At 71.6% G+C, this 227,602-nt stretch carries 201 protein-coding genes and 6 pseudogenes (2 of these 207 cut by a window edge); 141 read left to right on the top strand and 66 right to left on the bottom strand.

Translation table 11 applies throughout. The features are described 5' to 3' along the window. The 3 genes in view from ACZ3KP_RS09675 to ACZ3KP_RS09665 are tightly spaced (at most 35 nt apart) and all read left to right on the top strand, a layout consistent with a single transcriptional unit that may run on beyond the window. Positions 1 to 577 carry the 3' portion of a pilus assembly protein TadG-related protein gene (locus tag ACZ3KP_RS09675; RefSeq protein WP_467497849.1) on the top strand. Its footprint begins 8 nt before the window's first position, so the window shows 577 of its 585 coding nt (coding positions 9-585); its start codon lies off the left edge, out of view; the stop codon is at positions 575 to 577. A 35-nt stretch (positions 578 to 612) separates the two neighbouring features. Continuing rightward, positions 613 to 1,197 (top strand): hypothetical protein, encoded by a 585-nt coding sequence (locus ACZ3KP_RS09670; RefSeq protein WP_467497847.1) that lies wholly within the window; start codon positions 613 to 615, stop codon positions 1,195 to 1,197. Between the two features lie 7 nt (positions 1,198 to 1,204). Beyond that, positions 1,205 to 1,834 (top strand): OmpA family protein, encoded by a 630-nt coding sequence (locus ACZ3KP_RS09665; RefSeq protein WP_467497845.1) that lies wholly within the window; start codon positions 1,205 to 1,207, stop codon positions 1,832 to 1,834. Between the two features lie 6 nt (positions 1,835 to 1,840). Here ACZ3KP_RS09665 and ACZ3KP_RS09660 read toward each other — a convergent pair whose 3' ends face one another. Next, positions 1,841 to 2,203 (bottom strand): DUF192 domain-containing protein, encoded by a 363-nt coding sequence (locus ACZ3KP_RS09660; protein WP_467497843.1) that lies wholly within the window; start codon positions 2,201 to 2,203, stop codon positions 1,841 to 1,843. A 136-nt stretch (positions 2,204 to 2,339) separates the two neighbouring features. On the opposite strand from ACZ3KP_RS09660, the gene ACZ3KP_RS09655 reads away from it, so the two are divergent. The 8 genes from ACZ3KP_RS09655 to ACZ3KP_RS09620 all read left to right on the top strand — a co-directional run bounded on the left by ACZ3KP_RS09655 (position 2,340) and on the right by ACZ3KP_RS09620 (position 12,205). Then, a complete protein-coding gene (locus ACZ3KP_RS09655; RefSeq protein ID WP_467497842.1) occupies positions 2,340 to 2,651 on the top strand; it encodes a hypothetical protein in 312 nt (103 codons plus the stop codon). 80 nt (positions 2,652 to 2,731) lie between these two features. Next, the gene (locus ACZ3KP_RS09650; RefSeq protein ID WP_467497840.1) at positions 2,732 to 4,360 is read left to right on the top strand and encodes a hypothetical protein; all 1,629 of its coding nucleotides are present in this window, start codon (positions 2,732 to 2,734) and stop codon (positions 4,358 to 4,360) included. A 185-nt stretch (positions 4,361 to 4,545) separates the two neighbouring features. Beyond that, a complete protein-coding gene (locus tag ACZ3KP_RS09645; RefSeq protein ID WP_467497838.1) occupies positions 4,546 to 5,130 on the top strand; it encodes a hypothetical protein in 585 nt (194 codons plus the stop codon). A gap of 57 nt (positions 5,131 to 5,187) precedes the next feature. Continuing rightward, a complete protein-coding gene (locus ACZ3KP_RS09640) occupies positions 5,188 to 6,066 on the top strand; it encodes an LLM class flavin-dependent oxidoreductase (protein ID WP_467497836.1) in 879 nt (292 codons plus the stop codon). A 1,016-nt stretch (positions 6,067 to 7,082) separates the two neighbouring features. Then, on the top strand, positions 7,083 to 7,856 hold the full coding sequence (locus tag ACZ3KP_RS09635) for an isoprenyl transferase (protein WP_358978497.1): 774 nt from the start codon (positions 7,083 to 7,085) through the stop codon (positions 7,854 to 7,856). A 436-nt stretch (positions 7,857 to 8,292) separates the two neighbouring features. Then, entirely contained in the window at positions 8,293 to 9,618 is a 1,326-nt protein-coding gene (locus ACZ3KP_RS09630; RefSeq protein WP_132891196.1) for a PhoH family protein, read from the top strand. 417 nt (positions 9,619 to 10,035) lie between these two features. Beyond that, the gene (locus tag ACZ3KP_RS09625) at positions 10,036 to 10,728 is read left to right on the top strand and encodes an aggregation-promoting factor C-terminal-like domain-containing protein (RefSeq protein ID WP_467497833.1); all 693 of its coding nucleotides are present in this window, start codon (positions 10,036 to 10,038) and stop codon (positions 10,726 to 10,728) included. A 118-nt stretch (positions 10,729 to 10,846) separates the two neighbouring features. Beyond that, positions 10,847 to 12,205: an AI-2E family transporter gene (locus ACZ3KP_RS09620; RefSeq protein WP_467497831.1), complete on the top strand. Its 1,359-nt coding sequence runs from the start codon at positions 10,847 to 10,849 to the stop codon at positions 12,203 to 12,205. Between the two features lie 38 nt (positions 12,206 to 12,243). On the opposite strand, the gene ACZ3KP_RS09615 is transcribed toward ACZ3KP_RS09620, so the two are convergent. The 5 genes from ACZ3KP_RS09615 to ACZ3KP_RS09595 all read right to left on the bottom strand — a co-directional run bounded on the left by ACZ3KP_RS09615 (position 12,244) and on the right by ACZ3KP_RS09595 (position 17,112). Beyond that, positions 12,244 to 14,577, bottom strand: coding sequence for an FtsX-like permease family protein (locus ACZ3KP_RS09615; RefSeq protein WP_467497830.1), 2,334 nt, complete (start codon positions 14,575 to 14,577; stop codon positions 12,244 to 12,246). Then, complete coding sequence (locus tag ACZ3KP_RS09610) at positions 14,574 to 15,263, bottom strand: ABC transporter ATP-binding protein (RefSeq protein ID WP_467497828.1); 690 nt, start codon at positions 15,261 to 15,263, stop codon at positions 14,574 to 14,576. The genes ACZ3KP_RS09615 and ACZ3KP_RS09610 overlap by 4 nt, the downstream gene beginning before the upstream one ends. Next, positions 15,260 to 15,784, bottom strand: a complete 525-nt coding sequence (locus ACZ3KP_RS09605; RefSeq protein ID WP_358978489.1) for a PadR family transcriptional regulator — start codon at positions 15,782 to 15,784, stop codon at positions 15,260 to 15,262. Before ACZ3KP_RS09605 ends, ACZ3KP_RS09610 begins: the two co-directional genes overlap by 4 nt. Before the next feature lie 153 nt (positions 15,785 to 15,937). Then, the gene (locus tag ACZ3KP_RS09600; protein WP_467497826.1) at positions 15,938 to 16,198 is read right to left on the bottom strand and encodes a type II toxin-antitoxin system antitoxin; all 261 of its coding nucleotides are present in this window, start codon (positions 16,196 to 16,198) and stop codon (positions 15,938 to 15,940) included. Further along, entirely contained in the window at positions 16,195 to 17,112 is a 918-nt protein-coding gene (locus ACZ3KP_RS09595; protein ID WP_358978485.1) for an SPFH domain-containing protein, read from the bottom strand. The genes ACZ3KP_RS09600 and ACZ3KP_RS09595 overlap by 4 nt, the downstream gene beginning before the upstream one ends. A gap of 256 nt (positions 17,113 to 17,368) precedes the next feature. On the opposite strand from ACZ3KP_RS09595, the gene ACZ3KP_RS09590 reads away from it, so the two are divergent. Further along, positions 17,369 to 19,774: a transglycosylase domain-containing protein gene (locus ACZ3KP_RS09590; protein WP_467497823.1), complete on the top strand. Its 2,406-nt coding sequence runs from the start codon at positions 17,369 to 17,371 to the stop codon at positions 19,772 to 19,774. 50 nt (positions 19,775 to 19,824) lie between these two features. Here ACZ3KP_RS09590 and ACZ3KP_RS09585 read toward each other — a convergent pair whose 3' ends face one another. From ACZ3KP_RS09585 to ACZ3KP_RS09570, 4 genes are all read right to left on the bottom strand, one after another. After that, positions 19,825 to 21,903: a SpoIIE family protein phosphatase gene (locus tag ACZ3KP_RS09585; RefSeq protein ID WP_467497821.1), complete on the bottom strand. Its 2,079-nt coding sequence runs from the start codon at positions 21,901 to 21,903 to the stop codon at positions 19,825 to 19,827. Between the two features lie 318 nt (positions 21,904 to 22,221). Then, complete coding sequence (gene fomD, locus ACZ3KP_RS09580) at positions 22,222 to 22,935, bottom strand: cytidylyl-2-hydroxypropylphosphonate hydrolase (protein WP_467497819.1); 714 nt, start codon at positions 22,933 to 22,935, stop codon at positions 22,222 to 22,224. Positions 22,936 to 23,019: 84 nt separating this feature from the next. Next, a complete protein-coding gene (locus ACZ3KP_RS09575) occupies positions 23,020 to 24,405 on the bottom strand; it encodes a class II fumarate hydratase (protein ID WP_467497817.1) in 1,386 nt (461 codons plus the stop codon). A gap of 87 nt (positions 24,406 to 24,492) precedes the next feature. After that, positions 24,493 to 26,163, bottom strand: coding sequence for a fumarate hydratase (locus ACZ3KP_RS09570; protein WP_360566435.1), 1,671 nt, complete (start codon positions 26,161 to 26,163; stop codon positions 24,493 to 24,495). 168 nt (positions 26,164 to 26,331) lie between these two features. Here ACZ3KP_RS09570 and ACZ3KP_RS09565 point away from each other — a divergent pair, with 168 nt between their 5' ends. Then, complete coding sequence (locus ACZ3KP_RS09565; RefSeq protein ID WP_467497814.1) at positions 26,332 to 27,033, top strand: DUF1707 SHOCT-like domain-containing protein; 702 nt, start codon at positions 26,332 to 26,334, stop codon at positions 27,031 to 27,033. Between the two features lie 153 nt (positions 27,034 to 27,186). Beyond that, positions 27,187 to 27,570 carry a WhiB family transcriptional regulator gene (locus tag ACZ3KP_RS09560; protein WP_132891182.1) on the top strand — a complete coding sequence of 128 codons (384 nt, stop codon included), beginning with the start codon at positions 27,187 to 27,189 and terminating at the stop codon, positions 27,568 to 27,570. A gap of 139 nt (positions 27,571 to 27,709) precedes the next feature. Here ACZ3KP_RS09560 and glpX read toward each other — a convergent pair whose 3' ends face one another. Further along, the gene (gene glpX, locus ACZ3KP_RS09555) at positions 27,710 to 28,747 is read right to left on the bottom strand and encodes a class II fructose-bisphosphatase (protein WP_467497812.1); all 1,038 of its coding nucleotides are present in this window, start codon (positions 28,745 to 28,747) and stop codon (positions 27,710 to 27,712) included. A gap of 125 nt (positions 28,748 to 28,872) precedes the next feature. Between glpX and ACZ3KP_RS09550 the strand changes: the two genes are divergently transcribed. Next, positions 28,873 to 29,397, top strand: a complete 525-nt coding sequence (locus ACZ3KP_RS09550) for a DUF4245 domain-containing protein (RefSeq protein ID WP_467497810.1) — start codon at positions 28,873 to 28,875, stop codon at positions 29,395 to 29,397. Positions 29,398 to 29,470: 73 nt separating this feature from the next. Here ACZ3KP_RS09550 and ACZ3KP_RS09545 read toward each other — a convergent pair whose 3' ends face one another. From ACZ3KP_RS09545 to xseA, 3 genes are all read right to left on the bottom strand, one after another. Then, the gene (locus ACZ3KP_RS09545) at positions 29,471 to 30,061 is read right to left on the bottom strand and encodes a malonic semialdehyde reductase (protein ID WP_467497808.1); all 591 of its coding nucleotides are present in this window, start codon (positions 30,059 to 30,061) and stop codon (positions 29,471 to 29,473) included. 161 nt (positions 30,062 to 30,222) lie between these two features. Next, positions 30,223 to 30,462 carry an exodeoxyribonuclease VII small subunit gene (locus tag ACZ3KP_RS09540; RefSeq protein ID WP_467497806.1) on the bottom strand — a complete coding sequence of 80 codons (240 nt, stop codon included), beginning with the start codon at positions 30,460 to 30,462 and terminating at the stop codon, positions 30,223 to 30,225. Positions 30,463 to 30,488: 26 nt separating this feature from the next. Then, positions 30,489 to 31,697, bottom strand: a complete 1,209-nt coding sequence (gene xseA, locus ACZ3KP_RS09535; RefSeq protein ID WP_467497804.1) for an exodeoxyribonuclease VII large subunit — start codon at positions 31,695 to 31,697, stop codon at positions 30,489 to 30,491. A gap of 120 nt (positions 31,698 to 31,817) precedes the next feature. Here xseA and ACZ3KP_RS09530 point away from each other — a divergent pair, with 120 nt between their 5' ends. After that, complete coding sequence (locus ACZ3KP_RS09530; RefSeq protein WP_467497802.1) at positions 31,818 to 32,831, top strand: 4-hydroxy-3-methylbut-2-enyl diphosphate reductase; 1,014 nt, start codon at positions 31,818 to 31,820, stop codon at positions 32,829 to 32,831. Between the two features lie 75 nt (positions 32,832 to 32,906). Continuing rightward, positions 32,907 to 33,656, top strand: coding sequence for a polyphosphate--glucose phosphotransferase (gene ppgK, locus ACZ3KP_RS09525; RefSeq protein WP_358978459.1), 750 nt, complete (start codon positions 32,907 to 32,909; stop codon positions 33,654 to 33,656). An 81-nt stretch (positions 33,657 to 33,737) separates the two neighbouring features. Here the strand turns inward: ppgK and ACZ3KP_RS09520 are convergent, their stop codons facing one another. Further along, positions 33,738 to 34,058: a DUF6542 domain-containing protein gene (locus ACZ3KP_RS09520; RefSeq protein WP_467497800.1), complete on the bottom strand. Its 321-nt coding sequence runs from the start codon at positions 34,056 to 34,058 to the stop codon at positions 33,738 to 33,740. A gap of 416 nt (positions 34,059 to 34,474) precedes the next feature. On the opposite strand from ACZ3KP_RS09520, the gene ychF reads away from it, so the two are divergent. Beyond that, the gene (gene ychF / locus ACZ3KP_RS09515; RefSeq protein WP_132891173.1) at positions 34,475 to 35,563 is read left to right on the top strand and encodes a redox-regulated ATPase YchF; all 1,089 of its coding nucleotides are present in this window, start codon (positions 34,475 to 34,477) and stop codon (positions 35,561 to 35,563) included. Between the two features lie 241 nt (positions 35,564 to 35,804). On the opposite strand, the gene ACZ3KP_RS09510 is transcribed toward ychF, so the two are convergent. Beyond that, the gene (locus ACZ3KP_RS09510) at positions 35,805 to 36,257 is read right to left on the bottom strand and encodes a helix-turn-helix transcriptional regulator (protein WP_467498083.1); all 453 of its coding nucleotides are present in this window, start codon (positions 36,255 to 36,257) and stop codon (positions 35,805 to 35,807) included. On the opposite strand from ACZ3KP_RS09510, the pseudogene ACZ3KP_RS09505 reads away from it, so the two are divergent. Then, positions 36,228 to 36,602 (top strand): annotated as a pseudogene (locus ACZ3KP_RS09505) (NUDIX domain-containing protein); the annotation flags it as partial. The gene ACZ3KP_RS09510 and the pseudogene ACZ3KP_RS09505 overlap by 30 nt on opposite strands. Before the next feature lie 113 nt (positions 36,603 to 36,715). Continuing rightward, positions 36,716 to 37,201 carry a MarR family winged helix-turn-helix transcriptional regulator gene (locus ACZ3KP_RS09500; RefSeq protein ID WP_467497797.1) on the top strand — a complete coding sequence of 162 codons (486 nt, stop codon included), beginning with the start codon at positions 36,716 to 36,718 and terminating at the stop codon, positions 37,199 to 37,201. A gap of 375 nt (positions 37,202 to 37,576) precedes the next feature. Here ACZ3KP_RS09500 and ACZ3KP_RS09495 read toward each other — a convergent pair whose 3' ends face one another. Continuing rightward, positions 37,577 to 38,227 (bottom strand): FMN-dependent NADH-azoreductase, encoded by a 651-nt coding sequence (locus ACZ3KP_RS09495; RefSeq protein WP_467497795.1) that lies wholly within the window; start codon positions 38,225 to 38,227, stop codon positions 37,577 to 37,579. Between the two features lie 145 nt (positions 38,228 to 38,372). Between ACZ3KP_RS09495 and ACZ3KP_RS09490 the strand changes: the two genes are divergently transcribed. Then, positions 38,373 to 39,041, top strand: coding sequence for a nitroreductase (locus ACZ3KP_RS09490; protein WP_467497793.1), 669 nt, complete (start codon positions 38,373 to 38,375; stop codon positions 39,039 to 39,041). A gap of 98 nt (positions 39,042 to 39,139) precedes the next feature. After that, positions 39,140 to 39,868 (top strand): SDR family oxidoreductase, encoded by a 729-nt coding sequence (locus tag ACZ3KP_RS09485; RefSeq protein WP_467497791.1) that lies wholly within the window; start codon positions 39,140 to 39,142, stop codon positions 39,866 to 39,868. A gap of 567 nt (positions 39,869 to 40,435) precedes the next feature. Here ACZ3KP_RS09485 and ACZ3KP_RS09480 read toward each other — a convergent pair. Continuing rightward, the gene (locus ACZ3KP_RS09480; protein WP_467497789.1) at positions 40,436 to 41,017 is read right to left on the bottom strand and encodes a Uma2 family endonuclease; all 582 of its coding nucleotides are present in this window, start codon (positions 41,015 to 41,017) and stop codon (positions 40,436 to 40,438) included. 198 nt (positions 41,018 to 41,215) lie between these two features. On the opposite strand from ACZ3KP_RS09480, the pseudogene ACZ3KP_RS09475 reads away from it, so the two are divergent. Further along, a pseudogene (locus ACZ3KP_RS09475) lies at positions 41,216 to 41,623 on the top strand (NAD(P)-binding protein); the annotation flags it as partial. Beyond that, a pseudogene (locus ACZ3KP_RS09470) lies at positions 41,612 to 41,704 on the top strand (DUF1295 domain-containing protein); the annotation flags it as partial. The pseudogenes ACZ3KP_RS09475 and ACZ3KP_RS09470, both read left to right, overlap by 12 nt. Before the next feature lie 90 nt (positions 41,705 to 41,794). On the opposite strand, the gene ACZ3KP_RS09465 reads toward ACZ3KP_RS09470, so the two are convergent. The 4 genes and pseudogenes from ACZ3KP_RS09465 to ACZ3KP_RS09450 all read right to left on the bottom strand — a co-directional run bounded on the left by ACZ3KP_RS09465 (position 41,795) and on the right by ACZ3KP_RS09450 (position 44,819). Next, positions 41,795 to 42,103 (bottom strand): hypothetical protein, encoded by a 309-nt coding sequence (locus tag ACZ3KP_RS09465; RefSeq protein WP_467498096.1) that lies wholly within the window; start codon positions 42,101 to 42,103, stop codon positions 41,795 to 41,797. Then, a pseudogene (locus tag ACZ3KP_RS09460) lies at positions 42,051 to 42,332 on the bottom strand (Asp23/Gls24 family envelope stress response protein); the annotation flags it as partial. The gene ACZ3KP_RS09465 and the pseudogene ACZ3KP_RS09460, both read right to left, overlap by 53 nt. Before the next feature lie 157 nt (positions 42,333 to 42,489). Further along, complete coding sequence (locus tag ACZ3KP_RS09455; protein WP_467497787.1) at positions 42,490 to 43,149, bottom strand: fasciclin domain-containing protein; 660 nt, start codon at positions 43,147 to 43,149, stop codon at positions 42,490 to 42,492. A 68-nt stretch (positions 43,150 to 43,217) separates the two neighbouring features. After that, entirely contained in the window at positions 43,218 to 44,819 is a 1,602-nt protein-coding gene (locus ACZ3KP_RS09450; RefSeq protein ID WP_467497785.1) for a molybdopterin-dependent oxidoreductase, read from the bottom strand. Between the two features lie 176 nt (positions 44,820 to 44,995). On the opposite strand from ACZ3KP_RS09450, the pseudogene ACZ3KP_RS09445 reads away from it, so the two are divergent. Continuing rightward, positions 44,996 to 45,310: pseudogene (locus ACZ3KP_RS09445) on the top strand (RNA polymerase sigma factor); the annotation flags it as partial. Positions 45,311 to 45,600: 290 nt separating this feature from the next. Here ACZ3KP_RS09445 and ACZ3KP_RS09440 read toward each other — a convergent pair. Beyond that, a complete protein-coding gene (locus ACZ3KP_RS09440; protein ID WP_467498081.1) occupies positions 45,601 to 46,329 on the bottom strand; it encodes an anti-sigma factor in 729 nt (242 codons plus the stop codon). 23 nt (positions 46,330 to 46,352) lie between these two features. Next, positions 46,353 to 46,937: a sigma-70 family RNA polymerase sigma factor gene (locus tag ACZ3KP_RS09435; protein WP_467497783.1), complete on the bottom strand. Its 585-nt coding sequence runs from the start codon at positions 46,935 to 46,937 to the stop codon at positions 46,353 to 46,355. A 254-nt stretch (positions 46,938 to 47,191) separates the two neighbouring features. On the opposite strand from ACZ3KP_RS09435, the gene ACZ3KP_RS09430 reads away from it, so the two are divergent. From ACZ3KP_RS09430 to ACZ3KP_RS09375, 12 genes are all read left to right on the top strand, one after another. Continuing rightward, a complete protein-coding gene (locus ACZ3KP_RS09430; RefSeq protein WP_358984059.1) occupies positions 47,192 to 48,091 on the top strand; it encodes an ACP S-malonyltransferase in 900 nt (299 codons plus the stop codon). Then, positions 48,088 to 49,410, top strand: coding sequence for an acyltransferase domain-containing protein (locus ACZ3KP_RS09425; RefSeq protein WP_467497781.1), 1,323 nt, complete (start codon positions 48,088 to 48,090; stop codon positions 49,408 to 49,410). Before ACZ3KP_RS09430 ends, ACZ3KP_RS09425 begins: the two co-directional genes overlap by 4 nt. A gap of 151 nt (positions 49,411 to 49,561) precedes the next feature. Continuing rightward, on the top strand, positions 49,562 to 49,936 hold the full coding sequence (locus tag ACZ3KP_RS09420; protein WP_132888619.1) for a TcmI family type II polyketide cyclase: 375 nt from the start codon (positions 49,562 to 49,564) through the stop codon (positions 49,934 to 49,936). Then, positions 49,933 to 50,688: an SDR family oxidoreductase gene (locus tag ACZ3KP_RS09415; protein ID WP_358984065.1), complete on the top strand. Its 756-nt coding sequence runs from the start codon at positions 49,933 to 49,935 to the stop codon at positions 50,686 to 50,688. The genes ACZ3KP_RS09420 and ACZ3KP_RS09415 overlap by 4 nt, the downstream gene beginning before the upstream one ends. A gap of 6 nt (positions 50,689 to 50,694) precedes the next feature. Next, a complete protein-coding gene (locus ACZ3KP_RS09410) occupies positions 50,695 to 51,627 on the top strand; it encodes an amidohydrolase family protein (RefSeq protein WP_467497779.1) in 933 nt (310 codons plus the stop codon). Between the two features lie 48 nt (positions 51,628 to 51,675). Continuing rightward, on the top strand, positions 51,676 to 52,386 hold the full coding sequence (locus tag ACZ3KP_RS09405) for an SDR family NAD(P)-dependent oxidoreductase (RefSeq protein WP_467497778.1): 711 nt from the start codon (positions 51,676 to 51,678) through the stop codon (positions 52,384 to 52,386). Continuing rightward, positions 52,386 to 52,703, top strand: a complete 318-nt coding sequence (locus ACZ3KP_RS09400) for an antibiotic biosynthesis monooxygenase family protein (RefSeq protein ID WP_358984074.1) — start codon at positions 52,386 to 52,388, stop codon at positions 52,701 to 52,703. Before ACZ3KP_RS09405 ends, ACZ3KP_RS09400 begins: the two co-directional genes overlap by 1 nt. Next, positions 52,700 to 53,017, top strand: coding sequence for an antibiotic biosynthesis monooxygenase family protein (locus ACZ3KP_RS09395; RefSeq protein WP_467497776.1), 318 nt, complete (start codon positions 52,700 to 52,702; stop codon positions 53,015 to 53,017). The genes ACZ3KP_RS09400 and ACZ3KP_RS09395 overlap by 4 nt, the downstream gene beginning before the upstream one ends. Continuing rightward, positions 53,014 to 54,030, top strand: coding sequence for an NAD-dependent epimerase/dehydratase family protein (locus ACZ3KP_RS09390; RefSeq protein WP_467497774.1), 1,017 nt, complete (start codon positions 53,014 to 53,016; stop codon positions 54,028 to 54,030). Before ACZ3KP_RS09395 ends, ACZ3KP_RS09390 begins: the two co-directional genes overlap by 4 nt. A gap of 6 nt (positions 54,031 to 54,036) precedes the next feature. Beyond that, the gene (locus ACZ3KP_RS09385; RefSeq protein WP_467497772.1) at positions 54,037 to 55,284 is read left to right on the top strand and encodes an MFS transporter; all 1,248 of its coding nucleotides are present in this window, start codon (positions 54,037 to 54,039) and stop codon (positions 55,282 to 55,284) included. Beyond that, on the top strand, positions 55,281 to 56,531 hold the full coding sequence (locus ACZ3KP_RS09380) for an FAD-dependent oxidoreductase (RefSeq protein ID WP_467497770.1): 1,251 nt from the start codon (positions 55,281 to 55,283) through the stop codon (positions 56,529 to 56,531). Before ACZ3KP_RS09385 ends, ACZ3KP_RS09380 begins: the two co-directional genes overlap by 4 nt. Beyond that, positions 56,524 to 57,939, top strand: coding sequence for a cation:proton antiporter (locus ACZ3KP_RS09375; protein WP_467497768.1), 1,416 nt, complete (start codon positions 56,524 to 56,526; stop codon positions 57,937 to 57,939). The genes ACZ3KP_RS09380 and ACZ3KP_RS09375 overlap by 8 nt, the downstream gene beginning before the upstream one ends. Positions 57,940 to 57,973: 34 nt before the next feature. On the opposite strand, the gene ACZ3KP_RS09370 is transcribed toward ACZ3KP_RS09375, so the two are convergent. Continuing rightward, complete coding sequence (locus ACZ3KP_RS09370) at positions 57,974 to 58,474, bottom strand: flavin reductase family protein (RefSeq protein ID WP_358984091.1); 501 nt, start codon at positions 58,472 to 58,474, stop codon at positions 57,974 to 57,976. Positions 58,475 to 58,666: 192 nt separating this feature from the next. Here ACZ3KP_RS09370 and ACZ3KP_RS09365 point away from each other — a divergent pair, with 192 nt between their 5' ends. The 19 genes from ACZ3KP_RS09365 (at position 58,667) to ACZ3KP_RS09275 (ending at position 80,093) form a co-directional block, all read left to right on the top strand. Continuing rightward, positions 58,667 to 59,845 (top strand): glycosyltransferase, encoded by a 1,179-nt coding sequence (locus tag ACZ3KP_RS09365; RefSeq protein ID WP_467497766.1) that lies wholly within the window; start codon positions 58,667 to 58,669, stop codon positions 59,843 to 59,845. A 170-nt stretch (positions 59,846 to 60,015) separates the two neighbouring features. Then, positions 60,016 to 60,357, top strand: a complete 342-nt coding sequence (locus tag ACZ3KP_RS09360; protein ID WP_358984097.1) for a TcmI family type II polyketide cyclase — start codon at positions 60,016 to 60,018, stop codon at positions 60,355 to 60,357. Then, positions 60,354 to 62,063, top strand: a complete 1,710-nt coding sequence (locus ACZ3KP_RS09355; RefSeq protein WP_467497763.1) for an acetyl-CoA carboxylase carboxyltransferase subunit alpha — start codon at positions 60,354 to 60,356, stop codon at positions 62,061 to 62,063. Before ACZ3KP_RS09360 ends, ACZ3KP_RS09355 begins: the two co-directional genes overlap by 4 nt. Continuing rightward, positions 62,056 to 62,571 (top strand): acetyl-CoA carboxylase biotin carboxyl carrier protein, encoded by a 516-nt coding sequence (locus ACZ3KP_RS09350; RefSeq protein ID WP_358984103.1) that lies wholly within the window; start codon positions 62,056 to 62,058, stop codon positions 62,569 to 62,571. Before ACZ3KP_RS09355 ends, ACZ3KP_RS09350 begins: the two co-directional genes overlap by 8 nt. A gap of 18 nt (positions 62,572 to 62,589) precedes the next feature. Next, positions 62,590 to 63,954, top strand: coding sequence for an acetyl-CoA carboxylase biotin carboxylase subunit (locus ACZ3KP_RS09345; protein WP_467497761.1), 1,365 nt, complete (start codon positions 62,590 to 62,592; stop codon positions 63,952 to 63,954). Then, on the top strand, positions 63,954 to 64,463 hold the full coding sequence (locus ACZ3KP_RS09340; RefSeq protein ID WP_358984109.1) for a hypothetical protein: 510 nt from the start codon (positions 63,954 to 63,956) through the stop codon (positions 64,461 to 64,463). The genes ACZ3KP_RS09345 and ACZ3KP_RS09340 overlap by 1 nt, the downstream gene beginning before the upstream one ends. A gap of 169 nt (positions 64,464 to 64,632) precedes the next feature. Then, on the top strand, positions 64,633 to 66,240 hold the full coding sequence (locus tag ACZ3KP_RS09335) for an NAD(P)/FAD-dependent oxidoreductase (RefSeq protein WP_358984112.1): 1,608 nt from the start codon (positions 64,633 to 64,635) through the stop codon (positions 66,238 to 66,240). A gap of 96 nt (positions 66,241 to 66,336) precedes the next feature. Then, positions 66,337 to 66,591: an acyl carrier protein gene (locus ACZ3KP_RS09330; protein WP_360567588.1), complete on the top strand. Its 255-nt coding sequence runs from the start codon at positions 66,337 to 66,339 to the stop codon at positions 66,589 to 66,591. An 8-nt stretch (positions 66,592 to 66,599) separates the two neighbouring features. Beyond that, positions 66,600 to 67,445: a cupin domain-containing protein gene (locus ACZ3KP_RS09325; protein WP_467497757.1), complete on the top strand. Its 846-nt coding sequence runs from the start codon at positions 66,600 to 66,602 to the stop codon at positions 67,443 to 67,445. Further along, on the top strand, positions 67,442 to 68,725 hold the full coding sequence (locus ACZ3KP_RS09320) for a beta-ketoacyl-[acyl-carrier-protein] synthase family protein (RefSeq protein WP_358984121.1): 1,284 nt from the start codon (positions 67,442 to 67,444) through the stop codon (positions 68,723 to 68,725). Before ACZ3KP_RS09325 ends, ACZ3KP_RS09320 begins: the two co-directional genes overlap by 4 nt. A 5-nt stretch (positions 68,726 to 68,730) precedes the next feature. Further along, positions 68,731 to 70,035: a beta-ketoacyl synthase N-terminal-like domain-containing protein gene (locus ACZ3KP_RS09315; protein WP_467497755.1), complete on the top strand. Its 1,305-nt coding sequence runs from the start codon at positions 68,731 to 68,733 to the stop codon at positions 70,033 to 70,035. After that, positions 70,032 to 71,144 carry a Glu/Leu/Phe/Val family dehydrogenase gene (locus ACZ3KP_RS09310; protein ID WP_358984127.1) on the top strand — a complete coding sequence of 371 codons (1,113 nt, stop codon included), beginning with the start codon at positions 70,032 to 70,034 and terminating at the stop codon, positions 71,142 to 71,144. Before ACZ3KP_RS09315 ends, ACZ3KP_RS09310 begins: the two co-directional genes overlap by 4 nt. 29 nt (positions 71,145 to 71,173) lie before the next feature. Next, a complete protein-coding gene (locus ACZ3KP_RS09305) occupies positions 71,174 to 71,695 on the top strand; it encodes an anthrone oxygenase family protein (RefSeq protein WP_467497753.1) in 522 nt (173 codons plus the stop codon). 42 nt (positions 71,696 to 71,737) lie between these two features. Then, entirely contained in the window at positions 71,738 to 73,111 is a 1,374-nt protein-coding gene (locus ACZ3KP_RS09300) for a UDP-glucose dehydrogenase family protein (protein ID WP_467497751.1), read from the top strand. 90 nt (positions 73,112 to 73,201) lie between these two features. After that, a complete protein-coding gene (locus tag ACZ3KP_RS09295; RefSeq protein ID WP_467497749.1) occupies positions 73,202 to 74,491 on the top strand; it encodes a cytochrome ubiquinol oxidase subunit I in 1,290 nt (429 codons plus the stop codon). A gap of 24 nt (positions 74,492 to 74,515) precedes the next feature. Next, positions 74,516 to 75,529 carry a cytochrome d ubiquinol oxidase subunit II gene (locus tag ACZ3KP_RS09290; RefSeq protein ID WP_358984136.1) on the top strand — a complete coding sequence of 338 codons (1,014 nt, stop codon included), beginning with the start codon at positions 74,516 to 74,518 and terminating at the stop codon, positions 75,527 to 75,529. Positions 75,530 to 75,569: 40 nt separating this feature from the next. Continuing rightward, positions 75,570 to 77,261 carry a thiol reductant ABC exporter subunit CydD gene (gene cydD / locus ACZ3KP_RS09285; RefSeq protein ID WP_467497747.1) on the top strand — a complete coding sequence of 564 codons (1,692 nt, stop codon included), beginning with the start codon at positions 75,570 to 75,572 and terminating at the stop codon, positions 77,259 to 77,261. Positions 77,262 to 77,585: 324 nt separating this feature from the next. Next, positions 77,586 to 79,367, top strand: a complete 1,782-nt coding sequence (cydC, locus tag ACZ3KP_RS09280) for a thiol reductant ABC exporter subunit CydC (RefSeq protein WP_467497745.1) — start codon at positions 77,586 to 77,588, stop codon at positions 79,365 to 79,367. 90 nt (positions 79,368 to 79,457) lie between these two features. Beyond that, the gene (locus tag ACZ3KP_RS09275; protein ID WP_467497743.1) at positions 79,458 to 80,093 is read left to right on the top strand and encodes a hypothetical protein; all 636 of its coding nucleotides are present in this window, start codon (positions 79,458 to 79,460) and stop codon (positions 80,091 to 80,093) included. A gap of 116 nt (positions 80,094 to 80,209) precedes the next feature. Here ACZ3KP_RS09275 and ACZ3KP_RS09270 read toward each other — a convergent pair whose 3' ends face one another. Next, positions 80,210 to 80,539: a PadR family transcriptional regulator gene (locus ACZ3KP_RS09270; RefSeq protein WP_358984147.1), complete on the bottom strand. Its 330-nt coding sequence runs from the start codon at positions 80,537 to 80,539 to the stop codon at positions 80,210 to 80,212. Between the two features lie 308 nt (positions 80,540 to 80,847). Here ACZ3KP_RS09270 and ACZ3KP_RS09265 point away from each other — a divergent pair, with 308 nt between their 5' ends. The 5 genes from ACZ3KP_RS09265 to ACZ3KP_RS09245 all read left to right on the top strand — a co-directional run bounded on the left by ACZ3KP_RS09265 (position 80,848) and on the right by ACZ3KP_RS09245 (position 86,731). Continuing rightward, the gene (locus ACZ3KP_RS09265) at positions 80,848 to 81,720 is read left to right on the top strand and encodes a sensor histidine kinase (RefSeq protein WP_467497740.1); all 873 of its coding nucleotides are present in this window, start codon (positions 80,848 to 80,850) and stop codon (positions 81,718 to 81,720) included. Between the two features lie 78 nt (positions 81,721 to 81,798). Then, positions 81,799 to 82,548, top strand: a complete 750-nt coding sequence (locus ACZ3KP_RS09260; protein ID WP_467497738.1) for a response regulator — start codon at positions 81,799 to 81,801, stop codon at positions 82,546 to 82,548. 87 nt (positions 82,549 to 82,635) lie between these two features. Then, positions 82,636 to 84,756, top strand: coding sequence for an MMPL family transporter (locus ACZ3KP_RS09255; RefSeq protein ID WP_467497736.1), 2,121 nt, complete (start codon positions 82,636 to 82,638; stop codon positions 84,754 to 84,756). 74 nt (positions 84,757 to 84,830) lie between these two features. Then, on the top strand, positions 84,831 to 86,036 hold the full coding sequence (locus tag ACZ3KP_RS09250) for a sensor histidine kinase (RefSeq protein ID WP_467497734.1): 1,206 nt from the start codon (positions 84,831 to 84,833) through the stop codon (positions 86,034 to 86,036). Continuing rightward, positions 86,033 to 86,731 carry a response regulator transcription factor gene (locus tag ACZ3KP_RS09245; protein WP_132888652.1) on the top strand — a complete coding sequence of 233 codons (699 nt, stop codon included), beginning with the start codon at positions 86,033 to 86,035 and terminating at the stop codon, positions 86,729 to 86,731. Before ACZ3KP_RS09250 ends, ACZ3KP_RS09245 begins: the two co-directional genes overlap by 4 nt. Positions 86,732 to 86,885: 154 nt before the next feature. Here ACZ3KP_RS09245 and ACZ3KP_RS09240 read toward each other — a convergent pair whose 3' ends face one another. Continuing rightward, the gene (locus ACZ3KP_RS09240) at positions 86,886 to 88,196 is read right to left on the bottom strand and encodes a M14 family zinc carboxypeptidase (protein ID WP_467497732.1); all 1,311 of its coding nucleotides are present in this window, start codon (positions 88,194 to 88,196) and stop codon (positions 86,886 to 86,888) included. Between the two features lie 282 nt (positions 88,197 to 88,478). Between ACZ3KP_RS09240 and ACZ3KP_RS09235 the strand changes: the two are divergent. Beyond that, positions 88,479 to 90,667, top strand: a pseudogene (locus ACZ3KP_RS09235) (DEAD/DEAH box helicase). 26 nt (positions 90,668 to 90,693) lie between these two features. On the opposite strand, the gene ACZ3KP_RS09230 reads toward ACZ3KP_RS09235, so the two are convergent. Next, positions 90,694 to 91,695, bottom strand: a complete 1,002-nt coding sequence (locus ACZ3KP_RS09230; RefSeq protein ID WP_467497730.1) for a LacI family DNA-binding transcriptional regulator — start codon at positions 91,693 to 91,695, stop codon at positions 90,694 to 90,696. A gap of 207 nt (positions 91,696 to 91,902) precedes the next feature. Between ACZ3KP_RS09230 and ACZ3KP_RS09225 the strand changes: the two genes are divergently transcribed. Continuing rightward, positions 91,903 to 94,881 (top strand): glycoside hydrolase family 2 TIM barrel-domain containing protein, encoded by a 2,979-nt coding sequence (locus ACZ3KP_RS09225; RefSeq protein ID WP_467497728.1) that lies wholly within the window; start codon positions 91,903 to 91,905, stop codon positions 94,879 to 94,881. Positions 94,882 to 94,902: 21 nt separating this feature from the next. Here the strand turns inward: ACZ3KP_RS09225 and ACZ3KP_RS09220 are convergent, their stop codons facing one another. Next, entirely contained in the window at positions 94,903 to 96,075 is a 1,173-nt protein-coding gene (locus ACZ3KP_RS09220; RefSeq protein ID WP_467497726.1) for a serpin family protein, read from the bottom strand. Between the two features lie 203 nt (positions 96,076 to 96,278). Between ACZ3KP_RS09220 and ACZ3KP_RS09215 the strand changes: the two genes are divergently transcribed. The 6 genes from ACZ3KP_RS09215 (at position 96,279) to ACZ3KP_RS09190 (ending at position 102,754) form a co-directional block, all read left to right on the top strand. Then, positions 96,279 to 97,508: a DUF4190 domain-containing protein gene (locus ACZ3KP_RS09215; RefSeq protein ID WP_467497724.1), complete on the top strand. Its 1,230-nt coding sequence runs from the start codon at positions 96,279 to 96,281 to the stop codon at positions 97,506 to 97,508. Positions 97,509 to 97,655: 147 nt separating this feature from the next. Beyond that, complete coding sequence (locus ACZ3KP_RS09210) at positions 97,656 to 98,408, top strand: GntR family transcriptional regulator (protein ID WP_467497722.1); 753 nt, start codon at positions 97,656 to 97,658, stop codon at positions 98,406 to 98,408. Between the two features lie 329 nt (positions 98,409 to 98,737). Beyond that, the gene (locus ACZ3KP_RS09205) at positions 98,738 to 98,941 is read left to right on the top strand and encodes an SPOR domain-containing protein (RefSeq protein WP_358984177.1); all 204 of its coding nucleotides are present in this window, start codon (positions 98,738 to 98,740) and stop codon (positions 98,939 to 98,941) included. A 21-nt stretch (positions 98,942 to 98,962) separates the two neighbouring features. After that, positions 98,963 to 99,370, top strand: a complete 408-nt coding sequence (locus tag ACZ3KP_RS09200) for a (deoxy)nucleoside triphosphate pyrophosphohydrolase (RefSeq protein ID WP_467497719.1) — start codon at positions 98,963 to 98,965, stop codon at positions 99,368 to 99,370. Between the two features lie 92 nt (positions 99,371 to 99,462). After that, complete coding sequence (locus tag ACZ3KP_RS09195) at positions 99,463 to 99,906, top strand: ATP-binding protein (RefSeq protein WP_467497718.1); 444 nt, start codon at positions 99,463 to 99,465, stop codon at positions 99,904 to 99,906. A 259-nt stretch (positions 99,907 to 100,165) separates the two neighbouring features. Beyond that, on the top strand, positions 100,166 to 102,754 hold the full coding sequence (locus ACZ3KP_RS09190; protein ID WP_467497716.1) for a SpoIIE family protein phosphatase: 2,589 nt from the start codon (positions 100,166 to 100,168) through the stop codon (positions 102,752 to 102,754). Between the two features lie 100 nt (positions 102,755 to 102,854). Here ACZ3KP_RS09190 and ACZ3KP_RS09185 read toward each other — a convergent pair whose 3' ends face one another. Next, on the bottom strand, positions 102,855 to 104,333 hold the full coding sequence (locus ACZ3KP_RS09185; protein WP_467497715.1) for a hypothetical protein: 1,479 nt from the start codon (positions 104,331 to 104,333) through the stop codon (positions 102,855 to 102,857). Positions 104,334 to 104,415: 82 nt separating this feature from the next. Between ACZ3KP_RS09185 and ACZ3KP_RS09180 the strand changes: the two genes are divergently transcribed. Both ACZ3KP_RS09180 and ACZ3KP_RS09175 read left to right on the top strand, forming a co-directional pair. After that, positions 104,416 to 105,528: a glycoside hydrolase family 18 protein gene (locus tag ACZ3KP_RS09180; RefSeq protein WP_467497714.1), complete on the top strand. Its 1,113-nt coding sequence runs from the start codon at positions 104,416 to 104,418 to the stop codon at positions 105,526 to 105,528. Next, positions 105,525 to 106,514, top strand: coding sequence for a phosphotransferase family protein (locus ACZ3KP_RS09175; protein WP_467497712.1), 990 nt, complete (start codon positions 105,525 to 105,527; stop codon positions 106,512 to 106,514). The genes ACZ3KP_RS09180 and ACZ3KP_RS09175 overlap by 4 nt, the downstream gene beginning before the upstream one ends. Here the strand turns inward: ACZ3KP_RS09175 and ACZ3KP_RS09170 are convergent. From ACZ3KP_RS09170 to ACZ3KP_RS09155, 4 genes are read right to left on the bottom strand one after another with little or no spacing between them, the layout of a single operon-like run. Beyond that, a complete protein-coding gene (locus tag ACZ3KP_RS09170) occupies positions 106,489 to 107,265 on the bottom strand; it encodes a succinate dehydrogenase/fumarate reductase iron-sulfur subunit (protein WP_467497710.1) in 777 nt (258 codons plus the stop codon). The genes ACZ3KP_RS09175 and ACZ3KP_RS09170 overlap by 26 nt on opposite strands. Beyond that, complete coding sequence (locus ACZ3KP_RS09165) at positions 107,262 to 109,193, bottom strand: fumarate reductase/succinate dehydrogenase flavoprotein subunit (RefSeq protein WP_467497708.1); 1,932 nt, start codon at positions 109,191 to 109,193, stop codon at positions 107,262 to 107,264. Before ACZ3KP_RS09165 ends, ACZ3KP_RS09170 begins: the two co-directional genes overlap by 4 nt. Positions 109,194 to 109,208: 15 nt before the next feature. Next, positions 109,209 to 110,030 carry a hypothetical protein gene (locus ACZ3KP_RS09160; RefSeq protein WP_467497706.1) on the bottom strand — a complete coding sequence of 274 codons (822 nt, stop codon included), beginning with the start codon at positions 110,028 to 110,030 and terminating at the stop codon, positions 109,209 to 109,211. A 47-nt stretch (positions 110,031 to 110,077) separates the two neighbouring features. Further along, the gene (locus ACZ3KP_RS09155; protein ID WP_132888667.1) at positions 110,078 to 110,368 is read right to left on the bottom strand and encodes a hypothetical protein; all 291 of its coding nucleotides are present in this window, start codon (positions 110,366 to 110,368) and stop codon (positions 110,078 to 110,080) included. A 333-nt stretch (positions 110,369 to 110,701) separates the two neighbouring features. Between ACZ3KP_RS09155 and ACZ3KP_RS09150 the strand changes: the two genes are divergently transcribed. From ACZ3KP_RS09150 to ACZ3KP_RS09120, 7 genes are all read left to right on the top strand, one after another. Beyond that, a complete protein-coding gene (locus ACZ3KP_RS09150; RefSeq protein WP_467497704.1) occupies positions 110,702 to 112,948 on the top strand; it encodes an ABC transporter family substrate-binding protein in 2,247 nt (748 codons plus the stop codon). A 173-nt stretch (positions 112,949 to 113,121) separates the two neighbouring features. Then, positions 113,122 to 115,029: a translational GTPase TypA gene (gene typA / locus ACZ3KP_RS09145; RefSeq protein ID WP_358987822.1), complete on the top strand. Its 1,908-nt coding sequence runs from the start codon at positions 113,122 to 113,124 to the stop codon at positions 115,027 to 115,029. A gap of 525 nt (positions 115,030 to 115,554) precedes the next feature. Further along, the gene (locus ACZ3KP_RS09140; protein WP_467497702.1) at positions 115,555 to 117,177 is read left to right on the top strand and encodes a peptide ABC transporter substrate-binding protein; all 1,623 of its coding nucleotides are present in this window, start codon (positions 115,555 to 115,557) and stop codon (positions 117,175 to 117,177) included. A 149-nt stretch (positions 117,178 to 117,326) separates the two neighbouring features. Then, positions 117,327 to 118,253 carry an ABC transporter permease gene (locus ACZ3KP_RS09135; protein ID WP_132888670.1) on the top strand — a complete coding sequence of 309 codons (927 nt, stop codon included), beginning with the start codon at positions 117,327 to 117,329 and terminating at the stop codon, positions 118,251 to 118,253. Next, positions 118,246 to 119,184 carry an ABC transporter permease gene (locus tag ACZ3KP_RS09130; RefSeq protein ID WP_361334519.1) on the top strand — a complete coding sequence of 313 codons (939 nt, stop codon included), beginning with the start codon at positions 118,246 to 118,248 and terminating at the stop codon, positions 119,182 to 119,184. Before ACZ3KP_RS09135 ends, ACZ3KP_RS09130 begins: the two co-directional genes overlap by 8 nt. A gap of 11 nt (positions 119,185 to 119,195) precedes the next feature. Further along, complete coding sequence (locus ACZ3KP_RS09125) at positions 119,196 to 120,257, top strand: ABC transporter ATP-binding protein (RefSeq protein WP_358986854.1); 1,062 nt, start codon at positions 119,196 to 119,198, stop codon at positions 120,255 to 120,257. Continuing rightward, the gene (locus ACZ3KP_RS09120) at positions 120,250 to 121,398 is read left to right on the top strand and encodes an ABC transporter ATP-binding protein (RefSeq protein ID WP_467497698.1); all 1,149 of its coding nucleotides are present in this window, start codon (positions 120,250 to 120,252) and stop codon (positions 121,396 to 121,398) included. The genes ACZ3KP_RS09125 and ACZ3KP_RS09120 overlap by 8 nt, the downstream gene beginning before the upstream one ends. A 105-nt stretch (positions 121,399 to 121,503) precedes the next feature. Here ACZ3KP_RS09120 and ACZ3KP_RS09115 read toward each other — a convergent pair whose 3' ends face one another. From ACZ3KP_RS09115 to ACZ3KP_RS09095, 5 genes are all read right to left on the bottom strand, one after another. Further along, positions 121,504 to 122,502: an ABC transporter ATP-binding protein gene (locus tag ACZ3KP_RS09115; protein ID WP_467497696.1), complete on the bottom strand. Its 999-nt coding sequence runs from the start codon at positions 122,500 to 122,502 to the stop codon at positions 121,504 to 121,506. Next, positions 122,499 to 123,497: an ABC transporter ATP-binding protein gene (locus tag ACZ3KP_RS09110; RefSeq protein ID WP_467497694.1), complete on the bottom strand. Its 999-nt coding sequence runs from the start codon at positions 123,495 to 123,497 to the stop codon at positions 122,499 to 122,501. The genes ACZ3KP_RS09115 and ACZ3KP_RS09110 overlap by 4 nt, the downstream gene beginning before the upstream one ends. Beyond that, the gene (locus ACZ3KP_RS09105; protein ID WP_467497692.1) at positions 123,494 to 124,408 is read right to left on the bottom strand and encodes an ABC transporter permease; all 915 of its coding nucleotides are present in this window, start codon (positions 124,406 to 124,408) and stop codon (positions 123,494 to 123,496) included. The genes ACZ3KP_RS09110 and ACZ3KP_RS09105 overlap by 4 nt, the downstream gene beginning before the upstream one ends. Then, a complete protein-coding gene (locus ACZ3KP_RS09100; RefSeq protein ID WP_467498079.1) occupies positions 124,405 to 125,370 on the bottom strand; it encodes an ABC transporter permease in 966 nt (321 codons plus the stop codon). The genes ACZ3KP_RS09105 and ACZ3KP_RS09100 overlap by 4 nt, the downstream gene beginning before the upstream one ends. Before the next feature lie 123 nt (positions 125,371 to 125,493). Next, complete coding sequence (locus ACZ3KP_RS09095) at positions 125,494 to 127,365, bottom strand: ABC transporter substrate-binding protein (RefSeq protein ID WP_467497690.1); 1,872 nt, start codon at positions 127,363 to 127,365, stop codon at positions 125,494 to 125,496. Between the two features lie 247 nt (positions 127,366 to 127,612). Here ACZ3KP_RS09095 and ACZ3KP_RS09090 point away from each other — a divergent pair, with 247 nt between their 5' ends. The 5 genes from ACZ3KP_RS09090 to ACZ3KP_RS09070 are packed head-to-tail and all read left to right on the top strand — an operon-like array spanning position 127,613 to position 133,153. Beyond that, positions 127,613 to 129,226, top strand: a complete 1,614-nt coding sequence (locus ACZ3KP_RS09090) for a peptide ABC transporter substrate-binding protein (protein WP_467497688.1) — start codon at positions 127,613 to 127,615, stop codon at positions 129,224 to 129,226. Between the two features lie 5 nt (positions 129,227 to 129,231). Continuing rightward, on the top strand, positions 129,232 to 130,155 hold the full coding sequence (locus tag ACZ3KP_RS09085) for an ABC transporter permease (RefSeq protein WP_467497687.1): 924 nt from the start codon (positions 129,232 to 129,234) through the stop codon (positions 130,153 to 130,155). Beyond that, entirely contained in the window at positions 130,148 to 131,128 is a 981-nt protein-coding gene (locus tag ACZ3KP_RS09080) for an ABC transporter permease (protein ID WP_467497685.1), read from the top strand. The genes ACZ3KP_RS09085 and ACZ3KP_RS09080 overlap by 8 nt, the downstream gene beginning before the upstream one ends. Before the next feature lie 8 nt (positions 131,129 to 131,136). Next, positions 131,137 to 132,111 (top strand): ABC transporter ATP-binding protein, encoded by a 975-nt coding sequence (locus ACZ3KP_RS09075; protein WP_358986902.1) that lies wholly within the window; start codon positions 131,137 to 131,139, stop codon positions 132,109 to 132,111. Next, entirely contained in the window at positions 132,104 to 133,153 is a 1,050-nt protein-coding gene (locus ACZ3KP_RS09070; RefSeq protein ID WP_467497683.1) for an ABC transporter ATP-binding protein, read from the top strand. Before ACZ3KP_RS09075 ends, ACZ3KP_RS09070 begins: the two co-directional genes overlap by 8 nt. Before the next feature lie 152 nt (positions 133,154 to 133,305). On the opposite strand, the gene ACZ3KP_RS09065 is transcribed toward ACZ3KP_RS09070, so the two are convergent. After that, positions 133,306 to 135,426, bottom strand: coding sequence for a prolyl oligopeptidase family serine peptidase (locus tag ACZ3KP_RS09065; RefSeq protein WP_467497681.1), 2,121 nt, complete (start codon positions 135,424 to 135,426; stop codon positions 133,306 to 133,308). A 190-nt stretch (positions 135,427 to 135,616) separates the two neighbouring features. On the opposite strand from ACZ3KP_RS09065, the gene ACZ3KP_RS09060 reads away from it, so the two are divergent. The 4 genes from ACZ3KP_RS09060 to ACZ3KP_RS09045 all read left to right on the top strand — a co-directional run bounded on the left by ACZ3KP_RS09060 (position 135,617) and on the right by ACZ3KP_RS09045 (position 142,610). Beyond that, entirely contained in the window at positions 135,617 to 135,811 is a 195-nt protein-coding gene (locus tag ACZ3KP_RS09060; RefSeq protein WP_358986881.1) for a hypothetical protein, read from the top strand. Between the two features lie 132 nt (positions 135,812 to 135,943). Further along, positions 135,944 to 139,579, top strand: coding sequence for a type I restriction endonuclease subunit R (locus ACZ3KP_RS09055; RefSeq protein WP_467497679.1), 3,636 nt, complete (start codon positions 135,944 to 135,946; stop codon positions 139,577 to 139,579). Positions 139,580 to 139,581: 2 nt separating this feature from the next. Then, a complete protein-coding gene (locus ACZ3KP_RS09050; protein ID WP_467497677.1) occupies positions 139,582 to 141,012 on the top strand; it encodes a restriction endonuclease subunit S in 1,431 nt (476 codons plus the stop codon). Further along, complete coding sequence (locus tag ACZ3KP_RS09045; RefSeq protein ID WP_467497675.1) at positions 141,009 to 142,610, top strand: type I restriction-modification system subunit M; 1,602 nt, start codon at positions 141,009 to 141,011, stop codon at positions 142,608 to 142,610. Before ACZ3KP_RS09050 ends, ACZ3KP_RS09045 begins: the two co-directional genes overlap by 4 nt. A gap of 6 nt (positions 142,611 to 142,616) precedes the next feature. Here ACZ3KP_RS09045 and ACZ3KP_RS09040 read toward each other — a convergent pair whose 3' ends face one another. Then, positions 142,617 to 142,829, bottom strand: coding sequence for a DUF397 domain-containing protein (locus ACZ3KP_RS09040; RefSeq protein WP_467497673.1), 213 nt, complete (start codon positions 142,827 to 142,829; stop codon positions 142,617 to 142,619). Continuing rightward, positions 142,826 to 143,692 carry a helix-turn-helix domain-containing protein gene (locus tag ACZ3KP_RS09035; protein WP_467497671.1) on the bottom strand — a complete coding sequence of 289 codons (867 nt, stop codon included), beginning with the start codon at positions 143,690 to 143,692 and terminating at the stop codon, positions 142,826 to 142,828. The genes ACZ3KP_RS09040 and ACZ3KP_RS09035 overlap by 4 nt, the downstream gene beginning before the upstream one ends. 152 nt (positions 143,693 to 143,844) lie before the next feature. On the opposite strand from ACZ3KP_RS09035, the gene ACZ3KP_RS09030 reads away from it, so the two are divergent. Together ACZ3KP_RS09030 and ACZ3KP_RS09025 are read left to right on the top strand one after the other, a co-directional pair. Then, positions 143,845 to 144,273 carry an ATP-binding protein gene (locus ACZ3KP_RS09030; protein ID WP_467497669.1) on the top strand — a complete coding sequence of 143 codons (429 nt, stop codon included), beginning with the start codon at positions 143,845 to 143,847 and terminating at the stop codon, positions 144,271 to 144,273. A 133-nt stretch (positions 144,274 to 144,406) separates the two neighbouring features. Beyond that, positions 144,407 to 147,952 carry an nSTAND1 domain-containing NTPase gene (locus tag ACZ3KP_RS09025; protein ID WP_467497667.1) on the top strand — a complete coding sequence of 1,182 codons (3,546 nt, stop codon included), beginning with the start codon at positions 144,407 to 144,409 and terminating at the stop codon, positions 147,950 to 147,952. Positions 147,953 to 147,960: 8 nt separating this feature from the next. Here the strand turns inward: ACZ3KP_RS09025 and ACZ3KP_RS09020 are convergent, their stop codons facing one another. Beyond that, positions 147,961 to 148,260 (bottom strand): NIPSNAP family protein, encoded by a 300-nt coding sequence (locus ACZ3KP_RS09020; protein WP_467497665.1) that lies wholly within the window; start codon positions 148,258 to 148,260, stop codon positions 147,961 to 147,963. 321 nt (positions 148,261 to 148,581) lie between these two features. On the opposite strand from ACZ3KP_RS09020, the gene ACZ3KP_RS09015 reads away from it, so the two are divergent. The 11 genes from ACZ3KP_RS09015 to ACZ3KP_RS08965 all read left to right on the top strand — a co-directional run bounded on the left by ACZ3KP_RS09015 (position 148,582) and on the right by ACZ3KP_RS08965 (position 158,497). Then, positions 148,582 to 149,517, top strand: coding sequence for a helix-turn-helix domain-containing protein (locus tag ACZ3KP_RS09015; RefSeq protein WP_467497663.1), 936 nt, complete (start codon positions 148,582 to 148,584; stop codon positions 149,515 to 149,517). Between the two features lie 76 nt (positions 149,518 to 149,593). Beyond that, a complete protein-coding gene (locus ACZ3KP_RS09010; protein WP_467497661.1) occupies positions 149,594 to 149,941 on the top strand; it encodes a hypothetical protein in 348 nt (115 codons plus the stop codon). Further along, entirely contained in the window at positions 149,938 to 150,195 is a 258-nt protein-coding gene (locus tag ACZ3KP_RS09005; RefSeq protein WP_467497659.1) for a hypothetical protein, read from the top strand. Before ACZ3KP_RS09010 ends, ACZ3KP_RS09005 begins: the two co-directional genes overlap by 4 nt. 154 nt (positions 150,196 to 150,349) lie before the next feature. Continuing rightward, positions 150,350 to 151,012: a hypothetical protein gene (locus tag ACZ3KP_RS09000; protein WP_467497657.1), complete on the top strand. Its 663-nt coding sequence runs from the start codon at positions 150,350 to 150,352 to the stop codon at positions 151,010 to 151,012. Between the two features lie 53 nt (positions 151,013 to 151,065). Then, the gene (gene mshB, locus ACZ3KP_RS08995) at positions 151,066 to 151,944 is read left to right on the top strand and encodes an N-acetyl-1-D-myo-inositol-2-amino-2-deoxy-alpha-D-glucopyranoside deacetylase (protein ID WP_467497655.1); all 879 of its coding nucleotides are present in this window, start codon (positions 151,066 to 151,068) and stop codon (positions 151,942 to 151,944) included. Next, a complete protein-coding gene (locus tag ACZ3KP_RS08990; protein WP_132888685.1) occupies positions 151,941 to 152,357 on the top strand; it encodes a DUF6113 family protein in 417 nt (138 codons plus the stop codon). The genes mshB and ACZ3KP_RS08990 overlap by 4 nt, the downstream gene beginning before the upstream one ends. A 156-nt stretch (positions 152,358 to 152,513) precedes the next feature. After that, positions 152,514 to 154,838: a peptidoglycan binding domain-containing protein gene (locus tag ACZ3KP_RS08985; protein ID WP_467497653.1), complete on the top strand. Its 2,325-nt coding sequence runs from the start codon at positions 152,514 to 152,516 to the stop codon at positions 154,836 to 154,838. Positions 154,839 to 155,002: 164 nt separating this feature from the next. Continuing rightward, on the top strand, positions 155,003 to 155,944 hold the full coding sequence (locus tag ACZ3KP_RS08980) for an ABC transporter ATP-binding protein (RefSeq protein WP_467497651.1): 942 nt from the start codon (positions 155,003 to 155,005) through the stop codon (positions 155,942 to 155,944). Continuing rightward, positions 155,941 to 156,681, top strand: coding sequence for an ABC transporter permease (locus ACZ3KP_RS08975; protein WP_467497649.1), 741 nt, complete (start codon positions 155,941 to 155,943; stop codon positions 156,679 to 156,681). Before ACZ3KP_RS08980 ends, ACZ3KP_RS08975 begins: the two co-directional genes overlap by 4 nt. 5 nt (positions 156,682 to 156,686) lie before the next feature. Continuing rightward, the gene (locus ACZ3KP_RS08970) at positions 156,687 to 157,886 is read left to right on the top strand and encodes a sensor histidine kinase (protein ID WP_467498077.1); all 1,200 of its coding nucleotides are present in this window, start codon (positions 156,687 to 156,689) and stop codon (positions 157,884 to 157,886) included. Beyond that, positions 157,883 to 158,497, top strand: a complete 615-nt coding sequence (locus ACZ3KP_RS08965; RefSeq protein WP_132888690.1) for a response regulator — start codon at positions 157,883 to 157,885, stop codon at positions 158,495 to 158,497. The genes ACZ3KP_RS08970 and ACZ3KP_RS08965 overlap by 4 nt, the downstream gene beginning before the upstream one ends. 33 nt (positions 158,498 to 158,530) lie before the next feature. Here the strand turns inward: ACZ3KP_RS08965 and ACZ3KP_RS08960 are convergent, their stop codons facing one another. Beyond that, on the bottom strand, positions 158,531 to 159,388 hold the full coding sequence (locus ACZ3KP_RS08960) for a transglutaminase family protein (RefSeq protein WP_467497646.1): 858 nt from the start codon (positions 159,386 to 159,388) through the stop codon (positions 158,531 to 158,533). A gap of 58 nt (positions 159,389 to 159,446) precedes the next feature. Next, positions 159,447 to 160,478, bottom strand: a complete 1,032-nt coding sequence (locus ACZ3KP_RS08955; RefSeq protein ID WP_467497644.1) for a GNAT family N-acetyltransferase — start codon at positions 160,476 to 160,478, stop codon at positions 159,447 to 159,449. Between the two features lie 140 nt (positions 160,479 to 160,618). Here ACZ3KP_RS08955 and fdxA point away from each other — a divergent pair, with 140 nt between their 5' ends. Next, positions 160,619 to 160,945, top strand: coding sequence for a ferredoxin (gene fdxA, locus ACZ3KP_RS08950; RefSeq protein ID WP_046730523.1), 327 nt, complete (start codon positions 160,619 to 160,621; stop codon positions 160,943 to 160,945). A 118-nt stretch (positions 160,946 to 161,063) separates the two neighbouring features. Continuing rightward, positions 161,064 to 162,158: a bifunctional succinyldiaminopimelate transaminase/glutamate-prephenate aminotransferase gene (locus tag ACZ3KP_RS08945; protein ID WP_467497642.1), complete on the top strand. Its 1,095-nt coding sequence runs from the start codon at positions 161,064 to 161,066 to the stop codon at positions 162,156 to 162,158. 67 nt (positions 162,159 to 162,225) lie between these two features. Here the strand turns inward: ACZ3KP_RS08945 and ACZ3KP_RS08940 are convergent, their stop codons facing one another. Both ACZ3KP_RS08940 and ACZ3KP_RS08935 read right to left on the bottom strand, forming a co-directional pair. Continuing rightward, entirely contained in the window at positions 162,226 to 162,648 is a 423-nt protein-coding gene (locus tag ACZ3KP_RS08940; RefSeq protein ID WP_467497640.1) for an ATP-binding protein, read from the bottom strand. Between the two features lie 271 nt (positions 162,649 to 162,919). Beyond that, positions 162,920 to 163,918, bottom strand: a complete 999-nt coding sequence (locus ACZ3KP_RS08935) for a VldE C-terminal domain-containing protein (protein WP_467497638.1) — start codon at positions 163,916 to 163,918, stop codon at positions 162,920 to 162,922. A gap of 92 nt (positions 163,919 to 164,010) precedes the next feature. On the opposite strand from ACZ3KP_RS08935, the gene dapE reads away from it, so the two are divergent. Both dapE and ACZ3KP_RS08925 read left to right on the top strand, forming a co-directional pair. Beyond that, positions 164,011 to 165,090 carry a succinyl-diaminopimelate desuccinylase gene (gene dapE / locus ACZ3KP_RS08930; protein WP_467497636.1) on the top strand — a complete coding sequence of 360 codons (1,080 nt, stop codon included), beginning with the start codon at positions 164,011 to 164,013 and terminating at the stop codon, positions 165,088 to 165,090. Between the two features lie 123 nt (positions 165,091 to 165,213). After that, positions 165,214 to 165,972: an LOG family protein gene (locus ACZ3KP_RS08925; protein WP_467497635.1), complete on the top strand. Its 759-nt coding sequence runs from the start codon at positions 165,214 to 165,216 to the stop codon at positions 165,970 to 165,972. Positions 165,973 to 166,025: 53 nt separating this feature from the next. Here ACZ3KP_RS08925 and folP read toward each other — a convergent pair whose 3' ends face one another. Beyond that, complete coding sequence (gene folP / locus ACZ3KP_RS08920; protein WP_467497633.1) at positions 166,026 to 166,886, bottom strand: dihydropteroate synthase; 861 nt, start codon at positions 166,884 to 166,886, stop codon at positions 166,026 to 166,028. 140 nt (positions 166,887 to 167,026) lie between these two features. Here folP and ACZ3KP_RS08915 point away from each other — a divergent pair, with 140 nt between their 5' ends. Continuing rightward, complete coding sequence (locus ACZ3KP_RS08915) at positions 167,027 to 167,389, top strand: DivIVA domain-containing protein (RefSeq protein ID WP_467497631.1); 363 nt, start codon at positions 167,027 to 167,029, stop codon at positions 167,387 to 167,389. Beyond that, positions 167,386 to 167,973, top strand: coding sequence for a DNA-3-methyladenine glycosylase I (locus ACZ3KP_RS08910; protein ID WP_467497629.1), 588 nt, complete (start codon positions 167,386 to 167,388; stop codon positions 167,971 to 167,973). Before ACZ3KP_RS08915 ends, ACZ3KP_RS08910 begins: the two co-directional genes overlap by 4 nt. A gap of 97 nt (positions 167,974 to 168,070) precedes the next feature. Here the strand turns inward: ACZ3KP_RS08910 and chcB are convergent, their stop codons facing one another. After that, positions 168,071 to 168,874 (bottom strand): 2-cyclohexenylcarbonyl CoA isomerase, encoded by an 804-nt coding sequence (chcB, locus tag ACZ3KP_RS08905; RefSeq protein ID WP_467497627.1) that lies wholly within the window; start codon positions 168,872 to 168,874, stop codon positions 168,071 to 168,073. 380 nt (positions 168,875 to 169,254) lie between these two features. On the opposite strand from chcB, the gene ACZ3KP_RS08900 reads away from it, so the two are divergent. Beyond that, on the top strand, positions 169,255 to 169,422 hold the full coding sequence (locus ACZ3KP_RS08900) for a DUF3117 domain-containing protein (protein WP_069751535.1): 168 nt from the start codon (positions 169,255 to 169,257) through the stop codon (positions 169,420 to 169,422). Between the two features lie 80 nt (positions 169,423 to 169,502). Here the strand turns inward: ACZ3KP_RS08900 and ACZ3KP_RS08895 are convergent, their stop codons facing one another. Next, positions 169,503 to 170,201 carry an O-methyltransferase gene (locus ACZ3KP_RS08895; protein WP_132888701.1) on the bottom strand — a complete coding sequence of 233 codons (699 nt, stop codon included), beginning with the start codon at positions 170,199 to 170,201 and terminating at the stop codon, positions 169,503 to 169,505. Between the two features lie 235 nt (positions 170,202 to 170,436). On the opposite strand from ACZ3KP_RS08895, the gene sigE reads away from it, so the two are divergent. The 4 genes from sigE (at position 170,437) to ACZ3KP_RS08875 (ending at position 173,652) form a co-directional block, all read left to right on the top strand. Beyond that, positions 170,437 to 171,153 carry an RNA polymerase sigma factor SigE gene (gene sigE / locus ACZ3KP_RS08890; RefSeq protein ID WP_358987361.1) on the top strand — a complete coding sequence of 239 codons (717 nt, stop codon included), beginning with the start codon at positions 170,437 to 170,439 and terminating at the stop codon, positions 171,151 to 171,153. After that, on the top strand, positions 171,150 to 172,103 hold the full coding sequence (locus tag ACZ3KP_RS08885) for a zf-HC2 domain-containing protein (protein WP_467497624.1): 954 nt from the start codon (positions 171,150 to 171,152) through the stop codon (positions 172,101 to 172,103). Before sigE ends, ACZ3KP_RS08885 begins: the two co-directional genes overlap by 4 nt. Positions 172,104 to 172,307: 204 nt before the next feature. Then, complete coding sequence (locus tag ACZ3KP_RS08880; RefSeq protein WP_358987366.1) at positions 172,308 to 172,754, top strand: sec-independent translocase; 447 nt, start codon at positions 172,308 to 172,310, stop codon at positions 172,752 to 172,754. Positions 172,755 to 172,980: 226 nt separating this feature from the next. Beyond that, positions 172,981 to 173,652 (top strand): hypothetical protein, encoded by a 672-nt coding sequence (locus tag ACZ3KP_RS08875; RefSeq protein ID WP_467497621.1) that lies wholly within the window; start codon positions 172,981 to 172,983, stop codon positions 173,650 to 173,652. Positions 173,653 to 173,784: 132 nt separating this feature from the next. Here ACZ3KP_RS08875 and ACZ3KP_RS08870 read toward each other — a convergent pair whose 3' ends face one another. The 3 genes from ACZ3KP_RS08870 to ACZ3KP_RS08860 are packed head-to-tail and all read right to left on the bottom strand — an operon-like array spanning position 173,785 to position 176,873. Further along, a complete protein-coding gene (locus ACZ3KP_RS08870; protein ID WP_467497619.1) occupies positions 173,785 to 174,918 on the bottom strand; it encodes an Mrp/NBP35 family ATP-binding protein in 1,134 nt (377 codons plus the stop codon). A gap of 43 nt (positions 174,919 to 174,961) precedes the next feature. Further along, the gene (locus tag ACZ3KP_RS08865; protein ID WP_467497617.1) at positions 174,962 to 175,567 is read right to left on the bottom strand and encodes a DUF1003 domain-containing protein; all 606 of its coding nucleotides are present in this window, start codon (positions 175,565 to 175,567) and stop codon (positions 174,962 to 174,964) included. Continuing rightward, positions 175,551 to 176,873 carry a magnesium transporter MgtE N-terminal domain-containing protein gene (locus ACZ3KP_RS08860; RefSeq protein WP_358984301.1) on the bottom strand — a complete coding sequence of 441 codons (1,323 nt, stop codon included), beginning with the start codon at positions 176,871 to 176,873 and terminating at the stop codon, positions 175,551 to 175,553. Before ACZ3KP_RS08860 ends, ACZ3KP_RS08865 begins: the two co-directional genes overlap by 17 nt. A gap of 199 nt (positions 176,874 to 177,072) precedes the next feature. Here ACZ3KP_RS08860 and ACZ3KP_RS08855 point away from each other — a divergent pair, with 199 nt between their 5' ends. Next, positions 177,073 to 177,795: a hypothetical protein gene (locus ACZ3KP_RS08855; protein WP_467497615.1), complete on the top strand. Its 723-nt coding sequence runs from the start codon at positions 177,073 to 177,075 to the stop codon at positions 177,793 to 177,795. Between the two features lie 13 nt (positions 177,796 to 177,808). Here ACZ3KP_RS08855 and ACZ3KP_RS08850 read toward each other — a convergent pair whose 3' ends face one another. Further along, positions 177,809 to 178,330 (bottom strand): hypothetical protein, encoded by a 522-nt coding sequence (locus ACZ3KP_RS08850; RefSeq protein ID WP_467497613.1) that lies wholly within the window; start codon positions 178,328 to 178,330, stop codon positions 177,809 to 177,811. 10 nt (positions 178,331 to 178,340) lie between these two features. Then, positions 178,341 to 179,471 carry a magnesium and cobalt transport protein CorA gene (locus ACZ3KP_RS08845; RefSeq protein ID WP_132888710.1) on the bottom strand — a complete coding sequence of 377 codons (1,131 nt, stop codon included), beginning with the start codon at positions 179,469 to 179,471 and terminating at the stop codon, positions 178,341 to 178,343. Positions 179,472 to 179,958: 487 nt separating this feature from the next. On the opposite strand from ACZ3KP_RS08845, the gene ACZ3KP_RS08840 reads away from it, so the two are divergent. Then, positions 179,959 to 180,555 (top strand): suppressor of fused domain protein, encoded by a 597-nt coding sequence (locus tag ACZ3KP_RS08840; RefSeq protein WP_467497610.1) that lies wholly within the window; start codon positions 179,959 to 179,961, stop codon positions 180,553 to 180,555. A 55-nt stretch (positions 180,556 to 180,610) separates the two neighbouring features. Here ACZ3KP_RS08840 and ACZ3KP_RS08835 read toward each other — a convergent pair whose 3' ends face one another. Next, positions 180,611 to 181,837, bottom strand: a complete 1,227-nt coding sequence (locus ACZ3KP_RS08835) for an MFS transporter (RefSeq protein ID WP_358984292.1) — start codon at positions 181,835 to 181,837, stop codon at positions 180,611 to 180,613. A gap of 159 nt (positions 181,838 to 181,996) precedes the next feature. Between ACZ3KP_RS08835 and ACZ3KP_RS08830 the strand changes: the two genes are divergently transcribed. From ACZ3KP_RS08830 to ACZ3KP_RS08820, 3 genes are all read left to right on the top strand, one after another. After that, complete coding sequence (locus tag ACZ3KP_RS08830) at positions 181,997 to 182,638, top strand: DUF6758 family protein (protein ID WP_358984289.1); 642 nt, start codon at positions 181,997 to 181,999, stop codon at positions 182,636 to 182,638. A gap of 157 nt (positions 182,639 to 182,795) precedes the next feature. Continuing rightward, positions 182,796 to 183,653: a PHP domain-containing protein gene (locus ACZ3KP_RS08825; protein ID WP_467497607.1), complete on the top strand. Its 858-nt coding sequence runs from the start codon at positions 182,796 to 182,798 to the stop codon at positions 183,651 to 183,653. A 100-nt stretch (positions 183,654 to 183,753) separates the two neighbouring features. Next, positions 183,754 to 184,359 carry a MarC family protein gene (locus ACZ3KP_RS08820; protein ID WP_358984283.1) on the top strand — a complete coding sequence of 202 codons (606 nt, stop codon included), beginning with the start codon at positions 183,754 to 183,756 and terminating at the stop codon, positions 184,357 to 184,359. Positions 184,360 to 184,478: 119 nt separating this feature from the next. Here ACZ3KP_RS08820 and ACZ3KP_RS08815 read toward each other — a convergent pair whose 3' ends face one another. After that, positions 184,479 to 184,631 carry a hypothetical protein gene (locus ACZ3KP_RS08815; protein WP_165941569.1) on the bottom strand — a complete coding sequence of 51 codons (153 nt, stop codon included), beginning with the start codon at positions 184,629 to 184,631 and terminating at the stop codon, positions 184,479 to 184,481. A 160-nt stretch (positions 184,632 to 184,791) separates the two neighbouring features. On the opposite strand from ACZ3KP_RS08815, the gene ACZ3KP_RS08810 reads away from it, so the two are divergent. Further along, a complete protein-coding gene (locus ACZ3KP_RS08810) occupies positions 184,792 to 185,694 on the top strand; it encodes an NYN domain-containing protein (protein ID WP_467498075.1) in 903 nt (300 codons plus the stop codon). Positions 185,695 to 186,003: 309 nt separating this feature from the next. On the opposite strand, the gene ACZ3KP_RS08805 is transcribed toward ACZ3KP_RS08810, so the two are convergent. Both ACZ3KP_RS08805 and ACZ3KP_RS08800 read right to left on the bottom strand, forming a co-directional pair. Then, positions 186,004 to 186,870 carry an alpha/beta fold hydrolase gene (locus ACZ3KP_RS08805; protein ID WP_467497604.1) on the bottom strand — a complete coding sequence of 289 codons (867 nt, stop codon included), beginning with the start codon at positions 186,868 to 186,870 and terminating at the stop codon, positions 186,004 to 186,006. 240 nt (positions 186,871 to 187,110) lie between these two features. Further along, on the bottom strand, positions 187,111 to 189,852 hold the full coding sequence (locus ACZ3KP_RS08800; RefSeq protein WP_467497602.1) for a DEAD/DEAH box helicase: 2,742 nt from the start codon (positions 189,850 to 189,852) through the stop codon (positions 187,111 to 187,113). 585 nt (positions 189,853 to 190,437) lie between these two features. Between ACZ3KP_RS08800 and ACZ3KP_RS08795 the strand changes: the two genes are divergently transcribed. Continuing rightward, the gene (locus ACZ3KP_RS08795; RefSeq protein WP_467497600.1) at positions 190,438 to 191,184 is read left to right on the top strand and encodes a ferritin-like fold-containing protein; all 747 of its coding nucleotides are present in this window, start codon (positions 190,438 to 190,440) and stop codon (positions 191,182 to 191,184) included. 54 nt (positions 191,185 to 191,238) lie between these two features. Here ACZ3KP_RS08795 and ACZ3KP_RS08790 read toward each other — a convergent pair whose 3' ends face one another. The 4 genes from ACZ3KP_RS08790 to ACZ3KP_RS08775 all read right to left on the bottom strand — a co-directional run bounded on the left by ACZ3KP_RS08790 (position 191,239) and on the right by ACZ3KP_RS08775 (position 193,122). Continuing rightward, complete coding sequence (locus ACZ3KP_RS08790; protein ID WP_467497598.1) at positions 191,239 to 191,511, bottom strand: hypothetical protein; 273 nt, start codon at positions 191,509 to 191,511, stop codon at positions 191,239 to 191,241. Positions 191,512 to 191,684: 173 nt separating this feature from the next. Further along, positions 191,685 to 191,912 (bottom strand): DUF3107 domain-containing protein, encoded by a 228-nt coding sequence (locus ACZ3KP_RS08785; RefSeq protein ID WP_207921709.1) that lies wholly within the window; start codon positions 191,910 to 191,912, stop codon positions 191,685 to 191,687. 161 nt (positions 191,913 to 192,073) lie between these two features. After that, the gene (locus ACZ3KP_RS08780; RefSeq protein ID WP_358984265.1) at positions 192,074 to 192,718 is read right to left on the bottom strand and encodes a TetR/AcrR family transcriptional regulator; all 645 of its coding nucleotides are present in this window, start codon (positions 192,716 to 192,718) and stop codon (positions 192,074 to 192,076) included. A 179-nt stretch (positions 192,719 to 192,897) separates the two neighbouring features. Further along, positions 192,898 to 193,122 carry a hypothetical protein gene (locus ACZ3KP_RS08775; protein WP_467497595.1) on the bottom strand — a complete coding sequence of 75 codons (225 nt, stop codon included), beginning with the start codon at positions 193,120 to 193,122 and terminating at the stop codon, positions 192,898 to 192,900. 220 nt (positions 193,123 to 193,342) lie between these two features. On the opposite strand from ACZ3KP_RS08775, the gene ACZ3KP_RS08770 reads away from it, so the two are divergent. From ACZ3KP_RS08770 to moeZ, 12 genes are all read left to right on the top strand, one after another. Beyond that, positions 193,343 to 194,335 carry an alpha/beta fold hydrolase gene (locus tag ACZ3KP_RS08770; RefSeq protein ID WP_467497593.1) on the top strand — a complete coding sequence of 331 codons (993 nt, stop codon included), beginning with the start codon at positions 193,343 to 193,345 and terminating at the stop codon, positions 194,333 to 194,335. Positions 194,336 to 194,342: 7 nt separating this feature from the next. Continuing rightward, entirely contained in the window at positions 194,343 to 195,605 is a 1,263-nt protein-coding gene (locus ACZ3KP_RS08765; RefSeq protein WP_467497591.1) for a DUF3152 domain-containing protein, read from the top strand. Between the two features lie 56 nt (positions 195,606 to 195,661). After that, positions 195,662 to 195,754: an Ms4533A family Cys-rich leader peptide gene (locus ACZ3KP_RS08760; protein ID WP_338059060.1), complete on the top strand. Its 93-nt coding sequence runs from the start codon at positions 195,662 to 195,664 to the stop codon at positions 195,752 to 195,754. Positions 195,755 to 195,920: 166 nt separating this feature from the next. Next, positions 195,921 to 197,639: an ABC transporter substrate-binding protein gene (locus ACZ3KP_RS08755; RefSeq protein ID WP_467497588.1), complete on the top strand. Its 1,719-nt coding sequence runs from the start codon at positions 195,921 to 195,923 to the stop codon at positions 197,637 to 197,639. Between the two features lie 4 nt (positions 197,640 to 197,643). Further along, positions 197,644 to 198,681: an ABC transporter permease gene (locus tag ACZ3KP_RS08750; RefSeq protein WP_467497586.1), complete on the top strand. Its 1,038-nt coding sequence runs from the start codon at positions 197,644 to 197,646 to the stop codon at positions 198,679 to 198,681. Next, complete coding sequence (locus ACZ3KP_RS08745) at positions 198,678 to 199,676, top strand: ABC transporter permease (protein WP_467497584.1); 999 nt, start codon at positions 198,678 to 198,680, stop codon at positions 199,674 to 199,676. The genes ACZ3KP_RS08750 and ACZ3KP_RS08745 overlap by 4 nt, the downstream gene beginning before the upstream one ends. Next, positions 199,673 to 201,265 carry a dipeptide ABC transporter ATP-binding protein gene (locus ACZ3KP_RS08740; protein WP_467497582.1) on the top strand — a complete coding sequence of 531 codons (1,593 nt, stop codon included), beginning with the start codon at positions 199,673 to 199,675 and terminating at the stop codon, positions 201,263 to 201,265. The genes ACZ3KP_RS08745 and ACZ3KP_RS08740 overlap by 4 nt, the downstream gene beginning before the upstream one ends. A gap of 267 nt (positions 201,266 to 201,532) precedes the next feature. Continuing rightward, on the top strand, positions 201,533 to 203,263 hold the full coding sequence (locus ACZ3KP_RS08735; RefSeq protein ID WP_467497580.1) for a DUF3492 domain-containing protein: 1,731 nt from the start codon (positions 201,533 to 201,535) through the stop codon (positions 203,261 to 203,263). Next, the gene (locus ACZ3KP_RS08730; RefSeq protein WP_467497578.1) at positions 203,260 to 204,585 is read left to right on the top strand and encodes a hypothetical protein; all 1,326 of its coding nucleotides are present in this window, start codon (positions 203,260 to 203,262) and stop codon (positions 204,583 to 204,585) included. Before ACZ3KP_RS08735 ends, ACZ3KP_RS08730 begins: the two co-directional genes overlap by 4 nt. A 169-nt stretch (positions 204,586 to 204,754) precedes the next feature. Further along, on the top strand, positions 204,755 to 205,714 hold the full coding sequence (locus ACZ3KP_RS08725) for an NAD-dependent epimerase/dehydratase family protein (RefSeq protein ID WP_358984238.1): 960 nt from the start codon (positions 204,755 to 204,757) through the stop codon (positions 205,712 to 205,714). Then, positions 205,702 to 206,451, top strand: coding sequence for a spherulation-specific family 4 protein (locus tag ACZ3KP_RS08720; protein ID WP_358984235.1), 750 nt, complete (start codon positions 205,702 to 205,704; stop codon positions 206,449 to 206,451). Before ACZ3KP_RS08725 ends, ACZ3KP_RS08720 begins: the two co-directional genes overlap by 13 nt. A 63-nt stretch (positions 206,452 to 206,514) precedes the next feature. Continuing rightward, on the top strand, positions 206,515 to 207,693 hold the full coding sequence (moeZ, locus tag ACZ3KP_RS08715) for an adenylyltransferase/sulfurtransferase MoeZ (protein WP_366888247.1): 1,179 nt from the start codon (positions 206,515 to 206,517) through the stop codon (positions 207,691 to 207,693). A gap of 148 nt (positions 207,694 to 207,841) precedes the next feature. Here moeZ and ACZ3KP_RS08710 read toward each other — a convergent pair whose 3' ends face one another. Then, positions 207,842 to 209,386: an alpha/beta hydrolase gene (locus ACZ3KP_RS08710; protein ID WP_467497574.1), complete on the bottom strand. Its 1,545-nt coding sequence runs from the start codon at positions 209,384 to 209,386 to the stop codon at positions 207,842 to 207,844. Between the two features lie 91 nt (positions 209,387 to 209,477). Further along, complete coding sequence (locus ACZ3KP_RS08705) at positions 209,478 to 212,216, bottom strand: lysylphosphatidylglycerol synthase domain-containing protein (protein ID WP_467497572.1); 2,739 nt, start codon at positions 212,214 to 212,216, stop codon at positions 209,478 to 209,480. A 161-nt stretch (positions 212,217 to 212,377) separates the two neighbouring features. On the opposite strand from ACZ3KP_RS08705, the gene ACZ3KP_RS08700 reads away from it, so the two are divergent. The 6 genes from ACZ3KP_RS08700 (at position 212,378) to ACZ3KP_RS08675 (ending at position 223,241) form a co-directional block, all read left to right on the top strand. Continuing rightward, positions 212,378 to 212,764 carry an MGMT family protein gene (locus ACZ3KP_RS08700; RefSeq protein ID WP_165939348.1) on the top strand — a complete coding sequence of 129 codons (387 nt, stop codon included), beginning with the start codon at positions 212,378 to 212,380 and terminating at the stop codon, positions 212,762 to 212,764. 275 nt (positions 212,765 to 213,039) lie between these two features. Further along, positions 213,040 to 216,528, top strand: a complete 3,489-nt coding sequence (locus ACZ3KP_RS08695) for an ATP-dependent helicase (protein ID WP_467497569.1) — start codon at positions 213,040 to 213,042, stop codon at positions 216,526 to 216,528. 45 nt (positions 216,529 to 216,573) lie between these two features. Further along, a complete protein-coding gene (locus tag ACZ3KP_RS08690) occupies positions 216,574 to 220,116 on the top strand; it encodes a UvrD-helicase domain-containing protein (RefSeq protein WP_467497567.1) in 3,543 nt (1,180 codons plus the stop codon). A 10-nt stretch (positions 220,117 to 220,126) separates the two neighbouring features. Beyond that, a complete protein-coding gene (locus ACZ3KP_RS08685; protein WP_467497565.1) occupies positions 220,127 to 221,530 on the top strand; it encodes a dipeptidase in 1,404 nt (467 codons plus the stop codon). Positions 221,531 to 221,680: 150 nt separating this feature from the next. Continuing rightward, on the top strand, positions 221,681 to 222,625 hold the full coding sequence (nudC, locus tag ACZ3KP_RS08680; protein WP_467497563.1) for an NAD(+) diphosphatase: 945 nt from the start codon (positions 221,681 to 221,683) through the stop codon (positions 222,623 to 222,625). Positions 222,626 to 222,638: 13 nt separating this feature from the next. Beyond that, complete coding sequence (locus ACZ3KP_RS08675) at positions 222,639 to 223,241, top strand: class I SAM-dependent methyltransferase (protein WP_467497561.1); 603 nt, start codon at positions 222,639 to 222,641, stop codon at positions 223,239 to 223,241. A 50-nt stretch (positions 223,242 to 223,291) separates the two neighbouring features. On the opposite strand, the gene ACZ3KP_RS08670 is transcribed toward ACZ3KP_RS08675, so the two are convergent. Further along, positions 223,292 to 223,534: a mycoredoxin gene (locus tag ACZ3KP_RS08670; protein WP_046730473.1), complete on the bottom strand. Its 243-nt coding sequence runs from the start codon at positions 223,532 to 223,534 to the stop codon at positions 223,292 to 223,294. A gap of 216 nt (positions 223,535 to 223,750) precedes the next feature. Between ACZ3KP_RS08670 and ACZ3KP_RS08665 the strand changes: the two genes are divergently transcribed. From ACZ3KP_RS08665 to ACZ3KP_RS08645, 5 genes are all read left to right on the top strand, one after another. Further along, the gene (locus tag ACZ3KP_RS08665) at positions 223,751 to 225,946 is read left to right on the top strand and encodes an ATP-dependent DNA helicase UvrD2 (RefSeq protein ID WP_467497559.1); all 2,196 of its coding nucleotides are present in this window, start codon (positions 223,751 to 223,753) and stop codon (positions 225,944 to 225,946) included. A 199-nt stretch (positions 225,947 to 226,145) separates the two neighbouring features. Continuing rightward, positions 226,146 to 226,430, top strand: a complete 285-nt coding sequence (locus tag ACZ3KP_RS08660) for a hypothetical protein (protein ID WP_467498073.1) — start codon at positions 226,146 to 226,148, stop codon at positions 226,428 to 226,430. Positions 226,431 to 226,600: 170 nt separating this feature from the next. Then, positions 226,601 to 226,969 (top strand): WhiB family transcriptional regulator, encoded by a 369-nt coding sequence (locus tag ACZ3KP_RS08655; protein ID WP_010984500.1) that lies wholly within the window; start codon positions 226,601 to 226,603, stop codon positions 226,967 to 226,969. Further along, positions 226,966 to 227,292 carry a hypothetical protein gene (locus ACZ3KP_RS08650; RefSeq protein ID WP_132888743.1) on the top strand — a complete coding sequence of 109 codons (327 nt, stop codon included), beginning with the start codon at positions 226,966 to 226,968 and terminating at the stop codon, positions 227,290 to 227,292. Before ACZ3KP_RS08655 ends, ACZ3KP_RS08650 begins: the two co-directional genes overlap by 4 nt. A 135-nt stretch (positions 227,293 to 227,427) precedes the next feature. Next, positions 227,428 to 227,602: the 5' portion of a hypothetical protein gene (locus ACZ3KP_RS08645; protein ID WP_360561001.1), read on the top strand. Its footprint extends 41 nt past the window's final position; 175 of the gene's 216 nt are visible here — the first part of the coding sequence; it begins with the start codon at positions 227,428 to 227,430; its stop codon lies off the right edge, out of view.

Genomic DNA, 227,602 nt, shown 5'->3' with positions numbered 1-227,602 from the left:
TCTGCGCCGTTACGGAGACTCTGGGCAGGCCTTCCCCATCTACATCACCGTAGTGGGAGGCCTGCTCTTTCTCGCGTTCGCCTACCTTGCGGTCGGCCAGGCCGCGGTGAACCGGAACGGTGCCCAGACGGCCGCCGACGCGGCAGCGCTCGCCGCGGCCGTGAACACCCGTGACGAGCTTGCGGGCCAGTGGGTGAAGGACGTACTCGACCCGACCAAGTGGCAGGACATCTTCGACGGGCACGTGGACGTCGCGGACTCCTGCTGGCGGGCCGCCGAACTGGCGGCCCAGAACGACGCGACGGCCCAGTGCACGCCCGAGCCTCCGTTGAGCTACAAGGTCGATGCCGAGACGAACAAGACCGTCGGAGACTCCGTCGTGCCCGGTACGGAGAACATGAAGTCGACGGCACACGCCACCGCCGTGATCGAGCCGCTCTGCACGTTCACGCTGACCGGAGCGGCGGGCGCACTGCCCGAACTCACCTGCAGGGACCGGAACTGGACCCTGGACCCGACCGATCTCAAGCATCTCCCGGGTCCCGAGGACCTCTTCGACGTCCACCTGGCCGACTGACAAGCGAATCGACGAGTGAATGAGGAGGCTGAGCGATGAGTGTTCGGTTCACGGCGAAGGCTCGCAGGGGGATGGTCGCCCTGGCCGTTGCGGCCGGTCTCGCCGTAGGCGCCGCCGGTTGTGGCGGCGGTGGCGGCGGTGACGCCAAGAGCCCGAAGGCGTCCCCCTCCGCGTCGAAGAGCAGTGGATCGAACGCGAGCGCTCAGGAGGGTCAGTCCCAAGCTCCGTTGGCGGAACTCAAGGGAACGGACGGACTGCTGCTCCAGGTCACCTCGGCGCAGCGGGACTCGGGCGGCTTCGTCACGGTGAACGGCGCCATCAAGAACGACGGTGCCAACTCCGTCGTGATCCCGGCGCAGGTGAGCGGCGACGAAACGGAGATCACCAAGCACGGCTTCTCCCTCGGCGGGGCCACCTTGGTGGACTCCAAGGGCAAGAAGCGCTACTACGTCCTGCGCGACACGGACGGTCGGCCGCTCACCAGCACCGGCATCACGAACGTGGACGCCGGCCAGACCATCCCCGTCTTCATGCAGTTCCCCGCACCCCCCGCCGACACCACCGACGTGACCCTCCAGCTCCCCACCTTCTCCAGCGGCACGATCAAGATCTCCGGGTGAGGCCGCAGTGACCACACCACGCCTGCCCCTGACCCTGGGCGCCGCCACGCTCCTCCTCGTCACGAACCTCTACGGCGCGACGGCCGCCCGCGCCGACGGCGGCGCCCCGAGCGTCCCCCCGGGCACCGAGCCCTCCGCCTCCGCCCCCGTGAAGATCGACCCGACCGACCCCGACCTCAAGCTCCCCGAGGGCGCCACCCTGGCCGCGCCCAAGGTCCTGGACATCAAGTCGGTCGTGGAGGACCAGAGTGGTGACGAGCGCAGGGAGGACACCAACGCGGACGTCACCTTCGCCCTCCAGGCCGAGGTGCTGTTCAGCAAGGACAGCGCCAAGCTGAACGACGCCGCGAAGTCGCGGATCTCGGCGATCGCGGACGAGATCAGGAAGCAGAACGCGACCCAGGTCCGCGTCTTCGGCTTCACGGACAACCTGGGCTCATCGGCCCACGGCGACGTCCTCTCCCGCCAGCGCGCCAACGCCGTGCAGGGCGTCCTGGACCAGGACCTGAACGACCCGAACGTCACCTTCGACGTCCGCGGTTACGGCGAGCAGTACCCGATCGCCGACAACTCCACGGAGGAGGGCCGCAAGAAGAACCGCCGGGTGGAGGTCACGTTCCCGAGGACGGGCGGCTGACCGGGTTCACCGCACCTCGACGCCGACCCGGGCCCCCTTCACCACGCCCCACCCCGCCATGGCTCCGGCCTCCGCCTCCAGCACGTGCCGGGAACGGAGCCGGGGCAGTCCGAGGCGTCCCGGTGGCATCGTGCGCACGGCGATGACGGTCAGACGGCGGTCCAGGTAGGCGACGTCGATCGGCATCCGCATGCGGAAGGTGTGCACGCTGCCCGCCGGTGAGAGCAGCATCGCGCCGTCGATCGAGTCACGCCCCAGCAGCCCCCTCGTACGCGCGCGGTACGAGGCCGCGATCTCCAGCGGCACACCGACGGGTTCGCCGTCCCCGTGCACGAGCAGCAGCCCCCGTCCGTCCCGCCAGCGCCCCACGCCCGACCCCTTCCACGGTGGTGACGCAGGCGATCGTACGGCCTGCCGCGTCCCCCGGGGCCGGCAAGTCACCGAAGCTCCGTGGCGTCGTTGAACGGATCATGAGAGTTCCGGCCCCGCCCGAAGAGGGGCGCACATGGCGGATCGGCTGAAGGTCGACGGCACCGAGCTGGACAGGTTCTTCAAGGACCTGAAGAAGGCGCAGGAGTCGTTCACGGCCCTGCGGAAGGTGCTGCACGACCCGGGTGTCGAGGGCCTCGGCACGGAGGCCCTGGACAGGGCCTGCGACCGGTTCCAGCAGGACTGGCGTCACGGGGCCGAGGAGATCGCCGAGCAGATCGGGAAGCTCACCGACATCACGCGGAAGGCGAAGGACGACTTCCACGAGGTGGACGTGGCCCTGGAGCGGGCGCTGGCAAAGGCCCGCCGGAAGGGCGGGGCCGCGTGACGGGGCGGGGCACGGCCACGGACCGCTGTCCGCATCTCGGCTTCGACCCGGCGCCCGGCGACGCGGACCGGGTGCGGGAGATGCAGCGCAAGCTGTCCGACTGCGCCAGGGAGATGGAGAGGGCCCGTGCCAAGGTCACGAAACTGATGGACGGCAGCTACTGGGAGGGGGACGCGGCGGTCGCCTTCCGGGAGCGGTTGGAGGGGGGTCCGCTGCCGCTCACTCTGGAGAACGGCGCCCGCTCCGTCGCCGAGGCCGCCGGGCAGCTGGATCTGTGGGCAGCCGAACTGGAGGAGTTCCAGCGGCGGGCGAGGAGACTCGACGGCGAGGCGAAGGACGCGCGCGAGGCGCTGCGGCGGTCCCGGGAGCACGCGGAGGGGGCCGACCGCAAGGTCACGGCGGCGCAGGGCGAGCTGGACGACGTACTGAGGCGCGCGCGTGCCCTCGCGGGCGAGCACGAGGAGACCGCGCGCAAGCGGGCACGGCACATCGGCGACGCCGCGTACAGGTCGGCGCCGAAGGAACCGGACGCGTGGGACAGGTTCACGGACTGGGTGGGCGACAACCTGCCGGACATCCTGAGCGCGTGTGCCGCGGTGCTGGGGGTGATCGCGCTGCTGGGTCTGACGGCCATCGCCCCCTGGATGCTGTTCCTGGCGGCGGGCCTGCTCAGCGCGACGGCCTTCACTCTGCGCGTCGGCGACCCCGAAGTCCTGGCGTCCCTGGAGGACGGCTTCACGAAGGGCGAACTGGACATCGACTTCTGGGGCAACCTGCTCGGCACAGCGGGCGACTTCCTGGGAACACTGCCGGGGCTGGGGGCGGTGGCCAAAGGCGGCTACCTCGGACTCCGCTCAGTCGGCGAGTCAGGGGCGCTGCTGTCGCTCGTGGCAGAGGGCGACCAGGTGCTGACGCTCGGGCAGAGACTCGCGAGGGCAGGCAGCAACGTCGGGACGTCCTTCAAGGGGGTCGGGGCCTCGATCAGATCTGAGGCCGCCGCAGCTGGGGGAGCGGCGAGTTTCCTGGCACACGCACGGGTGTTCGGCGGTCGGCTGGCGCCGGTCGTGGAGAAGGTCGACAGGCCGGCGACGATCCTGGGGGCAGGAACGGCTGTCTACGGCGTCGCGAGCAGCTTCGTCGGAACATTGGACAACGATGCCGCCAAGACGGTCAGCAACCTCCTGGACGGACCCAGAACTCTAGGTGTCGATGTTCCAGCGACCATGGGGCCCTGCATTTCCTGCTGCGCGGCGCGAGCGAGACGTCATGAGGAGAGTTCCGTACGCGATCGACGACTCGGCCCACAGCGAGGACGCGGACGTATGGTTCGCGATGCCACCGGGCTTCGTCTCCCTTCCCCTGGAGGAGTTGGCGACGTCCCGGTGCCCGTCGGCGCAGGTGTCGAGTGGGCTGGCGGACCTTGGGCCGGTACTCCGGCTGGCCAGATTGCTCGTGGAAGCGGGAACGGTGCACTGCTCCCTCGGCCTGCACGCGGACGACGTGGGCGACGGTGGTCCGCTGTTGTCCCTCTTCATGCTTGCCTGGCGGGGAACCGGCTGGGCCCCGCGCAGCGTTCTCGCGGCGCGTGCCGCAGCCTGCGCGGAACGGGCGGAACACATCGAGACTCTGGATCTCCCGTGCGGTCCGGCCGCACTTGTGCAGTCCCGGTTGCCTGCCCCGCCGGAACTCGGCCTCGCTGCCCCTCGTGAACTGCTCCAAGTAACGGTCCACGCGCCATGCCCGGACGGCGAGCGCATTGCGATCCTCTCTCTGGCGACGACGGCTGTCGGGCAGGGGAGGCACTACCGGGCCCTCCTCACGGACATCGCCGTCACGGTCAGCTTCGAAAATCCGCTTACTGGCACATTCGTTGACGTACCCGACAAGGAATGACATGTCGCCCACACATCTCCACAGAGCCTGGGACGACCCGGCGACCCGCCGCGCCTGGACGAAGCTGCTGATCGGCGCCCTCCTCGGTCAGATCCTGTGGCCCGCGGCCTGGCTGGGGCTCCTGGCGTGGTACGTGACCGTGTCGGCCCCCTGGACGCTGTGGCTCTTCTTCGTCCCGCTGGCCTACACCTTCTACCGGGCATTCCTCCAGTGGGCCTACTGGCAAGGAGCCTTTCGCACCCGGCGTCTTCTTCGGCAGTACCCCTGGCAGGTGTACGAGACCCCGGAAAGCGGCATCGGCAACCTCCCCGGGGTCCGCGACGGCTACGCGTGGCTCAAGTTCCCCAACCCGGACGCATCGGATCAGCCGGTCACCATGGTGATGCACTCGCATGTGCGTTCCCTCTGGTGGGGCGGTCGCCTCGGCAGGCGCGCCAGTGCCGAGCGGAAGGCACAGGTGCGGGAGATCTGGTTCGCGGGTGACCCCCGATATGCCGCGGTGATCGCCGTACCGGCTCCACGTCACTTCTACGTGCTCCGACAGCCCCCGACGAAAGAACAGGGCGTCGCCGATGCCCTGCCGTGAAGGCCCGGTGGCAGCAACCGAGTTGACGGACGGGCGCCTTGGGGTAGGACCAGCCTCATGACCGCACTAGGCGCAGTGTTCCGCCCCCAGCTTCCCCCCGAGCGGCTTCGTGACGTGGTTCGGGTGGCTGATGAGGTGGGGCTTGAGGAGTTGTGGCTGTGGGAGGACTGTTTCCGGGAGGGCGGGATCTCGGCGGCAGCCGCCGCGCTCGCCTGGAGTGAGCGGGTGCGGATCGGCGTCGGGCTGTTGCCCGTCCCCCTGCGGAACGTGGCCCTCACCGCGATGGAGGCGGCCACGCTGCACCGGATGTTCCCCGGGCGTGCCGTCCTCGGCGTCGGACACGGCGTGCAGGACTGGATGGGCCAGGTCGGCGTCCGCGCCCAGTCACCGCTGACCCTGCTGCGGGAGCACCTCGACGCCCTGCGCGGCCTGCTGCGCGGGGAACGGCTGAGCGTGAGCGGGCGGTACGTCCGGCTCGACGACGTCGCGCTGGACTGGCCGCCGCCCACCCCCGTCCGCGTCCTCGCCGGCGCCGAGGGGCCGCGCACGCTGCGGCTGTCGGGCGAGGCCGCCGACGGGACCGTGCTCACCGCCGCCACCTCCCCCGACGGGGTCCGCCGGGCGCGGCGGCTCATCGAGGAGGGGCGGGCCGCCGCGGGACGCGATGCCGGCGAGCCGCACCCGGTCGTCGTCTATCTGCTCACCGCCACCGGACCGGACGCCGCCGCCCGGCTGCGGGCCGAACTCGTCGCGGAGGGTCTGGACTCCGTCCCCGGCCTGGGGGTCGCCGGGGACGCGGACGCCGTCGCGAAGGCCGTACGGCGGCTCGCGGAGTCCGGTGCCGACACCGTGATCCTCCAGCCGACGGGGGACGAACCCGACCCCGAGGGCTTCGTACGGTTCACCGCACAGGAGGTCCGGCCGCTCGTGCCGTGAGCCGTGAGCCGTGAGCCGTGAGCCGTCCGCCGCGCACGCCGTCTCCGCACGCCGTCTCCGCGCGCCGTCTCCGTACGGCTGCTCCGGAAGAGCGGATTCGTGCCCGGCCCCGGCCCGCGGACGGACCCGCACCGGCGGATGGCGGCCCGTCGGCCCCGATGCACCCGCCTTGGAATGCCAGGCGCCGAAGAATGGCCAAGAACCGCCGTCCGGGTCCACGGACGGCGGCCGCGCCCGCGCCGGACTCCGGCGATCATTGCGGTGCATGCCGGGACGGTCCCGCCCAACCGGTCCAACCGGTGCGGATCGCTATGGAACTACGCATAAGCGAACAGTGGATCTTCGCGTTCACTCCGCATTGTCGTGGCGTTCCCACATCGTTACCGTCGCGGCTTCATGTCGAACCGGAGATTCACGTAAGTTCGGACCAAGGTAATTCGCGTGAGCAAAGCTGCGCGGGCGGCACCGCGCAGTGGAGGGGGCTGCGCGGTGCCGTGATGCGTCAGCCGCTCCCGTCAAGCCGCCGTTCGCGGCAGGGGTCGCCCGTCGGGGGGATGGACGGACAACCCGCCGCGGGGCCCTCAAGACGGCTCAAACCCTCTTGATCTCCTCGTTCGGGGCCACTTTCCCTGGGATTCCGCCGTGAATCGGCCATCCGAGGCCCGTGAATCCAGCGTTTCCACCCCCTCAAGGCGCTGTCGGACGACTGCGGAGAGTAGTGATGGCGCGCCGATGCGCGCAGCATCACTTACAAAGGGTTATGGTGGAACCCCCCCCTCGGGCCGGTCCGTCTCCCCCCCACGGACCGGCCCGTTTTTTCTGCCCGCGGCGCCGTCCCCGTTCGCGTCCGGCGCCCACCCGGTTCCCGGTGTCCGGGATGCGGCCGTTCGGGCGTCGCAACTCCCCGTCCGGTGGCCTTCCTCCCCGCGGAACCCCCCTCAACTCCCAGCGGGGTAGGCTTCGGCCCGCGGATTCCCGCACACTCCCGCAGCCGAATCACGAGGGGCGGACTTCAAGTGAACCTGCGCGACAAGCTGCGCGGCCTGCTCGTCAGGCTCTACGCACGCCGGGTGGAAGGCCACCTGGACCACGCTCAGGTGCCGAAGCACATCGGTGTCATCGTGGACGGCAGCCGACGCTGGGCGAAGGCCGCCGGCTCCACCCCCGTCGACGGTCACCGGGCCGGCGCCGAGAAGATCGAGGAGTTCCTCGGCTGGTGCACCGAGACGGACGTCGAGGTCGTCACCCTCTGGCTGCTGTCGACGGACAACTTCAACCGTCCGCCGGAGGAGTTGGTCCCCCTCCTCGGCATCATCGAGAACGTCGTCCGCACCCTCGCCGCCGACGGCCGCTGGCGGGTCCACCACGTCGGCACCCCCGACCTGCTGCCCTCGCAGATGCAGCACGCGCTGAAGGAGGCCGAGGAGGCCACCGCGCACGTCGACGGAATACTGGTGAACGTCGCCATCGGCTACGGCGGCCGGCAGGAGATCGCCGACGCGGTCCGCGCGATGATCCTCGACGCCCACGAGAAGGGCGTCTCGATGGAGGGCCTCGCCGACTCCGTCGACATCGAGATGATCGGCCGTCACCTCTACACGGGCGACCAGCCCGACCCCGACCTGGTGATCCGCACCAGCGGCGAGCAGCGGCTGTCCGGATTCATGCTCTGGCAGACCGCCCACTCGGAGTACTACTTCTGCGAGGTCTTCTGGCCCGCGTTCCGCAAGGTCGACTTCCTGCGCGCCCTGCGTGACTACGCGGCCCGCCACCGCCGCTACGGCGGGTGACGTCTTGGTGACGGCGGACGTCAACGCGACACACGCCCCGCCGCACCCCCGCCACGCCGGACAACCCCGTCGTCACGGCGGACTGCCCCAGGTCACCCATGAGGCGTGAATCACCCTTTTCGGGGCACGGGTAACACGGAGTTCACCTTCTCGTCGTTGCAGACAGTGGCATGGCGGCGCATGTTCGAGGGCATAAGCCAAACAGGTCGATGCCCGAACCACGGGCATCGGATCTCAGCGGGCGGCTCGGGGCCGTCCGCCCGGGAGGCCCTTTGCACCAGCCCGACCGTGCGGTCACGGCACGGAAGAAGCAGCGGGGGGCCGGTTTTCGGCCCGTGCAGGGCGGCCGTCGACCGGTCGGGACTTTTCCCGCCCGGCCCAGCCCGGTCCCCATCCTCGTCGCTCCCCGACCTCATCCGAGGGGGTACGTCCTTCCGTGGTGACCAGCACAGCGCGCCGCAAGTCCGACCGGCGCACCTATGTTCTCGACACCAGCGTCCTGCTGGCCGACCCGAACGCCATGACCCGCTTCGAGGAGCACGAGGTCGTGCTCCCGATCGTGGTGGTCACGGAGCTGGAGGCCAAGCGGCACCATCCCGAGCTCGGTTACTTCGCCCGGCAGGCGCTGCGCCTGCTGGACGACTACCGGGTCCGGCACGGCCGCCTCGATGCCCCCATCCCGATCGGCGACCTGGGCGGCACCATCCGTGTCGAGCTCAACCACTCGGACCCCAGCGTGCTGCCGAGCGGCTACCGCCTGGGGGACAACGACTCCCGCATTCTCGCGGTCGCCCGGAACCTGCAGGCCGAGGGGTACGACGTCACCGTCGTGTCGAAGGACCTGCCGCTCAGGATCAAGGCGTCCTCGGTCGGTCTCCTCGCCGAGGAGTACCGTGCCGAACTCGCCATCACGGACTCCTCCGGCTGGACCGGAATGTCCGAACTGACCCTGTCCGGCGAACAGGTGGACATCCTCTTCGAGGAAGGCCACGTGTACGCGCCCGAGGCCGCCGACCTTCCCGTGCACACCGGTCTGACCATCCAGTCCGAGCGGGGCAAGGCGCTCGGCCGGGTGACGGCCGAGGGCACCATCCGGGTGGTGCGTGGCGACCGCGAGGCGTTCGGCATCAAGGGCCGCAGCGCCGAGCAGCGCATCGCGCTCGACCTGCTGCTCGACCCGGACGTGGGCATCGTGTCGATGGGCGGGCGGGCCGGCACCGGCAAGAGCGCGCTGGCGCTGTGCGCGGGCCTGGAAGCGGTCCTGGAGCGCCGTCAGCACCAGAAGGTGATGGTCTTCCGGCCGCTGTACGCGGTCGGCGGGCAGGAGCTGGGCTATCTGCCGGGCAGCGAGGCGGAGAAGATGAGCCCCTGGGCTCAGGCGGTCTTCGACACCCTCTCCGCGGTCACCAGCCGCGAGGTCATCGAGGAGGTCACCGCCCGCGGGATGCTGGAGGTGCTGCCGCTCACCCACATCCGCGGCCGCTCCCTGCACGACGCGTTCGTGATCGTGGACGAGGCCCAGTCGCTGGAACGGAACGTCCTGCTGACCGTTCTGTCCCGGATCGGCGCGAATTCACGGGTGGTGCTGACCCATGACGTGGCACAGCGGGACAACCTGCGGGTGGGGCGTTACGACGGCGTGGTCGCCGTGGTCGAGAAGCTGAAGGGGCATCCGCTCTTCGCGCACGTCACCCTCACCCGGTCCGAGAGGTCCCAGATCGCCGCACTTGTGACCGAAATGCTGGAGGACGGACACATCTGATCCCTGTGTCCAACGTGGGCTGATCAGCCATCCGTTGGTGCCGTCCGGCAAAGGCCCCGAGCCTAGCCGGGCGGCGCCTTCGCGTGTGTGGGTTTCCTGAAATCCCGTGGGGGAAACGGGATGTGAGCTTTCACACGCAACTCGGAATTGCCACCCGGCGTCCGGTTACGGCAGAGTCTCGTTCCTGTCAGGCCCCGCATACGACACACCTGTACCCCCAGCGGTACGGAACAACAGATGCAGCGCAGCCAATTCCATAGCGACGTCGTATGCCGCCCGAGCACCACGCGGCGCTCCCTCGCGGGAGCCGCCCACCGGGCCCGTGTCTCCCGTGACCCAGTAGTGAGGAGGCCAGCGCCAGGGGCACGATTGCGTCCGCCAGGGTCACCGAAGCGGGCGATGCTGGAAGGAAACCGTGTGAGCCGGATCTCGGTCCGGGGATTCGCAGTGGCCTCGGCCACGGCGGTCACCGCTGTCGGAAGCGTCGTCGGTGTTGCCTCGGGCAGCGTGGCGCAGCCGAACAACGACGCAGAGGCGACAGCAGCCGACACCACGCTCCTCGCCGACCTGCCCGCTGGTCAGCAGGCCCAGGTGCAGACCGCCTCCCTGACGCAGCAGGCCGACGCCATGGCCATCCAGGCCGACGCGAGCGCCAAGAAGGACGCCGAGCAGGCGGCCCGGGTGGCGGCGGCCAAGACCGCGACGGCCAAGAAGGCCGCGGCGGAGAAGGCGGCCAAGGAGGCCAAGGAGCGCGCCGAGGCGAAGAAGGCGGCCAGCCGCTCCGCGTCCGTGGCCAGCTTCCCGGTCCAGAGCTCGTACACCGTGGCGCAGATCCAGGCGATGGCGCAGAGCATGGTGGCGAGCGGTCAGTTCCAGTGCTTCAGCAACATCGTGGACCACGAGTCCAGCTGGAACTACCAGGCGGTCAACGCCTCCTCCGGTGCCTACGGCCTCTTCCAGGCGCTGCCCGGCTCCAAGATGTCCTCCGTGGGCGCCGACTGGCAGACCAACCCGGCCACCCAGATCAAGTGGGGCCTCAACTACATGAACTCCCGCTACGGCAGCCCGTGCGAGGCCTGGTCCTTCTGGCAGGCGAACCACTGGTACTAGAGCCGTTCGGTCTCTCAACCTCCGACAGCCCCTCCCCGTCCTTGGGGGAGGGGCTGTCGCCCTGTACGGTCGGAGCGGACGACTCCAGGGGGGAGTGGTGAGGAGCAGAGGGCGGATCATGTCGCGAGTGCCTCAGTGGCTCGGCCGGCTCGGTGCCGGACTGACCGAGATGGGCGAGCGGTTGGACGAGCGGCGGGCCGAGGTGGAGCGGGAGCGCGGCGAACCGGAACCGCCCCCGTCGTCCGCGTCGGCATCCGCCCCCGTGCCGGCCCAGAAGGCCGAGCGGCCCCAGCGGCCCCGGAAACCCGCCCCGCGCCCCGACCCCGTCACAGCCGTCCCCTGGGGAGTGCGGGTCGCCGCCGAGGCCGGCTGGCGGCTGCTGGTGCTCGCCGGCACGGTCTGGGTCCTGATGCGGATCATCAGCGCCGTGCAGCTCGTCGTCTTCGCCTTCGTCATCGCGCTGCTGATCACCGCGCTGCTCCAGCCCACGGTCGCCCGGCTGTGCCGGCGCGGCGTGCCGCGCGGCCCGGCCACGGCGATCACCGCGATCTCCGGGTTCGTGGTGATCGGCCTGATGGGCTGGTTCGTGACCTGGCAGGTCATGGAGAACATCGACACGCTCTCCAACCAGATCCAGAGCGGCATCGACGATCTGCGCAACTGGCTCCTGAAGAGCCCCTTCCACGTCACCGACAAGCAGATCAACCAGATCGCCAAGAACCTCCGCGAGGCGATCGGCGCCAACACCGACCAGATAACGTCCTTCGGTCTGGAGGGCGTCCAGGTCGTGGTCGAGGCGCTGACCGGCCTGCTGCTGGTCTTCTTCTCGACGCTCTTCCTGCTCTACGACGGTGCGCGCATCTGGCAGTGGTTCCTGAAGCTGGTCCCCTCCGCCGCCCGCGAGGGTGTGGCCGGTGCCGGACCGCGGGCCTGGCGCACCCTGACCGCCTATGTGCGGGGCACGGTGCTGGTCGCCCTCATCGACGCCATATTCATCGGCCTGGGCATCTACTTCCTGGACGTCCCCATGGCCGTCCCGCTCGCCGTCTTCATCTTCCTTTTCTCGTTCATCCCGCTGGTCGGCGCGGTCGCCTCGGGCGCCCTGGCCGTGGTCGTGGCCCTCGTCACCCAGGGCGTGTTCACGGCGGTCATGACGCTGGTCGTCGTCCTCGCCGTGCAGCAGATCGAGGGCCATGTCCTGCAGCCGTTCATCCTCGGCCGGGCGGTCCGGGTGCACCCGCTCGCGGTGGTCCTCACGGTCGCGGCCGGCGGCATGGTCGCGGGCATCGGCGGCGCGGTGGTGGCCGTACCGCTGGTGGCGGTGACGAACACGGTGGTCGGCTATCTCCACCAGCACTCGCACGAACGGTACGAGGAGGACGAGGACGTCGAGGCCGAAGCGGCGGAGGCTGCCGACGCGGCCGCCGCGAGGCCCGAGGACGCGGAGCTGGAGACGGCCGAAGACCCCGCTCACTGACCGGTGGGCGGGGTCTTCGGGGCGACTTCCGGTGTCCGCTACTCGGTCCGCAGGCCGTCGGGGCGCATCAGCCGCAGCAGCGGCGGCAGACTGAGCAGGGTCACCGCGACGACGACCCCCGCGCCGACACCGGTCATCGACAGCACGCTCACCCAGTCCACCCGCAACGGCACCGCCGTCATCTTCATCAGCACCCCGCCGAGCGTCAGCCCGACCGCCGCCGCGAGCAGCAGGCCCAGCGCGATGGGGATCGCCGACTGCCACAGCACGGACAGGGTGAGGGTACGGCGCCGGGTGCCGAACGCGATCAGCGCCGACAGCAGCTTCCTGCGCTCCCGCAACTGCTCCAGCTGGGTGACCAGCAGGCTCGCCCCGATGAGCGCGAGGACGGCGGCCGCGCCCACGAACAGGCCGGTGCGGATGGTGTCGTACTTCGGGTTGCGGGTGGTCGCCGCCCAGGTCCAGGTGTAGGCGAGCGGGTCCATGCCCATGACGGCGGTGCGCACCCGCTCCTCCGCGTCCGGCACTGCGGTGTCCAGCCGCAGGTACACGGTTCCGCTCGGAGCCGTCCGCGCCTTCGCGGGCAGTGCGGACGGGGTGACCAGGACCCCGTTGAGGTCGGTGCTCAGCGCGTCCTTGCGGGTGGACACCTTCGGCAGCTTCGCCGGTACGGTCCACGGGGCCTCGACGCCGGGGCTGCCGCTGTAGGACGGGCCGACCCACACCGCGCGGCCCGGGGCCAGCAGCTTGCGGGCCCCCGGGTCGTCGGACCAGGCGGCGGACAGGAAGGCGTCCCCCTCGCGGCAGGACGGCAGGACCGCCACCTCGCGCAGGGCCGCGCAGTCCCCGACGATCACCTGCATGGTGGTCCCCGGGTCGAGGCGCTTGTCGCCGTACTCCGTCCGGGACAGCGCCACCGCCCCCTTCACCCCCCTGGTCGCCTTGAGCCTGGCCCCCGCGGCGGCCACCTGGACGCCGTCCGGCAGGTCCACCTCCATCTGGGCGCGGTGCGGGTCCTTCCCGGTGTTCTTGGTGTAGTCGGCCTGCACGCCGGAGAACAGCATCTGCAGGGCGATCGCGCCGGCCACCGCCACCGCCACGCCGTTGACCATCCGGGCGGCCGTACCGCTGCTCAACTGAAGCCTGCGCACCGCGAGTTGCCAGGAGACGGCGCCGTTGCCGAGGCGACCGACGGCGCGTTCCACCACCCAGGGCAGCAGCGCGGTGACGCCGACCAGCAGCGCCAGCACGCCACCGGTCACCAGGTACTGGTTGAAGTCCCCGCCGTCGGCGCCCTGTCCGATCATCGGGTAGAGCATCGCGAGGCCGCCGACCGGCAGCAGCAGCCGCCACCACAGCCGGCGCCGCGCGGGCCGCGCCGTGCGGACCACGCCGAGCGGTTCGATGACGACCCGGCGCATCGCGAACAGGGTGACCAGGACCGCTGCGGCGGGCACCGCGACGGCGACCAGGGCGGCCAGGGCCGGCGTCGGGGTGAGGTAGTCCGGGTAGACGCTGACGTCGAACAGCTCGATCGTGGCCGCCGCCTGGCTGCCCAGCAGGAAGAACCCGGTGCCGAGCACCAGGCCGAGCACCGCGCCCGCCATGGCCTCCCCGGCGGCGATCCGGCGGACCATCCGGCCGTCGCAGCCGACCAGCCGCAGCGCGGCGAGCCGCCGGTCGCGCCGCTCGCCGCCGAGCTGTACGGCGGTGGCGATGAAGATGCCGACCGGGGCCAGCAGCACCACGAAGACGAGCAGCACGAGCAGCAGCAGGATCGGGTCCAGCCCGTCCGAGGAGTCACCGGAGGAGTTCCCGAAGTGCCTGATGCGGCCGACCTCGGGGCCGTGGCCGATCTCCCGCTCCAGCCCCTGCACGCCCATGTAGTAGGCGAGTTCGGTCGGGCCGACCAGCCCCCGCTCACCGATCGTCCCGACCACCTTCGCGGGCAGCCGCTCGCGCAGCAGGCCGTTGCCGGGCGCCTTCAGCAGCTTCTCCAGGGCGGGGGAGACGTACATCTCGCCGGCCGCCGGGACGCGGTCGATGCCCACCGGCACCGGGGCGTGCGGTCCGTCGGGGTCGACCAGCCGGGCCCGGATGTCCGCGCCGTACCACGAGGTGTTCACATGGCCGACGACGATCGTGTCGTCGGCCGCGGGGATCTTCGGCGGTGTCACCGCGAAGTCCTGCCGCGTGGCCTCCTTCGCGTGGCGGGCGTCCAGGATGTTCGGCACCGCCGCCGTGAGCAGCAGCAGGGCGACGCCGAGTCCCACGCCGACCGCGGTGAGCAGGGCCCGGATCCAGCCCTCCCGCCCACCGGTGAAGGCGAACCGCGCCCCCATGGCCAGATCCCCGGCCCAGCGCCCGCTCATACGGTCCGCTCCATGTCCCGGGACTTGCCGTCCCGTACGACGATCTCGCGGTCGGAGTAGGCGGCCACCCGCGCCTCGTGCGTGACCAGCACGACGGCCGCGTTGGTGGACCGGGCGGCGTCCGTCAGCAGCTCCATCACGCGCTCGCCGTTGAGCGAGTCCAGCGCGCCGGTCGGCTCGTCCGCGAACACCACCCGCGGCCCGGTCACCAGGGCCCGCGCCACCGCGACCCGCTGCCCCTGGCCGCCGGAGACCTCACCGGGCCGCTTCTTCGCGAGGTCGTCGACCTCCAGCCGTGCCATCCATCCGAGGGCCGCCTTCTCGGCCTCCTTGCGGGAGGTGCCGTTCAGTCGCAGCGGCAGCGCCACGTTCTCCACACAGGTCAGTTCCGGCACCAGCTGCCCGAACTGGAAGACGAACCCGAACTCGCTGCGCCTGAGCGCACTGCGCTCGGCGTCGGTCATGGTCGCCATCTCCCGCCCGGCGTACAGGATCGAACCCGCGTCCGGCGGCACGATCCCGGCGAGGCAGTGCAGCAGGGTCGACTTGCCGGACCCGGACGGGCCCATGACGGCGACCACCTCGCCGGCGTGTATCGAGAACTCGGCCCCGTCGAGCGCGACGGTCGGGCCGTAGGCCTTCCGCAGCCCCTCGGCCGCGAGCAGCGAACCAGCGGGAGCGCTCACCTGGCCACCTCCGTCCGGAGCTTGTCGAGCCGCGCTGCCGTCAGTTCCAGCCACCGCAGGTCCGCCTCCAGGTGGAACAGGGCGTGGTCGCAGATGAGCTGGTCGGCGAGATCGCCGCGGCGCTTGCGGTCCGTCAGGATGCGCATGCTGCGCAGGTGCTCGGCCCGCTGGCCGTCCAGGATGTCGGCGGCGTCGCGGTGCGTCAGCAGCGCGAGCACGACCTTGGTGTACAGCGTCGACTGGAGGTACTCCTCCGGCTTCTCGGGCGTCGCCAGCCACCGTTCGACGTCGGTGATCCCGGCGTCCGTGATGGCGTACCGCTTCCGCTCCGGGCCGCCGCCCGCCTCGATGCCGTCGACCTCGACCAGGCCGTTCTTCAGCAGCCGGGACATCGTCGAATAGACCTGGCCGTAGTGGAGCGGCCGGTCGTGACCGAACTTCTCGTCGAAGGCCCGCTTGAGGTCGTAACCGTGGCGCGGGCCGGACTCCAGGAGCCCCAGGAGGGTGTGACCGATGGACATGCGGAGCACTCTACACACCGTGTATACGCGGTGTGTATACACGCCGTGTGCAGGCCGTGGCCCACGGTCCTCGCGTCGGCTTCGCGCTGGGTGTCCGCGCAGGTGGGGGCCGAATGTCACGGTTCTGCGACACCGCGCCGCGGCGGCCGGGCTTCAGGCCGACGGGGGTCCCGGGGCGGTGCCACCCGGTGGCCGGCCCCGGCGTGGCAGGGGGCCCGCCTCGCCGGGGAGGCGGCCCGCTTCCGCGAGGGCGCGGCGCAGCAGGAACTCGATCTGGGCGTTGGCCGAGCGCAACTCCTCGCCCGCCCAGCGCGCCAGTGCGTCGTACACCGACGGGTCCAGCCGCAGCAGCACCTGCTTGCGCTGCTGCGGCCGGCGCCGCGGCGCCTCCTCGGGAGAGGGCGAGTCCGTCACTGGTAGAGGGTCCCGGTGTTGAGCACCGGCTGCGGCGCCCGGTCCCCGCACAGCACCACCATCAGGTTGGACACCATCGCCGCCTTGCGCTCCTCGTCCAGTTCCACGATGTCCTGCTCGGCGATCCGCGCGAGCGCCGCCTCCACCATGCCCACCGCACCGTCGACTATCTGCCGCCGTGCGGCCACCACCGCACCGGCCTGCTGCCGCTGGAGCATCGCGGAGGCGATCTCCGGAGCGTACGCGAGATGCGTGAAGCGCGACTCCACGATCCGCACCCCGGCCGCCTCCACCCGCGCCTGGAGTTCGACGGCCAGCTTCTCGGTGATCTCCTCGGCGTTGCCGCGCAGCGAGAGCCCGCCCTCGTCGTGCGCGTCGTACGGGTACTCGATGGCGATGTGCCGCACCGCGGTCTCGGTCTGCGTGGCGACGAACTCGGTGTAGTCGTCGACCTCGAAGACGGCCTGCGCGGTGTCCTGGACCTTCCACACCACGACCGCGGCGAGCTCGATGGGGTTGCCGTAGGCGTCGTTGACCTTGAGGACCGCGGTCTCGTGGTTGCGCACCCGGGTGGAGATCCTCGTGCGCGAGGTGAAGGGGTTCACCCAGCGCAGGCCGTCCTGCCGGATCGTGCCCCGGTACCGCCCGAACAGCTGGACGACCCGCGCCTCGCCCGGTGCCACTGTGTTCAGCCCGCGTATCGCGACGATGGCGGCGAGGAAGACGAGGACGCCGCCGACCGCGAAGGCGGGGTCGACGGAGGCGGCGGCGAAGAGCGCCACGGCGGCCGCCAGCCCCACCAGGCCCAGCAGCAGCGCGAGCCCGCCGCCGATGCTGTGTGCCGTGAACTCCCGCACGCGCGGGGCGGGCATCTCGGGTACGTCGGCGGTCAGTGTCGAGTCATGGCCGGACATGGGTTCCCCCCTGAGTGACGAAGCCTAGCTCGGTTCTAGCTAAGTGATATCACTTTAACGCGCGGAGCAACCCTGCGTCTCCCCTGGTCGTCGGTTCCGTTGGACAGGGTGCTGATTGTCACGTCCGCGAAAGGCGTGATCGTGCGTCCTTTGTCATAGAGAGCGGTGTTAGCTTTCTGGACTGACCTGAGCCAAGTGCTTGTGCGACAGCCGCACACACGTGTGACAGCCGAGACGAAGCGGAGCAGACGGACTCATGGGACGAGCGGAAGAGAGAAAAGCGCGGCAGCGGGGTGGCCGCCGTGCCGCGCCCCGGAACCGCCCGTCCCCGCCACCCGAGTCCGAGACGCCGGCGGCGGGCGGCACCGCCGCCGCCGCCGCGGCCCCTTCCGTGGCCGAGGGTGCCACCCGCGCGGAGCGCCGCAAGGCCGCCGCCAAGACCAGGCCGGGCAACGGCGGCAAGCCCGCCAAGGGCCGGATACGCCGGCTGTTCACCTGGAAGAAGATGCTCGGCACGTTCCTGGGCGTCTGTCTGCTGGGCATCGGCACCTTCATCGCGCTGTACGTGATGGTCAGCGTCCCCGCGGGCAACGCCCTCGCGCAGACCCAGAGCAACGTCTACAAATACAGCGACGGCACGGTCCTCGCCCGCAAGGGCACCGTCAACCGCGAGATCGTGGACCTGTCGAAGGTCCCGAAGGACGTCCAGCACACCTTCGTCGCGGCCGAGAACAAGACCTTCTACAGCGACAACGGCATCAACCTGCGGGGCATGGCCCGCGGCCTCTACAACACCGCGATGGGCCGCGGCACCCAGGGCGGTTCGACGATCACCCAGCAGTACGTCAAGAACTACTACCTCGACCAGGACCAGACCATCACGCGCAAGCTGAAGGAACTGGTCATCACGCTGAAGGTGGACCGCGAGAAGTCCAAGGACTACATCCTCGCCGGTTACATCAACACCAGCTACTACGGCCGCGGCGCCTACGGCATCCAGGCCGCCGCCCAGGCCTACTACCACGTCGACGCCAAGGACCTCAACGTCCAGCAGGGCGCCTACCTCGCCGCGCTGCTCCAGGCGCCGAGCCAGTACGACTGGGCGGTGGCGAGCAAGGCAGGCAGGGAGCTGGTGCAGCAGCGCTGGAACTACGTCCTGAACAACATGGTCGGGCAGGGCTGGCTGGACAAGTCCAAGCGGGACGCCATGAAGTTCCCGATCCCCAAGCCACCGAAGGCCGCCTCCGGCCTCGAGGGCCAGAAGGGCTACCTGATCGAACTGGCCAACACCCAGCTGGAGAACCAGCTGATGAAGCAACAGAACATCAGCCGGTCCGATGCGGAGGCCCTCGTCGTCGACCAGGGCTGGACCATCACCCTGAACATCGACCCGAAGAAGCAGGCCAAGCTGGAGGCGGCCGTCAAGAGCCAGCTCACCAGCAAGCTCGACGGAAAGAAGCGCAAGGTCGACAAGAACGTCCAGGCCGGCGCCGTCTCCGTCGACCCCAGGACGGGCAAGATCCTCGCCCTGTACGGCGGCACGAGCTACTACGACCACTACACCGACAACGCCACCCGCGCCGACTACCAGCCCGCGTCCACCTTCAAGCCGATCATCCTCGCCGCCGCCCTGGAAGAGCAGGCGAAGACGCAGGACGGCAAGGACATCAACGCGAACACCATCTACGACGGCACCAGCGGCCGTCCGGTCAAGGGCAGCGACATCGCCTTCTCGCCGCCGAACGAGGACAAGACCGACTACGGCGACATCACCGTGCAGACGGCGATGAACAAGTCCGTCAACTCGGTGTTCGCGCAGATGGGTGTGGACGTCGGCATGAAGAACGTCATGCGGACCGCCGACCAGCTGGGCCTCGACACCACGGGCCTGCAGGCGGTGCCCGCCATGACCCTCGGCAGCATGGGCGCGAGCCCGCTGGAGATGGCCGGGGTGTACGCCACCTTCGACAACCACGGCAAAAAGGTCACCCCGACGGTCATCGCGTCGGCGGAGAAGACCGGCCGCAAGGTCGACATCCCGGACCCGATCGGCGAGCAGGTCATCAGCCGCGCCGCCGCCGACCAGGTGACCTCGGTGCTGACCGGCGTGGTCGACGACGGTACGGCGAAGGTGTCGGTGGCGCAGAACCCGCTGCGCAACGGCCAGCAGGTGGCGGGCAAGACGGGTACCTCCGACAACAACAAGTCGGCCTGGTTCACCGGTTACACGCCCGACCTGGTCACCTCGGTCGGCCTGTTCGGCGAGGACGCCAAGACCCACAACCAGGTCCCGCTGACCGGTGCCACCGGCCTCATCCCCGGCACCGGCCGTATCAACGGCGGCGGTTACCCGGCGCAGATCTGGGCGACGTACACCTTCGGCGTCACCAAGAAGCAGAAGTTCGAGCTGGAGACCGACCTGGGCGCGGCGGTCCAGCCCACCGTGACCCCGTCGAAGTCGGCGACCCCCTCGCAGACGCCTTCCCAGACGCCCAGCAAGACCCCGTCGAAGTCGGCGACCCCGTCCCAGACCCCGTCGCGGACCCCGTCCCAGACGCCGACGACCTCCCCGCCGCCCACGACGAACGAGCCGTCGCTCCCGGCGGAGACCCCGACGGACGGCGACACCAACAACCCGCTGGACCCGGTGAGCGGCCAGTAGCAACGCCGTAGGGGCAACTCCCAGGAGTGCTGGGGGTTGCCCCTACGGCGTCACCGGTTCAGCTCGAACCAGACGACCTTCCCGGTGCTGAGCCGCGTCGCTCCCCACCGTCTGGCCAGTCGGTTGACGAGGTACAGCCCGCGGCCGCCCTCGTCCGTCGCCCGGGCCTGCCGCAGCCGCGGCAACTGCGGCACGTCGTCGCCCACTTCGCAGCGCAGCACATCCGTCCGCAGCAGCCGCAAGGTCACCGGCCGTGAGGCGTACCGCACCGCGTTGGTGACCACCTCGCTGACCAGCAGCTCGACGGAGTCGGACAGCTCCTCCAGCCCCCAGCGGGACAGCGCCCGGCGCGCGAGCCGCCGGGCCCGGCCGGGCGCCGCGTCCTCGGGCTCCAGGTACCAGTACGCCACATCGCTCGGCGCGATCCCGTCGAACCGGGCGGCGAGCAGCGCGATGTCGTCGTCACGGTCACCCGGCCCCAGCATGTCGAGCACCTCGTCGCACAGGGCCTCCAGCGGCGGCGGATGATCCGGCCCCGTCAGCTGCGCGGTCGCGGCGAGCTTCTCCCGCAGCTGCTCTATCCCGGTCCACACGTCCCGCAGCCGGGACTCCACCAGGCCGTCGGTGTACAGCAGCAGCGTCGCCCCGGCGGGCGCGTCCAGCTCCACCGCCTCGAAGTCGACCCCGCCCACCCCGATCGGCGCCCCCGGCGGCACCCGCAGCACCTCGGCCCGGCCACCCAGGTGCAGCAGCACCGGCGGCGGATGCCCGGCGTTGGCGATGGTGATGCGGTGCGACACCGGGTCGTAGACGGCGTACAGGCAGGTCGCCATGCGGTCGCTGCCGAGCCGCTGGGCCTGCTCGTCGAGGTGGTGCAGGACCTCCTGCGGAGGCAGGTCCAGGCCCGCCAGGGTCTGCGCGGTGGTCCGCAGCTGGCCCATGATGGCCGCCGAGGTCATGGAGTGGCCCATCACGTCGCCGACGACCAGGGCGACCCGGCTGCCGGGCAGCGGGATCGCGTCGTACCAGTCACCGCCCACCCGCGCGGTCTCGGCCGCCGGCAGGTAGCGGGACGCCAGCCGTACCCCGGTCGCGCTCGGCAGGTGCTCGGGCAGCATGGTCCGCTGCAACTCGTCGGCGATGTAGGCCTCCCGGCCGTACAGCACCGCCTTGTCGATGCCGAGCGCGGTGTGCGTGGCGAGCTGGGCGGCGACCAGCAGATCGTCCGCCTCGAACGCGAGCCGCTCCGGACGGCGCAGGAACAGGGCCGCGCCGATCACCCGGCGGCGGCCGCGCAGCGGGGCCAGGATCGCGCGCTGGGCGCCGGGGACGAGTGACTCGTTGCCCTCGCCGAGGAGTTCGGGCAGGGCGGAGCGCGCCGCGGGGGAGTCCGCGAAAACCGGCCGCACGCCCCGTAGCACCTCGTTCAGGGCACCGCCCGGCCGTACCTCGCACAGCTCGGCGGTGAGCTCGGCCAGCCCGACGTCGGCGGGATCCGGCTCCGGCACGGGCAGTTGCGGGAAACCGCCCTCGGTGTCCCGTTCCTCCGGGATCCGGTCGGTACGGCGCAGCCGCAGCACCACCGCGCCGGTGGGCCGTTCGTCGCCGACCGGCAGCGGGTCGCGCAGATAGACCAGGATCGCGTCCGAGAAGGTCGGCACCGTCGCCCGGCACAACCCCATCACGATCTCGTCGAGGTCGATGCCCCGGGCGATGCGGCGGGTCGCGGCGCCCACGAAACGCAGCCGGTCGCCGTCCCGCCGCATCGGCATCGGCCGACCGGGCGGCAGCCCGCGTCCGCTGCGACGCTCCTGGGGGCCCGCGGCCCGCTCCTGCTCCGCGCCCGGCTGGGGCGGGATGCCCTCGGTGGGGCGCGGCCGGTGCGGATCGGGCTCAGCGCTGGTGGGCTGGGCGTGCTCGGGGCCGTTGACGGAGTGCTCCTTGGACGTGCTGGTACCGGGGCCGGAGGGCGTCTCGCCCGGGCGTGCCTGCGCGGATAACGCGGTGCTGCCGAGCGGATGGGGCTGTGCCTGCGCCTGGGACTGCGGGGCACGCAGGAGCGCCCCGCGGGCCTGAGCGGGGTCGGCGCCCGGCTGCGGGCGCTCGTAGGAGGTGGGGTGCTCCGTCACGCGTGTCGAATCCGTCCGTCCGGGGCTGCGCGCCGGGCGCGCAGGTGGTCCCGCCGAAAGTCCGATACCCGGATTAGCTGCCCCAGGAACGGATTTCCGGCGTGGCTGGAGACCGTTGCCGTGCCACCGGCGAACGGTCCCGGGCCGGCGCGCCGTTCGCCCGTGCTGCCCTCGTACCCCTCGCTCACGTCCTGCCGCCCCTCGGTGACGTTCGGTCAAGCCCGGAAGATCGCCCGGGAGTTGCGCACGACGCGTGTCCTCGACGCGCCCTTGCGGAGGACGATCCTACGGTTGTGGACCGGGGGCGCATCAAGGGTCTCATGAGGACACGTGCGCGGCCGTGCGGTCCCAGTCCTTCGGCAGCGACGGAACCGCCCAGGCCGGGTCCGGCCGCCAGTGCTGCCAGCCGTCCGAGAACGGCGCCTGCCAGGCCCGTACCGCCTCCACCGCGGACAGGCCCGCGGCCCGCGCCGCCGCGGCCTTCGCCGCGTCCATCAGCCCGTCCTGCTGGGCCTGCGCGAACTCGTCCTCGTCGAGCCACTCCCACCTGCGGTCGGGGTGCACCGCGATGTCCAGGAAGTAGTCCTCCGAGTCCACCCCGCCGTCCCAACGGGCCAGCGGCTGCTCAAGGTTGACGTACCAGTTCTTGAAGTGCCAGCCCGGCTCCCAGAACAGCCACACCGACCAGGGCTCACCGGGCCTGGCCAGCTTCAGCACCCCGGTGCCCAGCCAGCGGCCGTGCCCCACGGTCCGCGGCTTGGTGTACCGCGACTCCAGCGGCTCCTCGCGCACCGAGGAGCCGTCGGTGAACACGGGCCTGACGCACTCGGTGCCGGGCGCCAGCCACACGGCCAGCAGCTCCGCGTCGTCCCGTACGACGGTGACGGGGCGCGCGATGTGGAAGCCGTTCCCGGCGTTCTCCCGGTACCGCCACAGGATTTGACTCCCCGGCGTCCAGAAACCGCTCCCGTTCCCGGTCGCGCCACCCGTTTCCCCGCGCCTCACGCGTCTCACCGCTCCACCGTCTGCCATGCACAGATATTAGGTGCCACAGGCATACGACGCTGCGGTGGACGTCACGGTTCTCCCCGGGCGGCGCGAAACGTTCGCACCCGGTTACGGGTGTGTCATCCGCAGGACATCCAGCGCCTCGTCCAACTGCTCGACGGTCAGCTCGCCCTTCTCGACGTACCCGCCCTCCAGCACCACCTGACGGATCGTCTTGCGCTCCGCCAGCGACTTCTTGGCGACCTTTGCCGCCTCCTCGTACCCGATGTACCTGTTGAGCGGCGTCACCACGGACGGCGACGACTCGGCGTACTCCCGCGCCCGCTCCCGGTTCGCGGTGATGCCGTCCACCGTCCGGTCGGCCAGCAGCCGCGCCACGTTGGCGAGCAGCCGCACCGACTCCAGCACGTTCTTCGCGATGACCGGAAGCATCACGTTGAGCTCGAAGTTGCCGGCCGCACCGGCGAACGCGATGGTCTGGTCGTTCCCGATGACCTGGGCCGACACCATCAACACGGCTTCGGGGACGACCGGGTTGACCTTTCCCGGCATGATCGAGGACCCCGGCTGGAGATCGGGCAGCGCGATCTCCGCGAGTCCGGTGCGCGGCCCGGAGGCCATCCACCGCAGATCGTTGGCGATCTTCGTCAGGCCGACCGCGACGGTCCGCAGCTGCCCGCTGGTCTCGACGATCCCGTCCCGCGCGCCCTGCGCCTCGAAGTGGTCGCGGGCCTCGGTGAACGGCAGCCCGGTCACCCGGGCGACCTCCTCCATCACGGCGGCGGAGAACCCGGGCGGGGTGTTGATCCCGGTGCCGACCGCGGTCCCGCCGAGCGGCAGTTCCGCGAGCCGGGGCAGTGAGGCACGCAGCCGCTCGACGCCGTACCGCACCTGCGCGGCGTACCCGCCGAACTCCTGCCCGAGCGTCACCGGTGTGGCGTCCATCAGGTGCGTACGCCCGGACTTCACGACCTCGGCGAACTCCTCGGACTTCCGGCCCAGGGAGTCGGCGAGGTGTTCGAGAGCAGGGATCAGGTCCCGGGTGACGGCGGCGGTGGCGGCGATGTGGATCGACGACGGGAAGACGTCGTTGGAGGACTGCGAGGCGTTGACGTGGTCGTTGGGGTGGACGTCCCGGCCGAGCCGCTCGCTCGCCAGCGTGGCGATGACCTCGTTGGCGTTCATGTTGGACGAGGTGCCCGAGCCCGTCTGGAAGACGTCGACGGGGAACTGCTCGTCCCAGTCCCCGCGGGCGACCTCCGCGGCCGCCTCCTGGATCGCCTCGGCCACGTCCTCGTCGAGCACCCCGAGCCGCGCGTTCACCTTCGCCGCGGCGCCCTTGACGCGGGCGAGCGCCTCGATGTGGGCGCGCTCGATCCGTTGGCCGGAGATCGGGAAGTTCTCGACGGCGCGCTGCGTCTGGGCCCGCCACTTGGCTTCGGCGGGCACCCGGACCTCGCCCATGGAGTCGTGCTCGATGCGGTAGTCGCTCATACCCGTATAGCGATCGGGCCCGCGGGGATGTTCCGGACCGCCGCCACCCGCCCCCGTACGGACCAGGGGCGGGCGCGGAGCGCGGGATCAGCCCAGACCCGGGCCCCGCACGGGGATCGTCGTGAACGTCGGGGCGGGAGCCGGATCCTGGAAGAAGTCGTTGCCCTTGTCGTCGACGACGATGAACGCCGGGAAGTCCTCGACCTCGATCTTCCAGACCGCCTCCATGCCGAGTTCCTCGTACTCGACGACCTCGACCTTCTTGATGCAGTCCTGGGCGAGCCGGGCGGCCGGGCCGCCGATTGAGCCCAGGTAGAAGCCGCCGTGCTCGGCGCAGGCGTCGGTGACCTGCTTGCTGCGGTTGCCCTTGGCCAGCATCACCTTGGAGCCGCCCGCCGCCTGGAACTGCTCGACGTAGGAGTCCATGCGGCCGGCCGTGGTCGGGCCGAAGGAACCGGACGCGTAGCCCTCGGGGGTCTTGGCCGGACCGGCGTAGTACACCGGGTGGTCCTTCAGGTACTGCGGCATCTCCTCGCCCGCGTCCAGCCGCTCCTTGATCTTGGCGTGCGCGATGTCCCGGGCGACGACCAGCGGGCCGGTGAGCGAGAGCCGGGTCTTGACCGGGTACTTGGTCAGCTCGGCGAGGATCGTGTCCATCGGCTGGTTCAGGTCGATCTTCACGACGTCCGACGACTCGTCCAGGTGCTCGTCGGTCGTCTCCGGCAGGAACCGCGCCGGGTCGGTCTCCAGCTGCTCCAGGAAGACGCCCTCGGCGGTGATCTTCGCGACGGCCTGGCGGTCCGCGGAGCAGGACACGGCGATGGCGACCGGGCAGGACGCGCCGTGCCGGGGCAGCCGCACCACGCGCACGTCGTGGCAGAAGTACTTGCCGCCGAACTGCGCGCCGATGCCGATCTTCTGCGTCAGCTCGAAGACCTTCTGCTCCAGGTCCTTGTCCCGGAAGCCGTGGCCCAGCTCCGAGCCCTCGGCCGGGATCTCGTCCAGGTAGTGCGCGGAGGCGTACTTCGCGGTCTTCAGCGCGAACTCGGCGGACGTGCCGCCGACGACGATCGCCAGGTGGTACGGCGGGCAGGCGGCCGTGCCCAGCGAACGGATCTTCTCCTCCAGGAACTTCATCATGGAGGCCTCGTTCAGGACGGCCTTGGTCTCCTGGTACAGGAACGACTTGTTGGCCGAGCCGCCGCCCTTGGCCATGAAGAGGAACTTGTAGGCGCCGCCGTCGGTGGCGTACAGCTCGATCTGGGCCGGCAGGTTGGAACCGGTGTTCTTCTCCTCCCACATGGTGAGCGGAGCCATCTGGGAGTAGCGCAGGTTGAGGTTGAGGTACGCGTCGTAGATGCCGCGGCTCAGGGCCGCCTCGTCGCCGCCCTCGGTGAGCACGTTCTGGCCGCGCTTGCCCATCACGATCGCCGTGCCGGTGTCCTGGCACATGGGCAGCACGCCGGCCGCCGCGATGTTCGCGTTCTTCAGCAGGTCGAGCGCGACGAACTTGTCGTTGGCCGACGCCTCCGGGTCGTCGATGATCCGGCGCAGCTGGGCGAGGTGGGCGGGGCGCAGGTAGTGCTGGATGTCGTGGATCGCCTCCGCGGCGAGCTTGCGCAGCGCCTCCGGCTCCACCTTGAGGAACGTCCGTCCGTCCGGTCCCTCGACGGTGGACACGCCCTCGGAGGTCACCAGCCGGTACGGCGTGGTGTCCTCGCCCTGGGGGAGCAGATCGGTGTACGCGAACTCAGGCATCTCAGCCCATTCCTCACTCTGACGGACGGCCGCCCGTCGGCGTCGACGGGCGCTGTCCAGCGTAGAACCTGCCGCCGACACGGAACCTGTGAGGTAGGGCTCAGTTCGACACGCCCGGCCGACTCCGACCCCTAGTCGCGATCTATCGCGTTTCGGTACGCTGCTGTCGTGGACCTTCAGAAGCAGACCGTTCAGGGGCACGCCGGAGCGCCGGCCGCCGAGCTGCGCGCCTCGGACGCCGACCGTGACCGCATCGCCGACATCCTGCGGGAGGCGCTCGCCGAGGGGCGCCTGACCGCCGACGAGCACGCCGAGCGCGTGGAGGGGGTGCTGAACGCCAAGACGGTGGGGGAGCTGGAGGTCTTCATACGGGATCTGCCCGCGGCCCACGCCCGTCCGGCCGCCCCCGGCCACCCGTCGGCGCCGCCGCGTCCGGCGCCCGGCGCGATCCCCGTCGAGGCGGACAGCAACGTGGTGGCCGTCTTCAGCAGCGCCCGCCGCCGCGGCCGCTGGCGGCCCGGCCGCCGGCTGCACGCGTACGCGGTGTTCGGCTCCGTCGAGATCGACCTCACGGAGGCGATCTTCGAGTACCAGCAGGTCGTCATCAAGGCGTTCTCGGTCTTCGGCGACGTGCAGATCCGGGTCCCGGAGAACGTGTCGCTGCGCGGCACCGGCGGGGGTGTGCTGGGCAACTTCGAGGCGGACACGCTGGATTCGGGCGACCCGGACGCGCCGGTCGTCTACGTCGACGGGTGGGCCGTCCTCGGGAACGTGGAGGCGCGGCCGAAGCGCGGGAAGTTCGTCGAGGACATCCTGGACCGGGTGCACGCCAAGGTCGACCGGAAGTTGCGCAAACACCTGGACCGTTGACGGTCGCGAATCGGTGCCGGTCCGGCGGCCCCCGGGGTCGTGAACGGGCCGCCGAGCCAGGGCTGTTGAGGACGCTGTGCATAGGCCCGCGCACAGCGGGTAGGCCTTGCTGCATCGTCTCTCGCTCGCGAAGCCGTCGTCAGGAGTAGACCCGTGCTGCAACCGCCGCATTCGTCCCTGCAGGTAGCTGCCGTTCCGGCCCAGCGGGTGCCAGTGCGGGACAGGGACCAAGACGCACCCTGGCACACCGAGGCGGTGTGCCGGCGCGACGAGGCAGGCCTGTTCTTCGCCCCCTCCAAGGAACCCACCGCCGCCCGGCTGTCCCGGGAGGAGGCGGCCAAGCGGGTCTGCGCCCGCTGTCCCGTCATGGTGGAGTGCCGCGAACACGCCCTGCTCCAGCCGGAGCCCTACGGCGTCTGGGGCGGCCTCACGGCGGCGGAACGCCGGGTGGTGCTGGCGAGGCGCAGGCGACGCGACGCGGAACTGAAGAAGGCGGCACGAGCGACGGCGGCGAACCGCATAGCCCAGGCAGGCTGACAAAAGGCGCCCTCTCCGCACAGAGGGCGCCTTTTCGATGCCGTAGGGGGCAGCGCCCCACAGGGGCGCGGGGCGCTGCGCGACGAGCCACGACGCGCCCGCACTCGCCGGCGCATCCCAGCCCCCACCCCCGAAGGCGCTACTTCGCCCTGTCGAAATCGATCGTGCTGTACGCCCGCAGCTTGCGCAGCCGGTGCTCGGAGTCGATCCGCCGCACCGTCCCCGACTTGGACCGCATCACGATCGACTCGGTCAGCGCGGTCTCCGACCGGTACCGCACGCCCCGCAGCAGCTCGCCGTCCGTGATGCCGGTGGCGACGAAGAACACGTTCTCCCCGGTCACCAGGTCCTCGGTGGTCAGCACCCGGTCCAGGTCGTGCCCGGCGTCGATCGCCCGCTGCCGCTCCTCGTCGTCCTTGGGCCACAGCTTGCCCTGGATCGTCCCGCCCAGGCACTTCACCGCGCAGGCCGAGATGATGCCCTCGGGCGTGCCGCCGATCCCGAGCAGCATGTCCACGCCCGTGCCCTCGCGCAGCGCGTAGATCGACCCGGCGACGTCACCGTCGGAGATCAGCTTGATGCGCGCGCCGGCCTCCCGGATCTCCTTGATGATCCCTTCGTGCCGCGGCCGGTCCAGGATGACCACGGTCACGCCCTCCGGCGAGGACCGCTTCGCCTTGGCGACCCGGCGGATGTTGACGGAGATGGGCGCGTTGATGTCGACGAAGTCCGCCGCTTCCGGGCCCGTGACCAGTTTGTCCATGTAGAACACGGCGGACGGGTCGAACATGGCCCCGCGTTCGGCGGCGGCCAGCACCGAGATCGCGTTGGGCATGCCCTTCGCGGTCAGCGTCGTCCCGTCGATCGGGTCGACGGCGATGTCGACCTCGGGCCCGGTGCCGTCACCGACGTGCTCCCCGTTGAAGAGCATCGGGGCCTCGTCCTTCTCGCCCTCGCCGATGACGACCACGCCGTTCATCGACACGGTGGAGACGAGGGTGCGCATCGCGCGGACCGCGGCGCCGTCGGCGCCGTTCTTGTCGCCGCGGCCCACCCAGCGCCCCGCCGCCATCGCGGCGGCCTCGGTGACCCGGACGAGCTCCAGGGCGAGGTTGCGGTCGGGGGCCTCGGAGGGTACATCGAGCTCGGACGGCAGGTGATGATGATTCTCGGTCATCGGAGCGCACCTTTCTGATACGACGACGGCCGGATGAGGGTTCCCGTCGACTCTATCGCCAGGCTGACAAAATGAGCAGGGGACCCCACGGATGAGCGCAAGGGGTACCTGCGACCATAGAGGGCGTGGCAGGCACGAACGGCAAGCAGAAGACGGTCCGGGACATGATTCTCTCCCTGGCCCTGATCGGCCTCGCGGCGGGTTTCATCTATCTTCTCGTCCCGCACGACGATCACGCTCCCGACCTTCCGAGGGTGGACTACCGGGTGGAGCTGCTGACGGCGCGTCGCGCCGCGAGCTACCCGGTCGCCGCACCCGAGGGTCTGCCCAGCGGCTGGAAGGCCACGTCGGTGCGGTTCCAGGGCGCGGAGGGCGACCGCTGGCACCTCGGGTACCAGACCCCCGACGGTCAGTACGTCCAGATCGAGCAGTCCACTCAGAAGCCGGCGGACTTCATCGCCGACGCGAGCCAGGGCGCGACGGCCACGAAGACGGCCGAGAGGATCGGCGACCGCACCTGGACGCACTACACGGGCGGCCGCTACGACGCCCTGGTGCTCGACGGCACCCGCGGTTCGACCACGGTGGTGGCCGGTACGGCGTCCTTCGCCCAGCTGACGAAGATGGCCGCGGCGCTGAAGACCTCCTGAGGCGGCTCCGCACGCCCGTGCACGGAAGAGGCCCCCGGCGACGCCGGGGGCCTCTTCCGTGCACGGGGGCTGCTCAGACGGTCGTGACGACGTCGTCGTAGGCCAGGCGCGGGCCGCGCGGGAACCAGGCGTCCGGGCCCGGCTTGCCGATGTTGACGACCATCAGCGGGGTGTGGTCGTCGTCCAGGAACTCCTTCTGGACGGCCGCGAGGTCCAGGCCGGTCATCGGGCCGGCGGCGAGGCCGGCGGCGCGGACGCCGATGATGAAGTACGCGGCCTGGAGGGCGGCGTTCAGGGTGGCGTTCTTCTCGCGGTTCTCCCGGCTGCCGGCGAACATGTCCTTGGCCTGCGGGAAGTGCGGGAAGAGGTGCGGCAGCTCCTCGTGGAACTCGTTGTCCGCGGCGAGGATCGCGACCAGCGGGGCGGCGGCGGTCTTCTTCTGGTTGCCCTCGGACATGTGCCGCACCAGGCGCTCACGGGCCTCGGGCGAGCGGACCAGGACGACGCGCAGCGGCGACTGGTTCATGGAGGTCGGGCCGAACTTGACCAGGTCGTAGATCGCCTGGACCTGCTCGTCGGTCACCGGCTCGTCGGTGAAGGTGTTGGCGGTGCGGGCCTCACGGAACAGCAGGTCCTGGGCGGCGGGGTCGAGAACGAGAGACATGGTGAACTTCCCGAGGGAGTCGGCACGGAATCCGGACCGTGGTCCGGATAGCTTGTCGGTGCGACCCTAGCGAAGGAAGGTTCAAGCTTCAACAAAAGAGGGATCGTGGTGAGCCGCCTCACAGCCTCACAGCCTCGCCGTCTCCTCCCCCTCGTTCCCCCTCAGCCCTCCTCGCTCTTCCCCTCCGCTTCCGCTTCCTCCTCCTCGGCCAGCGCCGCGTCCAGCCGGGCCCGCGCCCCCTCCAGCCACCGCCTGCACACCTTGGCCAGCTCCTCGCCCCGCTCCCAGAGCGCGAGCGACTCCTCCAGGCTCGTCCCGCCGGCCTCCAGCCGCCGGACGACGTCGATCAGCTCGTCCCGCGCCTGCTCGTAGGAGAGCGCCTCTTCGGTCCTGCCGCTCATGCACGTGCCTTTCTCGTCAACCTGTACTAGCCCTCGACCCGCACCGTGAAGTCGCCCTCCGCGACCCGCGCCCGCAGCACCTCACCCGGCTCGACCTCCCCGCCGTCGCGCACCACGTGCCCGTCGCCCTTCTGCAGCACGGCGTAACCGCGCTTCAGGGTGGCGGCGGGGGAGAGGGCCACCACGCGCGCGTGCGTGTGCGTCAGCTCCGAGTCGGCGCGGTCCAGCAGGTGCCGCAGGGTGCGCCGCGAGCGATCGACCAGCCCGGCCACGTGATCGGCCCGCTCGTCGAGCATCCGGTGCGGATCCTCCATGGCAGGCCGCGCCAGCGCCTGGGCCAGCCCCCGCTCCTCCCGCGCCACCACCCCGTCGACGCACCGCCGGGCCCGGTCCCGCAGCATCCGCACCCGCTCCAGCTCCTCACCCACGTCCGGTACGACCTTCTTGGCCGCGTCGGTGGGCGTCGAGGCGCGCAGGTCGGCGACGTAGTCGAGCAGCGGGGTGTCGGGCTCGTGGCCGATGGCGGACACCACGGGCGTACGGCACTCGGCCACCGCCCGCACCAACTGCTCGTCGGAGAACGGCAGCAGATCCTCCACGCTGCCGCCCCCGCGCGCGACGACGATCACATCCACCGCCTCGATCGCGTCCAGCTCCTTCACGGCCTGTACGACCTGCGGCACGGCGTGCACGCCCTGCACCGGCACGTTGCGCACCTCGAAGCGCACCGCCGGCCACCGGTGCCGGGCGTTCTCCAGCACGTCCCGCTCGGCGGCCGAGGCCCGCCCGCACACCAGCCCGATCAACTGCGGCAGGAACGGCAACGGCTTCTTCCGCTCGGCGGCGAACAGGCCCTCCGCGGCCAGCGCCTTCTTGAGCATCTCCAGCCGCGCCAGCAACTCCCCGACGCCGACCGGCCTTATCTCGGCCGCCCGCAGCGACAGCTGCCCGCGCGGCGCGTACCACTCCGGCTTCGCGTGCACGACGACCCGGGCGCCCTCCCCGACGACATCGGCGACGGCGTCGAACACCTGCCGGAAACAGGTGACGCCGATCGAGATGTCGTACGACGGATCGCGCAGCGTCAGGAACACCACCCCGGCGCCGGGCCGCCGCGACAGCTGGGTGATCTGCCCCTCGACCCACACCGCGCCGAGCCGGTCGATCCATCCGCCGATGAGCCGGGAGATCTCACCGACGGGCACGGGTGTCTCGGCGGACGTGTTCAAAGCCATGCGGCGAGCGTAACGGCGCCCACCGACAGGACCGCCCCGCCGCCGTGCCGCGAACCGGTCCGCTCTCTCCTCAGGACCGTCACCCGGACCCGATCAACGCCCCCCGGACGCGGCCTTACGATGGGTGCCATGACTGCTTCGTCTGGCCGCCGTGTCCTGCTCGCCGCCCCCCGTGGCTACTGCGCGGGCGTGGACCGCGCCGTGATCGCCGTCGAGAGGGCCCTGGAGCAGTACGGGGCCCCGGTCTACGTCCGGCACGAGATCGTCCACAACAAGTACGTCGTGCAGACCCTGGAGAAGAAGGGCGCGATCTTCGTCGAGCGGACCGAGGAGGTCCCGCCGGGCAACATCGTGATGTTCTCCGCGCACGGCGTCGCGCCCGTCGTCCACGAGGAGGCCGAGCGCGGCCGGCTCGCCACCATCGACGCCACCTGCCCGCTGGTCACCAAGGTCCACAAGGAAGCCGTCCGGTTCGCGAACGAGGACTACGACATCCTGCTGATCGGCCACGAGGGCCACGAGGAGGTCATCGGCACCTCCGGCGAGGCCCCCGACCACATCCAGCTGGTCGACGGCCCCGCCGACGTCGCCAAGGTCGAGGTCCGCGACGAGTCCAAGGTCGTCTGGCTGTCCCAGACCACGTTGAGCGTGGACGAGACGATGGAGACCGTCGACGCCCTGAAGGAGAAGTTCCCGCAGCTCATCTCGCCGCCGAGCGACGACATCTGCTACGCCACGCAGAACCGTCAGCTCGCCGTGAAGCAGATGGGCGCCGAGGCCGAACTCGTCATCGTGGTCGGCTCCCGCAACTCCTCCAACTCCAAGCGGCTGGTCGAGGTCGCCAAGCTGGCCGGCTCGCGCGAGGCGTACCTGGTCGACTTCGCCGGCGAGATCGACGAGGCCTGGCTGGAGGGCGTCACCACGGTCGGCGTCACCTCCGGCGCCTCCGTCCCGGAGGTCCTGGTCGAGCAGGTCCTGGAGTGGCTCGCCGAGCGCGGCTACGGCGACGTCGAGATCGTCAAGGCGGCCGAGGAGTCCATCACCTTCTCGCTGCCCAAGGAACTCCGCCGTGACCTGCGCGAAGAGGCGGCCGCCCTGGTCGCCGAGCGCGGCGGCGCCGGCGCCGGGGCCTGAGAGCAGGTCGTACGACGGTGTGACCGCGGGCCGTCCGGCGTCGTGACTGTCCGTCGTACCACGTAACGTGGAGCCATGCAGATCTTCGGCGTGGACATCGGTGGTTCAGGGATCAAGGGCGCTCCCGTGGACCTGGCAAAGGGCGACCTGGCGCAGGAACGCTGCAAGGTGCTCACCCCGCATCCGGCGACGCCCGACGGCGTCGCCGACGGCGTCAGGCAGGTCGTCGACCACTTCGGGTGGACCGGCCCGGTCGGTCTCACCTTCCCGGGCGTGATCACGGACGGCACCCACATCCGCACGGCGGCCAACGTCGACAAGAGCTGGATCGACACCGACGCGCGCACGCTGTTCAGCGAGCGGCTCGGCGGCCTCCCGGTGACCGTGGTCAACGACGCGGACGCGGCGGGCGTGGCCGAGATGGAGTTCGGCGCCGGCCGCGGCCGCAAGGGTGTCGTCCTCCTGCTGACCTTCGGCACCGGCATCGGCAGCGCCCTGTTCGTCGACGGCGAGCTGGTCCCCAACACGGAGCTCGGCCACCTGGAGCTGGACGGGCACGACGCCGAGAAGAAGGCCTCCAGCAAGGCCAAGGAGGACCACGACCTCAGCTGGGAGCAGTGGGGGCACCGGGTCACCAGGTACCTCGCGCACGTCGAGATGCTGTTCTCGCCGGAGCTGTTCATCATCGGCGGCGGGGTCAGCCGCAAGGCCGACAAGTTCCTGCCCTTCGTCAAGGGCGTCAAGGCCGAGATCGTGCCGGCGCAGCTGCAGAACAACGCGGGGATCGTGGGCGCGGCGATGCGCGCGGCGAAACACGCGAAGTAGCCCCCGGCCGACCGCCTCGCCCCGGGGCCGTCCTGCTCCCGGCTGTCCTGCTCCCGTCCCGGCCTTCCCCCAAGGCTCGCCTCAGGGCCTGCGTCGGCGGCGGAGCAGCCGGGCCCGGCGGACGAGGACGATCAGCCCGGTGACCAGGGTTCCGCCGTAGAGCCAGCCGGCCTGTGTGGACAGGGCCGTCACCAGACCCATCAGACCGTCCAGGAACCCGCTGCCGTCCGCGACGGCCAGCAGCCCGACGGCGAACGCGATCGGGGCGACCACGGGGGCGGTCAGCAGATCGCTCGGGCGCACCCACAGCGCGGTCAGTGCGGAGACCGGCAGGAACAGCACGCCGTACACGGTCAGGGACGCCCCGAGGAGCAGGTCGTCCAGGAAGCCGAGCAGGAGCATCGTCGCCCCGCAGAACAGGGCACAGCCGAGGCTCGTGAGCCGTGGCGCGTGTGGACCCGGTCCCGGCCCGGACGCCGCGACGGGCGCCGTACGGGACCTTCCCGTCCCCGGCCGGCGCTCGGCCGTCCCCGGTCGCCGTCTTGCCTGCGGCGGCAGCGGTGTGCGGGGGGCGCCACGGCGCGGGCCTTGCTGTCGGGGTCGGGTCCTGTGATGCTCCACCGGACCAACTTAGGTCGGTTAATGTGCCCATTCGGGGACCAGACACGCCGAGACCAGGCCGAAGAGCAGAGCGTGTCCACGTGTTCGACGCGGCCGCGGGCGGGGGGCCCCGAACCCCGTAAACTGGTGGATCGGCCGGCCCGCCGGCACCGGCAGCCCCCCGGCTCACTCACCCACTCACTACGGGAAGTCGCAACGTGTCGCTCACGATCGGAATCGTCGGCCTGCCGAATGTCGGCAAGTCGACCCTGTTCAACGCCCTGACCAAGAACGACGTGCTGGCGGCCAACTACCCGTTCGCCACGATCGAACCCAACGTGGGTGTGGTCGGCGTCCCCGACGCCCGGCTGGCCAAGCTGGCGGAGATCTTCGCCTCGCAGCGGATCCTCCCCGCCACGGTCGACTTCGTCGACATCGCGGGCATCGTGCGGGGCGCCTCCGAGGGTGAGGGCCTGGGCAACAAGTTCCTCGCGAACATCCGTGAGTCCGACGCGATCTGCCAGGTCATCCGTGCCTTCAAGGACGAGAACGTCGTGCACGTCGACGGCAAGGTCTCGCCGAAGGACGACATCGAGACGATCAACACCGAGCTGATCCTCGCCGACCTCCAGACGATCGAGAAGGTCCTGCCGCGCCTCCAGAAGGAGTCGCGCATCAAGAAGGACGTGGCCCCCAAGGTCAAGGCCGTCGAGGAGGCCAAGGAGATCCTGGAGAAGGGCGACACGCTCTTCGGCCACGGCATCGTGCAGGGCTCGGAGCGCGCCGAGCTCCTCCACGACCTGCACCTGCTCACCACCAAGCCGTTCCTCTACGTCTTCAACGTCGACGAGGACGAACTGCTCGACGAGGACTTCAAGACCGAGCAGCGAGCCCTGGTCGCCCCCGCGGAGGCGATCTTCCTCAACGCCAAGCTGGAGGCGGACCTCGCGGAGCTCGACGAGGAGGACGCCCTGGAGCTGCTGGAGTCGGTGGGCGCCGAGGAACCCGGCCTCGCCACCCTCGCCCGCGTCGGCTTCACCACCCTCGGCCTGCAGACCTACCTCACGGCCGGCCCCAAGGAATCCCGCGCCTGGACCATCAAGAAGGGCGCGACGGCCCCCGAGGCGGCCGGTGTCATCCACACCGACTTCCAGAAGGGCTTCATCAAGGCCGAGGTCATCTCCTTCGAGGACCTGGTCGAAGCCGGCTCGGTCGCCGAGGCCCGCGCCAAGGGCAAGGCCCGCATGGAGGGCAAGGACTACGTGATGCAGGACGGGGACGTGGTGGAGTTCCGCTTCAACGTCTAAGCGATCACCAGAAGGCCGTCTGACCTGCGGCGGAGTGGATTGGGCGGCCTAGCGGTCCGCAGGGAGTCCGCAGGACTGCCGACTCCGGCCAACGCGACCGGCGTCGTTACGCCGCTTCGGCGATCGGGATGTCACCCTGGGCCGCGTCGTTGTCGGCGCCGTAGGCGCGGTCCACGGCGGCGCGGGTCCGCTCCTCGGAGTCGGGCCAGAGGTGTAATGGCGACGTCGGGTATTGGAACTGTCAGTGGTAACCGCCGCGCTCGACGTACTCGGTGAGCGCGCGGGCGTCGCGTTCCTCGCCCATCAGGCGGAGGAGCTGCTCGTGGATGCCCTTCGAGCTGCCGGGATGGCTCTCGATGTAGTCGGAGGCGGCAACGACGGCGCGGAGGAGGCGATCCTCCACGTCGCGGACCTCGTAGAACGCCTCGACCGCCTCCTGGACGATCCGCCGCCCTTCGAGGTCGACGCCTTCCAGCGGGGGTGACATCAGCTCGTCCAGGGGTAGCTCGAAGACCCGGGAGAAGCCCAGGGCCTCATCGAGCGTGATCTTGCGCCGAGGATTGCCGTTCTCGATACGCCAGACCGCCGTCTGGTTCATCGGGACACCCGCCTTGGTCATGCGGGCCGCCAGCTCAGTGGTACTCCACCCTCTGACCTCCCGCGCCAGCGCAGCCAGAACGCCAAGTTCGCCCAAGGAATGTGGGACCTGCCCGTCGGCAAGAACGAGCCCGGTGAGCCGATCACTGAAACCGCGGTGCGCGAGCTGTACGAGGAGACCGGCCTGACCGTGAAGCCGGAGTTCCTGAAGGTCGCCCACATCATTCACGGTGCCTGGGGCGTCGAAGCGCCCAACGGCTTCCGCACTGTGGTTTTCGCCGCTCATGAGTGGACCGGCGAACCCGCGAACCGTGAACCACGCAGGCATGCTCAGGTCTGCTGGGTCGATGCCGACGCCATCCCAGAGGAGTTCGTGGACACCACCGCCGGCGCTCTCCACCGGTACCTTGCCGACGGCCCCGTCGTTTCGCTGGACGGCTGGGCATGGCCATACCTTTTCGAGTGTGGATGTCGCACTCCGATACCAATGGGGCCGCAGCGGTCAAAGCTATTTAGTATCATCCGATACCGTATCGAATGAAGTAGTCTGGCCCCATGGCTGCTGACGTCCCTCACCGCACCACCGCCTCGCATGCGACCGACCGCCCCGGGGACACGTCGCCTTTCGCTCTCGGCCTGCTGCTGCGCCGGGCGCACTGGCGCGCGGCCGCGGTGATGGGGGAGGCGCTTCGGCCGCTTGGCATCGAGTTGCGGCATTTCGCGGTGTTGATCGAGCTGGTCAATCACGGGCCCACGGTGCAGCGGGATCTGGTGGCGGCGACGGGGTCGGACAAGGCGGGAATCATGCGGGTTGTGGACGACCTGGAGCGGAAGGGTCTGGCCGTACGCAAGGCTGTTCCGGGGGACCGGCGGGTGCGGGCCGTGGAGATCACTCCTCGGGGGCTGGAGCTCTTCGACGCGGTTCATGTGGCGGCGGAGCCGCTCGCTGAGCGTCTGGTTGCCGAACTGGGGCCCGGCGAGCCCGAGAAGCTGACGGAACTGCTGACCCGGCTTGCTCATCCGGCAGACGGCGAGGCGTAAGCGCGCGGGCGCACCGGTTGCCGGCCGCGTCGGCACGCTAGGTCTGATGCGGCTTCCGCGGCGAAACCGGCCTTGACGGCTGGAGCCGTCGTCGCGAGCCTGCCCCCGGCGGCGGCGGCGATCGGTCGGGGCTTCGTCGCCGACGGGGCGCCGAGTCGTCCGCGCTGGCGCCACCCGCGTACGTGGTCGGCGGTGTGCTCTTCACCTTCGCCGAGCATCATCGTCGTCTCGATGCGCGCCCTGCCGACAGGCTGAACCCCGGCCGCCCTCAGGGCCGGGTTGCCTGCCCTCGGGTGCCGGGCGCCACGGGCACCGTCGGAGAAGACGCCGTGTGACCTCGTGGGCGGAGTGTCACACGGCCTCCACGGTCTGGGGTTACGCGGCGAGGCGCTCCGCGAGTGCCTTGGCCTTGGCGGTCGCGTCCTCGAAGGCGCGGTTGCGGGACGCCTCGTAGAGGGGGACCAGGTCTGACATGGCCGGGTTGCGGGGGGCCATGGTGAGTTCCGGGACGATGAAGTCGAGGTCCAGGCCGAGGGTGTTTCTGAGGACGGCCTCCAGGTAGTTCTGTACGAACTCGTAGCCCTCGCGCGGGGTGCCCGGAGCGTAGGAGCCGCCGCGGCTGGCGACGGCGATGGCCGGGGTGCCCTGGACGGAGGGCGTCTCGCCCGCGGTGCGGCCGAGCAGAAGCACGCTGTCCAGCCACGCCTTGAGGGTCGAGGGGATCGAGAAGTTGTACATGGGGGCGCCGATCAGTACGGCGTCCGCCTGCTCCAGTTCCTCGATGAGCTTCACGCGTGCGGCGAACGCGGCGGACTGCTCCGGGGTGCGCTCGGACGGGGCGGCGTAACCGGCGGACCAGGCGGCGGCGGTGATGTGCGGGACGGGGTTGGCGGCGAGGTCGCGGTAGATCACCGTGCCTTCCGGGTGCTGCTCCTCCCAGGTCTTGCGGAAAGCGGCCGTGACCGAACGGGACGAGGACGCCTCGCCCGGGAACACGGACGAGTCGATGTGCAGCAGCGTTTTCATGGACGTTCTCCAAGGTGCAGTGCCCGAGGCGGGACCGAGGGCCGGGGATTCACGCATCGAGATAGTTGCACTCGATACGGTATTGAGTGATACCATCTTGAGTGTAACGAAGATAGACCCGTCGAGCAGATGGAGGCGGCCGGTCATGGACGTCTATGAGGCGGTGACGAGTCGACGGGCGGTGCGCGCGTTCACCGGCCGACCCGTGTCCAGGGAGACGCTGGAGCGGGTGCTGTCCGCCGCGGCCTGGGCGCCGTCCGGATCGAACATCCAGCCGTGGCGCACCTATGTGCTGACCGGTGCACCGCTGGCCGAACTCAAGAAGCGTGCCGGTGAGCGCCTGGCCTCGGGTGACCCCTGGGACGCGCCGGAGTACGAGATGTATCCGGCCGAACTGAAGTCTCCGTACCGCGAGCGCCGATCCGCCTTCGGCGAGCAGCGCTACGGCGCGCTCGGCATCGCGCGTGATGACCTGGAGGCGCGCCAGCGGGCCGCCGCGGCGAACTGGGACTGCTTCGGCGCACCCGCCGCCCTGTTCTGCTACATCGACAAGGACATGGGTTCGCCGCAGTGGGCCGATGTCGGCATGTATCTGCAGACCGTCATGCTGCTGCTGCGCGCCGAGGGGCTGCACAGCTGCACGCAGATGGCCTGGGCGAAGTACCACAAGACCGTCGTGGAGGTCCTGTCACCCCCGGACGGACTCATCCTCTTCTGCGGCATGTCGATCGGGTTCGAAGACGTCGCAGCGGGTGACGCCCGTATAGGCCGGGCGCCGCTTGGCGAGACGGTCACGTTCGTCGACGGTCTCTGACGCCGCCCGTCCTCGGTCGGTCGGCGGCCGTTTCGTGCCGCACCCACATAACGGTTCATATGCCATATTGCGCATGTAATCCAGATGAAAGGCATGTCATGAAGATCGCAGTCATCGGCGGTACCGGACTGATCGGGGCGCAGGTCGTCAAGAACCTGAACGCCGCCGGACACGAGGCGGTACCGCACTCGAAGTCCACCGGAGTCGACATCATCAGCGGTCAGGGCCTGGACGAGGCGATGGCAGGAGCCGACGTCGTCGTCAACCTGACGAACTCCCCGACCTTCGACGATGCCTCCCTGGCCTTCTTCCAGACCTCGATGGACAACCTCCTGGCCGCGGCCCACAAGGGCGGCGTCGGCCACTTCGTCATCCTCTCGATCGTCGGCGTGGAACAGGTACCGGAGCTGGACTACTACCGGGCCAAGGCGCTCCAGGAGAAGATCCTCGCGGCCGGGCCGATCCCCTACTCGATCGTCCGAGCCACGCAGTTCATGGAGTTCATGGACGCCGCCATGTCCTGGACCGCCGACGCCGACACCGTCCGGCTGCCCGCCACGCCCATCCAGCCCATCGCCTCCAAGGACGTAGCCGCCGCGGTCGCGGAGGTCGCCGCCGGCGCCCCGCTGAACGGCATCCGCAACATCGCCGGCCCCGAGATCCTCACCCTGGACGAACTGGGCCGGATCACCCTGACCCACAAGGGCGACAACCGTACCGTCGTCACCGACCCCACCGCCGGCATGTTCGCCGTCGTCAAGGGCGACGTCCTGACCGACAAGAACGCCCACCTCGCTGCCACCCGCTACACCGACTGGCTCTCCTGACATCCGTGCCTCCTCCGTATCCCTGCGGCTGGGCAGTCTTTTCGTTGCGCCCGCCGGTACGGCGGCGTGAGTCGGACGGGAATCCCGCTGCGGTCCCCCGATCCCCGTCGGGCGGAGGGCGGGGGACTCGCATGCACCCATTCGGCCCCGCCGGGACAGACGGGAAACGGCTCTCGGGGTAGGACCGACCCGAGGACGTCGCGGCGGTCGAATGCTGGCGCGCCAGGCGCATGGCGCATGGCGCTGGATGCACAGACGAGGCCGCTGGCCGAGCTCAAGAGACGCGCCGGCGCGCGCGTGGCCGCAGTCGACTACCCTGAACAGGCCTTTTAGTCCAATGGGTTGGGGTACCGACCCCGATGGTCCGCCGGTCGAGCCAACAGGGACGCGTCGAGCCGGAGGACCGCGCGGGCGCTCCCTCGCTGCCGGGAGCCCGGGCGGCATGGGCTTCTGCTCGGGGCGGCCCGACTGCTCACCGACGTCCCGCCGCAGGTCAGGATCTGCCCGGGGCCGGGCTCTGGTGAGCCGGGCCCCTTCCGTGTTCCTGTGCTGACGTGTTGCTGACTTTCAGTTGCCCCGTGATGGGGTGAGCCTGTCGAGGTCCAGGCTGATCTCGAACGGCACAGGCCGCTTCAGAGTGCCTCGGAAGATGCCGGCGGGCGCGTAGACGCCAGTTGGTTCGTCGAGTTCGTAGACGTGCACGACAGGAGCGCCGTCTTCATCCTCGATGCACCAGTAGTGGGGGATGCCGGCCTCCGCGTACTTGCGCAGTTTGACCGTGCGATCCCGATGCGCGGACTCGGGAGAGACGACCTCGATGACGAGCCGCACCTCGTCCGGCGCGAACCAGGTGCGGTCTGCGTCATAGTCGGCCGTCGTCAGCAGCAGGTCCGGTTCGGGCCGGTTGCGCTCGTCGAGCTTTATGGTCATCTCACGGCTCACCCTGACATCGCCGGGCGCCTGCTCCATGAGAGCGACGGTGAGCATGGTGACGAGGTGGCCGTGCCACCACCTCTGCGGCGACATCCTGAAGACGAGCGCTCCGTCGATCAGCTCGGTGTGGCGGGGTGCCTCGGGGAGGCGGTCCAGGTCCTCCGCGAACCAGCCTTCCTCGCGCGGCGGGCGCATCCAGTCGGGCAGTGCGGTCATGGCCGAACCGTAGCGACTCGGCCAGGTCCGGGCCACGAGATCGTCGAGGGGCGACCGCCTTCCTGGTCGTCCTGAGCCCTCGGGCCTGCCGCCCAGGGAGACCTTCGGGCAGGAGTCCTCACGCCCGATCCACCAATCCACCACCCGAGCTGCTCCGGATTACGCGCGGACCTCTGATCACAAGGGTGGGAAGAAGCGATGGAGTGGACGTCGACGGGTGCCGGGCACGGCACGGAGCGGCCGGCCGGGTCCCGGCGCCGGACGGCCGTGGTGGGTTCCGGGGTGGCGGGGCTGACCGCCGCGTACATCCTGGGCCGAAGCCGTCACGTGACCCTGTACGAGGCCGACGACCGGCTCGGCGGCCGTGCGCACACGCACGAGCTCACCTCACCCCACGACGGCAGGGTGCACCACGTCGATTCCGGGTTCATCGTGCACAACCACCGCACCTACCCGAACCTTCTGCGGCTCTTCGACGAACTCGGCGTCGCCACGCAGGAGTCGGAGATGAGCATGTCCGTCCGGTGCGAGGGATGCGGGCTCGAATACGCCGGCGTGCGGGGCCCGGCCGGACTCTTCGCCCAGCCTCGCAACCTGCTGGAAGGGCACATGGCCGAGCGGCCGGGCTACGCCGCGTACGTGGCGCGCACCAGCGGCTTCTTCCCCCGCCCGCCGCGGCCGCGGTGAGGCCCGGCCGGGTGCCGGCGACGAGCGCTCGCGTGCCGCTTCGGCTCCCCGCTCACCCCCCACGTCCCTGGCACCTCGCAACCCTGCGGGTCAGCGGACATGGGGCATGCGGTGCGACACGGCGCTGAGACGCGGGCGGGTGTGCGTGGTGTACGGCGCGTCCGCCTCGTCGGCCTCGGCGGTCACCGCGCACAGGGCGGGCAGCACGGTCCCCGGCGGGGTTCCCGGTCCGAGCCGGACCCGCAGCCGCACCTCCAGGCGGCGCCGGGAGCGAGGCAGCACACGGGCGCGGCTGCGGGCGACGCCGGGCACCGCGCTCGCGCGCACGGCCGGCGCCTCGGCCAGTGCCTGCGCCCGAACGGTGCCGCCCGGCGCGGCCAGCTGCAGCTGCCGGCACACGGTCGCGGACGGCGCCGACGGTGCGGGACAGGCCGCCGCCCATGTCGTACCCGCCCGGGATCTCGCGGGCGGCGATGCCCGCCACCTTCACGACGACGAGGTCGGCGATCGACGTCCGTCCGCGGTCGGCGGCAGGCTGGTCCGCCCCGGTGGCGCCGCCGGAGACGGCCGTGGTGCCGCCGGTCCGGGGTGCGGGGGTGTCCTTGGCGGCTACCGTCTGCGTGGCCATGGTGGTGTCCCTTTCTGCCGTGACTGCTTCGTCGGTTCCCTGTACTCGTTTCGACCCGTTTCGGGCGCCGTTGTGACGTGGATGCCCGGGAAAAGATCCCGGCGGAAGCCGACGGGGGCCGGGACCGCCGCGGTCCCGGCCCCCGTGCGGTGCGCCGTCAGGAGCTCGGCATCAGGACGGTGTCGATGATGTAGACGTGGGCGTTGGCGGTCGTGACGTTGCCGCAGACGACCTTGGCGGAGCCGTTGACGGTGTAGGACTCGCCGGAGCCGGAGGTGGTGAGCTTCGACTTCTCCAGGGTGGCGAAGGAGCCCTTCTCCAGGTCCTTCGGCGTGAGCTTCTGGCCGACGACGTGGTAGGTGAGGATCTTGGTCAGCTGGGCCTTGTCGTTGAGGACCTTGTCCAGGGTGGCCTTCGGGATCTTGGCGAAGGCGTCGTTGGTGGGTGCGAACACGGTGATGTCCTGCGCGTTGTTGAGGGTGTCGACGAGCCCGGCCTTCTTCACCGCGGCGACCAGCGTGGACAGCGCCGGGTTGTTGGAGGCGGCGGTGGCGACGGGGTCCTGCGCCATGCCGTCGAAGGAACCGGCACCGCTCTTCGGGACCGCCGAACAGGCCGGGCCGAACGGCTGGTCCGCCGCGGTGGTGCTGCCGGAGCCCGTCATGCCGTCGTCCGACGCGGAGGCGGACGCCGAATCCTTCGACGAGGAGTCCGACTTGGTGGCGTCGCCGCTGTTGTCGGAGCAGGCGCTCAATGCCAGCGGCAGGACGGCCGCGGCGGCCACGGTCACGGCGATGCGGCGGATGCGGGCGTTCATGGTGTCTCTCCTGTAGGTCACGACAGCGGGTGCTGCCTTGTGAGGGGAAGGGAAGGTGGTCTTGGGGGTCACTCGACGGTGACGACGACGGAGTGCCATCCGCCGGCGCCGTCGGGGATGGTCCGGGCACGTTTCCCGGTCTGCGTCCGGCCGGTGCGGTCGGTGGCGCGGACGGTGAGGGTGTGGCCGCCCTTGGTGGCCTGCCAGGGGAAGGACCACTGGCGCCAGGTGTCGGCCGTGTCCTCGGCGGCGAGGCGGGCTTCCTGCCAGGGGCCGTCGTCGACGCGCACCTCGACCTTGTCGATCCCGCGATGCTGGGCCCAGGCGACCCCGGCGACCATCACCGTGCCCGCCTTCGGCCGGGCGAACGGCTTGGGCGTGTCGATGCGCGACTCCGTCTTGACCGGTGCCCTTCGGGCCCAGCCGCGTCTGACCCAGTAGGGGTCGTAGGCGTCGAAGGTGGTGAGTTCGATGTCCCTGATCCACTTGCAGGCGGAGACGAAGCCGTACAGGCCGGGGACGACCATGCGGACCGGGAAGCCGTGTTCGAAGGGCAGCGGTTCGCCGTTCATGCCGACGGCGAGCAGGGCGTCGCGGCCGTCCATGACGTCCTCGACCGGGCTGCCGATGGTCATGGCGTCCACCGAGCGCGCCACCAGCTGATCGGCCGGACCGCCCCGTGAGGGAGGCCGCACCCCGCACTCGGCCAGCAGATCCGCCAGGTGTACGCCGATCCAGCGGGCGTTGCCCACATACGGTCCGCCGACCTCGTTGGAGACACAGGTGAGCGTGATGTCACGCTCGACCAGCTCACGTCGCAGGAGATCGTCGAAGGAGAGCGTGCGGGGGCGGGTGACGCCCTTGCCGTGGACGCGCAGCCGCCAGGCGCCTGCGTCGACCTTGGGCACCACCAGCGCGGTGTCCACCCGGTAGAAGTCGCTGTTCGGGGTGATGAAGGGGACGGCGCCGGGAATCCGCAGCCCGGCCCCCCGGGGGACGGGGGCTGCGGGCGAGGTGGGGGCCGGCAGGACCAGCCGGTCGCGGGAGGCGGCCGCGCCGTGGCCGCTCGCCCCGTTGAGGGACCGGCCCAGGGCGCCCGCTCCCGTGGAGGCCAGGGCGGCGGCGGACGCCAGGACGACGAAACCGCGCCGGTCCCAGTCGGCCTCCGGCTCACCGGCCGTTGCGGGCGGCGCAGGGTGTCCCCGTTGCAGGCGGCCCGCGAGGACGTACAGCAGGACTGCCCCGGTACCGGCGCCCACGAGTGACGGCAGCGTGTCGGTGAAGCCCCTCGTGTCGGGGCGTGTGGCAGCCGCCAGCGCCCCGACCGCGCCGAACACCAGCACACAGGCTGCCCCGGTGCGCCGGAACCGCAGTACCGCCATTCCCAGCGCCATCGAGAAAAGGGCGAGGACCGCGAGAACTCCGAGCTGGAGAACGAGTTTGTCGGCGGTACCGAAATTCCGTACGGCCCAGTCCTTCACCGCCGCCGGAGTGCGGTCGATGGCCGCGCCGCCCACCGCGACCACGGGTCCCGCCTGCGGGCGCACCGCCGCCGACACCAGCTCTGCCACGGCGATCGCGGCGAACCCGCTCGCCACGCCGGCGAGCGCACCCGCGGCGAGCCGCAACGGGCCGGTCGGCCTGCGTGGGTTCTCGTCGTCGTCGGTCACGTGGGGAATCCGGTTCCGGGCCGGGGCCGGATTGGTCGTCCCCTCGATCGGATGAATCTTTTTTCCGCGCCAATCCGCAGGCTGTTCCGCTCCGGATCAAAAACACATACGCGTCGAAATGGCGGCGCGCCCCACGCGTGTCCAACCTGACGAGACCGGACGAGAGGAGCCGCCCAGTGGCGGGGACCCGGGGACCGACCGCACCACCGGACGCCGGGAGCGACACCCTGCTGGTGGTCCGGGCCGCGGAGGGCGACGAGGACGCGGTGCAGGACGCCTTCCTCAGCGCATGGCGCCGACTGCCGGAGTTCCACGGGCAGGCGTCCTTCGTGACGTGGATGTATCGCATCGTCACCAACCGCTGCCTGAACGTACTGCGTGCCCGCAGGCCGGCGGCACCCTTGGAGGCGGCAGGGGAGACGCCGGCGGCCGAACACGCCACCTCCCCGGTACGCATCGCCGAGGCCCGGGACGCCGTCCGTGAACTGCGAGCTGTTCGAGTAGCGCCTCGCCGGCACCGGAGAAGCGGCGGGGCGCGCTGTCGCCGCGGGTGCGCGCGGCGGCGACGGCCGCTTCCCGTTCTGCCGGATGCCGCCGCGCCGGCCTGGGCAGGGGTGGGTCCGGGGCCTGCGGCGGGCGGCCCGGCGCCGGGCCGCCGAGGAACGCCGCGTACGCGGCCCGGCGCAGGCGGGCATCCTCCTCGGGGCGGGCAGGGGGGCCTGCCGTCACGGCGGGGCGGGGACGGGTGTGCGCCCGTGCCGCGGTCCTGCTGCGACCGCCCTCAGGCCGGGAAGCCCAGCAGCGCGACCGGCGCGGAGGTGGGAGTCCTGGAGCCGCCGGCCGGTTCCACCGTGACCCCCATCCCCGAGGCCCCGTCGACTCCGCCCTGCAGGAGCACTGCCTGGTCGGTGCGGCCGGGATCCATCAGACCGGCGGAGCGCATGGTGCCGTGGTCGTCGAACCACAGCTGGTAGACCTTGCCACCGGCGGGCCGGCCCATCCCGGAGACGACGAACACGGCCCTGTCCCGGGCTCGGGAGACGACGACCGTGCCGGTGGCGCCGTCGCCCAGCGCGGCGGCACGTGTCCTGGCGTCCGGTGCGGCCAGGACGGCGGCGATCTCCTCGGTCCCGCTCTGCGCGCGGTGTGCCTGGCGCAGGGCGTCCTCGGCTCGCTGATGCTGCCAGACCGTCGTACCTCCGAGCGCTGCGACCGCCGCGAGACAGGCGGCCAGCGTCCACCGGGACAGCAGCCGGGCATGCAACGAGGAGCGTCCGGCGCGTCCGGCCGTCAGGCCCCCCGGTGACTCCTGCCGGACGGACGAGACGCGGTGCAGTACCTGCTCGCGCATGGCCGCCGGGGGTGTCACGGTGGTGGCCAGTCCCAGCCGGGCCGCGGTCGCCGACAACTCGGCGGTCTCCTGCGCACACGGTTCGCAACCCGCCAGGTGACGTTCGAACGTGCGCAGTTCGTCGTCGGACAGGGCGTGCAGGGCGTAGGCCCCGGTCATGCGGTGCAGATCGGCGGTGGTGGTCACGCGGTCACCCCCAGGCAGTCGCGCAGGCGGATGAGCCCGTCCCGCAGCCGGGTCTTGGCCGTGCCCAGCGGGAGCGTCAGCGCCTCGGCCACCTGGCCGTAGGTCAGCCCGCGGTAGTAGGCGAGGGTGACGGCCTGGCGCTGGATCTCGGTCAGCGTGCGCAGGCATCGTCGTACCTGCTCCCGCTCCAGCCTGGCCTCGACCTGCTCGGTCACCTCGTCGAACTCGGGCGTCCGGTCCAGCTGCGCGGCCTTGTGGTCGCGGGCGGCGGCGGCCTCCACCGAGCGGACCCGGTCCACCGCGCGGCGGTGCGCGAGGGTGAGGATCCAGTTGACCGCCGTCCCGCGCTCGGGCCGGAAGCGGGGGGCGGTGCGCCACACCTCCACCAGCACCTCCTGCGCCACCTCCTCCGACTGCGCCTGATCACGCAGCACGGCACGGGCGACCCCCAGGACGGAACCGGCCACGGCGTCATAGACGGCGGTGAACGCATTCTCGTCGCCCAGGGCCACGCGGCCCACCAGTTCCTCCAGATCCGGTTCCGACGATGGATTTCTGCCGATGTACACGGCTTCTTTCACGGGGGGGCCTCCGCTGTTGGGACATCTCCGGACGTAATCCGATCCTGCTGAGGCGGCGGATTGGTCCTGATCGCGAGGAAACCACGGGTGTCCTTGCGGAAAATGAACGCGGCGCGCCACGCGAGAAGACATGGGCGTCCCCGTCGCGGAACAGAGGGACGGCCCGTGGGACCGGTTCTTCCGTCGGCAGACGGAGGCGCACATCGGTCCGGCGGCAGGAAGACCGGGAAAGCCGCGCCTCCTACGGTTCAGGCGTGAGCCAACACGGAGCGGAAGTGGCCGGAGTCGCCTTTCCCGGCCAGGCGATCGACCGGCGAGCGGTCGATGCGATCCTCGACGCCAACGGGGAAACGGCGCTGGTGCAGCGACTGTTCGGCAGGCTGGGGGTCACCCGGGCCGCCGAGATCGACTTCGCCGACACCAGGGCCGGACAGCCATGCACCTATGCCGCGGGCCTGCTCTCGGCGTGGCGCCGGTTCGGCGAGCACGCCGACCACCCGGTGACGCTGGGCCACAGCCTCGGCGAGATGACCGCGCTGGCCTACGCCGGCGCCATCGACCCCCTCGACGGCCTCGACCTGATGTTCGAGCTGGGACTGGTCGGGCATGAGCAGGACCGCGAACGTCCCAGCAGACTCGTCGTCCTCATGGGACTTGACCCCAGCGAGGTGGACTGGGTGTGCCGGCTCGCGATCGCCGACACCTGCGGCGTGCTCGAACCGTCCGGGTTCAACGGGCCGGCCCAGACGATCCTGTGCGGTGACGCCAAGGCCGCGCAACTGGCGGGCGACCTGGCCAGGAACCGCGGCGCGGTGGTGCGGCTGCTGCCGATCCGCGGCGCCTACCACTGCTCGCTCATGGCGGAGGTGCTGCCCCGCTGGCGCTCGGCGGTGGAGCGGGTGCGCTACCGGGATCCCCGTATCCCCGTGGTCTCCAGCGTGGACGCCCGCCGCCGGGTCACCGCGGACGGGCTGGCGGATCTGCTGACCCGGTGGCTGCTGCTGCCGGTGCGGTGGAGCGACGCCGTCGCCGCGGCCGGCGAGGCCGGTGCCCGCGCGCTCTGGGACGCGGGACCGGGGGACATCCTGCGCGACGTGGCCCGCCGGGGCTCCGCAGTTCCCTTCGTACGCCTCGAACCGCTGGAGGTGCCATGAGCGGCCCCATGCTGCTCGCCTGGTCGGCCCGGGACGAACGGGCCGAACCGCTGCTCAGACGGAAGATACTCGGCGAACTCACCCGGCATCCGGGGCATGTCGAGCGGCTGGACCGGTTGCTGGAGGACCACCGGGATCCCGACCTCCCCGTGCGCGCGGCGGCGGTCGTCACCGGCACGGGTCCCGCGGACGACGCCCCGGCGGCGGTCCGCGACGCGACCGTGCGGACGACGGTCCGGCACGGGCCGCCTCGGCCGGTCGCCCTGATGCTGGACGGCCACGGCGCCCAGCACCCCCGCATGGGTGCCCAACTGTACGGGCAGGAACCGGAGTTCACCCGGCGGATGGACCAGGTGTTCGCCGCCTTCGGTGCGCACGGCGACCTGCTGCGGGCCGACTGGCTGGCGGAGGATCCCGTCGTCCCCGTCGACGCCGCCGAACGCGGTCAGCCCCTGTTGTTCGCCCTGGGGCACGCGCTCGCCCGTACCGTCGAGAGCTGGGGCGTACGGCCGGCCGCGCTGGTCGGGCACAGCGTCGGCGAGCTGGCCGCGGCGGCGGTCGCCGGGGTCATCGACCCGGTGGACGCCGCGTCGCTGCTGGCGGCCCGCGCCGACGCCTACCGCGAGGCGGTACCGGGCGGGCTGCTGGCCGTGGCGGCTCCCGTCGAACGGCTGACGGAGTTCCTCGGCGGCGACGTGAGCGTGGGTGTCGTCAACGGGCCGCACCAGACCATGCTCGCCGGCACCGAGGAGGGGCTGGCCGCCGCGGCGTCACGCCTGAAGGCGGCCGGGTACACCGCCATCAGGGCGCGGATCCCCCTGCCGTTCCACTCCCCGCTGCTCGCGCCGCTCGCCGAGACGTCGGAGGCGGCGCTGGCGAGGACGGTGCTCCGGCCGCCCGGGACCGACGTCTACTCCACGATCACCGCGCGCCGGCTGCGACCGGAAGAGGCCACCGATCCCGCCTTCTGGGCGGCGCAGGTGTGCCGCCCCGTCCTCTTCGGGCCCGCGCTCGACGCGCTCCTGAGCGAGCGGGACGTCCTGCTGATCGAGGCGGGCCCGGGGCGCATGCTGACGAACCTGGCACGGCGGCACCCCGCGGTCGTGGAGGGCCGCAGCGCCGTCGTCGCCATGCTGCCGCAGCGCCGGGGCGGGCCCGGCGCGGACCGGCGCGCGCTGCTGGGCGCGGCGGCGGCCTGCTGGCTGGAGGGGTATCCCCTCGACTGGCGGGCGGTGTCCGTTCGAGGGGACGTCTCCCACTCCGGTAGGAGGCCGGGACCCGTCCCGCCGACGGGCGACAGCCGTGACGCGCCCGCCTAGTGTTCTTCGTGTTCCGCGATGCACGTACCGGGTCAACTCCCCTTGTATCCAGTGCACTTGAGGTCCGGACCCGGACGACTCGCCGGATCCCCCTTCCGCACCACCCGTCTCGTCACCACCCGTCTCGTCACCACTCGTCTCAGGAGGAGACATGCAGCGCTATGCCGTCACGTTCCGGGTTCGCCCCGGTACGGAGGAGGACGTCGCCAACCTGCTGGCCAGTTACGACCCGCCGAACCCGGAGATCGACGCCGAGACCCGGCTGCTGAGCACCTCGGTGTTCATGAAGGACCAGCAGATCGTGCGGATGATCGAGTTCGAGGGTGACTTCCGCAAGGTGATGGCCCACCTCTCGCAGGACCCCAGCATCCAGTACGTGGAACAGGAGCTGGACAAGTACCTGGTCGAGGAGGACCGGCGGGACATGTCCAACCCGCAGGGCGCCAAGGAGTTCTTCGCCCGCGCCATGATGCGCACGGTCACCACCCGCGTCCCCGAGGGCTACGGCGCGGTGAAGCCGGCATGAGCGACGCACGCGTGTTCCTGGTCACCGGCCCCACCGGCGACATGGGCGAGGCGGTGACGGCGCGGCTGGCCGCCTCCGGTCACCGGCTGATGCTGGCCGCCCGCAACGAGGCCCGCCTGAAGGAGATCGCCGAGTCGGTCGACGCCGGCGACCGGATCGCCACCGTCGTGGCCGACACGACGGAGCCGCTGCGGGCCCGGCAGGCCGTCTCCGAGACGATCGACCGGTTCGGCCGCGTCGACGGGCTGATCCATCTCGTCGGCGGGTTCCACATCGGCCCCGTCATGCTCACCGACCTCGACGCCTACCAGCGCATGTACCGGGCCAACGTGCTGTCCGCGGTGGCGGCCACCCAGGCGGTGCTGCCGCAGCTGGAGGGGGGCGGCCACCTGATCTTCCTCAGCTCGGTGCTCGCGACCGAGCCGTTCCCCGGCTTCGGCGCGTACGCCGCCGCCAAGGCCGCGCTCCAGGCCTGGGTGAAGTCCCTGTCCCACGAGGTCAAGGGCCGGGGCGTGCACGCGCACACGGTCGTGATGACGATGGCCGACACCGAGCGGGCGCGCGAACAGCGGCCGCACATGAACTTCGAGCAGGCGACCAAGCCGTCCGCCGTCGCCGACGTCATCGACTTCCTGGTCGGCCCGGGCGCCGACGGCATGTACGGCGCGACGGTGCCGGTGCTCGGCAAGCTGGAGTTCACCACCACCCTGATGTCGGCCCCGCCCGGCGCGCCGCGGCTCGACCGGCTGTGAGCGCCGATGTTCATCGACATCCACGGCCATCTCAGCCCGCCCGGTGAGAAGGGCGGCGGTCCGCCGAGTCTGCGTGACCCGGAGGCCGTCATCGCCCGCAAACGGGGGCTGGGCATCGAGCTCACCGTGATCGGCAGCCCGGTGGGGGCGGGCGTGATGCTGCCCCTGCCGGACGTCGACAACTACCGGCAGACCGCGGACCAGGTACGGGCCCACAACGAACTCATGGCCGAACTGGTCGACCGGTACCCGCAGTCCCTGCGCACCTACGCCTACCTGGACCCGACGGGCGACGAGCGCATGCTGTCCCAGGCGCAGGAGCTGATGAAGGACTGGCGGTTCGTGGGCTTCGTCGTCAACTCCAGTGTCAACGACGAGTACCTGAGCTCACCGCGCGCCGAGCAGTTCTTCGCCATGGCGGGCGAACTGGCCGTGCCCGTGCTGCTGCACCCGCCGGCTCGGCCGGTCGGCGCCGCGAGCCTCGGCGACTTCGGCATGGTGGAGCACGTCGGGCGGTTCAACGACGTCACCGCCGGACTGGCCGCCCTGCTGCGCGCCGGCGTACCGCAGAAGTACCCCGGCCTGGTGCTGGTGGCGGCCGCGGGCGGCGGTGCCGTCGCCCAGCTCGCCGAGAAACTCGACCTCGCCGCCGTACCGCGGGGCGGCGGCGAACCCGAGTTCCTCCCCAGCGAGGGACTGCGCCGCATCCACGTGGACACCTCCTGCCCCAGCCCGCACAACCTCGCGGCCAACCTGGCGGTGCTCGGCCCGGACCGGGTCCTGTTCGGCACCGACGCACCGCCCCTGATGGAGGCGCTCGAACCCACGCTGCGCCTGGTGACCGAAGCCGGTCTGGCCGCCGGCGACCTGGAGCGCGTCGCGCACCGCAACGCCCTTGAGCTGTACGGCCTGCAGTCCTCGCCCACGCCGGTTTCCTGACCGGAGAACAGGAGTCGCGGAATGGACAGTGATCTGAAAGGAAAACGCGTGCTCGTCACGGGCGGCACGCGCGGCATAGGACGCTCCATCGTGCTGGCCTTCGCCGCGCGGGGCGCCACCGTGCACACCTGCGGCCGCAGCGACGGCGAGGCGGCCGCCGCCCTGCGCACCGACCTCGGGCAGTACGGCGGCGACCATGTCGTGCACGCCGCCGACGTGGCCGACCCCGCCCAGTGCCGCTCGCTCGTCACGGCCGCCACCGAGGCGCTCGGCGGTCTCGACGTCCTCGTCAACAACGCGGGCGTCGTCAGCCACCGCACCCTCGACGAACTCGACGGGGACGAGTGGAGCCGCGTACTCGACACGAACCTGCGCGGCACCTTCGAGGTGACCAAGGCGGCGCTGCCCGCGATGGGGGAGGGCGGTTCCGTCATCAACATCGCCTCCGCCGTCGCCATGATCGGCATGGTCGCGCGCACCCACTACACCGCGTCCAAGGCGGCGATCTACGGCTTCACCCGCTCCCTGTGCAAGGAGGCCGGACCGCGCGGCATCCGGGCCAACGTGGTGGCCCCGGGGATCATCGAGACCGACCAGGCGGCGGGGCTGACCGGAGAGGTGCGCAAGCGGTACGAGGCACTGGCCGCCCTGGGCCGACTGGGCACCCCGGAGGACGTCGCCGACGTGGTGGTGTTCCTCGCCGGGGAGGGCGCCCGGTTCGTCTCCGGCCAGACGATCGTCGTCGACGGAGGCATCTGATGGGCGACGCGCGTACGGTGCGCGCCGTCCTGACCATGACGGTGTCGCCGCAGGCCGCCGAAGCCTTCGAGCGGGAATGGGCGGCCGTGGCCGCCTGGATCCAGCACCAGGCAGGCTGCCTGCGCCAGACGCTGTGCCGTCGGCAGGGTCCCGATGAGATCACCTACGTGATCACCTCCGACTGGTCCGACCGCGCCACCTACCACCGTTTCGAGACCAGCGAACGACAGGACACCGCGACCGCGGGACTGCGCGCCATGCGCACCACGGTGCGGATGGACGTCCTCGACATCGTCGAACACAAGGAGGCCTCATGAGCGTCTACGTCATGGTGTCGGCGCGTATCAAGCCCGGCACGTCGCACGAGTTCGAGCGGGCCTTCGAGGAGGTGCGCGCCAAGGTCGGCGGCACCCCCGGCCACCTCGGCGAGCAGCTGCTGCGGCACAGCGAGGACCCCGACCGCTACACCCTGCTCGGGCACTGGGAGAGCACCGAGAAGTTCCTCGCCTGGGAGGACGCGCCGATCCACCGGGAGAACACCGTCCCGCTGCGCCCGTTCTGGGCGGGTCCCGTCGAGCGCGTGATCCACGAGATCGCCGTCGACCGCGCCGGTACCGAGGCCAGGCCGTGACATCCGCCGACAGCGGTACGACGACGGCCCCCGCCGGGCGCAGGGCCGTCGTCACCGGCGCCGCCGGGTTCATCGGCTCCCACCTGTGCGAGGCGCTGCTGGCGGCCGGCTGGCTGGTGACCGGTGTCGACCACCTGCGCGGCCACCCGGCCGAGGTGTGCGCCCGCAACCTGCGCGCACTGCGCCCCGACCCGCGGTTCGTGCTGGTGCGCGCCGATCTGGCCACCGCCGAGCTGGAGCCCCTGCTGTACGGCGCGGACACGGTGTTCCACCTGGCCGCGCGGCCCGGGGTGCGGGCCTCGTGGGGCGAGGACTTCGCCGAGTACGCCGACAGCAACGTGCTGGGCACCCACCGCCTGCTCGACGCGGCGGGCCGCGCGGGTGTCCGGCGCGCGGTGGTCTCGTCGTCCTCCAGCGTCTACGGCGGCGCGGAGGACGGTGCCACGGCGGAGTCGAGGCTGCCTGCCCCGCTGTCGCCGTACGGCGCGAGCAAGCTGATGACCGAACAGCTCGCCCTGGCCCACGCCCGCCGGCCGGGCGCGGTCACCAGCATGGTGGCCCTGCGCTACTTCACGGTGTACGGGCCCAGGCAGCGCGCGGACATGGCCATCACCCGGATGATCGAGTCCGCGTTCACGGGCCGGCCGTTCACCGTGTACGGGGACGGGTTGCAGCGCCGCGACTTCACCTTCGTGTCCGACGCGGTGCGGGCGAACCTGCTCGCCGCCGACGCGGACGCGCGGGCGGTCGCCGTCAACACCGGCAGCGGCAAGCCCGTCACCGTGCTGGAGCTCATCCGGCTCGTCGGCGAGGTGGTGGGACGGCCCGTGGTGTACGAGCACGGGCCGGCCGCCGACGGAGACGCGCGCAGCACCCACGCCGACCTGACCGCCGCGGCGAAGCTGCTCGCCTACGGGCCCACCGTCGATCTGCGCACCGGGCTGCGGCGCCAGGTCGAGTGGATGCGCTCGGCCGCCGCCGGGCCGCGCGCGCTCCAGCCGGTCGGCGGGTGACGCCGTATGCTGCCCGCGCTGCGCAACCGCAACTACCGCATGTGGCTCATCGGGTTGTCCGTCGCGAACATCGGTACCTGGATGCAGCGGACGGCCCAGGACTGGCTGGTCCTCGAACTCACCGGCAAGTCCGGGACCGCTCTGGGCACCGTCACCGGCCTGCAGTTCCTGCCCATCCTGCTGGTGGGGCCGGTGGGCGGCATGCTCGCCGACCGGTTCCCCCGGCGCCGCCTGCTGCTGTGGACGCAGCTGGTGGCGGGGGTGTGCGGGGTCGTGCTGGCCGCACTGGTCCTCGGCGGGGCGGTGCGCACCTGGCACGTCTATCTGATCGCCCTGCTCCTGGGGCTCGTCAACGCGGTGTTCCAACCCACCGTGCAGGCCTTCGTGCTGGAGCTGGTGACCCGCGAGGAGGTGCCCAGTGTGGTCGGCCTGTCCGGCGGATCCTTCCATGCCGCCAGGCTGGTCGGCCCCGGGCTGGCCGGCGCCCTGATCGCCGCCACGGGGACCGGGCCGGTGTTCCTGATCGCCGCCGCGACGGTGCTCTCGCCCGTCACCGCGCTGCTGCGGATGGACCCGGCCGGACTCCACGAGGTCCCGGCCGAACGGGGCGGGCTTTCGATGATCGTCGACGGGCTGCGCTACGCGGTGCGGGATCCGGGGATCCGGCTGGTCCTGGGCGTCACCGCGTTCGTCGGGACCCTGTCGGCGAACACACAGATCACCAACGCCCTCATGGCGACCAAGGAGTTCGGCCGCGGGGCCCGGGAGTACGGCCTGCTGGGCTCGGTGGTGGCGGTCGGCTCGCTGGCCGGAGCGGCGCTGGCGGCGCGCCGCAAGGCGGTGCCGCTGCGGTTCGTCGCGGCCAGCGCGCCCGCGTTCGCCGCGGCGAACCTGGTGTCCGGTCTCATGCCGGGCTACGCGTGGTTCGCCGTGGCGCTGGTACCCGTGGGCGTCGCGCAGCTGACCTTCATCACCGCCGCCAACTCCAGCCTGCAACTGAGATCGGCACCGGAGATGCGCGGGCGGGTCATGGCGCTGTTCATGATGCTCACCATGGGCACCACCACCATCGGCGCCCCACTGGTCGGCTGGCTCGCGCAGGCATGGGGGGCGCGCGCCGCGCTCGTCGGCATCAACCTCGCCGCCCTGCTGGGCGCGGCCCTCGTACTCCTGCTGCACAGGCCCGCGTTGCGGTCCCTCGGGGCCGAGGAACACAAGGACGGACACAGGGAGGTCGAGGTGGGGACGACATGAACCCCGGGACGGCGGAAGAGACAGGATGCGTGATCGCCGGGGGCGGGCCGGCCGGGGTCGTGCTCGGCTGGCTGCTGGCCCGCGCCGGCGTCGAGGTGGTCGTCCTGGAGAAGTACGCCGACTTCCGGCGCGACTTCCGCGGCGACACCGTGCACGCGTCGACCCTCCAGATCATGGACGACCTGGGAGTGGGCGCCGAGTTCCTGGCCATCCCGCACCAGCGCGAGTCGTCGGTGCTGGCGGTGACCGACGACGGCGAGATGCCCCTCGCCGACTTCTCCGACCTGCGCATCAAGTACCCCTTCATCGCCTACATGCCCCAGTGGGACCTCCTCGACTTCGTCACGTCGCAGGCCCGCCGGTACCCCTGGTTCCGGATCGAGATGAACGCGCGGGCGACCGGCCTGATCGAAGCGGACGGCCGGATCGCCGGGGTGCGCTACGTGCAGGACGGCACGGAACGCGAGCTGCGCGCCCCGCTGACGGTGGCCGCCGACGGGCGGCGCTCCGTGCTGCGCGCGGACGCGGGCCTGCCGGTACGGGAGTTCGGGACGCCGATGGATCTGCTGTGGTTCCGGCTGACCAGGAAGGACACCGATCCCGCCCGCACCTTCGCACGGCTGAGCCGGGGCAGCATGGTGGCGATGATCCACCGCGGTGACTACTGGCAGGCCGCCTACGTCATTCCCAAGGGAACCGCGGACGCCTGGTCCGACGCCGCCGGCCTCGACCAGTTCCGTCGGCGGATCGAGACGCTGATCCCGTGGCTCGGCGGCCGTACCGCGGAGATCACCTCCTGGGACGACGTGCACGAGCTGGACGTACGGCTGGACCGGGCGGAGCGGTGGTACCGCGACGGGTTCCTCGCCATCGGCGACGCGGCGCACGCGATGTCCGTGGTCGGTGGTGTCGGCATCAACCTCGCCGTCCAGGACGCGGTCGCCGCGGCGCGCATCCTGGCCCCGGCCCTGATCACCGGCCGGGTCGACGAGCGCCTGCTCGCGCGCGTGCAGAAGCGCCGGTCGCTGCCGACCGCGCTGACCCAGCGGTTGCAGCGGACCATCCAGGACCGCTTCGTGACGCCGCTGCTGGCGGGCCGGACCGAGGGCCGGCCGCCGGCTCTGCTGCGCACGCTGTTCCGGCTCGGTCCGCTGCAGCGCGCCAAGGCCCGGATCGTCGCGGTCGGGTTCCGTCCGGAGCGGGCGACCGGCCTTCCCATGGTGAAGGAGGTGCCCGACGGTGGCTGACACCAGGGCCGTCGCACGGCCCGCGCGCTCCGCCCGGCTCGGCCGCATCGCCCTGCGTCAGGGGGCGCTGGTGCTCCTGCCGGTGGCGGGGGCCCTGCTGTTGCTGCTGCACGCCCGGTCCGTGGGGGCGGGCGGCGGCGTCGCCCAGCCGACCGCCGCGAGCGGACCCGATCCGATCCCCAAGCTGCTCATGGTCCTGCCGGTGATCCTGCTGGCGTGCCGGGCGTGCGCGGCGCTGTTCGCCCGGCTCGGGCAGCCCCAGGTGGTCGGCGAGATCTTCGCCGGCGTACTGCTGGGCCCCTCGCTGCTGGGGCTGGTCTGGCCCGCCGCGTACGCGTGGCTGTTCCCGCCGTACCTGGCCCCGGCGCTGAACGTCCTGGCCCAGGTGGGGCTGGTGCTGTTCATGTTCCTCGTCGGGTACGAACTGGACCTCGGGCTGTTGCGCGGCCGCGGTGAGGCCCTGATGACGGTCAGTCAGGCGAGCATGGCGATCCCCTTCGCCGGCGGTGTCCTGCTCGCCACCGCGATGTACGGGGCGCTGGCGCCGCCCGGCGTGTCCCTGCTGACGTTCGCCCTGTTCATCGCCGTCTCCATGAGCGTGACCGCGTTCCCGGTGCTGGCAGGTCTGCTGGTCGAACGGGGCCTGGACCGGACCCTGCTCGGGGCGATGGCGCTGGCGTGCGCGGCCCTGAACGACGTCGCGGCCTGGTGCCTGCTGGCCGTGGTCGTGGCCCTGGCGACCAGCGCCTCGCTCGGCGGCGTGGCCGTCACCCTGGTGCTGCTGGTGGCCTACGTCCTGGTGATGTTCCTGTTCGTCCGGCCGCTGCTGGTCCGCCTGGTCCGCTCCGGCCTGCCGCAGGGGGTGCTGCTGCCGGTCGTGCTGTCGGCGGTGCTGCTCTCGGCCCTGGCCACGGAGGAGATCGGCGTGCATCCGATCTTCGGCGCGTTCCTCCTCGGCGTGGTGACACCGCGCGGGGAGCGGAACGTGCACCAGGCGATGACACCCGTGCGGACGTTCACCACGACGCTGCTGCTGCCGCTGTTCTTCGTCTCCACCGGGTTGCGCACCAGGTTCGGGCTGCTCGGTTCGGACCCGCGGCTGTGGGGCTGGTGCCTGCTGGCCCTCGGCGTGGCGGTGCTGGGCAAGGGCGTGGGGAGCACCGTCGCGGCACGCGCGGCCGGGGTCGACCGGCGGCACGCGCTGTCCCTCGGCGCGTTGCTGAACTGCCGGGGACTGACCGAACTCGTCGTGCTCAGCGTCGGGTTGGACCTGGGCGTGATCGACTCGACGGTGTTCGCGATGCTCGTGATGATGACGCTGGTGTCGACCGTGATGACGGCACCCGCGCTCAGCCTGATCGAACGGACGGTGCGGGCTCCTGACGGATCCGCGCGCGTCGCGGCCTGACCGGCCGGGGGGCCTCGGGCCCCCCGGCCGCGGCTCAGGCGAGCTCGCGGTAGCCGCCCGCGTGGAACAGCAGCGGCCGGCCGGAGCCCAGGGGATGGGCGGCGACGACCCTCCCGAGCACGATGTCGTGGTCGCCGGTCGGCAGCACCCGGTGCGTCAGGCACTCCAGCACCGCGTGCGCCCCGCCCAGCACCGGCGACCGGGTCACGCCCGGGCGCCAGCGCACCGCGCCGAACCGGTCGTACCCCGGCCGGGCGAACTGCCGGGACAGCTCTTCCTGGCCCTCTGCCAGCACGTTCACCGCGAACGCGGTGGCGGCCGAGAAGGGTTCGTGCAGTTGCGACTGGTGCCGGACGCAGAACAGCACGACCGGCGGGGTGAGGGAGACCGAGCAGAACGAGTTGACCGTCATGCCGACCGGTCCCCGACCGGTCGGCACGGTGATCACCGCGACACCCGTGGCGAATTGCCCGAGGACGGCCCGGAGATGGTCGCCGTCCACTTCGGAATCGAGCGCGAACACATCTGTAGTCATGTCGCGAGACTAGCCGGTGAATTACGGCGGGGCCTCATCCGCAGAGGGCTGAAGAATTCTCCTCCGTAGGGGGGAGGTGTTCCTGCCGCAGTGCCGTGGTGGACGGGTGCGGCCGGAGGAAGTGGCCTCGGAAACGGCTCCCTAGAATCACCGGTGAATCCGGAAGGAAAACCGGAAGAAAAAGGGGGCGGAATGCGAATCCTCTTCACGTGCGTACCGGGAACCGCGCATTTCCACGCGATGCTGCCGCTGGTCCGGGCGGCGCGCACGGCAGGACACACGGTCGCCGCGGCGACCGCCGAGACGTTCGGGGCGGCCTTCACCCGCGAGGGCATCGAGCTGCTGCCGTCAGGGGTGGACTGGTCCCAGTCCGACCCCACGTCCCTGCCGCAGTTCCACCAGAGCTCCGGGCCTCCGATCAGGGCGTTCGCCGAGGTCGCCGGCATGGGCATGGTCGACGACCTGGTGGCCCACGCCCGCCACTTCGAACCCGACCTGATCGTGTGGGACGCCATGGAGTTCGGCGGCTGGATCGCGGCCGAACTGCTCGGCGTGCCGCAGGCCGCCGCCGCCTCCGCGATGGGCACCCCGCGGCCGGTCATGCAGGCCATGGCCGGGGAGGCGATCGCGGCCCTGGCCGCCAAGTACCGGCTCCCCGAGGACCCGCAGCTGCACCGCATGTTCAGCCACCTCTACCTGCACCGCAAGCCGCGCACCCTGGACCTGCCCTACGGCGAGCGGCTCGCCCACGAGTTCCGCTACCGGCCCGACATGTTCGACGAGCCGGCACCCCCCGCTCCCGACTGGCTCAGCGCCGACGGGGCCCCGCTCGTCCACCTGTCCCTGGGCACGACCTTCGTCGGCACTCCGGCCGCCCGCGCCGTGCACCGGACCGTCCTGGAGGCGCTGGCCGACGAGCCGGTGCGGCTCGTCGTCTCCATCGGCCGGGGCACCGACCCCGCCGAGTACGGCACCGTGCCGTCCCACACCCGGCTGGTCCCCTACGTCGACCACCGCGCCCTGCTGCCGCACTGCGCCGTGTTCCTCAGCCACGGCAGCTTCAGCTCCATCCTCGTCGCCCTCGCCGCCGGCGTGCCGCTGTGCTTCCTGCCGATGGGCGCCGACCAGCCGGTGGTCAGCATGCACCTGGCCAATCTGGGACTCGGCGTGAACCTCGCCAACGTGTACACCCCGCCGGCGCCGTCGCTGGACCCCGCCGCCCTGACCCCGGACGCGGTGCGCAAGGCCGTCCGCACCGTGATCGACGACTCCGGGTACGCCGAGGCGGTCTCCCTGGTGCGCGACGACTTCCGTCGGCTGCCTCCCGTCTCCGCGGTGGTGGAGCGCCTCGAAGCACTCGCCGACGGGTGAGGCGGAATTCCCCGCTCCTGCCGCGCCCGGTCGTCCTTTCTCCGTCGCACGGGGGAGACGAACCGTCCCCCGTCGGACACGTCGATTCATCACCCGGGCGGGCGACAGGAGCGGGACAGGAAATTAGTTTTTCCCAATCCAGAGAACGAGAATCGGACCGAGGGGGTCGCATGCCAGACCGCGCGCTCATTGTCGCCCGGATGCATCCGGAGAACGCCGAGCACATCGCCAAGCTGTTCGCAGAATCCGATTCCGGCCCGCTGCCCGACATTCTCGGTGTCCGGCGCAGGCACCTGTTCGGGTACCGGGACCTCTACTTCCACTACGTCGAATTCGAGGGGGACCACCGCTCGGCGCTGCGCGAGGCCGCCGGCCGGGAGGACTTCCAGGAACTCAGCCGCCGGCTGCGCCCGCTGGTCGATCCCTACGACCCGGACTCCTGGAAGAGCCCCGGCGACGCCCTCGCCGTCGAGTTCTACCAGTGGACCCCGGACAGCGGGGGACGCCGATGACCACCACCGCCGAACCGCCGGTCCTCCTCCCGGTCGACGAGCCGAAATGGGCCCGCTGCCGGGGCTGCGGCAGACCCGCCTACCTGCCGCGGCTGCGCCGGGACCTGGGAGTGTGCCGCGAGTGCGGACACCACGGCCGGCTCAGCGCCGCGGACCGCCTCGACCAACTGCTGGACCCCGGTTCGTTCACCCCGGCCGACACCCGCCACCGCAGCGTGGACGTCCTCGGTTTCACCGACTCCCGGCCCTACGGGGACCGGCTGCGCGCCGCCCGGGAGCGGACGGGGCTCGACGACGCCGTGCTCAGCGGCACCGGCGAGATCGCCGGCCGGCCCGTCGCGGTCGCCGTCATGGACTTCGCGTTCATGGGCGGCAGCATGGGCGCCGCCGTCGGAGAGGCCGTCACCGAGGCCGCCGAGAGGGCCCTCGACCTGAGGATCCCGCTGCTGGTGGTCACCGCCTCGGGCGGGGCCCGGATGCAGGAGGGGGCCGTCTCGCTGATGCAGATGGCCAAGACCAGCCAGGCCTTCGCCAGGCTGCGCCGCCACGGCGTGCCCAGCATCTGCCTGCTGACCGACCCCACGTACGGCGGGGTCACCGCGTCGTTCGCCACGCTCGGCGACATCCTCGTCGCGGAGTCCGGCGCCGCCATCGGCTTCGCCGGTCCCGAAGTGATCGCCAAGGCCACCGGGAAGCGGCTTCCGGAGGGATTCCAGCGCGCCGAACACCTCCTCGAACACGGCATGCTCGACCGTGTCGAGCCGCGCGCCGGGCTGCGCGGCCTGCTCGGCCGGCTGCTGGCACTGCTGGCCGGCGACCCCGCGACGGACGACGTCCCGGCGGCCCCGGCGGACGCGGAGCCGCTGACCGACCCCGAGGCCCTCGCCGCCCGGCCCGCCTGGGACACCGTGCGCACCGCACGCGACCCGCGGCGGCCCACCACGCTGGACCACATCGGCATGATCGCCGACGACTTCGTGGAACTGCACGGCGACCGCCTCTACGCCGACGATCCCTCCGTGGTCGGCGGCCTGGCGGCCGTCGGCGGGCGCACCGTCATGCTGATCGGCCACCAGAAGGGCCACGACACCCAGGAACTGGTCCGCCGTAACTTCGGCATGCCCCAGCCGGAGGGCTATCGCAAGGCCCTGCGGCTGATGCGGCTCGCCGACCGGCTCGGCATCCCCGTCGTCACCCTCGTCGACACCCAGGGCGCCTTCCCGGGGCTCGGCGCCGAGGAGCGCGGACAGGCCTGGGCGATCGCCGAGTCGATCCTCGGCATGGCCGAACTGGCCGTCCCCGTCGTATCGGTGATCCTCGGCGAGGGCGGCAGCGGCGGTGCGCTGGCCCTCGCCGTGGCCGACCGGGTGCTCATGCTGGAGAACGCCTGTTACTCCGTCATCAGCCCGGAGAGCTGCTCGACCATCCTCTTCGGTGACCCCTCGCACGCCGCCCAGGTGGCCGAGGCGCTCCGGCTGACCGCGCCCGAACTGCTGCGGCTCGGCGTGGTGGACGCCGTACTGCCCGAGCCCCCCGGCGGGGCGCAGGCGGCGCCCGCCGTCATGGCGGCGACCCTGCGGCACGCGATCGTCCGGGCCCTGGACGGACCACCCGCCGACCGCCCCGGCGAACCGGCGCGGTCCCGGTACGAGCGGTTCCGGCGGCTCGGCACCGCGTCCGCGCGGACAGGTGGTCACGATGACTGACCGGACGGCGGCGAACGGCGCGGCGGCGAGCAGGATCCTGCTGCCCGACCCCGCCCAGGACCGTGACGAGCAGCGGCTGAAACTGCTGCGCGAGGAGATCGGCAGGCTGGTCCGCGACCTGCCCGGCACGCCCACCGCGGTGACCGGGCGGGTCGGGGAGGCACAGCTGGAGGTCGTCTGGACCCCCGACCCCGCCGCACCGCCGGCCGCGCCCGCGGAGCCGGCCGGGCCGGCCCCGGCCGCCGGGCCGCCGCCCGCGCCGGGCCGGACGGTCACGGCCCCGCTGGTCGGCACGTTCTACCGCGCCCCCGAGCCCGGAGCCCGGCCGTTCGTCGAGGCGGGCGACCGGGTCGTGGCCGGCCAGACGATCGGGATCGTCGAGGCGATGAAGCTGATGAACCACGTCGCCTCCGAGTGGGACGGGGTGGTGGCCGAGGTCCTGGCCGAGGACGCCATGGCCGTGGAGTACGGGCAGGCACTCCTGCGCATCGAGCCGGACGAGACCTGAGACAGGGCTGGGGGTGTCATGTTCCGCAAGATCCTGATCGCCAACCGGGGCGAGATCGCGCTGCGCGTCGCCCGTGCCTGCCGGGAGCTGGGAGTGGCCAGTGCCGCCGTGTACTCCACGGCGGACGTGCGGTCCGCGGTGGTGCGGTTCGCGGACGAGGCCGTGCACATCGGCCCGCCGCCGGCCAAGCGCAGCTACCTCGACGTGCCGAACGTCATCGAGGCGGCACTGAAGTGCGGGGCCGACGCGATCCATCCCGGATACGGGTTCCTGTCCGAGGACGCCGACTTCGCCGAGGTGTGCCAGGACAACGGCATCACCTTCATCGGCCCGCCCCCCGAGGTCATGCACCGCATCGCCGACAAGGCGACGGTGCGCGGCCTGATGGCCGGAGCGGGGCTGCCGGTGCTGCCGGGCTCCGAGGGCACCGTCGCCACCCTCGCCGAGGCCCGGGAGGTCGCCGACGCGATCGGCTTCCCGCTCGTGATCAAGGCGGCGGCGGGCGGTGGCGGCCGCGGTATCGCGGTCGTGCACGAACCGGACGACCTGCCGACGGTCTTCCGGGAGACCCGGGCGACGGCCCAGGCTCTGTTCGGCGACCCGAACGTCTATGTGGAGCGGTATCTGCCCGCGGCGGCCCACGTCGAGGCGCAGATCCTGTGCGACGGCCGGGGCGCCGTCCTGCACCTGGGCGAGCGCGACTGCTCCCTGCAGCGGCGCCGGCAGAAACTGGTCGAGGAGACGCCGTCGCCCAGGCTGTCCGCCGCGCAGCGGGAGGAGATCGGCCGGTACGCCGTCGCCGCCGCCCGCGCGGTGGGCTACAGCGGTGCCGGAACCGTGGAGTTCCTCGCCGACGAGGCCGGCCGGCTGACCTTCATGGAGATCAACGGCCGTATCCAGGTCGAGCATCCGGTGACGGAGATGGCCACCGGCATCGACATCGTCGCCGAGCAGATCCGGGTCGCGGCCGGGGAGCCGCTCACCCTCACCCAGGACGACACCGTGGTGCGCGGGGTCGCGATCGAGTGCCGGATCAACGCCGAGGACCCCATACAGGGGTTCCGGCCGACCCCCGGGACGCTGGACGTGTTCCGGCCGCCTGCCGGGCCGTTCATCCGGACCGACTCCGGCTTCGCCGAGGGCGACACCGTCCCCGCCCACTACGACTCGCTGCTGGCCAAGGTGATCGCCTGGGCGCCCACGCGGGAGCGGGCCGTCACCCGGCTCACCCGCGCGCTGGACGAGTTCCAGGTGGAGAGCGGGCAGGTGGCCACCACGATCCCCCTCGTACGCGACCTGATCGCCCAGCCGGAGTTCCTGGCCGGGACGCACTCGACGCTGTTCGTGGACCGGTTCCTGGCCCGGCGGGCGGAGGCCACGTGATGAGCCGACTGGAACTCACGGCCCTGTTCCCGGCCTGCCGCGACGGCCGCAACGTGGTGCTGGTGCTGCCGGTGGAGCGGCTGTGCGAGACCACGGTGCGCAGCGCCGCGGCGTACACCCGCGACCGGGGCGGGACCCTCACCTTCGCCCTGGTCATGCCGTGGCCGCCGCCCATGAGCGCGGGCGCCGTGGCACTGCCCTACGGCGAGCTGTGGTTCGACTACGAACTGCGGACCGACATGGACCTGTCGGAGATCCTGTACGACACCGACGTGCCGTGGACCCTGGTCCCGGTGTTCCACGTGTCCCGGGACATCCCGTACCTGGCCGGATCCGTCGGCGCCGGCGTCGTCCTGATCCCGGACAGCGGCCGCTCGGGCTGGTTCTCCCCCGCCCGGCGCAGGGCGCGCAGGCTCGCCGTCGAGGTGTCCCGGCGCACCGGTGCCGCGGTGCACTCCGTGCCGGTCCCGTGGCACGAAGGGGTCATCCCCAAGGACTCGCCCGTCTGATCCGGAAATCGGCCGTGCGGAGGAGATGGAACTCCGCACCTCGGAGGAGGCGGAATTCCGACACCCGGAGGAAGCGCCCGAACTCGTTTCGGCAGTAATTTCTTACCCAGTGAAAGGGGAGGGTTGAATGTCGTCCAGCGGCCCCACGAAAAACGACTCTGATTTCGATGTGGTGATTCTGGGATCGGGAATCGCCGGTTCCACGCTCGGGGCCATTCTGGCCCGCAACGGAGCGTCGGTCCTGCTGATCGACGCCGGCACGCATCCGCGGTTCGCGGTGGGCGAGTCCACCACCCCGCACACCCTGGTGCTCTTCAAGCTGCTGGCGCGCCGGTACGGCGTTCCGGAGCTGGAGATGCTCACCTCCTACGAGAGCTGCCTCCAGGAGATGGGCACCTCCAACGGCATCAAGCGGCACTTCGGGTTCATGGTGCACCACGAGGGACAGGAGCCCGACCCGCGTGAGGTGAACCAGTTCAACGCCCCCGCCAAGCTGAACCAGTCGAGCCACCTGTTCCGGCAGGACAGCGACGCCTACCTGTTCTACGCCGCCGTGCGCTACGGCTGCACCGCCCGGCAGGGCTACCGGGTGACCGACGTGGAGTTCGGCGACGACCAGGTGACCGTCGTGGGCCAGGACGGCAGGCGCCACACCGCGCGCTACCTCGTGGACGCCAGCGGGTTCCGTTCGCCGCTCGCGCAGAAGCTGGGGCTGCGGGAGGAGCCGGCCCGGTTCAAGCACCACTCCCGTTCCCTGTTCACCCACATGGTGGGCGTGAAGACCACCGACGAATGCCTGCGCATGCCGTTGGAGGAGATGCCCCCGGTGCCGTGGTTCCAGGGGACCATGCACCACATGTTCGAGCGCGGCTGGTTCTGGGTCATTCCCTTCAACAACGAACCGCGCTCCCGTAACCAGCTCGTCAGTGTCGGCCTCACCTTCGACGAGCGTCGCTATCCGAAAGCCGCCGACCTGACGCCCGGCGAGGAATTCGCCCGGCACGCGGCCCGTTTCCCGGCGGTGGAGCGGATATTCGCCGACGCCCGCCCGGTACGGGAATGGGTGTCGACCGACCGGCTGCAGTATTCCTCGTCGCGGACGGTCGGTCACCGCTGGTGCCTGATGTCGCACGCGGCGGGATTCCTCGACCCGCTCTTCTCCCGTGGCATATCCAACACGGCGGAGGTCATCAACGCGCTGTCCTGGCGGCTGCTCGCCGCGCTCAAGGACGACGACTTCTCGACGGAGCGGTTCGCGTTCGTGGAACGGCTGGAGCAGGGCCTGCTCGACTTCAACGACGCGATGGTCAACAGCTCCTTCGTCTCGTTCGAGAACTACGAGTTGTGGAACGCCGTGTTCCGCGTGTGGGCGTACGGCGGGGTCCCGGGCAACCTGCGCCTGGAACGGCTCATCGACGCCTACGAACGCACCGGCGACGACAGCGTGTTCAGCGCGCTGGAGGAGGGGCCGAACGTCGGTCTGTGGTGGCCGGACCAGCCCGGTTACCGCGAGCTGTTCGACCACATGGTCCGGCTCTGCGACCAGGTCGACGCGGGCACGCTCGACGCGACGGAGGCCGGCCGCGACCTCATGGAGCGCATCGCCACCGCCGACTTCGTCGCGCCCGGCTTCGGCTTCCGCGAGCGCGACGCACGCTTCGTCACCCCGACCAAGCAGATGCTCAAGGACATGATGCGGTGGATCGCCACCGACGCCCCGGAGAACATGCGCCACCTCGCCCAGGGCTTCGACTTCGCCGCACCGCCCGGCCGCTGAGCGCACCTTCCGCGCCCACGGCAGGTCCCCTCGACGGGACCCGCAGCCGGACCCGCAGCACGACCCCACCCCGTTTCCGCCAAAGGAGAACCACCCATGGGTGTCCCCGTTTCCGACCAGGACCTGATCAGCATGCTGCTCGCCGTCGGCGCCGACCGTTCCCTCACCGTCGCCGACCTCGACAGCACCTTCGAACAGCTCGAACTGGACTCGCTCGCGCGGGCCGAGTTCGCCGCCAAGCTGAAGGAGCGCACCGGCGTGGACGCCGAGGAGCAGACCACCGCCGACGCCACGCCCAACGCGGTCCGCCTGACCGTCGCCGGCGACGCTCCCGTCACCACGGGCCGGTGAACCGGAGCATGCCCGGACACACGGACAACGAGATCGTCGTCGACGCACCCCTCGACTTCGTCTGGGAGATCACCAACGACGTCCGGAACTGGCCGAACCTGTTCACCGAGTACTCCGCCGTGGAAGTGCTGGAGTCCGGACCCGACTCGGTCACCTTCCGGCTGACGATGCACCCGGACGAGGACGGGAACGTCTGGTCGTGGGTGTCGCGCCGCGAGACGGACCGCGCCACCCGCACGGTGCGGTCCCAGCGGATCGAGACTGGCTTCTTCGAGTACATGCACCTGCGCTGGACCTACGAGCCGGTCGACGACGCCCGGACCCGGATGCGCTGGCAGCAGGACTTCACGATGAAGCCGCAGGCACCTGTGGACGACACGGCGATGCAGGAGCGTCTGAACCGCAACACCGCCATCCAGATGAAGGCCGTCAAGCACGCTCTGGAGGCGCGCCGTTCCCGCGTCGTCGGCGTCGGCGACGTGCCGGCCAACCGCAGGCGTGGCGCGGACCTGCGCACCCAGCTGTCGCCCGGCACCGTCGGCACGACCTGCGGGTTCTCCGGGACCGTGCGGCTGGAGCCCGGCGAGGTGATCACCGAGCACTACCACCCGTACTCGGAGGAGTTCATCCACGTGGTGGAGGGGCGGCTCAGGGTCGACCTGGGCGAGGAGCGCCGGACGGTCGATGCCGACCAGGCGGTGTTCGTGCCCAGGAACGCCCGGCACCGCATCGTCAACGAGTCGGACGCCGCGGTCCGCGTGGTGTTCTTCCTCGGCCCGCTGGCGCCCAGGCCCGACCTCGGGCACGTCGACACCGAGACCCTGGCCGAGTGGCAGGCGGGGGCCGCGGTATGACCGGCAACGGCGCCCGCCGCCCGCGCAGGGTCGTCGTCACCGGCATCGGCGCCGTGGCGCCCGGCGGCAGTACCCGCGAGGACTTCTGGGCCAGGATCGTCAGCGGGAAGCCGGCGACCCGCCGGGTGACGTTCTTCGACGCCTCGGAGTACCGCTCCCAGGTCGCGGCCGAGGCCGACTTCGACCCGGTCGTGGCGGGCCTGACCCCGCAGGAGATCCGGCGCAACGACCGCTACGGGCAGTTCGCCCTCGTGGCCGGGTCCGAGGCGGTGTCCGACGCCGGCCTGGACACCGGTGCCTGGAACGGCGAGCGCGCCGGAGTGCTCCTCGGCAGCGCCGTCGGCGCCACCATGCGGCTGGAGGACGAGTACGTCGTCCTCAGCGACCACGGCCGCCGGTGGGAGGTCGACGGGCGGTACGCGATGCCGTTCATGTACTCGGTCTTCGTGCCCTCCGCCGTCGCCACCGAAGTGGCCATCAGGCACGGCGCCCACGGCCCGTCGGCGGTCGTGTCGACGGGCTGCACCTCGGGCATCGACGCCATCGGCCTCGCCGCCCAGCAGATCGAGGAGGGCACCGTCGACGTGATGCTCTGCGGCGGCAGCGAATCGCCCATCTCTCCCATCTCGTACGCCTGTTTCGACGCCATCCGGGCCACCAGCCCGCGCAACGACGACCCCGAGGGCGCTTCCCGGCCCTTCGACGCCGACCGGCAGGGATTCGTCATGGGAGAGGGCTGCGCGGTGCTCGTCCTGGAGGAGCTGGAGCACGCCAGGCGGCGCGGGGCCCACGTCTACTGCGAGGTCACCGGCTACGCGAGCCACGCCAACGCCTACCACATGACCGGCCTGCACCCCGACGGAGTGGAGATGAGCCGGTCCATCGACGAGGCGATGGCCCAGGCCGGGCTGAACCCCGAGGACATCGGGTACATCAACGCGCACGGCTCGGGCACCAAGCAGAACGACCGGCACGAGACCGGGGCGTTCAAGCGCAGCCTGAACGGAGCGGCGTACCGCATCCCCATCAGCTCCATCAAGTCGATGATCGGGCACTCCCTCGGGGCCATCGGCGCCCTGGAGATGGCCGCGTGCGCGCTGGTGATCGACCGGGACGCCATCCCGCCGACCGCGAACCTCACCACGCGGGATCCCGAGTGCGATCTCGACTACACCCCGCTGACCGCACGCGAGGCGCACGTCGACCACGTCCTGTCCGTCGGCAGCGGCTTCGGCGGGTTCCAGTCCGCGATGGTCTTCTCCCGTCTGAAGGAGCTGTGACGCCCATGCCAGCGACGACCGAAGCCCGCCGCCGGGCGGTGATCACAGGCATCGGAGTGGTGGCGCCGACGGGCCTCGGCGTCGCCGAGCACTGGAAGACCACACTCGCGGGCCAGTGCCGGATCTCGCCGTTCACCCGCTACCCGGACACCTCGCCGATCCGGCTGGCCGGCCAGGTCGAGGACTTCGACCCGGCCGAGCACATCAGCAACAAGTTCCTCGTGCAGACCGACCGCTGGACCTGGTTCGCCCTCGCCGCGGCCGACTACGCCCTCGGCGACTCGGGGCTCGACCCGGCCGCACTGGACCCGTTCGACGTGTCCGTGGTGACCGCGAGCGCCTCCGGCGGCAACGAGTTCGGGCAGCGGGAGATCGAGGCCCTGTGGTCCCGGCACCCGTCCGCGGTCAGCGCCTACCAGTCCATCGCGTGGTTCTACGCGGCCAGCACCGGGCAGATCTCCATCCGCCACGGCCTCAAGGGCAGCTGCGGCGTCCTCGTCGCGGACAGCGCCGGGGGCCTCGACGTCCTGGCGCAGGCCCGCCGGAACATCGAGCGCGGCGGAGTCGCGGTCGTGGCCGGCGGCACCGAGGCCCCGCTCACGCCGTACGCGCTGGTCTGCCAGAACGACCTCGGCCGTTTCAGCCGGGCGTCCGAACCGGCCGCGGGCTACCGGCCGTTCGACGCCGCGGCGGCGGGTTACGTCCCCGGGGAGGGCGGCGCCGTGCTGGTCGTCGAGGAACTGGCGGCGGCCCGGGCCCGGTCCGCCTCCGTCTACGCGGAGGTGCTGGGGCACGCGGCCACGCACGACGCGTACCACCCCTACGATCCCGCACCGGACGGGCGGCAGCTCGCCCGGGCGATGTCCGAGGCGATCGGCCGATCGGGACTGACTCCCGAGGACGTCGACGTGGTCTTCGCGGACGCCGCGGGCGTCGCCGACGCCGACGCCGCCGAGGTGCGCGCCCTGCGCACGGTCTTCGGGGACCGGGCGCGGGAGGTCCTCGTCACCGCGCCGAAGTCCATGGTCGGACGGCTCTACTCGGGCGGCCCACCGCTGGACGTGGCCTGGGCCTGCCTCGCCCTCACCCACGGGGTCGTACCGCCCACCGTGCACCTCGACCCGGCGTCGGCCGGACACGGCCTGAACTTCGTGGTGGAGCCGGTGCGTCCGGCCCGGCTGCGCACGGCACTCGTGGTGGCCCGCGGCGTCGGGGGCTTCAACAGCGCGCTGGTCCTCGCCGCACCCGGCACCGCCGGGGAGCCGTCGTCCGTGCCCACCGAGGAACGACGAGGAGGAGTGTCCCGATGACCGACGTCATCACCGCACCCCTGCCGGAACTCGACGCCGACGGCGTGTTCGCCCGGCGCAGCGGTCACGAGCAGGTGGTGTTCTGCCAGGACGAGACCAGCGGTCTGCGGGCCATCATCGCCGTGTACTCGACGGCGCTCGGCCCGGCTCTGGGCGGCACCCGGTTCTACCCCTACCGCGACGAGACGGCCGCGCTCACCGACGTACTGCGGCTGTCCCGGGCGATGGCCTACAAGAGCGCCGTCGCCGGACTGGATCTGGGCGGTGGCAAGGCCGTCATCATCGGAGACCCCCAGCGCGTCAAGACGGAGGCGCTGCTGCGCGCCTACGGCAGGTTCGTGCAGGCCCTCGGCGGACGGTACGTGACCGCGTGCGACATCGGCACCACCGAACGGGACATGGACGTCGTGGCCCGCGAGTCGCGGTACGTCACCGGGCGCAGCCGGGAGGCGGGCGGGGCCGGCGACTCCTCCGAGCTGACCGCGTACGGGGTGCTGCAGGCGATGCTGGCCGCCGCCGAACACACCTGGGGCGAGGCGGACCTGACCGGACGGCGGATCGGCGTCGAGGGCGTGGGCAAGGTGGGCCGGCGCCTGGTCGGCCGGCTCGTCGAGGCCGGCGCCTCGGTGCTGGTCGCGGACCCCGACCGCGCCGCCGTGGCCGCCGTGCTCGCCCGACACCCGCAGGTGACCGCGGTGGCCGACGAGCACGCGCTGCGCCGCGCAGATATCGACCTCTACGCCCCCTGCGCGCTGGGCGGATGCCTCGACGAGTCCACCGTGTCGGAGCTGCGCGCCGAGATCGTCTGCGGCGGGGCCAACAACCAGCTCGCCACCGAACGGGTGCAGAAGCTCCTTTCCGACCGCCGGATCCTGTACGTCCCCGATTACGTGGCCAACGCCGGCGGCCTGATCCAGGTGGCCGACGAGATCGACGGCTTCGCGTTCGCCCGGGCGAAGGCGCGGGCGGCCCGGATCTTCGACACCACCCGCGCGGTCCTCGGCCGGGCGGTCGCCGACGGCATCCCGCCGGCGACCGCCGCCGACCGGCTGGCGCAGCAGCGCATGTCCGAGATCGCCGCCCTGCGGTCGATCCACCTCTCCGCCTGACACCGACGCGAAGCCGAGAGGAGACGAAGATGTGGAGCTCACTGCTGACGTTCCTGGGCCTGCTGGGCACCGGAATCCAGGCGGGCGCACTGCTCATGGTCCTGTACGGGGTGTGCCCGACGTTCCGGCAGCTCCCCGTGCCGGAGTGGATGTCGCTGCACGTCTCGCTGGACCGCAGCATCGAGCGGTACATGCCCGCCGTCAACCTCACGACGGGCGGGGCGACCCTGCTGCTGCTGTTCACCGCGCAGGACCCGGCCGCGCGCCTGCTGCGCGGTCTCGCGCTGGCCTGCAACATCGCGCTGGCGCTGATGTCCGAACTGGTCAACGTCCGCATCAACAAGGCGATCGCGCACCAGGTGGCCGCAGCGGCACCGGCCGCACCGGCCGCCGCCGGCGGTCTGCTCACCGTCCCGCCGCCCGACGAGGCGGAGGAACGGCGGCTCGTCGCGGTCCGCGAGCGCTGGATCCACTGGCACCAGTGGCGAACCCTCGACATCGTCCTCGGCTTCGCCCTGCTGGTGACGGCCCTGCTGACGGTGTCCGGCTGAGTCCGTGCCCCGCCCCGCACACACCCGAGAATTGGAGTACGCGTGAGGATCACCGTCATCGGATGCGGCTACCTGGGCGCCACCCACGCGGCCTGCATGGCCGACCTCGGGCACGAGGTGCTCGGCGTGGACGTCGACCTGGAGAAGACGGCCGCGCTCGCGGAGGGACGGCCGCCCTTCTTCGAACCCGGCCTCGCGCGGATCCTGGCGCGCGGTGTCGCCGACGGCCGGCTGCGGTTCACCGACTCCTACGCCGAGGCGGCCGAGTTCGGGGAGCTGCACTTCCTGGCCGTCGGTACCCCGCAGCGGTCCGACGGACGGGCCGACCTGCGGCAGTTGACCTCGGCGGTGGGCGAACTCGCCCCCCATCTGCGGCGCCCCTGCGTGGTGGTGGGGAAGTCGACGGTTCCGGTCGGCACCGCCGAGGCGCTGACCGGCATGCTCCGGCGGCTGGCACCGGTGGGCGCGGACGCCTCGCTCGCCTGGAGCCCGGAGTTCCTGCGCGAGGGCCACGCCGTCGAGGACACGTTGCGCCCCGACCGCCTGGTCATCGGACGGGCCGAGGGCGACACCCGTTCCGCCGGGGCCCTGCGCGAGGTGTACCGTGCGCTCGTCCTCGCCGGGGTGCCGACCGTGGAGACCGACCTGGCCACCGCGGAACTCATCAAGACCGCGGCCAACTCCTTCCTCGCCACGAAGATCTCCTTCATCAACGCCATGGCGGAGGTCTGCGAGGCCGTCGGCGCGGACGTGTGGCAACTCGCGGACGCCCTGGCCCACGACTCCCGCATCGGCGGGCAGTTCCTGCAGCCCGGCCTCGGGTTCGGCGGGGGATGCCTGCCCAAGGACATCCGCGGCTTCGCCGCTCGTGCCGAGGAGGTCGGGGCCGGCCGGGCGCTGGCCTTCCTGCGCGAGGTGGACGGCATCAACGTCCGGCGGCGCGAGCGCCTGGTCGAGCTCACGGTGCGGGCCTGCGGCGGGACTCTGGACGGCCGCAGGGTCGGCGTGTGGGGCGCGGCCTTCAAACCGGGCACGGACGACATCCGGGACTCGCCCGCCCTCGCGGTCGCCGCGGCCCTGCGCGAGCGCGGCGCCGAGGTCGTCGTGTACGACCCGCGGGCCCTGGACAACGCGCGCAAGACCTTCCCCGGCCTGGAGTACGCGGAGTCGGCGACCGCCGCGGCCGAGGGGACGGACGCGCTCCTGCACCTCACCGAATGGCGGGAGTTCGGCACGGTCGACCCCGCCCCGCTGGCCGCGCGGGTCCGGTCGGCGCGGCTCGTGGACGGCAGGCCCGGCCTGGACCTGGACCGCTGGCGCGGCGCGGGCTGGACCTGCGACGTGCTCGGCCGCGGCGAGACCCGTCCGGGGACGGCCGCACCGGGCCTGGACGGGAAGACGGAAATTGACGTGTAGGAACGCTATATGTACCGTCGCTACTGATCGATCGCACCTGTCGCCCGTCGTCATCACGGGCGTGCGCCCTCGCACCGGGAGAGGAAGGCAATGGGGGCTCTTGGACTCGCGCGGCTGGAATTCGCGCTCACGGTGGTCTTCCACTACCTGCTCGTCGCCCTGACACTCGGCCTGGTCCTGCTCGTCGCCATCACCTACACCCGCTGGGTGCGCACCGGGGACCCGGTCTTCGAGCGCATGACCCGCTTCTGGGGACTGCTGTACGTGATCAACTACGCGGTCGGCATCGGCGCGGGTCTCGCGATGGAGTTCCAGCTGGGCATGAACTGGTCCGGGCTGGAGGACGCGGCGTCCGGTGTGTTCGGCGCCCCGCTGGCGGTGGAGACGGTGGTCGCCTTCTTCGCCGAGTCGACCTTCCTCGCCCTGTGGATCTTCGGCAGGCACCGGCTGCCGAAGAAGACCCATCTCACCCTGCTCTGGCTGGTCGTGGCCGCCGCCTACATGTCGGCCGTCTGGGCGCTGATCGCCAACGGTTTCCTGCACCACCCCGTCGGCTACCGCAAGCACGGCTCGGAACTGGAACTCACCAGCCCCGTCGCCCTGATCACCAACTCCAACGCCTGGATAGCGATCGGCCACATAGTCGGCGCCGCCGTGCTGACCGGCGGCTTCTTCATGCTCGGCGTCACCGCCTACCTTCAGCGGCGCGGGCGCGCCGACCGCGAGTTCCTGCGCAGGTCGTTCCGCACCGGAGCCCACGCGGCCTGCTGGGGCGCCGTCGTCACGGCCGGCCTCGGTGCGCTCCAGCTGGAGCTGGTCACCAAGAAGCAGCCGGTCAAGTTCGCCGCGTTCATCGACTCCCAGGAGAAACTCAGCGCCTACGCGGCCCAGTTGCGCAAGCAGTTCGGGCAGGTCGACATGCCGCCGGCCACGCTGGTGCGGTACGCGGCGCTGACCATGATGGTGATCGGCCTGCTCGCCCTCATCGTCGGCGTCTGGTCCCTGATCGCCGTCCGCAAGGACCGGATCCTGTCCTCCCGTGTGCTGACGTGGCTGCTCCTCCCGATGACGGCCCTGCCCTTCGTGGCCAACATCGCCGGCTGGGTCTTCCGCGAGGTCGGCCGGCAGCCGTACACGGTCTACGGACTGCTCAGCACCGAGGAAGCACTGACGCCTTCACTCACCGTCGGCCAACTCACCTTCTCCCTGGCCGTGTTCGTCACCGTGGTGGCCGTACTGCTGGTCCTCGACTGGTTCCTGCTGGCCCGGGTCGCCCGGCGCGGACCGACCGAGGACACCGGTCTGTGGACCGGCAGCATGGCGGACGACCTGCCGTCCGATCCGCAGGACGACGACCGCGACGTCGCCGTACTGGTCTGAGTACCGAAAGAGGAGAGACCGTCCATGGGATACGCCACGCTGTGGCTGTGCGCCTTCGGCGTGCTGTTCACCGGTTACCTCGTGCTCGCCGGCATCGACTACGGAGTCGGACTCGTGCTGCCGTACGTGGCGCGCGAGGACGCCGAACGCAGGCTCGCACTCAACGCGCTGGGCCCGTTCTTCCTCAGCAACGAGGTGTGGCTGCTGGTCGCCGTCGGCACGATGATCGGCACGCTGCCGGGTCTGGAGTCCCGCCTGTTGACCGGCGCCTACCCGCTGGTGGTCGTCGCGGTGGTGGGGGTGGTCGTGGTGAACGTCTCCGTGCAGCTGCGCAGCCGGAGCGCCGGGGCGAGGACGCGCGCCTTCTGGGACGCGCTGGTCCTCGGCGGTGCCGCGGCCGCGGCCTTCGGCTGGGGCGCGCTGCTGGCCGCGCTCGCCGGCGGCGTCGACCTGGACGCCGCCGGTTCCGTGACGGGCGTGGCGGGCTCCGTGACGCCGCTCTCCCTGCTCGGCGGCGTGACCGCGGTGGCGTTGTTCGCCGTGCACGGGGCCGCGTTCCTCACCGCGCGCGCCTACGGCGCGGTGGCGGAGCGGGCCCGGCGCGCGGTGCCGGCCCTGGCCGCCGCGGCCGGTCTGCTGCTGCTCGCCACCCTGGTGACCGGGATGTCCGGCGGCCTTCCCGACGGGGCCTTCCGGCATCCCGTGTTCGCGGTCGTGGCGCTGCTGGGTGTGACGGCCAAGCTGGCGGTGGTGGTCTGGCGCACGCCCCGCTCCGCCTGGCAGGCGTTCGCCGCTTCCGCGACGGCGGTGGCCCTGGCTCCGGTCGCGGTCGTCGCGGGCAAGTACCCGGCACTGATCACCGCGCGGGAGTCCGGTCACCGTCCCCCGGCGGTCGAGGAGCTCGCGGGCTCCAGCACGTCCCTGGCGCTGATCACCTGGACCGCGGGTCCGGTACTGCTCCTGGTCGTCGCCGTCCAGGCCTACGCGTGGTGGATCTTCCGGGGCCGGGTCGACCACCGCTCCCCGGTCTTCTACTGAGCCGAAGCCGCAGACGCACCACACCCGGAGGAAACCGGACATGAGCAGCGGAGGAGGAGGTCGCGGCGGCCCGTTCGACATGCGGCGCGTTCGACGGGTGCCGGTGCTGCGCCGGTTCCTGGTGCTGCGCACCGCGAGCGCCGTGGCCGGTGCCGCGCTCACGGTCGCCCAGGTGCTGGTCGTCGCCCGCGCGGTCACCGGCGGGTCCGTGAGCCGGGCCCTGCTGGTGACCGCGGGGGCGGTCCTGGCCGGCCGCTGCGCGCTCGCCTGCTGGGACCGGTGGTCGGCCGAGACCGCCGCCGCCCGCTGGAAACGGCGGTTGCGGCTCGACGCCGACCGGGCCGTACGCGAGGCGGGCGTGCGCGGCGAGGCGTCGGCGGGCTCGCTGACCACCCTGCTCACCCAGGGCGTCGACTCGGTCGACGGCTATGTCACCGGACCGCTCGCGGCGCTGCCGGACGCGGTGGTGAGCCCCCTGGTGATCCTCGCCGCGCTCTTCGTCCTCGACTGGCCCTCGGCGCTGGTCGTCCTGGTGACCCTCCCCTTCGTACCGGCGCTGCTCGCGCTCGTCGGCCTGTACACCCAGGCCCGCGCCCGGCACCGGCTGCGGGCCATGCTGCGGCTGGGCAGTCAGTTCACCGAGGCGGTCGCCGGGCTCGTGACGCTTCGCCTGCTCGGCCGGCAGGACCGCACCGCCGTACGGGTGCGCACGGCCGCCGAGGAGCACGGGCGGATCACCATGAGGGTGCTCCGGCTCGCCTTCCTGTCGTCGTTCGTGCTGGAGACCCTCACCTCGCTGTCGGTGGCCCTGATCGCGGTCCCGGTCGGCTTCCGGCTGCTGGACGGCGCCATGAGCCTCGCGTCCGCCCTCGCCGTCCTGCTCCTGACCCCCGAGGCGTACCGGGCGCTGCGCGTCCTCGGCACCCAGTTCCACGCCGCCCAGGACACGCACGCCGTCCTCGACGAACTCGACGGGCTGACGCGCGGCGCCCCGGCACCGGCGCGGGCACCCGCGCGCACCCGCCCCCGGCTGCCCGCACCCGACCCCGCCGACGGGACGCTCGTCCTGCACGACCTGGCGGTGGGATACGACACCCCCGTCCTCACCGGGGTCCGCATGGAGCTGCCGCCCCGCCGCAGGTACGTCCTGACCGGTCCGAGCGGCGCCGGGAAGAGCACCCTGCTGCGTACCGTGGCGGGAGTGCTGCCGCCGCTCGCCGGGCACATCCGCTCGGGAGCCGTCGACCTCGGTGACCTCGACCAGGACCGCTGGACGCGGCGGATGGCGATGGTGCCGCAACGCCCTCACCTCTTCCACGGCACGGTCGCCGACAACCTGCGCCTGGCACGGCCCGACGCCGCGCGGGACCGCATGTGGTACGCCCTCGAACAGGCCGGAGCCGCGGACTTCGTGCGCCGGCTGCCGGACGGCCTGGACGCGCCGGTGGGAGAACGCGGCGCCCGGCTGTCCGCGGGGGAGCGGCAGCGGCTCGCCCTGGCGCGCGCGCTGCTGCGCGAGCCCTCGCTCCTGCTGCTGGACGAGCCGACCGCACGCCTGGACGGCGAGTCCGAGGAACGTGTGCTCGGCGCTCTGGGGCGGCTGGCGGGTTCCGTCACCCTCCTCGTCGTCACCCACCGGCCCGCGGTGGCCGAGACCGCCGACGCACTGATCGAGGTCGGCGGCGGCCGGGCCGTCCTGACCGGATCCACGTCCCGGACGGCGACCCCATGACCACGGCCCCCGCACCGCCCCTCGCCACGCCCCCGTCCGAGGAGCCCCGCGAGGCCGCCGCCGTGCCGGGCGCCGGGCGGGGAGTTCTGTTGGTAGGGCTGGCGGTGACGGCTGCGTCCGCGGTCGTTCACGCAGCCGCCGTGTCCCGGAGGGCGGCGTCATGACCACAACCCATGGAACGCGCCCCGCCACGCCCCCGTCCGAGGAGCCCCGCGAGGCCGCCGCCGTGCCGGGCGCCGGGCGGGGAGTTCTGTTGGTAGGGCTGGCGGTGACGGCCGTGTTCGCGGTCGTTCACGCAGCCGCCGTGTCCCGGAGGGCGGCGTCATGACCACGGCCCATGGAACGCGCCCCGCCGCGTACCCGTCCGAGGAACTCCGCGAGGCCGCCGCCGTGCCGGGCGCCGGGCGGGGAGGGCTGTTCGTGCGGCTGGCGCTGGCGGCCGGGGCCGCGGTCGCCTACGAGGCCTCCGTCGTCGCTCTGACCGCCACGGCCACCTGGCTGCTGTGCCGGGCGGCGGGGCGGCCGCCGCTGGGTGTCCTGGCCGTCGCGGTGGTGCTGGTCCGGGCGCTCGCCATCGGCCGGGGCGCCTTCCGCTACGCGGAACGGCTGGCCGGGCACGACGCGGTGCTGGCACTCATGGCCCGGCTGCGCGGCCGCTTCTTCGAGCGTCTGGTGCCGCTGGCCCCCGGCAGGCTGCCCGGATACCGGACGGGCGACCTGCTGGCACGGCTCGCCTCCGACGTGGACGCGGTGCAGGAACTGCTGCTGCGGGTGGCGCTGCCGGCCGTCGCGGTGCTGTCGGTGGGGACCGCGGGCACGGTGTGGGCGACGGTCCTGCTGCCGGCCGCCGGTCCGGTGCTGGCGGCGGGCCTCGTGCTGACGGGCCTGGTGCTGCCGGCCGCGGCCGCCCTCGTCATGCACCGCACCGACGTCGCGCTCGCCGCCGCCCGTGCCGACCTGGCGGCCCGCACGGTGGACCTCGTCGAAGGGCTGGAGGACCTCCTGCTGAACGGCGGCCAGGAGACCGCCCAGCGCTGGGGGCGGACCGCCGCCGACGCCGTCGAGGCGCTCGAACGCGGCAGAGCCAGGTGGCTGGCGTTCCTGACCGCGGCCGGTCTTCTCGTCCAGCTGACGACCTGCGCGGCGGTCGGCTGGACGGCGTGGCACGGCGGACTGGACCGGGTCATGGCCACCGTGCTGGTCCTCACCAGCCTGACCCTGCTGGAGGAGACGCTGCAGCTGCGCGCGGCGGGGGAACGCCTCGGCACCCTGACCGGCGCGGTCCGCAGGGTGGGTGAGGTGCTGCGGCTGCGGGTCGCCGACGAGCCCGCACAGCCGGTCCCCGCGCCCACGCCTCCGGTGTCGCTCACGCTGACCGACGTGAGCGTCACCTATCCCGCAGCGGCGGCTCCCGCGCTGTCCGGGGTGACCCTCTCGCTGCCGGCCGGAGCACGCGTGGCGCTGGTCGGCCCCAGCGGATCGGGCAAGAGCACCGTGCTCGCACTCGCCCTGCGGCTGCTGCGGGCCGACCGGGGCCGGGTCGCCCTCGGCGGGGTGGACATCGGCGAACTCGACGGCGCGGCACTGCGGCCCGGACTCGTGGGCGGCCTGGTCCAGGAGGCAGCCCTGTTCACCGGCTCCGTCCGGGCCAATCTGCTGCTCGCCGACCCGCACGCCACGGACGAGCGGCTGATGCGGGTGCTCGCGCGCGTGGGCGCCGCGGAGTGGGTGCGCCGGCTGCCCGACGGGCTGGACACCTGGATCGGCCGGCGCGGCGACCGGCTGTCGGGAGGCGAGCGCCAGCGTCTGCTGCTCGCGCTCGCGCTGCTGTCGGATCCGGCCGTCCTCGTGCTCGACGAACCGACCGAGTCCCTGGACCGCGCGACCGCGGACGCGGTGCTCGCCGACACGCTGGCGGCGACCGCGGACCGTGCCGGCCGGACGGTGCTGCTGGTCAGCCATCGCCTGCACGGACTCGAGGAGTTCGACGAGATCGTCGTGCTGGAAGGCGGCAGGATCACCCAGCGCGGCCCGCACGCTCGCCTCGTGGCCGAACCGGGCCACTACCGGGACCGGTGGCGCGCCGAGACGATGAAGGGCTTTTGAGCGCTCAGCGCGGCTGGGTAAGCTGAGGCAGATGGCGCAACGGAGGACGGGGACCTGGTCCCGCATACGCGCCGGGGGGCGGTGGGACTGGTGGGGCACGGTGACCGGACCTGGACGATCGACGTCTATCTGGCCCAGCTCGACGGCCGGTTGCGCGGACCGCGCGCATGGCGGCGGCGGGTGCTCGACGAGATACGTGACGGCCTGCTCTGCGAGGTCGAGGGCGGCTGCTCCGAGCCGGAGGCCGTCAGCCGCTGGGGCCCGGTCGGTCTGGTGGCGGCCCAGCTCAACGAGTGCGGGCGGATAGCGCGCTGCCGCCGGATGGCCCGGATGGTCCTGCGCGGGGTGCCCTTCCTCGCCGTGGGCTGGTTCCTGGCGGTCGTACTCAGTCCCGACCCCTGGGCCGGGGAACCCGGATTGATCCGCTGGGTCGCCCCCGCCCTCTTCGCCTCGGTGGCGGCGACCGTGGCGGGTTCCGTCTGGCTGCTGCGCCGGGCGCCGAGCGCGCGACGGCCGATGGACGGGGTGGCCGGCGTCGCGACGGGTGTGGTCCTGGCCGTGCTGTGCCTGTGCGTTCTGCTGGTCTACCGGCTCGACGCCTCGCACGGACACATGTATTGGCCCGCGGTCTGCTTTTCCGGAACAATGACCGCCGGATTGCTGATCGGCGTTTTCTCCGAGGCTCGTCGGCTAATGACGGAGAAGCGGACTCCGATCAAAGGTTGACGTCGGCGCATTGCCGGATGACGGCCAGGTTACAACTGACCGCTCGTCAACAATTGGTCGAGCGCGAATCGGAAGACGTCTTCTAGGGAAAGCGGAGCCGGTAAACCGCCGGTAACTCAGGCCGGTTCGTCGCTCAGTACGACCGACCGCACGGTCGCGATGATCTCCCGCCAATTGGCCCGCGTCTCGCGCAGGGCCCGCTCGCCCGCCGGTGTGATCTCGTAGACCCGGCGGCGGCGCCCGGCCGAACTGTCCCAGCTGCTGCTGATCAGATCCGCGTTCTCGAGGCGGTGCAGGGCCGGATAGACGGTGCCGGACGGCAGGTTCACCGTGCCGTTACTGCGTTCGCGCAGTGCGGTGATGATGGCGTACCCGTGCATCGGGGCCCCGTTGAGAACGGCGAGCAGCATGCCGTCCAGGCTGCCCTTCAACTCCTCCGCTCTCATGTGAAGGGATCCTACACGTCAGCAGATGTGCTGTCCATGTCCGAAATGGCGAACCGGACCGCAGGAGGTTAATTCTTCCCCGCCGTTCGGAGGAGGTTTTGGATCCATCGGCGGATAGCGAACGCCAGTTCTTGAAAGTACACTGACGTCTGGAAATGTTGTGATCATTAATCACTGCGGGGGTTTCCTTGGAAACAGTGATCTCCATTCCGCTTTTCCAGCTGGTTCCGTTGCTCTTACTGTCCCTGGCGCTCGGACTCGTCGCCGGGTGCCTGGCCGACCATCTCCCGCGACGCCACCGATTCGTCGTGACGCTCTTCGGCGCCGTATGCACCGCGACCGTGCCGCTGCTCATGCTGCTGCTCGCCGGACACCGGTCCGCCGGCGCGTACGCCGTCGCCACCGGCATGGTCTGCCTGCCCGGCACCGTGGGCTTCGTGGCCGTCCTGCGCCGGCGGCCGGACCGGCCGAACCCGGTCACCCTGCCCGTGCCCGCCCCGGCGCCGGACCGGGCGCACCTCCACGGCCGCCCGCCCGGCCACGCGGAACTGGCGAGCCGGCTGCACGACACCGTGGGGCAGGGCCTGACCGCCATCGCCATGCAGGCCCGCACCGCCCAGGAGGACGACCACCGTCTGCGGGTGATCGGCGAGACCGCCGCCCACACGATGGTGGAGCTGCGCAAGGCCATGGGACAGCTCCGCGGCGAGGACAGCAGACCCGGTCCGGCCGACGAGTGCCTCGTCGACGTCGTGAACCGGCTGCGCCGGACCGGCCTGGCCGTCGTGTTCCGCAGCCGCGGCACGGACGAGCACCTGCCGGCGGCACTGCGGGCCGTCGTCGTGCGGGTCGCCCGTGAGTCGCTGACCAACGCCCTGAAGTACGCCCCGGGCTCGACCGTGCTGGTGGAGTTCCGCGTCGACCGCTCGGTCCGGCTCCGCGTGTGGTCGTACGGCCGTACGCACCTCCCGTTCGGCCGGGACCGCCACGTCGGGGGACCCGGAGCCGACCCGGCGCCGTGGTCCGGGGGGCAGGGCAGCCGCTCGATGCAGCGCCTCGTCGCGGAGCACGGCGGCTGGCTGACGACCGGTGCCGACGAACGCGGCTTCACCGTGCTGGTCCACCTCCCGCTCGCCCACAGCGTCGCCGTCCCCAAGGCACCGGCGCCGACGACAGGCTGACCGTCGTCTGCTCACCGGCCGTCCGTCATCCCCTCCCGACCTCACTCCGATCCCTCCCCACATGACGGGACTGCAGTCGTGGAACAGATCGATGTACTGATAGTCGATGATCATCCCCTAGTGCGTGACGGCATTCGCATGGCCATATCCGACCAGCCGGACATCAATGTCATCGGGGAGGCGGACAGCGGCCTCCACGCCGTGTACACGGTGCGCAGGACGAAGCCGGACGTGGTGCTGATGGACGTGTCGATGCCGCCCGGCATCAGCGGCATCGAGGCCAGCCGGATGCTGCTGCTCGACCCGGCCGTCGTGGACACCCGGATCGTGATCCTCAGCGTGCACGTGGACGACGACACGCTCTTCGAAGCGCTGCGCTGCGGAGTGAGCGGCTTCCTCCTCAAGGACTCGCCGCCCGAGCGGATCCTCGAGGGCATCCGCACGGTGGCGCGCGGCGGGTCCGTCCTGTCACCCGGGCTCATCGCCACCGTCATAGCCGAGTTCGCTCGCAGGCCGACGGTCACCCGCTCCCAGGAGGACGGGCTGGACCGCCTCACCTCCCGGGAGTTCGACGTTTTCAAGCTCCTGGTGTGCGGCTATCACAACGAGGAGATCGCCAAGCTCCTCGTGGTCGCCGAGAGCACGGTCAAGTCACACGTCCAGCGGCTCTACGAGAAGTTCGGCGTGCGCGACCGGGTGCAGCTGGTGATCTACGCCTATGAGCACGGCCTGATCAGCCTGGGGCAGTCCGCGTGGCAGAAGCAGCGGACCGACCACGGCCTCGACGCCGCCGGGCGGGCCCCCGCCGGCGTACTCCCGCGGGAGTAACCGGTCGTCGCTGCGCCCTCGGGAGTAAGGGCGTTTTACGCCGCCGGCGCGATGCCCCGGCGCAGGCAGAACGGGAGTCTGGGTGCCATGGACACGTTGCGAACCGGACCGCGGCTGCGGCTGCGGAAGCCGACCGACACCCGGCGTCCCGGGCATTCCCGCTCACACCTCTGGATCCCCTGGGCCGTGATCGGCCTGTGGGTGGCGCTGGTGGCACTGGCCGTGCCGTTCGCCGGAAAGCTGGGCGGGGCGACCACCGACCAGCAGGTCGACTACCTGCCGGCCAGCGCCCAGTCGACCCAGGTGGCCCGGATCCTGGACGCCATGCCCGGCGGCGGAACCACCGACCTGGTGCTGGTCTACCAGCGGGCCGGCGGCCTGACCGCGGCCGACCGGACCGTGGCCCAGGACCGGGCCGCCGCCCTGGACCGGCACCTGGACCTCGTCGGCCCGGCGCCCCGGACGATCATGGGCAAGGACGGCCGCACCCTGATGATCCCGGTGTCGGTCGCCCAGAGCGCCGGCGACAGCAAGCACGTGGTCGCCGACATCCGCACCCAGGTGGCGCAGGACCGGCACGACGGCCTCACCGTCAAGGTGGGCGGCTCGGGCGCGCTCGCCGCCGACATGGACAACACCTACGGTTCGATCGACGGCCTGCTGCTCGTCGTCACGGTCGCCGTGGTGGCCGTCCTGCTGATCGCCACCTACCGCAGTCCGCTGCTGTGGCTCCTGCCCCTGGTGTGCACCGGGGTGGCGGCCGTCGCCGCGATGGCGGTGGCCTATCTGCTGACCCGGCTGTCCGGACTGACCGTCAACACGATGAGCAGCGCCGTCATGACCGTACTGGTCTTCGGTGCGGGAACCGACTACGCACTGCTGCTCATCGCCCGCTACCGCGAGGAACTGCACACCACCGAGCACACCTACCAGGCCATGCTGAACGCCTTGCGGCGCACCGGTCCGGCGGTGGCGACCTCGGCGGGAACCGTGGTCGCCGGCCTGACCGTGCTGCTGCTGGCCGACATGAACAGCACCCGCGCCATCGGCCCGACCGGCGCGGTCGGGGTGCTCTGCGCGCTCGCCGCCATGACCACGCTGCTGCCCGCGGTGCTGGTGCTGCTCGGACGGCGGATGTTCTGGCCACTGGTCCCGGCCTACGGCACCCGGCCGGCCGCCCGGCACGGCATGTACCACCGCATCGGCGCGCTGGTCACCCGGCGACGCGTGGTGACCCTGGTGACCGGACTCGTGGTGCTGGGCGCGCTCGCGCTCGGCACGCTGAACCTCTCCGGCCGGCTGCGCCAGGAGGACGCCTTCACCCAGCGGCCCGAGTCGGTGACCGCCATGCAGGAACTGGCCGCCGCGTTCCCCGGACAGAGCAGCCAGCCGATCACGGTCCTCGCCCACACGCCGGACGCCCGGTCGGTGGCCGCCGAGGCACGGAGCACCCCGGGAGTGACCGAGGTGACGACCGGCCGCAGCGCGCGCGGCTGGACGGAACTCGGCGTCACCGCGGCCGGTCAGCCGGAGAGCCCGGCGGAGACCGCGACCATCGAGCGGCTGCGCACCACCCTGGGCGACCGGGCCCTGGTGGGCGGCGAGAGCGCGCAGCGCATCGACACCGACGACACCACCGGACGCGACCAGACCGTGGTGATCCCGCTGGTGCTGGCCGCCGTCTTCCTGCTGCTGGCCCTGCTGCTGCGCAGCCTGGTGGCCCCCCTGGTGCTGCTGGGCGCGGTGGTGGTGGTCTGGGTGGCCGCGCTGGGCCTGGGCGGACTGGTCTTCGGACCGCTCTTCGGCTTCGTCGGCAACGACCCCTCCCTGCCGCAGCTCAGCTTCGTCTTCCTCGTCGCGCTCGGCGTCGACTACGGCATCTTCCTGCTCCACCGGATGCGTGAGGAACGCGCGGTGCTGCCGGCCCTCACCGCCACCGGTGGTGTCATCGCCTCGGCGGGCGTGGTGCTGGCCGCCACCTTCAGCGTGCTGACCGTGCTGCCGCTCGTGTCGATGGTGGAGCTGGGCTTCGTGATCGCGGTGGGCGTCCTGCTGGACACGTTCCTCGTCCGGTCGTTCCTGGTACCGGCCGCCGCCCTGCTGCTGGGCCGCCGCCTGTGGTGGCCGGGCAGGGAGTCCGCCCCGGCTCCGGCGGCGTCGGAGCAGCCCGCGGAGCCGGCGGAACGGGAACATGAGACGAGGCGGTGACCGTGGCCTCGGCTTCGGCACCGGTCGGTCGGACGAGGCGGGCGCCGGCAGGCCCCGGGAAAGGGAGGCGTGACGTGTTGTCGGCCACCGCGCGCACATGGCGTCTGCCGCCCCTCACCAGGTCGGAGATCCTGGTCCCGCTCGCGGTACTGGTGGTGCAGTCGGTGCTGGCCGTCGTCCTGGACGAGTCCAACGGCGCCCGGCCGGACGCCGTCGGCCTCGTGCTCCTGACGGCCGGCGCCGTGCTCCTGGCCGGACGGCGGCGCGCCCCCATGGCCACGGCGCTGGCGGTCGTCGCCGTGCTGGCCGTCTACCACACGGCCGACTACAACCACCTCGCCGCGGTACCGGCCAGCCTGGTGGCGCTGTACGCACTGGCCCTGTCCGGCCCTCAATGGCGGACGTACACGACCGTCACCGCGGCCATCGGGCTCATGATGGGCATCATGCTGGCGAAGGACGACTCCAACACCGCCTGGGACATCCTGCGCAACGGGGGCTGGATCCTGGCGGTCGTGGTGATCGGGGACGCGGTGCGCATCCACCGCCAGTACGTCGCCGCCATCGTCCAGCGGGCGGAGCGCGCCGAGCGGACCCGTGAGGAAGAGGCCGCCCGGCGGGTGGCGGAGGAACGCATGCGCATCGCGCGCGACCTCCATGACCTGCTCGCCCACAGCATCACGCTGATCGGCGTGCAGGCGTCGGTCGCCGCGCACGTGCTGGTCGAGGACCCCGAACTCCTGGACGGAAAGGGCCTGGCGAAGACATTGCAGACGATCTCCGACACCTGCCGGGAGGCCCGCGCGGAACTGCGCACTACTCTGCGGGTGCTGCGTGGCGACGAGTTGGACGGCGAGCGCGAGCCGGTACCGGGCCTGGACGGGCTGCCCGCCCTGGCCCGGGCGGCGGAGGCGGCCGGCGCGCTGGTCGGCCTCGACTACACCACTGCGCCGCAGGTGCCGGCGCCCGTCGGGGTGGCCGCCTACCGGATCGTGCAGGAGGCGCTGACCAACGCCGTGCGGCACGCGCCCGGCTGCCGGGTCCGGGTGCGGCTGACCGCCGACGCCCGGCGGCTGCGGGTGACCGTGGAGGACGACGGGCCCCGCCCCGGGCAGGTGTCCGCCGACACCAGCGGCACCACAGGGTACGGACTGGTGGGCATGCGGGAACGGGCCCGCAGCGTCGCCGGCACCCTGACGGCCGGCCCCGGTCCGCACGGACGCGGCTTCGCGGTCGAGGCCGAACTGCCCTTCAACCAGGGTCTGGAGAACGGCGGATGACCGACGACGCGCCGATCCGCGTGCTGCTCGCCGACGACCAGGCCCTGGTGCGCGGCGCGTTCGCGCTGCTCATCGGGTCGGCCCCCGACATGGAGGTGGTCGGCGAGGCCGCCACCGGCCGCGAGGCGTACGAACTGGCGCGCAGCGCACGCGCGGACGTGGTCGTCATGGACATCCGCATGCCCGAGACGGACGGCATCGAGGGGACCCGGCTGATCGCCGCCGACGAGGACATGGCGGGCGTCCGGGTCCTGGTGCTCACCACCTACGACACCGACGAGCACATCATGGCGGCGCTGCGGGCCGGGGCCAGCGGGTTCATGGTCAAGGACACCCTCCCGGCCGACCTGCTGCGGGGCGTGCGCACGGTGGCGGCCGGTGACGCGCTGCTCTCCCCGGGGCCCACCGCCCGTGTCATCGGCCGCATCCTGCGTCTGCCCCAGGCGGCCCCGCCACCGGACGGCCGCCTCGACGCGGAACGCCTCGCCGCCCTGTCCCCCCGTGAGCGCGAGGTCCTCACCCTGGTGGCCCGGGGCCTGAACAACACGGAGATCGCCCAGGCCCTGTACCTGAGCCCGCTCACCGCGAAGACGCACGTCAGCCGCATCATGAGCCGCCTGGGCGCCCGAGACCGGGCCCAACTGGTCATCATCGGCTACGAAACCGGCCTCGTCGTCCCCGGCACCCGGACCTGACCACGGCTACCGCACCACCCGCCGCCGCCCCCGGGCCGGGCGCGGGTGGTGCGGTCCCGGATGCGGCGGCCGCCCCGCCGGGCGAAGCCGGCGGTCCGCTCGGCCCGGGCCCCGTCCGGCCGCCCTCCACTCGGCGTCGCACCGGGCAGGGGAATCACTCCAGGGTCGTCAGTGCGCTCTCCGCGGCTGCCACGACCGTGCGCGCCTGGAGTTCCGCCTGCCGGCGCACCGGCACCCAGCGCAGACGCAGGGACTCTTCGAAGTCCGCGCACCATGCGGTGGACAGTTCGGCGAGGTCGCGGTGGAGCGCGCCGGCCGCGGGGTCGTCCGCCGCCTCCAGCAGCCGTGCCAACAGGCCTGCGGCGCGCAGTGGCTGGCGGCGGGCCACGATGTCGAGTGCGCAGACCTGGGCCGTCGTCAACCGGCGTGGATCGTCGGGGCGGGTCGCGTCGGCCGCCTGCCGGGCCAGCGGTTCCCAGGACTCGGCGACCAGGTCGTAGAGGCCGTCGGCCATCCACTCCAGCACCCGCCGGGACGGATCCTCCCGCGCCGTCGGCAGGAACCCGCGCGCCTTGTCGAGCACGGCCGTCACCTGCTGTCCGCCGTCCCGTACCAGCACGGCCAGCTCGCGCAGTGCGCGGGCGGCGTCCGGGTGCGGGGACGGGTCACCGGCCAACTCGGTCACCCACATGGGCACTTCGACGATGGCCGTGGCGCCCCCGTACCGCTGAGGTGCGCACCAGGTGGACAGCCCGATCTTCTCGGACCCGGCGGCCAGTCGGCCGGTGCTGTCCGGCGGTGGCAGGACGTAGATCCCGGGGGCCGGGTTCTCCCAGTACAGGGCGTCGAACGTACCGCGCTGGACGGGGACGCCGAGTTCCGCGGCGGCCGTCATGAACGGTACGGCGAGTCCGGGGAGGTCGCGGGTCGACTGGACCCAGCTGCCGCCCGCCTCGACGCCGTGCAGGGAGCACTGGATGAACGGCCGCAGCTCGTCGATCACCCGGAACAGCGCCTGGCTCTCGGGAAGTCGCCGGCCTTCGAGTGGCGCCCACTCGGGCTGTTCCGCCGCGACCGGACGGTAGGCGGCGCGGAAGTAGTCGTCCAGCGTGTGACGGGGCCCGGCCGTCGCCTCCTCGATGCCCCGGCTCAGTGCGGCGCCGTCCGGGTCCAGGCACAGAACGATGTCCCAGGTGACCACGGCGGGGTCGGTCGCGGGGGACGACCGGTCGCCGTGCGCCACCTGCTCCGCCAGGGAGATCGCGGTCGCACCGCCGACCGGTTCGTCGGGGTGCGGCCGGGCGACCACCAGGACGTGGCGCGGCCCGTGTCCCACGGACAGCATCGGGATGGGGCGGCCCTCGCGGGACGTTCCGATCCGGCGCAGGCGGGCGGCTCCGGCAGCTCGGGAGACCAGTCGCCGCGCAGCGTCCTCGACTTCGGCGACCGTGGGACAACGGTCCATCGTCCGCGTCCGGATCGGATCAGGAGCCGCCGTTGCCGACTGTCCGTGCCGGGTGCGCTCTGCCAGCGTTCGTTCCACGCGTGAAATTTGTCAATGTCCGGTACCTGTAGGGAAGTGGGGGATGAAGAGAACGGCGCGAAGATGACGGTGCCGGCGATGCGGCGGCCTCGCACACCGCGGACGGGGACGAGTGACCGTTCCCGCTGTCGGGCCCCGGTGTCCGCCGCGGCCCGACGTGGGCGGGTGGGAGGATGCGGGGAGGGCGAGTGAGGGGCGGGGCACGTGGGGCGGGGCGAGCGGGAGGCGGTCGCGAGGGGGACGCGGCTGTGCGAGGCGGCCCGGAACGTGGTCGCGGACCACGACGGGCCGTGGCGGCGGCACGGGCCGCACTGGCCCCGATCCACGACGCCGCGGTACGACGGGAACTCGACGCCATCCCGGTCACCCGGCTGCAGGACGTCACCGAAGGGCGGCTGCGGCTGGGCGGCGTGGAGCAGAGCGGGCTGCGCACGGTGGGTGACGTGCTCGACGCGGGCCCCTACCGGCTGCGGCAGATCCCCGGGGTGGGGCAGCGCACCGTCGACCAGATGCTCGCCGCGGCCCGCAGGCTCCGCGACGCCGTGCACGAGACCGTGGCCGTCCACCTCGACGTGGACCGGCCGGACCCCGGCACCACCGCGCTCGTCAGGGCTCTGCACGTGCTGGTGGAGGCGGGGCCGGAGGCACGGCGCGCCGTCGACCGGGCGGCCGCCCTGGCCGAGCGGCTGGGCCCGCTGCAGGCCGCCGCGGGGCCCGCCGCCGGCCGGTTCCGGATGCTCCTGGCCGGCCGGGAGAAGAAGGCGCGGGCAGTGGCGGCGGTGACGGAGCTGCGCTCGCTGCTGGACGAGGCGGAGCGGGCGGACCTGCCCGGACTGTTCGCCCAGGCCTCGGTCGACCTGCTCCGCGGCCCGTCGTCCGACCTCGCCGCCTGGACGGACTTCGAACTCCGCTCGGCCGACTACTACAGCCTGCTCGCCGAGATCTCCGGACGGGCCCCCGACACGGCGGCCGCCGAGGGCTTCCTGCCGGACGAGATCGCCGAGCGGGTACGGACCCAGCACCTCGACGACACGCACCGACGGGTTTCCCTGCGCGGCTACCAGGCCTTCGGCGCACGGTTCGCCCTCGCGCAGCGCAAGGTCGTCCTCGGCGACGAGATGGGCCTGGGGAAGACCATCCAGGCGATCGCCGTGCTGGCCCACCTGGCCGCCGAGGGGCAGAGTCACTTCGTGGTGGTGTGCCCGGCGAGCGTCCTCGTCAACTGGACCCGGGAGATCGAGGCCCGCAGCGCCCTGCGTGTCCTGCTGCTGCACGGCCCCGACCGGCACGACGCGTTCGCCGACTGGAAGGGCCGTGGCGGGGTCGCGGTGACCACGTTCGACGCCCTGCGCGGATTTCCCGCACCGGGCGGCGGCGAGGTCGGTCTGTTCGTGGTCGACGAGGCGCACACCGTCAAGAACCCGAGGGCCAAGCGGTCCCAGGCGGTGGCCCGGTGGGCCGAACGCTGCGAGCGCGCCCTGTTCATGACCGGAACCCCGATGGAGAACCGGGTCGCGGAGTTCCGCAACCTGGTCGGGATGCTCGACGACGGCATCGCGAAAGCCCTGGCGGACGGGGACGCCCTGGCCGGCTCGGTCGCCTTCCGCAAGGCCGTCGCCCCCGTCTACCTGCGGCGCAACCAGCAGGACGTGCTCACCGAACTCCCGAGCCTGCAGCGGACCGACGAGTGGGAGGAGCTGAGCGCCTCGGACGAGGAGGCGTACCGCGAGGCCGTGCGCTCCGGGAACTTCATGGCGATGCGCAGGGCCGGATACGCGCGCCCGGAGGGGTCGGCCAAGCTGGAGCGGCTCCGGGAGATCGTCGAGGAGGCCGCCGAGAACGGGCAGAAGACCGTGGTCTTCTCCTACTTCAAGGACGTGCTGCAGGTGGTCCGGGACGCACTCGCCGACGCACCCCCCGACGCACTCGCCGACGACGCGGTCTTCGGTCCCCTCACCGGCGCCGTGCCCGCCGCGCGGCGGCAGCGGACCGTCGACGACTACGCCGCCGCCCCGGGCCCCGCCGTGCTCCTCGCGCAGATCCAGGCGGCCGGCGTCGGCCTCAACCTGCAGGCCGCCTCCGTGGTCGTCATCTGCGAACCCCAGCTCAAGCCCACCGTCGAGCACCAGGCGGTGGCCAGGGCCCACCGCATGGGCCAGGTCAGACCGGTCCGCGTGCACCGGCTGCTCGCCACCGGGGGAGTGGACGAACGCCTGGTGCGGATGCTGGAGCGGAAGACCCGCCTGTTCGACGCCTACGCCCGCCGCAGCGCGGTCGCCGAGGCCACCCCGGACGCGGTCGACGTGTCGGACGCCGACCTGGCCCGCCGGATCGTCGAGGAGGAACAGGCCCGCCTGGGTGTGCCGGCCGCGGGCGCCACCGCGTCCGAGTGAAACCCGGGGGACGGTGGTCCGTGCCGCTACCCCGACCCGCGGAGCCGCAGCTCGGCCCCCACGGCCAGTTCGTCCGCCGGCAGGGGGACGCTCCCGGTCAGCAGCCTCGCCGCCTGTTCGACCGCGAGCGCCCCGAGGCCGCGGATGTCCAGGGCCACCGTGGTCAGCGGGGGTTCCACCAGCGCGCCCAGCCGCAGACCGTCGAAGCCGATCACCGCGAGGTCCCCGGGGACCTCGCGGCCCATGCGGCGGGCGGCGCGCAACGCCCCGAAGGCGATGATGTCGTTGAAGACGAACACGCCGGTCAGGTCGGGGTGCTCCGCGAGGAGTTCCTGGAGCGCCCGCTCCCCGCCCTCCGCGCTCTGGTCGGCGCGGGCCACCGAACCGGCGTCCAGCCCGCACGCGGTCATCGCGGCGTCGAACCACGCGTGCCGGACGCTCGGTTCGGACCGTTCCATGTGGTCCAGCATGCCGATGCGCCGGTGGCCCGCCCCGGTGAGGTGCCGGATCGCCGCGTGGACGCCCGCCTCCCCGTCGATCCGGATCGAGCTGAACCGTTCGCCGCGGTGCGCGCGGTCGATGAGGACGACGGGCAGCCCCCGGGCCAGCCGGGCGATCTCCTCCTCCGGCAGACTCAGATAGCCCACGACCGCGTCCACCTGCGAGGCGATCACCTCCAGCGTGCCCCGCTCCTCCTCGACGCGGTCACCGGTGTCGTACACGACGACGTGCCAGCCGCGGCCCCGGGCCGCGTCCAGCGCGGCGGCGGCGACCTCGGTGAAGAACGGGTTGAGCAGGTCCGGGATCACCAGGCCGACGCTGACCGTGTCCTGCCGCACCAGCCCCCGGGCGAACCTGCTCGGCCGGTACCCCAGCGCGAGGGCCGCGTCGAGGACGCGCTGCTTGGTGGAGACGCCGATCTCGCCCTTGTCGTTGAGCGCCCGTGACACGGTCTGCCGGGACACCCCCGCGGCCTCGGCCACATCGTCGATCGTCACCCTGCGCGGGCCGGTCCCCGACGACGCCATCACTCACCTCCACGAGACTGCCGACACGCCCGCGTCGCAGGACGTCGCGAGGGACACGTCGCAGGGACACCGAGTATGCCGTGTCCCGGACCCCCGGTCTTGACACTCCCACGGGCCGGAGCCCACACTCCGAAACGCCTCCCGTTACCGCTCCCGTGAGCGCTCACGGTACCGTCTGCCACCCGCTGAACAGAAGGTTGTGACCTCTTGCGCTCCTCGCTCCCCGCGCACGTGTCGGACCCCGCGCCCGGCCACGGCGACCTGCGTCCGGCCCGCTCCTGGCTGCACTCCGACGCGCCCGCCGTCTCGTTGAACGGCCCCTGGCACTTCCGGCTGTCGCCCACCGCGGCCGTGGCCGAGGACTTCGCGACCAAGGACTTCGACGACCGCGGCTGGGACAGCATCCCGGTGCCCGCCCACTGGGTGCTGGAGGGCGACGGCGCCCACGGCCGCCCGATCTACACGAACGTCCAGTTCCCGTTCCCGATCGACCCGCCGCACGTCCCCGACGAGAACCCCACCGGCGACTACCGCCGGCACTTCGACCTCCCGGAGGACTGGCGGGACGCCGAGCGGGTCCTGCTGCGCTTCGACGGTGTGGAGTCGCTGTTCCGGGTGTGGGTGAACGGCGTCGAGATCGGCGCCGCCAGTGGCAGCCGGCTGGCCCACGAGTTCGACGTGACGTCCGCCGTCCGCCCCGGTGACAACGTCGTCGCCGTCCGCGTGCACCAGTGGTCGGCGGCCAGCTACCTGGAGGACCAGGACCAGTGGTGGCTGCCCGGCATCTTCCGGGACGTCACCCTGCTGGCCCGCCCGGCCGGCGGCATCGAGGACGTCTGGCTGCGGACGGGGTACGACGACGGGCGCGGCCGGGTCGAGGCGGAGATCACCGCCGACGCGAGCGCGTTCCCGGTCACCCTGCGCATCCCCGAACTGGGCGTCGAGCAGGTCTGGGCGACGGCGGCCGACGTGGCGCCGGTCGAGGTGGCCGCCGTCGAGCCGTGGTCGGCCGAACTGCCCCGCCTGTACGACGCGACCGTCTCCTCGGCCGCCGAGACCGTCGCCCTGCGGGTCGGGTTCCGCACCGTCGAGATCCGCGGTGACCGGTTCCTGGTCAACGGCCGCCGGGTGGTCTTCCACGGGATGAACCGGCACGAGACCCACCCCGAGCGCGGCCGGGTCTTCGACGAGGCGCATGCCCGCGCGGACCTGGCCCGGATGAAGCGGTTCAACGTGAACGCCATCCGCACCAGCCACTACCCGCCGCACCCCCGGCTGCTCGACCTCGCCGACGAACTCGGCTTCTGGGTCGTCCTCGAATGCGACCTGGAGACCCACGGCTTCGAGAAGGTCGGCTGGGCCGGCAACCCCACCGACGACCCCGCCTGGCGTGCCGCCTGCCTGGACCGCGTCGAGCGCACCGTGGAACGGGACAAGAACCACCCCTGCGTCGTGCTCTGGTCGCTCGGCAACGAGGCCGGCACCGGCGCCAACCTCGCCGCCATGTCGGCCTGGGTGCACGCCCGCGACCCCGAGCGTCCCGTGCATTACGAGGGCGACTACACCGGCGACTACACCGACGTGTACTCCCGGATGTACTCGACGGTGCCGGAGACCGAGCAGATCGGCACCGACGGCTCCACCGCCCCGCTGCTGGGCTGCACCCCGGCGCAGGGCGCCCGGCAGCGCACCAAGCCCTTCCTGCTCTGCGAGTACGCCCACGCCATGGGCAACGGTCCCGGTGCCCTCGACCAGTACGAGGAACTCGTCCACCGGCACCCCCGGCTGCACGGCGGGTTCGTCTGGGAGTGGCGCGACCACGGCATCTCGGCCACCGCCCCGGACGGGACGCCGTACTTCGCGTACGGCGGGGACTTCGGGGAGGTCGTGCACGACGGCAACTTCGTGATGGACGGCATGGTGCTGAGCGACGACGTGCCGACGCCCGGCCTGTACGAGTACAAGGCCGTCGTGCAGCCGATCCGGTTCGCGTTCGACGGCGGCGAACTCGTCGTCACCAGCCTGCGGCACTCGGCCGACACCTCCGACCTGCGCTTCCGCTGGCGCGTCGAGCACGACGGGAGCCCCGTGGACGCCGGGGACCTGGAGGTACCGGTGGTCGCGGCGGGCGGGTCGGCGCGGGTGGCGCTGCCGCCGGTCGCGGTCGCGGCGGACGCCGAGACCTGGCTGACGGTCGAGGCGGTGCTCGCGGCGGAGACCGCCTGGGCGCCCAAGGGGCACGAGGTCGCCACCGCCCAACTGGACCGCACGGTACGGCGCCCGGTGCCCGCGGTCCGGCCCCGCACCGGCTGGCGGCCGGGGGAGGGGACCCTCGCCCTCGGCATCGCCGAGTTCACCGGCGGCTCCCTCACCCGCCTCGCCGGACGCCCGGTGACCGGCCCGCGGCTGGAGCTGTTCCGGGCGCCCACCGACAACGACGAGGGCACCGCCGACCGGCTGGAGGGCAGCGACGCGAGCCTCGCCGAGGTGTCCAGCGCCGCGCTCTGGCGGCGCGACGGACTCGACCGGCTGACCACCCGCCGTGTCGGTGTGGAGCAGGCCGGGGACGCGCTGCGCACCCTCGACCGGGTCTCCGCCGCCGACTCCGCCCTCTCGGTCACCGTGGAGACCGTCTGGACGGTCGAGGACGGCGAACTGGAACTGCGCGTGGAGATCGAGCCCTCGCGCGGCTGGGGGACGGTGTGGCCGCGGATCGGGGTGCGCTTCGAACTGCCCGACGGGACGGCCCCCGTGGACGGCGCCCGGTGGTTCGGCCTCGGCCCGCTCGAGTCCTACCCCGACAGCATGCGCGCGGCCCGCACCGGTCACTTCACGGCCGGTGTGGCGGACCTCTCGGTCGACTACGCGCGTCCCCAGGAGACCGGCCACCGCTCCGGGCTGCGGCACCTCACGCTGACCAGCGGCGGCACCGGCGTCCTGCGCCTGACGGCCCTGCCCGACCCGCGCGGGCGGCGCCCCGGCTTCACCCTCGCCCGGCACACCCCGCAGCAACTCGCCCGCGCCGCCCACCCCTTCGAGCTCCCGGAGTCCGCCACCAGCCACCTGATCATCGACGCGGCCCAGCACGGCCTCGGCTCCCGGGCCTGCGGGCCGGACGTGTGGCCCGAGTTCGCCCTGCGCCCGCAGGCCCGCACCATCAGGCTCCGCATCACCCCGGGAGCCTGAACCCGCGGCGGCCCCGGCGGCTCACCCCGCCGGGGCCGGGTCCGTGATCCAGCCCGCTGCCAGGGCCAGCCGGGTCTCGCGGTGCACGGCGAGGAAGCCGAACGGTCGGTCGAAGACGGCTCGGACCACGGTGGACTCGTACCGGTGCTGCGGCGGGCCGCCGCCCGGTGCCGCCAGGACGGCCGTCACCGCGGCGGCCCGGAAGCCCAGCGGGCCGAACTCGGCGAGCGCGGACTGCCCGGCCGCGCCGATGGCGAGCGGCGCCGCGCTGATCCCCGGGAAGTGCCCCTCGCGGGCGTCGGCCGCGGTGGACAGCCCGAACAGGCCGTGCAGTTGCAGCAGATCGTGGTCCGCGCGCACCGTGAACCCGACGGTCGTCACGTCGAGCCGCATCGGATCCGGGGTGAGGGACGGCTGCCGCTCCACGACCACGCCGGGACCCGCGGGCCCGTAGGGCAGCCGGCCGCCGGTCGTCACCGGCAGGGCCCGTTCCAGGACGCCGACGCCGGTGCCCAGCACCTGCCCGGGCGCCATCCCCTCCGCGCCGAGCAGGAGATGGACGTCGAGGCCGTTGCCGCCGGGCACCTTGACCGTGGTGACCGCCCCGTCCGGGCCCGCGGTCACCCCGATCCGGTCCGGGCGGACGCTGCTGCGGTGCAGACCGGCCAGCGTCCGGCCCTGCCACGGGCCGGAGCCCGGGCGCAGCACGGTCTCCCGGAACGGGTGCCGCCAGTCCGTGCGCAGCGCCAGCGCGGTCGCCAGGACCAGCCGGGCCCCGTCGGCCAACTGGACCGGCATCCGCTCCACCAGCCCGCCGGTGCGCTTGGCCGCCCACGCGTCCAGCGCCTCCCGGGACGCCGCGACATCGGGGCCGAGCACCCCGTGCGCGTCGGCGGGCAGCCCCGCCGCCCACTGCTCGCGCAACTCCAGCGCACGGTCGGTCCACAGCCCGAGGGCCGACTCCACGCCGGGCATCGCGTCCAGCCCGGCGAGTAACTCCCGCGCGCCGGCCGCCGCCCGGTCGGCCCGCACCCCCACGGCCCGGGTCAGTTCGTCCCGGGCGGGTCCCGTGGCGCCGTCGGCGAGGAAGGCCAGCAGCGGCCAGACACCGGCGGCCGAGAAGACCGTGGCCTGCCTGGTCCCCCGCGCCCAGCGTGCGGTGAGCGCGTTCACGGCGCTGACGGTGTCGATCATTCGTCGTCCTCCCAGGGACACTCGGGGAAGGGCAGGGGACCCGGGGCCCGGTCCGCCACGAGGACGTGCGGGGGCGCAGCCGCGGACGCCGTGCCCACCCTCATTCCGCCCCCGTTCACGGCGCGCCTACGATGCGCGCAGTCGTACGTCAGTTCAGCCGTCCGTTTCCGCGCGGCCGACGCCCCCTCAGGAGCACGGTACCGGTGTCCATACCTCCGCCCCCCGGCCCCCACCAGCGACAAGGGCCGTATCAGCCGCCTCAGTCGGGCCTGCCGCAGTACCCGCAGTACCCGCAGGCGCCGTACGGGCAGCAGCCGCCGTACCCCTCGCCGTACCAGTCCTGGGGCCCCGGCCCCGGCTCCCACCCGGTCCAGCCGCCTGTCAACGGTCTCGCCATCGCCTCCCTCGTGCTCGGGCTGCTGTGCTGCCTGCCGGGGGTCGGGCTGGTGCTGGGGTCGGTCGCGCTGGCCCAGATCCGCAGGCGCGGGGAGCGCGGCAGGGCGATGGCGGTGACCGGTTCGGTGTTCTCCGGGATCGGCCTCGCCCTGTTGGTGCTGATGCTCGCCACGGGCGGCGCGGCCGACTTCTGGGAGGGCTTCAAGGAGGGCGCGCGCGACCGCTCCAGCCTCTCGCTGAGCACGGGCGACTGCTTCGACACCCCGGACCACGCGCTCGACGACGACCTGATCACCGACGTCACCCCGGTCGCCTGCGACGAGGGGCACGACGGCGAGGTGTTCGCCACCTACCGCCTCAAGGGCAGCGCCTACCCGGGCGACGACGCGATCGGCGACTCCGCCGACGACCGCTGCTACGGCCTGGAGGACACCTACGTCCTGGACGTCTGGGCGGTCCCCGACGACGTCGCCGTCTACTACTTCACGCCCAGCGAGGACAGTTGGGCCGCCGGAGACCGGGACGTGGTCTGCGTCTTCGGCAGCTCCACCGGCGGCGGCCGGCTCACCGACTCCTACCGCCAGGGCCCCGACGCCTACTCGGCCGACCAACTCGCCTACCTCAGGGCCGCGCACGTCCTGAACAGCGCCCTGGACACCGCCCCCGACTCCTCGTACGTCGAGGACGACCTGTCCGGGAACAAGGCGTGGGCGGGCCGCATGGCCGCGGCGCTCGGCAGGCAGACGGCGATGCTCCGTGGGCACCGGTGGGGCGCCGGGGCGAAACAGCCGGTCCTGGCCCTCGCCGCCGACCTCGACCGGGCCCGCGCCGAGTGGGTGCAGGCCGCGCGGGCGCCGGACGTCGACACCTTCTTCACGCACTATGGCAAGGGGTACAAACTGATCGACCCGCACCGCACGGTGACCGTACGCGATGCTCTGGGCCTCACCACCGTCCCGCCCGCGTACGAGGACGGCAGCGGCGGCGGGGACGGCGGCTCGGGGAACGGAGGGGGCGGCTCCGGCGTCGAGGTGTGAGCGGCGCCAGAACGGGGAGAAAGTGCCTGCGCAAAGCCTCCCGCAACCCTTTGTCATCACATCGAGTGATTCTCTGGCCTTTGCTTGCACCGCTCAACCCACGGTTGCCACGCTGTTGCTGTCTGTACAACCTGATGGGAGCGGCCAGTGACTTTCGGTGAGCAGCCGGCGTATCTGCGTGTCGCGGGTGATCTCCGCAAGAAGATCGTCGACGGTTCGCTGCCCCCGCATACCCGGCTCCCCTCCCAGGCCCGCATCCGCGAGGAGTACGGCGTCTCGGACACCGTCGCCCTGGAGGCCCGCAAGGTGCTGATGGCCGAGGGCCTGGTCGAGGGCCGGTCCGGCTCCGGGACCTATGTGCGCGAGCGGCCCGTGCCCCGGCGGGTGGCCCGCTCCGGCTACCGTCCGGCGGGCGGCGCCACCCCGTTCCGGCAGGAGCAGGCCGACGCGACGGCACGCGGCACCTGGGAGTCCAGCAGTGAGCAGGCCGCGGCGGGCAGCGTCATCGCCGACCGGCTCGGCATCCAGGTCGGCGACCGGGTGATGCGCACCCGCTATCTGTTCCGGGACGCGGGCGAGCCGATGATGCTCTCCACCTCCTGGGAACCCCTCGCCGTCACCGGCCGTACCCCCGTGATGCTGCCCGAGGAGGGCCCGCTCGGCGGGATGGGCGTGGTCGAGCGGATGCGGGCCATCGACGTCATCGTGGACAACGTCACCGAAGAGGTCGGCGCCCGTCCCGGCCTCGCCGAGGAACTGCTCGTGCTCGGTGGGGTCCCCGGCCACGTGGTCCTCGTGATCCAGCGGACCTACTTCGCCTCCGGCCGCCCGGTGGAGACCGCGGACGTCGTCGTCCCGGCGGACCGCTACCGCGCCTCCTATCACCTGCCGGTGAGGTAGCGCGGACACCATCTGCGGGTGAAGTAGCGCACACCCCTGCGGTGGTTCACGCCTGCCCGGGGCGGGTCCCCCTCCCTGACCCGCCGCCGGAATCCGGCCGTTTTCCCAGGTGATCGCGGCTGTCCCCGGCATGCTCGTGACCCGAAGGGGGAGGCGTCCGGACGGCGCATTCGTCCTCGTGCGCCCCCACCGTTCTGGCTGGTTGCGTACCTCTTTGTGAAAAGGCGTATTCGCTGCGTAAAGGTTAGGCGTACGCTCGGGCATATGCGGAGTGCGGTTTCCTTAGCGGGGCGGGGATGGGCGGGAGCTGGGAGATACGGAGGGGTGCGATGACGGAAGGCACGGTCTCTCTCCCCTGGCTCGTCATACGGCAGGACGACAACGGCAATCGCTACCGCGTCGGCCGGTACGCGACCCGGGCCGAGGCGCAGAAGATCGCCGACAGCCTCGACGACCGCGGACACAAACAGCTCTACTGGGTCGAACGCGTCGGCCACGGCAACGGCAACGGGGACGGCGCCATCCGCAACTGAGCCTCCCGTAGGCTCCGGGCCATGAGCGAACGGATCGTGGTGGTGGGAGCCGCCCTGCTCGACGACGGCCGCCTGCTCGCGGCCCGCCGCAGCGCACCCCCGGAACTGGCCGGCCGCTGGGAACTGCCCGGCGGCAAGGTGGAGCCCGGCGAGACCCCCGAGCACGCCCTGGTGCGCGAACTGAGCGAGGAGTTGGGCGTGCAGGCCGAGGCCGTGGCCCGCGTGCCGGGGCAGTGGCCCCTGCGGGACCCGTACGTCCTCCACGTCTGGACGGCTCGCCTCCTCCCCGACTCACCCGCCCCCGAGCCCCTCCAGGACCACGACGAACTGCGCTGGCTGACACCGGAGCAGATCTGGTCGGTGCACTGGCTGGACCAGGACGTACCGGCGGTACGCGAGGTGATCGCCCTGCAGGACCGGGCGCTGTAGGACCGGCAGCCTCCTCTTACCTCGTTCGCACCACAGGGCCCCCCTCTGCGCGGTAATCCCTCAGCGATACCGGGTATGTGCCCCTTAACCCCATGAAACCGGGCATGGGCGGGCACGCTGCACGGGAAGTGATCGGTGTGATCGACACCGAAGGTGACACCGTCGAGTGGACCTTCCCCGCGGAACCGGGCGCCGTGCGTACCGCCCGTACCGCGGTCCGAGACCAACTGCGGGGCTGGCGCCTCGACCCCCTCGCCGACATCACGGCCCTCCTCGTCAGCGAGCTGGTCACCAACGCGATGCGGCACGCCACCGGCCCCATCGGCGTCCGCCTGAGGCGCCCCGCCGACCTGGCGGGCACCCTGCGCGTCGAGGTCTCCGACCCGCTCCCCGACCCCCCGCGGGAGCGCGCCGCCAGCCCCGACGACGAGGGCGGCCGCGGCCTCCAACTGGTCGCCGGCTCCTCGCGGAGCTGGGGCACCCGCCCCGGCGTCAACGGCAAGACGGTCTGGTTCGAGCTGGCCGTACCCGGGTGAACCGGGTGAACGGGATGTACATCCGGCGCCGTGCCGTCCACTCCCGGGAGTGGCCCCGCAACGGGTCCCGAACAGGGTGGTTCGAGGACGTGTTCCCTGGTTAGAAGACTGGAAGTGTTCTCACGGACCGGTCCGGAAATCGCCTGGACCGTGCTGTGATCGTGAACACCGTGTCAGGCGGCGCCGTAGTGCTGGATACTGCGGGCAGCCGCATCCGGTGACCGGTGCCGGGCGCGGTGAGCTGGAGGGGACGGTTCGCGTGAGCGAGATACCAGCTGAGGCCACGGAGTCCGAGGATCCGTCGGACGGCGTGCGGGCGGGGACCGCGGCAGAGGCCGCGGCCCCTGGCGACGCCATGTGGCAGAGCAGCCCACCCGGCTCGATCTACGACTACATCAAGGTCGCCTCGTTCTCCATCGGCGCCGGCGGCCTGGTCGACCAGTGGAGCCTGCGCGCCGAGCAGATCTTCGGCATCCCCGCCGAGCGGGCCGTCGGCATGGACCCCATCGAGGCGTTCATAGACTCCGACCTGCGCGAACGCGGCCAGCGGAAGATGGCCGAGATCCTCGACGGGCGGGAGTGGACGGGAGTGGTCCCGTTCCGGATGCCCGACGGCCCGGACGGCGCGCGCGGCGAGGAGGGCCTCGCCGAGGTCTACGTCATGCCCACCCGTACCGCCGAGGGCGAGAACGCGGCCGTGTGCATCGTCGTCGACGTCCGTACCCTACGCAGCATCGAGACCGACCTGGCCGCCTCGCAGGCGATATTCGGTCAATCTCCTTTCGGTTTCCTGCTGATCGACCCCGACCTCCGGATCCGCCGCGCCAACCTGCGGTTCTCCTCCATCTTCGGCGGCACCCCCGACGACCACCGGGGCAAGGGCGTCCACGACTACCTGCCCCGTGCGGAGGCGGAGCGGGTCGCGGCCACCCTGCGCCGGGTCCTGGAGACCGGCAACTCCATCACGGACATGCACGTCACCGGCTTCGTGCCGGGTTCCGAGGAGCGCCGGCACTGGTCCGTCAACCTCTACCGGGTGCACAGCGGCACCGGCCGCCCCATCGGCGTCGCCTGGCTGGGCCTGGACATCACCGCCCGCCGCGCGGCGGCCCGTGAGGCCGCCGCCGCCCGGCGCAACCTCGCCCTCCTCAACGAGGCCGGTGCCCGCATCGGCAACTCGCTCGACCTGGAGACCACCGCCCGCGAACTCCTCGACGTGGTGGTGCCCGGCTTCTGCGACCTCGCCACCGTCGACCTCTACCAGGGGCTGCTGGCCGGTGACGAGACCCCGCCGGGACTGGCGGACGGCAGCGCGGAGTTGCGCCGGGTCGCCTTCGCCAGCGCGGTCTCCGACGAGCCCTTCGTGGGCGGCGGCGCCCCGGTCGCGGTCGGCGCGGTCCACCACTACCCGTTCAACTCGCCCTGCGCGGACGCCCTGCGCACCGCACGCCCGCAGTACGTGCCCGCCGCGGACGGCGGCCTGGTGCAGTCCACGCTCGCCGTCCCGATGGTCGCCCACGACACGGTCGTCGGCCTCGTCCAGTTCGCCCGCACCAAGGGCAGCGAACCGTTCGGGGACCGCGACCGGGACCTCGCGGTCGAACTGGCCGCCCGCGCCGCCGTCTGCATCGACAACGCCCGCCTCTACCGCCGTGAGCACGAACGCGCGCTGATACTCCAACGGTCCCTGCTGCCGCCCGGCGACCCCGAGGCCTCGGGTCTCGACATCGCCTGCCGCTACCTGCCCGGCAACGCGGCGACCGAGGTCGGCGGCGACTGGTTCGACGTCATCGAACTCCCCGGCCACCGCACGGCGCTGGTGGTGGGCGACGTGATGGGGCGCGGGCTGCGCGCGGCGGTCGCGATGGGCGAACTGCGCACGGCCGTACGCACGCTGGCCCTCCTCGACCTCGAACCGGCGGAGGTGCTGTCCGCGCTCGACGAGATCGCCCGCGGGCTCGGCACCCCGGGCGGGATCCAGCAGGCCACCCGCACGGCCCGCCAGCCCCGCGACGCCGACCTGTCCGAGGTCTACCTCGCGACCTGCGTGTACGCGGTCTACGACTCCGTCACCCGGCGCTGTACGTTCGCCAACGCCGGCCACCTGCCGCCCGTCCTGGTCGAACCCGGCGAGCCGGCCCTGATGCTCGACGTCCCGCCCGGCATGCCGCTCGGTGTCGGCGGCGAGCCCTTCGAGGAGGTCGAGGTGGACCTCCCCGAGGGTTCCCTCCTCGCGCTCTACACCGACGGCCTCGTCGAGTCCCGCGACCATCCCCTGGACGAGGGGCTCCAGGCGTTCGTCGGCGCCCTCACCGACCCCTCGCGGCCTCTGGAGGACGTCTGCGACCACGTCCTCAGCACCCTCGACACGCACCACGGCGAGGACGACATCGCCCTGCTGATGGCGCGTGTCCAGGGGTTGCGCGCCGAGCAGGTCGGCGACTGGACGCTGCCGCGCGAGCCGCGCAGTGTGGGACGCGCCCGGGAGTACGCGCGCGGCCAGCTGCTCAGCTGGGACCTCGAACCGCTGGTCGACACGACGGAGCTGCTGGTCAGCGAGCTGGTCACCAACGCCCTGCGGTACGGCGAGGGCGAGATACGGCTGCGTCTCCTGCTCGACCGCACCCTGGTGTGCGAGGTCTGGGACTCCGGGCTGGTCCAGCCGAGGCGCCGCAGGGCGCGGGACACCGACGAGGGCGGCCGCGGGCTGCAACTGGTCGGCCTGCTCAGCGCGGCGTGGGGCTCACGCCGGACGCCGCGGGGCAAGACGGTGTGGTTCGAGCTGCCGCTGCCGGACGGCGAGACAGGCCTGACCGACCCCGCGGAGGCGCTGCTCAGCCTGTTCTGAGAGGGGCTGGTTGCGCAGCGCCCCTTTTGGGGGCGCGGGGAACTGCGCGAGCAACCACGGCCCACCCGCACCCGCCCCACCCCCTCCCGCGTACCCCCTGCTACCCCCACCGCCCCCGCGTCTCCGGCCCCCCGAACGCCACCACCGGCCCCCCGTCGTCCTCCTCACCCAGCAGCACACCCCCGAGCACCACCCCCGCCAGCCCGCTCTCGTGCGCGCCCTGGCCGGCGAACGGGTTCCCGTGCGCCCGTACGTCCCGCCCGGCCGCCTCCAGCGCCCGCCGCGCCAGCCGGTCCGCGTCCGCGGGCGCCGCCGACCCCGCCTCCGCCAGCAGCGCCCGCGCCCGCACCCCCACCGCCCCCCGGTGCACCCCGACGAAGTCGTCCGCCACCCCCAGCGCACTGCGCGCCACCAGCTCCGCCCCCGCCGCGATCACCCCGGCCCGGCCGCCCCCCGTCCCCTCCACCGCCCGTACCACCCGGCGCAGGGCGTCCAGCGGGTCGTACGGCCCTCCCGTCAGCTCCTCCCGCACGGCGGCCAGCACCGCGTCGGCATGGGTCAGCCGGGCCGGCAGGGCGGCCCCCCGCAACCCCGCCAGCTCCGCCTCCCCGCCCGTCAGGGCGGCCGGCAGCAGCTCCGCCGCCGTCCGCAGCTCCGCCACGAGCCGGGTCACCGCGCCCAGCAGCACGCCCGCCTGTGCCACGGCACCCTCGGCCGCGCGCAACCCACGCCGGTACCCGTCGCCGTTGCCGTAATCCGCCTCCTGACGCGCCTGGTTGAGCCGCCCGGTCGCGAACACCAGCCGGTCCTTGGCCTGTTCGAGGCACCCGTGGACCGGGTCGACGGCATCCGCCCCGTACCGCTCACCCGCCTCGGCCAGCGCCCGCTGCACGCCGCCCGTCCGCGCGGCCAGCTCCCGGAACCGCCCCTCGGCCGCCGCCAGCGCGTCCCCCCGGTCCCACGCGGCGTCGAACCCGGCCGCCTGGGCGTCCAGTTGGCGTCCGGCCTCCGCGCACCGCCCGATCACCCCCACCAGCGCCTGGCGCCGGCCGCCGGGATCCTCCGGCGCCCCCTCCTCGTACCGCTGCCATATCGCGAACGCGGCCGACAGCTCGGTCCGGGCGGAGCGCAGGGCCCGTACGACGGCCTCGTCCGCGTCGACCTGGCCGAGGGCCTCCCGGCTGGCACGGACGCAGTCGTCGGCGAGCACGAGGGAGGCGCGGGCCTGGCGTTCGAGGTCGACGGGCGACGGTGCCGGGGGGAGAGGGGAGACGATCCCCGGGGTGGTGCGCGAGCGGGCCCGTCGTACCCGCCGTACGTAGCCGTAGCCGCCCAGTGCGCCGGCCGCCGCCACGGCGACCAGCGGGAGGACGTAGTCGGTGCCCGACGTCCCGTCCCCCTCCGCCGAGGCCGCGGCGACCGTGCCGCCGCCTGCGGGAACCGGGTCCTGAGCCACGCTCGTCATCACCGGCAACACCAGCCAGACCGCCCCGGTCACCCCGCCCAGCACCGCGTGCCCCACCCGCACACCTATGTGCCCGGTGGCATGCCTCGGCCGACCCCGGATCAAGGACGTCACATTTCGGAGGGTATGGGCAGCCGGTCGCCACCGCGACCGGGACGGGGACGCACGGGGGAGGGCGAGACGAGGGGGACGCAAGATGGCACACCACGCCGAGAAGGAGCCGACGTCAGAGCCCCAGCCGGAGCCGGCCCCGCCGTCGGCCGCGGAGTCGGGAGGTACGGCGGGTGGGGCCGGTGGGCCCAAGAGGGGCCCCTGGGGCCGCCGGGCCGGGCGGGCCGGGCTCGTCGTCGTTCTGGTGCTGCTCGTCCCCCTCCTCATCGCCGAGACCGCCCTCCGCGTCAACTACACCGGCGACCCGGAGCCGGGCACCCGCACCCGGGACAGGGACGCCCTCTGGCTCGGCCACGCCTGGGTCGACGGGCGCAAGGACGACGCCGACGTCACCGCCCTCGCCGCCCGGCTCGCCGGCACCGGCATCCGCGACCTCTACGTCCATGCCGGACCACTGGAACACAACGGCACGCTGCCCACATCGGCCTACCCGAAGGCCCGTTGGCTGATAACGGCCGTGCATCGAAAACTGCCGGGCGTGCGGGTGCAGGCCTGGCTGGGGGACGAACTCGCGCCGGAGAAGCCGTACGCCATGCACCTGGAGAAGAAGCAGACGCGGGCCGCCGTCGTCGCCTCCGCCCGGGGGATCGTCGCCGCCGGGTTCGACGGGGTCCACTTCGACCTGGAACCCCTGCACTCCGGCGACCGGAACTACCTCGCCCTGCTCGACGCCCTGCGCCCCGTGACCCCGCTGCTGTCCGTCGCCGCACACCAGATCGATCCGCTGCCGGCCTTTCACTCTTTCTGGGGTACTCTCACCGGCCATCCCAAATGGTGGTCACAGGAATACTTCGGCCAGGTCGCCCGCCGGGTCGACCAGATCGCCGTGATGTCGTACGACACCATGCAACCGCTGGAGAGCCTGTACGGAGGCTATGTCGCCCAGCAGACCAGCCTCGCGCTGGAGGTCACCCCGGCCGGTACCGATCTTCTGATGGGGCTGCCCTTCTACCGGGAGAACCGTTTCGGCCACTGGGCGGCCGCCGAGACCGTGCCGGCGGCCGTGCGGGGGGTTCGGCTGGGACTGTCACGCACGGCCCCGGATCGCGCTAACTTCGGCGTCGCCCTCTACGTCGACTTCGCCGCCACCGAGGATGACTGGACCTCCTATCGGAAGGACTGGGTCCGTACGCCATGACAACCGCTCGTGCCCACCTCACCCGTGACGACCTCGCACCGCTCGCCCGCGAGGCCCTCGGCAAGGTTCCCGCCGCCGTCACCCGGCTGCGCGGCGGATCCAAGAAAGGTGTCTACCGGCTCGCCCTCGACAACGGCCGCTCCGCGATCGCCTACGTCTGGTCCCCGGAGGAGGACTACTGGGGCCCCGCCGACGCCGACATCCGCGACCCCTTCGCGCACGCCTCGGGACTCGGTCTCTTCCTGTCGGCCCACGACCGGCTGACCGAACTCGGCGTGCGCACCCCGCGCCTGCTCTTCGCCGACGAGGAGGCCGAGTACCTGCCGTCGTACGCGGCGGTCGTCGAGGACGTCCGCGGCGGCAGCCTGGAGCTGCTGCTGCGCAGCGACCCGGGCGCGGCCCGGGTGCCGCTCGCCCGGCTCGCGGGGACCCTCGGCGTGCTCCGCGAGTGCACCGCCGCCGGATACGGCAAGGCGGCCCTCGTGGAGGAGGGCGGCAAGCCGCTCGGCGTCTCGTGCGAGCAGGTCGTCGCCGACCGGGCCGTGCACGACATCGCCGAGCTGGCCGAGCGCGATCCCCGGGTGCGCGCGGCCCGCCGGGCGCTGACCGAGCGGATCCGCGAGCTCTACGACGCGGTCGAGCCCCGCGACCACGCCTCCCTCGTGCACGGCGAACTCGGCCCGGACCACGTCCTGGTGACCGAGGAGGGCGATCCCGCGCTCATCGACATCGAAGGACTGATGTACTTCGACGCCGAATGGGAGCACGTCTTCCTGCAACTGCGCTTCGGCCCGGCCTACGACGTGCTGCGCACCGCCGAACTCGACGAGGACCGGCTGCGGCTGTACCGGCTGGCGATGCACCTGAACCTCGTGGCCGGGCCGCTCCGGCTGCTCGACGGCGACTTCCCGGAACGCGAACAGATGCGGGAGATCGCCGAGTCGAACCTGGGGCAGGCCCTCAGCCTCCTGCCGGGCGCCTTCTGATCTTCGAGCCGAGCCACACCAGCGGGTCGTACTTGCGGTCCACGGCCCGCTCCTTCAGGGGGATCAGCGCGTTGTCGGTGATGCGGATGCCCTCGGGGCACACCTCGGTGCAGCACTTGGTGATGTTGCAGTAGCCGAGGCCGTGTTCGTCCTGGGCCGTGCGCTTGCGGTCCAGGCCGGACGCCTCGGCCGCGTCGAGGGGGTGCATGTCCAGTTCGGCCACCCGCATCAGGAAGCGCGGGCCCGCGAACGCCGTCTTGTTCTCCTCGTGGTCGCGCACCACGTGGCAGGTGTCCTGGCACAGGAAGCACTCGATGCACTTGCGGAACTCCTGCGACCGGTCCACGTCCTCCTGGAACATCCGGTACTCGCCGGGCCCGACCCCGGCGGGCGGCACGAACGCCGGGACCTCCCTGGCCTTCTGGTAGTTGAAGCCGACGTCCGTCACCAGGTCCCGGATCACCGGGAAGGCGCGCAGCGGGGTGACCGTGATGGTCTCGTCCGGCGTGAAGACGGACATCCGGGTCATGCACATCAGCCGCGGCCGGCCGTTGATCTCCGCCGAGCAGGAACCGCACTTGCCCGCCTTGCAGTTCCAGCGGACGGCCAGGTCGGGCGCCTGGGTGGCCTGCAGCCGGTGGATGATGTCGAGGACCACCTCGCCCTCGTTCACGTCGACCTCGAAGTCCGTCAGGCCGCCGCCCTCGACGTCACCCCGCCACACCCTGAAGTGGGCCGTGTAGCCGCTCATTCGTACAGCTCCTCTTCGGCGAGGTACTTGACCAGCTCCTCCTTCTCGAAGAGGGCCAGCAGGTCGGGACGGATGGGATCGGTGCTCTCGCGGGTGAGGGCGATCTGGCCACGCACCGGATCGGTGGCCGCGAGCCCGCCCGTCGGATCGGTCAGCCGGCACAGCAGGTTCACGGGGCGCCACCTGCGGTCCATGGTCGGGTGGTCCTCGCGGGTGTGGCCGCCGCGCGACTCGGTGCGCTCCAGTGCCGCCCGCGCCACGCACTCGCTGACCAGCAGCATGTTCCTGAGGTCCAGGGCGAGGTGCCAGCCCGGGTTGAACTGGCGGTGGCCCTCCACCCCGGCCCGGCGGGCCCGGACCCGCAGCGCGGCGAGCCGCTCCAGGGCCTGCTCCATCTCGCCCTCCCGGCGGATGATGCCGACCAGGTCGTTCATGGCCTGCTGGAGTTCCTGGTGGAGGGTGTACGGGTTCTCCGGCGGGCCCGCGCCGGGTTCCTCGCTCTCCGCGGAGAACGGGCGCAGCGCCTCCGCGGCCGCGGTGTCGACCTGCGCGTCGTCCACCGTCGGCCGGGTGCCGAGGTCCGCCGCGTAGTCGGCCGCGTGCCAGCCCGCCCGGCGGCCGAACACCAGCAGGTCGGACAGCGAGTTGCCGCCGAGCCGGTTGGAGCCGTGCATGCCGCCGGCCACCTCACCGGCCGCGAACAGCCCCGGTACCCCGCGCGCGGCGGCGGTGTCGGAGTCCACCGCGACCCCGCCCATCACGTAGTGGCAGGTCGGCCCGACCTCCATGGCCTCCGCGGTGATGTCCACGTCCGCCAGCTCCTTGAACTGGTGGTACATGGACGGCAGCCGGCGCCGGATCACCTCGGCCGGCATGCGCGTCGACACGTCCAGGAAGACCCCGCCGTGCGGGGAGCCGCGGCCCGCCTTCACCTCGGAGTTGATGGCCCGGGCCACCTCGTCGCGGGGGAGCAGTTCCGGAGGACGCCGGTTGTTGTCGGGGTCCTCGTACCAGCGGTCGCCCTCCTCCTCGGACTCGGCGTACTTCTCCTTGAAGACGTCCGGGACGTAGTCGAACATGAACCGCTTGCCGTCGGAGTTCCTGAGCACCCCGCCGTCACCGCGCACCGACTCGGTGACCAGGATCCCCTTCACCGACGGCGGCCAGACCATGCCCGTCGGGTGGAACTGCACGAACTCCATGTTCAGCAGCGGCGCCCCGGCCAGCAGGGCGAGCGCGTGCCCGTCACCGGTGTACTCCCACGAGTTCGACGTCACCTTGAAGGACTTGCCGATGCCCCCGGTCGCGATCACCACGGCAGGCGCTTCGAGGACGAAGAAACGGCCGCTCTCGCGCTCGTACGCGAAGACGCCGCCGACCCGTGAGCCGTCCTTGAGGATCCTCGTGACCGTGCACTCCTGGAACACCTTCAGCCGGGACTCGTAGTCGCCGGTCTCCCTCCTGTCCTCCTGCTGGAGCGAGACGATCTTCTGTTGCAGGGTGCGGATCAGTTCGAGTCCCGTGCGGTCGCCGACGTGGGCGAGGCGCGGGTACTCGTGGCCGCCGAAGTTGCGCTGGGAGATCTTCCCGTCCTTCGTGCGGTCGAACAGGGCGCCCCAGGTCTCCAGCTCCCAGACCCGGTCCGGGGCCTCCTTCGCGTGCAGTTCGGCCATCCGCCACTGGTTGAGGAACTTGCCGCCGCGCATGGTGTCGCGGAAGTGGACCTGCCAGTTGTCGTGCTCGTTGACGTTGGCCATGGCCGCCGCGATACCGCCCTCGGCCATCACCGTGTGCGCCTTGCCGAACAGCGACTTGCAGATCACCGCCGTACGGGCGCCCCGCTCGCGCGCCTCGATCGCGGCGCGCAGGCCCGCGCCGCCGGCGCCGACGACCACCACGTCCCACTGCTGCCGCTCCACCGCCGCCATCACAAGCCCCAGTCCCTAGAAGAATCGCGGATCGTCGAAGACACCGGACGCGAGCAGGTAGACGTAGAAGTCGGCGAGCGCCACGCTCACCAACGACGCCCAGGCGAGCAGCATGTGCCGGGCGTTGAGCCGGCCAACGAACTGCCATGCCCTGTAGCGCACGGGGTGCTTGGAGAAGTGCTTGAGCTTGCCGCCGACGATGTGCCGGCAGGAGTGGCAGGACAGCGTGTACAGCCAGATCAGCGTGATGTTGACCAGGAAGACCAGGGTGCCCAGACCCATGTGGCCCCAGCGCTCGTGCGGGTCGCGGAAGGACAGCACCGTGTCGTAGGTCAGCACGCAGGCGACGAGCAGGGCGGCGTAGAAGAAGTACCGGTGGACGTTCTGCAGGATCAGCGGGAAGCGGGTCTCACCGGTGTACCTCGCGTGCGGCTCGGCCACCGCGCAGGCCGGCGGGGACGCCCAGAAGCTGCGGTAGTAGGCCTTGCGGTAGTAGTAGCAGGTCAGCCGGAAGCCCAGCGGGAAGATCAGGATGATGATCGCCGGGGAGATCGCCCACCAGCTGCCGAAGAGGTCGGCGTTCGGCCCGGCCGGCATGTTCTTGCAGTTCTCCGCCAGACAGGGTGAGTAGAACGGCGAGACGTACGGCGCCGCGTAGTAGTGGGCGTTCGCGAACGCGCGCCAGGTCGAGTAGACGACGAACGCGAACAGACCGGCCGCGGTGACGGCGGGCGCCAGCCACCAGCGGTCGGTCCGCAGGTGCGGGGCGGAGATCGCGGCGCGCGTACGGGTGCGTACGCCGCTGCTGTTCGGATGGGGTTCCGTACCAGTGGCCAATGGATGACTCCGGTCGGTTCGGGGGCGGGGGCCTGCGGGCGGCGCTCCTACGGTGCGCGCCGGTCGCGGGCGCCGAGACCCTCGTCGTCCGTGTCCGTCCACAGGTTGATGTCGTACGGGTCGTCGGAGATGGTGACGAGCTCGGGGCGCTTGCCGGGGGTGCCGGTGTGGGCGGCCTCCCGCAGCAGGGCCACGCTCTCGCGCAGGTGATCGGCATCGGCGCGGACGCGGCGCATCTCCAGTCCGCCGCTCCCGAGCTGCTGCTCCAGGCGGCCGACGGACCGGGTCAGGTCCTCCAGGCAGCGCTGAACTGACGTCAGGTCGTCGTGCACGGACATGACGTGACCTCACTTCCACGGACTCGGTGGTCCAAGGCGGCGACGTTCATGCGCCTGCGAGTGTTGCGCGTCACACCTGCCGATGTGAAGCCATGTGCAGCGATTGGCGGATTGCAGGCCTCCGTCGCACGCCCGCACGCGCTCTGTGTGCGCCGGGGCGTTGCGCCGCACGGGTGGGCTTTGACAGTCCCCGCCGCCGTGTCGTCCCCGGCCGGGGGACCCCGTCCCTTTCAGTGGGGTCCGTACAACTGACGTACATGTGATCAACTCCAAAATACCCCCAAATGTGAACAGACCCCACCCGTGGTACCGGGCCACACGGAGGTAGCAGAGATGTCTCACCGCGGAGTCGGCGCCGGGCAGCGCCCCGAAGGGGCGCGGGGAACTGCGCGACCAGCCACGACGGCGCCGCACTCTCACGACGGCGGCACTTCCCAGCGCTACCGGCGAAGCCTCGCCTTCCTCACCGCCGGCGCCCTCGCCGTCCCCCTGCTCGCCGGCTGCGGCTCCGACGACGAGGGCAGCAAGCCGCTCGCCGGACCGGACATCGCGGCGGTCGCCCGGGACGCGGTCGCCGAGGGCGGCACGCTCAAGATGGCCGTGGACGCCGTACCGGAGACCCTCAACACCTTCCAGGCCGACGCGGACGCCGGCACCACCCGGGTCGCCCAGGCCGTCCTGCCGTCGATGTTCACCGTCGACGCCACCGGCAAGCCCGTCCGCAACCCCGACTACCTGGAGTCGGCGAAGGTCATCGAGACCGAGCCGCGCCAGGTCGTCCTCTACAAGCTCAACCAGCAGGCCGTCTGGAGCGACGGCCGGGAGATCGGCGCCGCCGACTTCGCCGCCCAGTGGCGCGCCCTGTCCGGCAAGGACTCCGCCTACTGGACCGCACGCAACGCCGGGTACGACCGCATCGCCCAGATCGAGCGGGGCGCCAACGACCTGGAGGTCCGGGTCACCTTCGACCGGCCCTACGCCGACTGGCGGTCGCTGTTCTCGCCGCTGTACCCGAAGGACGTCATGGGCGCCCCGGACACCTTCAACGACGGCGCCCGCCGGAAGCTGTCCGTCACGGCCGGACCCTTCAAGGTCGACAAGGTCGACCCCGCCAAGAAGGACGTGGTGCTCACCCGCAGCCCACGCTGGTGGGGCCGCCCGGCCAAGCTCGACGAGATCGACCTGCACGCCGTCCCCCGCGACAAGCGGGCCTCGGCGCTCGCCGACGGCACGGTCGACGTCGCGGACATCGACGCATCCGAGGCCGAGCGGATCATCATCGCCGGGCGCGACAAGGGCACCGGCACGCCGTTGCAGGGCGCGGGCCGGACCTCCGCCAAGAAGCTGCGCTCCTGGGCGCTCGCCCTCGGCATGGACGGGGAAAAGCTGCCGAAGGGGCCGAAGAAGCTCCGCAAGAGCATCGCGAAGTGGCTGGAGCAGCAGCAGGAGCTGCGGGCCTTCGACGTCCGCAAGTCGCTGGAGCCCGCCTACACCCAGCTGGCCCTGAACGGCTCCGAGGGTCCCCTCGCCGACGAGCGGGTCCGGCGGGCCGTCGCCCGCGCGCTCGACCGCACGGCCCTCGCCAAGCTGGTCCTGGCCCCGCTGGGGCTGCCCGCGGTGCCGGTCGGCAGCCACCTCGGCCTCTCCGGGCAGGCGGTCTACACCGACAGCAGCGGGGCGCTCGGCGGCCTGGACACCCACGAGGCGCAGGCGCTGCTCGCCGACGCGGGCTGGGTGGCCGGCGGACCGATCAAGGCGGCGGGCAAGGCGGCCGGCGCGGAGGGCGAGAAGGGCGACAAGGGCGAGAAGGGGGACAAGGGCGAGAAGGGCGACGGCGACGCGGAGGACAAGTCCGACGGCGGGCGGGACGGGCAGTACATCGTCGGGGAGGACGACAAGGGGCCCGACGGCAAGGACACCCGTGACCACCAGAAGGACCACGCGCACGGCGCGCCGGGTGCGTACGCGCCGAAGGGCACCGCCGCGCCCAGGGCCGGTGCGCCGGCCGGGCCGCTGGCCAAGGACGGGCAGGCGCTCTCGCTGCGGTTCGTGCTGCCGTCCGGACCGGGTTCGGGGACGCTCCAGGCGGTCGCCGACCAGATCTCGAAGATGCTGGACAAGGTGGGCATCCTCACCGAGATCAAGAAGGTCCCCGACGACAGCTACTTCAAGGACCACATCGCGGCCGGGCAGTACGACCTCGCGCTGTACTCGTGGCCGGCGTCCCCGTACCCGGCGACGGACGCGCGGCCGATCTACGCGAAGCCCGTGGTGGCGGCCGACGGGTCGCTGAACGTCGAGCAGAACTACACGCGAGTGGGCACCGACCAGGTGGACCAGCTCTTCGACCAGGCGCTCGGGACGCTGGACGAGGACGAGGCGGACGGTCTGCTGCGCAAGGCGGACTCCCGGATCTGGGCCGCGGCGGGATCACTGCCGCTGTACCAGCGGCCGCAGATCGTGGGCGCCCGCAAGGGGCTGGTGAACGTGGGGGCCTTCGGGTTCCGCACGCCGGTGTACCAGGACATGGGATTCCTGAAGAAGGGGGCGAAGGTGTCGGCGAGTCCGACCAAGGGGTAGGCACGGGGCAGGGCGGCGGGATCGGCCTTTCCGGCGGCCCAGCGAGCCCCGGTTACAAACGACACGTAACATGGGGTGAGGCCGTGGCGTGTCAAGCCCGGCAGGCCCGCGTCACACGGACGTACGCAGAGGGCCTTCTCAACACCCCGGGAGTACGCCGCACCATGGCTGTGATCGCAACGCGTCACGACATCCGCAACGTCGCCATCGTCGCCCATGTCGACCACGGCAAGACGACCCTCGTCGACGCCATGCTGAAGCAGGCCGGTGCCTTCGCGGCGCATGCCGCCGAGTCGCTCGACGACCGCATGATGGACTCGAACGACCTGGAGCGTGAGAAGGGCATCACGATCCTGGCCAAGAACACGGCCGTGAAGTACCACCCCAAGGATGGCGGCGACGTCATCACCATCAACATCATCGACACCCCGGGCCACGCCGACTTCGGTGGCGAGGTCGAGCGCGGTCTGTCGATGGTGGACGCGGTGGTGCTGCTCGTCGACGCCTCCGAGGGCCCGCTGCCCCAGACCCGCTTCGTGCTGCGCAAGGCCCTCCAGCAGCGCCTGCCCGTCATCCTGTGCATCAACAAGACGGACCGCCCGGACTCCCGGATCGACGAGGTCGTCAACGAGACCTACGACCTCTTCCTCGACCTGGACGCCGACGAGGACCAGATCGAGTTCCCGATCGTCTACGCGTGCGCGCGGGACGGCGTGGCCTCGCTGACCAAGCCCGAGGACGGCACCGTCCCGCAGGACAGCGACAACCTGGAGCCCTTCTTCTCCACCATCCTGTCGCACGTCCCGGCCCCGCAGTACGACGAGTCGGCCCCCCTCCAGGCGCACGTCACCAACCTGGACGCCGACAACTTCCTCGGCCGCATCGCGCTGCTCCGCGTCGAGCAGGGCGAGCTGCGCAAGGGCCAGACCGTCACCTGGATCAAGCGTGACGGCACCATGTCCAACGTGCGCATCACCGAGCTGCTGATGACCGAGGCGCTCACCCGCAAGCCCGCCGAGGTGGCGGGCCCCGGTGACATCTGTGCCGTCGCCGGTATCGCGGACATCATGATCGGCGAGACCCTCGCCGACCCCGAGAACCCGATCCCGCTGCCGCTGATCACGGTCGACGAGCCGGCGATCTCGATGGTCATCGGTACGAACACCTCCCCGCTGGTCGGCCGGGGCGGCACCGGCAAGGGCGCCGACAACAAGGCGGCGGTCAAGGACCGCAAGGTGACCGCCCGTCAGGTCAAGGACCGCCTCGACCGCGAGCTGATCGGTAACGTCTCGCTGCGCGTGCTCGACACCGACCGTCCGGACGCCTGGGAGGTCCAGGGCCGTGGTGAGCTGGCGCTCGCCATCCTGGTCGAGCAGATGCGCCGGGAGGGCTTCGAGCTGACCATCGGCAAGCCGCAGGTCGTCACCAAGCAGGTCGACGGCAAGACGTACGAGCCCGTCGAGCGCATGACGATCGACGTGCCCGAGGAGCACATGGGCGCGGTCACGCAGCTCATGGGCGTCCGCAAGGGCCGGATGGACAACATGTCCAACCACGGCTCCGGCTGGGTCCGCATGGAGTTCGTGGTGCCGTCCCGCGGTCTCATCGGCTTCCGTACCGAGTTCCTCACGCAGACCCGCGGCACGGGCATCGGCCACTCCATCCACGAGGGTCACGAGCCCTGGTTCGGCCCCCTGCAGACCCGTAACAACGGCTCCCTGGTCGCCGACCGCGCCGGCGCCGTCACCGCGTTCGCGATGACGAACCTCCAGGAGCGCGGTGTGCTGTTCGTGGAGCCCGGCACCGAGGTGTACGAGGGCATGATCGTCGGCGAGAACTCCCGCTCCGACGACATGGACGTCAACATCACCAAGGAGAAGAAGCTCACGAACATGCGGTCGTCCTCGGCCGACACGTTCGAGGCGATCGTGCCGCCGCGCAAGCTCTCCCTGGAGCAGTCGCTGGAGTTCTGCCGCGACGACGAGTGCGTCGAGGTGACCCCGGAGGCCGTCCGCATCCGCAAGGTGAACCTGGACGCCCGCGAGCGGGCCCGCGCCGCCAGCCGCGCCAAGCACGGCTGACGCCGGCCGACCCACGGCAGAGCCGGGCACCCCGCACCGCGGGGTGCCCGGCTCTTTCGCTGGGTCCGAGGGTAGGGAAAACCCTCGTTCTGCCCCTGGAACCGCGAACGGCGACCCGCGCGGCACTAGGCTTTCTCACAGCGAGTGCTCCCCCCTGCGCCCATGCCGCAGCCGCCGGGATTCTGCAACTGGATTTTCATCCCACTCGCGTTCGGTATACGAACATTCGCGACCGATAGATGTGTAACAAGTCCGTTTCGCAGGGATCTTTCTGCTGACCCTTTGTCCGGATTTTGGAAGATGTACGGCGAAGGTGTGATCGAACCGAGACCTTGTGAGTGTGGTTCGGCCATGGCGGATGGCAGATAGTTAGGCGCGTAGAGCTCGGATCAACGGGTCATGCGCTGGACGCGGCGTCGACTTGCGAGCGCGGGGAGTGCACCTCACGGTTTCAGGCGCCGGTGACGGCGAAGTGTCGTGTGCTCCCCTCCGCGGTGAATCAATGGACTCATGAGGAGGAGCCCCATGCGTGGTGCCAAGAGCGCCAAGTGGGTTGCGATAGCTGCCGTTGTGGCGCTGGGCGCGACGGCCTGTGGTGGCGGCGGGGACGACACCAGCTCGGGCAAGGGCAAGGGCAACGGCGTGGTCTCGGTGGAGATCGGCGAACCGCAGAACAGCCTGGTTCCCACGAACACGTACGAGACCGAGGGCGGCCAGGTCATCAACGCCCTCTTCACGGGTCTGACCAAGCTTGACGCCGACAACAAGGTCGTCAACGCCATGGCCGAGTCGATCGAGACCAAGGACAACAAGGTCTGGACGATCAAGCTCAAGTCCGGCTACACGTTCCACAACGGCGAGAAGGTGACGGCCCAGTCCTTCGCCGACGCGTGGAACTACGGCGCGAACCAGACCAACGCGCAGCAGACCAACCCGCTGTTCAGCCACATCGCGGGCTACGCGGACCTGAACCCGGGCCAGGGCAAGAAGCCCAAGACCGACAAGCTGTCCGGTCTGAAGGTCGTCGACGACAACACCCTCCAGGTCACCCTGAACGGTCCGTTCTCGGCGTTCCCGTCGCAGCTGTCCTTCACCGCGTTCGTCCCGCTGCCCAAGGCGTTCTTCAAGGACCCGAAGGGCTTCGGCGAGGCTCCGATCGGCAACGGCCCCTTCCAGATGAAGGGCACGTTCAAGCACAACGAAGAGATCGACGTCACGAAGTACGCCAAGTACCCGGACGCCTCGAAGATCGAGGTCAAGGGCGTCAACTTCAAGATCTACTCGGACCTGGACACCGCCTACAAGGACGTCGTCGCGGGCAACCTCGACACCCTGCTGACGATCCCCACCTCGGGTCTCCCGACGTACCACAAGGACCTCGCGGGCCGTTACATCGACGAGCCCGACTCGGCCGTCGGTTACATCGGTTTCCCGATCAAGTACAACAAGGCCTTCCAGAACGCGGACCTCCGCAAGGCCATCTCCATGTCGATCGACCGCAAGACGATCGCGGACAAGGTCTTCCTCGGTTCCCGTACGCCCGCGGACGACTACATCAGCCCGATCATCGACGGCTACCGCAAGGGCGCCTGCGGCGATTCGTGCACCTACAACCCGACCAAGGCCAAGGAGCTCTACAAGCAGAGCGGCGGCCTGCCGGGCAACACGCTGGAGATCGGCTACAACGCGGACGGCGGCCACAAGGAGTGGGTCGAGGCCGTCTCGAACCAGATCCAGCAGGCCCTCGGCGTCAAGGTGACGGCCAAGCCGTTCGAGCAGTTCCAGACGATCCTCAACGACCTGGACGCCAAGAAGTACCAGGGCGCGTTCCGGATGGCCTGGAGCATGGACTACCCGGACATGGAGGACTACCTCCGTCCGGTCTTCTCCAAGGACGCCATCGCCAACGGCTCGAACTACTCCGGCTACGTCAACGAGGACTTCGAGAAGCTGCTCGTCCAGGGCGACCAGGCCCCGACGCACGAGGACGCCATCAAGAAGTACCAGCAGGCGGACGACGTCCTCCTCAAGGACCTGCCGTACATCCCGGTGTACTTCTACACCCTGAACACGGGCTTCAGCGACAAGATCAAGTCGATGAAGATCGCCGGTCACCAGATCCTGTGGGACACGGTCAAGCTCAACTGACCTGGTTCTGAGCAGTTCTGACACAGAGCGGTACGGGGTGAGCAGGGGGAGGAGAGACCTTCCCCTGCTCACTCCTGCTGCCGTCTCCCGTCCGACCGTGCCGATCCCCTCCGGTCGCGGTCGGGTCGAGCACCCCCTCTGGAGTACCCATGGGCCGATACGTCGTGCGCCGCCTCCTGCAGGTGATCCCTGTGGTGATAGGCGTCACGTTCATCATCTTCTGCCTGGTCTTCGCTCTGCCCGGCGACCCGATCCAGGCACTGGCCGGCGACAAGCGCGCCGACCCCAACATCGCGGCGATCATTCGCGCGCACTACCACCTCAACGAGCCGCTCTACCAGCAGTACTGGCACTACATCAGCGGCGTGTTCACCGGCGACCTCGGTGAGACGTACAACGGACGTGCCATCTCGGACATCGTCTCCCAGCGGTTCCCCGTCACCCTGAAGCTGGGTCTGACGGCGTTCGCCATCGAGGCCGTCATCGGCATTCTCGCCGGCATCTTCTCCGCCCTGAAGCGGGGCAAGTTCATCGACAACGTCGTGCTGATCTCGACGCTCGTCCTGATCTCGATCCCCGTCTTCGTGCTCGGCAGCGTGCTCCAGCTGGAGTTCGGTGTGAACCTCAAGGCCACACCGGTCGCCGGCATCGAGAAGGGCTGGCCGCAGAGCTACATCCTCCCGGCCATCGTGCTCGCCTCGACCTCCATGGCCTACATCGCCCGGCTGGTGCGCACCAGCATGACCGAGTCCAACCGCGCGGACTACGTCCGGACCGCGGTGGCCAAGGGGCTGCCACGGTGGCGGGTCATCGGCGTGCACTCGCTGCGCAACTCACTGATCCCGGTGGTCACCTTCCTCGGCTTCGACCTGGGCGCCCTCATGGGCGGTGCCATCATCACCGAGCGCGTGTTCAACCTGCCCGGTATCGGCGGTCAGCTGGCCCAGTCCGTGTATCTGCGGGAACGGCCGGTCGTGGTCGGTCTGGTGACCCTGCTCGTCCTGATCTACCTGGTCGCCAACCTCCTCGTAGACCTGCTGTACGCCGTGCTCGACCCGAGGATTCGCTATGAGTGAGAAGACGATAGAGAGGCCCACCACCGACGAGGCCGCCATCGCCAAGGAGATCGAGGCCGAGGAGAAGGCCGCGGCCCGGCAGGCGAGCCTGCTCAAGGACGGCTGGGCGGACCTGCGCAAGCGGCCCATGTTCCTGGTGACGGCCTTCATCATCGTGTGCCTGCTCGCCCTGGCGATCGCGCCCAGCCTGTTCACGGGCCGTTCCCCGTTCTCGGACGGCTTCTGCCAGCTCCAGAACTCCATGAACGGGCCGTCCTCCGGGCACCTCTTCGGCTACGACGTCCAGGGCTGCGACATCTACACGCGTACCGTGTACGGCACCCGCAACTCGATCGTCGTCGGTGTGGTCACGACCCTGGTCACCACGCTGATCGGCGGTCTGCTGGGCATGCTGTCCGGTCTGGTCGGCGGCTGGGTCGACGCGCTGCTGTCCCGCGTCACCGAGGTGTTCTCCGCCCTGCCGCTCATCGTCGGCGGTCTGCTGATCATGTCGATCTGGGGCGGCGGCGACGTGTGGTCGGTGTCGTTCATCATGGCGATCCTCGGCTGGCCGCAGGTCTTCCGGATCATGCGCGGTGAGGTCATCGGCAACAAGTACAACGACTACGTGATGGCGGCCAGGGCGCTGGGCGCGGACTCGGGACGGATCGCCTTCCGGCACATCCTGCCGAACACGCTCGCCCCCGTGATCGTCATCACCACCATGAACCTGGGCGTCTACATCGCCGCCGAGGCCGCCCTGTCCTACCTGGGCATCGGCATCCAGTACCCGAACATCTCGTGGGGCGTCATGATCAGCGATGCCCAGGACCGGTTCCTGACCAGCCCGCACGCGCTGCTGTTCCCGGCAGGTGCCCTGAGCATCACCGTGCTGGCGTTCATCGTGCTCGGCGACGTGGTCCGCGACGCCTTCGACCCCAAGATGCGCTGAGGGAGGCGTACGTGACCATCATCGACCCGACGGACGCCGTCCCGGCCCCGCGCCCCGGCGACCCCGAGCGCACCGGCCCCCTGCTCGAAGTGCGTGACCTGCACGTCGAGTTCCAGACCCGCGAGGGCGTGGTCCGCGCCGTCAACGGCGTCAACTACTCCGTGAACTCCGGGGAGACGCTCGCCGTGCTCGGCGAGTCCGGCTCCGGGAAGTCCGTGACCGCGCAGGCGATCATGGGCATCCTCGACATGCCGCCGGCCCGCATCCCCAAGGGGGAGATCCGCTTCTACGGCCAGGACATGCTCACCATGTCCGACGAGGAGCGGCGCAAGCTGCGCGGCGCCCGGATCGCGATGATCTTCCAGGACGCCCTCTCCTCGCTGAACCCGGTGCTCTCCGTGGGCTACCAGCTCGGCGAGATGTTCCGCGTCCACCAGGGCATGTCCAAGAAGGACGCCAAGGCCAAGGCGATCGAGCTGATGGACCGGGTGAAGATCCCGGCCGCCGCGGCCCGGGTGAACGACTACCCGCACCAGTTCTCCGGCGGTATGCGCCAGCGCATCATGATCGCGATGGCGCTCGCCCTGGAACCGGACCTGATCATCGCCGACGAGCCGACGACGGCCCTCGACGTGACCGTCCAGGCCCAGGTCATGGACCTGCTCGCGGAACTTCAGCGCGAGTACCAGATGGGCCTGATCCTCATCACCCACGACCTCGGCGTCGTGGCGGACGTGGCCGACAAGATCGCCGTGATGTACGCGGGCCGGATCGTGGAGACCGCACCGGTGCACGAGCTGTACAAGCGGCCCGCGCACCCCTACACCCGGGGCCTGCTGGACTCGATCCCGCGCCTGGACCAGAAGGGCCAGGAGCTCTACGCCATCAAGGGACTGCCGCCCAACCTGCTCAAGGTGCCCAGCGGCTGTGCCTTCAACCCGCGCTGTGACAGGGCGCAGGACATCTGCCGCACGGACCGTCCGCTGCTGGTCCCGGTGACCGAGCCGGACGGCACGGAACTGCCGGGCCGCGCCAGCGCGTGCCACTTCTGGAAGGAGACGATCAATGGCTGAGTCGACCAAGGCCGGCGAGCCGGCGGACGCGACGCCCAACGTCTCCGACGTGGAGGTCACCGACGTCCACTCCGAGGCCGAGGCGGTGGCCGCCCTGGACGCTCCGGTGGAGCGGGGTGAGCCGATCCTCCAGGTGCGCAACCTGGTCAAGCACTTCCCGCTGACCCAGGGCATCGTCTTCAAGCGGCAGATCGGCGCGGTGAAGGCCGTCGACGGCGTCACCTTCGACCTCTACCAGGGCGAGACCCTGGGAGTCGTGGGCGAGTCCGGCTGCGGCAAGTCGACGGTGGCCAAGCTCCTGATGAACCTGGAGCAGGCGACGGCCGGCGAGATCTTCTACAAGGGCCAGGACATCACCCGGCTCTCCGGCAGGGCGCTCAAGGCGGTCCGCCGGAACATCCAGATGATCTTCCAGGACCCGTACACCTCGCTCAACCCCCGGATGACGGTCGGCGACATCATCGGCGAGCCCTTCGACATCCACCCCGAGGTGGCGCCCAAGGGCGACCGGCGCAAGCGGGTCAAGGAGCTGCTGGACGTCGTCGGCCTGAACCCCGAGTACATCAACCGGTACCCGCACCAGTTCTCCGGCGGCCAGCGCCAGCGCATCGGCATCGCGCGCGGCCTGGCGCTCAACCCGGAGATCATCATCTGCGACGAGCCGGTGTCCGCGCTGGACGTGTCCGTCCAGGCACAGGTCATCAACCTGATGGAGAAGCTCCAGGACGAGTTCAACCTCTCCTACATCTTCATCGCGCACGACCTGTCGATCGTCCGGCACATCTCGGACCGGGTCGGGGTCATGTACCTCGGCAAGATCGCCGAGATCGGCTCCGACGAGCAGATCTACGAGCACCCGACGCACCCGTACACCCAGGCGCTGCTGTCGGCCGTGCCCGTGCCGGACCCGCAGGACCGTGAGCGGCGCGAGCGGATCATCCTGACCGGCGACGTGCCGTCCCCGGCCAACCCGCCGTCCGGCTGCCGCTTCCGCACCCGGTGCTGGAAGGCCCAGGACAAGTGCGCCGAGGAGGTTCCGCTGCTCGCGATCCCCGAGCGCTTCAAGGGCGTGGACTCCCCGGCGGCCCACGAGTCGGCCTGCCACTTCGCCGAGGAGAAGGACGTCGTCCACGCGGCCTGACACCCCGGCACCAGCGTCACGGTTCCCGGTATCCCCGCAGGGGTACCGGGAACCGGCGTGTTCCGGGAGCGGCCACGGGTGGCGAGCCGGCGGGCCGGCGCCGGCTCACGCCGTGATCCCGGCCCGTGCCCAGTGGCAGGCCGCCCGGTGGGTGCCCGTGCCGGGCAGCACCTGCGGGTCCTCGCCGCGGCAGGCGTCCGCGACGCCCGCCCGGTCCGCCGCGCCGCTCGCCAGGATCTGGCAGCGGGCGTGGAAGCGGCAGCCCGCGGGGATGCGGGAGGGGTCCGGGGGTTCGCCGGTCAGCACCACGGGCTCGCCCGGCGCCTCCGGCAGCACCGACAACAGCGCCTGCGTGTACGGGTGCCGGGGAGCCGTCAGGACCTGTTCGACGTCCCCCGCCTCCACGATCCGGCCCAGGTACATCACCGCGACCCGGTCGGCGATGTTCCAGGCCAGACCCAGGTCGTGGGTGACCACCAGGGCGGCCAGGTCCAGTTCGGCGCGCAGCCGCAGCAGCAGGGCCAGGATCTCGCCGCGCACGGAGGAGTCGAGGGAGGCCACCGGCTCGTCGGCGACGATCAGTTCGGGTGCGAGGACCAACGCGCCCGCGATCACCACGCGCTGGCGCTGCCCCCCGGACAGCTCGTGCGGGTAGCGCAGGAAGAAGCGTTCCGGCGGCCGCAGTCCCGCGTGGGCGAGGGCCTCGGCGACCGCCGCCCGCTCGTCGTCCGTACGGCCGTGGATCCGCAGTCCCTCGGCCACCGCGTCGTACACCGTGTGCCGGGGATTCAGTGAGCCGGTCGGATCCTGCAGCACCAGTTGGACCCGTGCACGGTAGGCCTTCAGCGCCCGTGCGGAGTACTCGAGGGGCTTCCCGGCGAAGACGATCCGGCCGCCGGACGGCTTCACCAGGCCGAGCAGCGAGCGTGCCAGCGTCGTCTTGCCGCAGCCCGACTCGCCGACCAGCGCGACGATCTCGCCCGGCCGGACGTCCAGTTCGACGCCGTCCACGGCCCGCGCCCCGGGGGCTCCGCGCCGTCCGGGGAAGACCACGTGCAGCCCCTGGGCGCTCAGCAGCGGCGGTGGCGGCGGTGTCGTCGTCATGGAGTGCTCCTCGTGTCCTCGGCCGCGGCGGCCGGTCCTGGCACCGCCGCCCCCACGTGCACACAGGCGGCCCGGCGCTCCGGCCCGGCGTCCCGCAGCACCTGGTCCCGCGTGGCGCACACGTCCAGCGCCACCGGACAGCGCGGATGGAACGCGCAACCGGCCGGCGGTGCCGAGGGGTCGGGCGGGTCCCCGGCCAGCCCGTGCGGTGCGAAGCGGGAGGCGGGGTCGCCGATCCGTGGGAACGCCGCCGACAGGGCCCTGGCGTACGGGTGCCGGGCGTCCTCGTACACCCGGCGGGCGGGACCCTCCTCGACGACGCGGCCCGCGTACATCACCGCGAGCCGGTCGCAGGTGTCGGCCAGCACCGCCAGGTCATGGCTGATCATGATCAGGCCCACGTCCTGCTCCGCCACCAGCTGCTGGATCAGCCGCAGGATCTGCGCCTGCACCATCACGTCCAGGGCGGTGGTCGGCTCGTCGGCGACGATCAGCCGTGGGTCGCAGGCCAGCGCCATGGCGATCATCACGCGCTGGCGCTGCCCGCCCGACAGCTCGTGCGGGTACGCGGCCGCCCGGGACGCCGGCAGGCCCACGTGCTCCAGCAGCTCGCCGGCCCGCCGCCGGGCCGCGGCAGCCGTGGTCCCGTTGTGCAGCAGGACCGGCTCGGCGATCTGGTCGCCGACCCGGTGCACCGGGTTCAGCGAGTGCATCGCCCCCTGGAAGACGATCGAGGCACCCGCCCAGCGCACCGCCCGCAGCCGCCCCCAGCGCATGGTCAGCACGTCCTCCCCGTCCAGCAGGACCTGCCCGGAGACCCGCGTCCCGGCCGGCAGCAGCCTGAGCAGCGCGAGCGCCAGCGACGACTTCCCGCAGCCCGACTCGCCCGCGATGCCGAGCTTGCGGCCCGCCGCCAGCGAGAGGTCCACGCCCCGCACCGCGGCCGCTCCGCCGGGGTGGGTCACCTTCAGGTCCCGGACCTCCAGCAGGGTCAACGGGTCACCTCCAGCCTGGGGTCGAGGACGGACTCCACCGCGCGCCCGCACAGCGTGAACGCCAGCGCGACCGCCGCGATCGCGAGACCCGGCGGGATCAGGTACCACCAGTCCCCGGCGCTGACCGCGCCCGCCTCCCGCGCGTCCTGCAGCAGCCCGCCCCAGGAGACGACCGTCGGGTCACCGAGGCCGAGGAAGGCCAGCGTCGCCTCGGCCAGGATGGACGAGGAGATCATCAGCGTGGTCTGGGCGAGGATCAGCGGCAGTACGTTCGGCAGCACGTGCCGGGTCATGACGTGCCAGTGACCGCCGCCCAGCGCCCTGGCCCGTTCGATGTAGGGGCGGGACTCCACCGCGAGGGTCCCCGCGCGCACCAGGCGGGCCGTCGTCGGCCAGGAGGTGACGCCGATGGCGAGGATCACCGTGCCCAGCGACCGGGACATCACGGTGGCCAGCGCGACGGCGAGGACCAGGGCGGGCATCACCAGGAACCAGTCCGTGATCCGCATCAGCACCGTCGCGTACGCCCCGCGGAAGTGCCCGGCGGTGATGCCGACGACCGCGCCGATGACGACCGACAGCACCGCGGCCAGCAGCCCGACCAGGAGGGAGACCCGCGAACCCCAGACGACCAGGCCCAGCAGGTCACGTCCGAACCGGTCGGTGCCCAGCGGGAACGCGCCGCTCGGCGCCTGCAGCGGACTGCCCGGCGCGTCGGTCACCCCGGTCACACCGGACCCCACGGTCAGCGGCGCGGTCAGCGCCACCAGGGCGAACAGGACGAGAGCGGCCAGTCCGGCCAGTCCGGCGCGACGGGTCCGGTACCGCCGGACGAACCGTACGACGGAACGGCGCCGACGCTGCCGGACCAGCGCGCGGGAACCACCGGCCGGAGCGGTGTCGGTCGTCATCGGCCCACCCGGGGGTCGAGCAGGGGGTAGAGAAGGTCGGCCAGCGTGTTCATGATGATCACCGCCGAGGCGAAGAAGAGGAACAGCCCCTGCACCAGGGGCAGGTCGGGCACGCTCAGTGCCTGGTAGAAGAGGCCGCCGAGGCCGGGCCAGGAGAAGACCGTCTCGACCAGGATGACGCCCGCGACGGTCCGGCCGAGGTTGACGAAGACCAGGGTGACCGTGGGCAGCAGGGCGTTCGGAACCGCGTGCCTGCGGCGCACCAGGTCGTCCCGCAGCCCCTTGGCGCGGGCGGTGGTGAGGTAGTCGCCGCCCATCTCGGCCAGCAGCGCCGCGCGGGTGACCAGCAGCGTCTGCCCGTACTCGACCGCGACCAGGGTGAGCACCGGCAGCACGAGGTGGTGGGCGACGTCCAGGACGCGGGCGAAGCCCTCCGTGCCGCCCGACTCCATGCCGCCCGTCGGGAAGAGCCCCGGAACGGGTCCGAGGCCCACCCCGAACACGATGACGGCCAGCAGCCCCAGCCAGAACGACGGGACGGAGTACAGGGTCAGCGCCAGACCGGTGTGGAGCCGGTCGCCGAGCCGGCCGTGCCGCCAGGCGGAGCGGGTGCCGAGGAACACACCGAGCGCGGTGTAGATCACGAAGGCCGTGCCGGTCAGCAGCAGGGTGTTCGGCAGCGCCTCGCCGATCTTGTCGACCACCGGGGTGTGGAACTGGTACGAGGTGCCCAGGTCGCCGGTGAGCGCCTTGCGGCAGTAGTCCGTGAACTGCTCCCACATCGGCAGGTCGAGTCCGAACTCCTTTCGGTATTCAGCGAGTTGGGCGGCCGAGATCGGCCGGCCGGCCGTCATGGTCCGGACCGGGTCGCCGGGGATCAGCCGGAAGAGGAAGAAACCGGTGACGAGGACGGCGAGCAGCGACACCACGGCGCCGCCCGCCTTGCCCGCGCCGTAGCGCAGGTACGCGGCGAACGTGCGCGCCCGCGGTCCACGCGGCGGCGGACCGGCCGGAACCGGTCCGGCGTCCGGCCCGGACGGCGTGGGCGGCGTGGGCGGCGTGTCGGGAGCGGTCGGCTGCACGGGCTACTCGCGGTCGTCCGCCGTGGCGCGGCGGCGCCTCGCGAGGAACACCCCGGCCCCGGCGAGGACCACCACCCCCGCGACGACCCCGACCACGATCCCGGTCGAGCCGCCGTGCGAGGAGCCCGAGGAGTCGGCCGGCACCGCCGACCACCAGCTCCAGTAGCCGTCCTGTCCGTAGATGTTGCCGGCGGCCCTGGGCATCGTCTCGATCGACTTGATCTGGTCGGTGCGGTAGGCCTCGACGGCGTTCGGGTACGCCATGACGTTGACGTACCCCAGGTCGTACAGCCGTGACTCCATCTGCCGGACCAGGGCGGCCCGTCGGGCGGGGTCGTACTCGGCGAGCTGCCGGGCGTACAGGCCGTCGTACGTCCGGTCGCAGACGAAGTCGTCGGTCGGGCCGATGTCCTTCGGGGTGGCGGGCAGGGCGCCGCAGGTGTGGATGGACAGCACGTAGTCCGGGTCGGGGTTGACGGACCATCCGTCGAAGGCGAGGTCGAACCGGCCGGCGCGCCAGGGATCGGTGACGTTGTCCAGGCAGTCGAGGGTCATGCCGATGCCGAGCTTGGCCCACCACTCCCTGAGGTACTGGCCCACGGCCTTGTCGTTGGGGTCGGTGGCGTGGCACAGGACGCGGTAGTCCAGCGGTCTGCCGTCCTTGCCGACCCGTTTGCCGTCGGCGTTCTTCCGGTAGCCGGCCTGGTCGAGGAGGCGGGCGGCCGCCGCGGGGTCGTAGCCGAGTTCCTGGCGCGCGGACGGCTTCCAGAAGTACGAGGTGAAGCGCGGCGGGATGTAGCCCTGCCCCTCGGCCGCGTGCCCCTGGAACACCTTGTCGACGATGGTCTTCCGGTCGACGGCCATGAACAGCGCGTGCCGCACCCGCGGGTCGAGCAGGGAGGGGTCGCCGTCGCCGAACCTCTGGCCGTTCCTCGCGCGGGCGCCGGGGTTGACGGCGAGGGCGTAGAAGCGGCGGCCCGGGGCGTCGTTGACGTGGATGTTCCTCCGGCCCTGGAGCGAGGACGCCTGGGCGGGTGTCAGGGCCGGTGCGCCCGCGACGAAGGAGACCTCGCCCTTGCGCAGGGCGGCCACGGCGGCGTCCTGGTCCTTGTAGTACCGGAAGACCAGCTCGTCGAACCTGGGGGCGCCGCGCCAGAAGTGCTTGTTGGCCCTGAGCCGGACGTAGCTGTCGGCGCGGTAGCCGGTGAGGACGAACGGCCCGTCGCCCACGACGGGGAGACCGCTGTCGTTGTTGAACTTCGAGAAGTCCGCGACGTTCTTCCAGATGTGCTCGGGCACGATCGGCACGTCCAGCGCGGTCATCGTGGCCTGCGGCTTCTTCAGCGTGATGACCAGTTCGGTGGGGCTCGGCGCCGTCACCTTGCGGAAGTTGGTGACGAAGTTGCCGTTCGCGGTGGCGGCCGCCGGGTCGGTCATCAGCTTGTCGAACGTCCACGCCGCGTCCTCGGCGGTCACCCGCTGCCCGTCCGACCACTTCGCGCCGGAGCGGATCGTGTAGGTCCAGGTGAGCTTGTCGGCGGAGGCGGACCACCTGGTGGCCAGGCCCGGGACCGGGTGCGCGTCCCCGGGGTCGTAGTCGGTGAGGTACTCGTACATCAGCCGCTGGAGGCTGGTGCTGAGCAGCCGCGTGGCCAGGAAGGGGCTCAGCGAGTCGACGCTCTGGGCGACCGCGACGGTGAGCACCTTGTCGCCGGTGGCGGCCGACGCCTGCCGGGGTAACGGGTCGAGCGGGGTCGCGAGCACCGCCGAGAAGGTCAGGGCCAGGGCGCCGGCGGCCGCCACCGACCGGGGCGCACGCAGGCGGGGGGTTATCGGGTGTGAACGCCTTGCGCGGTACTGGGCTCGTGGGCTCATGGGGGGTGACCTCGCGTCATCGCTCGCACAGTTACGGCTCGTTCGGAGTCCGGGTGTGTCTATCAGCGGTCCCAAGGGTGCGTCAACGGCGCGTGGGGCTGGTGTGGCCTGCGGAAAAAGCGCGCCACCCCTTCGGGTGGGTCCTGCTGCGGATGGGCGAAGCGAATATGCGGTATGTGCAGTTTCTGACGATATTGACCGGTAAGGGGTCGCGGTAGGAGACCACCCTGCACGGAGGAGGCACGCCATGCGTTCAGCGACGCACGCCCGCGGGGCGGTCTGGGCGGTGGTGGTGGCGCTGACCGCCACGGCCTGCGGGGGCGGCGGCGGCCAGAGCGGCGTGCTGAGCTCCTCCTGGGGCGACCCCCAGAACCCCCTGGAGCCCGCCAACACCAACGAGGTCCAGGGCGGCAAGGTCCTCGACATGATCTTCCGGGGGCTGAAGAAGTACGACCCGAAGACCGGCAAGGCCCAGAACATGCTCGCCGAGAAGATCGACACGAGCGACTCGCAGAACTTCACGATCACCCTCAAGGACGGCTGGACCTTCTCCAACGGCGAGAAGGTCACCGCCAAGTCCTTCGTCGACGCCTGGAACTACGGGGCGAGCCTGAAGAACAACCAGAAGAACGCCTACTTCTTCGGCTACATCCAGGGCTACGACAAGGTCCATCCGGACAGCGGTTCGCAGAGCGCCGACACCCTCTCCGGACTGAAGGTCGTCGACGACAGGACGTTCACCGTCAAGCTCGGCCAGAAGTTCTCCAGCTTCCCCGACACCCTCGGCTACGCGGCCTTCGCGCCGCTGCCCCGGGCCTTCTTCACCGACCACGCCGGCTGGCTGAAGCAGCCGGTCGGCGACGGGCCGTACGCCATCGAGTCGTACACCAAGGGCTCGCAGATGAACCTGCGGAAGTGGGCCCTGTACCCGGGGGAAGACAAGGCGCGGAACGACGGCGTGACCCTCAAGGTCTACACCGACAGCGACACCGCCTACACCGACCTGATCGCCGGCAACCTCGACCTCGTCGACGACGTGCCCGCCACACAGCTGAAGAACGTCAAGGCCGACCTCGCCGGCCGCTACATCAACACCCCGGCCGGCATCATCCAGACCCTCGCCTTCCCCTACTACGACGGCGCCTGGAACAGGAGCGGCGCGGAGAAGGTCCGCACCGGCCTGTCCATGGCCATCAACCGCAAGCAGATCACCGACACCATCTTCCACGGCACCCGCACCCCCGCCACCGACTGGACCTCGCCGGTGCTCGGCGCCGAGGGCGGCTTCAAGGCGGGGCTGTGCGGGAGCGCCTGCGACTACGACCCGGCCCAGGCCAAGAAGCTGGTCCAGGAGGGCGGAGGGCTGCCGGGCGGCCAGGTCAAGATCACGTACAACGCCGACACCGGTTCGCACAGGATGTGGGTGGACGCCGTGTGCAACTCCATCAACAACGCGCTCGGCAACGACAAGGCGTGCGTCGGGAACCCGGTAGGCACGTTCGCCGACTTCCGCAACCAGATCGGGCAGCACAAGATGACCGGCCCGTTCCGCGCGGGCTGGCAGATGGACTACCCGCTCATCCAGAACTTCCTCCAGCCGCTCTACTACACCAACGCCTCCTCCAACGACGGCAAGTGGTCCAACAAGGACTTCGACAGGCTCGTCGACCGGGCGAACGCCGAGACCGACACCGCCAAGGCCGTCTCCGCCTTCCAGCAGGCCGAGGGGGTCGTCCGGGACAACATGGCCGCCATCCCGCTCTGGTACCAGAACGGCAGCGCCGGCTACTCGGACCGGCTGTCGAACGTCGCGCTCAACCCGTTCAGCGTCCCCGTCTACAACGAGATCAAGGTCAGCTGACCGGCATGGGGCGCTACGTGGTCCGGCGGCTGCTCCAGATGGTCCCGGTGTTCGTCGGGGCCACGCTGCTGATCTTCCTGATGGTCAACGTCATGGGCGACCCGATCGCCGGACTGTGCGGCGAGCGCGCCTGCGACCCGGCGACCGCCGCCCAGCTGAAGAAGGAGTTCGGACTCGACAAGCCGGTGTGGCAGCAATACCTCACCTACATGGGGAACGTCTTCACCGGGGACTTCGGTACGGCGTTCAACGGGCAGCCGGTCACCGAGCTGATGGCCACCGCGTTCCCCGTCACCGTCCGGCTGACGGTCGTGGCCGTCCTCTTCGAGATCGTCATCGGCATCACGCTGGGCGTGCTCACCGGGATGCGCCGCGGCCGGCCCGTCGACACCGGCGTGCTCCTCGCCACCCTGGTCGTGATCTCCGTACCGACCTTCGTCACCGGCCTGCTGCTCCAGCTCCTGCTCGGCGTCGAGTGGGGCTGGATCCGGCCCTCCGTCTCCCCGGACGCCGGCTTCGGCGAGCTGATCGTGCCCGGTCTCGTGCTCGCCTCGGTGTCCCTCGCCTACGTCACCCGGCTGACCCGGACCTCCATCGCAGAGAACAGACGCAGCGACTACGTCCGCACGGCCGTCGCCAAGGGCCTGCCCCGGCGCCGGGTCGTCTCCCGGCACCTGCTGCGCAACTCCCTCATCCCCGTCGTCACCTTCATCGGCACCGACATCGGCGCGCTGATGGGCGGTGCCATCGTCACCGAGCGGATCTTCAACATCCACGGCGTCGGCTACCAGCTCTACCAGGGGATCCTGCGGCAGAACACCCAGACGGTGGTCGGCTTCGTGACCGTCCTCGTCCTGGTGTTCCTGGTGGCCAACCTCCTCGTGGACCTCCTCTACGCCGTACTCGACCCGAGGATCCGCTATGCCTGAGCAGCCGTTCGAGCCCGACCGGGCCATCGCGGGAACCGGCGCGGGCGGAGCGATGGACCTCGCGACGACCGAGGCCGAGACGCTGGAGCGGACACCGGGCGGCCCGCTCGGCACCGGCCCGGCCGCCCGGCCCCGCTCGCTGTGGTCCGACGCCTGGCGGGACCTGCGCCGCAACCCGGTCTTCGTCATCTCCGCCCTCGTCATCCTCTTCCTGGTCGTCATCTCCCTGTGGCCGTCCCTGATCGCCTCCGGCAGCCCCCTCCAGTGCGACCTCGCCAAGGCCCAGGAGGGCTCCCAGCCGGGCGCCCCCTTCGGGTACGACGGACAGGGCTGCAACGTCTACACACGGACCGTCTACGGGGCCCGTACGTCCGTCACGGTGGGCGTCTGCGCCACGCTCGGGGTGGCCCTGCTCGGGTCGGTGCTCGGCGGGCTCGCCGGGTTCTTCGGCGGGGGCTGGGACGCGGTCCTGTCCCGGATCACCGACGTCTTCTTCGCGATCCCGGTCGTCCTCGGCGGCCTCGTCCTGCTGTCCGTGGTGACCAGCAACACGGTCTGGCCGGTCATCGGCTTCATGGTGCTGCTCGGCTGGCCGCAGGTCTGCCGGATCGCCCGCGGCTCGGTGATCACCGCGAAGCAGAACGACTACGTGCAGGCCGCCCGCGCCCTCGGCGCCTCCCCCTCGCGCATCCTGCTGCGGCACATCGCGCCCAACGCGGTGGCACCCGTGATCGTGGTCGCGACCATCGCGCTCGGTACCTACATCGCGCTGGAGGCGACCCTGTCGTACCTCGGCGTCGGCCTGAAGCCGCCGAGCGTCTCCTGGGGCATCGACATCTCCGCCGCCTCCCCGTACGTCCGCAACGCGCCGCACGCGCTGCTGTGGCCCTCCGGGGCCCTCGCGATCACCGTCCTGGCCTTCATCATGCTCGGCGACGCGGTGCGCGACGCCCTCGACCCGAAGCTGAGGTGAGCGCCGTCGTGCTGCTCGAAGTGCGGGACCTGCACGTGGAGTTCCGGACCAGGGACGGGGTCGCGAAGGCGGTCAACGGGGTCTCGTACGCCGTCGGCGCGGGCGAGACGCTGGCCGTGCTCGGCGAGTCCGGGTCCGGGAAGTCGGTGACCGCCCAGGCCGTGATGGGGATCCTCGACGTGCCGCCGGGGCGGATCAGCGGCGGCGAGATCCTCTTCCAGGGGCGGGACCTGCTGACGCTGAAGGAGGAGGAGAGGCGGCGGATCCGGGGCGCCGGGATGGCGATGATCTTCCAGGACGCGCTGTCGGCGCTGAACCCCGTGCTGAGCGTGGGCGACCAGCTCGGCGAGATGTTCGTCGTGCACCGGGGGATGTCGAAGAAGGACGCGCGGGCCAGGGCCGTCGAGCTCATGGACCGGGTGCGGATCCCGGCCGCCGCCCAGCGGGTGCGGGACTATCCGCACCAGTTCTCCGGCGGCATGCGCCAGCGCATCATGATCGCCATGGCGCTGGCCCTGGAACCGGACCTGATCATCGCCGACGAGCCGACGACCGCCCTGGACGTCACCGTGCAGGCCCAGGTCATGGACCTGCTCGCGGAGTTGCAGCGCGAGTACCGGATGGGGCTGATCCTCATCACCCACGACCTGGGCGTGGTCGCGGACGTCGCCGACCGCATCGCCGTCATGTACGCGGGACGGATCGTCGAGTCCGCGCCCGTGCACGACCTCTACAAGGCGCCGGCCCACCCGTACACCCGGGGACTGCTCGACTCGATCCCGCGCCTGGACCAGAAGGGCCAGGAGCTCTACGCCATCAAGGGCCTGCCGCCCAACCTCATGGACATCCCTCCGGGGTGCGCCTTCCACCCGCGCTGCCCCATGGCCCAGGACGTGTGCCGCACCGACGAGCCGCCGCTGTACGAGGTGGACCGGCACCGGGGCAGCGCCTGTCACTTCTGGAGGGAATGCGTCGATGGTTGAGCCGATCATCGAAGTGCGCGGACTGGTCAAGCACTACCCGTTGACCCAAGGCGTTCTCTTCAAGAAGCAGGTCGGTGCGGTCAAGGCCGTCGACGGTGTGGACTTCGTGCTCAACAGGGGAGAGACGCTCGGGATCGTCGGGGAGTCGGGCTGCGGCAAGTCGACCCTTGCCCGGATGCTCGTCCATCTCGAGCGGCCGACGGCCGGGTCGATCACGTACAAGGGCGAGGACATCACCAGGTTGAGCGGGCGGGCCCTGAAGGCGGTCCGCCGCAACATCCAGATGGTCTTCCAGGATCCGTACACCTCGCTCAACCCCCGGATGACCGTCGGCGACATCATCGGCGAGCCCTACGAGATCCACCCCGAGGCGGCCCCCAGGGGCGACCGGCGCCGACGCGTCCAGGAACTGCTGGACGTGGTCGGCCTCAACCCCGAGTACATCAACCGCTACCCGCACCAGTTCTCCGGCGGCCAGCGGCAGCGCATCGGCATCGCCCGGGGGCTGGCGCTGCGCCCCGAGGTGATCGTCGCCGACGAGCCCGTCTCCGCCCTGGACGTCTCGGTCCAGGCCCAGGTGATCAACCTGCTCGACCGGCTCCAGAAGGACTTCGACCTGTCGTACGTCTTCATCGCCCACGACCTGTCGATCGTGCGGCACATCTCGGACCGGGTCGCGGTGATGTACCTAGGGCGGATCGTGGAGACCGGCAGGGACGAGGAGATCTACGACCACCCCACCCACCCCTACACGCAGGCGCTGCTCTCCGCGGTGCCGGTACCGGACCCCGGGGCACGGGAGCACCGGGAGCGGATCATCCTGAGCGGGGACGTGCCGTCGCCGACGAACGTGCCGTCGGGGTGCCGGTTCCGCACGCGGTGCTGGAAGGCGCAGGAGCGGTGCGCGCGGGAGGTGCCGGCGCTCGCCGTGCCCGCCGCGTTCCGGTCCGCGTCGGGGCCGGCGGCGCACGACTCGGCCTGCCACTTCGCCGAGGAGAAGCGGGTGGTGCCACCGGACGATCTTGTCAACGGGGGTGCATAACGGGTCGAACACGGGTCAATCGCGTTAACACGCAGGCAACTTCACCGACCCGGTCCCGATATACGGACGCGGCACGCTGAACAGCGTACGGCCGTGCGGGTGCCGTGAACGGGCCGGGACGCGCCATGTCGTCCCGGCCCGTTGCCGTACCCCTACCCGAGCCCCAGCGACCTCTTCAGGAAGTCCAGCTGGAGCAGCAGCAGGTTCTCCGCCACCTGTTCCTGCGGGGTCATGTGCGTGACGCCCGACAGGGGCAGCACCTCGTGCGGGCGGCCCGCCGCGAGCAGCGCCGAGGACAGCCGCAGCGAGTGCGCCACCACCACGTTGTCGTCGGCGAGACCGTGGATGACCATCATCGGGCGGTGCGGTTCGGCCGCCTCGGTCAGGCCCTCGTCGTCGATGACCGAGTTACGGCGGTACACCTCCGGCTGCTCACCGGGGTCGCCGAGGTAGCGCTCCTGGTAGTGGGTGTCGTACAGGCGCAGGTCGGTCACCGGGGCGCCGACCACCGCCGCGTGGAAGACGTCCGGGCGGCGCAGGGCCGCCAGGGCGGCGAGGTAGCCGCCGAACGACCAGCCGCGGATCGCGACCCTGGTGAGGTCGAGGGGGAAGTCCTCGGCGAGCGCCTGGAGCGCGTCGACCTGGTCCTGGAGGACGATCGCGGCGACGTCGTCCTTGATGGACTTCTCCCAGGCGGGGGAGCGGCCCGGGGTGCCCCGGCCGTCGGCGACGAGCACCGCGAAGCCCTGGTCGGCGAACCACTGCGAGGTGAGGTGGGCGTTGTGCGCGGCGACCACCCGCTGACCGTGCGGGCCTCCGTACGGGTCGAGCAGAACGGGAAGGGGAGTGTCCCCGTGGTAGTCCCGTGGCATAAGCACGGCGCACGGAATTCGCCGTGCGCCCCCCTGAGTGAGCGTCACGCGCGGGGACAAACCGGGATCTTCGGCGTACGAGGCAAGAGTCGCCACCTGCTTGCCGTCGCGCAGTACCTGGACACGGGCGCCGGGGCGGTCCAGCGTGGCGGAGACCAATACGGTCACGCCCCCGGCGCGAACCGCCGTGTGCACGCCTGGCTCCTGCGACACGCGCTCCACGCCGAGCTCGCTGACCCGGTAGACGTGCACCTCGCCGATCTCGGGGGACTCGGCCTCCTCGCCGGCGGACGCCGTGACCAGCACGTCGTCGCTGGTCACGTCCAGTACCGCACGGATGTGCAACTGGGCTCCGGTGAGCGGTCGTTCCCCCACCGCGAGGACCCGGGCGCCGCCCTCGTCGGCGATCCGCACGAGCCGCCCAGAGGGGCTCCAGCAGGGCACTCCGGCGAAAAGTTCAAGCCAAGTTGGATCTTCGTCGGCGTGCACCATCCGGGTCGCCCCCGACTCCGGGTCCACCGCCAGGAACAGCTGACTGCGCTGGTCGCGCGCCTGTACGAGCAGCAGCGGTGCACCCGCATCTGACCAGTGCACATGCGCCAGGTACGGATAGCGTGCCCGGTCCCACGAGACCTCCGTGCGCTCCCCGTCGAGGCCGTACAGGAACAGCCGCACGTCCGCGTTCGCCGTGCCCGCCGCGGGGTACGCGACGTGGTGTGGGTCACGCGCAGGGTGGGCGGGGTCGGCGATCCACCATCGCTGCACCGGCGTGTCGTCCACCCGCGCCACGAGCAGCCGGTCCGACCCGGGCGACCACCAGAAACCGCGCGAGCGCCCCATCTCCTCGGCCGCGACGAACTCGGCCAATCCGTAAGTGACCTGATCCGACTCCGGCTCCGCGAGCGCCCGGTCGTCCCCACCCTCGGCGCCCACCACGCGCAGGGCGCCCTGCGCCACGTACGCGACCTGGCGGCCGTCGGGGGACGGGCGGGGGTCGATCACCGGCCCGGGGACGCTGAGTTCACGCGTCGTACCGGCCCTGAGCTCGGCCGTGAAAAGCCGCCCTGACAAGGCGAAAGACGCCAACTCCAGGGCCGCGTCGGCGGCGTAGCCGACGATGCCGGCACCGCCCTCACGGCTGCGTTCGCGGCGGGCGCGCTCCTGCGCCGAGAGGTGCTCCTCGGCGCCGCCGAGCAGCGCCCGCGGGTCCGCCGCGAGGTGCTCCTCGCCGCTCGCCACGTCGAGGACCCACAGGGAGTTGGCCCGGTCCGTACCGGAGCCGGAGCGCAGGAAGGCCACCCGGGAGCCGTCGGGGGCCACGGTGAACGCGCGCGGCGCGCCGAGCGTGAAACGCTGGGTGCGGGCGTGCCGGCGGGGGAATGAGACAGGCTCGGTCGTCATGCCCTGACCATATTGGCCATGCGCCCCCTTGTGCGGCCGTGCGCCGAGCGATGCGCGAGCACGCATAGTTATGATCACTACCGCTGGGTGGGTATGAACCTGCTGGCGTGAGCATGGAACTGCTGTACCGATCTACAACCCCCATAGTCCGAACCCCCCGCGTCCCTGGGATCTTTGGAGGTGAGCCGCCGTGGCACTCTCGATTTCGGCGGTGGTGCTGCTGGCGATCATCGTCTTCTTGTTGATCAAGAAGTCGGGTCTGAAGGGCGGTCATGCCGTGGTGTGCATGCTGCTCGGTTTCTATCTCGCCTCCTCGACCGTCGCGCCGACGATCCACGACCTGACGACCAACGTCGCCAGCATGATCGGCAGCATCAAGTTCTGAGGGGCGCGTCCGCGCCTTCGGCGCCCACGGGCGACTGGAGACGCGGTTCTCCTGTCCTATTCCGCTGCTTCCCCGTCTTGTCCTCCGTAAGCTTGTCCAACCTGGGACGGGCGATGGCTGAGGCGGGGGCACGTGGACGGGCAGAACATGGACGACCGGCTTCGGCAGTTGGCGAAGGCGTCAACCAACTTCGGACGTCTGTACAGCTATCAGCCACTGCTGGCCATCTACGGTTCGCAAGCGGAGCTGACCGTCTTCACCAACCCGAACGCGGCCTACGTGAGTGCTGGCCAGTTCGGCGAGGTGCTGGCCGAGGAGTTCGTCACCCGCACTGGCACGCGTGTCCAGGGCACGACCCAGTTCGACCGCCTCAACGCACTCACCCGGGCAGGCGTGCTCGTCGGCTGGAGTCGCGAAGCCTTCGACAAGCTCCGCAGAGGCCGTAACGACGCCGCGCACAACCACCTCTTCGACACGACCAAGGCGCTCGAAGCGTTGGAGCTGTGTTGGCGACTCGGCGATCTCTTCGACCGCGCGATGGGCGGCAAGCGGACCGTGTCGGCGTTCGTCCCGCCGACGCTGTCCGCGGACGTGCAGACCGCTGATCCCGAGGAGATCTCGGAACTTCAGGAGGCCCTGGAAGGGCATCGCCGCGCGCTTGCCGAGTCGCGCGTCAAGCTCTCCGAGACCAGCGACCGCCTTGAGGCCGAGCGCCGGGCCCGTAGTGAGGCCGAGGAACTCATCGCCAGCGTGCAGCGTGCGAAGTCGGAGTACGCAGCCCAGATCGAGGACCTGAGAGCACAGGTCACCGAGCTGCGCACGGCTCACCAGCAGCGGTACGACCGTGAGCGTGTCCAGCCCCGCAGGATCGCCTCCGCGGCCCGTGACGCGATCGTGGAGCGCGCGCAGCGCCCCGCGCCGCTCAACGAGGTGCAGGCACGCAAGAAGATCGACGCGATGCTGAGGAAGGCAGGCTGGCTGATCCAGAGCAAGACGGACACCAACCCCCTCGCGGGCAGGGGCGTCGCCGTCGAGGAGTTCACGCTCGCCACCGGGCGTGCCGATTATGTCCTGTACGTCGACGGAAAGATTGTCGGTGTCATCGAGGCCAAGCGCGAGGGCACTCCCCTGGCCGGGGCCCTCGCGCAGAACGAGCGGTACGCGGCCGGAGTGCTCAAGGAGCATGCGATGGCGGTGTGGCGTCGCGACGAGCCTTTCGCGTTCCGATACGTCAGCACCGGCGCGGAGACGTACTTCCTCAACCGCGTCGATCCTCACGCACGCTCCCGCGAGGTCTTCACCTTCCACCGCCCCGAGACCATCGCCTCATGGATGAAGCGGGCCGACGCGGAACCGGACGTGCCCACCTTCCGCGCAGCCCTCCGCACGAGCATGCCGCTCTTGGAGACGCACGGCCTCCGCATTGCCCAGGTGGACGCCATCACGGGCCTGGAAGGCTCTCTGGCGGCCGACCGACCTCGTGCCCTTATCCAGATGGCCACGGGCGCCGGAAAGACCTTCACAGCCGTCACGGAGACCTACCGCCTCCTCCGCCACGCGGGCGCGCGCCGAATCCTGTTTCTCGTCGACCGCAACAACCTCGGACGCCAGGCGCACGCCGAGTTCGACAAGTACCGCACCCCCGACGAGAACCGGAAGCTCACCGACCTCTACAACGTCGACATGCTGGGGCGCAGCGGGCTGCAGGAGACCTCGGCGGTCGTGATCTCCACCATCCAGCGGATGTACGCGCTCCTCAAGGGGGAGGAACTGCCGGACGGCCCGGAGACGGACGAACCGGACAGCGACGAGACGAAGTCCGGAGCGACGGCCGAGGCGGCCACCGCGAGTGACGCGAACACCTCGAACCTAGACGAGACTTACGCGGCGGACGAGCCGGTCACTGTCGAGTACAACCCGGACGTCCCGATCGAGTCCTTCGACGTGATCGTGATCGACGAGTGCCACCGCTCGATCTACGGCCTGTGGCGCGGCGTCCTCGAGTACTTCGACGCCCACCTGGTCGGCCTGACGGCCACGCCCACCCGCCAGACCCAGGGCTTCTTCGACAACAACATGGTGGCCCAGTACACGTACGAGCAGGCCGTCGCCGACGGCGTCAACGTCGACTTCGACATCGTGCGCCTCGACACCACCATCCGCGAGGACGGCGGGGCGAAGATCGAGAAGGGTACGACCGTCCAGATCCGGGACCGGCAGACCCGCGTCCGGCGGTACGAGGAGCTGGACGAGGACTTCGAGTACACCGTCGCGCAGCTCGGCCGTACGGTGATCGCCGAGGACGAGATCCGGGCCGTGCTGACGACGTACCGGAACAACTGGAAGCGCTGGTTCCCGGGGCGTGCGGAGCTGCCCAAAACCCTCGTCTTCGCGGCCGGCGACGACCACGCCGAGGAAGTGCTGAAGCAGGTCAAGGAAGTCTTCGGTCGGGGCGACGAGTTCGCCAAGAAGATCACCTACCGGTCCCGGCAGAACGGCGACGACCCGGACACGCTGATCAACGACCTCCGTAACTCGCCCCGCCTCCGGGTAGCGGTCACGGTCGACATGATCGCTACGGGTACGGACGTGAAGCCGCTGGAGTGCGTGATCTTTCTGCGAGCCATCAAGAGCCCGGTGCTCTTCGAGCAGATGAAGGGCCGCGGTGCCCGCTCCATCGACGCGGACGAGCTGAAGGCGGTGACCCCGGAGGCCGCGCCGGACCTGACGAAGGACCGTTTCGTCCTGATCGACGCGGTAGGCGTGACCGACTCCCCTCTGGTGGACGCCCGGCCGCTCATCCCGGCGGGGGAGAAGAGCGCCTCGTTGGCGAAGCTGCTGGACAAGGCAGGTACGCGGTCGCTCACGGCGGACGAGGCGGAGACGCTGGCGCGCCGCCTGGCCCGCATCGACCGCCAGCTGGGCGCGGAGGAGCGAGGCCTGTTGGCCCAGACGTCCGGAGGCGTGAGCCTGGCCGACCTCGCCCGCCGGATCACCGATGCGGTGGACGTCGACACCCAGGATCAGGCACGGCATGACGGCGGCCCGGAACTGGCCAGGAAGCTGGTCCAGGACGCGGTGGCGCCGCTGACTTCCCGACCCGAGCTGCGCAAGCTGATCCTGGAAATCCGGCACCAGCAGGACCTGACGTACGACGAGACGACCGAGGTCCGTGTCACCCAGATGCGGGAGATACCCCGCACGGAGCGGGCGGCGAAAGAGCTGGCCGAGTGGCACTCCCTTCTCACGAAGGAGCAGCGGGACGAGAACGTGGCGATCCGTGTCGCGCTGGGCAGCGGCGCGCGGGTCAGTCCGCGCGAGGCGCGCGACGCGCTGCGGGAGCTGGCGGGACGGATCAGGGCGACGAACCGTTCCTGGACGACGGGTGTCATCTGGGACCACTACGAGCAGCTCGGCCGCGCCGCCGCCGGCCCCGGCAAGGAGGCGGGCCTCGGTGACCTGGTCCGCCTCATCCGCTTCGAGCTCGGCGCCGACGACGAGCTCCTGCCGTACCGTACGGTGGTCGAGGAGCGCTTCGAGGGCTGGCTGCTGCGGCAGCGACAGGCGGGCGTGGAGTTCACGGACGACCAGCTGTGGTGGCTGGAGCGGATAAAGGACGCCATCGCCGTCGACGTCGGCATAGAGCCGGGAGACTTCGGAGCCGCACCGTTCACCGAGCGGGGCGGCGGCCGGGGCTTCATGCAGGCGTTCGGGGACAAGGACGCGGCGCTGGAATTGTTGGATGAGCTGAATCGGGAACTGGGTTGAGCGTGAATTTGGGTCAGTTGCCGGACTCCTGGTCGTGGGTGTCCCTTAAGGACCTGCTGAGCGAACCGTTGGTCAACGGGCGATCGGTCAAGACCATGGATGGGGGGTTCCCGGTGCTCAGGCTCACGGCGATCAAGCACGCGAAGATCGATCTCCGGGAATCGAAGGAAGGTGCGTGGAATGCTGAGCAGGCTGCGCCATTCCGGGTACAGCAAGGTGATTTCCTGCTCAGTCGTGGTAGTGGGTCCAAACATCTTGTGGCACGTGGCGGTTTGGTTGGAGCCGTAGGGAGCCCGGTTGCGTTCCCCGATACTATGATTCGAGTGCGTCTTCACAGTGGCTTGATCTCCGCTGCATATTTTCGACTTTTGTGGAATTCGCCTGTCGTGCGCACGCAGATTGAGGGAGAGGTGCGCACCACGGCTGGGATCTACAAGATAAACCAGGCCATCCTTGAAAGGGTCAGGTTGCCCCTTCCTCCGCTTGCGGAGCAACAACGCATCGTTGAAGCGCTTGAAGAGCAAATCTCGGTTTTGGACCGGGCCGTTGCTAACCTTGACGCAACTCAGCTGCGTGTTCATCAGTTGGTGACCCGTATTCTGGTCTCTTCGTTCGAGCTTTCTGGTGGATCAACTCTTCCCTTGGAAGCGGTGGCCGAGGTGCGTATCGGTCGTCAGAGGTCGCCCAAGAATCATTCCGGTGAGCGGATGAGGCCATACCTGCGGGCCGCCAATGTCGGCTGGAATGGCCTCATCTTGGATGACATCAAGGAGATGAATTTCACCGAAAAGGAACAGGCTGTATTTGGCCTACGAGAAGGTGATATTCTCATGAGTGAGGCGTCGGGGAGTGCTGGCGAGGTTGGTAAGCCCGCCATCTGGAATGGCGAAATTGATAATTGCTGCTTCCAGAATACGTTGATCAGGGTTCGTGCATTCGGAGTGGATCCCAAATATCTTCTCTATTTCCTGCGGGGTTCTGCTTTGAGTGGTGCATTTAGTTCCGGAGTGAGGGGCGTAGGAATCCACCATCTCGGAGTGGCGAAGGTAAGCGTGTGGCCGATTCCAGTTCCAGCTCCCGATGTTCAGCGCAAGGTAGTGGAATCGATCGATGAGAAGTTGGCGGCTGTGGCGGTGGCTCGCAGAGCGCTGAGCTCCGTAGACGGCGTCCCACGAAAAGCGACCGTGTTGCGGCAAACATTGTTGCGGCGGGCGTTTAGCGGGACTCTCGTTTCGCAGAATCCTCAGGATGGGTCCGTTTCAGAGGCCATGGCCCACGTGACGGCCGACCGGGCGGGAGCACTGAAATCGAAGCGCCCCCGCAAGGCCGCTGCCAAGAGGGCCGCCGTTCCCCAAGCCGCCACTCCCACAGATCTGGCCCCCGAACCAACCCCCGCCCCCGCCCTCGCCGTACAGCAGGAGTTCGACCTGTGACCGCCGCCCCCGTAGACGCCGTGCCGCCCGCGAACCAATCGGTCGAGAAGACCGCCAAGGCCGTAGCGCAGACGAACACGCTCGTTGCCAAGCTCTGGAATTATTGCAACGTCTTGCGCGACAACGGCATGTCCACCATCGAGTACGTCGAGCAGCTCTCCTACCTGCTCTTCCTCAAGATGGTGGATGAGAAGGAGAACGATCCCTGGGACGGCCAGGACCTGAGCGCCATCGTCCCCGCCGACTACAACTGGAAGTCGCTCGTAGGCAAGCGCGGGCCGGAGCTGGAAAAGCACTATCGGGACATTCTCGAACACCTCGGCCAGCACCCCAATACCACCATCGGCACGATCTTCGCCGACGCCCAGAACCGGATCACCAAGCCGGCCCTCCTGGAGAAGTTGGTCGTCGAGCTGATCGGTCGCCAAGAGTGGACGGTGACCGGCACGGACCTCAAGGGCGATGCCTACGAAGGTCTGCTCAACAAGGGTGCCTCCGATACCAAGACCGGCGCTGGTCAGTACTTCACGCCTCGCGCTCTGATCGATGCCATGGTGGATGTCGTCCAACCTGGACCGGATGACACCATCACGGACCCGGCCTGCGGCACCGGCGGCTTCCTCATCGCCGCCCACGCCTACATCCGCGACCACCACATGAAGAAGATGTCGCTGGAGGAGCGGAAGGCCTACGACGAAGGTCGCAAGATCTGGGGCAACGAACTCGTCACCGGCACCGCCCGCCTGGCCGCGATGAACATGCTCCTTCACGGCATGGGCAAGAGCGATGGGCCCAGCCTCATCCACGTCGGTGACGCCCTCGCCGACAAGCCCAGCGGCAAGCACGCCACCCTCGTTCTCGCGAACCCGCCCTTCGGTCGTAAATCGGCGATCACTGTCATCGGTCAGGACGGCGAGGTCGAGAAGGAAGACATCCAGTACGACCGTGACGACTTCACCGCCACGACCACCAACAAGCAGCTGAATTTCCTGCAACACATCATGTCGCTCACGGCCGTCGGCGGTCGGGCCGCGGTCGTCCTGCCCGACAACGTGCTCTTCGAGGGGGGCGCCGGCGAGAAGGTACGGCGGAAGCTGCTGGACGAGTTCGACCTCCACACCATCCTGCGGCTGCCCACCGGCATTTTCTACGCAGGTGGCGTCAAGGCCAACGTCCTTTTCTTCGACAAGAAGCCCCCGCGCGCAGACGGCAAGCCCCATACCACCGAGACGTGGGTCTACGACTTCCGGACCGGCCAGCACTTCACCCTGAAGCAGCGGCCGCTGACCCGAGCTCACCTCGATGACTTCGTGGCGGCCTACCGGCCCGGCGAGCCCCGCTCTTCCCGCGTCGAGTCTGAGGACGACAATGGGCCCTTCAAGAAGTTCAGTTACGACGACCTGATCGCCCGCGACAAGGTCAACCTCGACATCACGTGGATGAAGGACCCTGCCCTCGACGACGCCGACAGTGGTCTGCCGCCTGAGGTCATCGCCGAGGAGATCGTCCGCGACCTCCAGGCCGCCCTGAACGAGTTCACCGCCATCGCACGCTCACTGGGTGGCGAGGTCGACGTACCTGAGGCCGAGGTCGAGTAGCGGCCGTCAGCTCACGGACACGTACGGCACGAAGTCGGCCCAGGCCTTGAGCGAGAGCGCGAGGCGCGGGCCGTCTTCGGCGTGCTTGGAGTCGCGGACGTGGATGGTGGTGGGGGCGGCGGCAATCTCTACGCAGGAGTCGCCCTCGGTGCCGTCGCTATAGCTGCTCTTGAACCACAACAGGTCGTGCACATCCCCAACCGACGTCTTGCGGATCATGTTTCTCCCAGCACCTGTTCGATGAAGGCAACCGACTCCCCTGGAGTGAGAGCCTGGGCCCGAATGGTCCCATACCGCAGTTCGAGGATGCGAAGTTCCTTCGGGTCCGAAGTCGGACGGCCGTTGAAAGCGCCGTCGGACCGTCCCAATGCCGTGCCATCTGCGAACTTCAGCAGCTCGATCTTGCCATCGACGCCAGGATGAGCCACGGTGTCTGTGAGCATCACCTGGAACGTCACGTTGCGCAACTGCGCCACTTTGAGCAGGTGTTCCAGTTGTCGGCGCCGGACCATTGTGCCTCCGACTCGGCGGCGTAGGGACGCCTCCTCCTGGACAAAGCTCAATGCTACGGCCGGTGACTTCTCGAAGATCGCCTTGCGAGCCATCCTGGCTGCCACCAGACGTTCGACCTCCTCCTGCGAGTAGGGCGGCTGGCGCGCCTCGAACAGGGCGCATGCATGTTCCTCTGTTTGCAGAAGTCCGTGGACACTGAGGCCCACGTAGACCCCGATCTCTACCGCCTGCCCCTCCAACTTCGCCAGATCCCGGACCTTCTTCGGGTACCGGACCTTCTCTACATCCTCCTTCATTGCGGCGATCAACCCGTCCGCCCGCAACACCTGGTCGGCCTTGTCCAAGAACTCCGGCCTGGGGATACGCTTCCCTGCCTCGATTTTGTAGATCAGGTCCTCGCCGTAGCCGACGGCCTTGGCGAAGTCGGGGACTCGCATCCCCCCTGTCTCACGCCGCAGCCTCAACTGCCGCCCCACTGTTGCGATGACCGCGAGCCCCCAGTCGTCGTCCGGGTCCACCTCCCACCCCGGCTCGTCCGCCTCGCTCACGACCTCGACGCCTGTCGCCATCCCGCACCCTCCGTCGTTCGACCTTGCAACGACGCCCTACTCGTACGGTCCCGGTCGACAGCGTGGACACCACTGGACAACCGCTGGACAGTTACTCTACGCAACAGCGTCGTCACTGTTCACGGTAGGCGAGTCCGGCCACGCTGAGTGACGTGATTCGAGAAACCGCCCCCTCCGAGGCCCACCCCGCCACCCCGGTCCGCAACTTCAGCGTGCTGCTGTCACCCACACCCCGTGGTGCCCGTCTTGCCAGGCTCCTCGCCACCGCACAACTCCGCTCCTGGGGGCTTCCCTCGGATCCGGCGGCGCACCTCGTGGGCGAACTGGCTGCCAACGCCGTGCACCACGGCCGCGTACCCGGCCGGGACTTCCGGCTCACCCTCTATGTAGTCGGCGACACCCTCCGCATCGAGGTCACCGACACGTGCGGCGACCGGCTTCCCCACGTCCGGCATCCGGACTCCGACACCGAGTCCGGCCGAGGCCTCCTCCTGGTCGACGCGCTCGCCAATCGCTGGGGCGTCGCTCACGGCCCGTACCCGCGCAAGACCGTCTGGGCGGAAGTGAAGGTGTCACCGTGAATCAGGAGCAAGGCCGACCTGACACGCGTGGCTGAAACCCGTCTGCGCCGTTGAACGCCTTTGCCAGCCCCCGGAAGATGGTCATGGAGGAGTCCGGGGCGACGGGGGTGGGCGGTACTCGATGCGGAACCGTATGCAGGTCGTGCTCCAGATCCTGCTGGCACTGGTCGCCTGCGTACTCGGGATCGCCACCAACTACGCGACCAACACCGACAGGGCCCCATGGGCGCTTGAGCTGATCCGCCGCTACTCCGTCCCGGCCATCGCAGTGCTGATCGTGGCCCTCGTGGTCGGGCAGGTCGTCGTCTACCGACTGGAGAACCCCGCACCGCCCCGGATCGAGTGGCCCCGAGATCGCGTGCCGTATCCGGGGCTCGACGCCTTCGGTGAGGACGAGGCCGCTGTGTACTTCGGACGGGAGGCGCAGGCAGTCGAGCTGACCCGCAGGCTGCACGCCAGTGCCCCCCGACCGGCAGAGCGGTTCCTCGTGCTGGTCGGGGCCTCGGGAAGCGGTAAGTCCTCCCTGGTCAGGGCCGGGGTAATGCCACGGCTTCGAGAACGTCGCTGGACCGTCGTACCGGCCTTTGCGCCAGGCGCGAGTCCGATGGGCGCGCTCGCGGGCGCTCTGGTGGCCGCCGGCGGAGGACAGGAACCCGCGAGCGCCGTACTGCGCAGGCTGCGTCAGGGGCCGGGCATGCTGAGAGCCGAGTTGTCGAAGCTACGGGGCAGTCGGTTCCGGCGATTACTTCTCGTCGTCGACCAGTTCGAGGAGATCGTCACCTTGGCGGGGGAGCGGGAACGCGCCCAGTTTCTGGACGCGCTACGTGCCTGCGTGGAACAGGATCCGGCGGTCCGCGTACTGGTCACCCTCCGGGTGGACCTTTTCGGCAGGTTGCTCGCGACTGGCTATGCGGATCTTCTCCAACATCCCGTTGCCATCGGCACATTGAGCAGGACGCAGCTTGTAGAAGTCGTGGAGCGTCCGGGGGCTCTTGTCGGCCTCCGTTTCGAACCCGGAGTCGTGGACTCTGTCGTGAGCGAGACCGGCACGGACGACGCCTTGCCGCTGCTCGCTTATCTCCTCCAGGAGTTGTACTTCGCCGCCGGTCCTGGAGGCACGGTGACGGAGGAGTCGTATCGAAGTCTCGGCGGTGTTCCCGGTGCGCTGGCGCGCCAGGCCGACAACACCGTGACGGCGCTCGGGGCGGGTGTGGGGATCGATTCCGTCCTTCGTGTCCTGCTCAGGTTCGTCACCGTCGAGGGGCAGGAGGTGGCTCGCCGCCGGGTGCCGCTCTCCGAACTCGACGAGCGGGACCGCCATGTCGTCGACGCCTTCATCGAGGCGCGGCTGCTCCGTACCGATGTTGCGGAAGGCGGACTGGCGGCAGACGGTGGTGAGCCTTATGCGCAGGTGACGCATGAGGCGCTCTTCCGGCAGTGGGCTCCGTTGCGGCAGGAGGTCGAGGCGCGCGCAGAGCGGCTTCGCGAGCGGGCCGAACTGGAGCGCTGGGCCGTTGACTGGGAGCGGGCCGGACGCAGCGATGACTACCTCCTCACCGGAGAGCGCCTCACCGCGGCCCGACGCTGGCTGGAAGCGCTGGAGGAGACGGGCCAGGCGTCGGAGCCCGCTCGCGCGCTCGTCGAATCGTCGCAGCGCCGTGATCTGACCTTCCTGAGCCAGGTCTCGGACAGCATCGGTCGGCAGGTACTTCTGAGTGCGGAGAACGAGCCCGAACGCTCCCTTCTGCTTTCCCTCGCCGCTCTGGACGAGTGTGCACCCACAGCCTCGGCCCGCCACGGGCTGATGGCCGCGATGGCAGCGAGTCACCTCCGCTCACGACTCGACGGACACACGGACACGGTCCGGCACATCGCATGGTCCCCGGACGGGCGCATGCTGGCCACGGCGTCCAGGGACGGTACGAGCAGGGTGTACGACGCGCGGTCGGGGCGTCCGCTCCTGGTGTTGCCGTGCGACGGAGTCATGGTCGAGTCCGTCGCCTGGTCGCCGGACTCGACCAGGCTGGCAACCACAGGTCGGGACCGTGTCGTACGGATCTGGGACGCGGCTTCAGGGGAGCCGATCCGGCTGCTGAGCGGCGCGGAAGACATCAACAGACAGGTGGCCTGGTCCCCGGACGGCCGTCACGTTGCGGCAAGTTCCAAAGACGGGATCGTGCGGGTGTGGGACGTCAGCACCGGAGCGCTCGTGCACGAACTGCACGGGCACGACGAGGATGTATGGGGTGTGGCCTTCGCGCCTGATGGCGACCGCCTCGCCTCCGCCTCCCACGATCAGACCGCGATCGTGTGGGATCTGACGACAGGGACGGCCGCCACCACGCTCGCCGGGCACTCTGACTTCGTCGAGGGCATAGCCTGGTCGCCGGACGGCCGGCATGTCGCCACCGGATCGGGGGACCACACCGCCCGCATTTGGGACTCAAGGACCGGCGACCTCCGTCTGCTCCTGAGAGGTCACACCGACTACGTGTGGAACCTGGCCTGGTCGCCGGACGGACGGATGCTGGCCAGTGCTTCGTCCGACCGCACCGTTCGGATCGTCGACACCGGGAACGCTGAGGTCCTGGCCGTCCTGCGCGGCCATGCGGACACCGTGTGGGGCGTCGCCTGGTCGCCTTGCGGAACGATGCTCGCCAGCAGCTCCACCGATGGCACAGGCCGGGTGTGGGACCTGCGTCCGCACGGTGCTGAGGTCGTCCTGGCGGGCGGGCACCGGGGTCCGGTGAACCAGGCGGTTTGGTCCGGCGACGGCAGCCATATTGCCACAGCCTCGGACGACGGCACCGTACGAGTGTGGGACGCGGCCACAGGCGTGCTTGTAGGACCGGTGACCGAGGTGAGGGGCCGGGTCTGGACCGTGGCTTGGGCTCCGCAGGGAGAGCGGCTCGCGTTCGCTACGAACGACGGCCTGTTCCGCGTCGTCGAAGGGCGTGGAGACATGCTGTTCGAGAAGCAGGATGAGGTCTTGGAAGGCTGTGCGTGGGCGCCGGACGGGAGGCGGATCGCGACCGGCGGTCATGACGGCGTCGTGGCTGTCCTGTCCGCGCCGGGCGGGGCCGAGCTGATCAAACTCACGGGACATCAGGACTGGGTGGGGCGAGTGGCCTGGTCGCCGAGCGGACGGCTGCTCGCCAGCTGCTCGGATGACCGTACCTGCCGACTCTGGGACATCGGGGAGGCACAGCAGCTCACCGTGCTGCGCGGACATGAGAACTACGTGGAGGACGCGTCCTGGTCGCCGGACGAGACCCGGATTGCCACCGCTTCGGGTGACTGGACGGCTGCCGTCTGGGACGTCGCCACAGGACGGCGCATCGAGGTGCTGAAGGGGCACGAAGGGCGGCTGCGCGCCGTCGCCTGGTCACCCGATGGCCGGCACATCGCCACGGGCGCTGACGACCGCACCGTACGGGTCTGGTCGGCCACCACCCTTGAAGAAGTCGCCGTCGTCGGTGTGCACCAGGACAAGGTGACCTCTGTGGCGTGGTCCCCGGACAGCGCACGGTTGCTCACGGGCTCGGCCGACGGGACGGCGCGCGTGTGGCAGGCAGAGCCGGACTATGACCGCCTGGCGGCGACCGCCCGAGCACGGGTCTTTCGCACGCTGACCCGCGAGGAACGGCGGCAGCATCTGCTGCCGCTGGACCCCGCTTGACGGTGTCGTCAGTAAACCGTTTCCACTGTGCGCTCTTCGGTCTGAACGAGATAGTCGTCCGGGTTGAGGCCCATCGCCTCGCGCTCGGGCGACGACCAGTACAACGCGTTGCGCTCGGCGAACGTCTCCGGGCCGTCGTACGAGATCAGCCAGATGAACTGACTGTGCTCCGGGTCGGACCATGCGCCTCCGATCTCGAATCCGAGCTTCAGTCGCAACGGCACGATCTCCTCGCGCCACCGCTGGGCCCATTCGTCGAGCAGGCCGTCCCGGACGGTGTACGTACGCAACTGCGTGGTCTTCGGCATGCAGTCATCCTCTACGTCCTCGGGGTGGTGGGGGCCCGATTCCGCCAGTCCATCCCCACCGGGACTCGATCCCCCGTGTTTCGGTGAAAGGGGCGGTCTTTTCCAAGGACCACGACGGTGAAAGAACCCGGCCAAGCCCCACCCCTCCCGCCCGTCGTGCCTTCTCACTCGGGCGGGTGAACATCGCCGAATCGGCTGGATCCGCTGCCCCTCGCCTGCCCTACGCTCGGCGCAACACAACCGCAGACATGCGACGGCCCCCGCCGGGACGGCAATCCCAGTGCGAGGGCCTGACCACCGAGGAAGGCATCAACTTCCCAGATGGATACGCAGCACCCTAGCGCGCCCCCGCGCGCCCAGTCCCGGCTTGCCGCCGACAACCACCCGAATCGGCGGCCCCACACCGGCGGCGGGCTCATCCACGAGAACACCCGCCACACCGAACGTTTCACGGTGATCGGCAACCACCTCACTCAGCACCCGGAGCTGTCTCTCCTCGCGATCGGCCTCGGCTGCCACATCCAGTCCCTGCCCAAGGGCGCCCGCGTCGACATCAAGTCCCTCACCGCCCGCTTCCAGGAGGGCGCGACCCGCATCGCCGCCGCCCTGCGTGAGCTGGAGACCCACGGGTACCTGCGTCGCGAACGCGAGCGCGTGCTCAGCGGCCGTATCGTCACCCGCACCGTCTCCTGCAACCAGCCGGGAAGCCGTCGGCCGACCGCGGACCCGGCTCCCGCACGATCGGCGCGCCCAGGAGACGGAGCCGGGCCGGAAGCGGCGACCGAATCGGCACCGGGAGCCAAGCCGGTAGCAGCCGCTCCCGCAAAGCGGCAGGCAGCTCGAAAGAAGCCGCTCCCCGTGGTTCCCCAGCCCGCATGCCCCGCCCCAGCCCTCCTTCAACAGGCCACGGACATCCTCGTCGATCTTCGCCGCCACGATCCCCGCCTCCTGCTTTCCACCTGCGACACCGCTCACCTCGCTCCCGGTGTCGCAGCCTGGCTGGAGCGGGACGTGAGCTCCACGGCTGTACGGCATGCACTGACCGCCCACCTGCCGGACGAACCTCTGTGCCGTCCGGCGGCTTTTCTGGCGCACCGACTCGCCGCCCAACTGCCCCCGCCACCGTCGTTCCGTTCACACACGTCACCGCCCTCGGCCACCCGTCATCCCCTTCAGAACTGCGACGGCTGTGACCGCGCCTTCCGCTCCTCCACCCCAGGACGTTGCCATGACTGCCGCACTTCCGCTGCCGCCTGAACCCGTCGAGTCCCGTGTGCCCGGTTCGCTGTCGCGGGCCCGGATACTCTGGTCAGGGCACTCTCTGGAGGACGTCATGAGCACTCAGGCCGAGCACGGAAACGAGCTGATTCCCCGCCCCGAGCTGACGCCGGACGCCCTGCGCGAGGCTCTCGCGGTCGTCGCTCCAGGGCGCCTCGACGAGATGCAGGCCATGAAGGACGAGGCCTTCGCCAAAGCTGTCGAATGGCGGTCTCTGAGCCCAGTGCAGAGCTGGGTTCTGATCTGGGCCAAGGAGATCGAGATCGCTCGCCGACCGGACCTGTCCACCCGCTATGCCCAGGCGGAGAGGGATCTGGAGCATGAGGATCCGATCATCGCGCGGGAAGCCCTTCGCGAGCTGAGCGCGGTCCTGGAAGAGGCCCTGAAGGCAGTACGCGAGTGAGCTGGAAATGGGAATACTCCTTCGGAGCCGAAGAGGTGGCCCGCACCGTTCCAGCGGACTTCTTGGCCGCTGTCGCACGCCGGGCCGATGAGCTCGTCAGGGCGGCTGAAGCCCTCTACGTCCACGGCCGGGCCTATGAGGGGATTGATCCGAAGGGCGGCGAAATCATCGTTTCCGGCGGCTGGTTCAGGTATCAGGTCGTCGTACGCAGCGAGCGTGTCTACGTCGTCCTGATCACCTACATCGAGTTCTGAAGTCCAGCGGCCTGACCGGAGGGATGCGATCCGGAAACGCAGGGCTCGAAACAGGCCACGTTGACCGGAGCGAGAGCGGGTCGGCTTGACGGACCCCCAGGCGGCTCGGGGATCGTGATCCAGATCATGACGGAGTGTTGTACGGGGGTAACTCATGGCCGTTCCCAGACCGCAGACGCGTCAGTTCGAGGCGTTCATGACGAACCTGTCGTACGCCCGGCGCATGGTCGAGACGGGACGGATGCTGACGCCGTTCAATTCGCCGACGATCGACATCGACGACTTCTACCGGGCGGCCTGGGTTCAAGCGGTGGCCGCCATCGACCACTGGCTGCACGAGGAGGTGCTGCGCCGCGTCGCGGAGTTGGCGGCCAAGGACAGCCCAGACATGCCCTACCAGCTGCGTGTCTACGAATTGCCGCTGCATACCGTGGAGGCGGTTCAGAAGGGTGCTGTCACCCTTCCGGATGCCGTGGTCGAGCATCTGCGGGACAAACTGGCGGCTCAGTCTCTCCAGCACCCCGGCAAGATCTCGGAGGTCCTCAAGCTCGTCACGGAAAAGAAGGTCTGGTACCTGTCCGCCGGGTGGATCAACAAGACGTTCTTCCAAGAGCGCACTTCTCTGAATGAGAAGACGCTTCGCAGCCGCTATCTGGAGATCACTCAGCGCCGCAACAAGATCGCCCACGACGCCGACCTGATCGACGGGGACCTGAAGCAGCGCCGTCCCATCGACGAGGCCTCCGTCAACGACGCCATCGACTGGATCGAGCGTCTCGCCCTGGCCATCGCCCACGTGCTCGACGAGGAAGGGTGACAGTCGGGCGGGGAGGTGGCCCGGTGGCGGGGGGTGCCTCGTAGGGTTGGGGCATGACGGAAGTCCCTGCCCGACGGCTGCTCCTCGTGCACGCGCACCCGGACGACGAGTCGATCAACAACGGCGCCACCATGGCCCGCTACGCGGACCAGGGCGTCCACGTGACGCTGGTCACCTGCACCCTCGGTGAGGGCGGCGAGGTCATCCCGCCCGAGCTGCGGCATCTGACCGGCCCCGCGCTCGGTCAGCACCGGCTGGGCGAGCTCACCGCCGCCATGCGCGAGCTGGGCGTCGACGACTTCCGGCTGCTCGGCGGCGCCGGCCGCTACCACGACTCCGGGATGATGGGCCTGCCCGACAACGACGCGCCCGGCTGCTTCTGGCAGGCCGACGTCGACGAGGCCGCCGCCCACCTGGTCGAGGTCATCCTGGAGACCCGCCCCCAGGTCGTCGTCACCTACGACGACCACGGCGGCTACGGCCACCCGGACCACATCCAGGCCCACCGCGTCACCATGCGGGCCGTCGAGCTCGCCGCCGAGGCCGGCCGCCGCATCCCCAAGGTCTACTGGAACCGCGTCCCGCGCACCGTCGCCGAGGCGGCCTTCACCCGGCTCCACGAGGACCTGCCGGCGCTGCCCTTCGACAAGCCCGCCGGCGTCGGGGACGTGCCGGGCGTGGTCGACGACCACCGGGTCACCACCGCGATCGACGGCACCGCGTACGCCACCGCGAAGACCGCCGCGATGGCCGCCCACGCCACCCAGATCGAGGTGGCACCCGGCGCCGTCCCCTACTTCGCGCTCTCCAACGAGCTGGCGCAGCCCGTGTTCACCACGGAGTACTACGAGTTGGTGGCCGGGGCACCGGCCGCCACCCCCGAGACCGACCTCTTCGCCGGCCTCGACGCGCCGACGGAGGTGGCCCCATGAGCTCCGCCGGACGTGGCCCGATGCTCGCGCAACCGTTGCAGCGGCCCTCCGCCGGGCGCGTCGCGGCCCTGTTCGCCCTGGTCGTGCTCGGCGCCCTGGTCGGCCTCGCCGGGACCCTCGTGCAGGCCGGCTGGTTCCCCGGCGGGCTGCTGCTCGCCCTGGCCGGTGCCGCCGGACTCTTCCTCGGCGGGTCGCGGGCCACCGGCAGCCGTTCCGGGGCCGTGGCGCCCGCGTTCGGCTGGGTCGTCGCCGTCATCTTCCTCACCGCAGGCCGGCCCGAGGGCGACTTCCTGTTCGGCGCGGGCGGCGGCTCGTACCTCTTCCTGCTCGGCGGCATGGCATTGGCTGTGATCTGCGCCACATTGGGTTTGGGGCGGCAACCTCACGCGGACGGCGCCCGACTTGGCAAGTGACGTACCACTTCGCCGTGGGGCGCGCGTGGGAGTCCGGTGTGGGTTTCCCCAGCGGTCGTGGGATAAGCGTCAGAAGTGGCCAGTATGGTGGTGCGCGCCGCCGAGCCGCCCGAGAAAGGTCGCCACGGGCGGTGGAGCCAACCGGGAGAACCTGCCTTGAGTCGTGAAACTGACACTCCGTCCTCCGGGCCCAACGGGCGCGGCGGAGCCGCATACCCCTCGGGCACGCCGCCGTACGGGACCCCCATGGCTTCCGACGACGCCGCGGGCGCGGGCCGTTCGGCCGCGCAGCCGGAGGAACGCAAGACCGAGACCACGCTGACGACCCGGATCCGGATCAACATCCCCGGCTCCCGGCCGATTCCGCCCGTGGTCGTCCGTACGCCCGTCACGGACACCGACGCCGTCCCGAGCGAGGAGACCGGCACCCACGCGCTGCCGACCGGCGCCGCCGCGCCCACCGGCACGGTCGAGCCGCCCGCCGCGGAAGCGGGGCCCGCCCCGGGCGCCGCGAACAGCGACTGGTTCGCGCCACGCAAGTCCGGCCCCGCCAAGGGCGGTCAGCGCGGGCCCGCGGGCAACGGGACCGGGGCGACCGGTGGTTCGCCCGCCGCCGCGCCCGCGTCCAACGCGCCGGCCGCGCCCGGCGCCCCGGGTGCCCAGGGCCCCTCGGGCGGCGCGCGTGCCAACGGCGGCCGTCCGGGCGGTGTCGTCGGCTCCATGAGCGCGCCCGGCGGCACCAGGTCCGGCTCGACCAACGGTTCCGGTCTGCCCGCGGGCGCCACCGGCGGCCCGGTGGCTCCCGGACACGGCGGCGGCACCGGCTCCTTCGACGTGACGGAGGCGCTCGCCGCGGGCCCGCTCGGTGGCTCGCGGGGCGGCGCCAAGGAGGGCGGCGAGGCACGCCGCGACGACCTGCCGTACTTCTCCGACAACGCCGGCCAGAACGGCGCCCAGGGCGGTCCCGGCACCCCCGGCGGCGGCCCGGCCGGCCCCGGCGGCCCCAACGGCTTCAACGGGCCCGGTCTGCCCGGCGGATCCGGCGGCCCGCAGGGCCCCGCGGGCCCCACCGGCGGACCGGTCACCGGCGACGGCCCCTTCGTCCCGCCGGTCAACGGCGGCGAGCCCTTCGGCGGCCCCAGTGGCCCCGCCGGCCCGGGCGGCGCCCCCGGCAGGCCCACCGGCCGCACCGCCCCCGGCCCCGCCGGCCGCGGCGCCCAGGCCGGACCCGGCGCGCGCACCGCCCCCGCCGGTCCCGGACTCGCCGTCCCCGGCGGCGGCCTGAGCGACGACACCGCGATCCTCACCCCGCAGAAGCCCGCCCCCGGACCGGGCACGCCCGGCTACGGCACTCCGGCGGACAACGTCTCCGGGCACACCGTCACCAGCGGCATCCCGGTCGTACCGGCGGGCCCGAACTCCCCGTTCGCACCGGGCGCCCCCGGCACCACCGGACCGCAGTCGCACACGCCGCCGAAGCTGCCCGAGCCGGTCTCGCCGCCCCCGGCCGAGTCCAAGGGCAAGGCGAAGGCCAAGAAGAAGCGCGGCAAGCTGCCGCTGCTCGGCGGTGTCGTGGTGGTCGCGGGCCTCGGTGTCTACGGCGCCGGGCTCCTCATGAACCACTCCGACGTCCCCAAGGGCACCACCGTGCTCGGCGTCGACATCGGCGGTGGCACCCGCGACGACGCGGTCAAGAAGCTGGACGACGCCTTCGGCAGCCGCGTCAACAAGCCGCTGAAGCTGTCGGTCGACGGGAAGACGGTCTCGCTGCCCCCGGACCAGGCGGGCCTCCAGTTCGACTTCCAGAAGACCGTCGACGCGGCCGCCAAGAGCGACTACAACCCGGTCTCCGTGATCGGCGCCCTGTTCGGCCAGAAGCGGGTCGTCGAGCCCGCCATGCCGGTCGACGAGGAGAAGCTCCAGGCCGCCCTCAAGGACCTCGGCGGCAGCTCCGGCTCCGTCGTCCAGGGCACGATCGAGTTCAAGTCCGGAAAGGCCGTCGCCGTCTACGGCAAGGCGGGCAAGGGCATCGACGCGGCCGCCTCCGCCGAGACGGTCAAGCAGGCGTACAAGACGATGGTGGAGACCGACACCGCCACCACGGTGAACGTGCCGACCACCACCCAGCAGCCGACGGTCTCCAACGCGGAGGTCGACCGCGAGATGAAGGCATTCGCTGAACCGGCGATGTCGGCGCGGGTCACCATCCAGACCGACGCTGCGCACAGCATCCAGTTCGGCTCCCTGTCCCTCCCGAAGATCCTCGGATTCAAGGCCGTCGACGGGAAGCTGGTGGAGACGTACAACCTGGAGGCCCTCAAGACGGCGTACGGCAACACGTTCAACGGCGTGCTGATCACCCGGGGAACCGGCCAGAAGACGGCCGTCACCCCGCAGGACGTCGCCTCCGCGCTCCGCAAGGCGCTGGTCGGAAAGACCGCGGCAGAGCGTATCGGCGTCATCCAGACGAACCCGAGCTGACGCTTCGCGAAGGGGGTGCCCGGCGCTCGCCGGGCACAGGGGGCGCCCGGCACACGGCGGGCGCCCCCTCTCCGCGTGTCACGCCCCGCTCATGACATCTGTCATGCGGCTCTCCGGACGGTCGGCACTGACCCGGAGCAGGGGCTCGCCGTCAGCATGGAGGCATGACAACGACAGCGGCGACGACGGCCACCGGAACCCCGGTCGTCGGATTCGACCAAGTGAGCAAGACCTACGGGGAAGTGCGGGCCGTCGACGGACTCTCGCTGCGGCTGCACCCGGGGGAGACCGTGGCCCTGCTCGGGCCCAACGGCGCCGGCAAGTCGACCACGCTCGACCTGCTGCTCGGCCTCAAGCACGCCGACGCCGGCACGGTCAGCGTCTTCGGCATGAGCCCGCGCGAGGCCATCGTCGCCGGACGGGTGGGCGCGATGCTGCAGAGCGGCGGCCTGATGGACGAGGTCACCGTCCGCGAGCTGGTGAAGCTGGCCTGCGACCTGCACCCCAAGCCGCACAAGGTCACCGACGTCCTCGCCCGCGCGGGCATCTCGGGGATCGCCGACCGCAAGGTCAACAAGCTCTCCGGCGGCCAGTCCCAGCGTGTCCGCTTCGCCCTCGCCACCGCGGGCGACAGCGACCTGATCGTCCTGGACGAGCCGACCACCGGCATGGACGTCTCGGCCCGCCAGGCGTTCTGGGCGACCATGCGCGAGCAGGCCGACCAGGGCCGGACCGTCCTGTTCGCCACCCACTACCTCGAAGAGGCCGACGCCATCGCCGACCGGGTGCTGGTGCTGCACCGGGGGCGGCTGCTGGCCGACGGGACCGCCGCCGAGATCAAGGCCAAGGCCGGCGCGCGGCGGATCTCCTTCGACCTGGAGGGCGAGATCGACGAGGCCCCGCTGCGGGCGCTGCCCTTCCTCACCGCGGTCGACATGAGCGGCCAGACGATCCGCATGCAGTCGTCCGACGCCGACGCCACCGTCCACGCCCTCTACGGCCTCGGCGTCTACCCCCGCAACCTCGAAGTCGCCGGGCTCGGCCTGGAGCAGGCGTTCGTCGCCATCACGGAGGCCGAGGAGGCCAAGGAGGTCACGCAGTCATGAACGCCCTGATCAAACTGGAACTCGCGCGCGCCCTGCGCAACCGCAAGTTCCTGTTCTTCTCGGTGATCTACCCGTCGATCATCTTCCTGCTGGTGGCCAGCCAGAACGACACCACCAAGACCGTCGACGACTCAGGGCTGTCCCTCGCCGCGTACGTCATGGTCTCCATGGCCTCCTTCGGCGCCCTGACCGCCGTCCTGATGGGCAACAGCGAACGCATCGCCAAGGAGCGCGAGAGCGGCTGGGTACGGCAGCTGCGGCTGACCACCCTGCCCGGACGCGGCTACGTCCTCGCCAAGACCGCCGGCGCCGCCGTGGTGAGCCTGCCCTCCATCGTGGTCGTCTTCCTGGTCGCCGCGGCCGTGAAGCACGTACGCCTCGACGCCTGGCAGTGGCTCGCCCTCACCGGCGCGATCTGGGCCGGCAGCCTGGTCTTCGCCGCGCTCGGCGTCGCCATCGGCTACCTGGCGAGCGGCGACGCGGTCCGCCCCATCACGATGATCACGTACTTCGGCCTGTCGATCCTCGGCGGCCTGTGGTGGCCGTCCTCCTCCTTCCCGACCTGGCTCCAGGACATCGCGAAGTGGCTGCCCACGCACGCGTACGCTGCACTCGGGCGGGCCATCGAGCAGAGCCAGGCCCCCAAGGCCCAGGACATCGCCATCCTCGTCGTCTTCTTCGCCCTCTTCGTCGGCGGCGCGGCCTGGCTGTACCGGAAGGACACGCTGAAGGCGTGAGCACGATGACGGAAGACCTGCGGTCCGAGGACGAAGTGCGGGCGGACCGGCTGGTGCGGATCGGCCAGCCGCCGCGCAACCGCGCCGAGGCGATGCGCAAGCTGGTCTGGGTGCTGCCGTGGCTGGTGTTCCTGGGCTCCCCTGTGGACGACCTGACCTCCGGCCACCACACCACCGGGGCCACGGCGGCCGGCTGGGCGGGCCTCGCGGCCTTCGTCGGGATCTACCTGACCATCGTCTTCCGCCAGATGGGCCGGCCGTTCCGCGGCGGTGTCGTCGCCGCCGCGGTCGCCGTGGAGTGGACGCTCGCGGTCGTCCTCGCCTTCGGTCTCGGCGGCTCCTGGCTCGGCCTGTTCGTGTACGTCTCCGTGATGTGCGGAGTCACCTTCCCGCTGCGGATCGCGTACTGGACGGTCCCGGCCACCACCGCCGCCATGATGCTGGCGGGCTGGCACGCCCACGCCCTGGACGACGCCTGGGGCCTGTTCCTGGTGGTCCTCCTGGTCGGCTACTCCATGACCGGCGTACGACAACTGGTCGCCACCACGATCGAGTTGCGCAAGGCCCGCGCCACGGTCGCCCAACTCGCGGCCAACGAGGAGCGGTTGCGGCTCGCCCGGGACCTGCACGACCTGCTGGGCCACTCGCTCTCGCTGATCACGCTGAAGAGCGAGCTGGCGGGCCGGATGCTCCCCGGGCACCCCGAGAAGGCGGCCCAGCAGGTCGCCGACATCGAACAGGTCAGCAGGCAGGCCCTGGTGGACGTCCGCGAGGCGGTCACCGGCTACCGGCGGCCCCGGCTCGCCGCCGAACTCGCGGGCGCCCAGGTGGCCCTGACCGCCGCCGCGGTCACCGCGGAGGTCCCGGCCGACCCCGACCTCACCGGGGTGCCGGAGGACGGGGAGGCGGCCCTCGCCTGGGCGCTGCGGGAGGCGATCACCAACGTCGTACGGCACAGCGGCGCGAGCGCGTGCACGGTGGAGCTGCTGCGCCGCCAGACCCTGGACGGGCCGGTTCTCGAACTCGCCGTCGAGGACAACGGTTCGGGCGGTTCGGGCAAGGGCCCGGGCAACGGTCTCACCGGCCTCACCGAGCGGCTGGAGAAGGCGGGCGGCACACTGGAGGCGGGCCGTACGAAGCACGGTTTCCGGCTGGTCGCCCGGGTCCCGCTGCCCTCCGGCATGGCCGTAGGATCCGGTGCATGAGCAGCACGATCAAGGTCCTCCTCGCCGAGGACCAGTCGATGGTCCGCGAGGCGCTGGCCGCCCTGCTGGGCCTCGAGGACGACATCGAGGTCGTGGCCCAGGTCGCCCGCGGCGACGAGGTGCTGGCGGCGGCCCGGGCGAACGACATCGACGTGGCGCTGCTCGACATAGAGATGCCGGGCTGTACGGGCATCGAGGCCGCGGCGCAGCTCCACAAGGCGCTCCCGGCCGTCCGGCTGGTGGTCCTCACGACCTTCGGCCGCCCCGGCTACCTGCGCAGCGCGATGGAGGCGGGCGCCGACGCGTTCCTGGTCAAGGACGCCCCCGCCGCCCAGCTGGCCGAGGCCGTCCGCAAGGTCCTGGCCGGCGAACGCGTCATCGACCCCACCCTCGCGGCGGCGGCCCTGGCGGAGGGCGCCAACCCGCTGACCGACCGCGAACGGGAGGTCCTGCGGGCGGCGGCCGACGGCTCCACGAACGCGGAACTGGCGACGGCCCTGCACCTCTCCCAGGGGACGGTGCGCAACTACCTCTCGACGGCCATCCAGAAGCTCGCGGTCCGCAACAGGGCGGAAGCGGTACGGATCGCGCGGGAGAAGGGCTGGCTGTGACCCCTCCCGCGGCAAACGTGCTTCACGTAAGGCTCAGTTGAGACGAGCCCGCGCGGCCCGTGCCTCGCCCCGCACCCTCTCCGCCGCACCTTCGTCGACCACCTCGATCAGCTCCGCGTACCGCTCCAACTCCTGGGCCCCGTCGGTGAATTCACCCCGCTCCACCAGCAACCGCGCCCGCTCGTACCGCAGTCGCGCCGGATGCGACGGCAGCAGCAGCGACAGGTCCACCGACCACAGGCCCACGTCCGACCGCTCCGGACGGGCCGCCGCCCAGGACCGCACGTTGTTGAGGATGCGCCGTACGACGTCCAGGGGGTCCGCGGGTTCCAGCATCGCCGGCTCCAGCGGCACCCCCGCCGCCCCCGCCACCAGCAGCTCCGCGTCCGCCCCGCTCAGCACCCGCCCCCCGTCGAACGGATCGGCCAGCACCCGTTCCTCCGCGGCCCCGAAGCCGACCACGAAGTGCCCCGGCAGCGCGACCCCGTACACCGGCGCCCCGGCCCGGCGCGTCACCTCCAGCCACACCACGGACAGCAGGATCGGCAGCCCGCGCCGCCGGCGCAGCACCTCGTGCAGCAGCGAGGACTCCAGCCGCTGGTAGTCATCGGGCGTGCCGTGGAAGCCGAACCGCTCACCGAGCACCCGCCGCGCCGCCGTGGCCCAGGCGAGCGGTCCGGCCGGCCGGTACGGCAGCTGCCCCGCCAGCCGGTCCAGATCCATCTGCGCCGCGTCGATCCCGGCCTCGTCCAGCCCACCGTCGGCCACCGCGCCCAGCAGCAGGCACAGCGTCGCCAGATCGGGCCGCTCGGACCGCGCCTCCTCGGCGAACCGCTGCCGCACCTCGGCGGCCCGCTCCGGCGAAGGGGGTGGGGGATGAGGGGGACGCATAGCTGTCTCGTGCCCTTCCGGAATGATCCGTACCGTCCTGAGGCGACCCGTCCGCGCCTCAGCAGCCCGCCGGCTCCGGCCCTAGCGCCGACCCCGGCTCCCGGTAGTGGTGGTACGTGTGGTGCGCCGTGAAGCCGAGCCGCGCGTACAGCGCCCGTGCCCCCGCGTTCTCCGTCTCCACCTGCAACCAGGCCGCCGACGCGCCCTCCGCCAGCGCCTGCCGGGCGAGCGCGGCCATGACCTCGGTGGCCAGCCCCCGCCGTCGCAGCCGGGGATCCACCTCGACCGCGGCGAACCCGGCCCAGCGCCCGTCCACCACACATCGCCCGATGGCCGCGGGCGCGTCCGCCGCGGTCTCGCCGGGCACGGTCGCGAACCACACCGACGGCCCCGAGCCCAGCACCTCCAGCGCGACCTCGCTCACGCCCTTGCGCTGGTACCGGGCCAGCCATGCCGCGTCGGCCGCCCGCGAGAGCACCACCGCGGCCCCGGCCGCCCGGTCCGCCACCGGCGCCAGCCCCCCGGTCCACAGCTCGGCGCTCACCTCACGCGCCCACCCGCGCCGCTCCAGCTCCGCGCAGAGCACTTCCTGCGTGCCCTCCGCGCCGGTCGCGGTCTGTATGTACGCAGGCAGCCCCCGCTCGCCGTACCAGCGCCGTACGGCGTCCAGCGCGGCGTCGAGCGGCAGCCCGGGATCGCCGAGCGGCAGCACGCTGTTGGCCCGCCGGGTGTACCCCGCGGCGGCCCGCAGCTCCCACTCGCCGAGCCGCTCGCTCTCCACCGGCCGCCAGCCGCGCGACGCGATCCGCGCCAGTTCCCCATAGGTCGCGGCCGGTCCCCGGCGGCGCGCCGGAGCGGCCGGCACCACCTTGGCCGCCACCAGCGAGGACTGGGCCATCCGGACGACCTCACCGGCCCGCCGTGTGATCGTCAGCACGCCGTCGTCGTCCCATGATGTGAGAACACCCACCGTGTCGGTGAACTTCTCCGGGGTGTCCCCATGTCCGGTCAAACGCCGTACGGAGACACGTTTGCCCACGTCAGCAGCGGTGATACGGACCTCGAAGCGTCCCGCGGCAGAGATTTCCACTGGTCAGTTCACCCCTCCTGTTCGGATCATGCCCCAGAACGGAGATACTAGGGGCGGGCATCGACGACGCCGCGCTCCCGCGCGCCAGGCGGCGGAGCCTACGGAGGCCCGCCAGCGCCCAATCGAGGAGGAACGACAGCGTGACCTACGTCATCGCGCAGCCTTGTGTCGACGTGAAGGACAAGGCGTGCATCGAGGAGTGCCCGGTCGACTGCATCTACGAGGGCCAGCGGTCCTTGTACATCCACCCGGACGAATGCGTCGACTGCGGTGCCTGTGAACCGGTCTGCCCGGTCGAGGCGATCTTCTACGAGGACGACACTCCGGAGGAGTGGAAGGACTACTACAAGGCCAACGTCGAGTTCTTCGACGACCTCGGCTCGCCGGGCGGCGCCAGCAAGCTGGGCCTGATCGAGCGCGACCACCCCTTCATCGCCGCGCTGCCGCCGCAGGCCGAAGCCGAGTAACCGCACCGGCGGCCCGCCGCAACACCGTGCCGCCTCGGTCCCGTACGGCCTGATCACGTCGATCTGCGCCGTACGGGACCGAGGCGTTTGCCGTACCGAAGAAAGCGAGCAAGTCACCGTGTCCGCAGTCTCCGACCGTCTGCCCACCTTCCCCTGGGACAAGCTGGAGCCGTACAAGAAGACGGCAGCGGCACACCCGGACGGCATCGTCGACCTGTCGGTCGGCACCCCGGTGGACCCGGTCCCCGACCTGATCCAGAAGGCCCTGATCGACGCGGCGGACTCGCCCGGCTACCCCACGGTGTGGGGCACCCCGGCGCTGCGCGACGCGATCACCGGCTGGGTCGGCCGCCGCCTCGGCGCCCGGGACGTCACCCACCGCCACGTCCTGCCGATCGTCGGCTCCAAGGAACTGGTCGCCTGGCTCCCCACCCAACTGGGCCTCGGCCCCGGCGACCGGGTGGCGTATCCCCGTCTCGCGTACCCCACCTACGAGGTCGGCGCCCGTCTCGCCCGCGCCGAGTACGAGGTCTACGACGACCCGCGCGACCTGGACCCGGCCGGACTGAAGCTGCTCTGGCTGAACTCCCCGTCCAACCCGACCGGCCGGGTGCTGCTCCAGCAGGAGCTCGCGGAGATCGTCGCCTGGGCCCGCGACCACGGCATCCTGGTCTTCTCCGACGAGTGCTACCTGGAGCTGGGCTGGGAGGCCGACCCGGTCTCCGTCCTGCACCCGGACGTCAACGGCGGCTCGTACGACGGCCTCGTGGCCGTGCACTCCCTCTCCAAGCGCTCCAACCTCGCGGGCTACCGCGCGGCCTTCCTGGCGGGCGACCCGGCGGTCCTCGGCCCCCTCCTGGAGATCCGCAAGCACGGCGGCATGATGACCTCGGCCCCGACCCAGGCGGCGGTGGTGGCGGCCCTCTCCGACGACACCCACGTCCAGGAGCAGCGCGAGCGGTACGCGGCCCGCCGTACGGCCTTGCGCGGGGCCCTGCTCTCCCACGGCTTCCGCATCGAACACAGCGAGGCGAGCCTCTACCTGTGGGCGACGCGGGACGAGTCCTGCTGGGGGACCGTCGCCCACCTCGCCGACCTGGGCATCCTGGTGGCCCCGGGCGACTTCTACGGCGAGGCGGGCGAGAACTTCGTCCGCGTGGCCCTGACCGCGACGGACGAACGCGTACGAGCGGCCGTGGAGCGCCTTTCCTGACCGGCGCGCCTAGAAGGGGCCCAGGGAGAACCCCGGGCCCCTTCTCGGCTTACCGGCACTGACGGCGTCAGCCGCCCAGCGGCAGGCCCTTGACGGGCAGCCCACCCGCCGGCAGCCCGCCCTTCGTCGCGGTGGCCGCCGTGCTGCCCAGCAGCCCCCCGGCGGACCCGGCCGCCTCACCAGCGGCGCGCTGCACCACCGGCGCCGCCGTGTTGACGGCCTTGCCGCCGGTCCGGCCCGCGGCCGGCACCGCCGACTGGACCGCCGCGCCGCCGGTGTGGCCGAGGACCCCGGTGACGTGCTGCGCCGCACCGTCGGCGGTGTGGGCGGCACTCGCCCCGTCCAGGGCGGTCAGACCGCCCAGGTTCGGGGTGGTGGCCGGCAGCGTCTGGGCCGCGCCGGCGGAGCCGGCCGCACCGACCCCGGCAGCCGCTCCCGCTGCGACGAGCAGCGCGGCACGGGCGATCCGGCGGGTCAGAGGGAGGGACATGATGCTCCATTCGACGGGAGGGAACGTGATCGCCGTGACTACCGCTCGAAGCCCGCGAAGGTTGCGGAGGCCCTCGGTAAAGAATTGATAACGCGTCGCATTATCGGGTGTGGATAAAAACGGGCAAAGAGCGCCGAGGGCGAGGCCCCGCAGAATCCTTACGGCCTCGCGTTCCCAAGGCATTTCTCGCATGCGCGGGCGACCGCGCGGAAACGTGGCCAGACCACGTACGCGTCCCGTCCCGGCTGACCCGCCGGAGTGAGGCCCCGAACTACTGCCCGGTCACGATCCGGACCGCCCCCGCGGACTTCTCCGCGCCGCCCGTCCCCTGCGAGGAGGCCGACCGCCACTGGCTGTCGGTGCTGCCCGCGGCCCACTCCCGGCCGGCGTACGACACCCGCTGGATGTGCAGCGCCGAGGCGTTGGCGACCGCCCAGTGCGCCAGCTGCCAGCCGCGCTCGCTCTCGGTCCGCCCCGACCTGTCCTTCTTCTTCCCCTCGGGCACCGGCACGGTCACGGTCCGCCCGTGCGCCGTGGCGGTCACGCTCGGCGTCGGGGTCGGCGACTTCGCGGACGTCCCGCCCACCTCCGCGCCGGCCTCCTCCACCGCGTCCCGTCCGAAGTCCCGCACCAGCGCGCTCCGTACCGCGTCCGGGCCCGTCGCCGCCGCGTCCACGGTGGCCGCCGGACGCCCGTCGCAGGTCAGCGTGGCCGCCGCCTGCCCGGTCAGCGCCGCCGCCAGCAGCGAGGCGTCGGTCTCGTGCTTGGCGTACGCCTCCGGGTAGCCGCTGCGCTGCACGCGCTGCGCGGCCACCGTCAGCGGCAGGGTCTGGTAGTCCGGCACCTTGGCCAGGTGGGCGTAGAACATGCCCGCCGCGTACGCCGGGTCCAGGATCTGGTCCCTGGTTCCCCAGCCCTGCGAGGGACGCTGCTGGAACAGGCCCAGCGAATCCCGGTCGCCGTGCTGGATGTTGCGCAGCCCCGACTCCTGGATCGAGGTGGCCAGGGCGATGGCCACGGCGCGCTCGGGCATGCCGCGCCCGGTGCCGACGGCGGCGATGGTCGCCGCGTTGACCGCCTGCTCGGGCGTGAACTCGTACGACGTACCGTCGCTGCGGCCCGAGACGACCTTGCAGCCCTCGGCGCCACCGCCTCCGGTGACGTACTGGACCACGAGGTAGGCGCCGACGGCGCACAGGATGAGCAAGCCCGAGACGAAACGCAGGACACGGCCGCGACGCCTGGGGCGGATGGGGGACGGCTCTGACACGCGTACAACATACTGGAGAGTACGAGCGGCCCACCCCAGGGACCGGAACCTGTGAAACAGCCCTCAGGGTGGCGCGCGCTAGGGTCGAGGCCATGGCCGACACCTCGCTTGACCTCACGCTGGACGCCGCCGAGCTCACCGCGCGGCTCGTCGACTTCCGTTCGGAGAGCGGTACCGAGAAGCCGCTGGCGGACGCGATCGAGAGCGCGCTGCGCGCGCTGCCGCACCTGACGGTCGACCGGTACGGCAACAACGTGGTCGCGCGGACGGACCTGGGCCGTTCGGAGCGGGTGATCCTGGCCGGCCACATCGACACGGTCCCGATCGCCGGCAACGTCCCCTCCCGTCTCGACGAGGACGGCGTGCTGTGGGGCTGCGGCACCTGCGACATGAAGTCGGGCGTCGCGGTCCAGTTGCGCATCGCGGCCACCGTCCCGGCCCCCAACCGCGACCTGACCTTCGTCTTCTACGACAACGAGGAGGTCGCCGCCGACCTCAACGGCCTCAAGCACGTCGCCGAGGCCCACCCCGAGTGGCTGGCGGGCGACTTCGCGGTCCTCCTCGAACCGTCCGACGGCGAGGTCGAGGGCGGCTGCCAGGGCACCCTGCGCGTGCTGCTGAGGACGAAGGGGGAGCGCGCGCACTCGGCGCGCTCCTGGATGGGCTCCAACGCGATCCACGCGGCCGCCCCGATCCTGGCCCGCCTCGCCTCGTACGAGCCCCGCTACCCCGTCATCGACGGCCTGGAGTACCGCGAGGGCCTCAACGCGGTCGGCATCTCCGGCGGGGTGGCGGGCAACGTCATCCCCGACGAGTGCGTGGTGACCGTCAACTTCCGGTACGCGCCGGACCGGTCGCAGGACCAGGCGATCGAGCACGTCCGCGAGGTGTTCGCGGACTGCGGGGTCGAGGAGTTCGTGGTCGACGACCACAGCCCCGGCGCGCTGCCCGGCCTCTCCCACCCGGCCGCGGCGGCCTTCATCGAGGCGGTCGGCGGCACCCCGATGCCCAAGTACGGCTGGACCGACGTCTCCCGTTTCTCGGCGCTCGGCGTTCCCGCGGTCAACTACGGCCCGGGCAACCCGCACTTGGCGCACAAGCGGGACGAACGAGTGGAAACTGGGAAGATCCTGGCCGGTGAGGAGCGGCTGCGCGCCTGGCTGACGCGCTGAGACGAGCCGAGGGGGCCGGTCGGCACGCGGGCACTCCACACCCGACACGCCGACGTCCCGCGCATGTAACCCGCGTGGATCTACGCTGAAGCAGGTACACCTGCAAGCGGAGGGAGCGCACATATGCCTACCGGGAACCCCGAGGGGAAGAAGGTGCCGCCGGACGAGCAGCGCCTGGGACCGGTCCTCCGACGGCGCGGCCAGGTGACCGCGAGCACCACGGACCAGCGGCTCCTGGACGCCGGAGGTCCCTCCGACTGGGTCCACACCGACCCCTGGCGGGTGCTGCGCATCCAGTCGGAGTTCATCGAGGGCTTCGGTACGCTCGCCGAACTCCCGCCCGCGATCAGCGTGTTCGGCTCCGCGCGGACGCCGGTGGAGTCCCCCGAGTACGACGCGGGGGTGCGGCTCGGCCGCGGTCTGGTCGAGGCCGGCTGGGCCGTGATCACCGGCGGCGGCCCGGGTGCGATGGAGGCGGCCAACAAGGGCGCCCTCGAAGCGGGCGGCGTCTCCGTCGGCCTCGGCATCGAGCTGCCCTTCGAACAGGGGCTCAACCCCTACGTCGACATCGGCCTCAACTTCCGCTACTTCTTCGTGCGGAAGATGATGTTCGTCAAGTACGCGCAGGGTTTCGTGGTCCTGCCCGGCGGACTCGGCACCCTCGACGAATTCTTCGAGGCGCTCACCCTCGTCCAGACCCAGAAGGTCACCCGCTTCCCGATCGTGCTGTTCGGCAGCGCCTACTGGGGCGGCCTGGTCGACTGGCTCACCAACACCCTGGTCGCCCAGGGCAAGGCGGCCGAGAAGGACCTGCTCCTGTTCCACGTCACGGACGACGTGTCGGAGGCGGTGGCCCTGGTCTCGAAGGAAGCGGCCCGGTAGCCACCGCGCCCTCCGCCCACCCGGCCCGACCGGCTCGCGGGGCGGTCGGGGGCCTACGCCAGGCCGCGCCTGGCCACCGCCGGAGGGCGGTGGCCGGCGATCGACGCCACCATGTCGAGGACCTGACGCGTCTCCGCCACCTCGTGCACCCGGTACACCTGCGCCCCCAGCCACGCCGACACCGCCGTCGTGGCCAGCGTGCCGATCACCCGTTCCTTGACCGGCCGGTCCAGCGTCTCGCCCACGAAGTCCTTGTTGGACAGCGAGACCAGCACCGGCCAGCCCGTCGCGACCAGCTCTCCGAGCCGCCGGGTCGCCTCCAGGCTGTGCCGGGTGTTCTTGCCGAAGTCGTGCCCCGGGTCGATCATCACGGACTCCCGGGGCACGCCCAGGGCGACGGCCCGCTCGGCCAGCCCCAGGGTGACCCGCAGGATGTCGGCGACCACGTCGTCGTACGTCACCCGGTGCGGCCGGGTGCGCGGCTCGGCCCCGCCCGCGTGCGTGCACACCAGCCCCACCCGGTACCGCGCCGCGACCTCCGCCAGCCCCGGGTCGACCCCGCCCCACGCGTCGTTCAGCAGATCCGCCCCGGCCTCGCAGACGGCCTCCCCGACCGACGCCCGCCAGGTGTCCACGCTGATCACGACATCCGGGAAGCGCCTGCGCACCTCCGCGACGAACCCGACGGTCCGCCGTGCCTCCTCCTCGGCGGTGACCTCCTCGCCGGGCCCCGCCTTCACCCCGCCGACGTCGATGATCGCGGCGCCGTCGGCGACCGCCTGCTCCACGCGCGCGAGGGCCGGCTCGTCACGGAAGGTCGCCCCCTGGTCGTAGAAGGAGTCCGGAGTCCGGTTCACGATGGCCATGATCACCGGCTCGTTCGGCCCGAATTCCCGCCTGCCCAGCCTGAGCATCCCCTGTGACCTCTCGTAGTGAGTCCCTCGGTACGGCCGCCTGCGACCCTAACTGTCAGCCTCGCATGGCACGATCGGACCCAGACACATTCGACACCGAGCTTCATCGAGCCGCTTCATCGAGCCTGGGGGCCACCGCGATGGTTATGTTCCTGTTCCTGGTCGTCGCGCTGGCGGTCGTGGTCGCCGCGGTCACGCTCTCCGTGGTCGGCGGCGGCGAGAGCGGACCGTTGCCCGAGGTGGCGCCCGAGCGCCTGCAGGATCCGCTGCCCCCCGACCGCCCGGTGCACCGCGCGGACGTGGAGAGCCTCCGCTTCCCGCTCGCCCCGCGCGGCTACCGCATGGCCGACGTCGACGACGCGCTCAGCCGCCTCGGCGCCGAGCTCGCGGAGCGCGACGCCCGGATCGCCGACCTGGAGACCGCGCTGGCCGGGGCCCAGGCTGCGCCGCGCACCCCGGGCACCACCTCCCTGGACAAGCCGGAGCCGGAGGACCGGTCGTGACCGCCGGAGCCGCCCTGGCCGGCCCGGACGGCAGGCTGCGCTGCCCGTGGGCCCTGTCCACCGAGGACTACGTGGCGTACCACGACGAGGAGTGGGGCCGCCCGGTGCACGGCGACGACGCCCTCTACGAACGCCTCAGCCTGGAGGCCTTCCAGTCGGGCCTGTCCTGGATCACGATCCTGCGCCGCCGCCCCGGCTTCCGTGCCGCGTTCGCCGGCTTCCAGATCGACAAGGTGGCCGCCTTCACCGACGAGGACCGCGCGCGACTCCTCGCCGATCCCGGCATCATCCGCAACAGACTCAAGATCGACGCGACGATGGCCAACGCCCGGGTCCTGGCTGAGTGGGCACCGGGCGAGCTGGACGAGCTGATCTGGTCGCACGCCCCGGCGCCGGGAACGTATCCGGCCCCGACGACCCTGTCCGACGTCCAGGCGGTCACCCCGGAATCGACGGCCCTGTCGAAGGCCCTGAAGAAGCGCGGCCTGCGCTTCATCGGCCCGACGACGGCCTACGCCCTGATGCAGGCCTGCGGCCTGGTCAACGACCACCTGGACACCTGCGTGGCGAGGGGCGCCCGTTAGGGGCGCTGGGGGTACCCCCGGCCGAAGGCTGGGGGAGGAACTGCGCGCTCAGCCCCCCCGCACCCGCAGTCCGCGACGGTGCTCCCCGCCCCCTCTCTCACCGTCCCAAATACTTGGGCTTCTCCTTGTTCACGAACGCCTGCACGGCGATCCCGTGATCCTCGGAGGCCCCGGCCCGGGTCTGCAACTCGTCCTCCTTGTCCAGCGTCTCGTCCAGGGAGTGCGTGAGCCCGAACGCCACCGCCTCCTTCAGCGCCGCGTACGCCACCGTCGGCCCCTCCGCCAGCTTCCGCGCGACCTTCTCCGCCTCTGCCCGCAGCTCCGCCGACGGCACGACCTTGTTCGCGATGCCCAGGTCGTAGGCGTCCTGCGCACTGATGCTCCGGGGGAAGAGCAGCAGATCGGCGGCCCGCCCCGGCCCCACCACCCGCGGCAGCGTCCAGGACACCCCGGAGTCCGCGGTCAGCGCCACTCCCGCGAACGACGTGTTGAACGCGGCCGTGTCGGCGACCACCCGGTAGTCCGCGGCGAGCGCGAACCCGAACCCGGCCCCCGCGGCGACCCCGTTCACGGCGGCGACGACCGGCTTGGGCGCCCCGGTCAGCGCCCGCACGACGGGGTTGTAGTGCTCCCGCACGGTCGTCATCGTCTGCCCCGCCCCGGTCTCCCGGTCGGACGCGAGCAGCGTGATGTGCTCCTTGAGGTCCTGGCCCACGCAGAACGCCCGGTCCCCGGCGGCGGTCAGCAGGATCGCGCGGACGGCGGTGTCGGCCGCCGCCTCCCGCACGGCCTCCCTGAGGGCGACCTTCGTCGCGATGTTCAGCGCGTTCATCGCCTCGGGGCGGTTCAGCGTGATCGTCGCGAGCCCGTCGGTCACCTCGTAGAGCACGGTGTCGGTCATGGTGCGTCCCCTCCGTCGTCTGCGTCCTCGCGGCTGACGTACCGCGCGGTACGTCGAGGTCCGAAGGACAGCATGGCGGAGATCGCCGTCCGGGGCCCGGACCCGACGTGTGACCTGCGTCAAAGAAAACCGGAGCCGACTCGGTCGGCGTAAGGACACCCGGCGGCGAAGTATCGCAGCCACATCGCCGAATTGAGTGGTTTTGCTCGCGCGCGTTGCCCAAGCGATGCCGACTGATGTTGGTCATCGGGTCCTGAGATGCGGGATAATGGCTTGGAAGCAATGTGTTCGATGCCGGTGTCGCGTGTGCCCGCCAGGATCACGCGTGCCCTCCAGGGCCGTCGGTAGACGATGAGCTGTTGTCAGGAAGGGGAACGAGCATGGCGGCCATGAAGCCGCGGACGGGTGATGGCCCGCTCGAGGTGACCAAGGAGGGGCGGGGCATCGTCATGCGCGTTCCGCTCGAAGGCGGCGGTCGGCTCGTCGTCGAGCTGACCCCTGACGAGGCCGCGGCGCTCGCCGACGCCCTCAAGAACGTCGTCGGCTGAGCGTCAGCGACCATACCCTTTCGGGCGCCCCGGCATCGTAAGCGGTGCCGGGGCGTCGTCGTACCCCGACCCTGCGGACGCTACCGCTTGACCGCGCACAGCAGTCCGTCGCCCACCGGCAGCAACGACGGCACCAGCTCCTGGGTCTCCCGGACCGTGCGCAGCAGCTCGCGCAGCCGCAGCACCTCGGTGGGCTGCGGGCCGGAGTCGACGGTACGGCCGTTGGCGAAGACGCCCTCGAACACCACCAGGCCGCCGGGGCGCAGAAGGCGCAACGATTCAGCGAGATAGTCGGAGTACTCCTGCCGGTCGCCGTCGCAGAAGACCAGGTCGTAGCCGGCGTCCGCGAGGCGGGGGAGCACGTCGAGCGCGCGGCCGGGGATGAACCGGGCCCGGTTGCTGGCGAAGCCGCAGGCGCGAAAGGCCTGCCGGGCGAACTGCTGGTGCTCCGGCTCGGGATCCACGGTGGTCAGCACGCCGTCCGGCCGCATGCCGTGCAGCAGGTGCATCCCGGACACCCCGCAACCCGTGCCGATCTCGGCGACCGCCTTGGCGTCCACGGAAGCGGCGAGCATGCGCAGCGCGGCGCCCGTGCCGGGCGACACCGAGCGCAGCCCTGCCTCGCGGGCCCGGTCCCGGGCCCAGCGCAGCGCTTCGTCCTCGGCGACAAAGGCGTCGGCGAACGCCCAGCTCGTCTGCCGGTTGCCGGTAATGACCCTCTCCTGTCCCCGTGGTTGCCTGGGCGTGACTGTATCCGTTGGCGCCGGGAACCTGCTGATGGGACCAGGCGTTTAGAGGGATGGAAGACAGGGCGGGGAGACACGAATGGATCACGACGGCGAGACGGCGGCCGATCACCCGCAGGTGCGGCAGGACAGGCCCCGCCAGCGCGGATCAAATTCTCGTAAAACCGCTTATCCGGTGCTAACGGGCGAGGTGGCTATGGTAGGGGCTCCACTGGACACCACCAGAGCCGACAGGGGAGGTGCGGCCGCGCCTGAGGACCGGGGCGGAGTGCTGAAGCGCTTCCTCGGGTCGGCGGGCAGGCCGAAATCCGTGAACGACACCGCTGCTGACCCCAGCCACGCCGACGCGCTCGCCATGGGCGAGGACCGTACCGCGACCTTCTCGACCGACGCGGACGGGCAGGCATGGACTCCGCCCACGTGGGAGGAGATCGTCAGCACGCACAGCGGCCGCGTCTACCGCCTGGCCTACCGCCTCACCGGTAACCAGCACGACGCCGAGGACCTCACCCAGGAGGTCTTCGTCCGCGTCTTCCGCTCCTTGTCCACCTACTCGCCCGGCACCTTCGAGGGCTGGCTGCACCGCATCACGACCAACCTGTTCCTCGACATGGTCCGGCGCAAGCAGCGCATCCGCTTCGACGCCCTCGGCGAGGACGCGGCCGAGCGGCTGCCCAGCCGCGAGCCCACCCCCTCGCAGGCCTTCAACGACGCGCACTTCGACGCCGACGTCCAGCAGGCCCTGGACACCCTCGCGCCCGAGTTCCGGGCCGCCGTCGTCCTGTGCGACATCGAGGGCCTGTCGTACGAGGAGATCGCCGCGACCCTCGGCGTCAAGCTCGGCACCGTCCGCTCCCGCATCCACCGTGGCCGCTCCCAGCTGCGCAAGGCCCTCGCGCACCGCTCGCCGCAGGCCCGCAAGGCCGAGCGCCGCTCCTTCGTGCCCCGTGTTCCCGCACTGGGAGGAGGGGGCGCGACCGCGTGAGTGGATCACGACCGAAATCCGCCGGGCGACAACTGGCGGAACAGCATCTGGGAGACCGACTCTCCGCCCTGGTGGACGGAGAGCTCGGCCATGAGACGCGTGAGCGTGTCCTGGCCCATCTGGCCACCTGCGCCAGGTGCAAGGCGGAGGCGGACGCCCAGCGCGCCCTGAAGAACGTCTTCGCCGAGGCCGCCCCGCCGCCGCCCTCGGAGAGCTTCCTGGCGCGCCTGCAGGGGCTGCCCGGCGGAGGCGACGGCGACGGCGGCTCACCGTTCGGCGCCGGGGGCCCCGCGGGGCGCCGGTCCGACACCGGGGTCTTCGGCGTGAGCCGGGACGACCGCTTCGAGTTCGGCTACGTCCCCGCCCGCCCGCACGACCCGGCGGCGGCCGCCGGCCGGGGCTTCCGCGTCCACGCCGTCGGCCGTCCCGACCACGACCGCCCCGCGTCGTTCGGCGTGCGGTTCGCGTTCGTCGCCGCGGGCGCGGTCTCGCTGGCCGCCGTGGCTCTCGGCGGTGTCACCGCGGGCCTGCCCGGCTCCCCGGCCGCCGACGCCCGCTCCACCGGCGGCGGCAACGTGGCCCCGGCCGGCACGGCGGGCACGGGCACGGCCGGTACCGCCGACTCGCAACGCCGCCGCTCGACCGGCCCCCTGCTGTCCTCCGGGGCCCTGCTCGGCGACGCCACCGCCGCGCCCACCTCGGTCTCCGCACCGCTGCTGCCCGGCGTGCCCTCCCCGGCCGCCGCACAGCAGGCGCTGCGCGAACTGACCGCACCGGTGATGGCCGGCGCGGCCGCGGTCTCCCCGCTGATACGACCGCTGACCGCCGCCTCGCCGTTCGCCCTCACCTCGTGGACCGCCACCCCCGAGGCGACCGGCACCGCCCTGCTCGCCGCACCCGCCCCCGACACCACCTCCGCTCCCTCCCCCTCCTCCCACGCGGCCCACTGACCGCCCGGCGACGTCCCCGGGGGCACCCTTCGTGCCCCCTGTAGGCAAACAACCCGGAAAACCGGTCGTACACACGGAGCCGGACCCCTCGGGACGGTACCGGTCGGACAGGTCCGCCGGGTACCGTGGACCCGGCCCGGACCACGGAACACACGCAACAGCGACCGGAGGGCCGAGGACCGAGGACATCGCAAGGAGCTTCAGGTGTTCAATGACATAGGACCACTCGAGCTGGTGACCATCATCGTGATCGCCGTGCTCGTCTTCGGTCCGGACAAGCTCCCGAAAGTCATTCAGGACGTCACGCGGACCCTCCGCAAGATCCGGGAGTTCTCGGAGAGCGCCAAGGAAGACATCCGCCAGGAACTCGGCCCGGAGTTCAAGGACTTCGAGCTGGAGGACCTGAACCCCAAGACCTTCATCCGCAAGCACCTGGACAGCGACGAGCTGGGGCTGAAGGAGATCCGCAACGGCTTCGACCTGAAGAAGGAGATGGCCGAGGTCACGGACGCGGTGAACAGCCGCGAGGCCGGCTCGTCCGCTCTGCCCTCGGGCAGCGGCTCTTCGGCGGGCGGCCGGATCGACATGACGAAGAAGCCCGAGGATCTGGGCAGGGACGAGCGTCCGCCGTTCGACGCGGACGCCACCTGACCAGGACCGGACACCCGGACGCAGGCGGCGCACGTGACGCGTCTCATAGCGCGCCCGCGCCGCTCACGGCTTGATCCCGGTGCCCGCGCGACCCACCCGCCGGGCGGTTTCGCCGCTGGTTGCAGGGGTGTCGATATGCTGCCGAGTTGTTGTGCGGACCGGACGAGTGCGCCCGAAGGGGGGCGGGCCGCCGCGGGCCGACGAGAGCTAGGAGGCGTCCGGGCAGATGGAGACGACAAGTCAGGTGGACGGACAGGCACCGGCCGCCGAGGGCGGACAGCAGTCCCTCTCCGCCCGCCGCACGGCGGACGGCTACCTGGAGGCGCCCTTCCCCTGGTACGGCCTGGACGAGGCGTTCACGGGGCCCCGCTGGCTGATGCAGGTGGGTACGGCGGCCGACGGCGTGGTGGAGCACGGGTCGATCGGGCACGGGGACGAGCCGTCGGTGCGCAACGAGCATCTGGCCGCGTCCGTCGGTGAGCCGCGGGAGAAGTTCGCGGTCGTGGTGACCGTCGCGGCGAGTCCGTCCCGGCGCAGTGCCGACGGAACCGGGCTCCTCGAGGCCACGTCCGTGTCGTCGGCCGCGTGGCTGGCGGGTGTCGGGCTGCTGTCCTTCACCTGGCCGGGGCAGATGGACCACAGCCTGCGGGACGACTGGCTGGAGCAGCAGACCGAGACGGCGTGGGAGCTGGCCGACGAGTTGAGCGGGCCGGAGTGGTCGACGCTGTCGCTGCCGGTGGACGGGGTGGCCACGCCGTTCCACTACCGGGAGTCGGAGTTCGGGTGGGTGCTCGCCGGGTCGACCGAGGCGGGGGTGCATCTCGGGGCGTACGGGCGGGGGATGTCGGCCTACGGGCTGGGATTCGCCGTGATCAAGGACATCGCCGAGTACGCGTGAGTGGTGAGGGGCGCCGCCGGTGGTTCGTGGCGCCCCTTCGCCGTAGGGGTTGCGGTCGGGTGCGAACGCGGGTGCGTTGTGGTTGCTCGCGCAGTTCCTCGCGCCCCTATAGGGGCGCTGAAGCGGGGCTCCCTAGAACTTGTTGCGGGGTGTGATGCCCAGGGACATGCCCGAGAGGCCGCGCTGGCGGCCGCCGAGCTTGCCTGCGATGCCGCGCAGGGCCGCGCCTGCCGGGGAGTCGGGGTCCGTCAGGACGACCGGCTTGCCCTCGTCGCCGCCCTCGCGGAGCCGGACGTCGATCGGGATGTTGCCGAGGACCGGGACCGTGGCACCCGTCGTGCGGGTGAGGCCGTCCGCGACCAGCTGGCCGCCGCCCGTGCCGAAGACGTCGACCATCTCGCCGCAGTGCGGGCAGGGCAGCCCGGACATGTTCTCGACCACGCCCACGATCTTCTGGTGGGTCTGCACGGCGATGGAGCCGGCCCGCTCGGCGACCTCGGCCGCCGCCTGCTGAGGCGTCGTCACGACAAGGATCTCGGCGTTCGGGACCAGCTGGGCGACCGAGATGGCGATGTCACCGGTGCCCGGCGGCAGGTCCAGGAGGAGGACGTCGAGGTCGCCCCAGTAGACGTCCGCGAGGAACTGCTGGAGCGCGCGGTGCAGCATCGGGCCGCGCCAGACCACCGGGGCGTTGCCCGGGGTGAACATGCCGATGGAGATGACCTTCACGCCGTTCGCCGACGGCGGCATGATCATGTTCTCGACCTGGGTGGGGCGGCCGTCGGCGCCGAGCATGCGCGGGACGGAGTGGCCGTAGATGTCGGCGTCGACGACCCCGACCTTCAGGCCGTCGGCCGCCATCGCCGCCGCCAGGTTCACCGTCACCGACGACTTGCCGACGCCGCCCTTGCCGGAGGCGACCGCGTAGACCCGGGTGAGGTTGCCGGGCCTGGCGAAGGGGACCTCGCGCTCGGTCTGGCCGCCGCGCAGGGCGGACGCCAGCTCCTTGCGCTGTTCGTCGCTCATCACGTCCAGGGTGACGTCGACGCGGCTGACACCGTCGACCCGGGAGACCGCCTCGGTGACCCGCTGGGTGATCGTGTCGCGCATGGGGCAGCCGGAGACCGTCAGGTACACGGTGACCGCGACCGCGCCGTCCTCACCGATCTCCACCGATTTGACCATCCCCAGTTCGGTGATGGGTCGGTTGATCTCCGGGTCGTTCACCGTCGCCAGTGCCTCGCGCACCGCGTCTTCGCTAGCCATACAGACGATGGTACGGCGAGGCGCAGTGCCCCTATAACGCCCCTCACCGGTCGTCTACGTCACGCCCCGCCGACCGTTCTGCCGGGAATACGGCACCTTCGTGGTGGTGGTGCCCGTTCCGCCGTTCGTCCACCTCCTTGAGCAGGTCCTGCAGCTCGGAGCGGATCCAGTCCCGGGTCGCCACTTCGCCCAGGCCCATCCGCAGGGCGGCGATCTCCCGGGTCAGGTACTCGGTGTCGGCGATGGACCGCTCGTTCTGCTTGCGGTCCTGTTCCAGGTTGACCCGGTCGCGGTCGTCCTGCCGGTTCTGCGCGAGCAGGATCAGCGGGGCGGCGTAGGAGGCCTGCAGGGACAGGGCCAGGGTCAGGAAGATGAACGGGTACTCGTCGAACCGGAGCCTGCCGGGCGCCACGACGTTCCACAGCACCCACGCGATGATCACGAACGTCATCCAGACGATGAACCGTCCGGTGCCCAGGAACCGGGCGATGCGCTCGGACAGGCGGCCGAAGGCCTCCGGGTCCCACTCCGGCAGCAGCCTGCGCCGCGGCGGACGCGGCTGGTCCAGCCGGTAGGTCGCGCGCGGCCTGCCGGCCGCGGTGGCACCGGCCGGTGTCCGCTCGCGGCCGCTCTCACGCTCGGGCGCCATGGCCCCCCACCCCCTTGTGCGCCTCGTTCCGCGGCGCCTGCTCCTCCTCGGCCAGGTGGAACTCGGTCTCCCGCCAGTCCTCCGGCAGCATGTGGTCCAGTACGTCGTCCACGGTCACCGCGCCGAGCAGCGACCCCGTGTCGTCCACCACGGGCGCCGCGACCATGTCGTAGGTGGCGAAGAACCCGGCGATGATCGGGAGGGTGGCGTCCGGGTCGAGGGGTTGCAGGTCGTCGTCGATGACCAGCGAACTGACCAGGGTGTACGGGGGGTCGCGCAGCAGCCTTTGGAAGTGGACGGTGCCCAGGTACTTGCCGGTCGGGGTGTCGTCGGGCGGCCGGCAGACGTAGACCTGGGCGGCGAGGGCGGGGGAGAGGTCGGGGTTGCGGACCCGGGCGAGGGCGTCGGCGACGGTGGCGTCCGGCCGCAGCACGATGGGCTCGGTGGTCATCAGACCGCCCGCCGTGTGCTCCTCGTACGACATCAGGCGCCGCATCTCGGCCGCGTCCGCCGGCTGCATCAGGCTCAGCAGCCGTTCCTTGTCCTGTTCGGGGAGTTCGGCGAGCAGGTCGGCCGCGTCGTCGGGGTCCATGGCCTCCAGGACGTCCGCCGCCCGCTCCTCCTTCAGCTTGCCGAGGATCTCGATCTGGTCGTCCTCGGGAAGTTCCTCGAGGACGTCGGCGAGGCGGTCGTCGTCGAGGGCGGCGGCCACCTCGGCGCGGCGCTTGGCGGAGAGGTGGTGCAGCACGTTGGCGAGGTCGGCGGGGCGCAGCTGCTCGAAGGTGGCGAGCAGGCTCTCGGCACCCTGCCCGTGTTCCTCCAGCGCGAAGCCGCTGACCTGTGACCAGTCGACGGTCAGCGTCTCGCCCCTGGCCCGCCGGAAGGTGCTCTTGCGCCCCTTGCGGACGAAGACCCGGTCGACCTCCCACTCCCGCCGGGCCGGCCGCTGCGTCACTCCCAGGTCCAGGACGGTGACGTCCTCGCCGGTCTCGGTCAGCCGGACGCGGCGGTCGAGGAGTTCACCGAAGACCAGGCGTTCGGTGGGGCGCTGTTCGAAGCGGCGCACGTTGAGCACGCCGGTGGTGATGACCTGGCCGGACTCGATGCTGGTCACCCTGGTCATGGGGAGGAAGATGCGGCGCCGGGTGGAGAGTTCGACGACCAGGCCGAGCAGGCGCGGGGGTTTGCGGCTGACGCGCAGCATGACGACCAGGTCCCTGACACGTCCCACCTGGTCGCCGGTGGGGTCGAAGACGGCGACACCGGCGAGGTGCGAGACGAAGATGCGGGGAGCGCCGGCTGCCATGGCTTCGCTTCCTTTGCCTGGTGAGGTGCCGATGGATGAGTTTCCTGCCGTTTGGGCCCGCCTGATGGGCTTCAGGCTAGCCCGTACCGATCGGATACGCCCTGGTGGGCGGTCCGGACAGACTGGCTCCGCCGGGTCGGCGGGGCACCGGTACGCTGCGGTACGCCGTGCCGGACCCGTCTGAAAGGTGGCTCTGTCCGTGACCGCGATTGCTCCGGGCCGTATCCGCCGCGCCGCGCTGGTGACCGCGCTGTGCGCTCTGGCCGTCCTGACGGGATGCAGCGAGGATCCGGACGCGGGGACGAACGGGGTCGGCAAGCTGTCGCCGGGCGCGATCCAGTCGAGGACGCGGGCGGCGGCGGCCTCGGTGCCGACGGTACGGATGGCGGGGACGGTGGTCACCAGCGGGCGCACGTACCAGCTGGACATGCGTCTGAACGAGGACGGCGGGACCGGTTCGGTCACGTCGAAGGGGTCGACGTTCCAGCTGCTGCGGGTGAACGACACGCTGTATCTGCAGGCCGACGCGGGGTTCTGGAACCACGCCGACGGCAGTGACACGGCCGCCTCCAAGCTCGACGGCAAGTACGTGAAAGTGCCTCGGACGGATCCCGCGTACAAGAAGTTCAGCGGCTTCACGGACAAGGACGTCCTCCTCTCGGGCCTGCTGACCCTGCACGGTTCTCTCGCGACCGACGGCCATCACGAGCAGTCGGGTACCCGCACGATCCGCATCACCGGTGACGGCGGTTCCGGTGGCACGCTCGACGTCTCCCTCGAAGGCAAGCCGTACCCCCTTCGCCTGCAGCGCGGCGGCGGCGCGGGCACCCTCACCTTCTCCGACTGGGGTAAGGACTTCAGCGTGGCCGAACCGGAGAAGGGTGAGACGGTGGACTACGGGAAGCAGTTGCCCACGTCGTGAGCGTCCGCCGTGGTTACGCGGACTGTTCCCTCTTCCTCCGTCTGCCGAGCAGGCGCGGCAGGGCTGCCGGGACCGGGCGGCGGGTCGTCGCCGGGGACGGCACGGGCGCTTCGGCCAGGCTGTCCGCGGGCAGGGGCGACAGCGTCCCCGTCGGCCGCAGGCGCAGCACCCGGCACTCGCGCGCCCAGCGGTCCGTCATGGCCTCGCCGTCGGGGGCGTTGAGACGCTTGCCCTTGAGTTCGGCGACGGCGGTGTCCCAGTCGGGGGAGCCGGCGGGCAGTTCCGCGACCGTCGCCGTCCAGGTGACCAGTCGGCCGCCCTTGTCCTTGCTGCGGACGGTGACCTCCGCCGACCCGCCGTCGGCCAGCCCGGTCAGCGGCTGCTCGGTCCCGTCGCCGACCAGGAACACGCTCCCGTCGGCCCACGCGTGCCACATCGCCCGTGCGGCCGGTGTCCCGGCGGCCTGCACCCAGATGAGGCCGGACTTCTTGGTGGCCTCCTCGACGAGGGCCTGGTCGAGCAGCTCGCTTGTCATGGCGCCCACCCTAGAGCCAGCCGTTGCGCTTCAGCGTCCGGTGGATCCCCAGGCAGATGCAGACCGTGATGCCCATGATCACCGGGTAGCCGTACTTCCAGTGCAGCTCCGGCATGTACTTGAAGTTCATGCCGTACACCCCGCACACCATCGTCGGTACGGCGATGATCGCGGCCCATGCCGTGATCTTCCGCATGTCCTCGTTCTGCGCCACGGACGCCTGCGCGAGGTTGGCCTGGAGGATGGAGTTGAGGAGTTCGTCGAAGCCGACGACCTGCTCCTGGACGCGGGCGAGGTGGTCGGCGACGTCCCGGAAGTACTTCTGGATGTCGGGGTCGACGAGCCGCATCGGGCGTTCGCTCAGCAACTGCATCGGGCGCAGCAGCGGCGACACCGCACGCTTGAACTCCAGTACCTCGCGCTTGAGTTGGTAGATCCGCGCGGAGTCGACACCCCGGGACACGCCGCCCTTGCGGCCCGGCGTGAAGACCTCGGTCTCCACCTCGTCGATGTCGTCCTGCACGGCGTCGGCGACCGCCACGTAGCCGTCGACGACGTGGTCGGCGATGGCGTGCAGCACGGCCGAGGGGCCCCTGGCGAGCAGCTCGGGATCGTCCTGGAGCCGGTGCCGCAGCGCCCGCAGCGAGCCCTGGCCGCCGTGCCGGACGGTGATGAAGAAGTCCCGGCCGGTGAAGCACATGACCTCGCCGGTCTCCACGACCTCGCTGTTGGCGGTGAGCTGGTCGTGCTCGACGTAGTGGATGGTCTTGAAGACCGTGAAGAGGGAGTCGTCGTACCGCTCCAGCTTGGGGCGCTGGTGGGCCTGGACCGCGTCCTCCACGGCCAGCGGGTGCAGCCCGAACTCGCTCGCGATACCGGCGAATTCGGCCTCCGTCGGCTCGTGCAGGCCGATCCAGACGAAGCCGCCGTCCCGGCGCACCAGCCGCATCGCCTCGTGCGGGGTCAGCGGCGTCGCCGTCTCGACGCGGGCGCCGTCGCGGTACACCGCGCAGTCGACGACGGCCGAGGGCGTACCGGGGTCGCGGGTGGTGTCGTACGCCCCGTTGTCGGGCCGCAGGCTCTTGCGCAGCGAGGGGCGGGACGGACGGACCACGGCGCGCAGGTCGCGGATCATCGACATGGGCAGGCTCCTTCGCGACAGGCAGCGAAAGATCGCCGGAGAACGGGTGGAACCACCCGGAATGAGGACGTCCTGACTGCGGATGTTTGGCGCGTCCACAAAGCGGGGAGCACCGCACCGTTGCGGTGGCGACTTCGCTACTGATTCGGATCAGACGAACACATCCCGACAGATCCGGAAGGGATCGGTCAGCGGGATCAGGCAAGCGGAGACGAAGTGCTCTTCCGAACGACGACGCGCACGAAAAGGCGGTAGCCAGCCAGAGACGAGATTCAGAGGCCGGAAGAGCGAGTGGTACTGCACGGGTGACTTCGATCCATGACAGCCCCACCTCCTCCAGCCGGTCCCTCGTAAGGGAGTCCTGTCGGCGTCGGGGTCTGACCGCGACGCTCAGCGTGCTGCCCCGAACCACCGCGGCTAGACTAGCAGCAGCCCTTGGTGTCAAGGCGCCGCTTTGCCCGGTGCTGACGAGTTCTATGCTCACGACATGGCTGATGTTCTTCCTCTGGTCGAGGCCCGGTTGACCACCGCACTGGGCGAACCGGACGCGCGCGCGGCGGTCACCTTCCTCGGTACGGACCGCATCGAGGTGCTCCGTTTCCACGAGGACCTCCAGGGTGAGAACGTCGTCCGCTACGCCACGCTCGGCATGTCGGCGCACCCCATGACCGACCCCACGGCGATGGTCGCGGACCCCGTCAAGGGGCCCCGCGCCGAGCTGGTGCTGTCGGTCCGGGCCGGCCGCGCCGAGACCGACAAGGTGCTCCGCGCGCTCGCCGTCCTCGCCGCTTCCCCGCAGGTGGAGGGGCTGGTCGTGGCCCCCGGCGCGTCCCTCGACGTGGGCGGGCCGCTGTGGCCGGGCGCCCCCTTCACCTCCGTCCTGGTCGGCGAGCCGGGCGGTCTCGTCGAGGATCTGGAGCTGGACGGGCCGTTCGATCCCGTACGGTTCCTGCCGCTGCTGCCGATGACGCCGAACGAGGCCGCCTGGAAGCGGGTGCACGGCGCCCAGCCGCTCCAGGAGCGCTGGCTCGCGCACGGGACGGACCTCCGGGATCCTGCCCGGAGGTCCGTCCCGTTGGACTGACCCGTCAGCCGGCCGCGCTTGGTGAGCAAGCTCACGAAACGCGGCCCCGAAGGCGTCAGTTGGCGAACACCGTGACGCTGTCCTCGCTGACGTGCCGCGCCTCGAGCTCCTCGGCGTCGTGGGCGAGCGCCTTGCGCCGTACCAGCACCACGGCCGCGCCCAGCACGGCGGTGACCGCCGCCACCAGGAACGGGACGTGGATGTCGCTCCACTCCTCGATCTTCGGCGCGAAGTAGGGCGCGGCGGCCGCCGCGAACCAGCGGACGAAGTTGTAGCCCGCGCTCGCCACCGGGCGCGGCGCGTCCGACACGCCGAGGGCCAGTTCGGTGTACACGGTGTTGTTCACGCCGATGAACGCGCCGGACAGGATCGTGCAGACGATCGCGGCGGTGTGGCCGCCGTAGCCGAGCACGAGGACGTCCGCGGCGAGCAGCACCAGCGAGCCGCCGAGCACCTTCAGGGAGCCGAACCGCTCCTGCAGGCGCGGTGCCACGAGCACCGAGAACAGCGCGAGCAGCACGCCCCAGGCGAAGAACACCGCACCCGAGCGGTACGGGGTCATGTTCAGCACGAACGGGGTGAAGGCCAGCACGGTGAAGAACGTGTAGTTGTAGAAGAACGCGGACGCCGCGGCGGAGGCGAGGCCGCCGTGTCCCAGCGCCTTGAGCGGGTCGAGGATCGACGTCTTGCGGGCCGGCTTGGGCTGCTCCTTCAGGAACGCGGTGATGCACAGGAAGCCGACCGCCATCAGGGTGGCGGTGCCGAAGAACGGGTAGCGCCAGCTGAGGTTGCCGAGCACCGCGCCCAGCAGCGGGCCGCAGGCCATGCCGAGACCGAGGGCGGACTCGTAGAGCAGGATCGCGGCGGCGCTGCCGCCGGCCGCCGCGCCGACGATGACCGCGAGGGCGGTGGAGACGAACAGGGCGTTGCCGAGGCCCCAGCCGGCCCGGAAGCCGACCAGCTGGCCGACGGTGTCCGAGGTGCCGGCCAGGCCTGCGAAGACGACCACGAACGCGAGGCCGAGCAGCAGCGTCCGGCGCCCGCCGATCCGGCTGGAGACGAAACCGGTGAGCAGCATCGCCACGGCGGTGATCAGGAAGTACGAGGTGAAGAGCAGGGAGACCTGGCCGGGCGTGGCGTCCAGGCCCTTGGCTATGGACGGCAGGATCGGGTCGACGAGTCCGATGCCCATGAAGGCGACCACGGACGCACCCGCCGTCGCCCACACGGCCTTCGGCTGCCGCAGGATGCCGCCTGCTCCCGCGTCGAATGGGTCGGCCATGCGCTTCCTCCGCTCGATCGGATTTGGTTGGTGTTTACACATACTAAGTTAGGTGAGCTAATAAATGCAAGATGCATCTAGTTTCACCCGGTGAACGGTTCGGGCCGGACGGGTGATCGTCCTTGACGTGGGGGATTCCGGGTAGGACCGTGGGGCCCTATGAGGGGCGAACCCAGTTGCCCGAAGTGTGGTGGCCGGGTCAGGGCTCCCGGACTCTTCGCCGACACCTGGCAGTGCGATGTGCACGGGACCGTGTACCCGGTGCAGCCCGTGATACCGCCCAGCGTCGAGGCGCTCGACGTGGTGGTGCACCGCACCCAGGTGCCGGTGTGGATGCCCTGGCCGCTGCCGGTCGGCTGGCTGTTCACGGGTGTGGCCTGCGCCGGGGACGACCGCAGTGGCGGCCGGGCGACCGCCGTCGCCTGCTCGGGGCCCGCGCCGCTCGGCGGGATAGGGGAGATGATCCTGGTCGCCGAGGAACTGGGCGTCGGCCTCGGCGCACGGTACGCGGGCATCGACGGGCCGGATCCCGGGCCGTACATGAGCGTGGAGAAGCCGGCGCAGGCGAAGGTGCTGGCCGCGGGGCGGCCCGCGCCGTTGTGGCACGTCACCGGGGCCCCCGACGACCGGGCCGTCTTCGCGGGAGAGGCCCGGGGGCTGTGGCTGTGGGCCGTGGTGTGGCCCGAGCAGACCGGGCTGCTGATGTACGACGAGCTGGTGCTGACCGATCTGCGGGACGCCGGGGCCGAGGTGGACATCGTGCCCTGCGGGGCGCTGTCGCCCAGGTTGCTGGAGCCGTAGGGCCGGACGGGTTCCTCGCCTGCCCGGGGTGCGCGGCTGCGCTTCCGGTGCGCCGGGTGTACGGAGTGCCCCCCGCTTTCGGGTGTGACAGGACCCCCTCTTCCGGCCGCTATCCTTGACGCGTCCCCATCCGTACCGCCCCGCTGGAGTCCGTGTCGTGCGCATCGATCTGCACTGCCACTCCACCGCGTCCGACGGTACGGACACCCCCGCCGAACTGGTGCGCAACGCCGCGGCCGCCGGGCTCGACGTCGTCGCGGTGACCGATCACGACACCACCCGCGGGTATGCCGAGGCCGTCGCCGCGCTGCCCGGGGGACTCACCCTCGTCACCGGGGCCGAGCTGTCCTGCCGCGTCGACGGCGTCTCCATGCACATGCTGGCCTACCTCTTCGACCCCGAGGAGCCGGCGCTGCTCGCCGAGCGCGAGCTGGTCCGGGACGACCGGGTGCCGCGCGCCCAGGCCATGATCGCCAAGCTGAACGCGCTGGACGTGCCGGTGACCTGGGAGCAGGTCGAGCGGATCGCCCGGGGCGGTTCCGTGGGGCGGCCGCACGTCGCCTCCGCGCTCGTCGAGCTCGGTGTCGTACCGACCGTGAACGACGCCTTCACCGAGGAGTGGCTGGCCGACGGAGGCCGGGCCTTCGTGGAGAAGCACGAGACCGACCCCTTCGAGGCGATCCGGCTGGTCAAGGGCGCCGGCGGGGTGTGCGTGTTCGCGCATCCGGCAGCCGCCAAGCGCGGGCGCACGGTGCCCGAGTCGACGATCGCCGCGCTGGCCGCGGCCGGTCTCGACGGCATCGAGGTCGACCACATGGACCACGACGAGGCCACCCGGGCACGGCTGCGGGGTCTCGCGGCGGAGCTGGGTCTGCTGGTCACCGGGTCCTCGGACTACCACGGCAGCCGCAAGACGGTGGCGCTCGGCGCGTACACGACCGACCCCGAGGTGTACGGCGAGATCACGCGCCGGGCGACGGGCGCGTTCCCGGTTCCGGGGACCGGCGGGGCCTGAGTCCCGGCCCTCGTACGTCCGGTCTCCCCGTCCCCGAAGTCCCCGGACTTCCTCCCCAAGCTTCTCCGCAAGCTCCTTCAGCAAGGCCTGTGGCTCACCCATGTTCGACCTCGCCGTGTTCGGCTCCCTCTTCCTGACCCTCTTCGTCATCATGGATCCCCCCGGGATCACCCCGATCTTCCTCGCCCTCACCGCCGGCCGGCCCGGCAAGGTGCAGAGGCGGATGGCCTTCCAGGCGGTGTGCGTGGCGGGCGGTGTCATCACCGTCTTCGGCCTCCTGGGGCACCAGATCCTGGACTACCTCCACGTCTCCGTGCCCGCGCTGATGATCGCGGGCGGGCTGCTGCTCCTGCTCATCGCCCTCGACCTGCTCACCGGCAAGAACGACGAGCCGAAGCAGACCAAGGACGTCAACGTGGCGCTCGTACCGCTGGGCATGCCGCTGCTGGCCGGGCCCGGCGCGATCGTCTCGGTCATCCTCGCCGTGCAGAAGGCCCACGGCGTCGCCTCGCAGGTGTCCGTGTGGGTCGCGATCCTCGCCATCCACGTCGTGCTGTGGCTGGTGATGCGCTACTCGCTGCTGATCATCCGCGTCATCAAGGACGGCGGCGTGGTCCTGGTGACGCGCCTCGCGGGCATGATGCTGTCCGCGATCGCCGTGCAGCAGATCATCAACGGCGTCACCCAGGTGATCAGGGGCGCCTGAGCCCGGCAGAGGCGGAGCCCCGGCAAGCGCGGAGCCCCCGCACGGCGTGAGTGCCGTGCGGGGGCTCCGAAGACTCTGCGGTGTTCCGCGTGTCGGTGTGGCTCGTCTCTCGTATTCCGTTACGACGTCTGGTTCTCGGCCGGTCGGATCCACAGACGCTGCCCGACGGCGGCGGCCTGCTGCACGATCCTGTTGACGGAGGCGGCGTCCACGACAGTGCTGTCCACGGTGGTGCCGTCGACCTCGTCGAGTCGCATGATTTCGAAGCGCATGGCCTCTCCCTTCGTCTGGTGTTCCGTCCTAGTCAACGACTTGCGTGTTACAAACATTCCCTACGCTAAAGAAATTTTTCGAACGTCTAACTACTGACCGGTACGAGTATCGAGGAGACTGACCGGGACCGGTTGTGTTCGCAGCGTGACCGCCGGGACAATGGAGGTGATGAACGACGACCTCCCCGCCCTCCAGGCCCGTATCGACCGCACGAACGAGCTGCTCACCCGCATGCTCGCCGAAGTGGCCAAGACGCCCTCGACGCACGCGATCTTCGTCGACGCGGGCTACCTCTACGCGGCCACGGGCCGGCTCGTCGCCGGGACGGAGGACCGCCGGGCCTTCGACCTCGACGCCGAAGGACTGATCGAGGCGCTCATCGACAAGGCGCGCCAGATCTTCGCGGACAGCAGGCTGCTGCGCGTCTACTGGTACGACGGCGCCCGCCGCCGCATCCACACCGCCGAGCAGCAGGTCATCGCCGAACTCCCCGACGTCAAGGTCCGCCTCGGCAACCTCAACGCCAACAACCAGCAGAAGGGCGTCGACTCCCTGATCCGCACCGACCTGGAGTCACTCGCCCGGCACCGCGCGATCAGCGACGCGGCCCTGCTCGGCGGCGACGAGGACCTGGTCTCCGCGGTCGAGGCGGCCCAGGGGTACGGCGCCCGCGTCCACCTCTGGGGCATCGAGGCCCCCGAGGGCCGCAACCAGGCCGAGCCGCTGCTCTGGGAGGTCGACAGCCAGCGCACCCTCGACCTCCAGTTCTTCAAGCCGTACGTCTCCCGGCGTGCCGCCCCGGCCTACGACGCCGGCGCCACCAGACCCACCCGCGAGGACGTCCGCTTCGTCGGCGCGCAGATCGCCGCCAAGTGGCTGTCCGCGCGGGGGCGTGAGGCGCTGGTCGAGCTGCTCCCCGGCCACCCCTACCTGCCCGGGTCCGTCGACCAGGACCTGCTCGTCGAGGCCGAGACCCTCCTCCAGTACTCGCTGCGCGGCCAGGCCGACCTGCGCCGGGCCCTGCGCGACGGCTTCTGGGAGCACCTCCGGACGCAGTACTAGGGGCGCGCGTCCGGCGTGTGCGAGGCGTTTCGCGCTCTAGGGGCTGTCCGGCGGATCAGGTCGCAGGGAAGCAAGGGTGACTCGTCGGCCGAGGTGAGCGGGGTCTGGTGCGTCCGGCTGCACGGCGGAGGAGCCGTGGCCGATCAGCCGCTGCCGCGGCGGGCGACGCGGTGGGGGCACCTCCCGGCCGGAGGCTGGGGGACGTCGGGGACCGACGACAACGCCGCTGGGGGTCCCCCCCACGCCTTTCGGGCAGTGGGGGAGGGCGCACCAGACCCCGCGTCTGCGGCATGATCCGCCGGACAGCCCCTAACCTTCCGTGCTCTCCCAGAAGGCGGCGATCACCTCGGCGGTGGGTGCCGGCCGGTCGGTGTTGGGGGAGTGCTCCGCGCCGTCGACGACCGTACGGCGGGCGCCCAGCCGCAGCGCCATCTCGTCCAGCAGCGGCACCGGCCAGGTGTCGTCCCGCGCGCCCGACAGCACGTGGTACGGCAGAGCGACGGCGGCGAGTTCGGCGACGCGGTCCGGCTCGGTGCACAACTGGCGTCCGGTGGCGAGGAGTTGCGCCGGCTTGTTGTGCAGCCAGCGGCGCCGCAGATCCTCGCGGTCCACCGGCCCCTCGTCCAGTTCCTCCGGCGCCTCCAGAGCCTGCATCGCCTCCCACACCTCGGCCATCGACATCACGGCGAGGGCGTCCCGCAGCAGCTTCACCCGCTGCTGCTGGGAGGGGGAGATCTGAGCCGGGCCCGAGGCCATGAGCGTCAGCGACCGGAACGGCGTGGGGTCGAGCAGCACGGCCGCCCGGGCGATCTGGCCGCCCAGGGAGTGGCCCAGCAGATGCACCGGCCGCCCGTCGCCGACGGCCGCCGCCTGCGCCAGCACGTCCCGCGCCAACTCCTCCTGGGCGTAGGCCGATTCGTCGTCATGCGGTCCGTCGGACTCGAACTGCCCACGGCCGTCCACCGCGACGGTCCGGTACCCGTGGGCGCCCAGAGCCGGGTGCAGGAGGTTGAAGTCCTCCTTGCTGCCGGTGAACCCGGGCAGCAGCAGTGCGGTCCCCCGCGGCTCCACCCCGGCCGCCACGGGCGCGTCGACGACGGCGAACTCACCGCGCGCGGTGGTGAGCGCGTACGCGTGAGCACCGGCGGGCGGGACGAAGGAAGAAGGCCTGCTCATGGGGGAGAGCGTAACGGGCGGCGCGCGACGCACCGGGGGACGGTGGGTGAATCCGGCCGGTTGGGGGGCGGGGGTGCTTGTGGTCGGGGGCGCTGCGCGCGGTGGGGGCGCCGTCAGCGTCGCCGTGGACCGTTTTCGAAGTGCTGCCCGCCGTCCGGGGGCGGCGCCCGGCCCGGGGTGGGGACGCCGACGGCCCGGCCCACACGGGGTGGGCCGGGCCGTCGTGATGGCTCGGTCGGCTCAGGCCTCGGGAGCCGCGGCGGTCGCCTTCCGGGTCCGGCGGACCTTCGGCTTCGCCTCGGCGTCGGCCGCCGCCGCGGACTCGGCCGCCTTGCGGGTGGTCCGGCTCCTGGGCTTGACCTCCGGCTCGCCGCTGGCCTGCGCCGGGATCTCCGCGGTGGCGGCGGCTGCCGTCTTGCGGGTCCGGCGGGGCTTGGCCTCGGTGGCTTCCGTGGTGTCCGCGGCGGTCTCCGGGGCGGCTGCCGTCTTCCGGGTGCGGCGCGGCTTGGCCTCGGCGGCGTCCGCCGTGTCGACCGCGGCGTCCGCCGTGTCGACCGCGGCCTCGGCGGCCTTGCGGGTCCGGCGCGGCCTGGGCGCGGGGGCTTCGGCCTCGACGGTCTCCGGGGCGGCGGCTGCCGTCTTCCGGGTCCGGCGGGGCTTGACCTCCGCATCCGCCGTGGGCTCGACCGGCTCGACGGCGGTGGCGGCCGTCTTGCGGGTGCGGCGGGGCTTCGGCGCGGCCTCGGCGTCCGCCACGGCGGTCTCCGGGGCGGCTGCCGTCTTCCGGGTGCGGCGCGGCTTGGCCTCGGCGGCGTCCGCCGTGTCGACCGCGGCGTCCGCCGTGTCGACCGTGGCCTCCGCCGTGTCGACCGCGGCCTCGGCGGCCTTGCGCGCCGTACGCCGGCGCGGTTTGGCCTCCTCCGTGGCCTCCTCGGCGGCGACCGGGGCGGCGGCTGCCGTCTTCCGGGTCCGGCGGGGCTTGGTCTCGGTGGCCTCGGCGGTGTCCACCGCGACCTCCGCGGCGGCCGTCGCCTTGCGCGTGCGGCGCGGCTTCGGCTCCTCGGCGGCCTCCGGCTCCGGGGCGGTCGCGACCTGCTCGACCTGCTCGACCGGCGCGGCGGTCTTGCGGGTGCGGCGGCGGGCCGGGGCCACCGGGGCCTCGACGGCGGCCTCCGGGGCCGCCTCCGCGGTCTCGGCCGCCGGGGCGGCGGCTGCCGTCTTGCGGGTGCGGCGGGGCTTGGTCTCGGTGGCCTCGGCGGTGTCCACCGCGACCTCCGCGGCGGCCGTCGCCTTGCGCGTGCGGCGCGGCTTCGGCTCGGCGACGGCCGGCTCCACGGCCGCGGGGGCGGCCTCGGGAACCTCGGTCACCGGGGCGGTCACCGCAGTGACCTCCGCCTGCGGCGCGGACTCGGCGGAGCGGCGGGTGCGGCGGCGGCGCGGCTTCTCCGGCGCGGCCTGCTCCGGCACGGCCTCCACCGTCTCCACGACGGCCTCGGGCGTCACGGTCACCGGCGCGGCGGCCGCCACCGGCTCCTGCGACGCCCCGCCGCGGGTACGGCGTCGGCGGCGCGGGGTCCGGGTGGCCGTGGCCTCCTCGGCGGCGGGCGGCGCGGTCTCGGCGGCCGGCGACGTGGCCGTCGTACCGGGGGCCGGTTCCATGGCCGAACCGCCGCGCGTGCGACGACGGCGGCGCGGGGTACGGGCCGGACGCTCGCGCTCCTCGGTACGGGACTCCGCGCGGGACTCGTTGCGACCGCCCCGGCCACCGCGACCGCGGCCACCGCGGCCGCCGGTCTCGCCCAGGTCTTCCAGCTCCTCCGCGTCGAGCCCGGCGCGGGTGCGCTCCGCGCGCGGCAGGACACCCTTGGTGCCCGCGGGGATCTTCAGGTCCTCGAAGAAGTGCGGGGAGGTCGAGTACGTCTCCACCGGGTCGGGGAACTTCAGGTCCAGCGCCTTGTTGATGAGCTGCCAGCGCGGGATGTCGTCCCAGTCGACGAACGTGATCGCGGTGCCCGACGCGCCCGCGCGGCCGGTACGGCCGACCCGGTGCAGGTAGGTCTTCTCGTCCTCGGGGGACTGGTAGTTGATGACATGGGTGACACCCTCGACGTCGATGCCGCGCGCGGCGACGTCGGTGCAGACGAGGACGTCCACCTTGCCGTTGCGGAAGGCGCGCAGCGCCTGCTCGCGGGCGCCCTGGCCGAGGTCGCCGTGGACGGCGCCGGAGGCGAAACCGCGGCGCTGGAGCTGCTCGGCGATGTCGGCGGCGGTGCGCTTGGTGCGGCAGAAGATCATCGCGAGCCCGCGGCCCTCGGCCTGCAGTATGCGCGCGATCATCTCCGGCTTGTCCATGGAGTGCGCGCGGTAGACGAACTGCGCGATGTTCGCGACGGTCGCGCCCTCGTCGTCCGGCGCGGTGGCGCGGATGTGGGTGGGCTGGCTCATGTACCGGCGCGCGAGGCCGATGACCGCGCCCGGCATGGTGGCCGAGAACAGCATGGTCTGGCGCTTGGCCGGAAGCATGTCGATGATCTTCTCGACGTCGGGCAGGAAGCCCAGGTCGAGCATCTCGTCGGCCTCGTCGAGGACGAGCGACTTGATGTGCTTGAGGTCGAGCTTGCGCTGGCCCGCGAGGTCGAGGAGACGGCCCGGCGTGCCGACGACGACGTCGACGCCCTTCTTCAGGGCCTCGACCTGCGGCTCGTAGGCCCGGCCGCCGTAGATGGCGAGAACGCGTACGTTGCGGACCTTGCCGGCCGTCAGCAGGTCGTTGGTGACCTGGGTGCACAGCTCGCGGGTCGGGACGACCACGAGCGCCTGCGGGGCGTTGGTGAGGGCCTCGGGGGCGGCGCGGCCGGCCTCCACGTCGGCGGGGACGGTCACGCGCTCCAGGAGCGGTAGACCGAAGCCGAGGGTCTTGCCGGTGCCGGTCTTGGCCTGGCCGATGACGTCGGTGCCGGACAGGGCGACCGGGAGTGTCATCTCCTGGATGGGGAAGGGGTTGATGATGCCGACGGCTTCCAGGGCCTCGGCGGTCTCGGGGAGGATCCCGAGTTCTCGAAACGTCGTAGTCAGGGTGCTGCCTCTTCTGTGTGGCGCGGCACGAGGCGAGCGCGGGGGTCTTTGACGGACCGTGCCGGGGACGTCGGCTGCCTTACGGACGGGCTGTGGGGGGCACGCCGTAGTGCACGGGACCTCTGCCGACGCTCTAGCGCTCGTACCGCTGAGGGTGTCTCCCTCCGGTCGACGTACGCGATGTGCCGTACGCGCCGGGAGGGCTGTCGGTTCGGAGCCGATCGGGCCACCGACCGGGCATCCTCATACGTGCGGCCTGTCGAGGCACGTCTGAAACAGACGGCGTACCAGCAGGCGCATTACCACCATACCCCGGAATCGTGCACATGCGATGGCCGATTTGGTCACGTCGTGGTACTCGCGGTGGCTGACCAGGAGCTTCCCCCAGGACTTCCACGACTTTCCGGGACTCGTGAGGGGTCGCCGGGGGACCGCTCGGCGACCGCTCGGGGGTTTCCCCCAGCGCTTCCCCGAGGCGGCGAGCGGGCTATTGTGCGCTTCATGACGAGCTCTGACAAGCCTGAGACCGCCTCCGCCGAACCGACCGGTGTCGCCGCCCAGGACTGGGGACAGGCGGCCGCCGACCCGCAGTACCGAGCCGCGGTCGTGGACCTGCTCGGCGCGCTCGCGTACGGCGAGCTCGCGGCGTTCGAGCGCCTCGCGGAGGACGCCAAGCTGGCGCCCACGCTGTCCGACAAGGCCGAGCTGGCGAAGATGGCGTCGGCCGAGTTCCACCACTTCGAGCGGCTGCGGAACCGGCTGACGGAGATCGGCGAGGACGCGACGCAGGCCATGGACCCGTTCGTCGCGGCCCTCGACGGCTTCCACCGGCAGACGGCGCCGTCGGACTGGCTGGAGGGCCTGGTGAAGGCGTACGTCGGCGACTCGATCGCCAGTGACTTCTACCGGGAGGTCGCAGCCCGGCTGGACACCGACACGCGCGAGCTGGTGCTGGCCGTTCTCGACGACACGGGGCATGCCGGGTTCGCGGTGGAGAAGGTACGGGCCGCCATCGACGCCGATCCCCGGGTGGGGGGCCGACTGGCGCTGTGGGCGCGGCGGTTGATGGGAGAGGCGCTGTCGCAGTCGCAGCGCGTCGTCGCCGACCGGGACGCGTTGTCGACCATGTTGGTGGGCGGGGTCGCCGACGGCTTCGATCTCGCCGAGGTGGGACGGATGTTCTCGCGGATCACCGAGGCGCACACCAAGCGGATGGCCGCGCTGGGTCTGGCCGCCTGACGCCCGTCGCGGGGGTTCCGGTCCAGGGCGGGTCAGGGATCCCGGCGCCGGGCGCTACGCCGGGATCGATCGTCGGCGCAGGCGGCGGCCCGCGGGGCGCAGCAGCAGGGAGAGGGACGCCGCCGAGACGACCGCCGCACCCACGAGGCTCACGAAGGCAGTGCCGGGGCCCAGCGCGCTGTGGGTGACGAAGTCCCCGAACAGGGCTCCCGCGACACCCGTGGAGAACACCAGCGGGCGGGCCGGAAGACGGTGGGACAGGCGGCTGTTCGCGGCCCACGCCAGGGCCAGGCCGAGCAGGGCGGATCCAAGGACTTCCAGGAACATCACGGGGGGTCCCTCCCACGGCCGGCCGGTGCTTCGCGGTCGTAGCCCGTCATACCCGTGACCTGCGGAATGCAATCCTCCTCTGTGGGTGACGTGTGGGCCGCATGGGGAGGACGGACACGACGCAGGGGCCCGGCGGACGGGTGTCCGCCGGGCCCCTGCGTCGTGTGTGACTAGAGCGCGCTGAATCCGACCTTGCGCACGGTCGGTTCGCCGAGCTCGACGTATGCGAGGCGGTCCGTCGGGACCAGGACCTTGCGGCCGCGCTCGTCCTCCAGGGACAGCACCTGCGACTTGCCCGACAGCGCGTCGGCGACGAGGCGTTCGACCTCTTCGGCGTTCAGACCGCTCTCCAGAACGATCTCGCGAGGCGCGTGCTGCACGCCGATCTTGACCTCCACGGCTATGTCCCTCCGACGGTCAGTGAAGTGCGCGACCTTACGCGCCGTACGCTGCACACATTAGCCCGGTGAGGGGACGTACATGCTGCGGGCGTGCACGCCAGGAGCGAACAGCGAACGGGAATGCGGCGCGGGCGGCCCGCCCGTGGGCGCCGCCCCGGTCAGTGGTGGGAATCGATGCCGTGCAGCGGGAAGCCGGCGATGCCCCGCCAGGCCAGCGAGGCCAGCAGCTGAACCGCCTGGTCGCGCGGGACGCTGCGGTCGCTGTGCAGCCAGGAGCGCGCCACCACCTGGGCGAGTCCGCCGAGGCCGGAGGCCAGCAGCATCGACTCCGCGCGCGAGAGGCCGGTGTCCTCGGCGATCACGTCGCAGATCGCCTCGGCGCACTCGGTCGTCACCTTGTCGACGCGCTCGCGCACCGCGGGCTCGTTCGTCAGGTCGGACTCGAAGACCAGGCGGAAGGCACCGCCGTCGTCCTCGACGTACGCGAAGTAGGCGTCCATGGTCGCGCGGACGCGCTGCTTGTTGTCGGTGGTCGACGCCAGCGCGCCGCGTACCGCCTGGATCAGGGCGTCGCAGTGCTGGTCCAGCAGCGCCAGGTACAGGTCGAGCTTGCCCGGGAAGTGCTGGTAGAGAACGGGCTTGCTGACACCGGCGCGTTCGGCGATGTCGTCCATCGCGGCCGCGTGGTACCCCTGTGCGACGAAAACCTCCTGGGCGGCGCCCAGCAGCTGGTTCCGTCGGGCACGGCGCGGCAGGCGAGTGCCCCGCGGGCGTGCCGCCTCTGTCTGCTCGATGGCTGTCACGCCGCCTCCCAAAGTCGTCCACATGCGGATCGCGCCGCCCGGCCATCGTACTTTTCGGTAACCGTGATGTGCGCGGTGCGAGCGCAGAATTTCACGTACCGGACGGCGGCGAAAGCCGCACCAGGAAATGCACCGGGAAATACGGACAGAGCAGGTGGGGCCGCCGGAGACCGGTCGCGTCAGCGGTAGTCGTCCTCGTCGTGCGAGACCACACGTGCCTGCTCGGCCAGATCGGCCTCGTTCGCGCGTTCCGGGTCCACCGTGGTGAGCGGATCGTCGTGGGACGGTGCGAGGTCCGTGTGCTGCTCGGCTGCGTCGCCCTCCGGGGCCTCGACGTCGATCTCGGGGGTGTCCTCCGCCTCCAGATCGTCGAGCGCGTCGGGGTCGGTCGGTTCATAAGTCATGGTGGGGCTCCCTTCCTTCGAACGTCCCTGGCTGAGCAGGGGGCCACAAACGGGTGCCCTGTTTACGAGCGTAGGAGACACCGGATGCGGACGCCATGTCGCCTGGGCCGTTCGTCGCGTGTGTCCGGTGCCGCGTGCCCGCGCCGCCGTAGGGCACGCCCGGTGGATCTGTGACGGCGAACACACGAACCACTGTGTGATCGTCTCGTAACATTGGCCCATGTCGTCGACCGAGCTGCCGTCCGTACCGCCCACCAGCGTGCTCCCGAAGGCAAAGGCCGTCAGAGTCGCCGAGGGCGAGCGGCTGCGGTCGGTGGGACTGCCCGGCGTGACCCTGTCGATCCGTTCCCGGCCACCCGCGCGCGAGGGCCTGCCGCCCGCGCTGTACGTCCACGGACTCGGCGGTTCCTCGCAGAACTGGTCGGAGCTGATGGAGCGGCTCGAAGGCGTCGTGGACGGCGAGGCGGTGGACCTTCCGGGCTTCGGCAACTCTCCGCCGCCGGACGACGGCGACTACTCCGTCACCGGGCACGCGCGCGCGGTCATCCGTTATCTCGACGCGGCCGGCCGCGGCCCGGTCCACCTCTTCGGCAACTCGCTCGGCGGCGCGGTCTCCACCCGGATCGCCGCCGTCCGCCCCGACCTCGTCCGCACGCTCACCCTGGTCTCGCCGGCGCTGCCCGAGCTGCGGGTGCAGCGCACCGCCGTGCCGACGATCCTGATCGGCCTGCCCGGCATCGCCGGACTCCTCACCCGTACGACCGGCAGGTGGACCGCCGAGCAGCGCGTACGGGGCGTCCTGTCCCTCTGTTACGGCGATCCGGGCCGGGTGACGCCCGAGGCGTTCGAGTACGCGGTGGAGGAGCTGGAGCGGCGGCTGCGGCTGCCGTACTTCTGGGACGCGATGGCGCGGTCCGCGCGCGGGATCATCAACGCGTACACCCTGGGCGGCCAGCACGGGCTGTGGCGCCAGGCCGAGCGCGTCCTCGCCCCCACGCTGCTGATCTACGGCGCGCGTGACCAGCTCGTCGGCTACCGCATGGCCCAGCGGGCCGCGCGCAGCTTCCGCAACTCCCGCCTGCTGTCCATGCCGGACGCCGGGCACGTGGCGATGATGGAGTACCCGGGGGTGGTGGCCGGGGCGTTCCGGGAACTGCTGGCGGACGCCGAGAGGTCCGGCGGCGGCACCGCCGCTGCGGGCACGGGGAGCTGAGGGACGGGTGGGACGCCACAGCCGCCGCGGCCCGGCACCCCAGGGCGACGCCGCGGGCACGGCCGGCGTGGGCGCGGTGCGTTCCGCCGACGGCGCTCCGGCTGACGGCACCCCAGCTGACGTCAGCGCGGCTCGCGGTACCCCGGCGGCCGGCGTTGCCCGGGGCCGTGACGGGCAGTCCCGGCAGCGGGAGGCGAGCGCAGGCCGGCCGGGCGGCGTGTCGATACCGCGGCAGCGGCGGGGTTCCCCCGGCGGCCCCCGGCAGGACCACGTCGATGCCTTCGACAGGGAAGTCGACGCCTTCGACGGAGAAGCCGACGTCTTCACGCCCCGCTCCGGCATCGGCACGCAGCGTGCGGAAACGTATCGGCGGTTCCCCGGCCCGCGTACCTCGCCGCTCGCCGCCGAGCCGTACGGCGGCGAGGGCGAGGCGCCGCCCACCGGCGAACCCGCGCAGCCCAGGGGCGGCAAGGGCCGAACCTTCACCGGCATCGCGGCCGCCGCCGTCACCACCGTGCTCGCGGTGATCGTCGCCGGACAGGTCGCCGACGGTCGTGACGGCGGTGCACGCGCCGGATCGGGCGCCGACGCGCGGGCCACCGACGGAGCCGCTTCGCGCGGCGACAGCCGGACCACGCCGTCCACGTCCGCCTCGCCGAGTCTGGCCACGCTGTCGTACGCGCAGGCGATGGACACCAAGTACCCGCTCGGCGCCGAGCTGGCCGGCTCCGGGAAGTTCACCGCCGTGCCCGGGAGCGCGAAGGCGCCCGGCAGGGGCCGGAAGTACACCTACCGCGTCGACGTGGAGCAGGGGCTGGGCCTGGACGGGAAACTGTTCGCGGAAGCCGTGCAGAAGACGCTCAACGATGACCGCAGCTGGGCCCACGACGGCGCCCGCACCTTCGAGCGCGTCTCCTCCGGCAGGCCCGATTTCGTGATCACGCTGGCCAGCCCCGGCACCACCGCCAAGTGGTGTGCGAAGTCGGGCCTCGACACGACCGAGGACAACGTGTCCTGCGATTCGGCGTCCACCCAGCGCGTGATGATCAACGCGTACCGGTGGGCGCAGGGCAGCAAGACGTACGGCGACGCGATCCACGCCTACCGGCAGATGCTGATCAACCACGAGGTGGGCCACCGGCTCGGCTACGGCCACGTGACGTGCGACAAGGACGGCGAGCCGGCGCCGGTCATGCAGCAGCAGACCAAGTTCCTCGACCACGACGGAATCCACTGTCTCCCCAACCCCTGGCCCTATCCCAGGAGTTGACAGGTGGCGCATACATCACATTGACATGCGCAGAAAGTTCCTTCATATTTTTGGGCATGTCGTCCCCCCACGCCTCTTCGCGCGCCGCCATCGAGCTGGCGCTCATCGGCGTGACCGCGCTCTGCGTGGCCGACATCCACTGTCGCTGACCGTCGCCCTCCGGCGTTCGTGTCGCGATTCTCCTGTGCCGCCGTGACCTGGGTCACGGCTCTTTCGACGACCTGACGCCCGGGCAGACGTCTGTTCACTTTCGTCTCACTCCTCGTCAATCTGTCTCGTCAATTGAGACACGCCTTCCGAGAGGTCGTCATTCCGATGCGTCAACCGTCCGCCAGAGCGCGCCGTGCGGCCGTGGCAACCGTCAGCCTGGTCGTGGCAGCGGGTGCCGCCGCCTGCGGGCCGAAGGACAACGATGCCAAGGGCTCCGGTGGCGACTCCACGCCGCACAAGGGCGGCACGCTGACCGTGCTGAACTCCGACCCCCAGTCGGACTTCGACCCGGCCCGCCTGTACACCTCCGGCGGCGGCAACGTGCCCTCCCTGGTGTTCCGCACGCTCACCACCCGCAACCGCGCGAACGGCGCCGCCGGTACCAAGGTCGTCCCCGACCTGGCCACCGACACCGGCCGCCCGAACAAGGACGCGACCGTGTGGACGTACACCCTCAAGGCGGGCCTCAAGTACGAGGACGGCACCGCGATCACGTCCGCCGACATCAAGTACGGCATCGAGCGCTCCTTCGCCCCCGAGCTCTCCGGCGGCGCGCCCTATCTGCGGGACTGGCTGGCCGGCGCGGCCGGCTACCAGGGGCCGTACAAGGACAAGAAGGGGCTGTCGGCGATCGAGACGCCGGACAGCCGCACGATCGTCTTCCACCTGAACAAGCCCGAGGGCGAGTTCCCCTACCTGGCCACGCAGACGCAGTTCGCGCCCGTCCCGAAGGCCAAGGACACCGGTACGAGGTATGAGGAGCACCCGGTCTCCTCCGGCCCGTACAAGGTCGTCGAGAACGACAACGACGGCGAGCACCTGGTGCTGGAGCGGAACACGTACTGGACGGCGTCCGTCGACGACCAGCGCAAGGCCTACCCGGACAAGATCGACGTCCGCTCCGGGCTCGACTCCTCCGTGATCAACCAGCGGCTCTCGGCGTCCCAGGGCGCGGACGCGGCGGCCGTCACCACGGACACCAATCTCGGCCCGGCCGAACTCGCCAAGGTGACCGGCGACAAGGAGCTGGCCGCGCGGGTCGGCACCGGCCACTTCGGCTACACCAACTACATCGCGTTCAACCCGACGGTGAAGCCGTTCGACAACGCCAAGGTGCGCCAGGCGGTCTCCTACGCCGTCGACCGGTCCTCCGTGGTCAACGCCGCGGGCGGCAGCGCGCTCGCCGAGCCCGCGACCACCTTCCTGCCGAACCAGAAGTCCTTCGGCTACACGCCCTACGACCTCTTCCCGGCCGGTGCCACCGGCAACGTGGCCAAGGCCAAGGAGCTGCTGAAGGAGGCGGGCTACCCGAACGGGCTCACGGTCACGCTCACCCACGACAACGCCCAGAACTTCAAGACCAGCCCCGAGATCGCGACCGCCGTCCAGGACGCCCTCAAGAAGGCCGGCATCACCGTCAAGCTCCAGGGCCTGGAGGACAACAACTACTCGGACACCGTCCACAGCGTGAAGACCGAGCCCGGCTTCTTCCTCTCCGCCTGGGGCGCCGACTGGCCCTCCGGCGGTCCCTTCCTCGCCCCGATCTTCGACGGCCGGCAGATCGTCAAGGACGGCGCGAACTTCAACTCCGGTCTGCTCAACGACGCATCGGTCAATGCCGAGATCGACGCGATCAACAAGTTGACCGATCTTGACGCCGCCGCCGAGCGGTGGGGCGCGCTGGACAAGAAGATCGGTGCACAGGCGCTGACCGTCCCGCTGTTCCACCCCGTCTACAAGCGGCTGGTCGGCAAGGACATCAGGAACGTCGTGATCAGCGACTGGACCGGTGTCCTGGACATCTCCCAGGTCGCGGTGAAGTAGCGACGTGAGCGAGGCACTTGTCGCCCCCCAGGCCCCCGAGGCGCTCGCCTCGGGGGCTTCGGGGGCCCGCCGGTTCTGGCGGCGGCTGCGTGCGCAGCGGGCCGCCCTGGTCGCGGCGGGGATCGTCGCGCTGCTCGTCCTGGTCGCGCTCACCGCGCCGCTGCTCACCGCCTTGGAGGGCCAGGACCCCACCACCTACCACCCCGCCCTGGTGGACTCCGCGCGCGGTGGTGTGCCCATCGGCTCCCTCGGCGGCGTCGGCGCCGACCACTGGCTCGGCGTCGAACCGGGGACCGGCCGGGACCTGTTCGCGCGGCTCGTCTACGGCGCACGGGTCTCCCTCGGCGTCGCCCTGGCGGCGACCACCGTGCAGGTCCTCCTCGGTGTCGTCGTCGGTGTCACGGCCGGACTCGGCAACCGATGGGTTGATCAACTGTTGAGCCGGATCACCGACATCATCGTCGCCATGCCGTTGATCATCATGGCCCTGGCCCTGCTGGCCGTCGTGCCCAGCAGCTTCCCCAGGCCGGTCCTGGTCTCCCTCATCATCGGCTTCGTCGCGTGGGGCACCATCGGCAAGATCGCGCGCGCCGCGACGCTCTCCCTGAAGAACCTCGACTACGTGGCCGCCGCGCGGCTCAGCGGCTGGAGCACCTGGCGGATCGCCCGCCGGGAACTGCTGCCCGGCCTCGCCGCGCCCGTCATCACGTATGCCGCGCTCATGGTGCCGGCCAACATCGCCATCGAGGCCTCGCTGTCCTTCCTGGGCGTCGGTGTGAAGCCGCCGACCCCGTCCTGGGGCCAGATGCTCACCTCCGCCAACGTCTGGTACCAGGCGGCCCCGCAGTACCTGCTGCTGCCCGCGGGCGCACTGTTCGTGACCGTGCTCGCGCTCACCGTGTTCGGCGACGGCGTCCGCACCGCCCTCGACCCGCGCTCGGCCTCCCGGCTGCGCGTCGGGACCGGCCGCAAGCAGCAGACGAAGGCGGACGCCGGGCCGCGGACGGCACAGCCGACCGCCGCGAAGGAGGACCGGTCATGAACGGCTTCGCCGGATTCGCGCTGCGCCGTGCCGTGGGCGCGGTCGTCACCCTGCTGGCCATCTCGGTGATCGTCTACGTCGTCTTCTACGTCACCCCCGGCAACGTCGCACAGATCACCTGCGGCCCTCGCTGCTCGCCGGAACAGGTGCACCAGGTCGCCCAGCAACTCCGACTCGACGACCCGCTGTACGTGCGCTACGGGCACTTCCTCCAGGGCATCGTCGCCGGCCAGGACTACTCCACCGGCACCTCCGTCGCGCACTGCGCGGCCCCCTGCCTCGGGCTCTCGTACCAGAGCGACCAGCAGGTCATGCAGATCATCCTCACCAAGCTGCCGGTCAGCCTGTCGCTGGTGATCGGCGCGATGGTGCTCTGGCTGCTGCTGGGCGTCGGCACCGGCATCCTCTCCGTCTGGCGGCGCGGCCGGTTCACCGAGCGCGCCCTGACCGGCCTCACCCTGGCCGGCATCTCCACGCCGGTCTTCGTCATCGGCCTCGTCCTGATGATCGTGGTCTGCGGGCAACTGGAGCTGCTGCCGTTCCCGGAGTACGTCTCCTTCTCCGACGACCCCGAGCAGTGGGCCTGGAACCTGCTGCTGCCCTGGGTGACCCTCGCGGTCGCCGAAGCGGCCTACTTCGCCCGGCTGACCCGGGCGTCGATGCTGGAGACCCTCGCCGAGGACCACATCCGCACCTTCCGGGCCTACGGCGTCGGCGAGCGGGCGATCGTCGGCCGCCACGCGCTGCGCGGCGCGCTCGCGCCGATCATCGCCCTGAACGCCAACGACGTCGGCAGCGCGGTCGGCGGAGCCGTGCTGATCGAGAGCCTCTTCGGTCTCCCCGGCATCGGCCAGGAACTCGTCCACGCCGTCACCGTGGTCGACCTGCCCGTGGTCGTCGGCATGGTTCTGGTCATCGGCTTCTTCGTGGTCCTCGCCAACGCCGTCGCGGACGTGCTGTACGCGCTGGCCGACCGACGGGTGGTACTGACGTGAGTCTGGTCCGAGTCACTGACCTGACCGTGGAGTTCGGAGACCTGCGGGCCGTGGACGGGCTCTCCTTCACCCTGGCGCCGGGCGCCGCCCTCGCGCTGGTCGGCGAGTCCGGCTCCGGCAAGTCCACGGTCGCCTCGGCCCTGCTCGGCCTGCACCACGGCACGGGCGCGCGGGTCGGCGGCTCGATCGAGGTCGCCGGCATCGACGTACAGGCCGCCTCCGACGCCGAACTGCGACGACTGCGCGGCGCGAAGGCGGCGATGGTCTTCCAGGACCCGCTGTCCTCCCTGGACCCGTACTACGCGATAGGCGACCAGATCGCCGAGGTGTACCGCGTGCACGCCCGCGTGTCACGGCGAGCCGCACGCGCGCGTGCCGTGGAGGTCCTCGACCGGGTCGGCATCCCGGACGCCCCGCGCCGGTCCGGGTCCCGCCCGCACGAGTTCAGCGGCGGCATGCGCCAGCGCGCGCTGATCGCCATGGCGCTCGCCTGCGAACCCGACCTGCTGATCGCCGACGAGCCGACCACGGCTCTCGACGTGACCGTCCAGGCCCAGATCCTCGACCTGCTGCACACGTTGCGCGAGGAGACCGGCATGGGCCTGCTGCTCGTCACGCACGACGTGGGCGTCGCCGCCGAGAGCGTCGACCAGGTGCTCGTCATGCGGCACGGCCGGGTGGTCGAACAGGGCCCGGTCACCGGTGTGCTCGGGGCCCCCACCCAGCCGTACACGCGTGAACTGCTCTCCGCCGTCCCGCGGGTGGACGCGGCGCGTACGCCCTCCGAGGCGTCCGGCGAGGTGGTCCTGGAGGCGACGGGCCTGCGGCGCGAGTTCGGGCGCGGCAAGCGGGCGTTCACGGCCGTGGACGACGTGTCGCTGACCGTCCGCCGGGGCGAGACCCTCGGCGTCGTCGGCGAGAGCGGCAGCGGCAAGACGACGCTCGGCCGGATGCTGGTCGGACTGCTGGAGCCGACGGCGGGCGAGGTCCGCTACGACGGGCACGCGCGTGTGGGCGTCGACCCGGCCCTCCAGATGGTCTTCCAGGACCCGGTCTCCTCGCTCAACCCGCGCCGCAGCGTGGGCGAGTCGATAGCCGACCCGCTCCGCGCCCGCGGCGACAGGGACGAGGGGCGCATCCGGGGGCGGGTGGTCGAGCTGCTGGAGCGCGTGGGGCTCGAAGGCGCGCACTACGACCGCTACCCGCACGAGTTCAGCGGTGGCCAGCGCCAGCGCGTGGGCATCGCGCGGGCGCTCGCGGCCGACCCGCGCGTCATCGTCTGCGACGAGCCGGTCTCCGCGCTGGACGTCACCACCCAGGCCCAGGTCGTCGCCCTGCTCGGCGAACTCCAGCGCGAACTCGGGCTGGCGCTCGTCTTCGTCGCCCACGACCTCGCCGTCGTCCGCCAGGTCAGCGACCGGGTCGCGGTCATGCGCCGCGGCCGGATCGTGGAGACCGGGCCCGCCGACGAGGTGTACGACAGCCCCAAGGACCCGTACACCCGGCAACTCCTCGCCGCCGTACCCGCCCTCGACCCCGAGGCCGCGGCCCGGCGCCGGGCCGCCCGCCGGGAGCTGGCGTCGGCGTGACGTTTCCGCTCCTCCCCTGGGCGCGATGAGGTGACGTCGCGCAGTCGGACAATCTCTTAGCGCGACAGAACGCGGTCCGCACGCGAAAGTTACGACCGTTCACCCCTTTTGGTGGCGCGATGGACAACCGTCCGTCGCGCCACCGCCTTGTCCGCATACGTTCGTCCCGCTGCGAGCCGTCGACGCGTCGGCGGCTCCCCACACGGGAGATCGATCGGGGGTGCACACGTGCGCATCGGATTGCTTACGGAGGGTGGTTGTCCGTATGTGGGCGGTGACGCCGGACACTGGTGCGACCGGCTCGTGCGCGGGCTCGGGCAGCACGAGTTCGACGTCTACGCCCTCAGCGGCAGCCGCCGCCAGGAGGACGAGGGCCGCCTTGAGCTGCCGCCGCACGTCAGCCGGGTGCGTACGGCCCCCCTGTGGACCGCCGAGAAGGACGGCAAGGCGTACGGCAGGCGCGCACGCCGGCGCTTCGCCGAGAGCTACGGGCAACTCGCGGAGGTACTGAGCGCCGGGCCCGCCGGTGCTCAGGGCGCGGATCCCCCGGTGGGCCCGGGCGGCGCCGGACGTGAGGACGATCCAGCCGCCGCGCCCGGTCATCTGGCGGACCGTTTCGGCAGCGCGCTCTACGGGCTCGCCGAACTCGCCCGCGACGAGGGCGGACTGCCCGGCGCCCTCCGCTCCGACACCGCCGTACGCGCGCTGGAGCGTGCCTGCCGTACCCCCGGCGCGCACAGCCTCGCGCGCGAGGCGCGGGTGGCCGACCTGCTGACCGTCGCCGCGCACCTCGAACGCGCCCTGCGCCCCCTCTCCCTCGACTGGTACGGCGACGACGGCCTGGGCGCGGCCGACCTGTGCCACGCCACCGCCGCCGGTCCCGCCGCCCTGCCCGGCCTGCTCGCCGGGCACTTCTCGGGTGTCCCGCTGCTGGTCACCGAGTACGGCGTGCACCTGCGCTCGCACTACCTGGCCGTCGGTCCGGACACCGTCACCCCGGCCGTGCGCACCCTGCTCGCCGCCTTCCAGGGCCGGTTCGCCGCCGAGCTCTACGGCCGCGCAGCGATCGTCACCCCCGGCAACGCGCACGCCCGTCGCTGGCAGGAGCGCTGCGGCGCCGACCGGTCCCGGATCCGTACCGTCCATCCCGGCATGGAGGCCTCCCGCTTCACCGAGGTCGGCGAGGCACCCGACCGTGCCGACCCGGGCACGCTCGCCTGGGTCGGCCGTGTCGAACCGGCCAAGGACCTGGTGTCGCTGCTGCACGCCTTCGCGGAGGTCCGCAGGGAGGAGCCCAGGGCGCGACTGCGGGTGCTGGGCGCCCCCGTGGGGTCAGAAGGCGCGGCCTACCTCGGCCAGTGCAGGGCGCTCGCCGCCCAGCTCTTCCCCGACGAGGCCGAGGGCGTGCACGTCGTCGGCGACAACCCGGTCTCCTTCGAGGAGATCGGCGGCCCCGATGCGCCCACCCTCGCCGACGCCTACGCGTCCGGCGCGGTCGTCGTTCTCTCCAGCGTGGTCGAGGGCTTCCCGGCCGGGCTCGTCGAGGCGATGCTCTGCGGCCGCCCGACCGTGTCCACCGACGTGGGCGCCGTGGTCGAGGTCATCGGCGGCACCGGCCTCGTCGTACCACCGCGCAATCCGCGGGCGCTCGCGGAGGCGTGCGTGGCGCTGCTGCGCGACCCCGAGCGCCGTGAGCGCCTCGGAGCCGCCGCGCGCGCTCGGGCACTCGAACTGTTCACCGTCGAGCAGAACATCGCGGCGTTCCGCACCCTCTACCTGGAGATCGTCTCGCACTGCCCGGTCCGCCGGGTCGTCCTCGACCGGGCGGGGAAGCCGCTGCCGTTCGCCGTCCCGGCCGAGGCCCATGTGCCGGGCCGCTGGACCCGCCCCACGGCCCGTGTCGTCCACCGGGACGGCCCCGGCCGGGCACCGGGCACCACGCCGGGGCCCGCCCCGGTACCGGCCACTGGGCCGGCGGCGACCGAGGGGGCGCTGTGAACGGCGGCGAGGGCGGCGCGCCGAGCGGAGGCCTGGGCGAGCTGGACCGGCCAGGACGGCCGAGCCGGGCCGACGCGTGGGACGCACGGTCGGGGGAGTGGCTCCTGGGTGCCGCCGACGACGCCTCGGGCGCCGCCGCCCTGCCCGGGAGCGGACTGCCGGAACCGGCCACGGGTGCCACGAACGCCCGGGACACCACGGGCGGCCGCGGCGCCACCCCGCGGCGGGGCGCCGCCGACCCCGTCAAGGCACTGCTGCACCGGCACCGCGCACTGTGCGCGCGGGCCGTCGACCCGCTGGAGATCGCCGCCGGTCTCGAAGCGCACGGGGTCACCGACCGGACCGCCGCCCGCTTCCGGCACCGTGACGTCTTCTCGCTCGCCGAGGAGCTCTACGCGCGCGTGCCCCGCGGCGAAGGCCACCGGCCGTCCCCCGAACCGGCGCCCGCGCCCCGCGTACGCGCCGACTGGGCGCTGCTCACCCTCCTCCCGGGCACCGTCGGCACCGCGGCCGTGACCGGGGTACGGCTCACCGAGGGCCGCCCGCGTCTCCTGGTGGCAGCCGCGGGTGTCCTCGCCATCGCCCTGGCCGTCCACCTGGCCCTGCGGCGCGGCCCCCTGGCCGTGCCGTCCCGCACGCCCGCCCGGCACACCGCGACCGGCACGCGCGCGTGGACCTGCTGGCTCCTCGGCTACGCCCTGCTCGGCGACGGCCTGCTGCGCGCCGTCCTGGACGGCGGCCCCGACGGCCCGCCGACCGGCGCCGCGCACGGTCCCTGGCCGGTCACCGCCGCCCCCGTCCTCGCGCTCGCCCTGGCCACCGCCCCGGCGGCCTGGAGCACCCACCTCTTCACCACCGGCGCCCACCGCCGCCTCACCGGCAGCCGCGGCCTGGACGAGTTCACGGCGGCCGTGCGGCCCTTGCTGCTCGGCGGGTTCGCCCTCTTCCTGGGGGCCCTCACCGCCCTGCTCGCGCTGTGCGGCACCGCCCTGGGCGAATCCGCCGGCTACCCGGAGGCGCTCACCCTCGGCGCCCTCCTGCTGGCCGCCCGCCTCCTGGCCGTCCACCACGCCCCACGGGGCGCCCGCCGCGCGCTCGCCGCCGCCGCCGTCACGGAAGCGGCGGCCGTGTCCCTGGTCCTCGTCGGCAGGCTGCCCGGCTGCGCCGTCCTGGCCGCCCCCGTCGACGCCCTGGCCGACGCCTGGGGCCCGGGCGGCGTCCAGACCCTCGGCTGCGGCGCCGCCGCCCTCGCGCTGCTGTGCACGGCCACGCGCACCCTCACCCGGGCCTCGGCCCACGCGCCGACGGGAGACCCCGAGTGAACCACCACTTCCCGGGCCATGCCGAGCCGTCCCGGCGGCCGGGGCCCGGCGCCTCGCCCGAGGCAACCGCACCCCCAGAAGGAGACCACCAGATGACCATCTCCCGACCCGGACCCGGAGCGTCCGGAACCACCGGAGTCGCCGGAGCGCACACCCCGGGAGCCGCACGATGAGGGTTCTGCTGATCGGAGCCAACGGATACCTCGGCCGCTTCGTCGCCGACCGGCTGCTCGCCGACCCGGCCGTCCAGCTCACCGCGCTGGGCCGCGGCGACGACGCCGACGTCCGGTTCGACCTCGCCACCGGCAGCCCCGGCGCCCTCACCCGCTTCCTCGACGCCGTCCACCCGGGCGTCATCGTGAACTGCGCGGGCGCCACCCGCGGCGGCGCCCGGGAACTCACCCGGCACAACACCGTCGCCGTCGCCACCGTCTGCGAGGCCCTGCGCCGCAGCGGCTGCGGCGCCCGCCTGGTGCAGATCGGGTGCAGCGCCGAGTACGGCCCGAGCCAGCCCGGCTCCTCCACGGCCGAGGACGCCGTGCCCCGCCCAGGCGGCCCGTACGGCGTCAGCAAGCTCGCCGCCACCGAGCTGGTCCTCGGCTCCGGACTCGACGCGGTCGTCCTGCGCGTCTTCTCGCCCGCCGGACCCGGCACCCCGGCCGGCTCCCCGCTCGGCCGGCTCGCCGAGGCGATGCGCCGCGCCATGCAGTCCGGCGACGGCGAACTCAAACTCGGCGGCCTCGGCGCCCAGCGCGACTTCGTCGACGTCCGTGACGTCGCCCGCGCCGTCCACGCGGCCTCGCTCTCCGCGGCCCAGGGCGTCATCAACATCGGCTCCGGCCGCGCCGTCCGGCTCCGCGACGCCGCCGGTGTCCTCGCCCGGGTCGCCGGATACGGCGGCGCCCTGCACGAACTCGACGGTCCCCCCGGCCCGCTGCGCGGCGCCATCGGGCACCCCCGCATGGACCCCGACAACGCCGCCCCGGTCGCGTACCCGTACCCGGACGGCTGCGGCAGCTGGCAGCAGGCAGACGTGCGCTGCGCCCGCGACCGGCTCGGCTGGCGGCCCCGCATCAACCTGGAGGAATCCCTCGCGGACATCTGGATGGAGGCGGCATGCCGCATCTGACCAGCACGCGGGCGGGCGCCGCGACGACCGGCGTCCGCACCGCGGTCGGCATCCCCGGTTACGCCCACCCCCTCCTCGCGCCCGCCCAGTGGGCCGAACTCGCCCGCCCCGGCACGCCCCTGCACTGGGTCGTCCTCGACGTGGCGAACGGCCCCGGCAGCCGTCCCGACCCGCACTGCCTGGAAGCGACCGGCCGGCTCCGCAACGCGGGCGTCCGCGTCCTCGGCCACCTGGACGCCTCCTGCGGGGCCCGCCCTCGCGGCGACCTGATCACCGAGGCCCACCGCTTCCACGACTGGTACCGCGTCGACGGCTTCCTGCTCGACCGCTGCCCCGTCGAGCGCGCCGCGCTCCCCGAGGTCCGCCGCACCGTCGCCGCGCTCCGCGAGGTCGGCGACGGCCCCCACATCGTCCTCGGCCACGGCACCCACCCCCACCCGGGCTACGCGGAGAACGCCGACCAGCTCGTGACCTTCGCCGGTCCCTGGCGCGACTACCGCTGGTCGCAGGTGGCCGAGTGGACCGCGGACTACCCGCCCGACCGCTTCTGTCACTTCGTCCACGGGGTGCCCCTCGGCCACCTGGACGAGGCGCTGCGCATCGCCCGCTGGCAGGGCGCCGCCACGATCTACATCACCGACCGGACCGACCGCGGCGGGCGGGCGGACCCCTGGGAGGCGATGCCCGGCTACTGGGACGAGATCGTCTCGCGGATCGGAACAGGTGTCTCGGAATGAAGAAGGCCGTGGCAGTGTTACGGGGAGAACAACCGTAGTGATTGACCGACCAACGGAGCCCCCGTGTCGCTGCCACCCCTGGTTGAGCCAGCCTCTGAGCTCACCGTAGACGAGGTCCGCAGGTACTCCCGCCACCTGATCATCCCGGACGTCGGGATGGACGGGCAGAAGCGGCTGAAGAACGCCAAGGTGCTCTGTGTGGGCGCCGGCGGCCTGGGCTCGCCGGCGCTGATGTACCTGGCCGCCGCGGGCGTCGGCACCCTCGGCATCGTGGAGTTCGACGAGGTCGACGAGTCGAACCTGCAGCGTCAGATCATCCACAGCCAGTCCGACATCGGTCGTTCCAAGGCCGAGTCCGCCCGTGACTCCGTCCTCGGCATCAACCCGTACGTGAACGTGATCCTTCACGAAGAGCGGCTCGAGGCCGAGAACGTGATGGAGATCTTCAGCCAGTACGACCTGATCGTCGACGGCACGGACAACTTCGCGACCCGCTACCTGGTCAACGACGCCTGCGTGCTGCTGAACAAGCCGTACGTGTGGGGCTCGATCTACCGCTTCGACGGCCAGGCCTCGGTCTTCTGGTCCGAGTACGGCCCCTGCTACCGCTGCCTCTACCCGGAGCCCCCGCCCCCGGGCATGGTCCCCTCCTGCGCCGAGGGCGGCGTCCTGGGCGTGCTGTGCGCGTCCATCGGCTCCATCCAGGTCACCGAGGCCATCAAGGTCCTCACCGGCACCGGCGAGCCCCTCGTCGGCCGTCTGATGATCTACGACGCGCTGGAGATGCAGTACCGCCAGGTCAAGGTACGCAAGGACCCGGACTGCGCGGTCTGCGGCGAGAACCCGACCGTCACCGAGCTCATCGACTACGAGGCCTTCTGCGGCGTCGTCTCCGAAGAGGCCCAGCAGGCGGCCGCCGGCTCGACGATCACTCCCAAGCAGCTCAAGGAGTGGATCGACGACGGCGAGAACATCGAGATCATCGACGTCCGTGAGCCGAACGAGTACGAGATCGTCTCCATCCCGGGCGCCAAGCTGATCCCGAAGAACGAGTTCCTCATGGGCACCGCCCTGGAGAGCCTGCCGCAGGACAAGAAGATCGTCCTGCACTGCAAGACGGGCGTCCGCAGTGCGGAGGTCCTCGCGGTCCTGAAGTCCGCGGGCTTCTCCGACGCCGTCCACGTGGGCGGCGGCGTGATCGGCTGGGTCAACCAGATCGAGCCGGCGAAGCCCGTCTACTGAGCACGGACTCCGCGACGGGCGGGGGCTTCGGGCACGGCAGGTGCCCGAAGCCCCCGCCTTCGTCATGAGCAGACCGGACCGTGCCGGGCGCCTTCGTACGCGGCTTCGCCGTGCGGGCGCGATCAGACGCGACGGCGCGGCGGCCGCCTCACGCACACACGGCTCCCGCCTTCGGCACCGTCCCCTCCAGCAGGTAGCCGTTCACCGCCGACTGCACGCACCGGTTCTTGCTGTCGTAGGCCCCGTGCCCCTGCCCCTTGTACGTCAGCTCGACCCCGACCCCGTTGCCGAGCGCCTGGACCATCTTCTTCGCGCCCTCGTACGGCGTCGCCGGATCCCCGGTGTTGCCCACGACCAGGATCGGCGCCGACCCGGGCGCGCTCACGTCGGGGTGGTCGGCGGCGCCCGGCACCGCCCAGTCGGTGCAGCTGACCATGCCCCAGGCGAGGTAGTCGCCGAACAGCGGGGAGGCGGCACGGAACTCGGGCAGCTTCTGCTGGACGTAGTCGGCGGTGTACCGGGGCTTCTCGTCGGCGCAGTTGATGGCGATGTTCGCCGCCGTGATGTTGCTGTACTCGCCGTTCTGGCTCCTGCCGTTCATCGAGTCGGACAGCAGCATCAGGACCTTCCCGTCACCGTCGTAGGCGTCCTCCAGGCCCTCGGTGAGGTATTCCCAGAAGTCCTTCGAGTACAGGGACTGGGCGATGCCGTTGGTGGCGGCGGTCTGGGTCAGCATGCGGGGGAGGATGCCGGGGATCGGTTTGCGGTCGAGGTCGGCGAGGAGTCTGGCGATACGGTTCTTCACGTCCTGCGGGGTGTCGCCGATCGGGCACGGCGTCTTCTTCGAGGTGCAGTCCTCGGCGAAGTTGTCGAGCGCGAGCTGGAAGCCCTTGGCCTGCCCGAGCGAGCTCTGTTCGGGGTTCTGGGTGGGGTCGACGACGGCGTCCAGGACCGCGCGGCCGACGTTCTTCGGGAACAGGTGGGCGTAGACGCCGCCGAGTTCGGTGCCGTACGAGATGCCGAAGTAGTGCAACTGCCTGTCGCCCAGGACCTGGCGCATGAGGTCCATGTCGCGGGCGGCGTCGGTGGTGCGCACGTGCGGCAGGACGGTTGTGGAGTTCTTCTCGCAGGCGGCGTTGAACTGCTGGGTCCGCTTGATCAGTTGGGCGCGTTCGGCGCTGGTGTCGGGCGTCGCGTCCTGCTGGAAGTAGTCGTCGAGCTGGGCGTCGTTCTCGCACTCGACGGGGGCGCTGCGGCCGACCCCGCGTGGGTCGAAGCTGACGAGGTCGTAGCGGGTGCGCAGGGCCGCGTAGTCCTCGCCGAACGCCGGCAGGGTGGTCACACCGCTGCCGCCCGGCCCGCCGAAGTTGAAGATCAGGGAGCCGATCCGGCTGCTCGGGTCGCCGCTGGCCCTGGCCCGGATCAGCGCGAGCCCGATGGTGGCGCCCTTCGGCTTCGACCAGTCCAGCGGCGCCTTCATGGTGGCGCACTGCCAGGTGGCGCCGCCCGGCAGCGGAGACGGCGCGCCGCCGCCGCCCTCGGCCTCGTCCGGGGCCGGGCACGCCTTCCAGGCCAGTTTCTGTGCCGTCAGGTCCCCGTCCCCGGATCCGCCGCCGCTGCACCCGGTCGGCACGAAGGCCAGCACCAGGACGGTGGTCAGGGCGGCGAGACGGATCCGGATGGGCTTCGGCATACCTCCATCCTGGGGTCGCACCCGACCACGCGCGCGGGGCGCGAGCCGTACGAGGTACGACGCGTGGGTGCGAACCGTACGGGGTGGGTTCCTAGAGCGCGCCCTTGCGTGTGAGCTGGTTGAAGGCCAGCCAGCCCGGCAGGACCGGCAGCCACAGGGTCAGCAGCCGGTACAGCAGGACGGCGGGGGCCGCGACCTCCTTGGGGAGGCCGACGGCGATCAGGCCGACGGTCAGCGTCGCCTCGACCGCGCCGACGCCGCCCGGGGTGGGCGCCGCGGAGCCGAGCGCGTTTCCGGCGAGGAAGACCACGGCGACGCTGGCGATGCTCAGCGAGGTCGACTGGTCGCCGAACGCGCGGATGGAGGCGTCCAGGCACATCACGAAGCAGGCGGTCAGCAGCAGCATGCCGCCGATGCCGGTGACGAGCTTCTGCGGCCGCTGGAGCACGTCCAGCATGCGCGGCACGACACCCGCGAACAGCGACCGCACGCGCGTGACGACGAATTTGCGCATGAAGGGCACCGACGTCACCACGAGGACCAGGACCGCGACCGTCAGCAGGCCGGCGATGACGGTGCGGGACGGGGACAGCGAGGGGGTCTTCTCGGTGCCGGTCAGATAGCCGAAGGACAGCAGCATCAGGATGTGGCAGCCGAGCCCGAACAGCTGGGAGGCGCCGACGCTCGCCACCGCGCCTCCGGGGCGCACGCCGGCCCGCTGCAGGAAGCGGGTGTTGAGGGCGACGCCGCCGACGGCGGCGGGCGCCACGATCTTCACGAAGGAACCGGCGACCTGCGCCGCCACGGCCCGTACGAACGGCACCCGCTCGGGCACGAACCCGAGCAGGGCCATGGCGGCGGCGACGTAGCTGAGCGCGGAGAACGCCACCGCGGCGATCACCCAGCCCCACTGGGCCTGCGCGAACAGCGTGTTGAACTCGATGTGGGTGAGCTGCGTGAGCAGGTAGTACGCGCCGATCGCACCGGCCATGAAGCTGATCAGGGTGCGTGGCCGCACCCGCTCCAGGCGGGCGGGCTCGACCGGTGCCTGCGGCCTGATCCGCAGCACCTGGTGCCGGATCTGGGTGAGCAGGTCCTCCTCGCGGGCCTCCTCCAGCGCGTCGTCCAGCGCCCGCTTCTCGGCCCGCTGCTCGGCGCGCACCGTCTTCTTGTCGGGCTTCCCGGCCTCGTCCGCGCGGGCCTGCTTGGCCTGCCGGGACGCCTCCAGGACCGCGTCGCGCTCCCGCTGGGCGCGCTCCCTGGCCAGTCGGCGCAGCGTCGCGCGCGTGGAGCGGGTGAGCGCGATCGGCTGGAGCATCGGCAGACAGTCGGCCACGGCGTCCGGCCCGAGGACGCCGACCGCCGACGCCACCGCCCGCTCGGCGCCGACCCGCAGGCCGAGCGTGGTGACCAGCTGGGCGACGTCCATGCGCAGCAACAGATCACCGGCCGCGATCTCGCCGCCGCGCAGGTCGGTGAGGATCACCTTGCCGGAACGATCCACCAGGACGGCGTCACCCGCGAGCCTGCGGTGCGCGATCCGGCGCGACTGCAGGGCCTGCACCTGATGCCAGGTGTGGCGCAGCAGCTCGTCGGTGATCTCCTCGTCGGCCAGCGAGTCGAGGGTACGGCCGCCGGTGTGCTCGTAGACGAGCATCACGGCGTCCGGGCCGAGCTCCGAGGTGGCGATCAGCTTGGGGGCGTTGGCGCCGGCCGCGATCGCCGCGTACGCGAGCAGGGCCTCCTGTTCCAGGGCCTGGCGCAGCGACTGCAGGCTGGAGCGGGTGGCGAAGCCGCGCAGCGTGAGGTTGCGCCACACGCGGTAGAAGAAGCCCTGGGCCTGCTGTTCCCGGTCGACGACCGTGACGTCCAGCGGCGGGCCGTCCTCCAGGGTGACGAAGTAGCGCCTGCCCCGGTCGCCGTTGTCGGACTCCAGGACCTCCTCGCGGGCCGCGCCGACCGGGTGGAAGCCGACGTGCCGCAGGCCCGCCAGCAGGGTCCGTCCGGTGGGGCGGACGTTGGGCGAGCCGACCGCGTACAGGGTGCCGTAGGCGACGGTCCAGCCGATCAGGACCGTGAGGATGATCGAGAACGGTGTGGTGTAGCCGGTGACCAGCATGGAGAACGCGTCGAGCAGCAGCACGATCCACAGGACCGAGCGCCATCTCGGCCGCCGGGACATGCCGACGGCCGTCATGTAGGCGATGACGGGCGCGAGGTAGCCGTGCACCGGATCGGTCAGCGCGTGGACGTCGCCGGGGGAGGGCTGGGTGAGCGCCTCCTGGATCGAGCCCGGGGCGGCCCGGGCGACCCACAGGTCCGTGGCGAGTGTCACTCCGTGGGCGAGGACCGCCGCGAGCACGCCGTCGGCGATCCGCAGCCCGTCCCGTTTGATCAGCCGCTCGATCGCGAACGCGACCGGTACCAGGAGGATCGCGATGCTGGAGGCCAGCCCCGCGAACCTGATCAGCAGGTCCGGAGCCTGGCCGGTGCCCTTGTTGATGTCCTGTTCGAGCCCGGAGGTGGTGCCGTGCGCGAAGGCGGCGATGCCGAGCAGCACGACGACGGCCAGCACCCCGACCATGAGACGCATGAGGTCGGAGGGGCGGTGCACGCGCGCGGGGAGCAGCGGTTCGTCGCCCTCCACCTCGTCGGCGTGTGTCTCGTCGGGCACGTGTTCCGCCTCGTCGGCGTCGGTGTCGGCGACCGTCTCCGGGCGTGCGGGGGCGGGTTCCCCGGCGTCCGGGCGCGCGCCGGCGTCAGGGGTGCCCGCCGCGCCGTCGGGGTGCACGCCCTGCTGCTTGGTCGTCTCTTCTTGATCTCGTATCACCAGTCACCGCCCGCACGATGGTGGCATGCCCCACCGACACACGAAGGCATCAGGGTGCAGATGCGGGGGCGCACAGTCTGCCCCAAGCGCCGCCGCGGGGCGAGGCGGAGCCCGGCCGCGGACCGCGCCGGTTGTCGGTGGGGTGCGGCAGGATGGGGCGAATGAGCGAGCAGAGCCTTCCCGAGGCCACCCGAGAGGGGTACGCGGACGAGCTGCCCGAGTACGCCGAGCGGGTCCTGGAGGTCGCCGAGCGGATCCCGCCCGGGCACGTGATGACGTACGGCGACGTCGCGGAGTGGCTGGAGGAGGGGGGCCCGCGTCAGGTGGGGCGGGTGATGTCCCTCTACGGCAGCGCCGTCCCGTGGTGGCGCGTGGTGCGCTCCGACGGGGTCCTGCTGCCCGGGCACGAGCTGAGCGCCCTGGACCACTACCGCGACGAGGGCACTCCGCTGAGAGCGGCGAGCAGGGCCGCGGAGGGCCATCTGCCGCGGCTCGACATGAGGCGGGCGCGGTGGGACGGCGGCGCGGACGCGGGGGCTCACACCTGACAGCTTCCGCCATCCGGGGTCCCCGTGGGGAGCCCGTGGCCCGTACGAGGGACATCGGGGACGTCCGTGGCATGACGTACGTTCGTGGGGTGCGGGATACGTGTGCCGCGGGCGACGCCCGGGGCGGACGGGGCCACCGGGAAGAATCGGAAGCCCTGCTTCCGTCCGGTGTGCCGGCGTAGCGTCGGCTGCGCGTGTCCCGCTCACCCCGCGCCCACCACCGCGCCCGCGCGACCGCGAGCCAACCAGCACACCCACCAGGACCGGCGAACCACGTGAGCTCCTCTTCCTCCACCAGGCGCCTGCCGCACCCCCAGGTGCGCCAGGGGAGCCGTGGCGCTTACCGACTGGTCCGTACCCCGCCGGCCGATGTGCACCCCCCTCGTCTGGACGCCGCACAGCGCGCCGTGGTTGACCACGGCTCCGGCCCGTTGCTCGTCCTCGCCGGCCCCGGCACCGGGAAGACCACCACCCTGGTGGAGTCCGTCGCCGCGCGGATCGCCCGCGGCGCGGATCCCGAGCGGATCCTGGTGCTGACGTTCAGCAGGAAGGCCGCCGTCGAACTGCGCGACCGGATGGCCCTGCGCGTGGGCGCGGCCCGCGCCCCCCGGGCGACCACCTTCCACTCGTACTGCTACGCCCTGGTCCGCGCCCACCAGGACAGCGGCCTGTTCGTGAACCCGCTCCGGCTGCTGTCCGGCCCCGAACAGGACGTCACCGTCCGCGAGCTGCTGGCCGGCGAGGCCGAGCTGGAGCGGCTCGGGCTCGACCCCGTGCGCTGGCCGGACGAGCTGCGCGCGTGCCTGACCACCCGGGGCTTCGCCGACGAGGTCCGCGCGGTCCTCGCCCGCAGCCGCGAACTGGGACTGGACCCGGCCGCCCTGGACGCCTTCGCCCGCCGCATCGGCCGCCCCGACTGGCGGGCCGCGGCCGCCTTCCTCGCCGAGTACCTCGACGTCCTCGACCTCCAGGGCGTCCTCGACTACGCCGAACTCGTCCACCGGGCGGTGCTGCTCGCCCACCGCCCGGAGGTGGCCCTGGACCTCGCCGGCCGCTACGACGCCGTGTACGTCGACGAGTACCAGGACACCGACCCGGCCCAGGTGCGCCTGCTGCGGGCACTGGCCGGCGGCGGCCGCACCCTTGTCGCGTTCGGCGACCCGGACCAGTCGATCTACACGTTCCGGGGCGCCGACGTGAACGGCATCCTGGAGTTTCCGCACGCCTTCCCGCGCGTGGACGGCCGCCCCGCGCCGACGGAGGTGCTGCGGACGTCCCGCAGGGCCGGCGCCGGCCTGCTGGCCGCCACCCGGCTGCTCACCCAGCGGATGCCGCTCACCCGGCTGCCCGCCGACAAGGTGCGCGCCCACCGCGAACCGGCCCCCACGCGCGACGGCGGACACGTCGAGGTCTACACGTACCCGACACCCGGTACCGAACTCGACAACATCGCCGACATCCTCCGGCGCGCGCACCTGGAGGACGGCGTCCGCTGGAGCGACATGGCCGTCCTGGTGCGCGCCGGGGCCGGCACCCTCCCGACGGTCCGCCGCGCCCTCACCGCGGCAGGCGTCCCCCTGGACATCGACGGCGACGACGTTCCGCTGCGCCACGAACCGGCGGTGGCGCCCCTGCTGACGGCGCTGCGGGCGGTGGCCGAGGCGGAGGCGGCCCACCTCGGGGCGAGCGTGGCCTCGCGTTCGGTCGCGGACTCCGCAGCGGGACCTGCCGCGGAACGGGCTGCGGGACGGACTGCGGGACCTGCCGCGGACACGGTCGCGAGCCGGGGCGGGGACGCGGACACGGTCGCGAGCCCGGACGGGGACGCGGACACGGTCGCGAGCCCGGACGCGGACTCCGGCGCGGACGACGGCGCCGGGGAAACCCCCTGCTGGCTCGGCACCGAGACCGCGCTCACCCTGCTCACCTCGCCCCTAACCGGCATGGACGCGGCAGACCTGCGCCGCCTCGGCCGGGCCCTGCGCGACGAGGAACGGGCGTCCGGCAACGCGCTCCCGCCGCCGTCGGACGAACTGCTCGCGCGGGCACTCGCCGAGCCCGAGCGCCTGGCCGTCCACGACCCCGGGTACGCGCGCGGCGCGCAGCGGCTCGGCGGGCTGCTCAGGAAGGCCCGGGAGCGTCTCGCGGGCGGCGGTACGGCCGAGGAGGCGCTGTGGGACCTGTGGAACGGCACGCCCTGGCCCTCACGCCTGGAGCGCACCGCCCGGCGCGGCGGCGCGGCCGGCCGCAACGCCGACCGTGACCTGGACGCCGTGTGCGCCCTGTTCGCCACCGCCGCCCGCGCGGAGGAGCGCAGCGGCGGCCGGGGCGCGCTGAACTTCCTGGCGGAGATCGAGGCCGAGGACATCGCCGCCGACACCCTGGCCGGCCGCGCGGTACGGCCCGACGCCGTTCGCCTGATGACCGCGCACCGCGCCAAGGGACTGGAATGGCGGCTGGTCGTCGTGGCCGGCGTGCAGGAGGGGCTCTGGCCCGACCTGCGCCGCCGCGGCTCCCTCCTGGAAGCCGACCGCATCGGCCGCGACGGACTCGCCGAACCCCTCACCCCGGGCGCGCTGCTCGCCGAGGAACGCCGGCTGTTCTACGTCGCCGCCACACGCGCGCGCGAGCGTCTCGTCGTCACCGCAGTGAAAGCCCCCGCGGACGACGGCGACCAGCCCTCCCGTTTCCTCACCGAACTGGGCGTCGAACCCCAGGACGTCACCGGACGGCCGCGCCGCCCGCTCGCCGTGGCCGCCCTGGTCGCCGAACTGCGCGCGACCACGGTCGACCCGCGCGCGTCCGACGCCCTGCGCGAGGCGGCCGCCCACCGCCTGGCCAGGCTGGCCGCGCTCGCCGACGAGGACGGCCGCCCTCTGGTGCCGGCCGCGCACCCCTACCGCTGGTGGGGCATGTTCGAGCCGACCGAGAGCAAGGTGCCGCTGCGCGACCGCGACCAGCCCGTGGTCCTCTCCGGCAGCGCCCTCGACCAGCTCGCCAACACCTGCAGCCTGCAGTGGTTCCTGGGCCGTGAGGTGAAGGCCGACGCACCCGCCACCACCGCCCAGGGCTTCGGCAACGTCGTGCACGTCCTCGCCGACGAGGTCGCCTCCGGCCGTACCCCCGCCGACCTGGCCGTCCTCATGGAGCGCCTGGATTCCGTGTGGAACGCGCTCGCCTTCGACGCGCCCTGGAAGTCCGCCCAGGAGAAGGACAACGCGCGCGTGGCGCTCGAACGTTTCCTGAAGTGGCACGTCCTGGACCGCGCCGGCCGCACCCCGGTCGCCAGCGAGCAGGACTTCGACGTCACCCTGGCCGCGGGCGACTACGAGGTGCGCATCCGCGGCCAGATGGACCGCGTGGAGACGGACGGCGAGGGCCGCGCGTACGTCGTCGACTTCAAGACGGGCAAGCAGGCGCCCAGCTCGGCCGAGGTGGCCCGGCACCCCCAGCTCGCCGTCTACCAGCTCGCGGTCCGCGAGGGAGCCGTCGACGAGGCCTTCGACGGCGCCCGGCCCGAGCCGGGCGGCGCCGAACTGGTCCACCTCCGGCAGGGCGCCACCCGGCGTGACGGCGGTGAGACGCTGCCCAAGGTGCAGGCGCAGGACCCGCTGGAGGGGGAGTGGGCCGGCGAGCTGCTGGCCACCGCGGCCGGGAAGGTCCTCGACGAACGGTTCACCCCGACCACCGGCCAGCACTGCACCCACTGCGCCTTCCGGGCCTCGTGCAGCGCCCGGCCGGAAGGGCGGCACGTGGTGGAGTGAGCACTCCGTCCCGTTTGTCAGTGGCCGCCGCTAGCCTCTTTCCTTGTGCCCGCACGTATCACCGACCCCGAGCAGCTCAAAGAGCTCCTCGGCATCCCCTTCACCCCGGAGCAGACGGCCTGCATCACCGCGCCGCCCGCCCCGCAGGTGATCGTCGCGGGAGCCGGGTCGGGCAAGACGACGGTGATGGCGGCCCGCGTCGTCTGGCTGGTCGGCACCGGCCAGGTCGCCCCCGAACAGGTCCTCGGCCTCACCTTCACCAACAAGGCGGCCGGTGAACTGGCCGAACGCGTCCGCAAGGCGCTCGTCCGGGCCGGGGTCACCGACCCCGACCTCATCGACCCGGACAACCCGCCCGGCGAGCCGGTCATCTCGACGTACCACGCCTTCGCGGGCCGCCTGCTGACCGACCACGGTCTGCGCATCGGCCTCGAACCCACCTCGCGGCTGCTCGCCGACGCCACCCGCTACCAGCTCGCCGCGCGGGTGCTGCGCGAGGCCCCGGGCCCCTACCCGGCCCTCACCCGCTCCTTCGCCGACCTGGTCAGCGACCTGCTCACCCTCGACTCCGAACTCTCCGAACACCTCGTGGACCCCGAGGCCCTGCGCACCTGGGACGCCGGCCTCCTGCACACCCTGACCGGTGTCAAACTCGGCAACGCCGACCTGCGCAAGGTGCCCGAGGCGGCCGCCGCGCGCCGTGAACTGGCCGGACTCGTCCTGCGGTACCGGGCCGCCAAGCGCGAGCGTGACCTGCTCGACTTCGGCGACCAGATCGCGCTGTCCGCCTCGCTCGCCCAGATCCCCGAGGTGGGCCGGCTGCTGCGCGACGAGTTCCGGGTCGTCCTCCTCGACGAGTACCAGGACACCTCGGTCGCCCAGCGCGTCCTTCTGGCAGGACTGTTCGGCGGCGGCACCGGCCACCCCGTGACCGCGGTCGGCGACCCCTGCCAGGCCATCTACGGCTGGCGCGGCGCCTCCGTCGCCAACCTGGACGACTTCCCCGAGCATTTCGCGCACGCCGACGGCCGCCCCGCCACCCGCCAGGCGCTCAGCGAGAACCGCCGCAGCGGCGGCCGTCTCCTGGACCTCGCCAACGGCCTCGCCGAACCCCTGCGCGCCCTGCACGCGGGCGTGGAGGCCCTGCGCCCGGCCCCCGGCGCCGAACGCGACGGTTCGGTCCGCTGCGCGCTGCTGCGCACCCACGCCGAGGAGATGGACTGGATCGCCGACTCGGTCGCCCATCTCGTCCGCACGGGCACCGCGCCCGGCGAGATCGCGGTGCTGTGCCGAACGGCGACCGACTTCGCCCAGATCCAGGGCGCCCTCGTGGCGCGCGACGTCCCCGTCGAGGTGGTCGGCCTCTCCGGACTGCTGCACCTGCCCGAGGTGGCCGACCTCGTCGCCGTCTGCGAGGTGCTCCAGGACCCCGGGGCCAACGCCTCCCTGGTCCGGCTGCTGACCGGCCCGCGCTGGCGCATCGGGCCCCGCGACCTCGCCCTCCTCGGCCGCCGCGCCCGGCTGCTGGTGGCGCACGCGCGCGTGGGCGACGCGGACGACCCGGACCGTCGGCTCGCCGAGGCGGTCGAAGGGGTCGACCCCGCCGAGGTGATATCGCTCGCGGACGCCCTGGACACCTTCCTGGAGCTGCCGATCGACACCGGGCGGACGGGGCAGGAGGACGACGGGCTGCCGTTCTCGCCGGACGCGCGCGTGCGCTTCGCCCGGCTCGCCGCGGAACTGCGCGAGCTGCGCCGCGCGCTGTCCGATCCGCTGATGGACGTCCTGCACCGCGTCCTGGCGGTCACCGGCCTCGAGGTCGAGCTGTCGGCGTCACCGCACGCGCTGGCCGCCCGCCGCCGCGAGACTCTGTCCAACTTCCTGGACGTCGCCGCCTCCTTCGCGGCCGGCGACCAGGAGGCGACCCTGCTCGCCTTCCTCGGCTTCCTGCGCACCGCCGCCCAGTACGAAAAGGGCCTGGACAACGCCCTGCCCGGCGGTGAGAACACCGTCAAGGTGCTCACCGCGCACAAGTCCAAAGGCCTGGAGTGGGACGTCGTCGCCGTCCCCGGACTGGTGCAGGGCACCTTCCCGAGCAGTCAGGGCCGGGAGAAGTGGACCGCCCAGGCCAAGGTGCTCCCGCACGCCCTGCGCGGCGACCGCGACACCCTGCCCGACGTGGAGAGCTGGGACTCGCGGGGCATGAAGGCCTTCCACGAGGCCATGAAGGATCACCAGCACACCGAGGAACTCCGCCTCGGCTACGTCACCTTCACCCGCCCCCGCTCCCTGCTCATCGGCTCCGGCCACTGGTGGGGCCCCAGCCAGAAGAAACCGCGCGGCCCCTCCGGCTTCCTCCAGGCCCTGCACGACCACTGCGCCGCCGGGTACGGCGAGATCGAGGCCTGGGCGGACGAGCCTGAGGAGGACGAGGAGAACCCGGCGCTGCACACGCAGAGCGCCGACCAGGTGTGGCCGCTGCCCCTGGACGAGGGGGCCCTGGCCCGCCGCCGCGCGGCCGCCGAGACCGTGCTCGCCCACCTGGACACCCTCACGACGGCCGGAACCGACGTCGGCCGGCCCGCCGACCACGATCCCGCCGCCCACGAGGACCCCGACTGGCCCGCACCTCCGGAGGACGACGAGCCGGACCCTTACGAGGACCTGCCGGACCCTTACGACGACGTGCCGGACCCCTACGAGGACTTCCCGGACGGTGCCTTGCCCGGCCCCGAGCGGACCTCCGCCGACTGGGACTCTCTGAGCACCGACCGCCCCACGGTCCCCCACCAGGCCACCTCCGCCGAGCCCACACCCCCGCGCGCCCTCGAGCCCGGCCGCGCTCCCCGCCCGCGCCTCACCCCCGAGGAGGCCCGCGCCGTCGCCTCCTGGGACCGTGACCTCGACGCGCTCGCCGGTGAGCTGCTGCGCGCCCGCCGGAGCGTCACCGACGTGCCCCTGCCGGCCGCGCTCTCCGCCACCCAGCTGATGCGGCTCGCCGAGGACCCGGACGGGCTCGCACAGGAACTCGCGCGCCCCATGCCACGCCCTCCGCAACCGGCCGCACGCCGGGGCACCCGGTTCCACGCCTGGGTCGAGGCGCGTTTCGAAGAGCTCACCCTGCCCATGCTGGAGCCCGACGAACTGCCCGGGGGCGACGCCGAGATCGCCGACGAACGCGACCTCGAAGCCCTCAAGGAGGCCTTCGAACGCACCGAGTACGCCCACCGCACCCCCTACCGGGTGGAAGCCCCCTTCCAGCTCGCCCTCGCGGGCCGGGTCGTACGGGGCCGGATCGACGCCGTCTACCGGACCGGCAGCGGCGACCAGGTGTCGTACGAGATCGTGGACTGGAAGACGAGCCGCACCCGGCCCGCCGACCCGTTGCAGCTGGCGATCTACCGCATCGGATGGGCGGAGCAGCAGGGTGTGCCGCCCGAGTCGGTGACGGTCGCGTTCGTGCACGTGCGCACCGGCGAGGTCGAACGGCCGCAGGAGCTGCCGGACCGCGCCGCCCTGGAAAAGCTGATCGTCGGACAGACTGAGTGTGACGAACAGCCCGCCGAGGATGTCCGTCCGGGCCGATAGGCTCGTGACCATGAGCCAGACCCCGGACAGTGCCGTCCGTACGTACATCGAGCAGCACCGCGCCGCCTTCCTCGACGACCTCGCCGAATGGCTGCGCATCCCCTCCGTGTCGGCCCAGCCCGACCACGGCCCCGATGTGCGCCGCAGTGCCGACTGGCTCGCCGCCAAACTGACGGAGACCGGCTTCCCGACCGCCGAGGTGTGGCGGACACCGGGCGCCCCCGCCGTCTTCGCCGAGTGGCCCGCGGACGACCCCGAAGCGCCCACCGTCCTCGTCTACGGCCATCACGACGTACAGCCCGCGGCCCGAGAGGACGGCTGGGACAGCGAGCCCTTCGAGCCGGTCGTCCGGGAGAACCGCCTCTACGCGCGCGGGGCGGCCGACGACAAGGGCCAGGTGTTCTTCCACACACTCGGCGTCCGCGCCCACCTCGCCGCCACCGGCCGCACCGCCCCCGCGGTCAACCTCAAACTGCTGATCGAGGGCGAGGAGGAATCCGGCTCCCCGCACTTCCGCGCACTCGTCGAGGAGCACGCCGAGCGGCTCGCGGCCGACGCCGTGATCGTCTCCGACACCGGCATGTGGTCCGAGGACACCCCCACGGTGTGCACCGGCATGCGCGGCCTCGCCGAGTGCCAGATCGTCCTGCACGGCCCCGACCAGGACATCCACTCCGGAGCCTTCGGCGGCGCCGTGCCCAACCCGGCCACCGTCGCCGCCCGCCTGGTCGCCGCCCTGCACGACGAGCACGCGCGCGTGGCGATCCCCGGCTTCTACGACGGCGTCGTGGAGCTGAGCGACCGCGAGCGGCAGCTGTGGGCCGAGCTCCCCTTCGACGAGGAGAGCTGGCTGCGCGAGGCGCATTCGTACGCCACCGAGGGCGAGGCCGGTTACACCACCCTGGAGCGCGTCTGGGCCCGCCCCACCGCCGAGGTCAACGGCATCGGCGGCGGCTACCAGGGCGCCGGGAGCAAGACGATCGTGCCGTCCTCGGCTCTGCTGAAGCTGTCGTTCCGGCTGGTCGCGGGGCAGGACCCGGACCACATCGAGAAGATCGTCCGCGCCTGGGCCGAGGAGCGGATCCCCGCCGGTGTCCGGGCCGAGATCAGCTTCCTGCCGGCCACCCGCCCCTGTCTGACCCCTCTCGACCACCCGGGGCTCCAGTCACTGGCCCGAGCCATGGAAAGGGCCTTCGAGGGACCGGTCCGGTTCACCCGTTCGGGTGGCTCGGGGCCGGCGGCGGACCTCCAGGACGTCCTCGGCGCACCCGTTCTCTTCCTGGGCATCTCCGTCCCCTCCGACGGCTGGCACGCCCCCAACGAGAAGGTCGAGCTGGACCTCCTCCTCAAGGGGGTCGAGACCAGCGCCTACCTCTGGGACGACCTCGCGGAGAACTGGCGCCGTGACCCCTGAGCCGCCGGCGCCGGCCGGAGCGGCACCGCGCGCGGGGCACACTGGAAGGGCTGCCCCGCCCGGCCCCGCCCGATCCGGTTCCCTCCCGCCCTTCGTACCGCTGAACCACCCGCTGAGACATCCGTTGCACTGGGGGAGTTGGAAGCACCCGTGACCACCTGGACCGACCACACCGCCGACCGACCCATCTCGCTCACCGCCCCGAGCGGCATCGACCGCGCCGCCCATCACCGGCTCGACGAGGCCTGGCTCGCGGCGGCGTGGAGCCACCCCGACACCCGCTGCTTCGTGGTCTCCGGCGGTCAGGTCCTCATCGACGAGACGCCCGACGGCCGCACCGAACTCGTCATGACCCCCTCCTTCGAAGCACCCCTCACCGAGGCACACCGCTACTTCCTGGGCACCGACGAGGACGGCGTCAGCTACTTCGCCCTGCAGAAGGACGCGCTGCCCGGCCGCATCGACCAGTCCGCGCGCCCAGCAGGACTGCGCGAGGCCGGGCTGCTGCTCTCGCCGCGCGACACGGGCCTGATGGTGCACGCGGTCGGCCTGGAGAACTGGCAGCGCACCCACCGCTTCTGCTCCCGCTGCGGCGAGCGCACGGCCATCGCCGCCGCCGGCCACATCCGCCGCTGCCCCGCCTGCGGCGCCGAGCACTACCCGCGCACCGACCCCGCCGTGATCATGGCCGTCACCGACGAGGACGACCGCCTCCTGCTCGGCCGCCAGGTCCACTGGCCCGAGGGCCGCTTCTCCACGCTCGCCGGGTTCGTCGAGCCCGGCGAGTCCATCGAGCAGGCGGTGCGCCGTGAGGTCTTCGAGGAGGTCGGGGTCAGCGTCGGCCCGGTCGAGTACGTCGCCAGCCAGCCCTGGCCGTTCCCGTCCAGCCTCATGCTCGGCTTCATGGCCCGCGCCACCTCCACGGAGATCGACGTGGACGGTGACGAGATCCATGAGGCCCGCTGGTTCTCCCGCGACGAACTGGGCGCCGCCTTCGACTCCGGCGAGGTCCTGCCGCCCTACGGCATCTCCATCGCGGCGCGCCTGATCGAGATGTGGTACGGCAAGCCGCTGCCGACGAGGAGCTTCGTCTGAGCCGGCGGACACGATGACGACCGACACCCACTGGAACCACAACGTCCACTACCACCCCGTGGTGCTGGACGCGGTACCGGCCGGTTGCCGCACCGCCCTGGACGTCGGCTGCGGCGACGGTCTGCTGGCCGCCGGACTGGCGAGCCGGGCGGAGTCGGTGACCGGCGTGGACCGGTCGGCGGAGATGATCCGGCTGGCCGGCAAGCGGGAGGCGCAGAACATCACCTTCCTGGAGGGCGACTACCGCGACGGCTCCCTCCTCGACGAGGGCGGCTACGACTTCGTCAGCGCGGTCGCCGTCGTCCACCACGTCCCCTTCGACGACGCGATCGACCGGCTGGTGCGGCTGCTCGCCCCCGGCGGCCGACTGGTCGTCGTGGGACTGGCGCACGACCGCACCCTCCTGGACCGGTTGATCAGCGCCTGCGCGGTCCCCGTGAACCTGCTGGCGGCGCGTCGGCACGGCGGCGAGCGGAGCCCGGCCGGCATGCCCGTGGCAGATCCGATCATGAACTGGCGGGAGGTCCGGCGGGCCACCGCCCACCTGCTGCCGGGCCGCCGATACCGGCGCCGGCTGCTGTGGCGCTACACCCTGACGTGGGACAAGCCGACCTGAACACGCGAAGGCGGCCCCTGACCGGGTCAGGGGCCGCCTCGCCGGAAGATCTACGCGCCGATCTTCTGCTTCACCTGGGCCAGCGAAGGGTTCGTCAGCGTGGAACCGTCGCCGAAGAGCACGGTCGGCACCGTCTGGTTTCCGCCATTCGCCTTCTCGACGAACGCGGCCGACTCCGGGTCCTGCTCGATGTTGATCTCGGTGTACGCGATGCCCTCGCGGTCCATCTGGCTCTTCAGCCGACGGCAGTAACCGCACCACGTCGTGCTGTACATCGTCACAGTGCCCTGCATCTCGCTCGTGCTCCTTCTGGCAGCTCGGGATGGTCGTCCAGAGAAGGAACGTATGCGACCCACCCGCCATTCCCACCCGCCATTGCGGTCCGCCGTTCCCGCCCGCCGTCCCCGCAACACCGGCCCGCCCCTGCGCCCGCCGCATCAGTACGACCGCGGGTGGCCGCCTGTGGACAACCGGCACGGCCGTCTCGGGCGACCTGGCAGCATGGCTGTGTGACAGCAGCAACGCACTCCTCCCTCTTCCCGCCGGTACCGGACTCTGCCGACGCGGTGCTCGAAGGGCTCGACCCCGAGCAGCGCGAGGTCGCGACCGCTCTGCACGGTCCGGTGTGCGTGCTGGCCGGAGCCGGCACCGGCAAGACGCGCGCGATCACCCACCGGATCGCCTACGGGGTGCGGGCCGGCATCCTCCAGCCGTCCAGCGTGCTCGCCGTCACCTTCACCAACCGCGCCGCCGGGGAGATGCGCGGCCGGCTGCGCCAGCTCGGCGCGCAGGGGGTGCAGGCCCGCACCTTCCACTCGGCCGCGCTGCGCCAGCTCCAGTTCTTCTGGCCGAAAGCGATCGGTGGCTCGCTGCCCCGGCTCGTCGACCGCAAGGTCCAGCTCGTCGCCGACGCGGCCGCCGCCTGCCGCATCCGGCTCGACCGGGGCGAGCTGCGGGACGTGACCGCCGAGATCGAGTGGTCCAAGGTCACCCAGACCGTCCCCGCCGACTACCCGCTCGCCGCCCTGAAGGCCGGCCGGGAGACCCCGCGCGACCCGGCCGAGATCGCCCAGCTCTACTCCGTCTACGAGGACCTCAAGCGCGACCGCGCGGTCATCGACTTCGAGGACGTGCTGCTGCTGACGGTCGGCATCCTGCAGGACCGGCAGGACATCGCCGAGCAGGTGCGCGCCCAGTACCAGCACTTCGTCGTCGACGAGTACCAGGACGTCAGCCCCCTCCAGCAGCGGCTGCTGGAGCTGTGGCTGGGCGAGCGCGAGAGCCTGTGTGTCGTCGGCGACGCCAGCCAGACCATCTACTCGTTCACAGGAGCAACTCCCGACCATCTGCTCGACTTCCGCACCCGCCACCCGGGGGCCACCGTCGTCAAGCTGGTCCGCGACTACCGCTCCACCCCTCAGGTGGTCCACCTCGCCAACGGTCTGCTGGCCCAGGCCAGCGGCCGGGCCGCCGACCACCGGCTGGAGCTGGTCTCCCAGCGCCCCGCGGGACCCGAGCCCGTCTACACCGAGTACGCCGACGAACCCGCCGAGGCGGAGGGCGCGGCCCGCCGCATCAGGGAGCTCATGGACGCCGGCGTCCCGGCCGCCGAGATCGCCGTCCTGTTCCGGACGAACTCCCAGTCCGAGATCTACGAGCAGGCCCTCGCCGACGCCGGGGTGTCCTACCAGCTGCGCGGCGCCGAGCGGTTCTTCGACCGGCCCGAGGTGCGCAAGGCGGGCGCCGCACTGCGCGCCGCGGCCCGTTTCGGCGGCAACGACGCGCTGCTCGACGCCGCCGTGGACCTGCCCTCCCAGGTGCGGGCGGTCCTCTCCGGCGAGGGCTGGACCACCGAGCCCCCGGCCGGCTCCGGCGCCGTCCGGGAGCGCTGGGAGTCGCTGGCCGCCCTGGTCAACCTCGCCCACGACGTCACCGCCGCCCGGCCCGCCGCCACCCTCGCCGACTTCGTCGCCGAACTCGACGAGCGTGCGGGCGCCCAGCACGCCCCGACCGTCCAGGGCGTCACGCTCGCCTCCCTGCACTCGGCGAAGGGCCTGGAGTGGGACGTCGTCTTCCTGGTCGGTGTCGCCGAGGGCATGATGCCGATCACCTATGCGAAGACCGACGAGCAGATCGAGGAGGAACGTCGTCTCCTCTACGTCGGCGTGACCCGAGCCAGGGAACGGCTCCACGTCTCCTGGTCCCTCTCCCGCAGCCCCGGCGGCAGACCCAACCGCAGGCCCAGCCACTTCCTGGACGGCCTGCGTCCGGGCTCCACCGCCACCGTCGGCCGCGGCACGGGCACCGGCGGCGGGGGAGTCGAACGCGGCTTCGGCGGCGGCCCCGTCGCCGCACCCCGGCGTACCCAGCGCACCCCGGCCCGCTGCCGGGTCTGCGGACGCACGCTGACCGACGCGGGCGAGATGAAGCTGATGCGCTGCGACGGCTGCCCGTCCGACATGGACGAGGGTCTCTACGAACGGCTCCGTGACTGGCGCGCGGACCAGGCGCGGCTCAGCGGCCAGCCCGCCTTCTGCGTCTTCACCGACCGGACGCTGATGGCCATCGCGGAGAGCGCTCCCGAGGACGATCGCGAACTGGCTCGCATCCCCGGCGTCGGCACGCGCAAGCTCAACCGTTACGGTGCCGATGTTCTGGCCATCTGCGCAGGTCGGCAGTCTGGCGGAGCAGTTGCCGACGACTGACGCCAACTCGTCGAAAAAATAGTTTGCGCATGCGCCAGCAATCCCCATAGGTTCTAAGCACGGAAGCGGCGGCCTTCTCGAAGGCCCGGTTCCGTGTTGTACTTGCATATCCGAGTGGGCTGGTTCACCCCAGTCCCCTAGACGCCGAGAGGAGGCGAGTCCAGTGATCAGCATCAAGACCACCATCAGCGCGGCCAAAATGACCGATCTCTCGGCCGTCTCCGTGTGCATGCTCGGCGTCTCGAACCTGGGCACCGGTCTGTCCGGCATCTCCGCCGTGCGTCCGGCGTCCTCCGTTGTCTCTCTCGCGGGTCTTCCCGTCCGTGAGGGCAACGAGCGACCGACCGAGGCACTGGAAGCAGTAGTGGCACGGGCCAAGGCCTATGCCTTTACGGCAGCCGGTGCCGAAGACCGGAAGCAGACGACGCAGCACCACCTGATGTGGGCCTTCCGTGGGCCAGAACCCTGGAGTGATCCAGCCTGATCGATCAGGCCGGCGCCTTCAGGGCCGCGGAACCCCATCCGGGATCCGCGGCCCTTCTGTTTTCCCCGAACGGGGAGAGCGGCGCGAAGGGGCCTCGGGGCAAGAGCAGAACCCGGTACCAGCCGCCAACCGGTCCACCGACCGGAACGACCAGACGAGGAAGAACATCCGTGCAACTCGAAGCGCACGCCCCGTCCGTACCGCCTTCCGAAACGATCCCCCCGCCCGGCCTCACGGAGGACTCCACCTTGATCCCGCTCACCGCGCTCACCGCGCTCGACGACGCCATCGAGAACCTCGGCGTGCCCGTCCCCTGCCGCTCCTACGACCCGGAGGTCTTCTTCGCCGAGTCGCCGGCGGACGTCGAGTACGCCAAGTCCCTCTGCCGGACCTGCCCGCTGATCGAGGCCTGCCTCGCCGGTGCCAAGGAGCGGCGTGAGCCCTGGGGCGTGTGGGGTGGCGAGCTGTTCGTCCAGGGTGTCGTCGTCGCCCGCAAGCGGCCGCGTGGCCGCCCGCGCAAGAACCCGGTCACGGCATGAACATCCTCGGAACGATCGACCGCCCCCTCACGCACGACCCCAAGAAGCAGGCCCCGATGAAGCCGTCCACCAGCGAGCCCGCAGGCTCCGCGACCCCAGACTTCACCACTGCCGGTGCTGCCACCGGCTCGCGTCAGAACAGGACCCGAGAGATGCAACTCATCCCAGAAGCCTTGGCTCGTGCGCATATGCGCGAGCGACTGCAGGAGGCCGAGCGGGAACGCCAGGCCGTGCGCCTGGCGACCGCTCGCCGGATGCAGCGCAGGGCGGAGCGCGCCTCGCGGCGTGCCCGGCGTGCGCTCGCCATCGCCGTGATGCAGTGATCCCGAACACCTGAAGCGGTGGCTCCCCGGCCGAGGGGGGCGAAAGCTCTCCCGCGGGGGCCGGTCCGACCGAACGGACCGGCCCCCGCGGTGCGTTACCCGGGGATCGGCGCACGGCGGGGTTATCGTCGCCGGGTGACAAGTCTTCGCGGAGGCAGTGATCACGGCGGCTCCACCGTGGCGCGCCACCCACTCGGGTGCGCCCGCTGCGGCATCCCGGTCGCCGACGGCCTCCAGCCCACCACCTGGACCTGTTCCGTGGAGGACGGCGTCCGCCGGTTCTTCTGCGACACCTGCTCCAGGGAGAACC

The organism is Streptomyces sp. NPDC020958 (assembly GCF_055562175.1).
The sequence above is the reverse complement of the archived record's forward strand: the minus strand, read 5'-3'. Positions and strand labels throughout refer to the sequence as shown.

Bases quoted from the DNA above. Each gene is read 5' to 3' on its own strand.
- ACZ3KP_RS09670 (WP_467497847.1), top strand. From the start codon at position 613: ATGAGTGTTCGGTTCACGGCGAAGGCTCGCAGGGGGATGGTCGCCCTG.
- ACZ3KP_RS09655 (WP_467497842.1), top strand. From the start codon at position 2,340: ATGGCGGATCGGCTGAAGGTCGACGGCACCGAGCTGGACAGGTTCTTC.
- ACZ3KP_RS09650 (WP_467497840.1), top strand. From the start codon at position 2,732: ATGCAGCGCAAGCTGTCCGACTGCGCCAGGGAGATGGAGAGGGCCCGT.
- ACZ3KP_RS09645 (WP_467497838.1), top strand. From the start codon at position 4,546: ATGTCGCCCACACATCTCCACAGAGCCTGGGACGACCCGGCGACCCGC.
- ACZ3KP_RS09640 (WP_467497836.1), top strand. From the start codon at position 5,188: ATGACCGCACTAGGCGCAGTGTTCCGCCCCCAGCTTCCCCCCGAGCGG.
- ACZ3KP_RS09620 (WP_467497831.1), top strand. From the start codon at position 10,847: ATGTCGCGAGTGCCTCAGTGGCTCGGCCGGCTCGGTGCCGGACTGACC.
- ACZ3KP_RS09615 (WP_467497830.1), bottom strand. From the start codon at position 14,577: ATGAGCGGGCGCTGGGCCGGGGATCTGGCCATGGGGGCGCGGTTCGCC.
- ACZ3KP_RS09605 (WP_358978489.1), bottom strand. From the start codon at position 15,784: ATGTCCATCGGTCACACCCTCCTGGGGCTCCTGGAGTCCGGCCCGCGC.
- ACZ3KP_RS09595 (WP_358978485.1), bottom strand. From the start codon at position 17,112: ATGTCCGGCCATGACTCGACACTGACCGCCGACGTACCCGAGATGCCC.
- ACZ3KP_RS09590 (WP_467497823.1), top strand. From the start codon at position 17,369: ATGGGACGAGCGGAAGAGAGAAAAGCGCGGCAGCGGGGTGGCCGCCGT.
- fomD (WP_467497819.1), bottom strand. From the start codon at position 22,935: ATGGCAGACGGTGGAGCGGTGAGACGCGTGAGGCGCGGGGAAACGGGT.
- ACZ3KP_RS09575 (WP_467497817.1), bottom strand. From the start codon at position 24,405: ATGAGCGACTACCGCATCGAGCACGACTCCATGGGCGAGGTCCGGGTG.
- ACZ3KP_RS09570 (WP_360566435.1), bottom strand. From the start codon at position 26,163: ATGCCTGAGTTCGCGTACACCGATCTGCTCCCCCAGGGCGAGGACACC.
- glpX (WP_467497812.1), bottom strand. From the start codon at position 28,747: ATGACCGAGAATCATCATCACCTGCCGTCCGAGCTCGATGTACCCTCC.
- ACZ3KP_RS09545 (WP_467497808.1), bottom strand. From the start codon at position 30,061: ATGTCTCTCGTTCTCGACCCCGCCGCCCAGGACCTGCTGTTCCGTGAG.
- ACZ3KP_RS09540 (WP_467497806.1), bottom strand. From the start codon at position 30,462: ATGAGCGGCAGGACCGAAGAGGCGCTCTCCTACGAGCAGGCGCGGGAC.
- xseA (WP_467497804.1), bottom strand. From the start codon at position 31,697: ATGGCTTTGAACACGTCCGCCGAGACACCCGTGCCCGTCGGTGAGATC.
- ACZ3KP_RS09530 (WP_467497802.1), top strand. From the start codon at position 31,818: ATGGGTGCCATGACTGCTTCGTCTGGCCGCCGTGTCCTGCTCGCCGCC.
- ppgK (WP_358978459.1), top strand. From the start codon at position 32,907: ATGCAGATCTTCGGCGTGGACATCGGTGGTTCAGGGATCAAGGGCGCT.
- ACZ3KP_RS09520 (WP_467497800.1), bottom strand. From the start codon at position 34,058: ATGCTCCTGCTCGGCTTCCTGGACGACCTGCTCCTCGGGGCGTCCCTG.
- ACZ3KP_RS09500 (WP_467497797.1), top strand. From the start codon at position 36,716: ATGGCTGCTGACGTCCCTCACCGCACCACCGCCTCGCATGCGACCGAC.
- ACZ3KP_RS09495 (WP_467497795.1), bottom strand. From the start codon at position 38,227: ATGAAAACGCTGCTGCACATCGACTCGTCCGTGTTCCCGGGCGAGGCG.
- ACZ3KP_RS09490 (WP_467497793.1), top strand. From the start codon at position 38,373: ATGGACGTCTATGAGGCGGTGACGAGTCGACGGGCGGTGCGCGCGTTC.
- ACZ3KP_RS09485 (WP_467497791.1), top strand. From the start codon at position 39,140: ATGAAGATCGCAGTCATCGGCGGTACCGGACTGATCGGGGCGCAGGTC.
- ACZ3KP_RS09480 (WP_467497789.1), bottom strand. From the start codon at position 41,017: ATGACCGCACTGCCCGACTGGATGCGCCCGCCGCGCGAGGAAGGCTGG.
- ACZ3KP_RS09455 (WP_467497787.1), bottom strand. From the start codon at position 43,149: ATGAACGCCCGCATCCGCCGCATCGCCGTGACCGTGGCCGCCGCGGCC.
- ACZ3KP_RS09440 (WP_467498081.1), bottom strand. From the start codon at position 46,329: ATGACCGGGGCCTACGCCCTGCACGCCCTGTCCGACGACGAACTGCGC.
- ACZ3KP_RS09425 (WP_467497781.1), top strand. From the start codon at position 48,088: ATGAGCGGCCCCATGCTGCTCGCCTGGTCGGCCCGGGACGAACGGGCC.
- ACZ3KP_RS09420 (WP_132888619.1), top strand. From the start codon at position 49,562: ATGCAGCGCTATGCCGTCACGTTCCGGGTTCGCCCCGGTACGGAGGAG.
- ACZ3KP_RS09415 (WP_358984065.1), top strand. From the start codon at position 49,933: ATGAGCGACGCACGCGTGTTCCTGGTCACCGGCCCCACCGGCGACATG.
- ACZ3KP_RS09410 (WP_467497779.1), top strand. From the start codon at position 50,695: ATGTTCATCGACATCCACGGCCATCTCAGCCCGCCCGGTGAGAAGGGC.
- ACZ3KP_RS09400 (WP_358984074.1), top strand. From the start codon at position 52,386: ATGGGCGACGCGCGTACGGTGCGCGCCGTCCTGACCATGACGGTGTCG.
- ACZ3KP_RS09395 (WP_467497776.1), top strand. From the start codon at position 52,700: ATGAGCGTCTACGTCATGGTGTCGGCGCGTATCAAGCCCGGCACGTCG.
- ACZ3KP_RS09385 (WP_467497772.1), top strand. From the start codon at position 54,037: ATGCTGCCCGCGCTGCGCAACCGCAACTACCGCATGTGGCTCATCGGG.
- ACZ3KP_RS09380 (WP_467497770.1), top strand. From the start codon at position 55,281: ATGAACCCCGGGACGGCGGAAGAGACAGGATGCGTGATCGCCGGGGGC.
- ACZ3KP_RS09370 (WP_358984091.1), bottom strand. From the start codon at position 58,474: ATGACTACAGATGTGTTCGCGCTCGATTCCGAAGTGGACGGCGACCAT.
- ACZ3KP_RS09365 (WP_467497766.1), top strand. From the start codon at position 58,667: ATGCGAATCCTCTTCACGTGCGTACCGGGAACCGCGCATTTCCACGCG.
- ACZ3KP_RS09360 (WP_358984097.1), top strand. From the start codon at position 60,016: ATGCCAGACCGCGCGCTCATTGTCGCCCGGATGCATCCGGAGAACGCC.
- ACZ3KP_RS09355 (WP_467497763.1), top strand. From the start codon at position 60,354: ATGACCACCACCGCCGAACCGCCGGTCCTCCTCCCGGTCGACGAGCCG.
- ACZ3KP_RS09350 (WP_358984103.1), top strand. From the start codon at position 62,056: ATGACTGACCGGACGGCGGCGAACGGCGCGGCGGCGAGCAGGATCCTG.
- ACZ3KP_RS09345 (WP_467497761.1), top strand. From the start codon at position 62,590: ATGTTCCGCAAGATCCTGATCGCCAACCGGGGCGAGATCGCGCTGCGC.
- ACZ3KP_RS09340 (WP_358984109.1), top strand. From the start codon at position 63,954: ATGAGCCGACTGGAACTCACGGCCCTGTTCCCGGCCTGCCGCGACGGC.
- ACZ3KP_RS09330 (WP_360567588.1), top strand. From the start codon at position 66,337: ATGGGTGTCCCCGTTTCCGACCAGGACCTGATCAGCATGCTGCTCGCC.
- ACZ3KP_RS09325 (WP_467497757.1), top strand. From the start codon at position 66,600: ATGCCCGGACACACGGACAACGAGATCGTCGTCGACGCACCCCTCGAC.
- ACZ3KP_RS09320 (WP_358984121.1), top strand. From the start codon at position 67,442: ATGACCGGCAACGGCGCCCGCCGCCCGCGCAGGGTCGTCGTCACCGGC.
- ACZ3KP_RS09315 (WP_467497755.1), top strand. From the start codon at position 68,731: ATGCCAGCGACGACCGAAGCCCGCCGCCGGGCGGTGATCACAGGCATC.
- ACZ3KP_RS09310 (WP_358984127.1), top strand. From the start codon at position 70,032: ATGACCGACGTCATCACCGCACCCCTGCCGGAACTCGACGCCGACGGC.
- ACZ3KP_RS09305 (WP_467497753.1), top strand. From the start codon at position 71,174: ATGTGGAGCTCACTGCTGACGTTCCTGGGCCTGCTGGGCACCGGAATC.
- ACZ3KP_RS09295 (WP_467497749.1), top strand. From the start codon at position 73,202: ATGGGGGCTCTTGGACTCGCGCGGCTGGAATTCGCGCTCACGGTGGTC.
- ACZ3KP_RS09290 (WP_358984136.1), top strand. From the start codon at position 74,516: ATGGGATACGCCACGCTGTGGCTGTGCGCCTTCGGCGTGCTGTTCACC.
- cydD (WP_467497747.1), top strand. From the start codon at position 75,570: ATGAGCAGCGGAGGAGGAGGTCGCGGCGGCCCGTTCGACATGCGGCGC.
- cydC (WP_467497745.1), top strand. From the start codon at position 77,586: ATGACCACGGCCCATGGAACGCGCCCCGCCGCGTACCCGTCCGAGGAA.
- ACZ3KP_RS09270 (WP_358984147.1), bottom strand. From the start codon at position 80,539: ATGAGAGCGGAGGAGTTGAAGGGCAGCCTGGACGGCATGCTGCTCGCC.
- ACZ3KP_RS09255 (WP_467497736.1), top strand. From the start codon at position 82,636: ATGGACACGTTGCGAACCGGACCGCGGCTGCGGCTGCGGAAGCCGACC.
- ACZ3KP_RS09245 (WP_132888652.1), top strand. From the start codon at position 86,033: ATGACCGACGACGCGCCGATCCGCGTGCTGCTCGCCGACGACCAGGCC.
- ACZ3KP_RS09240 (WP_467497732.1), bottom strand. From the start codon at position 88,196: ATGGACCGTTGTCCCACGGTCGCCGAAGTCGAGGACGCTGCGCGGCGA.
- ACZ3KP_RS09230 (WP_467497730.1), bottom strand. From the start codon at position 91,695: ATGGCGTCGTCGGGGACCGGCCCGCGCAGGGTGACGATCGACGATGTG.
- ACZ3KP_RS09220 (WP_467497726.1), bottom strand. From the start codon at position 96,075: ATGATCGACACCGTCAGCGCCGTGAACGCGCTCACCGCACGCTGGGCG.
- ACZ3KP_RS09205 (WP_358984177.1), top strand. From the start codon at position 98,738: ATGACGGAAGGCACGGTCTCTCTCCCCTGGCTCGTCATACGGCAGGAC.
- ACZ3KP_RS09200 (WP_467497719.1), top strand. From the start codon at position 98,963: ATGAGCGAACGGATCGTGGTGGTGGGAGCCGCCCTGCTCGACGACGGC.
- ACZ3KP_RS09195 (WP_467497718.1), top strand. From the start codon at position 99,463: ATGAAACCGGGCATGGGCGGGCACGCTGCACGGGAAGTGATCGGTGTG.
- ACZ3KP_RS09180 (WP_467497714.1), top strand. From the start codon at position 104,416: ATGGCACACCACGCCGAGAAGGAGCCGACGTCAGAGCCCCAGCCGGAG.
- ACZ3KP_RS09175 (WP_467497712.1), top strand. From the start codon at position 105,525: ATGACAACCGCTCGTGCCCACCTCACCCGTGACGACCTCGCACCGCTC.
- ACZ3KP_RS09170 (WP_467497710.1), bottom strand. From the start codon at position 107,265: ATGAGCGGCTACACGGCCCACTTCAGGGTGTGGCGGGGTGACGTCGAG.
- ACZ3KP_RS09165 (WP_467497708.1), bottom strand. From the start codon at position 109,193: ATGGCGGCGGTGGAGCGGCAGCAGTGGGACGTGGTGGTCGTCGGCGCC.
- ACZ3KP_RS09155 (WP_132888667.1), bottom strand. From the start codon at position 110,368: ATGTCCGTGCACGACGACCTGACGTCAGTTCAGCGCTGCCTGGAGGAC.
- ACZ3KP_RS09150 (WP_467497704.1), top strand. From the start codon at position 110,702: ATGTCTCACCGCGGAGTCGGCGCCGGGCAGCGCCCCGAAGGGGCGCGG.
- ACZ3KP_RS09140 (WP_467497702.1), top strand. From the start codon at position 115,555: ATGCGTGGTGCCAAGAGCGCCAAGTGGGTTGCGATAGCTGCCGTTGTG.
- ACZ3KP_RS09135 (WP_132888670.1), top strand. From the start codon at position 117,327: ATGGGCCGATACGTCGTGCGCCGCCTCCTGCAGGTGATCCCTGTGGTG.
- ACZ3KP_RS09130 (WP_361334519.1), top strand. From the start codon at position 118,246: ATGAGTGAGAAGACGATAGAGAGGCCCACCACCGACGAGGCCGCCATC.
- ACZ3KP_RS09120 (WP_467497698.1), top strand. From the start codon at position 120,250: ATGGCTGAGTCGACCAAGGCCGGCGAGCCGGCGGACGCGACGCCCAAC.
- ACZ3KP_RS09115 (WP_467497696.1), bottom strand. From the start codon at position 122,502: ATGACGACGACACCGCCGCCACCGCCGCTGCTGAGCGCCCAGGGGCTG.
- ACZ3KP_RS09105 (WP_467497692.1), bottom strand. From the start codon at position 124,408: ATGACGACCGACACCGCTCCGGCCGGTGGTTCCCGCGCGCTGGTCCGG.
- ACZ3KP_RS09095 (WP_467497690.1), bottom strand. From the start codon at position 127,365: ATGAGCCCACGAGCCCAGTACCGCGCAAGGCGTTCACACCCGATAACC.
- ACZ3KP_RS09090 (WP_467497688.1), top strand. From the start codon at position 127,613: ATGCGTTCAGCGACGCACGCCCGCGGGGCGGTCTGGGCGGTGGTGGTG.
- ACZ3KP_RS09085 (WP_467497687.1), top strand. From the start codon at position 129,232: ATGGGGCGCTACGTGGTCCGGCGGCTGCTCCAGATGGTCCCGGTGTTC.
- ACZ3KP_RS09080 (WP_467497685.1), top strand. From the start codon at position 130,148: ATGCCTGAGCAGCCGTTCGAGCCCGACCGGGCCATCGCGGGAACCGGC.
- ACZ3KP_RS09070 (WP_467497683.1), top strand. From the start codon at position 132,104: ATGGTTGAGCCGATCATCGAAGTGCGCGGACTGGTCAAGCACTACCCG.
- ACZ3KP_RS09065 (WP_467497681.1), bottom strand. From the start codon at position 135,426: ATGACGACCGAGCCTGTCTCATTCCCCCGCCGGCACGCCCGCACCCAG.
- ACZ3KP_RS09040 (WP_467497673.1), bottom strand. From the start codon at position 142,829: ATGATCCGCAAGACGTCGGTTGGGGATGTGCACGACCTGTTGTGGTTC.
- ACZ3KP_RS09035 (WP_467497671.1), bottom strand. From the start codon at position 143,692: ATGGCGACAGGCGTCGAGGTCGTGAGCGAGGCGGACGAGCCGGGGTGG.
- ACZ3KP_RS09025 (WP_467497667.1), top strand. From the start codon at position 144,407: ATGCAGGTCGTGCTCCAGATCCTGCTGGCACTGGTCGCCTGCGTACTC.
- ACZ3KP_RS09020 (WP_467497665.1), bottom strand. From the start codon at position 148,260: ATGCCGAAGACCACGCAGTTGCGTACGTACACCGTCCGGGACGGCCTG.
- ACZ3KP_RS09015 (WP_467497663.1), top strand. From the start codon at position 148,582: ATGGATACGCAGCACCCTAGCGCGCCCCCGCGCGCCCAGTCCCGGCTT.
- ACZ3KP_RS09010 (WP_467497661.1), top strand. From the start codon at position 149,594: ATGAGCACTCAGGCCGAGCACGGAAACGAGCTGATTCCCCGCCCCGAG.
- ACZ3KP_RS09000 (WP_467497657.1), top strand. From the start codon at position 150,350: ATGGCCGTTCCCAGACCGCAGACGCGTCAGTTCGAGGCGTTCATGACG.
- mshB (WP_467497655.1), top strand. From the start codon at position 151,066: ATGACGGAAGTCCCTGCCCGACGGCTGCTCCTCGTGCACGCGCACCCG.
- ACZ3KP_RS08990 (WP_132888685.1), top strand. From the start codon at position 151,941: ATGAGCTCCGCCGGACGTGGCCCGATGCTCGCGCAACCGTTGCAGCGG.
- ACZ3KP_RS08980 (WP_467497651.1), top strand. From the start codon at position 155,003: ATGACAACGACAGCGGCGACGACGGCCACCGGAACCCCGGTCGTCGGA.
- ACZ3KP_RS08975 (WP_467497649.1), top strand. From the start codon at position 155,941: ATGAACGCCCTGATCAAACTGGAACTCGCGCGCGCCCTGCGCAACCGC.
- ACZ3KP_RS08970 (WP_467498077.1), top strand. From the start codon at position 156,687: ATGACGGAAGACCTGCGGTCCGAGGACGAAGTGCGGGCGGACCGGCTG.
- ACZ3KP_RS08965 (WP_132888690.1), top strand. From the start codon at position 157,883: ATGAGCAGCACGATCAAGGTCCTCCTCGCCGAGGACCAGTCGATGGTC.
- ACZ3KP_RS08960 (WP_467497646.1), bottom strand. From the start codon at position 159,388: ATGCGTCCCCCTCATCCCCCACCCCCTTCGCCGGAGCGGGCCGCCGAG.
- ACZ3KP_RS08940 (WP_467497640.1), bottom strand. From the start codon at position 162,648: ATGTCCCTCCCTCTGACCCGCCGGATCGCCCGTGCCGCGCTGCTCGTC.
- dapE (WP_467497636.1), top strand. From the start codon at position 164,011: ATGGCCGACACCTCGCTTGACCTCACGCTGGACGCCGCCGAGCTCACC.
- ACZ3KP_RS08925 (WP_467497635.1), top strand. From the start codon at position 165,214: ATGCCTACCGGGAACCCCGAGGGGAAGAAGGTGCCGCCGGACGAGCAG.
- folP (WP_467497633.1), bottom strand. From the start codon at position 166,886: ATGCTCAGGCTGGGCAGGCGGGAATTCGGGCCGAACGAGCCGGTGATC.
- ACZ3KP_RS08915 (WP_467497631.1), top strand. From the start codon at position 167,027: ATGGTTATGTTCCTGTTCCTGGTCGTCGCGCTGGCGGTCGTGGTCGCC.
- chcB (WP_467497627.1), bottom strand. From the start codon at position 168,874: ATGACCGACACCGTGCTCTACGAGGTGACCGACGGGCTCGCGACGATC.
- ACZ3KP_RS08900 (WP_069751535.1), top strand. From the start codon at position 169,255: ATGGCGGCCATGAAGCCGCGGACGGGTGATGGCCCGCTCGAGGTGACC.
- ACZ3KP_RS08875 (WP_467497621.1), top strand. From the start codon at position 172,981: ATGGAGACGACAAGTCAGGTGGACGGACAGGCACCGGCCGCCGAGGGC.
- ACZ3KP_RS08870 (WP_467497619.1), bottom strand. From the start codon at position 174,918: ATGGCTAGCGAAGACGCGGTGCGCGAGGCACTGGCGACGGTGAACGAC.
- ACZ3KP_RS08865 (WP_467497617.1), bottom strand. From the start codon at position 175,567: ATGGCGCCCGAGCGTGAGAGCGGCCGCGAGCGGACACCGGCCGGTGCC.
- ACZ3KP_RS08860 (WP_358984301.1), bottom strand. From the start codon at position 176,873: ATGGCAGCCGGCGCTCCCCGCATCTTCGTCTCGCACCTCGCCGGTGTC.
- ACZ3KP_RS08850 (WP_467497613.1), bottom strand. From the start codon at position 178,330: ATGACAAGCGAGCTGCTCGACCAGGCCCTCGTCGAGGAGGCCACCAAG.
- ACZ3KP_RS08845 (WP_132888710.1), bottom strand. From the start codon at position 179,471: ATGTCGATGATCCGCGACCTGCGCGCCGTGGTCCGTCCGTCCCGCCCC.
- ACZ3KP_RS08840 (WP_467497610.1), top strand. From the start codon at position 179,959: ATGGCTGATGTTCTTCCTCTGGTCGAGGCCCGGTTGACCACCGCACTG.
- ACZ3KP_RS08835 (WP_358984292.1), bottom strand. From the start codon at position 181,837: ATGGCCGACCCATTCGACGCGGGAGCAGGCGGCATCCTGCGGCAGCCG.
- ACZ3KP_RS08830 (WP_358984289.1), top strand. From the start codon at position 181,997: ATGAGGGGCGAACCCAGTTGCCCGAAGTGTGGTGGCCGGGTCAGGGCT.
- ACZ3KP_RS08820 (WP_358984283.1), top strand. From the start codon at position 183,754: ATGTTCGACCTCGCCGTGTTCGGCTCCCTCTTCCTGACCCTCTTCGTC.
- ACZ3KP_RS08815 (WP_165941569.1), bottom strand. From the start codon at position 184,631: ATGCGCTTCGAAATCATGCGACTCGACGAGGTCGACGGCACCACCGTG.
- ACZ3KP_RS08810 (WP_467498075.1), top strand. From the start codon at position 184,792: ATGGAGGTGATGAACGACGACCTCCCCGCCCTCCAGGCCCGTATCGAC.
- ACZ3KP_RS08805 (WP_467497604.1), bottom strand. From the start codon at position 186,870: ATGAGCAGGCCTTCTTCCTTCGTCCCGCCCGCCGGTGCTCACGCGTAC.
- ACZ3KP_RS08800 (WP_467497602.1), bottom strand. From the start codon at position 189,852: ATGACACTCCCGGTCGCCCTGTCCGGCACCGACGTCATCGGCCAGGCC.
- ACZ3KP_RS08790 (WP_467497598.1), bottom strand. From the start codon at position 191,511: ATGTTCCTGGAAGTCCTTGGATCCGCCCTGCTCGGCCTGGCCCTGGCG.
- ACZ3KP_RS08775 (WP_467497595.1), bottom strand. From the start codon at position 193,122: ATGACTTATGAACCGACCGACCCCGACGCGCTCGACGATCTGGAGGCG.
- ACZ3KP_RS08770 (WP_467497593.1), top strand. From the start codon at position 193,343: ATGTCGTCGACCGAGCTGCCGTCCGTACCGCCCACCAGCGTGCTCCCG.
- ACZ3KP_RS08760 (WP_338059060.1), top strand. From the start codon at position 195,662: ATGTCGTCCCCCCACGCCTCTTCGCGCGCCGCCATCGAGCTGGCGCTC.
- ACZ3KP_RS08755 (WP_467497588.1), top strand. From the start codon at position 195,921: ATGCGTCAACCGTCCGCCAGAGCGCGCCGTGCGGCCGTGGCAACCGTC.
- ACZ3KP_RS08745 (WP_467497584.1), top strand. From the start codon at position 198,678: ATGAACGGCTTCGCCGGATTCGCGCTGCGCCGTGCCGTGGGCGCGGTC.
- ACZ3KP_RS08725 (WP_358984238.1), top strand. From the start codon at position 204,755: ATGAGGGTTCTGCTGATCGGAGCCAACGGATACCTCGGCCGCTTCGTC.
- ACZ3KP_RS08720 (WP_358984235.1), top strand. From the start codon at position 205,702: ATGCCGCATCTGACCAGCACGCGGGCGGGCGCCGCGACGACCGGCGTC.
- ACZ3KP_RS08710 (WP_467497574.1), bottom strand. From the start codon at position 209,386: ATGCCGAAGCCCATCCGGATCCGTCTCGCCGCCCTGACCACCGTCCTG.
- ACZ3KP_RS08700 (WP_165939348.1), top strand. From the start codon at position 212,378: ATGAGCGAGCAGAGCCTTCCCGAGGCCACCCGAGAGGGGTACGCGGAC.
- ACZ3KP_RS08685 (WP_467497565.1), top strand. From the start codon at position 220,127: ATGAGCCAGACCCCGGACAGTGCCGTCCGTACGTACATCGAGCAGCAC.
- ACZ3KP_RS08675 (WP_467497561.1), top strand. From the start codon at position 222,639: ATGACGACCGACACCCACTGGAACCACAACGTCCACTACCACCCCGTG.
- ACZ3KP_RS08670 (WP_046730473.1), bottom strand. From the start codon at position 223,534: ATGCAGGGCACTGTGACGATGTACAGCACGACGTGGTGCGGTTACTGC.
- ACZ3KP_RS08660 (WP_467498073.1), top strand. From the start codon at position 226,146: ATGACCGATCTCTCGGCCGTCTCCGTGTGCATGCTCGGCGTCTCGAAC.
- ACZ3KP_RS08650 (WP_132888743.1), top strand. From the start codon at position 226,966: ATGAACATCCTCGGAACGATCGACCGCCCCCTCACGCACGACCCCAAG.